This window comes from Ruegeria lacuscaerulensis, assembly GCF_013034745.1.
GTDB lineage: Bacteria > Pseudomonadota > Alphaproteobacteria > Rhodobacterales > Rhodobacteraceae > Ruegeria > Ruegeria lacuscaerulensis_B.
The window spans coordinates 451,656-681,081 of the sequence record NZ_WQGP01000001.1 but is presented as its reverse complement, the minus strand read 5'-3'; the positions used below and the strand labels follow the sequence as shown (position 1 = coordinate 681,081).

At 58.9% G+C, this 229,426-nt stretch carries 215 protein-coding genes, 2 tRNA genes and 1 riboswitch (2 of these 218 only partly in view); of the genes, 111 read left to right on the top strand and 106 right to left on the bottom strand.

What is annotated here, in order from left to right; all coding sequences use genetic code 11:
• Both GOV79_RS03325 and argE read left to right on the top strand, forming a co-directional pair.
• On the top strand, positions 1-460 hold the end of the coding sequence (locus GOV79_RS03325) for a M24 family metallopeptidase (protein ID WP_170788587.1). It extends 725 nt beyond the left edge of the window; 460 of the gene's 1,185 nt are visible here — the last part of the coding sequence; its start codon lies beyond the left edge, outside the window; it ends in the stop codon at positions 458-460.
• The gene (gene argE / locus GOV79_RS03320) at positions 418-1,614 is read left to right on the top strand and encodes an acetylornithine deacetylase (protein ID WP_408015509.1); all 1,197 of its coding nucleotides are present in this window, start codon (positions 418-420) and stop codon (positions 1,612-1,614) included. The genes GOV79_RS03325 and argE overlap by 43 nt, the downstream gene beginning before the upstream one ends.
• On the opposite strand, the gene GOV79_RS03315 is transcribed toward argE, so the two are convergent.
• Positions 1,611-2,477 carry an urea carboxylase-associated family protein gene (locus GOV79_RS03315; protein ID WP_170788586.1) on the bottom strand — a complete coding sequence of 289 codons (867 nt, stop codon included), beginning with the start codon at positions 2,475-2,477 and terminating at the stop codon, positions 1,611-1,613. The two genes, argE and GOV79_RS03315, sit on opposite strands and share 4 nt — an antisense overlap.
• 253 nt (positions 2,478-2,730) lie before the next feature.
• Between GOV79_RS03315 and GOV79_RS03310 the strand changes: the two genes are divergently transcribed.
• From GOV79_RS03310 to GOV79_RS03295, 4 genes are read left to right on the top strand one after another with little or no spacing between them, the layout of a single operon-like run.
• Positions 2,731-3,981 (top strand): sarcosine oxidase subunit beta family protein, encoded by a 1,251-nt coding sequence (locus GOV79_RS03310; protein WP_170788585.1) that lies wholly within the window; start codon positions 2,731-2,733, stop codon positions 3,979-3,981.
• Positions 3,982-3,996: 15 nt separating this feature from the next.
• On the top strand, positions 3,997-4,284 hold the full coding sequence (locus GOV79_RS03305; protein ID WP_170788584.1) for a sarcosine oxidase subunit delta: 288 nt from the start codon (positions 3,997-3,999) through the stop codon (positions 4,282-4,284).
• The gene (locus GOV79_RS03300; protein WP_170788583.1) at positions 4,281-7,223 is read left to right on the top strand and encodes a sarcosine oxidase subunit alpha family protein; all 2,943 of its coding nucleotides are present in this window, start codon (positions 4,281-4,283) and stop codon (positions 7,221-7,223) included. The genes GOV79_RS03305 and GOV79_RS03300 overlap by 4 nt, the downstream gene beginning before the upstream one ends.
• Positions 7,216-7,776 carry a sarcosine oxidase subunit gamma gene (locus GOV79_RS03295; protein ID WP_170788582.1) on the top strand — a complete coding sequence of 187 codons (561 nt, stop codon included), beginning with the start codon at positions 7,216-7,218 and terminating at the stop codon, positions 7,774-7,776. The genes GOV79_RS03300 and GOV79_RS03295 overlap by 8 nt, the downstream gene beginning before the upstream one ends.
• A gap of 5 nt (positions 7,777-7,781) precedes the next feature.
• Here GOV79_RS03295 and GOV79_RS03290 read toward each other — a convergent pair whose 3' ends face one another.
• From GOV79_RS03290 to pyrH, 15 genes are all read right to left on the bottom strand, one after another.
• On the bottom strand, positions 7,782-8,786 hold the full coding sequence (locus tag GOV79_RS03290) for a GlxA family transcriptional regulator (protein ID WP_170788581.1): 1,005 nt from the start codon (positions 8,784-8,786) through the stop codon (positions 7,782-7,784).
• Positions 8,787-8,812: 26 nt separating this feature from the next.
• Entirely contained in the window at positions 8,813-9,421 is a 609-nt protein-coding gene (locus GOV79_RS03285; RefSeq protein ID WP_170788580.1) for a YrbL family protein, read from the bottom strand.
• A gap of 174 nt (positions 9,422-9,595) precedes the next feature.
• A complete protein-coding gene (locus tag GOV79_RS03280; RefSeq protein ID WP_170788579.1) occupies positions 9,596-11,005 on the bottom strand; it encodes a hypothetical protein in 1,410 nt (469 codons plus the stop codon).
• Positions 11,005-11,751, bottom strand: a complete 747-nt coding sequence (locus GOV79_RS03275; RefSeq protein WP_170788578.1) for a methyltransferase domain-containing protein — start codon at positions 11,749-11,751, stop codon at positions 11,005-11,007. Before GOV79_RS03275 ends, GOV79_RS03280 begins: the two co-directional genes overlap by 1 nt.
• A gap of 10 nt (positions 11,752-11,761) precedes the next feature.
• Positions 11,762-12,148: a GtrA family protein gene (locus GOV79_RS03270; RefSeq protein ID WP_170769552.1), complete on the bottom strand. Its 387-nt coding sequence runs from the start codon at positions 12,146-12,148 to the stop codon at positions 11,762-11,764.
• Complete coding sequence (locus GOV79_RS03265) at positions 12,145-13,104, bottom strand: glycosyltransferase family 2 protein (RefSeq protein WP_170788577.1); 960 nt, start codon at positions 13,102-13,104, stop codon at positions 12,145-12,147. Before GOV79_RS03265 ends, GOV79_RS03270 begins: the two co-directional genes overlap by 4 nt.
• 383 nt (positions 13,105-13,487) lie before the next feature.
• Positions 13,488-13,577 (bottom strand) — tRNA-Ser (locus GOV79_RS03260).
• 89 nt (positions 13,578-13,666) lie between these two features.
• Positions 13,667-16,084, bottom strand: coding sequence for a DUF3772 domain-containing protein (locus GOV79_RS03255; RefSeq protein ID WP_170788576.1), 2,418 nt, complete (start codon positions 16,082-16,084; stop codon positions 13,667-13,669).
• Positions 16,084-17,118, bottom strand: a complete 1,035-nt coding sequence (locus GOV79_RS03250; RefSeq protein ID WP_170788575.1) for a cysteine synthase A — start codon at positions 17,116-17,118, stop codon at positions 16,084-16,086. Before GOV79_RS03250 ends, GOV79_RS03255 begins: the two co-directional genes overlap by 1 nt.
• A 69-nt stretch (positions 17,119-17,187) precedes the next feature.
• Positions 17,188-18,303 (bottom strand): NUDIX domain-containing protein, encoded by a 1,116-nt coding sequence (locus GOV79_RS03245; protein WP_170788574.1) that lies wholly within the window; start codon positions 18,301-18,303, stop codon positions 17,188-17,190.
• A gap of 27 nt (positions 18,304-18,330) precedes the next feature.
• Positions 18,331-18,771, bottom strand: coding sequence for a TrgA family protein (locus GOV79_RS03240; protein ID WP_170788573.1), 441 nt, complete (start codon positions 18,769-18,771; stop codon positions 18,331-18,333).
• Positions 18,772-18,787: 16 nt separating this feature from the next.
• Complete coding sequence (locus GOV79_RS03235; protein ID WP_170769546.1) at positions 18,788-19,996, bottom strand: SAM-dependent methyltransferase; 1,209 nt, start codon at positions 19,994-19,996, stop codon at positions 18,788-18,790.
• Between the two features lie 69 nt (positions 19,997-20,065).
• Positions 20,066-21,487, bottom strand: a complete 1,422-nt coding sequence (locus GOV79_RS03230) for a cryptochrome/photolyase family protein (RefSeq protein ID WP_170788572.1) — start codon at positions 21,485-21,487, stop codon at positions 20,066-20,068.
• Between the two features lie 48 nt (positions 21,488-21,535).
• Positions 21,536-22,762: an aminotransferase class V-fold PLP-dependent enzyme gene (locus GOV79_RS03225; protein WP_170788571.1), complete on the bottom strand. Its 1,227-nt coding sequence runs from the start codon at positions 22,760-22,762 to the stop codon at positions 21,536-21,538.
• 228 nt (positions 22,763-22,990) lie between these two features.
• On the bottom strand, positions 22,991-23,734 hold the full coding sequence (gene pyrH / locus GOV79_RS03220) for a UMP kinase (RefSeq protein WP_170769543.1): 744 nt from the start codon (positions 23,732-23,734) through the stop codon (positions 22,991-22,993).
• Between the two features lie 95 nt (positions 23,735-23,829).
• On the opposite strand from pyrH, the gene miaA reads away from it, so the two are divergent.
• The 5 genes from miaA (at position 23,830) to GOV79_RS03195 (ending at position 31,545) form a co-directional block, all read left to right on the top strand.
• Positions 23,830-24,723 carry a tRNA (adenosine(37)-N6)-dimethylallyltransferase MiaA gene (gene miaA, locus GOV79_RS03215; RefSeq protein WP_170788570.1) on the top strand — a complete coding sequence of 298 codons (894 nt, stop codon included), beginning with the start codon at positions 23,830-23,832 and terminating at the stop codon, positions 24,721-24,723.
• 325 nt (positions 24,724-25,048) lie between these two features.
• Positions 25,049-26,719, top strand: coding sequence for an ABC transporter substrate-binding protein (locus GOV79_RS03210; protein WP_170769541.1), 1,671 nt, complete (start codon positions 25,049-25,051; stop codon positions 26,717-26,719).
• 119 nt (positions 26,720-26,838) lie between these two features.
• A complete protein-coding gene (locus GOV79_RS03205; RefSeq protein WP_170788569.1) occupies positions 26,839-27,885 on the top strand; it encodes an ABC transporter permease in 1,047 nt (348 codons plus the stop codon).
• 14 nt (positions 27,886-27,899) lie between these two features.
• Entirely contained in the window at positions 27,900-29,363 is a 1,464-nt protein-coding gene (locus GOV79_RS03200; RefSeq protein WP_170788568.1) for an ABC transporter permease, read from the top strand.
• Positions 29,364-29,457: 94 nt separating this feature from the next.
• On the top strand, positions 29,458-31,545 hold the full coding sequence (locus GOV79_RS03195) for a dipeptide ABC transporter ATP-binding protein (RefSeq protein ID WP_170784581.1): 2,088 nt from the start codon (positions 29,458-29,460) through the stop codon (positions 31,543-31,545).
• Positions 31,546-31,601: 56 nt separating this feature from the next.
• On the opposite strand, the gene GOV79_RS03190 is transcribed toward GOV79_RS03195, so the two are convergent.
• Positions 31,602-32,180, bottom strand: coding sequence for a lytic transglycosylase domain-containing protein (locus tag GOV79_RS03190; RefSeq protein WP_170769537.1), 579 nt, complete (start codon positions 32,178-32,180; stop codon positions 31,602-31,604).
• Positions 32,181-32,386: 206 nt separating this feature from the next.
• Here GOV79_RS03190 and ssb point away from each other — a divergent pair, with 206 nt between their 5' ends.
• Entirely contained in the window at positions 32,387-32,893 is a 507-nt protein-coding gene (ssb, locus tag GOV79_RS03185) for a single-stranded DNA-binding protein (RefSeq protein ID WP_170788567.1), read from the top strand.
• 18 nt (positions 32,894-32,911) lie between these two features.
• A complete protein-coding gene (locus GOV79_RS03180; protein WP_170788566.1) occupies positions 32,912-33,982 on the top strand; it encodes a site-2 protease family protein in 1,071 nt (356 codons plus the stop codon).
• Here GOV79_RS03180 and aroB read toward each other — a convergent pair whose 3' ends face one another.
• Both aroB and GOV79_RS03170 read right to left on the bottom strand, forming a co-directional pair.
• Entirely contained in the window at positions 33,983-35,095 is a 1,113-nt protein-coding gene (gene aroB, locus GOV79_RS03175; protein WP_170788565.1) for a 3-dehydroquinate synthase, read from the bottom strand.
• The gene (locus GOV79_RS03170; RefSeq protein ID WP_170788564.1) at positions 35,096-35,683 is read right to left on the bottom strand and encodes a shikimate kinase; all 588 of its coding nucleotides are present in this window, start codon (positions 35,681-35,683) and stop codon (positions 35,096-35,098) included. It lies immediately after the preceding gene.
• Positions 35,684-35,762: 79 nt separating this feature from the next.
• On the opposite strand from GOV79_RS03170, the gene GOV79_RS03165 reads away from it, so the two are divergent.
• The 9 genes from GOV79_RS03165 to GOV79_RS03125 all read left to right on the top strand — a co-directional run bounded on the left by GOV79_RS03165 (position 35,763) and on the right by GOV79_RS03125 (position 47,320).
• Positions 35,763-35,912: a hypothetical protein gene (locus GOV79_RS03165; RefSeq protein ID WP_170769532.1), complete on the top strand. Its 150-nt coding sequence runs from the start codon at positions 35,763-35,765 to the stop codon at positions 35,910-35,912.
• On the top strand, positions 35,902-37,425 hold the full coding sequence (locus tag GOV79_RS03160; RefSeq protein WP_170788563.1) for a hypothetical protein: 1,524 nt from the start codon (positions 35,902-35,904) through the stop codon (positions 37,423-37,425). The genes GOV79_RS03165 and GOV79_RS03160 overlap by 11 nt, the downstream gene beginning before the upstream one ends.
• A gap of 2 nt (positions 37,426-37,427) precedes the next feature.
• Complete coding sequence (locus tag GOV79_RS03155; protein ID WP_170788562.1) at positions 37,428-38,381, top strand: site-specific tyrosine recombinase XerD; 954 nt, start codon at positions 37,428-37,430, stop codon at positions 38,379-38,381.
• 63 nt (positions 38,382-38,444) lie between these two features.
• The gene (locus GOV79_RS03150; RefSeq protein WP_170784569.1) at positions 38,445-39,752 is read left to right on the top strand and encodes an HlyC/CorC family transporter; all 1,308 of its coding nucleotides are present in this window, start codon (positions 38,445-38,447) and stop codon (positions 39,750-39,752) included.
• A gap of 93 nt (positions 39,753-39,845) precedes the next feature.
• Positions 39,846-42,263: a GcvT family protein gene (locus tag GOV79_RS03145; RefSeq protein ID WP_170788561.1), complete on the top strand. Its 2,418-nt coding sequence runs from the start codon at positions 39,846-39,848 to the stop codon at positions 42,261-42,263.
• A gap of 31 nt (positions 42,264-42,294) precedes the next feature.
• Positions 42,295-42,894, top strand: a complete 600-nt coding sequence (locus GOV79_RS03140) for a nucleotidyltransferase family protein (RefSeq protein WP_170788560.1) — start codon at positions 42,295-42,297, stop codon at positions 42,892-42,894.
• 766 nt (positions 42,895-43,660) lie between these two features.
• Positions 43,661-45,097, top strand: a complete 1,437-nt coding sequence (locus GOV79_RS03135) for a DegQ family serine endoprotease (RefSeq protein ID WP_170788559.1) — start codon at positions 43,661-43,663, stop codon at positions 45,095-45,097.
• Positions 45,098-45,279: 182 nt separating this feature from the next.
• Positions 45,280-45,960, top strand: coding sequence for a response regulator transcription factor (locus GOV79_RS03130; protein WP_170769525.1), 681 nt, complete (start codon positions 45,280-45,282; stop codon positions 45,958-45,960).
• Entirely contained in the window at positions 45,953-47,320 is a 1,368-nt protein-coding gene (locus tag GOV79_RS03125; RefSeq protein ID WP_170784560.1) for a sensor histidine kinase, read from the top strand. Before GOV79_RS03130 ends, GOV79_RS03125 begins: the two co-directional genes overlap by 8 nt.
• Here GOV79_RS03125 and GOV79_RS03120 read toward each other — a convergent pair.
• Together GOV79_RS03120 and GOV79_RS03115 are read right to left on the bottom strand one after the other, a co-directional pair.
• A complete protein-coding gene (locus tag GOV79_RS03120) occupies positions 47,301-47,768 on the bottom strand; it encodes a CYTH domain-containing protein (RefSeq protein ID WP_170788558.1) in 468 nt (155 codons plus the stop codon). The genes GOV79_RS03125 and GOV79_RS03120 overlap by 20 nt on opposite strands.
• Positions 47,769-47,871: 103 nt before the next feature.
• Positions 47,872-49,371 (bottom strand): CHAD domain-containing protein, encoded by a 1,500-nt coding sequence (locus GOV79_RS03115; protein ID WP_170788557.1) that lies wholly within the window; start codon positions 49,369-49,371, stop codon positions 47,872-47,874.
• 213 nt (positions 49,372-49,584) lie between these two features.
• Between GOV79_RS03115 and GOV79_RS03110 the strand changes: the two genes are divergently transcribed.
• The gene (locus GOV79_RS03110) at positions 49,585-49,932 is read left to right on the top strand and encodes a TfoX/Sxy family protein (protein ID WP_170788556.1); all 348 of its coding nucleotides are present in this window, start codon (positions 49,585-49,587) and stop codon (positions 49,930-49,932) included.
• A gap of 53 nt (positions 49,933-49,985) precedes the next feature.
• Here the strand turns inward: GOV79_RS03110 and ndk are convergent, their stop codons facing one another.
• Positions 49,986-50,408: a nucleoside-diphosphate kinase gene (ndk, locus tag GOV79_RS03105; protein ID WP_170352964.1), complete on the bottom strand. Its 423-nt coding sequence runs from the start codon at positions 50,406-50,408 to the stop codon at positions 49,986-49,988.
• Positions 50,409-50,510: 102 nt separating this feature from the next.
• Positions 50,511-51,713, bottom strand: coding sequence for a Bcr/CflA family efflux MFS transporter (locus GOV79_RS03100; RefSeq protein ID WP_170788555.1), 1,203 nt, complete (start codon positions 51,711-51,713; stop codon positions 50,511-50,513).
• A 104-nt stretch (positions 51,714-51,817) separates the two neighbouring features.
• Here GOV79_RS03100 and GOV79_RS03095 point away from each other — a divergent pair, with 104 nt between their 5' ends.
• The 8 genes from GOV79_RS03095 to GOV79_RS03060 all read left to right on the top strand — a co-directional run bounded on the left by GOV79_RS03095 (position 51,818) and on the right by GOV79_RS03060 (position 59,130).
• Positions 51,818-53,668 carry an ABC-F family ATP-binding cassette domain-containing protein gene (locus tag GOV79_RS03095; protein ID WP_170788554.1) on the top strand — a complete coding sequence of 617 codons (1,851 nt, stop codon included), beginning with the start codon at positions 51,818-51,820 and terminating at the stop codon, positions 53,666-53,668.
• Positions 53,665-54,057 carry an ACT domain-containing protein gene (locus GOV79_RS03090; protein ID WP_170788553.1) on the top strand — a complete coding sequence of 131 codons (393 nt, stop codon included), beginning with the start codon at positions 53,665-53,667 and terminating at the stop codon, positions 54,055-54,057. Before GOV79_RS03095 ends, GOV79_RS03090 begins: the two co-directional genes overlap by 4 nt.
• Positions 54,054-54,674 (top strand): MarC family protein, encoded by a 621-nt coding sequence (locus tag GOV79_RS03085; RefSeq protein WP_170769517.1) that lies wholly within the window; start codon positions 54,054-54,056, stop codon positions 54,672-54,674. The genes GOV79_RS03090 and GOV79_RS03085 overlap by 4 nt, the downstream gene beginning before the upstream one ends.
• A 41-nt stretch (positions 54,675-54,715) precedes the next feature.
• Positions 54,716-55,297, top strand: a complete 582-nt coding sequence (locus GOV79_RS03080; RefSeq protein WP_170788552.1) for a retropepsin-like aspartic protease family protein — start codon at positions 54,716-54,718, stop codon at positions 55,295-55,297.
• Between the two features lie 48 nt (positions 55,298-55,345).
• Entirely contained in the window at positions 55,346-55,966 is a 621-nt protein-coding gene (locus GOV79_RS03075; protein WP_170788551.1) for an ImuA family protein, read from the top strand.
• Between the two features lie 65 nt (positions 55,967-56,031).
• Positions 56,032-57,246: an MFS transporter gene (locus tag GOV79_RS03070; RefSeq protein ID WP_170788550.1), complete on the top strand. Its 1,215-nt coding sequence runs from the start codon at positions 56,032-56,034 to the stop codon at positions 57,244-57,246.
• Positions 57,243-57,839, top strand: a complete 597-nt coding sequence (locus GOV79_RS03065) for a YceI family protein (protein WP_170788549.1) — start codon at positions 57,243-57,245, stop codon at positions 57,837-57,839. Before GOV79_RS03070 ends, GOV79_RS03065 begins: the two co-directional genes overlap by 4 nt.
• 70 nt (positions 57,840-57,909) lie before the next feature.
• On the top strand, positions 57,910-59,130 hold the full coding sequence (locus GOV79_RS03060; protein ID WP_170788548.1) for an MFS transporter: 1,221 nt from the start codon (positions 57,910-57,912) through the stop codon (positions 59,128-59,130).
• Between the two features lie 30 nt (positions 59,131-59,160).
• Here GOV79_RS03060 and GOV79_RS03055 read toward each other — a convergent pair whose 3' ends face one another.
• Complete coding sequence (locus GOV79_RS03055; RefSeq protein WP_170788547.1) at positions 59,161-60,822, bottom strand: flotillin family protein; 1,662 nt, start codon at positions 60,820-60,822, stop codon at positions 59,161-59,163.
• A gap of 33 nt (positions 60,823-60,855) precedes the next feature.
• The gene (locus GOV79_RS03050; RefSeq protein WP_237217921.1) at positions 60,856-61,611 is read right to left on the bottom strand and encodes an OB-fold-containig protein; all 756 of its coding nucleotides are present in this window, start codon (positions 61,609-61,611) and stop codon (positions 60,856-60,858) included.
• A gap of 218 nt (positions 61,612-61,829) precedes the next feature.
• On the opposite strand from GOV79_RS03050, the gene metG reads away from it, so the two are divergent.
• From metG to GOV79_RS03035, 3 genes are all read left to right on the top strand, one after another.
• Entirely contained in the window at positions 61,830-63,548 is a 1,719-nt protein-coding gene (gene metG / locus GOV79_RS03045; protein ID WP_170788546.1) for a methionine--tRNA ligase, read from the top strand.
• Between the two features lie 274 nt (positions 63,549-63,822).
• Positions 63,823-65,001, top strand: a complete 1,179-nt coding sequence (locus tag GOV79_RS03040; protein ID WP_170788545.1) for an efflux RND transporter periplasmic adaptor subunit — start codon at positions 63,823-63,825, stop codon at positions 64,999-65,001.
• 3 nt (positions 65,002-65,004) lie between these two features.
• Complete coding sequence (locus GOV79_RS03035) at positions 65,005-68,142, top strand: efflux RND transporter permease subunit (RefSeq protein WP_170769508.1); 3,138 nt, start codon at positions 65,005-65,007, stop codon at positions 68,140-68,142.
• Positions 68,143-68,192: 50 nt separating this feature from the next.
• On the opposite strand, the gene glpD is transcribed toward GOV79_RS03035, so the two are convergent.
• The gene (glpD, locus tag GOV79_RS03030) at positions 68,193-69,767 is read right to left on the bottom strand and encodes a glycerol-3-phosphate dehydrogenase (RefSeq protein WP_170788544.1); all 1,575 of its coding nucleotides are present in this window, start codon (positions 69,765-69,767) and stop codon (positions 68,193-68,195) included.
• Positions 69,768-69,965: 198 nt separating this feature from the next.
• On the opposite strand from glpD, the gene GOV79_RS03025 reads away from it, so the two are divergent.
• The 4 genes from GOV79_RS03025 (at position 69,966) to GOV79_RS03010 (ending at position 73,914) form a co-directional block, all read left to right on the top strand.
• Positions 69,966-70,727, top strand: coding sequence for a DeoR/GlpR family DNA-binding transcription regulator (locus GOV79_RS03025; RefSeq protein ID WP_170788543.1), 762 nt, complete (start codon positions 69,966-69,968; stop codon positions 70,725-70,727).
• 83 nt (positions 70,728-70,810) lie between these two features.
• Positions 70,811-71,173 (top strand): DUF3302 domain-containing protein, encoded by a 363-nt coding sequence (locus tag GOV79_RS03020; RefSeq protein WP_170784531.1) that lies wholly within the window; start codon positions 70,811-70,813, stop codon positions 71,171-71,173.
• A 21-nt stretch (positions 71,174-71,194) separates the two neighbouring features.
• Positions 71,195-72,340, top strand: a complete 1,146-nt coding sequence (locus GOV79_RS03015) for an HlyD family secretion protein (protein WP_170788542.1) — start codon at positions 71,195-71,197, stop codon at positions 72,338-72,340.
• 11 nt (positions 72,341-72,351) lie between these two features.
• Positions 72,352-73,914: an efflux transporter outer membrane subunit gene (locus GOV79_RS03010; RefSeq protein WP_170788541.1), complete on the top strand. Its 1,563-nt coding sequence runs from the start codon at positions 72,352-72,354 to the stop codon at positions 73,912-73,914.
• A gap of 3 nt (positions 73,915-73,917) precedes the next feature.
• On the opposite strand, the gene mprF is transcribed toward GOV79_RS03010, so the two are convergent.
• On the bottom strand, positions 73,918-76,527 hold the full coding sequence (mprF, locus tag GOV79_RS03005; RefSeq protein WP_170788540.1) for a bifunctional lysylphosphatidylglycerol flippase/synthetase MprF: 2,610 nt from the start codon (positions 76,525-76,527) through the stop codon (positions 73,918-73,920).
• Positions 76,528-76,629: 102 nt separating this feature from the next.
• The gene (locus GOV79_RS03000) at positions 76,630-77,058 is read right to left on the bottom strand and encodes an Lrp/AsnC family transcriptional regulator (RefSeq protein WP_170769501.1); all 429 of its coding nucleotides are present in this window, start codon (positions 77,056-77,058) and stop codon (positions 76,630-76,632) included.
• Between the two features lie 86 nt (positions 77,059-77,144).
• Between GOV79_RS03000 and rocF the strand changes: the two genes are divergently transcribed.
• Together rocF and GOV79_RS02990 are read left to right on the top strand one after the other, a co-directional pair.
• Positions 77,145-78,065, top strand: a complete 921-nt coding sequence (gene rocF / locus GOV79_RS02995; RefSeq protein WP_170788539.1) for an arginase — start codon at positions 77,145-77,147, stop codon at positions 78,063-78,065.
• Positions 78,065-79,108 carry an ornithine cyclodeaminase gene (locus tag GOV79_RS02990; protein WP_170788538.1) on the top strand — a complete coding sequence of 348 codons (1,044 nt, stop codon included), beginning with the start codon at positions 78,065-78,067 and terminating at the stop codon, positions 79,106-79,108. The genes rocF and GOV79_RS02990 overlap by 1 nt, the downstream gene beginning before the upstream one ends.
• Positions 79,109-79,239: 131 nt before the next feature.
• Here the strand turns inward: GOV79_RS02990 and GOV79_RS02985 are convergent, their stop codons facing one another.
• From GOV79_RS02985 to GOV79_RS02975, 3 genes are all read right to left on the bottom strand, one after another.
• Positions 79,240-80,643: a TRAP transporter large permease gene (locus GOV79_RS02985; RefSeq protein ID WP_170784520.1), complete on the bottom strand. Its 1,404-nt coding sequence runs from the start codon at positions 80,641-80,643 to the stop codon at positions 79,240-79,242.
• On the bottom strand, positions 80,644-81,273 hold the full coding sequence (locus GOV79_RS02980; protein WP_170788537.1) for a TRAP transporter small permease subunit: 630 nt from the start codon (positions 81,271-81,273) through the stop codon (positions 80,644-80,646). It abuts the gene before it with no gap.
• Positions 81,274-81,336: 63 nt separating this feature from the next.
• The gene (locus tag GOV79_RS02975; protein ID WP_170784515.1) at positions 81,337-82,353 is read right to left on the bottom strand and encodes a C4-dicarboxylate TRAP transporter substrate-binding protein; all 1,017 of its coding nucleotides are present in this window, start codon (positions 82,351-82,353) and stop codon (positions 81,337-81,339) included.
• 429 nt (positions 82,354-82,782) lie between these two features.
• Between GOV79_RS02975 and acs the strand changes: the two genes are divergently transcribed.
• From acs to GOV79_RS02930, 9 genes are all read left to right on the top strand, one after another.
• Positions 82,783-84,747 (top strand): acetate--CoA ligase, encoded by a 1,965-nt coding sequence (gene acs, locus GOV79_RS02970; protein WP_170788536.1) that lies wholly within the window; start codon positions 82,783-82,785, stop codon positions 84,745-84,747.
• 7 nt (positions 84,748-84,754) lie between these two features.
• On the top strand, positions 84,755-85,438 hold the full coding sequence (locus GOV79_RS02965; RefSeq protein ID WP_170788535.1) for an adenylate kinase: 684 nt from the start codon (positions 84,755-84,757) through the stop codon (positions 85,436-85,438).
• A gap of 185 nt (positions 85,439-85,623) precedes the next feature.
• A complete protein-coding gene (locus tag GOV79_RS02960) occupies positions 85,624-85,908 on the top strand; it encodes a DUF4212 domain-containing protein (RefSeq protein ID WP_170769493.1) in 285 nt (94 codons plus the stop codon).
• Positions 85,909-85,923: 15 nt separating this feature from the next.
• On the top strand, positions 85,924-87,708 hold the full coding sequence (locus GOV79_RS02955; RefSeq protein ID WP_170769492.1) for a sodium:solute symporter family protein: 1,785 nt from the start codon (positions 85,924-85,926) through the stop codon (positions 87,706-87,708).
• A gap of 111 nt (positions 87,709-87,819) precedes the next feature.
• On the top strand, positions 87,820-89,643 hold the full coding sequence (locus GOV79_RS02950; protein ID WP_170788534.1) for a DUF294 nucleotidyltransferase-like domain-containing protein: 1,824 nt from the start codon (positions 87,820-87,822) through the stop codon (positions 89,641-89,643).
• A 25-nt stretch (positions 89,644-89,668) separates the two neighbouring features.
• Positions 89,669-90,187 carry a hypothetical protein gene (locus tag GOV79_RS02945; protein WP_170788533.1) on the top strand — a complete coding sequence of 173 codons (519 nt, stop codon included), beginning with the start codon at positions 89,669-89,671 and terminating at the stop codon, positions 90,185-90,187.
• A 1-nt stretch (position 90,188) separates the two neighbouring features.
• Positions 90,189-91,601, top strand: a complete 1,413-nt coding sequence (locus tag GOV79_RS02940) for a 3'-5' exonuclease (RefSeq protein ID WP_170788532.1) — start codon at positions 90,189-90,191, stop codon at positions 91,599-91,601.
• Between the two features lie 89 nt (positions 91,602-91,690).
• A complete protein-coding gene (locus GOV79_RS02935) occupies positions 91,691-92,191 on the top strand; it encodes a flavin reductase family protein (RefSeq protein ID WP_170788531.1) in 501 nt (166 codons plus the stop codon).
• Between the two features lie 51 nt (positions 92,192-92,242).
• Positions 92,243-92,956: a sulfotransferase family 2 domain-containing protein gene (locus GOV79_RS02930; protein ID WP_170788530.1), complete on the top strand. Its 714-nt coding sequence runs from the start codon at positions 92,243-92,245 to the stop codon at positions 92,954-92,956.
• Here GOV79_RS02930 and GOV79_RS02925 read toward each other — a convergent pair.
• The 3 genes from GOV79_RS02925 to GOV79_RS02915 are packed head-to-tail and all read right to left on the bottom strand — an operon-like array spanning position 92,945 to position 95,174.
• Complete coding sequence (locus GOV79_RS02925) at positions 92,945-93,424, bottom strand: DUF6505 family protein (protein WP_170788529.1); 480 nt, start codon at positions 93,422-93,424, stop codon at positions 92,945-92,947. The two genes, GOV79_RS02930 and GOV79_RS02925, sit on opposite strands and share 12 nt — an antisense overlap.
• 2 nt (positions 93,425-93,426) lie before the next feature.
• Entirely contained in the window at positions 93,427-94,116 is a 690-nt protein-coding gene (locus GOV79_RS02920; protein WP_170788528.1) for a biotin/lipoate--protein ligase family protein, read from the bottom strand.
• On the bottom strand, positions 94,113-95,174 hold the full coding sequence (locus tag GOV79_RS02915) for an Mrp/NBP35 family ATP-binding protein (protein ID WP_170788527.1): 1,062 nt from the start codon (positions 95,172-95,174) through the stop codon (positions 94,113-94,115). The genes GOV79_RS02920 and GOV79_RS02915 overlap by 4 nt, the downstream gene beginning before the upstream one ends.
• A gap of 109 nt (positions 95,175-95,283) precedes the next feature.
• Here GOV79_RS02915 and GOV79_RS02910 point away from each other — a divergent pair, with 109 nt between their 5' ends.
• Positions 95,284-96,012, top strand: a complete 729-nt coding sequence (locus tag GOV79_RS02910) for a c-type cytochrome (protein WP_170784495.1) — start codon at positions 95,284-95,286, stop codon at positions 96,010-96,012.
• On the opposite strand, the gene GOV79_RS02905 is transcribed toward GOV79_RS02910, so the two are convergent.
• Positions 96,006-97,958, bottom strand: a complete 1,953-nt coding sequence (locus GOV79_RS02905) for a 4Fe-4S binding protein (protein ID WP_170788526.1) — start codon at positions 97,956-97,958, stop codon at positions 96,006-96,008. The genes GOV79_RS02910 and GOV79_RS02905 overlap by 7 nt on opposite strands.
• A gap of 263 nt (positions 97,959-98,221) precedes the next feature.
• On the opposite strand from GOV79_RS02905, the gene GOV79_RS02900 reads away from it, so the two are divergent.
• The 11 genes from GOV79_RS02900 to GOV79_RS02855 all read left to right on the top strand — a co-directional run bounded on the left by GOV79_RS02900 (position 98,222) and on the right by GOV79_RS02855 (position 107,785).
• Positions 98,222-98,776: a DUF3305 domain-containing protein gene (locus GOV79_RS02900; RefSeq protein WP_170788525.1), complete on the top strand. Its 555-nt coding sequence runs from the start codon at positions 98,222-98,224 to the stop codon at positions 98,774-98,776.
• Positions 98,773-99,357 carry a DUF3306 domain-containing protein gene (locus GOV79_RS02895; protein WP_170788524.1) on the top strand — a complete coding sequence of 195 codons (585 nt, stop codon included), beginning with the start codon at positions 98,773-98,775 and terminating at the stop codon, positions 99,355-99,357. The genes GOV79_RS02900 and GOV79_RS02895 overlap by 4 nt, the downstream gene beginning before the upstream one ends.
• A gap of 4 nt (positions 99,358-99,361) precedes the next feature.
• Positions 99,362-99,973 (top strand): TorD/DmsD family molecular chaperone, encoded by a 612-nt coding sequence (locus GOV79_RS02890; protein ID WP_170788523.1) that lies wholly within the window; start codon positions 99,362-99,364, stop codon positions 99,971-99,973.
• A gap of 63 nt (positions 99,974-100,036) precedes the next feature.
• Positions 100,037-100,225: a ubiquinol-cytochrome c reductase iron-sulfur subunit N-terminal domain-containing protein gene (locus GOV79_RS02885; protein ID WP_170352882.1), complete on the top strand. Its 189-nt coding sequence runs from the start codon at positions 100,037-100,039 to the stop codon at positions 100,223-100,225.
• Between the two features lie 106 nt (positions 100,226-100,331).
• A complete protein-coding gene (locus GOV79_RS02880) occupies positions 100,332-103,226 on the top strand; it encodes a formate dehydrogenase subunit alpha (protein WP_170788522.1) in 2,895 nt (964 codons plus the stop codon).
• Positions 103,227-103,238: 12 nt separating this feature from the next.
• Positions 103,239-103,832 carry a formate dehydrogenase FDH3 subunit beta gene (gene fdh3B, locus GOV79_RS02875; RefSeq protein ID WP_037307340.1) on the top strand — a complete coding sequence of 198 codons (594 nt, stop codon included), beginning with the start codon at positions 103,239-103,241 and terminating at the stop codon, positions 103,830-103,832.
• Between the two features lie 106 nt (positions 103,833-103,938).
• Complete coding sequence (locus tag GOV79_RS02870) at positions 103,939-104,289, top strand: putative quinol monooxygenase (protein ID WP_170788521.1); 351 nt, start codon at positions 103,939-103,941, stop codon at positions 104,287-104,289.
• A gap of 26 nt (positions 104,290-104,315) precedes the next feature.
• A complete protein-coding gene (locus tag GOV79_RS02865) occupies positions 104,316-105,512 on the top strand; it encodes a formate dehydrogenase subunit gamma (protein WP_170788520.1) in 1,197 nt (398 codons plus the stop codon).
• Positions 105,513-106,772: a c-type cytochrome gene (locus tag GOV79_RS02860; RefSeq protein WP_170788519.1), complete on the top strand. Its 1,260-nt coding sequence runs from the start codon at positions 105,513-105,515 to the stop codon at positions 106,770-106,772.
• A 14-nt stretch (positions 106,773-106,786) separates the two neighbouring features.
• Positions 106,787-106,912, top strand: coding sequence for a hypothetical protein (locus GOV79_RS22485; RefSeq protein WP_269149758.1), 126 nt, complete (start codon positions 106,787-106,789; stop codon positions 106,910-106,912).
• Entirely contained in the window at positions 106,913-107,785 is an 873-nt protein-coding gene (locus GOV79_RS02855) for a substrate-binding domain-containing protein (RefSeq protein WP_170788518.1), read from the top strand.
• On the opposite strand, the gene GOV79_RS02850 is transcribed toward GOV79_RS02855, so the two are convergent.
• The 9 genes from GOV79_RS02850 to GOV79_RS02810 all read right to left on the bottom strand — a co-directional run bounded on the left by GOV79_RS02850 (position 107,782) and on the right by GOV79_RS02810 (position 116,705).
• A complete protein-coding gene (locus tag GOV79_RS02850) occupies positions 107,782-108,600 on the bottom strand; it encodes an ABC transporter substrate-binding protein (RefSeq protein ID WP_170788517.1) in 819 nt (272 codons plus the stop codon). The genes GOV79_RS02855 and GOV79_RS02850 overlap by 4 nt on opposite strands.
• A gap of 20 nt (positions 108,601-108,620) precedes the next feature.
• Positions 108,621-109,355 (bottom strand): ATP-binding cassette domain-containing protein, encoded by a 735-nt coding sequence (locus tag GOV79_RS02845; RefSeq protein WP_170788516.1) that lies wholly within the window; start codon positions 109,353-109,355, stop codon positions 108,621-108,623.
• Positions 109,348-110,061, bottom strand: coding sequence for an ABC transporter permease (locus GOV79_RS02840; protein WP_170769471.1), 714 nt, complete (start codon positions 110,059-110,061; stop codon positions 109,348-109,350). Before GOV79_RS02840 ends, GOV79_RS02845 begins: the two co-directional genes overlap by 8 nt.
• Before the next feature lie 152 nt (positions 110,062-110,213).
• On the bottom strand, positions 110,214-111,203 hold the full coding sequence (locus tag GOV79_RS02835; protein ID WP_170788515.1) for an ABC transporter substrate-binding protein: 990 nt from the start codon (positions 111,201-111,203) through the stop codon (positions 110,214-110,216).
• Between the two features lie 53 nt (positions 111,204-111,256).
• Positions 111,257-112,102 carry an ABC transporter permease gene (locus tag GOV79_RS02830; RefSeq protein WP_170769469.1) on the bottom strand — a complete coding sequence of 282 codons (846 nt, stop codon included), beginning with the start codon at positions 112,100-112,102 and terminating at the stop codon, positions 111,257-111,259.
• A complete protein-coding gene (locus GOV79_RS02825) occupies positions 112,099-113,031 on the bottom strand; it encodes an ABC transporter permease (RefSeq protein ID WP_170769468.1) in 933 nt (310 codons plus the stop codon). Before GOV79_RS02825 ends, GOV79_RS02830 begins: the two co-directional genes overlap by 4 nt.
• A 24-nt stretch (positions 113,032-113,055) precedes the next feature.
• Entirely contained in the window at positions 113,056-113,853 is a 798-nt protein-coding gene (locus GOV79_RS02820) for an ABC transporter ATP-binding protein (RefSeq protein ID WP_170788514.1), read from the bottom strand.
• Between the two features lie 54 nt (positions 113,854-113,907).
• On the bottom strand, positions 113,908-115,362 hold the full coding sequence (gene hydA, locus GOV79_RS02815) for a dihydropyrimidinase (protein WP_170788513.1): 1,455 nt from the start codon (positions 115,360-115,362) through the stop codon (positions 113,908-113,910).
• Positions 115,363-115,454: 92 nt separating this feature from the next.
• Positions 115,455-116,705: a Zn-dependent hydrolase gene (locus GOV79_RS02810; RefSeq protein WP_170788512.1), complete on the bottom strand. Its 1,251-nt coding sequence runs from the start codon at positions 116,703-116,705 to the stop codon at positions 115,455-115,457.
• A 171-nt stretch (positions 116,706-116,876) separates the two neighbouring features.
• Here GOV79_RS02810 and GOV79_RS02805 point away from each other — a divergent pair, with 171 nt between their 5' ends.
• Both GOV79_RS02805 and GOV79_RS02800 read left to right on the top strand, forming a co-directional pair.
• Positions 116,877-117,485, top strand: coding sequence for a TetR family transcriptional regulator C-terminal domain-containing protein (locus GOV79_RS02805; RefSeq protein ID WP_170788511.1), 609 nt, complete (start codon positions 116,877-116,879; stop codon positions 117,483-117,485).
• Positions 117,486-117,519: 34 nt separating this feature from the next.
• Positions 117,520-117,744 carry an N-(5'-phosphoribosyl)anthranilate isomerase gene (locus GOV79_RS02800; protein WP_170788510.1) on the top strand — a complete coding sequence of 75 codons (225 nt, stop codon included), beginning with the start codon at positions 117,520-117,522 and terminating at the stop codon, positions 117,742-117,744.
• Positions 117,745-117,792: 48 nt separating this feature from the next.
• Here the strand turns inward: GOV79_RS02800 and preA are convergent, their stop codons facing one another.
• From preA to GOV79_RS02785, 3 genes are all read right to left on the bottom strand, one after another.
• Positions 117,793-119,097, bottom strand: coding sequence for an NAD-dependent dihydropyrimidine dehydrogenase subunit PreA (gene preA / locus GOV79_RS02795; RefSeq protein WP_170788509.1), 1,305 nt, complete (start codon positions 119,095-119,097; stop codon positions 117,793-117,795).
• 44 nt (positions 119,098-119,141) lie between these two features.
• On the bottom strand, positions 119,142-120,476 hold the full coding sequence (locus GOV79_RS02790; protein WP_170788508.1) for an NAD(P)-dependent oxidoreductase: 1,335 nt from the start codon (positions 120,474-120,476) through the stop codon (positions 119,142-119,144).
• Positions 120,477-120,636: 160 nt separating this feature from the next.
• Positions 120,637-121,269: a cupin domain-containing protein gene (locus GOV79_RS02785; protein ID WP_170788507.1), complete on the bottom strand. Its 633-nt coding sequence runs from the start codon at positions 121,267-121,269 to the stop codon at positions 120,637-120,639.
• A 157-nt stretch (positions 121,270-121,426) separates the two neighbouring features.
• Here GOV79_RS02785 and GOV79_RS02780 point away from each other — a divergent pair, with 157 nt between their 5' ends.
• The 3 genes from GOV79_RS02780 (at position 121,427) to GOV79_RS02770 (ending at position 124,501) form a co-directional block, all read left to right on the top strand.
• Complete coding sequence (locus tag GOV79_RS02780) at positions 121,427-122,422, top strand: GT-B fold glycosyltransferase domain-containing protein (RefSeq protein ID WP_170788622.1); 996 nt, start codon at positions 121,427-121,429, stop codon at positions 122,420-122,422.
• A gap of 72 nt (positions 122,423-122,494) precedes the next feature.
• Positions 122,495-123,787, top strand: coding sequence for an O-acetylhomoserine aminocarboxypropyltransferase/cysteine synthase family protein (locus GOV79_RS02775; protein WP_170788506.1), 1,293 nt, complete (start codon positions 122,495-122,497; stop codon positions 123,785-123,787).
• Between the two features lie 3 nt (positions 123,788-123,790).
• Positions 123,791-124,501 carry a GNAT family N-acetyltransferase gene (locus tag GOV79_RS02770; protein WP_170788505.1) on the top strand — a complete coding sequence of 237 codons (711 nt, stop codon included), beginning with the start codon at positions 123,791-123,793 and terminating at the stop codon, positions 124,499-124,501.
• A gap of 2 nt (positions 124,502-124,503) precedes the next feature.
• On the opposite strand, the gene GOV79_RS02765 is transcribed toward GOV79_RS02770, so the two are convergent.
• Complete coding sequence (locus tag GOV79_RS02765; protein WP_170788504.1) at positions 124,504-125,199, bottom strand: SIMPL domain-containing protein; 696 nt, start codon at positions 125,197-125,199, stop codon at positions 124,504-124,506.
• Positions 125,200-125,457: 258 nt separating this feature from the next.
• On the opposite strand from GOV79_RS02765, the gene GOV79_RS02760 reads away from it, so the two are divergent.
• The gene (locus GOV79_RS02760) at positions 125,458-127,263 is read left to right on the top strand and encodes a hypothetical protein (RefSeq protein ID WP_331252287.1); all 1,806 of its coding nucleotides are present in this window, start codon (positions 125,458-125,460) and stop codon (positions 127,261-127,263) included.
• Positions 127,264-127,309: 46 nt separating this feature from the next.
• Here GOV79_RS02760 and hppD read toward each other — a convergent pair whose 3' ends face one another.
• On the bottom strand, positions 127,310-128,407 hold the full coding sequence (hppD, locus tag GOV79_RS02755; RefSeq protein ID WP_170788502.1) for a 4-hydroxyphenylpyruvate dioxygenase: 1,098 nt from the start codon (positions 128,405-128,407) through the stop codon (positions 127,310-127,312).
• Positions 128,408-128,553: 146 nt separating this feature from the next.
• Here hppD and GOV79_RS02750 point away from each other — a divergent pair, with 146 nt between their 5' ends.
• Both GOV79_RS02750 and GOV79_RS02745 read left to right on the top strand, forming a co-directional pair.
• Entirely contained in the window at positions 128,554-129,009 is a 456-nt protein-coding gene (locus GOV79_RS02750) for an Lrp/AsnC family transcriptional regulator (RefSeq protein WP_170769454.1), read from the top strand.
• 14 nt (positions 129,010-129,023) lie between these two features.
• Complete coding sequence (locus GOV79_RS02745; RefSeq protein WP_170788501.1) at positions 129,024-130,904, top strand: monovalent cation:proton antiporter-2 (CPA2) family protein; 1,881 nt, start codon at positions 129,024-129,026, stop codon at positions 130,902-130,904.
• Positions 130,905-130,929: 25 nt separating this feature from the next.
• On the opposite strand, the gene cobT is transcribed toward GOV79_RS02745, so the two are convergent.
• Positions 130,930-131,943 carry a nicotinate-nucleotide--dimethylbenzimidazole phosphoribosyltransferase gene (gene cobT, locus GOV79_RS02740; RefSeq protein ID WP_170788500.1) on the bottom strand — a complete coding sequence of 338 codons (1,014 nt, stop codon included), beginning with the start codon at positions 131,941-131,943 and terminating at the stop codon, positions 130,930-130,932.
• A 79-nt stretch (positions 131,944-132,022) separates the two neighbouring features.
• On the opposite strand from cobT, the gene cobS reads away from it, so the two are divergent.
• Positions 132,023-132,787 carry an adenosylcobinamide-GDP ribazoletransferase gene (gene cobS / locus GOV79_RS02735; RefSeq protein WP_170788499.1) on the top strand — a complete coding sequence of 255 codons (765 nt, stop codon included), beginning with the start codon at positions 132,023-132,025 and terminating at the stop codon, positions 132,785-132,787.
• On the opposite strand, the gene GOV79_RS02730 is transcribed toward cobS, so the two are convergent.
• From GOV79_RS02730 to GOV79_RS02705, 6 genes are all read right to left on the bottom strand, one after another.
• On the bottom strand, positions 132,784-133,554 hold the full coding sequence (locus GOV79_RS02730) for a potassium channel family protein (RefSeq protein ID WP_170769450.1): 771 nt from the start codon (positions 133,552-133,554) through the stop codon (positions 132,784-132,786). The two genes, cobS and GOV79_RS02730, sit on opposite strands and share 4 nt — an antisense overlap.
• Positions 133,555-133,657: 103 nt before the next feature.
• Entirely contained in the window at positions 133,658-134,167 is a 510-nt protein-coding gene (locus GOV79_RS02725) for a CarD family transcriptional regulator (protein ID WP_170381457.1), read from the bottom strand.
• A gap of 286 nt (positions 134,168-134,453) precedes the next feature.
• Positions 134,454-134,792, bottom strand: a complete 339-nt coding sequence (gene fdxA / locus GOV79_RS02720; protein ID WP_170788498.1) for a ferredoxin FdxA — start codon at positions 134,790-134,792, stop codon at positions 134,454-134,456.
• 66 nt (positions 134,793-134,858) lie between these two features.
• Positions 134,859-135,224, bottom strand: coding sequence for an RNA-binding S4 domain-containing protein (locus GOV79_RS02715; RefSeq protein WP_170788497.1), 366 nt, complete (start codon positions 135,222-135,224; stop codon positions 134,859-134,861).
• 6 nt (positions 135,225-135,230) lie between these two features.
• Complete coding sequence (locus GOV79_RS02710; RefSeq protein ID WP_170788496.1) at positions 135,231-138,044, bottom strand: helicase-related protein; 2,814 nt, start codon at positions 138,042-138,044, stop codon at positions 135,231-135,233.
• 16 nt (positions 138,045-138,060) lie between these two features.
• The gene (locus GOV79_RS02705) at positions 138,061-138,630 is read right to left on the bottom strand and encodes a tetratricopeptide repeat protein (protein ID WP_237217920.1); all 570 of its coding nucleotides are present in this window, start codon (positions 138,628-138,630) and stop codon (positions 138,061-138,063) included.
• Positions 138,631-138,700: 70 nt separating this feature from the next.
• Between GOV79_RS02705 and GOV79_RS02700 the strand changes: the two genes are divergently transcribed.
• The 3 genes from GOV79_RS02700 to GOV79_RS02690 all read left to right on the top strand — a co-directional run bounded on the left by GOV79_RS02700 (position 138,701) and on the right by GOV79_RS02690 (position 141,844).
• Positions 138,701-138,991 (top strand): SCP2 sterol-binding domain-containing protein, encoded by a 291-nt coding sequence (locus tag GOV79_RS02700; protein WP_170769445.1) that lies wholly within the window; start codon positions 138,701-138,703, stop codon positions 138,989-138,991.
• The gene (locus GOV79_RS02695) at positions 138,991-139,956 is read left to right on the top strand and encodes an alpha/beta fold hydrolase (RefSeq protein WP_170788494.1); all 966 of its coding nucleotides are present in this window, start codon (positions 138,991-138,993) and stop codon (positions 139,954-139,956) included. The genes GOV79_RS02700 and GOV79_RS02695 overlap by 1 nt, the downstream gene beginning before the upstream one ends.
• Before the next feature lie 67 nt (positions 139,957-140,023).
• Positions 140,024-141,844 (top strand): M3 family oligoendopeptidase, encoded by a 1,821-nt coding sequence (locus tag GOV79_RS02690; RefSeq protein WP_170788493.1) that lies wholly within the window; start codon positions 140,024-140,026, stop codon positions 141,842-141,844.
• On the opposite strand, the gene GOV79_RS02685 is transcribed toward GOV79_RS02690, so the two are convergent.
• The 5 genes from GOV79_RS02685 to GOV79_RS02665 all read right to left on the bottom strand — a co-directional run bounded on the left by GOV79_RS02685 (position 141,845) and on the right by GOV79_RS02665 (position 146,314).
• Entirely contained in the window at positions 141,845-142,720 is an 876-nt protein-coding gene (locus GOV79_RS02685) for a DMT family transporter (RefSeq protein WP_170788492.1), read from the bottom strand.
• 15 nt (positions 142,721-142,735) lie between these two features.
• Positions 142,736-143,005 (bottom strand): DksA/TraR family C4-type zinc finger protein, encoded by a 270-nt coding sequence (locus tag GOV79_RS02680; protein ID WP_170352835.1) that lies wholly within the window; start codon positions 143,003-143,005, stop codon positions 142,736-142,738.
• Positions 143,006-143,062: 57 nt separating this feature from the next.
• The gene (locus GOV79_RS02675) at positions 143,063-144,037 is read right to left on the bottom strand and encodes a Gfo/Idh/MocA family protein (RefSeq protein WP_170788491.1); all 975 of its coding nucleotides are present in this window, start codon (positions 144,035-144,037) and stop codon (positions 143,063-143,065) included.
• A gap of 199 nt (positions 144,038-144,236) precedes the next feature.
• Positions 144,237-145,133 (bottom strand): RNA polymerase sigma factor RpoH, encoded by an 897-nt coding sequence (gene rpoH / locus GOV79_RS02670; RefSeq protein WP_170750687.1) that lies wholly within the window; start codon positions 145,131-145,133, stop codon positions 144,237-144,239.
• A 146-nt stretch (positions 145,134-145,279) separates the two neighbouring features.
• Positions 145,280-146,314, bottom strand: coding sequence for an RluA family pseudouridine synthase (locus GOV79_RS02665; RefSeq protein ID WP_170788490.1), 1,035 nt, complete (start codon positions 146,312-146,314; stop codon positions 145,280-145,282).
• On the opposite strand from GOV79_RS02665, the gene GOV79_RS02660 reads away from it, so the two are divergent.
• Positions 146,313-146,615, top strand: coding sequence for a DUF6476 family protein (locus GOV79_RS02660; RefSeq protein ID WP_170769438.1), 303 nt, complete (start codon positions 146,313-146,315; stop codon positions 146,613-146,615). The two genes, GOV79_RS02665 and GOV79_RS02660, sit on opposite strands and share 2 nt — an antisense overlap.
• A 2-nt stretch (positions 146,616-146,617) precedes the next feature.
• Here GOV79_RS02660 and GOV79_RS02655 read toward each other — a convergent pair whose 3' ends face one another.
• Positions 146,618-148,090 (bottom strand): hypothetical protein, encoded by a 1,473-nt coding sequence (locus GOV79_RS02655; protein ID WP_170788489.1) that lies wholly within the window; start codon positions 148,088-148,090, stop codon positions 146,618-146,620.
• Between the two features lie 180 nt (positions 148,091-148,270).
• On the opposite strand from GOV79_RS02655, the gene GOV79_RS02650 reads away from it, so the two are divergent.
• On the top strand, positions 148,271-149,158 hold the full coding sequence (locus tag GOV79_RS02650; RefSeq protein WP_170788488.1) for a haloalkane dehalogenase: 888 nt from the start codon (positions 148,271-148,273) through the stop codon (positions 149,156-149,158).
• Here the strand turns inward: GOV79_RS02650 and GOV79_RS02645 are convergent.
• From GOV79_RS02645 to GOV79_RS02620, 6 genes are all read right to left on the bottom strand, one after another.
• Positions 149,155-150,144, bottom strand: coding sequence for a hypothetical protein (locus GOV79_RS02645; protein ID WP_170788487.1), 990 nt, complete (start codon positions 150,142-150,144; stop codon positions 149,155-149,157). The genes GOV79_RS02650 and GOV79_RS02645 overlap by 4 nt on opposite strands.
• A 34-nt stretch (positions 150,145-150,178) precedes the next feature.
• Entirely contained in the window at positions 150,179-151,174 is a 996-nt protein-coding gene (locus GOV79_RS02640; protein WP_170788486.1) for a glycosyltransferase family 2 protein, read from the bottom strand.
• A 105-nt stretch (positions 151,175-151,279) separates the two neighbouring features.
• Positions 151,280-153,301 carry a hypothetical protein gene (locus GOV79_RS02635; RefSeq protein ID WP_170788485.1) on the bottom strand — a complete coding sequence of 674 codons (2,022 nt, stop codon included), beginning with the start codon at positions 153,299-153,301 and terminating at the stop codon, positions 151,280-151,282.
• Complete coding sequence (locus tag GOV79_RS02630; protein WP_170788484.1) at positions 153,298-154,239, bottom strand: hypothetical protein; 942 nt, start codon at positions 154,237-154,239, stop codon at positions 153,298-153,300. The genes GOV79_RS02635 and GOV79_RS02630 overlap by 4 nt, the downstream gene beginning before the upstream one ends.
• A gap of 5 nt (positions 154,240-154,244) precedes the next feature.
• A complete protein-coding gene (locus GOV79_RS02625; protein WP_170769430.1) occupies positions 154,245-155,228 on the bottom strand; it encodes a glycosyltransferase family 2 protein in 984 nt (327 codons plus the stop codon).
• 147 nt (positions 155,229-155,375) lie between these two features.
• A tRNA-Leu gene (locus GOV79_RS02620) sits at positions 155,376-155,462 on the bottom strand.
• Positions 155,463-155,603: 141 nt separating this feature from the next.
• On the opposite strand from GOV79_RS02620, the gene GOV79_RS02615 reads away from it, so the two are divergent.
• Together GOV79_RS02615 and lipB are read left to right on the top strand one after the other, a co-directional pair.
• Positions 155,604-156,263 (top strand): DsbA family oxidoreductase, encoded by a 660-nt coding sequence (locus tag GOV79_RS02615; protein WP_170788483.1) that lies wholly within the window; start codon positions 155,604-155,606, stop codon positions 156,261-156,263.
• A 37-nt stretch (positions 156,264-156,300) separates the two neighbouring features.
• Positions 156,301-156,957 carry a lipoyl(octanoyl) transferase LipB gene (gene lipB / locus GOV79_RS02610; protein ID WP_170788482.1) on the top strand — a complete coding sequence of 219 codons (657 nt, stop codon included), beginning with the start codon at positions 156,301-156,303 and terminating at the stop codon, positions 156,955-156,957.
• A 309-nt stretch (positions 156,958-157,266) separates the two neighbouring features.
• On the opposite strand, the gene GOV79_RS02605 is transcribed toward lipB, so the two are convergent.
• On the bottom strand, positions 157,267-157,686 hold the full coding sequence (locus GOV79_RS02605) for an HIT family protein (protein ID WP_170784402.1): 420 nt from the start codon (positions 157,684-157,686) through the stop codon (positions 157,267-157,269).
• 288 nt (positions 157,687-157,974) lie between these two features.
• On the opposite strand from GOV79_RS02605, the gene ctaD reads away from it, so the two are divergent.
• Both ctaD and GOV79_RS02595 read left to right on the top strand, forming a co-directional pair.
• Positions 157,975-159,633: a cytochrome c oxidase subunit I gene (ctaD, locus tag GOV79_RS02600; RefSeq protein ID WP_170788481.1), complete on the top strand. Its 1,659-nt coding sequence runs from the start codon at positions 157,975-157,977 to the stop codon at positions 159,631-159,633.
• A 118-nt stretch (positions 159,634-159,751) separates the two neighbouring features.
• Positions 159,752-160,243 (top strand): DUF2244 domain-containing protein, encoded by a 492-nt coding sequence (locus GOV79_RS02595; RefSeq protein WP_170788480.1) that lies wholly within the window; start codon positions 159,752-159,754, stop codon positions 160,241-160,243.
• A 25-nt stretch (positions 160,244-160,268) separates the two neighbouring features.
• Here GOV79_RS02595 and GOV79_RS02590 read toward each other — a convergent pair whose 3' ends face one another.
• Positions 160,269-160,754 (bottom strand): GatB/YqeY domain-containing protein, encoded by a 486-nt coding sequence (locus tag GOV79_RS02590; RefSeq protein ID WP_170788479.1) that lies wholly within the window; start codon positions 160,752-160,754, stop codon positions 160,269-160,271.
• A gap of 183 nt (positions 160,755-160,937) precedes the next feature.
• Between GOV79_RS02590 and carA the strand changes: the two genes are divergently transcribed.
• Both carA and GOV79_RS02580 read left to right on the top strand, forming a co-directional pair.
• Positions 160,938-162,104 (top strand): glutamine-hydrolyzing carbamoyl-phosphate synthase small subunit, encoded by a 1,167-nt coding sequence (gene carA, locus GOV79_RS02585; RefSeq protein ID WP_170784394.1) that lies wholly within the window; start codon positions 160,938-160,940, stop codon positions 162,102-162,104.
• A gap of 79 nt (positions 162,105-162,183) precedes the next feature.
• Positions 162,184-164,049 (top strand): glycosyltransferase, encoded by a 1,866-nt coding sequence (locus GOV79_RS02580; protein ID WP_331252283.1) that lies wholly within the window; start codon positions 162,184-162,186, stop codon positions 164,047-164,049.
• Here GOV79_RS02580 and GOV79_RS02575 read toward each other — a convergent pair whose 3' ends face one another.
• Positions 164,050-164,697 carry a GntR family transcriptional regulator gene (locus tag GOV79_RS02575; RefSeq protein WP_170769421.1) on the bottom strand — a complete coding sequence of 216 codons (648 nt, stop codon included), beginning with the start codon at positions 164,695-164,697 and terminating at the stop codon, positions 164,050-164,052. It lies immediately after the preceding gene.
• Between the two features lie 100 nt (positions 164,698-164,797).
• Between GOV79_RS02575 and GOV79_RS02570 the strand changes: the two genes are divergently transcribed.
• The 3 genes from GOV79_RS02570 (at position 164,798) to GOV79_RS02560 (ending at position 167,048) form a co-directional block, all read left to right on the top strand.
• Positions 164,798-165,442, top strand: coding sequence for a pyrimidine 5'-nucleotidase (locus GOV79_RS02570; protein WP_170788477.1), 645 nt, complete (start codon positions 164,798-164,800; stop codon positions 165,440-165,442).
• Between the two features lie 87 nt (positions 165,443-165,529).
• A complete protein-coding gene (locus GOV79_RS02565) occupies positions 165,530-165,778 on the top strand; it encodes a hypothetical protein (protein ID WP_170769419.1) in 249 nt (82 codons plus the stop codon).
• A gap of 73 nt (positions 165,779-165,851) precedes the next feature.
• Positions 165,852-167,048, top strand: a complete 1,197-nt coding sequence (locus GOV79_RS02560; protein ID WP_170788476.1) for a UbiH/UbiF family hydroxylase — start codon at positions 165,852-165,854, stop codon at positions 167,046-167,048.
• Positions 167,049-167,055: 7 nt separating this feature from the next.
• On the opposite strand, the gene GOV79_RS02555 is transcribed toward GOV79_RS02560, so the two are convergent.
• Positions 167,056-168,183, bottom strand: coding sequence for an aminotransferase class V-fold PLP-dependent enzyme (locus GOV79_RS02555; RefSeq protein WP_170788475.1), 1,128 nt, complete (start codon positions 168,181-168,183; stop codon positions 167,056-167,058).
• Between the two features lie 205 nt (positions 168,184-168,388).
• Here GOV79_RS02555 and GOV79_RS02550 point away from each other — a divergent pair, with 205 nt between their 5' ends.
• Positions 168,389-169,090 (top strand): histidine utilization transcriptional repressor HutC, encoded by a 702-nt coding sequence (locus GOV79_RS02550; protein ID WP_170769416.1) that lies wholly within the window; start codon positions 168,389-168,391, stop codon positions 169,088-169,090.
• Here GOV79_RS02550 and GOV79_RS02545 read toward each other — a convergent pair whose 3' ends face one another.
• Both GOV79_RS02545 and GOV79_RS02540 read right to left on the bottom strand, forming a co-directional pair.
• Complete coding sequence (locus GOV79_RS02545; protein ID WP_170769415.1) at positions 169,091-169,549, bottom strand: Lrp/AsnC family transcriptional regulator; 459 nt, start codon at positions 169,547-169,549, stop codon at positions 169,091-169,093. It abuts the gene before it with no gap.
• Complete coding sequence (locus tag GOV79_RS02540; protein WP_170769414.1) at positions 169,546-170,001, bottom strand: Lrp/AsnC family transcriptional regulator; 456 nt, start codon at positions 169,999-170,001, stop codon at positions 169,546-169,548. Before GOV79_RS02540 ends, GOV79_RS02545 begins: the two co-directional genes overlap by 4 nt.
• Before the next feature lie 133 nt (positions 170,002-170,134).
• Here GOV79_RS02540 and ilvC point away from each other — a divergent pair, with 133 nt between their 5' ends.
• Positions 170,135-171,157 carry a ketol-acid reductoisomerase gene (gene ilvC, locus GOV79_RS02535; RefSeq protein WP_170769413.1) on the top strand — a complete coding sequence of 341 codons (1,023 nt, stop codon included), beginning with the start codon at positions 170,135-170,137 and terminating at the stop codon, positions 171,155-171,157.
• Positions 171,158-171,223: 66 nt separating this feature from the next.
• Entirely contained in the window at positions 171,224-172,126 is a 903-nt protein-coding gene (locus GOV79_RS02530) for a DMT family transporter (protein ID WP_170788474.1), read from the top strand.
• On the opposite strand, the gene glmM is transcribed toward GOV79_RS02530, so the two are convergent.
• The 9 genes from glmM to GOV79_RS02485 all read right to left on the bottom strand — a co-directional run bounded on the left by glmM (position 172,123) and on the right by GOV79_RS02485 (position 184,344).
• A complete protein-coding gene (gene glmM, locus GOV79_RS02525) occupies positions 172,123-173,466 on the bottom strand; it encodes a phosphoglucosamine mutase (RefSeq protein ID WP_170788473.1) in 1,344 nt (447 codons plus the stop codon). The two genes, GOV79_RS02530 and glmM, sit on opposite strands and share 4 nt — an antisense overlap.
• Before the next feature lie 35 nt (positions 173,467-173,501).
• Entirely contained in the window at positions 173,502-174,500 is a 999-nt protein-coding gene (gene folP, locus GOV79_RS02520; RefSeq protein WP_170788472.1) for a dihydropteroate synthase, read from the bottom strand.
• Positions 174,497-175,417 carry a dihydroneopterin aldolase gene (locus tag GOV79_RS02515; protein ID WP_170769409.1) on the bottom strand — a complete coding sequence of 307 codons (921 nt, stop codon included), beginning with the start codon at positions 175,415-175,417 and terminating at the stop codon, positions 174,497-174,499. Before GOV79_RS02515 ends, folP begins: the two co-directional genes overlap by 4 nt.
• A 101-nt stretch (positions 175,418-175,518) precedes the next feature.
• Entirely contained in the window at positions 175,519-176,889 is a 1,371-nt protein-coding gene (locus GOV79_RS02510) for a multicopper oxidase family protein (protein ID WP_170788471.1), read from the bottom strand.
• 73 nt (positions 176,890-176,962) lie between these two features.
• Complete coding sequence (locus GOV79_RS02505) at positions 176,963-177,604, bottom strand: cell wall hydrolase (protein WP_170769407.1); 642 nt, start codon at positions 177,602-177,604, stop codon at positions 176,963-176,965.
• Positions 177,605-177,791: 187 nt separating this feature from the next.
• Positions 177,792-180,287 carry a putative PEP-binding protein gene (locus GOV79_RS02500; protein ID WP_331252281.1) on the bottom strand — a complete coding sequence of 832 codons (2,496 nt, stop codon included), beginning with the start codon at positions 180,285-180,287 and terminating at the stop codon, positions 177,792-177,794.
• A gap of 108 nt (positions 180,288-180,395) precedes the next feature.
• Positions 180,396-182,594: a glycine--tRNA ligase subunit beta gene (gene glyS, locus GOV79_RS02495; protein WP_170788469.1), complete on the bottom strand. Its 2,199-nt coding sequence runs from the start codon at positions 182,592-182,594 to the stop codon at positions 180,396-180,398.
• A 9-nt stretch (positions 182,595-182,603) separates the two neighbouring features.
• The gene (gltS, locus tag GOV79_RS02490) at positions 182,604-183,818 is read right to left on the bottom strand and encodes a sodium/glutamate symporter (protein WP_174819315.1); all 1,215 of its coding nucleotides are present in this window, start codon (positions 183,816-183,818) and stop codon (positions 182,604-182,606) included.
• 4 nt (positions 183,819-183,822) lie between these two features.
• Complete coding sequence (locus GOV79_RS02485) at positions 183,823-184,344, bottom strand: DUF6446 family protein (RefSeq protein WP_170769404.1); 522 nt, start codon at positions 184,342-184,344, stop codon at positions 183,823-183,825.
• Positions 184,345-184,422: 78 nt separating this feature from the next.
• Between GOV79_RS02485 and GOV79_RS02480 the strand changes: the two genes are divergently transcribed.
• Entirely contained in the window at positions 184,423-185,055 is a 633-nt protein-coding gene (locus GOV79_RS02480) for a MarC family protein (protein WP_170788468.1), read from the top strand.
• A gap of 8 nt (positions 185,056-185,063) precedes the next feature.
• Here the strand turns inward: GOV79_RS02480 and GOV79_RS02475 are convergent, their stop codons facing one another.
• Positions 185,064-185,993, bottom strand: a complete 930-nt coding sequence (locus GOV79_RS02475; RefSeq protein ID WP_170769402.1) for a glycine--tRNA ligase subunit alpha — start codon at positions 185,991-185,993, stop codon at positions 185,064-185,066.
• A 203-nt stretch (positions 185,994-186,196) separates the two neighbouring features.
• On the opposite strand from GOV79_RS02475, the gene GOV79_RS02470 reads away from it, so the two are divergent.
• Entirely contained in the window at positions 186,197-187,930 is a 1,734-nt protein-coding gene (locus GOV79_RS02470; protein WP_170788467.1) for a serine protease, read from the top strand.
• 50 nt (positions 187,931-187,980) lie between these two features.
• On the opposite strand, the gene GOV79_RS02465 is transcribed toward GOV79_RS02470, so the two are convergent.
• The 5 genes from GOV79_RS02465 to metZ all read right to left on the bottom strand — a co-directional run bounded on the left by GOV79_RS02465 (position 187,981) and on the right by metZ (position 194,645).
• Positions 187,981-189,558 (bottom strand): thiamine pyrophosphate-binding protein, encoded by a 1,578-nt coding sequence (locus GOV79_RS02465; RefSeq protein WP_170788466.1) that lies wholly within the window; start codon positions 189,556-189,558, stop codon positions 187,981-187,983.
• Positions 189,558-191,006 (bottom strand): TrkH family potassium uptake protein, encoded by a 1,449-nt coding sequence (locus GOV79_RS02460; protein ID WP_170788465.1) that lies wholly within the window; start codon positions 191,004-191,006, stop codon positions 189,558-189,560. Before GOV79_RS02460 ends, GOV79_RS02465 begins: the two co-directional genes overlap by 1 nt.
• A 51-nt stretch (positions 191,007-191,057) precedes the next feature.
• Positions 191,058-191,915, bottom strand: a complete 858-nt coding sequence (locus GOV79_RS02455; RefSeq protein ID WP_170788464.1) for a transcriptional regulator — start codon at positions 191,913-191,915, stop codon at positions 191,058-191,060.
• 262 nt (positions 191,916-192,177) lie between these two features.
• A complete protein-coding gene (gene folE2 / locus GOV79_RS02450) occupies positions 192,178-193,281 on the bottom strand; it encodes a GTP cyclohydrolase FolE2 (RefSeq protein ID WP_170788463.1) in 1,104 nt (367 codons plus the stop codon).
• A gap of 173 nt (positions 193,282-193,454) precedes the next feature.
• Positions 193,455-194,645: an O-succinylhomoserine sulfhydrylase gene (gene metZ, locus GOV79_RS02445; protein ID WP_170788462.1), complete on the bottom strand. Its 1,191-nt coding sequence runs from the start codon at positions 194,643-194,645 to the stop codon at positions 193,455-193,457.
• A 62-nt stretch (positions 194,646-194,707) separates the two neighbouring features.
• Positions 194,708-194,785: riboswitch (SAM riboswitch) on the bottom strand.
• Positions 194,786-194,915: 130 nt separating this feature from the next.
• Here metZ and GOV79_RS02440 point away from each other — a divergent pair.
• The gene (locus tag GOV79_RS02440) at positions 194,916-195,605 is read left to right on the top strand and encodes a glutathione S-transferase N-terminal domain-containing protein (protein WP_170788461.1); all 690 of its coding nucleotides are present in this window, start codon (positions 194,916-194,918) and stop codon (positions 195,603-195,605) included.
• Between the two features lie 44 nt (positions 195,606-195,649).
• Here GOV79_RS02440 and GOV79_RS02435 read toward each other — a convergent pair whose 3' ends face one another.
• From GOV79_RS02435 to GOV79_RS02425, 3 genes are all read right to left on the bottom strand, one after another.
• Positions 195,650-196,468 (bottom strand): DUF2189 domain-containing protein, encoded by an 819-nt coding sequence (locus GOV79_RS02435; protein WP_170788460.1) that lies wholly within the window; start codon positions 196,466-196,468, stop codon positions 195,650-195,652.
• Positions 196,469-196,643: 175 nt separating this feature from the next.
• Complete coding sequence (locus GOV79_RS02430; protein ID WP_170788459.1) at positions 196,644-197,594, bottom strand: hypothetical protein; 951 nt, start codon at positions 197,592-197,594, stop codon at positions 196,644-196,646.
• Between the two features lie 75 nt (positions 197,595-197,669).
• Positions 197,670-198,059: an OB-fold nucleic acid binding domain-containing protein gene (locus tag GOV79_RS02425; RefSeq protein WP_237217919.1), complete on the bottom strand. Its 390-nt coding sequence runs from the start codon at positions 198,057-198,059 to the stop codon at positions 197,670-197,672.
• A gap of 127 nt (positions 198,060-198,186) precedes the next feature.
• Between GOV79_RS02425 and GOV79_RS02420 the strand changes: the two genes are divergently transcribed.
• Positions 198,187-198,510: a 2Fe-2S iron-sulfur cluster-binding protein gene (locus GOV79_RS02420; protein ID WP_170769391.1), complete on the top strand. Its 324-nt coding sequence runs from the start codon at positions 198,187-198,189 to the stop codon at positions 198,508-198,510.
• Between the two features lie 62 nt (positions 198,511-198,572).
• The gene (locus GOV79_RS02415; protein ID WP_237217918.1) at positions 198,573-199,292 is read left to right on the top strand and encodes an FG-GAP repeat domain-containing protein; all 720 of its coding nucleotides are present in this window, start codon (positions 198,573-198,575) and stop codon (positions 199,290-199,292) included.
• Positions 199,293-199,385: 93 nt separating this feature from the next.
• On the opposite strand, the gene purD is transcribed toward GOV79_RS02415, so the two are convergent.
• Positions 199,386-200,648 (bottom strand): phosphoribosylamine--glycine ligase, encoded by a 1,263-nt coding sequence (gene purD / locus GOV79_RS02410; RefSeq protein WP_170788456.1) that lies wholly within the window; start codon positions 200,646-200,648, stop codon positions 199,386-199,388.
• 75 nt (positions 200,649-200,723) lie between these two features.
• Here purD and xseA point away from each other — a divergent pair, with 75 nt between their 5' ends.
• Positions 200,724-202,217: an exodeoxyribonuclease VII large subunit gene (gene xseA / locus GOV79_RS02405; protein ID WP_170788455.1), complete on the top strand. Its 1,494-nt coding sequence runs from the start codon at positions 200,724-200,726 to the stop codon at positions 202,215-202,217.
• 7 nt (positions 202,218-202,224) lie between these two features.
• On the opposite strand, the gene GOV79_RS02400 is transcribed toward xseA, so the two are convergent.
• A complete protein-coding gene (locus GOV79_RS02400) occupies positions 202,225-202,620 on the bottom strand; it encodes a hypothetical protein (RefSeq protein ID WP_237215748.1) in 396 nt (131 codons plus the stop codon).
• Positions 202,621-202,747: 127 nt separating this feature from the next.
• Between GOV79_RS02400 and GOV79_RS02395 the strand changes: the two genes are divergently transcribed.
• The 5 genes from GOV79_RS02395 (at position 202,748) to GOV79_RS02375 (ending at position 206,954) form a co-directional block, all read left to right on the top strand.
• Positions 202,748-203,386: a lysoplasmalogenase family protein gene (locus tag GOV79_RS02395; RefSeq protein WP_170788454.1), complete on the top strand. Its 639-nt coding sequence runs from the start codon at positions 202,748-202,750 to the stop codon at positions 203,384-203,386.
• A 58-nt stretch (positions 203,387-203,444) separates the two neighbouring features.
• On the top strand, positions 203,445-204,572 hold the full coding sequence (gene ftsY / locus GOV79_RS02390) for a signal recognition particle-docking protein FtsY (RefSeq protein ID WP_170788453.1): 1,128 nt from the start codon (positions 203,445-203,447) through the stop codon (positions 204,570-204,572).
• A gap of 87 nt (positions 204,573-204,659) precedes the next feature.
• The gene (locus GOV79_RS02385) at positions 204,660-205,562 is read left to right on the top strand and encodes an EamA family transporter (RefSeq protein WP_170788452.1); all 903 of its coding nucleotides are present in this window, start codon (positions 204,660-204,662) and stop codon (positions 205,560-205,562) included.
• 16 nt (positions 205,563-205,578) lie between these two features.
• On the top strand, positions 205,579-206,184 hold the full coding sequence (locus GOV79_RS02380; RefSeq protein WP_170788451.1) for an inner membrane-spanning protein YciB: 606 nt from the start codon (positions 205,579-205,581) through the stop codon (positions 206,182-206,184).
• Positions 206,185-206,285: 101 nt separating this feature from the next.
• Positions 206,286-206,954, top strand: a complete 669-nt coding sequence (locus GOV79_RS02375) for a Crp/Fnr family transcriptional regulator (RefSeq protein ID WP_170784358.1) — start codon at positions 206,286-206,288, stop codon at positions 206,952-206,954.
• Between the two features lie 218 nt (positions 206,955-207,172).
• Here GOV79_RS02375 and GOV79_RS02370 read toward each other — a convergent pair whose 3' ends face one another.
• The 6 genes from GOV79_RS02370 to rpiA form a co-directional block, all read right to left on the bottom strand.
• Positions 207,173-208,612 (bottom strand): Do family serine endopeptidase, encoded by a 1,440-nt coding sequence (locus GOV79_RS02370; RefSeq protein ID WP_170769838.1) that lies wholly within the window; start codon positions 208,610-208,612, stop codon positions 207,173-207,175.
• A gap of 185 nt (positions 208,613-208,797) precedes the next feature.
• Positions 208,798-208,992, bottom strand: a complete 195-nt coding sequence (locus GOV79_RS02365; RefSeq protein ID WP_170769382.1) for a DUF2065 domain-containing protein — start codon at positions 208,990-208,992, stop codon at positions 208,798-208,800.
• Complete coding sequence (gene hflC / locus GOV79_RS02360; RefSeq protein WP_170788450.1) at positions 208,992-209,870, bottom strand: protease modulator HflC; 879 nt, start codon at positions 209,868-209,870, stop codon at positions 208,992-208,994. Before hflC ends, GOV79_RS02365 begins: the two co-directional genes overlap by 1 nt.
• Positions 209,870-211,012 carry an FtsH protease activity modulator HflK gene (gene hflK, locus GOV79_RS02355; protein WP_170788449.1) on the bottom strand — a complete coding sequence of 381 codons (1,143 nt, stop codon included), beginning with the start codon at positions 211,010-211,012 and terminating at the stop codon, positions 209,870-209,872. Before hflK ends, hflC begins: the two co-directional genes overlap by 1 nt.
• Positions 211,013-211,084: 72 nt before the next feature.
• Positions 211,085-212,443: a glutathione-disulfide reductase gene (gene gor, locus GOV79_RS02350; RefSeq protein ID WP_170788448.1), complete on the bottom strand. Its 1,359-nt coding sequence runs from the start codon at positions 212,441-212,443 to the stop codon at positions 211,085-211,087.
• Between the two features lie 102 nt (positions 212,444-212,545).
• Positions 212,546-213,331, bottom strand: coding sequence for a ribose-5-phosphate isomerase RpiA (rpiA, locus tag GOV79_RS02345; protein WP_170788447.1), 786 nt, complete (start codon positions 213,329-213,331; stop codon positions 212,546-212,548).
• A gap of 168 nt (positions 213,332-213,499) precedes the next feature.
• On the opposite strand from rpiA, the gene GOV79_RS02340 reads away from it, so the two are divergent.
• The 3 genes from GOV79_RS02340 to GOV79_RS02330 are packed head-to-tail and all read left to right on the top strand — an operon-like array spanning position 213,500 to position 216,536.
• The gene (locus GOV79_RS02340; RefSeq protein WP_170788446.1) at positions 213,500-214,201 is read left to right on the top strand and encodes a glutathione S-transferase family protein; all 702 of its coding nucleotides are present in this window, start codon (positions 213,500-213,502) and stop codon (positions 214,199-214,201) included.
• Position 214,202: 1 nt separating this feature from the next.
• Positions 214,203-215,576 carry an L-serine ammonia-lyase gene (locus GOV79_RS02335; RefSeq protein WP_170788445.1) on the top strand — a complete coding sequence of 458 codons (1,374 nt, stop codon included), beginning with the start codon at positions 214,203-214,205 and terminating at the stop codon, positions 215,574-215,576.
• Between the two features lie 45 nt (positions 215,577-215,621).
• Positions 215,622-216,536 (top strand): DMT family transporter, encoded by a 915-nt coding sequence (locus GOV79_RS02330; RefSeq protein ID WP_170788444.1) that lies wholly within the window; start codon positions 215,622-215,624, stop codon positions 216,534-216,536.
• Here GOV79_RS02330 and GOV79_RS02325 read toward each other — a convergent pair.
• A complete protein-coding gene (locus GOV79_RS02325) occupies positions 216,481-217,188 on the bottom strand; it encodes a thiamine diphosphokinase (RefSeq protein WP_170788443.1) in 708 nt (235 codons plus the stop codon). The two genes, GOV79_RS02330 and GOV79_RS02325, sit on opposite strands and share 56 nt — an antisense overlap.
• A 123-nt stretch (positions 217,189-217,311) precedes the next feature.
• On the opposite strand from GOV79_RS02325, the gene GOV79_RS02320 reads away from it, so the two are divergent.
• On the top strand, positions 217,312-218,985 hold the full coding sequence (locus tag GOV79_RS02320; RefSeq protein ID WP_170788442.1) for a hypothetical protein: 1,674 nt from the start codon (positions 217,312-217,314) through the stop codon (positions 218,983-218,985).
• A 166-nt stretch (positions 218,986-219,151) separates the two neighbouring features.
• Positions 219,152-219,697 carry a GNAT family N-acetyltransferase gene (locus tag GOV79_RS02315; RefSeq protein WP_170788441.1) on the top strand — a complete coding sequence of 182 codons (546 nt, stop codon included), beginning with the start codon at positions 219,152-219,154 and terminating at the stop codon, positions 219,695-219,697.
• Positions 219,698-219,712: 15 nt separating this feature from the next.
• Here GOV79_RS02315 and GOV79_RS02310 read toward each other — a convergent pair whose 3' ends face one another.
• The 5 genes from GOV79_RS02310 to nthA form a co-directional block, all read right to left on the bottom strand.
• Entirely contained in the window at positions 219,713-219,955 is a 243-nt protein-coding gene (locus GOV79_RS02310; RefSeq protein ID WP_170784346.1) for a DUF2842 domain-containing protein, read from the bottom strand.
• Entirely contained in the window at positions 219,955-221,250 is a 1,296-nt protein-coding gene (locus GOV79_RS02305) for an adenylosuccinate synthase (RefSeq protein ID WP_170788440.1), read from the bottom strand. The genes GOV79_RS02310 and GOV79_RS02305 overlap by 1 nt, the downstream gene beginning before the upstream one ends.
• 213 nt (positions 221,251-221,463) lie before the next feature.
• Complete coding sequence (locus GOV79_RS02300; protein ID WP_237217917.1) at positions 221,464-221,799, bottom strand: nitrile hydratase accessory protein; 336 nt, start codon at positions 221,797-221,799, stop codon at positions 221,464-221,466.
• Entirely contained in the window at positions 221,796-222,473 is a 678-nt protein-coding gene (gene nthB / locus GOV79_RS02295; RefSeq protein ID WP_170788439.1) for a nitrile hydratase subunit beta, read from the bottom strand. The genes GOV79_RS02300 and nthB overlap by 4 nt, the downstream gene beginning before the upstream one ends.
• Positions 222,470-223,084 carry a nitrile hydratase subunit alpha gene (nthA, locus tag GOV79_RS02290; protein WP_170784685.1) on the bottom strand — a complete coding sequence of 205 codons (615 nt, stop codon included), beginning with the start codon at positions 223,082-223,084 and terminating at the stop codon, positions 222,470-222,472. Before nthA ends, nthB begins: the two co-directional genes overlap by 4 nt.
• Positions 223,085-223,234: 150 nt before the next feature.
• Between nthA and secG the strand changes: the two genes are divergently transcribed.
• The 8 genes from secG to GOV79_RS02250 all read left to right on the top strand — a co-directional run.
• Entirely contained in the window at positions 223,235-223,600 is a 366-nt protein-coding gene (gene secG, locus GOV79_RS02285) for a preprotein translocase subunit SecG (RefSeq protein ID WP_170788438.1), read from the top strand.
• Between the two features lie 161 nt (positions 223,601-223,761).
• Entirely contained in the window at positions 223,762-225,405 is a 1,644-nt protein-coding gene (locus GOV79_RS02280; protein ID WP_170788437.1) for a CTP synthase, read from the top strand.
• A 94-nt stretch (positions 225,406-225,499) separates the two neighbouring features.
• Positions 225,500-226,267, top strand: a complete 768-nt coding sequence (locus GOV79_RS02275) for an isocitrate lyase/PEP mutase family protein (RefSeq protein WP_170788436.1) — start codon at positions 225,500-225,502, stop codon at positions 226,265-226,267.
• Between the two features lie 103 nt (positions 226,268-226,370).
• On the top strand, positions 226,371-226,820 hold the full coding sequence (locus tag GOV79_RS02270) for a tellurite resistance TerB family protein (RefSeq protein ID WP_170769836.1): 450 nt from the start codon (positions 226,371-226,373) through the stop codon (positions 226,818-226,820).
• Positions 226,821-226,840: 20 nt separating this feature from the next.
• Positions 226,841-227,278: a tellurite resistance TerB family protein gene (locus GOV79_RS02265; RefSeq protein WP_170769364.1), complete on the top strand. Its 438-nt coding sequence runs from the start codon at positions 226,841-226,843 to the stop codon at positions 227,276-227,278.
• Between the two features lie 5 nt (positions 227,279-227,283).
• The gene (locus tag GOV79_RS02260; protein WP_170788620.1) at positions 227,284-228,027 is read left to right on the top strand and encodes a phosphate/phosphite/phosphonate ABC transporter substrate-binding protein; all 744 of its coding nucleotides are present in this window, start codon (positions 227,284-227,286) and stop codon (positions 228,025-228,027) included.
• A 125-nt stretch (positions 228,028-228,152) separates the two neighbouring features.
• Positions 228,153-228,929, top strand: coding sequence for an ABC transporter ATP-binding protein (locus GOV79_RS02255; protein WP_170769362.1), 777 nt, complete (start codon positions 228,153-228,155; stop codon positions 228,927-228,929).
• Positions 228,930-228,961: 32 nt separating this feature from the next.
• A protein-coding gene (locus GOV79_RS02250) for a transporter substrate-binding domain-containing protein (protein ID WP_170769361.1) crosses the window boundary here: on the top strand, positions 228,962-229,426 show its 5' portion. Its footprint extends 249 nt past the window's final position; the window shows 465 of its 714 coding nt (coding positions 1-465); it begins with the start codon at positions 228,962-228,964; the stop codon falls past the right edge of the window.

Sequence of the window (229,426 nt, the reverse complement as noted above, 5' to 3'; positions counted from 1 at the left end):
CGGGGAATGCACCTTCTTCGAACTCTCGGGCTGCTATCGCCGCTATCACGCACCTTTCTGCCGGTCAGTCTTTCTGGGCCAGCCCCCAGACCACCTTCAACGGGCCGAAGCCGCGCTGGTGGAGGGACTTGAGGCAGGTTTGAATGCCGCCCGTGCGGGCAATAAGGCCCGCGACATCGCCCTTGCGCTGGCCGCTCCGCTGGAACGCGCCGGAATCGAGCGCGGTGCGCGCTGCGGCTATCCGGTGGGCATCAGCTATCCGCCCGATTGGGGGGAACGCACCATATCGTTGCGCGCGGAAGACGAAACCGTGCTGGAACCCGGCATGACGTTCCACTTTATGCCCGGCCTTTGGATGGACGACTGGGGGCTTGAGATCACCGAGACCATCCTGATCACCGAAACCGGACCCGCCGAATGTCTCTGCAACCGTCCAAGAAAGCTGTTCGTGAAACCATGACCCTTCAAAGAACCAAAGACATTCTAGCCGATCTGATCGCGTTTGAGACGGTCTCGGCCGACAGCAATCTTGAGATTATCCGCTATCTGACCGACCGGCTTGAAGTCCTGGGAGCACGCTGTATCGAAACGCGCGATGCGACGGGCAAGAAGGCCAACGTCTTTGCAACACTCGGGCCTGACATACCCGGAGGTATCCTGCTGTCCGGCCATACAGATGTCGTGCCCGTGGCCGATCAGGACTGGACCTCAGACCCGTTCGAGATGATTGAACGAGATGGGCGACTGTATGGGCGGGGTACCTGCGATATGAAGGGGTTCATCGCGGCATCGCTCGCCTTTGCCGAAGCTTTGGACGTCGAAAAACTGACCCAACCGCTGCATTTCGCCTTTACCTACGACGAGGAAACCGGCTGTCTGGGCGCGCAGAATCTGGTCAATGACCTGTCCCAACGCGGCATCGTGCCCGACATTGCCATCATCGGCGAACCGACCGAAATGCGGGTGATCGAAGGCCATAAGGGTTGCTTTGAATACACCACGCGTTTTACCGGGCTGGAAGGTCACAGCTCGTCCCCGGATGACGGTGTAAACGCCGCCGAATACGCCGCGCGTTATGTGGGCAAGTTGCTTGAACTGCGCCATATTTTGAAATCGCGCGCACCGGCGGGCAGCGCGTTTGAACCCCCATGGACCACGATCAATGTCGGGTTCTTCAATAGCGGCGTCGCGCATAATGTGATCGCCAGCAAGGCCGAGATCGGCTGGGAAATGCGCCCGGTTCAGGCCAGCGACGCCGATCTCGTTAACCAGACGCTCAGCGACTACATTAACCACACGCTACTACCCGAAATGCAGGCCGTTCACCCCGAAGCCAGCATCACGCAGGACGTCGTCGCCGAAGTTCAGGGGTTGGAGCCGATGGAGGACAACGTTGCCCGCAAATTGGTGGCCGAACTGACCGGCGCCAACGGCACAGGCACTGTAGCCTTCGCCACCGAGGCCGGTCTGTTCCAGCAGCTTGGCGTTCACGCCATCGTCTGTGGGCCGGGCTCAATCACCCAAGCGCACAAGGCCGACGAATATGTCGAGATCGAACAGCTGGACCTGTGTTGCCGGATGCTGGACCGTCTCGGCCGCCGCCTGACCGCCTAGCCCGTGCCGTGCGTCCGATCATAGGCGGACCGCGCGGGCTGAACATGGGCCGCGCGGACATCCTCGCCGGGATCATAGACCTCCATCACCAGCGGATAGCAGGCGGCCACGTCTGACGAATGCTCGGATGAACAATCGCCGCCGGGACAGGCCGATAGACCCACGATCAGGTCAATCTCGGCGTAGAATTCCAGATAGTCGCCGGGGCGCACCGGGCTGGCCTTCATGAAATACTGCCCTGTGTCGCGGGTAAAGCCGGTACACATGAAGACATTCAGCACATCATGCACATGCATCTCGGCCTCGTGCAGCGGCAGGTCGCAATGATCGGCCAAGGCGCGGGTCAGGTTCGAATGGCAGCAATAGTGATAGTCGTCCCCCGACAGCAACCGTCCCGTATAAGGATCACAGCGCGTCCCGATCACGTCATGGACCGATCCTCCGTAGGCATCGAACCCATACCAGTCCAGCGTGTCTCCGACGATGGTCGCCATCGGGCGCATGTTGGGAAAGCTAGACCACATACGGTCGCCGGTGGACAAATGCGTACCGTGCAAAGCGCGGGTTTTACCCGAATAAAACCGCTCGGTCAGGTCATGTTTGTTCCACATGTTCAGATCGCCCACCTGTGGGCCATCCACCGAAAGCACGCGCAGAAAGGCCCCTGCGGGCACCTCGACACAAACTGCATCGCGCGGGGCCGCCGTCGCCTCGGCCGTTTTCTTCGCCCCCTGTCGAAGAGCCTTCAGCCCGGCGATGTCGGGTTGCGGCAAACTATCCGGCGGGTAGCAGATGACCGGAGGCAGGCTCTGACGGACGACCGCATCTACCGGTGCTGTGAAATTCGGTGCCTTCAGTTTCATGCCTGCTCTCCCTGTGTTTCCACAGGTTTAGCGCATCATCAACAGCTGCGCTATCTGCACTTATGTTATGATTGCTGTCGAAGTAGGTCGGAGAGTTTGGCGAGGCCGCAAACAACCTTAGGCAACCTGAGTGTTACCCCCCACCATCGGTTCATCATTCAGATACTTGGGTCTGATTCAGACAGATCGATGTCGCATCTGAGGATACCCAACCGCACCAAAATAGTGAATTCTGGAAAAAAAGGTCCGATTCATGCGATATTCCGGCTTTCGAGTCATCAAAGAGGCACTGACCGGCCATAAGGGCTGGAAACCGGTCTGGCGCGAGCCTGACCCAAAACCTCATTACGACGTCATCATCATTGGCGGCGGCGGTCACGGTCTTGCAACGGCGCACTACCTGTCCAAGGTCTACGGCCAGCGCAATGTGGCAGTGGTCGAGAAAGGCTGGATCGGGGGCGGCAATGTGGGGCGCAACACGACGATCGTGCGCTCGAACTACATGCTGGACGGGAATGAGCCCTTCTACGAATTCTCGCTGAAACTGTGGGAGGGGCTGGAGCAAGACGTCAACTATAACGCCATGATGAGCCAGCGCGGTATCATCAACCTGTTCCACACGGACAGCCAGCGCGACGCCTATACGCGGCGCGGCAATGCGATGATCCTGAACGGTGCTGATGCGGAACTGCTGGACGCCGACCAGGTACGGGCCGAACATCCCTATTTGAATTTCGACGACGCCCGGTTTCCCATCAAAGGCGGTCTCGTCCAGCGCCGCGCGGGCACGGCCCGCCATGACGCGGTGGCTTGGGGTTATGCGCGGTCGGCGGATTTGCACGGGGTCGACATAATCCAGAATTGCGAGGTCACGGGCCTGCGGATTGAAAATGGCACCTGCTTGGGCGTCGAAACCTCAAAAGGCTTTATCGGAGCCAGCAAAGTGGGCTGTGCGGTCGCTGGAAACTCGAGCCGCGTGATGGGCATGGCCGGGATGCGGCTGCCCATTGAAAGCCATGTGTTGCAGGCGTTTGTGTCCGAGGGGTTGAAGCCCGTTCTGCCCAGCGTCATCACCTTTGGTGCGGGCCATTTCTATGTCAGCCAATCCGACAAGGGCGGGCTGGTCTTTGGCGGCGATATCGACGGCTATAACACCTATGCCCAACGCGGCAACTTGCCCGTGGTCGAGGATGTGTGCGAGGGCGGCATGGCCCTGATGCCCATGATCGGCCGGGCGCGTTTGCTGCGGATGTGGGGCGGCGTGATGGACATGTCGATGGATGGCTCACCCATCATCGACCGCACTCCGGTTCAAGGGCTCTATTTCAACGGCGGCTGGTGCTACGGCGGGTTCAAGGCCACGCCCGCCTCGGGCTATTGCTTTGCGCATTTGCTGGCAAAAGACGAACCGCACCCCGTTGCCACCGCCTATCGCCTGGACCGGTTCCTCACTGGCCGGATGATCGACGAAAAAGGCGCGGGCAACCAGCCCAACCTGCACTAGAGGGGACCTAGGGATATGATCATCAACCACCCTCTGCTTGGGCCCCGGGATGCCTCAGAATTCACCTATCTGGGCGATGCATCCCTGATCGACCGGCCCGACGGAATGGCCGAGAATGCCGCCGACGCGTTCTATGACTATGCTTATCTGCGCGACAACCCCGCCGGTGAACACCGCGAGCTGTGGTATCACGAAGCCGGGGACCGGTCTTGGCTAGTTGTCACCCGCAACACTCTGACCCACGAGATTTCCAAGGTTGAACTGGCCCGCGATGTGGCCTGCGCGCGGGGACGTTCGAAATGACACAAGCGAACCGATTGACCGGCGGGCAGATCGACCGCAATAAGACCCTGAACTTCTACTTTGACGGGCGCAGCTATACCGCGCACCCCGGAGATACTCTGGCCTCAGCGCTGCTGGCCAACAATGTGCGACTGATCGGGCGATCGTTCAAATACCACCGCCCACGCGGGCTGCTGACGGCGGGATCCGAGGAACCCAACGGCATGGTGGAACTGCGCGCAGGCGCCCGCAAGGAACCCAACACCCGCGCCACGACGATCGAGATGTTCGACGGGTTGATCGCAAACTCGCAAAACCGTTGGCCAAGTCTTCGGTTCGATGCGCTTGCGGTGAATGACTTGTTTTCCAACTTCCTGTCGGCGGGGTTCTACTACAAAACCTTCATGTGGCCCGCTGCGTTTTGGGAGAAACTGTACGAACCTATCATACGCCGCGCTGCTGGCCTTGGCTCACTGTCGATGCAGGCGGACCCGGATGAATACGACAAGGGGTTTCGTCACTGCGATCTGCTGATCATCGGTGCCGGACCTGCGGGCCTGATGGCAGCGTTGACCGCCGGGCGTGCTGGCGCAGATGTCATACTGGCAGACGAGGATTTCACGCTGGGCGGACGCCTGAACAGCGAGACCTTCTCGGTCGGCGACCACAGCGCCCCCGACTGGACGGCACAAACCGTGGCCGAACTGTTGGCAATGCCGAACGTCCGGCTGATGCCGCGCACCACGGTGATCGGAGCGTTTGACCATGGAATCTATGGGGCGGTCGAGCGGACGGGTGATCATCTGCCCTCGCTGCCTGCTGGCAAACCGCGCCAGATCCTGTGGCGCATCTATACCCAAAAGGCCCTGCTGTGTGCCGGAGCAACCGAGCGTCCCATTGCATTTGAAAACAATGACCGCCCCGGCATCATGACCGCCAGCGCGCTGCGGACTTATGTCAATCGCTTTGCGGTGACAGCTTCGCCGCGGGTTGCGATCTTTACCAGCAATGATGACGGCCACCGTACGGCCGATGACCTGCACGCCAAGGGCGTTAAAATCGCCGCCGTGATCGATGTGCGCGAAGATGCCCCCCTCAGCTATGACTATGAGGTGCTAAAAGGCGCGCAGGTCATAAACACCAGGGGCCGTCTGGGCTTGAGCTTTGTCGAGGTCGCCTTGCCCGATGGTTCGACCCGGACACTGGATTGTGGCGCGCTGGGCGTGTCGGGCGGCTGGAACCCGAATGTCCACCTGACCTGCCACCAACGCGGACGCCCTGTTTGGAACGAAGCCCTTGCTGCTTTCGTTCCGGGAGAAAACCTACCGGTTGGAATGTCCGTCGCGGGTTCTGCCAATGGCGTCATGTCAACCCATGGCGCACTGCGCTCGGGAGCCGAAGCGGCCGCTGTCGCGCTGGACCTGACCACCCTGCCCGACCTGCCAGAAGCCGAGGACGCGCCCATTGCGCTAAAGCCGTTCTGGTATGTGCAGGGCTGCAAACGCGCATGGGTCGATCAGCAGAACGACGTGACGGTCAAGGATGTGAAGCTCAGCTATCAGGAAGGCTTCCGCTCGGTCGAGCATCTGAAACGCTATACCACGCTGGGCATGGCAACCGATCAGGGCAAGACTTCGAACATCACGGGCCTTGCGATCATGGCCGAGGTTGCGGGCAAGTCGATCCCCGAAACCGGCACAACCATTTTCCGCCCGCCCTATACCCCGGTGCCCATCGGTGCCTTCGCGGGCCGAATGACGGGCAAGGATTTCCACCCGACCCGCCTGACCCCATCGCACCATTGGGCCAAGGAGCGCGGGGCGGTGTTTGTCGAGGCTGGGAACTGGCTGCGTGCGCAGTGGTTTCCCCTGCCCGGTGAGACGCATTGGCGCGACTCCGTCGACCGTGAGGTGCGCCAAACCCGCGCCTCGGTCGGGGTATGCGATTGCACCACGCTGGGCAAGATCGACGTGCAGGGCACGGATGCTGCCGAGTTCCTCAACCGCGTCTACGCCAACGGCTTTGCCAAGCTTGCAGTGGGCAAAACGCGCTATGGGCTGATGCTGCGCGAGGATGGGATGGTCATGGATGACGGTACCGCCGCACGGCTGGCCGAGGATCATTTCGTTGTCACCACCACCACGGCGAATGCTGTAAGTGTTTATCGCCACATGGAATTCGTGCGCCAGTGCCTGTTCCCGGACATGGATGTGCAGCTGATCTCGACCACCGATGGTTGGGCGCAATACGCGGTGGCGGGACCAAATTCGCGCAAGCTTCTGCAAAAGATCGTGGACCCGGAATTCGATATTTCGAACGAGGCTTTTCCCTTCATGGCCTGCGGCAAGATCACCGTCTGTGGTGGATTACGGGCGCGGCTGTTCCGTATCTCGTTCTCGGGCGAATTGGCCTTCGAGATTGCCGTCCCGTCGCGCTATGGAGATGCGCTGATGCGGCGGTTGATGACAGAGGGCGCAGAGTTTGACGTCACCCCTTATGGCACCGAAGCGCTGAGCGTGATGCGCATCGAAAAGGGCCACCCGGTCGGCAATGAGTTGAACGGCACCACCACAGCGCTGAACCTTGGTCTGGGCAAGATGGTGTCAAAGAAGAAAGACAGCATTGGTTCTGTTCTGTCCGAGCGTGAAGCGTTGACCGCACCGGATGTGCTGAAACTGGTCGGGCTAAAGCCTGTGAATCCGCAAGACAAGATCACCGCTGGCGGCCATTTGATGAATGCGGATGAACCGGTCGATGCAGCACATGATCAGGGCTATGTGACCTCGGCGGCCTATTCGCCTAATCTGAACAGTCATATCGGGCTGGGCCTGCTGAAACGCGGCGACGCGCGGATGGGCGAGAAGATGCGCCTTGTGTCACCCCTGACCGAATTGAATGTCGAAGTCGAAATTGTCTCGGCTCATTTCGTTGACCCCGAAGGAGAACGACTGCGTGCATGATCTTGTTGCAATAACCGCCCTCGGCGGGGCCGCGCCACGCGTGGATACGGTCGGTTCGGTCACATGTTCTGAAGTCCCAGATGTGGCGTTGGCCTCAGTCACTGCCCGGTTGGGGCACGAGGCTGCAACGCAGGATGAGGTGGCGCGGCTTATCGGAACCGTAACACCGACCGTGCAGCGTTTTGCCGGAGACCCTGTGACCGCCTTCTGGTCCGGCCCGGACCAATGGATGATCGAAGCCCCCTTCTCCACCCACGAAGACCTTGCCGCCTACGTCAAGACCGCCGTCGGAATCGTCGCTTCTGTCACTGAGCAGACGGATGCCTGGGCGCGGTTCGACTTGCAGGGCGACGGGATCAACGCGGTTCTGGAATTGCTATGCCAACTAGACCTACGTCAGTTTCAGTCCGGTCACGTCGCGCGGGGCGCAGTTCATCACATCGGGTGTTTCATCCTGTGCCGCAGCGCCGACCATGTCAGCCTTTATGGTCCCAGATCATCGGCCGGATCGCTGCACCATGCGGTTCTGGCGGCCATGCGTTCGGCCCATTAAGACAATCAGATCGAAGGCAACGGCGCGTTGTCCTCGACCCGGAACCGGTTGATCCGGCGACGGTCCTCTGCAGGACTTAGCCCAAAGGCCGCTTTGTAGTGCGATACCAACGGCGTGACCGAGCTGTACCCGACTGCAACGGCAATCTGTGCAATCGGGTCTTTCGTATACATAACCATCTGGCGCGCGGCTTTCATGCGCATAGACCGATAGTAGTGGCTTGGGCTTTGACCCGTCGCCTGTTTGAAAGCTCGCTCGATCTGGCGGGGCGTGACCCTCATCTGCCCGGCAACTTCTGCAATCGAGATCGGTTCGCTCAGATGGCCGGCAAATAGCTCAACGCTACGCGCAACCAACGGGGGCAGTTGATCACCTGAACCAGGTGCAGTTGTGTCCGGAACTTTTTGACGCACCCCTGCGCCTCGCATCATCGGGTGCTGAAACCAGCAGGCGACCTCATGCGCGATCTCGCTGCCAAGACGGTCTGAAATCAAGTGCAACGCCAGATCAAATCCAGCGGCCGCGCCCGCGGCGGTCCAGCGCGTATCGGTGCGCACAATCACTTCACTGCGCGCGTCTATGTCGGGAAACTCAGCCTCGAACGCCGCTTCATAACACCAATGAACCGAGACCGGCTGATCCACCATCGCGCCCGAGCGAACAAGGGGGAATACGCCTCCGCTAATGCCGCCGAGGACAGTGCCGTGCCGACCAAATCCACGTAACGCGCCGTTTCCAGTGCGCGGATCGGCAAACCCGGATGTCGGACTGCTGAGCAGAAACAGGATGTCGATATCCTTGCACCCTGTCAGGGCTAGCGCGGCTTCAAACCCCACACCCGCACTGGATTGAACCTTTTGCCCACGCTCGGACACAAGCACCCATCCAAAGGCTTGCTTCCCGGCGATTTCATTGGCCGCCCGAAGCGGTTCGATGACGGAGGTCAGGCAGGCCATCGGAAAGCCGTCAAACAGCAGAAATCCGATCGTGATCCTGTTTTCCTCATGCATCCGGGGATCCTAGCAGAAATGCAGCCCTAAGAGCGAATTCCAAACATGCTGCCCATCCGTTCCCGACGACGCTGCATGGACTTGCGAAATGCCCAGTCGCTGAACAAGGCCAGCGGAAACAAGACACGTTCGCCCAAACCATCAATCACCACCAATTTGCCGCCGCGTTCTTCGGCCCGCACTATGTTTTCGTGGCTCATGTCGCCGACGATGATCCGCCCCCGTTCCAGGTCGTCTAGCAACTCCATGAACTCTTCCCCAAGGCGTTTGCGTCCAGCGGGATCCTCTTTGAGCGACATCCATTCCTTGTAGACTGTCGGCGCCAGATCTCCATCTGGTCCCGTCATTTTCTCGACAACAAGCGCTGGCCCCAATGAGGTCGGTGCATAGCCCATGAAATGTGCCAGACGTTCAATCTCGGGGCAACCGCGATGCAGCGCGGCCAAATATTCGTTGGCTTCGCGGTTCCATTGGCGCAGGTTGCCATAGCGCCATTCCGCATAGCGCGGAATCCAATGATCACGTACAGGAACATCCGCGCGGACTTTTAACAAGGCATCCTGCCGATCGGGGTGCTGAAAGATCAGGTAATTCCGGCTTTTGCGCAATGGGGTGTGGTCAGTCAGGTCAATCATTTGGATCCGATACCTAAAGGGGGCGCGCCATGGCCGACGGCCGCATAAACTGGCACCTTGCGTCAGGGTCATAAATCCTTCGCCCTGCGGTTACAAATGTGTTTTTACCGTCGACCGGACAGAGACGGAGATTCAGCGCAACGCAATCTCGAACCTGCCATAACCGCCGTCAGACTATGGCCCGACTGGCGGACTCGGCAGCAGGACAAATGCCACGGTGCCATCCGTTTCGACTAAAGATGTATGCGTCCAGCCCAGCGGATCAAATGGCGGGGTGGCATCCGTACACTCGTCTGGTGTCGTGTCGCACGATACAACCTCTGCCCCAGTCAGATATTCCAACCGCAGACGCAATCCGCGATCAAACTGAATGAACGCCTCGCGCGCGCCTTCCAATCCGTAGTAGCTACCATAAAGCTGCACACGGTTCATCCCGTCTGGGATCTCATCCGCCAAAGTCCGCGTTGTTTTTTGCCAAAGAGGAAAGGTGCCGTAGGTGATGCGTCCGAATTGGATTGTTGCGATCAACAGAACACACATGATCACAATGCGCGCGACGCTGGCCAACCGGGTGGATGTGTTCGTAAGAATAAACACCGACATTGTCAGGGTGTAACCGAACAAAATCCAGTTCCAACCAAGTGCCCGAAACGGAACCTTAAGACCTGATGTCAGCGTTTTGGCGAACAAAGGGCCACAACCGGCGAGAACCGCGACCAGTACAATCGTTGCCACATAACGCTGACGCCGAAACAGGTAAAGCCACGAGACCGCGAAGAGCGATACCAAAAACACCCCGTTGGACAAAGACCCGCTGCCGACGCGATGCAAGTTTTCGTACAGGTGCAGTTTAAGCTTTTGATAGTTCAATGCCAGATCGCTTATCGACTTGACCTCGGTCGGGTCGCGCCATTCGGCCACCGGAATGTCGAACACTCCGTGATGCAGGAAGTTCAACGAGTAGACCACACCGAAGGCCAATGCGAGGCTCGCAAAAAAAACCACCAGTGTTACGCCCGCACTGACATAGGTTTGCGGCGCCTTTCGGGACAGCAAAACAAGGCTCAACATCATGAACGGGTACGTGGTGTAGGCCATAAACGACAATGGCACCGCCACGATCAGCAACAGAACTGACGCCCGATGGGACAGAAAAACTACGGCCAGTGAAAACAGCGCTAGTACCCAGATACCGGGTAGCAAAGTGTTGAACCAGAACGATATCAGAAAAGCCGGCCGCGACAACGCGACGAACAATGCCATGACGCACAGGAACCACGCAGGCATGGAGCGCCCCAGGACTATGATCGCGGTGCATGCAGAAAAGATCGACCAACCCAGAAGGTACAATGCAAAATTGACCGGTGCAGGCCAGAGGAACGGTCGAAACTGCCACCAGAAATTTAGCCAGCGCCCCTCATCCAGCGCTTTGCTATAAGCCATGTCGAAATGGCCCAGCAAGGCGGGAAAGTCGTCATGACGGACAAATGGATCGCTCAGAAATGGCCCATAGGTCGCCATCAGAGTTCCGAGGCAAAGCAGCGTCAGCCAGAAAACCAGCGTTATATCCGAACGCGCGGTCATCAGTTGCTCCGATGAGACCGTGCGACAATTGAAGCGCGGGCTTGCGCGATTGCGGTGACCGTACGCAATGGCAGTCGCCGGACAATCATCTTTCGCAAGTTCCAACCGATGGTTCCAACCTCACGCAGCGCTCCGGGTGCAACCTTTGTTGCCAAAACCTCTGGCGGTAAGGACGCTGCTGCAGCCGCATTGGCGTAAAGCACACTGTTGTAGCGGTACCAGGGCTCGATTGCCCCGTCGGAAAACAGTTTTGGGCGCAGGCAATCGTAGGCCGTGTACCCCTGCGTTTCGAACAGCCCTTGCCAGAACGATAAAGGTTGCTCGTTGATATGGAACTCTCCGCCCTGCCCCGGGACCGCCGCCGAGAACAACACAAGGTCGCTATGGGCTGTCAGGCTTTGCACAAGACTGGACGAGGCCTCATGCGGCAGATGCTCACCGACTTCTAAAGATTGGGCCAGACCAAAACGCCGCCCAAGATCGACGGGCTGAGTTAGGTCCTTTCCAAAAAAAGCATCCGGTGAAATGGCCAGACGCTCACGATCAACATAGTCTCCGTCTACACCGGCGATATCCGGGCATCCCGCCGCGGACCATTCCGACAGCCAGACACCTCGGCCACAGCCGAAATCGACAACACTGTCTGGCTTGACCCATGTCTGAAGACAACGGATCAGCCGGACAGCGGATTCGCGGGCTCCGCGGTCGATATAATCAAAGAACTCGTTTGAATAGATGTGAGACATAGCTGCTCTTTCAAAGTGACTTTTCTTCGCGGTAGACCCAAAGCCGCAGGATCACAAAATTTATGACAGGCAGGACGATGACTACTAGTCCGGCGGTGACCGGTTGAGACAGTCCAAACCGAGGCCCCAAAACACCTGTAATGGTTGATGAAACGACAAGTCCGATGCCGATCATGCACAAGAACCGACCAAACTGAGCCGGCGCCATGACGGGCTTGCCGAAGGTCCAGACAGACTGACCTATATACTGGATCAAGATCGCGGTTCCAAAAGCCAGCGCATTGGCAATCCAAGGTGAGCCGACAAGCCGCAACAGCCCCAGATAGGTCAGGAAATAGTAGACAGCCACGCCTGTACCAACGACCGCAAAGCGGAATATGCGACGTGTATCGGTCATGCCTGCTTTGATACGTCCCTAACCGAGACATCCGTGGATTGCCCGACATGTTCATCGACAAAATACAACGGGCGGCCCTTGGCCTCGACATAAAGGCGACCAAGATACTCGCCGATGATGCCGAGCGTCAGCAGTTGAATGCCCGAGAAGAAGCTGATCACCAGAACGGTCGAGGCCCAACCAGCCACAGTGTTATAAAGGATTAGGGACCAGAACACATAAACGGCCATCAAGGCCGCAATGATCAGGGTCAGAAAGGCAAGGCGCGTGGCGATTTGCAGGGGCTTAATCGAAAAGCTGGACAGAGCGTCAAAGGCCAGCCTAATCATTTTGGACATCGGATATTTAGTCTCACCGGCCACGCGGGGGTCGCGGATGTATTCAATGCCAATCTGGCGAAACCCGACCCAGGCAAACATGCCGCGAATGAACCGAGATCGCTCGGGCATGCTCAAAACCGCATCCAGCGCGCGGCGACTGACCAGCCGGAAATCGCCCGTATCATTCGGGATCGGAACATCGGACAGGCGATTCAGTAAGCGGTAAAACCCGTGCGCGGTCATCTTCTTGAACCAGCTTTCGCCCTTGCGCTCACTACGCCGACCATAGACCACATCATACCCACGATCCATCATCGCCATCATATCCGACAGCAATTCCGGCGGATCCTGCAAGTCCGCGTCCAGCATGAAAATCCGCTCGCCTTTGGCTGCCATCAGACCTGCGGTCAGTGCTACCTGATGTCCGCGATTGGTCGACAACTTCAAGCCGCGCACACATGAATGTCGATCCGCCTGTGCGCAAATGCCGTCCCAGGTCTTGTCCGTTGAGCCGTCATCAACCAGCACGATCTCAACCTCCGAGGCCCAGGCCCTGGTCGCAGCGATCAGACGGTCCACCAACATGGGAAGAGAGTCCTCTTCGTTCATGCAAGGGACGACAACAGACAATAACATCTAACCTCCGCAGGCAAATTGCCCTACTCGTTTTATGCACATCCCAACCCCGCCATGCGAGGCCGGTCAACTCCTAGTTTTCGGATCCTTACCCTTGATATCTCAAGCCGAAACGACCGCTAATCCAAACACGCCAGATTTCAGCCTGTAGTTACCGATCTGTCACATTGCCGTTTCGGACTACACAACGATGTCCCGATGCCCGACTGATATGGCAGCATTGCGCCCAACTTGCGACAAAAGCGGTTATTTATCTGAAGCGGTCAAACTATGCGACGTTCAGACAACAAACCAGCAAGCACGCGACCAAAGGTCCAAGGAGAAATTCGCCTCGGGCTAAGACAGTCTGGGGGTATATCTGAGGTTCGAGAATTGAGGGATTGTGGCGGAGAGACAGGGATTCGAACCCTGGAGACGGTTTCCCGCCTACACACTTTCCAGGCGTGCGCCTTCGACCACTCGGCCACCTCTCCGTGCGGGCGATATTTGGACTATCGCTTGGGGATTTGCAAGGCCCGATTAGAGCGTTTTTTTCGCTTTGCGGAAAGGGTCGCGAAACCCGTCAAGGCTCGTCCCCGTCCCCGCCTGGCAGGTCAACCTCGGTCATCTCGATCGGCGTGGATGCGGGCGCAGACGCCTGTGCCGCGCTGTCCTGGGCGGGATCCGCCACACGCAAGGTTTCGGGATTGCGCAGCCAGACGTCGCGTTGGGCAAACGGGATTTCGATACCTTCTTCGACAAACCGGCGGTTGATTTCGTGGTTCATGTCCGACTTCACGGACAGCATCCAGTTGACGTCTCGAAGGATAGCCCGGATTTCAAAATCCAGCGAGTCTGCGCCAAACCCCTGAAACACCACATTGGGGGCCGGATTAGCCAAAACCATGGGATGCGCATTGGCAATCTCGCCCAGGATCGCCTCGACCCGGCGGGTATCGGTGCCATAAGCGACCCCGACCGGCACGATCACTCGCCCGACCGTGTTGCCGCGCGTATAGTTCGTCACCACACCGCTGATCAGGTCCGAGTTCGGCACAATCACATCGGATCGGTCGAACGTCTCGATCCGTGTCGAACGGACCGAGATATCGCGCACATAGCCCATCATCCCGTTAACATCGATCCAGTCGCCTTTCGAGATCGGACGCTCGACAAGCAGGATGATACCCGAGACAAAGTTAGACACGATGGTCTGCAAGCCAAAGCCGATACCGACCGACAGCGCACCAGCAACAATCGCCAGCGAGGACAAGTCGAACCCAGCCACCATAATGGCGCAGAGCGCCGCCAGGAAAATTCCGACATAGCCTGTCCCGGCGACGATCGCGTTCTGGCCACCGGGGTCAATCTTGGTCTTGGGCAGCAGGGAACTGCGTAGCCCCCCTTGCAGCATTCGGGTCAGGCCAAAGCCCATCAGGAAGACGATCAGGAAGGTAAAGAAATTCTTCGGTGAAATCGTCACGCCACCGATGTCAAAACCCAGCAGGATGCGGGACCAGACCTCGAGTAAGTCGGTTTCGCGAGCGCCCCAGTAGATCGCCAGAACTGGCAACGCAAAGATCGCCATCGCGAACCCGATCAAGACCGCAAAAAGCGAATCTTTCGCCGCCTCGCCCTGCCCCGAAATCCAGCCATAAACGGCCGTCAGGAAACGTTGGAAGATGACCAGTGCCCCAATCAGGACCAGTGATTTAACCGCAGGATAGACAATCGCTTCGGCGGCATTCGTATAGCCGATGACAGCCAGAATTGGGCTGGCTATACCCAACAGGAACAATGCCCGGCGGAGAAACTCGATCAACTGGGTCAAACCCGTACCCCGAGCCAGCGACCCATCATCAGCATCCAGCGGGGCTTCGGTGCTTCGGATCTGTCGCACGCGTAACAGGACCAGTGCGGTCACAATGGTGACGGGGAACCCGACAACAGCGCGCGTCGCATCCGAGATATTCTCGATCTGCTCGAATAGGTCTACCAGCTCATGCAGGATCAAAAGCACGGCCAGAACGTCCAAATAGACCCGCAACTCAGCCACGCGCTTGGCGGTCAGACGTTTAAACCCCTGTGCTTCTTGCAGCACATAGACTTGCCGCCCGATCCAGTCGAAATAGAAAATGATCGCAGCCCAATATGGCACGTTTTGCAGCAGCAATGTGCCGCGAAAGCCGGGAAGTCCGGACATGACAATGGCCTTGACGACCAGCCAGACCCCCAGCCAGGGTAAAAGAATGCGCAGCAGCGATGTCAGAAAGGTCCACACCCCACTGCCCTGCCCGCCGAACTGCCGCATGTAGTTTCCGGCCACCTCGGACCAGTGCTTGCCGAAGAACAGCAAAACCCCGGCAACTGTCACCAGAAGGGCGATACCCAGCCCCTGATCGCGCAGATTTTCATGCACGGCATCCGTGCCAAAGTTTCGACGCGCCTCGTTAAAGAGGCTTTGACCTGCTTCGCGAAGATCGGTCCATGCCGGCCCCCAATACACGGGATTGACCGGCGACGGTCCCCGCTCCAACAGCTCTTTGGTCTGCCGGGTCCGCAAGAGCTGGTCGATTTCGGTGATCAGGCCATTGGCGCGGCTGAACGCCTCTTCCGAAATGATCTGCGGGACCCGAAGCGTATTCAGCTGTTCTTCCAAATGGGCCCGCAGAGCGGCAATGTCATCGGGCTCGGTCGCGTCACCTTCGGGTTTGGGACCCAGCGCCTTGATTTGCGCATCAAGCGTCTGGATACGCTCGGTATTCGCGCCGCGTGCTCGGTTGAAGTCATCGCGGTACGTATGAATTTCCGCACGCAGATTCTCGAGCGCTGCGTTCGAGGCGCGATCCGCTTCGATCACGGTCTCGGCTCGGTCCGCTGTTTTGACCCAGCCCTGATAATACTCGCTCTGTCTGTCCGAAAGCTGCGCGACCGCTGGGCCACACAGAACCGCTATACAAACCGAGACAAGCGCCAGGAACAGGCGGACCTGTCGCAACATCACACGTCCTCGAACACGCCGGGAATGCTGCGTGGGGCTTCGGTCATCCAATCGGGTACCGGCAGTTCTTTTTCGCGCAGGAATTCCGGGTTGAACAGTTTGGACTGATAGCGTGTGCCGTAGTCGCACAAGATCGTCACGATCGTATGGCCCGGCCCAAGGTCCTTGGCCAGACGCACTGCACCTGCCATGTTGATCGCGGTCGAACCGCCCATAACCAGTCCTTCTTCGCGCAGCAGATCGAAGATGAGTGGCAGCGCCTCATTATCGGTCATCTGATAGGCGTAATCGGGCTTGAACCCCTCGAGGTTCTTGGTGATGCGCACCTGACCGATGCCTTCGGCGATCGAGCTGCCCTCCATCGCGATCTCACCGGTGGTGTAGTAGGAATAAAGCCCCGCACCCATCGGATCGACGAGGCCAATTTTAACGCCCTTTGGCTGCAATGCATCAGCGACGCCAGCCAGCGTCCCGCCGGAACCCACGGCGCAGACAAAGCCATCGACTTTGCCGCCGGTCTGTTCCCAGATCTCAGGCCCGGTGGTTTCCACATGCGCCTGACGGTTGGCCACGTTGTCAAACTGATTGGCCCAGATGGCGCCATTGGGTTCGGTCTGCGCCAGTTCCTCGGCCAGACGGCGCGAGTAATGCACGAAGTTGTTGGGGTTGCGATAGGGCGCGGCAGGCACCTGCACCAGTTGCGCACCGGCCAGACGCAGCATGTCCTTTTTCTCTTCGGACTGGGTTTCCGGGATCACGATTACAGTCTTGAACCCCATCGAGGCCCCGACCAGCGCCAGACCGATCCCGGTGTTCCCGGCGGTGCCTTCGACGATCGTGCCACCAGGTTTCAATTCACCCCGCGCGATGGCGTCCCGAATGATATAGAGCGCGGCGCGGTCTTTGACCGACTGGCCGGGGTTCATGAACTCGGCCTTCCCCAGAATTTCGCACCCGGTTTCCTCGCTGATGCGCTTCAATCGGATAAGTGGTGTTTTTCCGACTGCGTCGGCAAGGTCTTTCGCAATGCGCATGGCGCCCTCATTTCACTACGGATCAAGGCAGATTTACAGTTGCCGCGCGCCAACCACAAGCGGCGATCCTCAGGCGCGCAAACGGTTTCGGTGCCGCGCAAGCCAATGGGCCAGCGCCAGCAAAGGCAAATCTTTGAACCCATGCGCATCGACACGATCCATGAAATCGACAAATGGCAGGATTTGGCTTCGGATATCTTCTCCTTCCGAGGCCAGCCCACCGCCTTGAACTGTCAGTTCCAGATCCGCCAGACCCACGTAAAGGTGAATGTATTCGGTCGATGACCCGCTCGAGGAATAGGCCCCGCCCGCATATTCCAGCGACTGCAGGACCACGCCCGCTTCCTCTTGCGCTTCGCGGCGGGCGGCGTGTTCGGGCGTTTCACCCGGGTCGATCATCCCTGCGACGGGTTCCCACATCCAGGGCTCGGGATCGTCGATAATGAAAACCGGCGGGCGAAATTGTTCAACCAGCAAGACCACATCGCGCGCCGGGTCATAGGGCAGAACCACAACAGCGCTGCCTTGCATCAGGCTGCTACGTTGTAGAACCGGCCCCATCGTGCCGTCATGTTGCCTGTGTTGCAACGCGACCTCTTCCATTCCGAAGTAGTTCACATGAGCATACCGGTGGTTATGCAAGACCACATCCTTGGTAACATCACGCAGGTCCCCTGTCCCGCGCTGACGCGCGGCGATTTTTGCCCATGCCCGTGTTCGAAGTGCCGGAAAGCTTCTGGCCAGCGTGGCCGCGTCGATCTTGCCGAAATAGCCCATCACCTCATGCGCGGCGGTTACGGAAATATCGCCCCAACGATCAACCCAATCTCGCAATTCCCAAAGCTTCGTCGGGGTCCAGAGACCCGGATCGGGGAAGTACACATCCGCCTGCACGCTGGCACCTTCCACTGTCTCAACCCGAAGTGGGCGCAGTTCGCAGTCAAATCCACCCTCATAAAAATTGAGCCGCTCAAGGTCGTTCTGAGACAGATTCTGAACCAGCAATCCTTCCGCATACGAGCCATTTTCTGACAGGATCATCGGAAACGCCTGATCTTTGACCCCATAAACCGCGTGGTCGCTCAGTCTGGCCTCGGACAGTTTCATTTCAGATGCGGGGCGATCCAGCACAAGCTCGAGCAAAAGCAGGTGTTGCAGCGTGCCGTAGAAAAACAGGTCAGTCACGGATCAAGTCTCGTATTCGGTCGGGAATTACCGCCAGCGACGGCTGGCTTCTTCTGTGGCAAGACCCGCGACCAACGCACCGATCGCCAACGTCCACAGTATTTCTGGGGTCAGCAACTGCTGCCCAAATTCGACACTGATCTGAAAAATGGCCAGCAAAGCCTCGAACGGGCCATCATAGCGGTGACGCATGGCCAGCCGGATCATTTCATTGCAGCCCTGAACAAACAGGCCCCAGAACACCAGAGCCGCCATCCCGGTCAGGCCGTTGTTCACACCGGCTGTCCACCCGCGGCCCGCACGTTTGCCCATGACTTTCCAGCCACAGATGACCCCAAGCAACATGTTGACATAGGTGAACCAGCCGTAATCCTTCCCCTCTTCGCCGTTCTCGATCACCATGCTGGAGACGAGAAAAGCCACAACCAATAAGCAGGTTGCAGCGACAAGACGAGACGCGGTGGGCATTGTAAGGGTCCGTTGTTTAACTCGGTTTTGCTATTGTGATCTGTGTCACATCGCAATTACCCGTGTCAAAGGCCGCGCCACATGCGGTCAAATAATAATTCCACATGCGGCGAAAACGCTCATCAAAACCCATCTGAGCGATATCGTCCCATTTATCGTTGAACGTGTCATACCAACGTCGCAGTGTCAGATCGTAACTTTTGCCAAATTCCCTTGATTTGACCACGGTCAAACCCGCTTGAGTCACCTGATCCTTTAGCACGGACGGCGCGGGCAGCATCCCACCCGGGAAGATATATTTTTGAATGAAATCAACACCATTGCGGTAGACGTCCCAGCGATGGTCGGCGACAGTGATGATCTGCAACGTGGCCTGCGCGCCTGGTTTGAGCCTTTCGCGGACGGTTTCAAAATAAATCGGCCAGTATTTCTCACCCACCGCTTCGAACATCTCGATCGAGGCGATGCCATCATACTGCCCACGCTCGTCCCGGTAGTCCTGCAATTTGAATTCTACAAGATCAGAAAGACCAGCTTTCTCAATACGTTCTTGCGCAAACTTCAACTGCTCTTGGCTGATGGTCAGCCCTGTGACCCGCAAGCCACGCTCTTTCGCGGCATATTCAGCGAAGCCACCCCAGCCACATCCGATTTCAAGGATATGATCGCCGGGTTTTGCCCCCATCTCGTCGACAAGGCTGGCATATTTTGCCGTCTGCGCCTTCTCCAGACTTTCCTGTCCGGTTTCGAACAATGCGCTGGAATAAGTCATCGTATCGTCCAGCCATGCGGAGTAAAAATCATTACCCAAATCATAGTGATACGAGATGTTCTTCTTGGCCTGCTTGCGGCTGTTTCCGTTTAGCCAGAACCGCAAACGCTCATAAGCCTGCACCAGAAACTTGCCGGTGAAATCGTCGTAAACCGTTTCGGTGCCCAGATGCACCAGGTCCATAAACGAGCGCAGGTCTGGCGTGCTCCAGTCACCTTCCAGATAGGCGTCCGAGAACCCAAGCTCACCTTCACGCACTAGTCGGGCAAAAACGTCGGGGTTATGGATATCTACCTGCGCGATTGGTCCGGGCTTGGCCCCTTCGGTGCGAAACACGCGGCCATCAGGCAGCACAATGTCCAGGCGACCGGACTCCATCTTTCGCAACATCTTCGTCACTTGCGTGAAGTATCGTGGCAGGTTTTCTTGCCCATCTGTCGTTGTCAGGATCATCCGCTCTCCCCTATGCGGTTGTTGGCGTAGGCTAGGCCGAGTTTGTGTTTCTGGCAAGTTTTCAGTTCCTTACTGGTTCTTGTAGCGTTCATAGGCCGCCAGCGCGCGCCTGCGCCCGTCGCCCAATTCGACAACGGGTTGAGGGTAGCCGTCATCTGGGGCCAGCCCCCAAGCGCGCGGGATGGCCTCAAAATAGGCCAGCGCGGTGTCGGGCGGATTGGCTTGTCCTTCAGCGATCCACCGCCGGACATATTCGCCGTCTGGGTCAAACTTTTCTTGCTGCGTGACCGGGTTGAACACTCTAAAGAACGGAGACGCATCCGGCCCCGATCCGGCCACCCATTGCCAGCCCATCGCATTGGCGGCGATGTCCCAGTCAATCAGGCAATCCTCGAACCACCGCATCCCGATTTTCCAATGTGTCATCAGATGCTTGGTCAGGTAGCTTGCCACGATCATACGCGCGCGGTTGTGCATCCGTCCCGTCACATACATCTCACGCAGACCGGCATCCACCACTGGTATACCTGTTCGGGCCCGCGTCCAGGCCAGAACCTCGGGTTGGTCAGTGCGCGTTTGCCATGGAAACTGATCCCATTCGGGCTTCCAGTTCTGATATGTGATATGCGGCCAGTGAAACATCAGGTGATAGGCGAACTCGCGCCAGACAAGCTGACGCAGATAGGCATCCGAGCCCGACACCCCGTTCAGGGCAGCATTCTGTACCGCGTGCCAAATACGCCGAGGGCTGATCTCTCCCAGCGACAGGTATTCGGACAGGGTTGAGGTCCCCTCGGACGCCAGCAGGTCGCGGTTTCGGGAATAGTCAGGCAGACGATTCAAGAACCCTTGCAATACGACCAGTGCCGCAGTTTCGCCCGGCTGTACGAAGGGTTTTACGACCTGCGCGCCCCGGTTCATCGCAGCACCCAAACGCCATGAGGACAAATCTTCGGACGCGGGCCAGTGCACCGGAGGCGTCAATCGAGTCGGCGCGGCCAACGGTTGTGGAACCGCCCGACCCTGAACAGCCCGCCACATTGGAGTAAACACGCGAAACGGCTGACCCGTTTTGGTGGCCACGTTCCAAGGCTCGAACAACAAAGGGCCAGGGAAGGATTTGGCTTCAACCCCTTGGTCCTTAAGGGCAGATTTTAGCTGGGTATCGCGCGAAATGGCATCCGGGTCATAGGCGCGCGACCAATAGACGGCCGAAGCCCCAGTTTCGGCGACAACGTCTTGCAATACTTGCAACGCGATGCCCTTGCGCAGGATCAGACGGCTTCCGGCCTTGCCGAGGGCGCTCTGAAAAGCCTCAATCCCCAGACCCAGCCGCCATTTCGGCGCAGCACCCAGCTTGTCCGTCAGATCATCGCAGATGAACAGCGGGATGACGGGCCGACCGGTGGCGGCGGCCGCGCTTAGCGCTGGGTGATCTGACAGGCGCAAGTCCCGCCGGAACCACATGATGATCGCAGATTGCTGTTCCATAACCGCCCAGATGTTTTTCCCATTTTACGGGAGTGGACGGGAACTGGATCACAAAACGGCGTCAAGTGCATTCAATAATTGATCAATTTCCTGTTGCGATGTGTAGTGCGTAAAGCTGACCCGCAACACGCCCTGCGCCGGATCGACCCCCATCGCCTGCAACGGACGCCCGGCGTAGAAATCGCCTCCACCCGCCATAATCCCGTGTGTGGCCAATTCACCCGCCACCTCTTCCGCATTTCGGTTCAACGCCAAAGCAACCGTGGGTGCGCGCTTTTCTGCATCAGCGGTGCCAATCAAGCGCACAGCATTGCGGTTTGACACCGCATCCAGCAACGGCTGCAGCAATGACACCTCGTGCTTACGCATCAGATCATGCACGAACGCTCCACGCTGAGTGTCGGACCCGTCGGGACCACCGTGATGAACGCTGAGTGCGGCGATATAATCCGCCATGCCAGCACTGGCCGCGATCTGCGCATGATCGGGTCCGGCAGGCGTGAACCGCTTATACAGCACATCGCCGTTGAAAAAATGCGCCTGGTTGGGCAGCGTCTGCCCCAATTTTCGCCGGACCACCATACATCCTTGATGCGGACCATAAGTTTTATAGGCTGAAAACAGATAGATATCCGCCCCCAGCTCATCCACATTCGGAAGGCCGTGCGGCGCGTAGGACACCCCATCAACACAGACAAACGCACCCGCTGCATGCGCAATAGCGGTTATCTCGGCCACCGGATTGATCTCACCAACTACGTTCGAGCAATGGGGGAAACAGACCAGACGCACCTTGTCGTCCAGCAGGTTTGCCAGATCCTGCGGGTCAAGCGAGCCGGTCTCGGGGTCGATTTGCCACTCCCTGACCTCAATCCCATCCTCGGCCAAGCGCCGCCACGGGCCGGAATTGGCCTCATGGTCCTGATTGGTGACGATGATCGCTTCACCCGGCTGCATCCACTGCCGAAATGCCTGCGCCATGACATAAGTGTTCTGCGTGGTCGAAGGGCCAAAGCTTAACTCATCGGTGTCGACGCCCAGAATAGCCGCCAAGCGCCGACGCGCCTCGTCCATCTCGGCGCCCGCTAGACGACTGGCCTCATAGGGCGCATAGGGTTGTACTTTGCGTTCGGTATAGTAGCGAAACAGCCGGTCCAGCACGGGCTTGCATGTGTAAGACCCACCGGCGTTTTCGAAAAAGGCCTGGCCTTGCAGAGATGGTTCGGAAAAGGCGGGAAACTGCGCGCGGACAAAGTCTATATCCAAAGTGCTCATGGCACGGAACTCCTTGATCATGCAGGTCAATCTTTTAAGGGACCGGGCATGATTCCGGCCTCTTCGGACATCATGGCAGGTCTTCCAGCCGAGCCGCCGCAGCCGCGACGACAGCCCCAGCACAGGCAAGGACGCGGCCAAACTGCCCAGACCGACCAATCCCGTCAAGCGCCCGAACAAAAAAAGCCGGGCGCGATGGCCCGGCTTTTGTCACATATGGGTGAAGGCTTAGCCCTGAACCTTGGTATAAGTCCCTTCACCGGCAAGGATTCCCCGGAAGCCGCCTGGTTCGTCCAGACCAAACACGATGAGCGGCAGGTTGTTGTCTCGCGCCAACGCAATGGCCGAGGCGTCCATGACCCGCAACCGTTTTGCCAGCACGTCATCGTAGGTGACTGTGTCGTAGCGCACCGCGTCCGCATGTTCTTTGGGGTCTTTGTCATAGACACCGTCCACGCCGTTCTTCCCCATGAAGATCGCCTCGCAAGCCATTTCATTTGCTCGCAAAGTAGCCGCAGTGTCGGTGGTGAAATAAGGGTTCCCGGTCCCGGCGGCAAAGATGCAGACCCGCTTTTTCTCAAGGTGCCGTACAGCACGGCGACGGATATAAGGCTCGCACACCTCGTCCATGCGAATGGCTGAGATCACACGGGTGAACACCCCGATCTCTTCCAACGCGGATTGCATCCCCAGCGCGTTCATCACCGTGGCCAGCATCCCCATATAGTCCGCCGTCGTCCGCTCCATCCCCTGCGCCGAGCCGCTGAGGCCCCGGAAAATATTGCCGCCGCCGATCACCATGCAGATCTCAACACCCAGATCATGCACCGATTTGACCTCTTGCGCGATACGCTGGACGGTCGGCGGATGCAGGCCAAACCCCTGGTCGCCCATCAGCGCCTCGCCAGAGATCTTCAGCATCACGCGACTGTATTTGGTTTTCGGGGTATCGATGTCTGGGGAAAGGGTCATGTTGCGCTCCGGGCTGGCACGGGTTTAATTCCGGCGCAAAATGAAGCAAAACCGCGACAGGTTCAATGCGGATCATGAGGAACAAGGCAGCCCCGATGGCCAAAACAGATACATCGCCAGTTTGGGACCGCCTGCCCCCTATCCCAGACGATAAACCCGTACTGATTGCGGGGCCGACAGCGTCAGGTAAATCCGAACTTGCACTTCGGATCGCCGAAGAATTTGGCGGCATCATCATCAATGCAGATGCCAGTCAGGTGTATGACTGCTGGCAGGTGATCTCGGCCCGCCCCTCGACTGAGGATGAGGCCCGCGCGCCGCATCTGCTCTATGGTCATGTCGCGTATGATCAGGATTATTCGACCGGCCATTGGCTGCGCGAGGTCACACCCTTGCTGACCGGCCCACAACGCCCGATTATTGTTGGGGGCACGGGGCTGTATTTCTCGGCCTTGACCGAGGGCATGGCTGAAATACCCGCTACTCCGCCAGAAATACGTGCCGAGGGCGACCAGCTTGACCTGCAAACGCTGAGCAAGGGTGTGGATGCCGAAACTCTGGCCCGGTTGGACCGGCAAAACCGCGCCCGCGTCCAGCGCGCTTGGGAAGTGCAGCGCGCCACCGGACGCAGCCTGCGGGACTGGCAAGCTGATACTCCGCCGCCTATTCTGAGCCCGGACGACACGGTGCCGATCGTATTTGACGTGGACAAACAATGGCTTCTGGATAGGATCAATCGCCGTTTCGATCTGATGCTAGATACAGGCGCTTTGAATGAAGTCGAGGCGATGCGATCCCTCTACGACCCCTCTCTTCCCGCCTTCAAGGCCATCGGTGTCCCCGAGCTTATGTCATATCTTGTCGGCCAGCTTTCCCTGGATGCCGCCCGAGATCGCGCCACGATCTCGACCCGCCAGTTCGCCAAACGACAACGCACCTGGTTTCGTGCACGGATGAAAAACTGGATTCACGTTGATTTCTCAAAGTGATACTAGCGCAACTTGCCACCGCGATAGACGGCAAGAATTACGCGCCATCGATGATCCGAATCCCTTGTGTTAATGGGAACCCGCCAGGCATCTTGAGCCAGGACACGATCCCGTATTTCCAGGCTGCGACCCTCCACAATGTCGCTTTTGTCTCCTGAATGACGATTTCGAACGTTGACCTAACAGAATTTCTGGTGCCGAATGAAGGCATGGGGATGTTCAGTATCACAGCAACGAATACCCGCGGACGCGCTGCACGCTTCTTTCGGCGTTGAGCGGTTCCACTCACAAATCACAAAAATTGATGTCACAGGGAGAGACATAAATGACAAAGCAAACCTTGACCGGAGCACCGATGCACTGGGCGGCGGAGATGCACGCACAGGAATATCGTGACGGCAAGCTCAGCCGGCGCGAGTTCATGGCTCGCGCCACCGCGTTGGGCGTTGCCGTGCCCGCCGCTTATGGCATGATCGGACTGAATTCACCCGCAGCCGCGCAAGAACCGCAGCGTGGCGGCACCATCCGTTATCAGATGGAAGTGCGCGCGCTGAAGGATCCGCGCACCTATGACTGGACCCAAATCGCCACTTACACCGCTGGCTGGCTGGAATATTTGGTCGAATACAACAATGACGGCTCGTTCAAACCCATGCTGCTGGAAAGCTGGGAGGCCAATGACGACGCGACAGAATACACTCTGAACGTCCGCAAAGGCGTCAAGTGGAACAATGGCGACGACTTCACCGCCGAAGACGTGGCACGCAACATCACCGGCTGGTGTGATGCGGGGCTAGAGGGCAACTCGATGGCATCCCGCATGGCATCGCTGATTGACGAAGCCACGCAGAAGGCCGCGGACGGTGCAATTACAGTTGTGGATTCCCATACCGTCAAACTGACGTGTAACGCGCCCGACATCACCATCATTCCCGGCATGGCGGACTATCCGGCCGCCATCGTACACAGTAGCTTTGATGCCAATAACATGCTGGCCAACCCTGTCGGCACCGGCTTTATGATCCCCGAAAGCCACGAGGTCGGCGTCAAAGGTGTGCTCGTGCGCAACGAAGGCTTTGACTGGTGGGGCTATGAGGCCGGCAAAGGCGGCTATATCGACCGGATCGAGTTTATCGACTACGGCACCGACCCGGCAGCCTTCCTGGCCGCCTATGAGGCCGAAGAGATCGACATGAACTGGGAATCGGTCGGCGAATTTGTTGACATCTTCGACGGCATCGGCCTGACCCGTTCGGAAATCCCCTCGGGCTTTACCATCGTCATTCGTCCGAACCAGTTGGCCGAAGACGCCAATGGCAATAAGATCTATGGCGACAAACGTGTGCGTCAGGCGCTGGCCATGGCCGTGGACAACAATGTCTGCCTCGAGCTTGGCATGTCCGGCTACGGCATCCCTGCCGAGAACTGCCATGTAGGTCCGATGCACCCCGAATATGACTCGGCGGTGACCCGTATTCCCTATGATCCGGCAGGTGCCAAGGCCCTGATGGAAGAAGCGGGCATGGCAGACTTCGAGCACGAAGTTCAGTCGATCGACGATGACTGGCGTCGCAATACCACCGCTGCTGTGGTTGCGCAGTTGAACGACGCGGGCATCAAGGCCAAACACACGGTTTTGCCCGGCTCGACCTTCTGGAACGACTGGACGAAATACGCCTTTTCCTCGACCAACTGGAACCACCGCCCGCTGGGCACGCAGGTTCTGGCCTTGGCGTATAAGTCAGGCGTGGCGTGGAACGAGTCCGGCTTTGCCAATGCCGAGTTCGATGCGCTTCTGGCCGAAGCGAACTCGATCGCCGATGTGGACAAGCGCCGCGAGGTGATGGCCAAGCTGCAAACGATCATGATCGAAGAGGGTGTGACCATCCAGCCTTATTGGCGGACAGCAATGCGTCACCACCGTGACAACATGGTTGGTGTTGAAAAGCACATCGCGGACCTGCCGCAGCTGTATAAGTTCGGCATCGTCTCTTAAGCCGACACCTACAGGGCCGCGCCGTAAGGGCGCGGCCTTTTCGTCGGCGCTGACCCGGCGAAAAATACTAGCGACGCGCACGGCCTGAAACCAGCGCCAGCCGACCAACAGGGGCTATCATGGGACTATTCATTCTAAGGCGGGTCGGGATCATGCTATTGACAGCATTGTGCCTGACATTCCTGGTCTTTTTCCTCACCAACCTGTATCCGAACCTCGAAAAGCTTGCCAAAACGCAGGGCAACTTTCGGATGTCGGATGAACAGGTCGAGAGTTTTCTGGAAAAAGGCGGCTATCTTCAGTCAACGCCCATAAAATATGGCGAATGGCTGGGTGTTCTGCCGTCGTACCGGCATACCAACGAAGACGGAACCATTCAGGGCCGATGCATCCTTCCGGGTAAAACCGCCGAAGAATCCCCCAATTTCTGCGGTATCTTGCAGGGGTATTGGGGCTATTCCACAGTCTTCAAAGAAGAGGTCGGAACCGTTGTCGGCACACGTCTCGCCCTAACCGGTCGGCTGATGTTCTGGGTGATGCTGCTGATGGTCCCTTCGGCACTGATCCTTGGCGTTCTGGCGGGCATGAAAGAGGGTTCGGCCACCGACCGCACGCTGTCCACCTTTGCCATCACCACAACAGCGACACCGGAATATGTGTCAGGCGTGATCTTCATCGCAATTTTCACTTCATCCGCCGTCGGATTGAAGTGGTTCAAGGGCACGGCCACGCAGGCTATGGAGAACCCGACATTCGAGAATTTCTTCCTGCCCGTGCTGACGATTGCGCTTTACGGGATGGGTTATATCGCTCGGATGACCCGCGCCTCGATGACCGAGGTAATGACGGCACAATATATCCGTACCGCACGGCTGAAAGGCGTGTCCTTCTCGAACATCGTCATGAAACACGCGCTGCGCAATGCGCTGATCGCCCCCTTTACCGTCATCATGTTGCAGTTCCCATGGCTGCTGAATGGTGTGGTGATCGTCGAGACCCTGTTCAACTACAAGGGCTTTGGTTGGGCGCTGGTGCAGGCGGCGGGGAATAACGACATCCAGCTCTTGCTGGCGATTTCGGTCGTGTCGGTCTTTGTGGTGCTGGTGACGCAGCTGATCTCGGATATCGGCTATGTCTACCTCAACCCGCGTATTCGCATTTCTTAAGGGAGGGTCAGATCATGGAACCACTTACCTGGACCGGCTCTATCGCCTTCCTCAACCCGCTGATCGCCTTGGCGCTGGCACTGATGGCGCTGTCCGTTGTCGCCTGGATGCTGGCGAGCATCATCCTGCCCGAGGATCAGATGACCGTGAACCCGGACGGCACGCTCACGTCCAGTTCGGGGCTGCGAAATATGATCCAAGCCGCGATGCGATACAGTTTTCTGGCCAGTGTCGGCCTTGCGGTTGCCTATATCGTCCTTGGCATCCTGATGGGCACAAACGCCGGGATCATCGGCGCCATGTCCCAGCAGTTTCTGCCGGTTTGGATGTCGCTGATCCTGCTTTACGCCATGTCGATCGCGTTCAAGCGCAAGCTGGGTCTGTATGGCAAGCTGTTCGACAGCCCCATCGGCATGATCGGGTTCGGCCTTGTGATGTTCTGGGTGTTTACCGGAATTTTTGGGGCGATGGATCTGATCGTCACCCATGACCCGCTGGACCAGATTTCGGGCATGAAGAACAAAGTACCAGGAACGCCTTTGTCCAGTTTGGAAGAGGGTCAATACGCCTGGTATCTGCTGGGCGGAGACAACTTGGCCCGCGACGTGTTCAGCCGCATGGTCAAAGGGGCCTGGATCGTGGTGCAGATCGCCCCGCTGGCAACGATGTTCGCCTTCATGGTCGGGATCACGCTAGGCTTGCCTGCCGGGTACTATGGCGGTCGTTTGGACACACTGCTGTCCTTCCTGGCCAACCTGATCCTGGCTTTCCCGGTGATCCTGTTGTTCTATCTGCTGGTCACGCCCGAGATCGTGGCGACAGGGGTGCCGAACTATATGGCCGCTGTCCTGTTTGTCTTTCCGATCATCTTTTTGGGCGTATTGTTGAACTCTCGTTACTACACACGCCCGAATTTCCGCACGCCGCTGCTGATTGGTGTGCTTGGGGTGGCGTTGTGGCTGTATCTGTCGCTGATCTCGACTGGTGGGTACATTGTCAGCACCGACAGCTATAGCATCTGGGGTCTGCCAACCTATCTGGACCTGTTCGACATCCCCGGCGGTATTTTGGTGGTGTTTGTCTCGGTGGTCTTTGTGAACTCGCCGACTGTGTTCCGTATCGTTCGCGGGCTGGCGCTGGATATCAAAACCCGCGACTATGTGGCGGCGGCGCAAACGCGAGGCGAAGGCCCCTGGTACATCATGCTATGGGAGATTCTGCCCAATGCGCGTGGTCCGCTGATCGTCGATTTCTGTTTGCGGATTGGCTACACGACCATTCTGTTGGGGACCTTGGGTTTCTTTGGATTGGGTCTGCCACCGGAAAGCCCGGACTGGGGTTCAACGATTAACGAGGGGCGTAAGCTGCTGTCGATCTATCTGCACCCTGCTCTTCCGCCTGCTTTGGCTCTCTTGTCACTGGTTCTGGGATTGAACCTGCTGGCCGACGGTTTGCGCGAAGAAAGTCTGAAGGACTGATTGTGATCGAGGCCGGGGGGCCAGCCCCCCGGACCCCCCGGGATATTTTTAGCCAGATGAAGGGATCCCCCTGACTCTCGCGAGGAGTAACAAGATGAACAAACTGGCGGATTATGACGGGCCAATTCTTGAGATCGACAAGCTTTCGATCTCGTTTTTTACCCGGTTGAGGGAAATTCCCGCCGTTATGGATTTCTCGGTCAGCGTGCAACCTGGTGAGGCTGTGGGGCTGGTTGGTGAGTCTGGCTGTGGCAAGTCCACGGTTGCATTGGGTGTCATGCAGGATTTGGGCAAGAACGGGCGCATCGTTGGCGGCTCGATCAAGTTCAAAGGGCGTGATCTGGGTGAGATGACCACCGAGGAGTTGCGCGACATTCGCGGCAATGAGATCGCGATGATCTATCAGGAACCGATGGCATCGCTGAACCCAGCGATGAAGATCGGTAAGCAGTTGATGGAAGTGCCGATGATCCACGAAGGCGTAGGCGCGGAAGAGGCTTATGCCCGCGCGTTGGAGGTTGTCACCGATGTGCGCCTGCCCGACCCCGAGCGAATGCTGAATTCTTTCCCGCATCAGCTCTCTGGCGGACAACAGCAGCGCATCGTGATCGCCATGGCATTGATGTCGAAACCGGCGCTTTTGATTCTGGATGAGCCAACGACCGCGCTGGACGTGACGGTTGAAGCGGCTGTGGTTGAACTGGTCAAGGATTTGGGCAAGAAATACGGCACCTCGATGCTGTTTATCTCGCACAATCTGGGGCTGGTGTTGGAAACCTGCGACCGGCTTTGCGTGATGTATTCGGGTGAGGCGGTCGAGCGCGGCTCGATCAAGGATGTGTTTGACGAGATGCAGCACCCCTATACACAGGCGCTGTTCCGCTCGATCCCTTTGCCTGGGGCCGACAAGAACACGCGCCCGCTGGTGGCCATTCCGGGGAACTTCCCCCTGCCCCATGAGCGCCCGCCGGGCTGTAACTTTGGGCCGCGCTGTGACTATTTCGAAGAAGGGCGTTGTGATGCTCAGGATATCCTGATGCAGGCTGTGCCCGGAAATGACCGACACCATACGCGCTGTCTGAAATTCCAGGAGATTGACTGGAACGCACCGATCACCGTTGGGGAACAAAAGGAAAAGGCTGCGATTGGCCGCACAGTTCTGAAGATGGACAATCTGAAGAAATACTATGAGGTCGCGGCGAACGCGCTGTTTGGCGGCGGCGAGACTAAGGTGGTGAAGGCCAACGAAACGCTCAGCTTCGAGGCGCATGAATCCGAGACATTGGCCATTGTGGGCGAATCCGGCTGTGGCAAGTCTACGTTTGCCAAGGTGTTGATGGGGCTGGAAACGGCGACGGATGGGCAAATCCTTCTGGACAATCGCAACATCGAGGCCGTGCCAATTGAAGAGCGGGACGCCAAGACGGTGGGCGAAGTTCAGATGGTATTCCAGAACCCGTTTGACACGTTGAACCCGTCGATGACCGTTGGCCGCCAGATCATCCGCGCGCTTGAGATTTTCGGTGTCGGCAACTCGGAAGCCGAGCGGAAGAAGCGGATGCTGGAGCTGCTTGATCTGGTGAAGCTGCCGCGCGCCTTTGCCGATCGGATGCCTCGCCAGCTGTCTGGCGGTCAGAAACAGCGTGTGGGCATTGCCCGTGCGTTTGCCGGGGACGCGCGGATCGTGGTGGCGGATGAGCCGGTCTCGGCACTGGATGTGTCCGTGCAGGCGGCCGTGACGGACTTGTTGATGGAGATCCAGCGTGAACACAAAACGACTCTGTTGTTCATCAGCCATGACCTGTCGATTGTACGCTATCTCAGCGACCGGGTGATGGTCATGTATCTGGGCCATGTGGTCGAGTTGGGCACCACCGATCAGGTCTTTGCCCCGCCTTATCATCCCTATACCGAAGCGTTGCTGAGCGCGGTGCCCATCGCTGATACGTCAATCGAGAAACAGCATATAGTGCTAGAAGGCGATATTCCTTCTGCGATGAACCCGCCTCCGGGCTGTCCGTTCCAGACGCGGTGCCGCTGGAAGTCCGAGGTGCCGGGTGGCTTGTGCGAACAGCGCGTTCCGCCGGTGAAAACTCTGGCCGAGGGACATCAGGTCAAATGTCATTTGGCCGAGGATGTCCTGGAACGTATGGAGCCGGTCATCAAGATTGCAGCCGAATAAAACACAAAGGCCAGCCGCAGGGTTGGCCTTTTACCTATTGGGACGGGAAGCGGAGTTTAACCGCCCCAGATCACCCTGACGTAATTCTGCGTTTCCTTATACGGAGGAACGCCACCATGTTTTTCCACCGCGCCCGGACCAGCATTATATGCCGCCAGCGCCAGACGCCAGGATTTGAACTTGCGGTATTGAGCGGACAGATAGCGCGCGCCACCTTCCAGATTTTCCCGTGGGTCCAGCGGGTTGACGCCAAGCGTTCTTGCTGTCGCAGGCATAAGCTGTGCCAAACCTAGTGCTCCCTTATGCGAGACAGCATTGGGGTTCCAGCCGCTTTCCTGCTGCACCAACCGCAAGAACAAGTCTTCGGGGACGTTATGCTTACGCGCCGCTTGCCGCGCGATGGTCAGATACTGGCCTTTATATTTCCCATTATAACGCTGGCTGAACTGACGCCTCGGCGTCTTTGGCTTATAGCGCTCGGAATTGCGGTATTGTGTGGCCGCGCGCGAATCCAACACCTTGGATTGCTTGAGGAAAATGTCCTTGCGGCTTTTCGTCGACAAGGTATCCGCCTCAGCCGGGGCTGAGACCAGTGCACAGCATAGCACCGAAAAACTCGCTAACAACAACCGCATAAATGCCGATCCCGATCTCTACGAACCTGAACGAGTATAGATATTTCAGCAAAGAATGAAAGCTTGGTAAATCATGCCTAAAGAATTAGCGCGCTCATTTTCGCGTCATCAACCATGTTTCAACCAAAGCGCAGGCCGTATAGGGTCGCAGAAATAACAGGTGCCAGATTCGGGCACTGCTCAGTCAGACAAGAACGAGGGAATATATGGCGGGTTCAGTCAACAAAGTCATTCTGATCGGAAATCTCGGTGCCGACCCTGAGGTTCGGTCGTTCCAGAATGGTGGAAAGGTTTGCAACCTGCGCATCGCCACGTCTGAGACATGGAAAGACCGCAATACCGGCGAACGCCGGGACCGAACGCAATGGCATACGGTCGCCATCTTCTCGGAGCCCTTGGTGCGTGTGGCCGAGCAGTATCTGCGCAAAGGCAGCAAGGTTTACATCGAAGGCCAGCTTGAGACCCGCAAATGGCAGGATCAGTCCGGACAGGATCGATATTCGACCGAAGTGGTTCTGCGCCCTTACCGCAGTGAACTGACCATGCTGGACGCGCGCGGTGAAGGTGGCGGCGGTGGTGGATACGGTGGCGGCCAATCTGGTGGCGGCTATGGCGGTCAGGCCGGTGGCAGCTATGGGGATCCTTATGGCGAGCCGTCCGGCTCTCCGGCCCCTGCATCCGGCGGAATCGACGACGACGAGATTCCGTTCTAACCAAGACGGAGACATATCATGACATGGTCCTTCTCACTCGGCCGGATATTGGGGTCGGAACTGAGGGTCCATGTCACCTTTTTCCTGTTGCTGGCATGGGTCGGGTTTGCCGCCTATTCCAGCGGAGGTCTGGCGGCCGCGGTTGAAAACCTGATCTTCGTGCTGGCGCTATTTGCCTGTGTGGTCGCCCATGAATTTGGCCATGCGCTGATGGCCCGGCGCTATGGGATCAAAACGCCTGACATCACCCTATTGCCAATCGGGGGTCTGGCTCGGCTCGAGCGGATGCCGGAAAACCCCATGCAAGAGGTTTGGGTGGCGCTGGCAGGCCCTGCGGTCAATGTTGTAATCTGGGTCTTGCTGGTTCTTCTGGGCGCAGGAATGCCCCTTGAAACCCTGGCTCAGATCGACAGCACCGGCCCCGGCCTGCTGAACCGTCTGGCTTATGTGAACCTGCTGTTGGCCGCGTTCAACATGATCCCCGCCTTTCCGATGGATGGCGGGCGTGTGTTCCGTGCCCTGCTGTGTCTGAAAATGGATCGCGTCAAAGCCACACGGGTCGCCGCGCTTGCGGGTCAGGCGGTGGCGGTCGGGTTCGGGTTCCTTGGGCTCAGCACCGGGAATGCGCTGTTGGTGCTGATTGCGGTGTTCGTCTTTGTGGCCGCAAATGCCGAAAGTCAGGACGTGACCATGCGCTCGGTCGCGCGGCGCGTGCTGGCGCGCGATGCGATGATCACCGAATTTCACGCTCTTTCCCCCGACGACACGCTGGCGACCGCCGCGCAGGCCGTCATCCATACCACGCAACATGAGTTTCCGGTGCTGTCCCCCGATGGCAAGCTGCAAGGCTTTGTCACGCGCAATCGCCTGTTCGCGGCCCTTGCCGATGAAACACCCCGGTCCAACCCGGCCACTTCGATCATGGAACCCGACATTCCCAAAGTTCGCTTGACCGACGGGTTGGAGGCCGTGCTGGATGGGCTGCATAAAGGCGCCCCGGCCATTGCGGTTTGCACGGCGGCGGGGGCGATGGTGGGCTATATCACGCGCGAGAATATCGGCGAGCTGATGGTGCTGAACGGGCGTTGATCAGGCTGTGGCCAGCGCGTCCTGAAGCACCGACAGCACAGCATCGCGCGGTACATCAGAGGTCACGAATGCCTGGCCGATCCCGCGCGCCAGAATGAACCGCAACTGGCCATCGATCACCTTCTTGTCCTGCGCCATCAGATCGACCAGAGCCTCAGCGCCCGGAAGTTCTCCGGGAATGTCCGACAGATCGGTCTTCATGCCCATCGCACGCAAATGCGCCCGCACGCGGCTGGGGTCTTCCTGCGAACACAGGCCAAGACGCGAGGACAGCTCGAACGCCAGCGCGCAGCCGATGGCCACGCCCTCACCATGCAGCAGCCGGTCGGAATAACCCGTTGCAGCCTCAAACGCGTGACAGAAGGTGTGGCCGAGGTTCAGCAACGCACGGTCGCCCTGCTCGGTCTCATCCCGTGCCACGATATCGGCCTTCATCTGCACCGACCGGGTCACGGCCCGCACCCGCGCCGCCATATCGCCGCCCGCCACATCGGTTCCGTTGTCTTCGAGCCATTCAAAGAAGTCGGCATCCCCGAGCAGGCCATATTTGACGACCTCACCATAGCCGGACAGGAAATCCCGATCCGTCATCGTACCCAGCACCGAAGTATCGGCCAGCACCAACGAGGGCTGATGGAAGGCTCCGATCAGGTTCTTGCCCTGCGGTGCGTTGATCCCGGTCTTGCCTCCGACGGAACTGTCCACCTGCGCCAGCAGCGAGGTTGGGATTTGCACGAACCGGACACCGCGCCGCAGGACGGCTGCGGCAAAGCCCGCAAGGTCGCCGATCACGCCACCGCCCAACGCGATGACAACATCCCGGCGCTCGACCTTCTCGGCCAGCAACCACTCGACCGCACGTTCGAAATGAGGCCAGCTCTTGGTTGCCTCACCCGCAGGCAAAGCCAGTGACGACATCTCGATCCCGGCTGTCGCCAACCCGTCGCGCAGCCCATCCAGATGCAGGGCCGCCACGTTTTCATCCGTCAGGACCGCGACCTTGGGCCGGTGCAACAAGGGCGCGATGCGGGCCCCGGACTGCGCCAGCAGGTCTGGCCCGATCTCGACATCATACGCGCGTTCGCCCAGCTCAACATGTACGGTTTGGTGCATTTAATTTTGTTCCAGAACATCAGGCCGCTTGAGCAAAGCCTCGACAACGCGGCCAACCATATTGTCGATCGCGGTCTCACCGTCCGAGGACACCGTCAGGTCGGCTTGCCCATAGACGGGGACGCGCGCCTCATATAACCCGCGCAAAGTCGCATAAGGGTCGTCGGTGCGCAGTAAGGGGCGGGTATCCTTGTGCTTGACCCTGTTCCACAACACGCTCAGATCAGCATTCAGCCAGACGGACACGCCGCGTTCGGTGATCATCTTGCGGTTCTGCTCGGACAGAAATGCGCCGCCTCCGGTGGACAGAATGCCCTTTTCCTCATCCAGCAGCCGCCCGATGACCTGACTTTCCTTGGCGCGGAAGAACGGCTCGCCGTCGCGTTCGAAAATCTCGGGAATGGTCATGTTCGCTGCCGATTCGATCTCGGCGTCACTGTCGAGGAACGGAACACCAAGGCGCAGGGCCAACGCCCGACCCACGGCGGTCTTTCCAGCCCCCATCATCCCCACGAGGACTACGGTTTTGTGCAACACAAGGCTCTGGACCGGGGTAACCGTGTCAGTGTTTTGCTTTATTTCGCTCATTTCACCGTGAATGACGTGATCTTAGGAAAAATGCCAGCTATAACTGGGACAAAAGAGAAAATTGAGGCGACGTTGAGCAATGGGCCGTCTGATCAAACTGCTGATATATCTGGTTTGCCTGTGTTTTATCGGGCTGGTGGGCTATGCCTATCTTGGCCCGTTCTTCGGGGTGGATTTCTCGGCCCCGCAGGATGAAGTCCGCGAACCGGTCATCCTGAATGTGGAGTAGGAGCGCAATTGCCGCGCTTTTCCTGACCGGAGTCGCACAGGCGCAGCAGGAACCCCTGTCTGCGATCGAATGGCTGACCCAACCTCCCGAAAACCTGCCAGGCACCGTTCTGCTGGAACCGCCCGTGTCACAGACCGGCCTGCAACCGGGGGTCGAGGTCACAGCGCTTGAGGCCTTGTTGCCGCCCCTGGGGTTGGTGTCGTCCTCGGTGACGGGCCTGCCGGTCGATATGTGGCAAAACAGCGACCCAGACCGGCTGGCCGAACTGATCGCCGATGTGCCCGTCCGGTATAATCCGGCGATGCAGCGTCTGTTGTTCACCTTGCTGCTGTCCGAGGCGCGTGCGCCATCCGGCCCCAACGCGCAAGAGGTGCTGCTGCTGGCGCGACTGGATCGGTTGATGCAACTGGGCGCGGCCGATCCTGCGCAATCTCTTGTGCAACTGGCCGGACCGACCGACAGCCGCGACCGGTTTCAGCGCTGGTTTGACGCGACGCTGCTGACGGGCGACGAAGATCGCAGTTGCACCGCCCTGATCGCGCAACCGCACCTGTCACAGGATTACGCGGCGCAGATTTTCTGCAAAGCGCGACGCGGCGACTGGGCCTCAGCAGCGCTGACGCTTGAGGCGGCCCATGCGCTGCAAGTGTTGCCCGATGAGGATTTGGCCGTTCTAGACCGCTTCCTCAGCCCCGAACTATTCGAAGACGCCGAATACCTGCCGCAACCTGATGACCCTGATCCGCTGACCTTCCGCCTTTATGAGGCGATTGGCGAGCGTTTGCCCTCGGCCCCATTGCCGCGGGCCTTTGCCAATGCCGACCTGCGGGATGTGGCGGGCTGGAAAGCCCAGATCGAGGCGGCCGAGCGGTTGACCCGTGTGGGTGCGCTGACGCCGAACCAGTTGTTGGGGCTTTATACTGAACGTTCGCCTGCCGCTTCAGGTGCGGTTTGGGATCGCGTCGCGGCGGTGCAGCGGTTCGAAACCGCGCTGGATTCCGGCAAGCCCGAGGCCATATCACCCGCCCTTCTCGATGTCTGGACCCAAATGCGCAGCGTCGGGCTTGAGGTCCCGTTTGCAGAACTTTTCGCAGACCGGCTGTCGCAGGTTTCACTGACGGATGCCGAAGCCGAGACCTTGCGGTGGCGTATCCTGCTGCTCTCGGACCTTTATGAAAGCGCCGCCCTATCCGTCCCGGACAAAGGCGAGGAGAACCAGTTTTTGGCCGCACTAGCCCAAGGGGATCCGGGGCGCGCGCGCTCGCCATCGCCATTAGCCGATGCGGTTGCACAAGGCTTTGCCTGGGCCGCACCTGTGCCGTCAGATATCGAAACGCTACTAAACAACAGCCAGCTGGGTGAGGCGATTTTGGAAGCGATGAACCTGTTTGCTCATGGCTCTCGCGGGAACCTCGTGGACCTGACTGCTGCCATCGCCACCCTGCACCGCGTCGGGCTTGAGGATACCGCCCGCCGCGCTGCACTGAACCTGCTGATCCTGCAAGGCACCTGATCATGGCCGCCCCTGCCTCCGCCGAGATTTGGATTTCGACCTTTCTGGAAGCTCAGGCCGCCGAGCTAGGTGCGGCCAACAACACCCTTTTGGCCTATGGCAACGACCTGAAGGATTTTGCCGCTTGGCTGAAACGCCGCAAGATGGGATTTACCGCAGCAGACCGCGACTTGATCGAGCGCTATCTGATCGATTGCGACGCGCAGGGCCTGTCCCAGTCGACCCGCGCCCGCCGCTTGTCTGCGATCAAGCAGATATACCGGTTCGCGTTTGAAGAAGGTTGGCGCGACACCAATCCGGCAATCCAGATCAAGGGGCCAGGCCGTCAGAAACGCCTACCCAAGACGCTGGATGTACCCGAGGTCGATCGCTTGCTGCAAGCCGCGCGCGAAACCGGCCGCTCAAAGGCCGACCGCATCCGCAACACCTGCCTGATGGAGCTGCTTTATGCCACCGGCATGCGCGTGACCGAACTGGTGTCACTGCCGGTCTCTTCGGCGCGGGGCGATCCCCGAATGCTGCTGGTTTTGGGTAAAGGCGGCAAGGAACGGATGGTCCCCCTCTCCCCTCCGGCCCGCGACGCGCTGGCTTTGTGGCTTGAGACGAGAGACGCCGCCGAGGACGACGCAGTTTCAAATGGCGGTCAGCGCTCGCGCTACCTATTCCCGTCGCGGGGCAAGTCCGGGCATCTGACCCGGCACATGTTCTTCCACCTGATCAAGGACCTGGCCGTGCAGGGTGGCGTATCGCCTGAAAAGGTGACGCCCCACACATTGCGCCATGCTTTTGCGACCCACCTCTTGGCGAACGGGGCCGACTTACGCTCGATCCAAACATTGCTGGGGCACGCCGATGTCGCCACGACGGAAATCTACACCCATGTGCTGGACGAACGTCTGGCCGAGCTGGTGCTCGAGCATCACCCGTTGGCGAAAGACCCCGGTGATAAGGGCTAACCCCTTGATCCGCAGGGGCCGCACCCCCATAACGAAGACAACAACCCAAACAACCAAGGACCGATGGAACCCTCTGCTTCTATGATCGACGGCGCATTCTGGTTTACGACCGGCGCCATTTTGCTTTTACTTGTCCTTTCAGGATTTTTTTCAGGTTCCGAAACAGCATTGACCGCCTCGTCGCGCGGCAAGTTGCGGGCGCAAGCCGACAAAGGCTCGCGCGGGGCGCAGAAGGCGCTGGATATCACCGATGACAATGAACGTCTGATCGGCTCGGTCCTACTGGGCAATAACCTCGTGAACATCCTCGCGGCCTCACTGGCGACGGCGCTGTTTACCAAGCTGTTCGGCGAAAGCGGCGTAGCGCTTGCGACACTGGTGATGACCTTGCTGGTGCTTATCTTCGCCGAGGTACTGCCCAAAACCTATGCCATCACCAATGCCGAGAAAGCCGCCGCGCTGGTCGCCCCGATCATCAGCGTAGTGGTGACCGTCTTTTCCCCGGTCGTGGCCGCCGTCCGACTTTTGGTGCGGGGTGTTCTGCGGCTATTTGGGGTACAGATCGACCCAGACAGCAACATCCTTGCCGTGCGGGAAGAGATCGCCGGTGCGCTGCAACTGGGTCATTCGGAAGGCGTGGTAGAAAAGGAAGACCGCGATCGTATTCTGGGCGCACTGGATCTGGCGGACCGTGCAGTCGAGGAAATCATGCTGCACCGTTCGAATATCGAGATGATCGACGCCGACGACGCGCCCGAGGCAATCTTGCAGCAGTGTCTGAAAAGCCCTCATACCCGCCTGCCCGTCTTTCGGGACGAGCCCGAGAACATCGTGGGTGTCGTTCATGCCAAAGACCTGTTCCGCGCCATGTACGCACATGCCGGCGACAGTGAAAGCGAAGCCAACCGGCTGGAAAGCTTCGATATCTCGAAGGTGGCCAATGATCCGTATTTCGTGCCAGAAACCACCACTCTGGACGATCAAATGCGGGAATTCCTGCGGATGCACAGTCATTTTGCGTTGGTGGTGGACGAATATGGCTCGCTGCGGGGGTTGATCACTCTGGAAGATATTCTTGAGGAGATCGTGGGCGAGATCGCCGATGAGTTCGACATTGATGAGGACGTCCCCGTCACCCGAACCGAAGATGGTCAGTACCTTGTTGAAGGAGCGATGACGATCCGGGATGTGAACCGCGCGATGGAATGGACCCTGCCTGACGACGAGGCCAATACCGTGGCTGGTCTGGTCATCCACGAGGCGCAGATGATCCCCATAGTGGGTCAGGTATTCTCGTTCCACGGTTTCCGGTTCGAAGTTACCGCCCGTGAAGGTAACCGCATCACTGAGTTGAAAATCCGTCCGCTGTAAAAAGTCTCGTGCGACATGTCGCGTCGGAAACGGAACAGTCAGCCCCGGTCTGCCCTTGCACGCTTTGGCCAGATACAAAGCGGAGGCACGGGCATGAAATCGACAACGCGGGTGGCAGTGATTGGTGGCGGTGTTGTCGGATGTTCGGTTCTATACCACCTGACCAAGCTGGGTTGGTCAGACGTGGTGCTGCTGGAACGTTCTGAGCTGACCAGCGGGTCCACCTGGCACGCGGCGGGCGGGTTTCACACGCTGAACGGCGACACCAACATGGCCGCTTTGCAGGGCTATACGATCCGCCTTTACAAGGAACTGGAAGAGATCACCGGCATGTCCTGCGGGTTGCACCATGTGGGCGGGGTAACGCTGGCCGACAATCAGGACCGGTTCGACATGCTGTTGGCCGAGCGCGCCAAACACCGGTTCATGGGGCTAGAGACAGAGATCATTGGCCCTGACGAGATCAAGAAAATCGCACCCATCACCAATACCGATGGCATCCTTGGCGCGCTCTATGACCCGCTGGATGGACACTTGGACCCATCGGGCACCACCCATGCCTATGCCAAGGCGGCCCGGATGGGCGGGGCCGCCATCGAAACGCATTGCATGGTGCACGAGACCAACCAGCGCCCCGACGGCACTTGGGATGTGGTGACAGACAAGGGCACCATCCACGCCGAACATGTGGTCAACGCAGGTGGCCTATGGGCGCGTGAGGTCGGCGCAATGGCAGGGGTCTATTTCCCGCTGCACCCGATGGAGCATCAGTATCTGGTCACCGACGCGATCCCTCAGATCGAGGCCATCATCGACGCAGGCGGAGAGCATCCGCATGTGATGGATCCTGCTGGAGAGAGCTACCTGCGGCAGGAAGGCCGGGGCTTGTGCATCGGCTTTTACGAACAACCCTGCAAGCCCTGGGCCGTGGACGGAACCCCGTGGGAGTTCGGGCACGAGTTGCTGCCCGACGACTATGACAAGATCACCGACAGTATTGAATTCGCCTATCGCCGCTTTCCGGTTCTGGCCGAAGCCGGAGTGAAATCGGTGATCCATGGTCCGTTCACTTTTGCGCCGGATGGGAACCCTCTGGTCGGGCCAGTGCCGGGGCTGCGCAACTATTGGTCGGCCTGCGGAGTGATGGCCGGGTTCAGCCAAGGTGGTGGCGTTGGCCTGACGCTGGCTCAATGGATGATTGAAGGCGAGCCTGAGCGAGACGTCTTTGCTATGGATGTGGCCCGCTTTGGCGACTGGATCAGTCCCGGTTACACCCGCCCCAAGGTGATCGAGAATTACCAAAAACGCTTCAGCGTCGCCTATCCGAACGAAGAACTGCCCGCCGCCCGCCCCAACCGAACCACCCCGATGTATGACATCTTCACCGATCTGGGCGCTGTCTGGGGCCAGCAATACGGGCTGGAGGTCCCCAATTACTTCGCTCAGGGCGATGAACCAGACTATGAGACGCCCTCATTCCGCCGGTCCGATGCCTTCAAAGCCACCGGGCGCGAGGTTCGTGCTGTGCGCACTGCCGTGGGCATCAACGAAGTCCACAATTTCGGTAAGTACCGCATCACAGGTCCCAATGCGCGGGCTTGGCTGGATCGGATCATGGCCGGGCGCATCCCGCAACCGGGTCGCCTGTCGTTGACGCCGATGCTGTCGCCCAAGGGTATGCTGATCGGGGACTTCACTGTCTCTTGCCTGGATGAGACCGAGTTCCGACTGACCGCCTCATACGGGGCGCAGGCGTTCCATATGCGGTGGTTCCTGCAACATCGACAAGACGGCGTGCAGATCGAAAATATCAGCGACCGGCTGAATGGATTCCAGATCGCAGGCCCGAAGGCAGCAGAGGTTCTGGCCGCCTGCACCCGCGATGATGTCTCGGCGCTGCGCTTCATGGATGTGCGCCGCATGACCGTGGGCATGACCGACTGCATCGTCCAACGCGTCAGCTATACCGGTGACCTGGGGTACGAGATCTATTGTGATCCGATGGCGCAGCGGCAGCTGTGGTGCACGCTGTGGCAAGCCGGAGAGCCGATGGGCCTGACCCCCTTCGGCATGCGCGCCATGATGAGCCTACGTCTGGACAAGTTCTTTGGATCATGGATGCGGGAGTATTCTCCCGACTACACACCGGCTGAAACCGGGTTGGATCGGTTCATATCCTTCGCAAAACCCGTCGATTTCATAGGGCGTGCGGCGGTCGAACGTGAGGCGCAAAACGGCCCCTCCCGAAGGCTTGTCGCATTCCAGGTCGATGCCGAGGACGCCGACGTCAACGCCTATGAGCCGATCTGGTTGAACGGCAAGGTGGTCGGGTTCTGCACATCGGGCGGCTATTCCCATTTTGCGGAAAAGTCGATTGCCATGGGGTTCCTGCCCGTCGAACACGCAACAGACGGTCAGGACGTCGAGATCGAGATATTGGGGCAACGCCGCCGCGCGCGGGTGATTTCGACCCCACTTTTTGATACGGATGGCTCGCGAATGCGGGGATGACAGCGGGGCGGAACGCGGCCATCTTAAATAAATGAGTCTCATCCCGATCATCCTTTTGGCCGCCGGGCAATCCAGTCGTATGCGCGGCACGGATAAGCTGATGCAAAACGTCGGAGATACTCCTCTTCTGCGCCGCTCAGCCATGACGGCCCGGCAGGTTGGGCCGGTGATCGTCGCCCTGCCCCCGCTCCCTCATCCGCGCTATCAAGCGCTGGACGGGCTAGACCTGACACTGGTCGAGATCCCGGACGCCGCCGAAGGTATGAATGCCAGCCTACGGGGTGCCATGACCCATCTGCCGGCCGAAGCAACAGCCGCAATGGTCCTGCTTTCGGACCTTCCCGACATCACGGCCGAGGATTTAAACAGTATGGTCAGCTCGGTTACAGAACACCCGAAAAAGTTGATATGGCGCGGCGCAACTAAGGATGGAAAACCCGGTCACCCGGTTATTTTTGACAAATCTCTGTTCGCGGAGCTGCGCCGCCTGACCGGCGATGAAGGTGCGCAAACTGTTGTGCGCGCGCATTCCGACAAGGTGCATCTTCACCCCTTGCCCAATCGGAACGCACTGCTGGACTTGGATACGCCCGAAGATTGGGCGACATGGCGGGCGCGGCACAGCTTGTAAGGCAGGTCCGTAAAACAAACACGGCCCGGTCTTTGCAGACCGGGCCGGTGCCCAAAACAGGACTACCACTTTTCATCAACCCTGAAAGCGCGGCCAAAGCTGCCTATAAGGCACCTCGGCTATCCGCTGCCGAACCTAAACAAGACCCCCTCGTTAACATGCCGCTCAGCGCTTCCAGTGATCGTGACGAACCTTCGGCACCCCCTAGTGCCTTCGGCTTCCCCTCGCTTGGGCCTGATCATCGTCACCGATTGGTTGAGGGCAAACAACGTAAATTTGGAAAGATCGGGTCATTTAGGATGTATCGGAATGGTTTTTCAGCAACATCTCTGAATATTGACTTCTCCCTTAGGTTGCATTCTGCTATTGAAATTTAACGAAAATAGCAGGTTAAATATGCACATTTGACATGTATACCCACCGAAAATCTACGATTATACCTGTGCGACCAATATGTTTTGACACATCTCCACAACCAATAGTCGAACCCCAAGCCAACACCACCTTGGCTTGATCATTTGTTCATCAAATTGAATCAATTCGCGTCTTTTGGAGGATTGGACCGGCAATAGAGGACAATCTCACGATTCGAGCCACGCGATTCGCTCCGTTGACCCGAGTCGTATGACCGACCGGTCGTCATACCACCGTGTCTTTATGGCAAAATTAAGATTTCTTAACCTTTGGCACAGGAAATGATCAGACTGGTGCGCCACCTCCTGACTTAACGCGCGAACGGAACCGCGCGATAAAACAGGAGACCAAAATGAGCATCCGTAAATCCTCTCTTCTCGTGCCGCGCACGTCCGGCTGGATCGGCGTCAGCGTCCTGAGCGCCGCGCTGCTGGCCACCACCGCCCTGCCCTCGAAAGCGGACGAAGCCCTGGCTGACCTGGTTGAGAGCGTGTCACCCTCGGTTGTGACCATTATCGCGGAACAAGAGGCAAAGCCGACACCGGCACAGGGTCAGAACTTTGACTTTGAGGCCCACCCGTTTGGCGAATTCTTCAAACGTTTCGGCACGCCCGAGGGCTTCAACACACCACAGCGCGGACCGGCACAAGGTCTGGGATCCGGTTTCGTGCTGGACGAGGCAGGCTACATCATCACCAATCACCACGTCGTCGATAACGCCACGACCGTCACCGTTCGCCTGTATGACGACCGCACATTCGATGCTGAAATCATCGGCACCGACCCGTTGACAGACATCGCCGTGTTGAAGATTGACGCCGACGCCGGATTGCAGGCCGTTGAACTGGGTGACAGCGACGTGATCCGCGTAGGCGAGGACGTGGTGGCCATCGGCAACCCGTTCGGGCTTAGCTCGACCGTGACCACAGGGATTGTCTCGGCCAAGGGGCGCAACATCTCGCAAGGGCCCTATGCCGAGTTTATCCAGACGGATGCGGCGATCAACAAGGGCAACTCGGGCGGGCCGCTGTTCAACATGGACGGCGAAGTGGTTGGCGTGAACTCGGCTATCTATTCGCCCAGCGGCGGATCTGTGGGTCTGGGCTTTGCGGTAACCTCGAACATTGTCGAGCATATCGCCGCCGACCTGCGCGATGACGGTCAGGTCAGCCGTGGATGGCTGGGTGTCTCGATCCAGAATGTCAGCCCCGAAATTGCCGCAGCCATGGGCATTGACATCTCAACCGGCGCGTTGGTGTCGGATGTGGTCGATGGCAGCCCCGCCGAAGGCGTCTTGCAACAGGGCGATATCATCCTGACCTTCAATGACGAAGCCGTGGACTCCAGCAGTGACCTGCCGCTTCTGGTGGGTACTACCAAGGTTGGCACCGAAAGCACCCTGACGGTGCTGCGGGACGGGACCGAACAGCAGCTGGAACTGACCATCGGCCAGCACCAAAGCGCGGCACTGGACGTTGAAGACCCGGTGGCCGAGGCGACCTCGGGCACCGCACTGGGTGTGACCGTCGCCCCGCTGACCGAAACCACCCGCTCCGAGATCGGTGTGTCCGACTCGGTCAACGGTGTGATCGTGACCGACCTCAAGCCCGACAGCCCTGCTGCAAAAGCGGGCCTGCAACGCGGTGATGTCATCGTCAAACTGGGCAGCCAGGAGACCGACACGCCCGACGCGCTGAAAGCCGCGCTGGACAGCGAAAAGACCGATCCCGCGCTGGTGCTGATCAACCGAGCCGGAAACCAGATCTTCGTGGCGGTGGAAATCGCCTGATCTGTCACCCGCGCGCGCCACGTGATGGGGAATATCTGGCGTGCGCCTCCCCGGCGGTTTGTCTTGTCCGCTCTCTGCCGGGACTGCCGGGTGCGCCGCAACGCACCCGGCACGTATCCCATCAAACCCGGTGCCTTACCCGGAAATTTGTGTTTAAATCCCGCTGGAAAGGAGGTCCGATCATGAGCCGCCGTCTGCTGATCGTCGAAGATGACCAAGATACGCGCGACTTCATCGCCAAAGGTTTTGGCGAAGAAGGCTACGTGGTCGAACAAGCTGCTGATGGCCGCGAGGGGCTATACCATGCCACCGATGGCGGGTTTGATGCCATTGTGCTGGACCGAATGCTGCCGGGGCTGGACGGGTTGTCCCTGATCAGGTCCTTGCGGGCCGCGGGGCTGAAGACACCGGTCCTGATGCTGACCGCCATGAGCGCGGTGGACGAACGCGTCAAAGGTTTGCGTTCGGGGGCGGATGATTACCTGGTAAAACCGTTTTCCTTTCAGGAGTTACATGCCCGTATTGAAGCACTCCTGCGGCGTCCGCAGGAATCCGAGGAAAGCGCCATCCTGACCTGCCGCGATCTTGAAATGGATTTGCTGACCCGCAAAGTCACACGCGATGGGCACGAAGTTACACTGACCCCGCGCGAATTCCAGATTTTGGAATATTTCCTGCGCCGCAAGAACCGCGTGGTGTCACGTACCATGTTGCTGGAAGGGGTATGGGACTATCATTTCGACCCAAATACGAATGTCGTCGATGTCCATATCTCGAAGCTGCGGCGTCAGCTGGACGAAGGCGGTGGGCCGCCGCTGATTGAAACCGTTCGCGGTGCGGGTTACATGATATCTGATGGATAACATACGGCTGTCGTTCAATAATTCACGCACGCGCCTGATATTGGCCAGCATGGTGCTCAGCACATTGTTGACCGCGACGGTTCTGGCATTGGTCTACGTCACCGCCAATCGAAGCATCGAGGGCGAGACGCGTTCGGTCGTATCGGCCGAACTCACCGGATTGGCGGATGAATATGAACGACGCGGGCTGATCGGGCTGCTAACAGCGATTGAACGCCGCCTGCCATCGGCCGCCGAGCGGGATGCGATGTACCTGCTGACAGATCGTTTTGGGGCGACACTAGCCGGAAACCTCAAGCAATGGCCAGCAGACATCGCGGCTGGCAGCGGTTGGGTCGATCTGGAACTGCGCCGTGCGGACAATGACCAACTTGTACCCATCTCAGCGGCCTCAATCCGTCTACCCGGCGGTGAGCGCCTGTTGGTCGGGCGAGACGCGCTGGCGCGGCAGCAGTTTGACCGGGTCCTTTTGCGCACCGTTGGGATCGTCTTGGTCATTGCCCTGGCACTCAGCATCTTGACCGGGTGGCTGTTCACGCGTCTGGTCTTTTCCCGCCTGTCCGACATCGCAAACACTGCCGAGGATATCGTTTCCGGGGATCTGTCTCGCCGAATGCCAATGCGTGGAACCGGGGATGAGTTCGATCAGGTCGCCGGCACGCTGAACTCGATGCTGGACCGGATCGAAGAGTTGATCAGCAACCTGCGCACCACCTCCAACTCAATCGCCCATGACCTCCGATCCCCACTGTCCCGTCTAAAGCAACGCGTCGAGGCGCTATCGGATCCCACCAAAACCGATCAAGACCGCGATATCGACGTAGCCCGCGCAACAACCGAGATCGACCATGTACTGCGCGTTCTGGGCCAATTGACCGAGATTTCCCGCGCCGAAGCCGGCGTGGGGCGGGAACAGTTCGAAACAGTTGAACTTGAACAACTGGTACGAGATGTGGTCGATCTTTACGATCCCGTCGCCGCAGAAGAGAACATTCGTCTGGTAATTGAAGGAACCGCCGCACCGCTGAGCGGGCATAAACCCCTGCTGTCCCAGGCCCTGTCGAACCTGCTTGAAAACGCCTTGCGCTACGCACCGGAACATACTGAAATCACAATCACTTTGACCGATGATGGTAAGGAGACATACCTAAGCGTCCGCGATCGCGGGCCGGGCGTTGCGCCCGAGGATCTTTCACGCCTTCAAGTGCCCTTTGTGACCCTCGATCCAGCCCGGACCGAACGCAATGCAGGACTTGGTCTGGCGCTGGTATCGGCCATCGCGCATATGCACGGTGGAGAATTCCTGCCGCAGGACGCGGCCCCCGGTCTGAAAGCGACGATCAAACTGGCACACCTTTGATCGCCAAGGTCTTGTTCTTATAGCGTTTATCCTCTGTGACTTCCGCGCCGAACCATTCAGGCGGAACAAAGGATTTGGCGTCTGCCTCGGTCTCAAACTCAACCTCGACCATGTGCAACGGCGTCAGGCCACCCTGAAAAACATCCAAGTCAAAAACGCGCCCATCGGACAGCGTTCCAGTGTAACGTTCCTTCTCAACCCGCCGTTCCGTGGTCTCGGGCCAGAAGGTTTCGAACTGCTCGCCCGAGATTTCGGTTTCGCGTTCTACGCGCACTAGTTCTCCGCAACCCTTCAGCGTCAGGAAATAGCGTTCATTCTTTTGCCGCAACCGCAGTTCAGTGGAATCCTCAGGCGCAGTCAAATAGCCCTGGCGGATCACGGCCCGGTCCAGATGCTGCAAGTCTGGAACCGCAGAAACCAGGAATTTCCGTTCGATTTCAGTGCCCATGCCTATGAACCTACATTGCTATCAACGACGGCCAACCTCATCTCTAGTAACTATCGCATATGAGAATAGGCTTTGCCACCGAACCGAGGGGGCTCGCAGGCTGTCATTGGAACAGCCTCCGGAACTGATGTTTGATCTCGGGGTTGTCCAAACCACGGAGATGCGCGATCACACGCTGGCGTTCTGCCTCTTGGCGTTGTTTTAGCACAGTGATCACCCCGCCTGCGGACAGAGCGAGCTGGGCGATTTCGGGCTGTTCGGTTTCAACCTGTCGATCCACCAGTTCCAGCAACGCTTTTTGCTGAACCGAGAAGTCGTTGAATCGGCCTAGATTATCTTGCAGTTTTTTCAGCGGTTTAAGTATGGTATTTAAAGATTTTTGGTTGAACAAAGGACCAAAGAACTCCATTAAATAACGGAGTTTCTTCCCTTCGATCCTTAGGTCATGGACCAAGGTATCGGGCGAATTCGGCATAATCCGACGCGCCCGTCTGCACAGTTTTCGATAGCGTTTCCAGATCATGGTGCAGGCGAAGTCATAAGCTGCAAGCTCTGCGTTCGGGCCGGTCTGTACACTCTTAGGATCGGTGATTTGTCTGCTCAGTTCCAACATACACCGGTTATAGGACACACTTCTGAATTTCTGAGATAGAACTTTCCATGACCTTTTACGCTCTGCCTCAAACTGTGCAAACATGATCTCGGCACCAACATGAAGGTTTTCCGGTATCATGCTGTAATAGTTATTTTTCTCAAGTAGATAGACATCAAGGTCGCGCAACCGGTTGGTCGGGGCCATAAGATCGGAAAACGTTCTCTTCAAGCCCATCGTCTGATGAGGTGAAAAAACTCCTTTGAACAGGCTGAGTACCGAACGGATGCGCCGGAGCGAGACACGGTAGTCATGCAGGAACTCGGTATCGTAATCTGCGATCACACCATTTTCGTTTTGGCGCGCCACCGCCAGATAGGTCCCAATAATCTTGGTCGCCACATCTACAGTGGGTTCTGCTCGAGCGAGGGGGATATCGGGTTTGGCCTGATAACGCGGCGTGTCCGGAGACAGCGCAGTGAAAACCCCAGTTGCGTTTCGTATATCTTTGTTTTTTTCAATCGACTTACGGATATTTTTGAAACTTGAAGATGGCCCGTTCACTTGGCACAAAACCACAATCGTCGCACGTCCATGATCCGAAACAAGATCAACCACCTGGCCTTGAACACGTGTCTTTCGCAAGTCGTCGAGAACCGAGAACTTGCGCACCTTCACAGTTCCAGACGCAATCGGGATCAGTGCCCGAAGCGTGGGAAACTTTGACAATCCTGACCGAACCGCGCCGTTTGGTAGATTTTGAACGAACTGTCCGGCGCCACTGCCCTGCTGCGTCACATGTCGCTTAAAGGAAAACAGATGCAACTTTCCATCAGTTTCAATCAAAAGTTTGCCTTTGGACACAAGAGATTGGTCATGGCAATCTAGGATGTGAAAAAGCCGTTTTGATGACTCGCCGATCGTCAAGTTCCAATGATTCTTGAGCACCCCTTCGATAGCTTTTTCGTCAAACCGACCTGACAAGAAGAACACCGAACTTTCTTTGCCCATCAAAAACCCTCCAGCCGCCCGGATCGCATGTACATCTTGCAGGTAAGCATTTGTTTTTCAGCGATTTCCATAGTCTTGGGCACGAAAGGACCTCATGACGGTATTTGCCCGTGAAATCTTAACTTGGTCCTGCAGGCAAAGGTACTACGACCGGGAGGCATTCACGGTGAAATTCGGATGACAGAGGATACACCGTATCATAAGACTTTTCACATGTCCGATCCCGTCTCATCCATACTCAACCTCGGCCCCGCTTTCGAACAGGCCTGTGCTCGTGCCGGGATACACTCGGCGCAAGGATTGCGGGAATTGGGACCAGATGCGGCCTACACGAAACTATTGCAGTCGGGTTCTCGCCCGCATTTCATCGGGTACTACGTGCTGGTCATGGGCCTTCAGGGGCGTCCATGGAACGATTGCAAAGGCGAGGAGAAGAAGGCGCTGCGCAAACGGTTCGATGCGATCAAGGCCAGTGTCAGCACCGCGCCTGAGATGCAGATCATCGCTGATCTGGATGCGATCGGCGTGCGGGTCTCGGCTGCGGACCTCAAACCCGAATGAAAAAGGCCGCCCCCGGTGACGGGAGCGGCCCTGAATTCTATTGTGGTTAAAGATTAGCCGACCAGTTCAATGCCCGAGAAGAAGTAGGCGATTTCAACCGCTGCGGTCTCAGGTGCGTCGGAACCGTGGACCGAGTTTTCGCCAACCGATTCAGCGAACTCGGCGCGGATGGTGCCGGCGGCCGCGTCTGCGGGGTTGGTTGCGCCCATGACTTCGCGGTTCTTGGCAATGGCGCCTTCGCCTTCCAGAACCTGAACGACGACCGGAGCCGACGACATGAACTCGCACAGCTCGTCATAGAACGGACGCTCGGCGTGAACTTCGTAGAACTTACCGGCTTGTTCCTTGGTCATGTGGATGCGCTTTTGCGCAACGATGCGCAGGCCTGCGTCTTCAAACTTGGCGTTGATCTTGCCAGTCAGGTTGCGGCGGGTTGCATCGGGTTTGATGATCGAGAATGTGCGTTCCAGTGCCATATCGGCCTCTCCTTACAATGTGGCGCGTGGTGTGCGCCGAAATCCATCGCGCGCCGCCTAGCACGGTATGTGGCCCAAGAAAAGTGTTATATGGCGCGGCGCTCAGATCGTGTCCGGCAATGGGTCCAACTGGTCGACCCGCCGAACATAGAGGATGGACAGAAGTCCTGCGAAACTGCTGAGGCACATCATGCCAAGAACGATAAATGGGGCATTCGCGGCAGTAACCAAGGCCCCGGTGGCCATGGTCAGCACGGCCCCCAACGCCACAGTCATCGCGCCAGACAGCCCCGCAGCGCTACCCGCCAATTGCGGACGTACAGACATCAGACCGGCGGTGGCATTGGCGACGGTCAGCCCGTTGCCGAACCCCACCAGAATGGCTGAACCAAAAAAGGTCCAGACGCTGCCGCCCTCGGCTGCGAACACCACAAGACCCACAAGTGGCCCAACCGAGGCAATCACACGCCCAAAAAGAATCATATTATTCAGCCGGGCCCGCGCCGCCAGACGCCCGGTCAGATAGCTGCCCGCCATGAACCCCAGCGTGATGATCCCAATCCCCAACCCTAGTAGCGCGGGGTTCAGATCGAACCACGTTGCTGCAACCAAAGGCGCACCGGTGATAAACGCATAGAACCCTCCAATCGAAAACGCCGCGCAGAAGGAATAGCCCCAAAACCGACGTGAATTGAAAAGCTGCGGATAGAGCCTCATCTGCGCGGCGAAGGTAGCGGTTGTGTTAGTGTTGGTCTCACCCAGATCGACCCATATCAACGCCAAGAGGCCCGCGCCCAGAAGAAGATACAAAATAAACCCGGCGCGCCAGCCGAATAGCATCTCGAGCAGACCGCCCAGCATCGGCCCCAGCATCGGTGCTAGCGCCATAGCCATCGAGACATAACCCAGCTTTGCCGCGGCCTCATTCGGTGGATGCATATCTCGTATCGCGGCGCGGGCCAGCACCTGCCCGGCCACTACGGCACCTTGCAGCATCCGAAACCCTAGAAACACCCAGATCGACTGCGCCAGCGCACAACCGACCGAGGCAATGACGAAGATGACCATACAGATCAGCAATACCGGCCTGCGTCCGAACCGGTCGGACAACGGCCCCATGATCAGTTGCAGGACTGCCGACAGCGCCAGATAACCCGCGATCGACAGGTTCACCAGGCCGTATTCCGCCTCCAGTGCCGCGCCGATACTGGGCAGCGATGGCAGGAACATGTTCAGCGACAGAACCGAAAGCGCCGTCAGCAAAACCAATGTGATCAAGGACGGAGGGGACTGCGCAGGCCGCATCAAACATTCCACTTCATTCAAACATGGCAGCGCTATCACATTGATCCCGTGTTGAACATGCCAAGCCGCTGGCGGCGGCATCATACCTCTGTTAAGAGCGGCCCATGCTACGGATCGAAGACATCAATTACGCCGTTGAAGGCCGCCCCTTGTTCGACGGGGCCAGTGCAACCATCCCCGATGGGCACAAGGTGGGTCTTGTGGGCCGCAACGGCACCGGAAAGACCACTCTGTTCCGCCTGATCCGAGGGGAACTGGCGCTGGAATCGGGCAATATCGTGCTGCCCAAACGCGCGCGGATCGGCGGTGTGGCGCAAGAGGTGCCCTCCTCCGATGTCTCGCTGATCAATACCGTTCTGGCGGCTGATACCGAGCGTAGTTCCCTGATGGCCGAGGCCGACAGCGCCACCGATCCCTCGCGCATTGCCGAGATTCAGACTCGCCTTGCCGATATCGACGCCTGGTCCGCCGAAGCCCGCGCAGCCTCGATCCTGAAGGGCCTGGGGTTTGATGATGAGGATCAGCTGAAACCCTGCTCGGATTTCTCGGGCGGCTGGCGGATGCGGGTTGCGCTGGCAGCGGTGCTTTTTTCGCAGCCCGACCTGCTGCTGCTGGACGAACCGACCAACTATCTGGATCTCGAAGGCGCTCTTTGGCTGGAGAGCTATCTGGCCAAATACCCGCACACGGTCATCATCATCAGCCACGACCGCGGGCTGTTGAACCGCGCGGTGGGGTCGATCCTGCATCTGGAAGATCGCAAGCTGACCTACTACGCGGTGCCTTACGACAAATTCGCCGAACGCCGCGCCGAACGCATTGCTCAGGCGGAATCGGAGAACGCCAAGGCCAAGGCCCGCATTGCCCATCTGCAAAGCTTCGTGGACCGTTTCCGCGCAAAGGCCACTAAGGCCGTGCAGGCCCAGTCGCGTCTGAAGATGATCGAGCGCATACAGCTTGTCTCAACCCCGCAAGAGGCCGCCCTGCGCGCGTTCTCTTTCCCTGAGCCCGAGGAGCTGTCGCCCCCGATCATTCACCTTGAGGGCGGTATCACAGGCTATGGCGGCACCGAAGTGCTGCGCCGTCTGAACCTGCGAATTGATCAGGATGACCGCATCGCCCTGCTGGGCAAGAACGGTCAGGGCAAATCGACTCTGTCGAAACTGCTGTCCGACCGCCTGCCCCTGATGGCGGGGAAAATGACCCGCAGCTCTAAGCTGCGCATCGGCTATTTCGCCCAGCATCAGGTGGATGAGCTGTATGTGGACGAGACTCCTCTGGACCACCTTCGCCGCCTGCGCCCGGATGAGGCACCGGGCAAGTGGCGATCCCGTCTGGCCGGGTTTGGCCTGAATGCCGACCAGGCGGATACAGAGGTCGGGCGTCTGTCGGGCGGCCAGAAAGCACGCCTGTCGCTGCTGCTGGCCACGATCGACGCGCCGCATATGCTGATCCTGGATGAACCGACCAACCATCTGGACATCGAAAGTCGCGAGGCACTGGTCGAGGCGTTGACCGCCTATTCGGGCGCAGTGGTTCTGGTCAGCCACGACATGCACCTGCTGTCGCTGGTTGCGGATCGGCTGTGGCTGGTCTCGGACGGGTCGGTCAAGCCGTTCGAGGGCGATTTGGAGGCCTATCGCGCCCTGCTGCTGGCCCGCGACAAGCCGGTCAAGGAAAAGCCAGCCGTGGCGAAACCCAAACGCCCCTCGCGCGATGCGATGCTGGCCCTGCGCGCCGATCTGCGCAAATGCGAGGACCGGATTGAAAAGCTGACGGATATGCATGACAAACTATCCGCCAAGCTGGCGGACCCGGCGCTGTACGAGGATGATCGGATCAACGATCTGGAAACCTGGAACCGCAAATTCGCCGAGGTGGTTGAAGCGATGCAAAAAGCCGAAGCTCTGTGGGTCGCCGCCGCAGAACGTTTGGAGGAAGCCGAAGCGTCATGACATCCCCCGTGACCGAAACCAAAGCCATGATTGCTGGTATGCGCCCCGCGCTTCAGCCCGGTGAATATGCCTTTGTTGTCTGGCCGTCCGACGCAGAATGGCCAAAGGGCACAAGGGCCAGCTGTATCGAGGCCGAGGGTCTTTCGCTGATCGTTCCCTTCGAGGCAGCACAGACCGGCGCAGTCCCTATGCGCTGCATTACCCTGCAGGTGCATTCCTCGCTGGAAGGTGTGGGCCTCACCGCTGCTGTCTCAAGCGCACTTGCACAAGCCGGCATTCCGGCAAACATGGCCGCGGGGTATCACCATGACCACGTTTACGTTCCCAGCGATCAGGCCGATAAGGCCGTGGCAATCCTGACAGAACTTCAGCGCGGTGCCGCAGAATGATCGACCTGGCCTTCTTCATCACCGCTTTCACCACCTTGTTCGTGGTGATCGACCCGTTCGGCACCACGCCGATCTTCGTGGCTCTGACACAGGATATGGACGCCGCGACACGCCGCAAAACGGCGATCCGCAGTTGCCTGACTGCCGTTTGCATCCTGATCGCCTTTGCCGCGTTTGGTGAGGCCGTGCTTGGCTTTGTCGGAATCTCGATGGAGGCCTTCCGCGTCGCAGGCGGCGCGCTGCTGTTCCTGACCGCGCTCGACATGCTGTTCGACCGCCGCACCAAACGGCGCGAGGACCGGGCCGAGGAAGAGGAACATCCCGACCCGTCTGTGTTCCCGCTGGCCATTCCGCTGATCGCGGGGCCGGGCTCGATTGCCACGATCATCCTGCTGGCGGGGCAGCATCCCGGCGTTCTGGGCATTGTCGAAGCGTGTATCGTCATGCTGGCCGTCATGGCGGTAGTTCTGATCTTTTTCCTGTCAGGCGGCGTGATCGCGCGCATCCTCGGCAAGACCGGGTTGAATGTGCTGACCCGTTTGTTGGGGATGCTGCTGGCGGCGCTGTCGGTTCAATTCATTCTGGACGGCCTCAAGGCCTTTGGATTTGCCTCCTGACCCCCCATATACGTGTCAGGTCAACCCGTTAGGATATCGGTATGGATGGGGATAGCATTGCACGTGTGGCGTATCTGAGCTTGTTGGGCGTGGCGGTTGTCGCGTGGTTCATCTCGCAAAACCGGCAGACGCTGAACAAGACATTGCAACAGGCGATGGCCTGGGTGTTCATCTTCATCGGCGTGACTGCCGTTGTGGGCCTGTGGGAAGATATCCGCTCGACCGTCAGCCCGGTGCCGCAGTTGACCGTGACCGGCGAAACGATCGAAGTGCCCCGCTCGGCAGATGGCCATTATTACCTGCCGGTCGAGGTCGATGGTCAGACGATCACTTTCCTAGTGGATACCGGTGCCAGCCAGATAGTCCTCAGCTCCCGCGACGCTGAACGGATCGGCGTTGACCTGAACCAATTGAATTATTTCGGACGCGCTCTGACTGCGAATGGCGAGGTACGCACCGCGCCTGTACGGCTGGAAACGGTCACTTTGGGCCCGATCACCGATCAGAATATCTCAGCCTGGGTGAATGAGGGCGAGCTGCACCAGTCGCTGCTAGGGATGGATTACCTGCATCTGTTTTCGAACATCCAATTCGCGGACGGGCGTATGATCCTGTCTCGCTAGAGATATTTCAGGATTGAGAACAAAATAAGAACATGTTAGATTGTCGGCATGTCCACAACGCTTCTTGGCCGCAAACCCGCACGTGATATATCGGGGCTGGCGCTGCACCCTCAGATCACCTTGCAACTGGGCCGCGTGCACGAAGCCTGCGGCCCTGCCCGGCGCAGTTTCGCCGTCTGGCTGGCTGGTCAGGCGCAAGGCCCCGTGCTGTGGATTTCCCCCGCGTGGGAGCCGGGCCAGCTGAACCCCGACGGCATGATGCCCTTTGTCGACCCCGCCCGGTTCATCTTTGTCCACCCCACCCGCGCCGAGGATATCTTGTGGTGTCTGGAAGAGGCACTGCGCAGCGGGGCCGTTCCGCTGGTGATCGGTGATCTGCCCGGCGCGCCGGGGCTGACGCCCGTGCGGCGGATGCATCTGGCGGCCGAACAGGGCGGCGCGATGGGACGGGCCCCACTGGGGCTGTTGCTGACACCCGGCGACGGCGGCGCGCAAGGGGTTGAGACGCGCTGGCACATGGCCGCGAACCATACTCAAGAGGCGCGCCGCTGGACCCTAACCCGCCGCCGTGCCCGCGCCCTGCCCCCAGTCACATGGCAGGCCACCCAGATCAAACCGCGCGCCGGATTGAACCTGCAAAGAACGGCAACCGACGAGGTATCGGCGTGACACCACCACGTGATCACGAAAGAAGTGACTAGCCAACCCCCACCCTGCGCCCTAGCGTTCCGGGAATGAGCCACGCAATCCACGACAGCCGCTATTCTTGGCTACGCCTCACGATCACGCTTGCCATCGCTACGGTGGCGAATGTCGGCATGTGGGCGGTGATCGTGGTGATGCCCGCGATTGAGAAACAGTTCGACGCCGGACGGGCCGAAGCCTCGCTGCCGTACGTTCTGACCATGGTAGGCTTTGCGTTGGGAAACATGTGGCTGGGGCAACTGGTCGATCGTCTGGGTGTGACCAAAGCGTTGATCGGGGCCGCCATACTCAGCACCGTCAGCTATGTGCTGGCAACGCTGGCGCCGAACATGATCACCCTGTCACTGGCACATTTGCTGGTGGGGCTGGGCACCTCCATCGGGTTTGGGCCGCTGATCGCCGATATCTCGCACTGGTTCATGAAGCGGCGCGGTATTGCCGTGGCACTGGTGGCCAGCGGCAATTACCTGTCAGGCGCGATCTGGCCGACCCTTCTGTCGGACATTTTGGCGCGGGACGGCTGGCAGCAGGTCTATCTGACGCTTGCCATGATCACGCCTGCCATCGTCATCCCACTGTCCCTGTTGCTGCGCCGTCAGGTTCCGGCCGAAGCGCATCAGACCGCAGCCGCCAGCGCCAGAATCAAGGCCAGCAGCGTCGGGATCTCACCACGCGCGTTGCAATACATACTGGGTCTGGCCGGGATCGGGTGCTGCGTCGCGATGTCGATGCCGCAGGTCCATATTGTCTCATACTGCGTCGGGCTGGGCTATGGCCCCGCTGTCGGAGCCGAGATGCTGTCGCTGATGTTGCTGGGCGGCGTGGTCAGCCGCGTGATTTCCGGGATGGTGGCCGACAAGCTGGGCGGGCTGATGACCCTGCTGATCGGGTCGATCCTGCAATGTATCGCGCTGTTCCTGTTCCTGCCCTATGACGGCATGGTCTCGCTGTACATCATCAGCCTCATGTTCGGGCTGGCACAGGGCGGCATCGTGCCCAGCTATGCGCTGGTCGTGCGTGAATACATGTCCCCGCAAGAGGCCGGAGCCCGTGTAGGTTTTGTCATGATGATGACCATCATGGGCATGGCCTTGGGCGGCTGGATGTCGGGTTGGATTTACGACGTAACCGGAAATTATCAACTGGCCTTTATCAACGGCATTCTCTGGAACGGGCTGAACATCGCAATCCTGCTGATGTTGCTGAAACGATCGCGCCCCCGCAGGCAGGAGGTCATGGCATGACCCAACTAACTCGACGCACAGTCCTGGCCAGCCTGATTGCACTGACTCTTGCGAGTTCGGCGCTGGCTGCGCCACGCACATATCAACTAGTCCCCGAAGAGACATCCGTCGATTTCACCTTTGACCTGTCCGGCATTTCCCAATCCGGCACCATGCCAATCGAGTCTGCCGACATACAGATCGACCTGAATGATCTTCTCAACAGTCGGGTGGACGTGATCCTGAACGTCGCCAAAGCGAGCACCAAACTGCCCTTCGCCCGCAAACCTATGCTCAGCGAGAGCGTGCTGGCAGCTAAGGAATATCCAACCATCCATTTCGTCTCAACCAGTGTTCAGCTTGGTGAGGGCGGTCGTATCTCGAACGGGGCCATCATCAACGGAGACCTTACAGTGCGCGGAGTCACCATGCCGATCGAACTGAAGGCCGACCTGTTTCGCGCGCCCGGCAGCGCTGCGGACAGTCTGGATGACCTGTCCATCCGCCTGACAGGCGAGCTGAACCGGCACGACTTCGGCGCCTCAGGTTTTGCAGATCTGGTTCAGGATACGGTCGGGCTGGATATCCGGGCAGAGATTCAACGGACCCAATAGCAAAAAAACGACGCGACAAAGTCGATAAGCTGCGCGATTCCTATGCCGGATGCCGCAAGGTGGGGGCGATATGCGCACGATGATTTCCTTTGCCGCCCTGTTTCTCTCGGTCATTTTGCTACAGCTCTCGACCGGAGGCGTCGGCCCGCTTGACGCCATCTCGGGCCTGACACTGGATTTCTCGACCGAGCAGATCGGCTTATTGGGGTCCGCGCATTTCATAGGATTCTTTGTTGGCTGCTGGTGGGCACCTCGCCTCATGGGCAGCGTCGGACATTCGCGCGCATTTGCTGTGTGTACGGCCTTGGGTGCGATGGGTTTGCTGGGCCATACTCTGACTGAAAACCCGAACATATGGGCCGTACTGCGGATCGCGTCAGGCACCTGCGTTGCTGGTTGCTATACAGTGATTGAGGCTTGGTTGAACGCCAAGGTCACAAACGAGTCGCGTGGCCGCGTGATGGGCAGCTATCGCATCGCCGATCTGGGCGCGTCGCTTTGCGCGCAATTGATTATCGCCGTGCTGCCACCCGCGTCTTATGTGTCTTACAACCTGCTGGCCATCTTGTGCTGTGCTTCGCTGTTGCCTCTGGCCCTGACCCGGGCCAGCCAGCCTAAGACGCCCGACGCGCCCCGCCTGCGCCCCAGACTGGCCTGGACAAACTCACCTCTGGCGGTGGCCGGAGTGATTGTGTCGGCTCTCAGCTCTGCCTCGATTCGCATGGTCGGCCCGGTTTATGGGCAAGAGGTCGGGCTGGGTGTGGATCAGATCGCCTTCTTCCTCGCTTCCTTCGTTCTTGGCGGCGCGCTGGCGCAATATCCACTGGGATGGCTGGCCGACAAATATGACCGGCGATGGGTGTTGATCTGGCTGTCTGCCGCTGCAGTGCTCAGCTGCGGCATCACAATGGCGGCCAGCGGGTCCGGTACCTTCGGCGTCATGCTGGCGGCTGGGTTCTTTGGCTTGACCACCTTCCCGATCTTCTCGGTATCTTCTGCCCACGCCAACGACTTTGCCACGACCGAACAACGGGTTGAGCTTTCTGCCGCGCTGATGTTCTGGTACGCGCTGGGGGCTATTGCCTCACCCTACATCTCATCCACGCTGATCCAGCAGTATGGGCCGGGTGCCTTGTTTGCCTTTGTGGCAGTAGGTCATATGGGGCTGATCGTGTTTGGTCTAGCGCGGATGCGGTCGCGCCCAACCCCGGACGAACGCACGAACTATGTCTATGCTCCACGCACATCCTTCACCATCGGGCGACTGCTGAAGCGGTCGCGCGAAGAATAAAGGGCCGGGAAATCCCGGCCCTTCCTTTTGTTACTGGGTCGGAGGCGTCTCGTCCTCCAGCCCCTCGACGGGGTCCTGCGTCTGCTCTAGCGCTCCGTTCACTACGCCGCCGACACCGTTTTCCATCGACAGACCAAGCTCTTCGCCCAGCTTCTTGAGCGCGGGCATCTGCACCGCCATGCCCATGATCGAATCCAGTGCCTGATTGACCACCGGCTTGTCGCTGTTGGCCGTGCCGCCCGAGGCCCCGGCCCCGATGCCGCCCACCTGATGGATCTTGATCGAGTCGATTTTTTCCGCAGGCTTGACCATCTCCGAGATGATCGATGGCATCGTCTCAATCCGCGCCATATCGACCTTCATGCGGATCTGGGCCGCGGACAGAGCATTGTCGGCCTCGACAATGGCGCGCTTGCCTTCGGCTTCGGCCAGCATGTCGTTTTTCTTGGCCTCGGCCCGGATGTTCAGCGCGTCTGCCTCGGCTTGTGCCTCTTCGCGGCGGGCTTCGGCGCGGTCCGCGGCGGCCTCTTTCTCGGCCTGCGCGGCCAGCCGGATCGCGGTCGCCTGACGTTCGGCCTCACGCGTGGCTTCGATCAGAGCGATCTGCTTGATCCGCTCGGCTTCGGCCACCTCGCGGGCGGTCGCGACGGCTTCGGTTGCCTTGGTCGCCTCGGCACGGGCCAAGTCGGCAGACGCACGCGCGCGGCTTTCCTCTTCGGATTTCTGCGCGATGATGATCTGACGTTCCTGTTCGGCCACTTCAATCTCACGCTCTTTGGCAATCTCGGCATCGCGGATTTTACGCTCCCGCTCAATATCGGCCGAACGGATGGCTTCTTCACGGGCGATCCGGGCGCGTTCAGTCTCGCGCACCGAGTCCTCGGTCCGGGCCGCGATTTCGGCCTCTTGCGCCACGCGCATGGTTTCGACCTTCTGGGCCTGCTCAATCCGCGCCTGCGCCTCATCCTGTTCGATAAGCAACTTTTGACGCTCTGCCTCCATCGCGGCGCGGCGCACTTCAACCTCGGCCTCAGCATCGATCTGCGCGCGTTCCTTTTTGGACACGGCAATTACCTCGGCCAGCCTACGCATACCCACGGCGTTAAAGGCGTTGTTTTCGTCCAGCGCCTCGAACGGTGTCTGATCCAACGCAGTCAGCGAGACAGATTCCAGCGACAGACCATTCTTCAACAGGTCTTCGGACACCGCATTCTGCACCTCTTGCACAAAGTCGGCGCGGTTCTCATGCAGACCATCCATGGTCATCTGAGCCGCCACGGCGCGCAAGCCGTCAATCAGCTTGCCTTCGATCATCTCACGCAGTTGCTCAACGTCGAAAGTGCGGTCGCCCAGCGTTTGCGCGGCACGTGCGATACCCTCTTCGGTCGCCATGACCGAGACGTAGAACTCGACACCTACGTCCACGCGCATCCGGTCTTTAGTAATCAGCGCGGCCTCACCGCTGCGCTGCACCTCCAGGCGCAGGGTCTTCATGTTGACGGGGCTAACCTCGTGCAGCAGCGGCACAATGATGACGCCGCCATCCATGATGACCTTTTTGCCGCCTGCCCCGGTTTTCACCAGACTGACTTCACGCGTAGCGCGACGATAGAGACGGCCCAGCACAAGGCCAATGAACAAGAGTACGGCCAGAATAGTCACAACCGTGACGGCCAGGAATTGAACTTCCATGCAAAATCCTCCGAGTTGGGGTTTGAAATTCGGTTAGTCTGACAAGCCGACCAGAACGAACCGGTCGCGCCGTCTGTCGCGTAGAACAAGGACATCCGTGCCCTGCTCCAGCATCTCTTTGTCCTGCAGTGGCTCGGCGCGCAGGTAATGCGTGTTGCCAAAGCGATCCATGACGCGCACCTCGGCCGGTCGGCCGCGCGATGCGGTGCCTTGGGTGATCACACCACGACGGCGAGCAAGCATCCGTTCCGACATCGCTTCGGTCTCGGTCTTGGGCAGAAGGCGGGCAAAAACACCGCCAAAGCCGCGTGCGAACCACAGTCCGAATGCGCCAGCCGGGATGGCGGCGATCCAAGATGGCAGGTCAAAGCCCAGCAGGTCGCGCAGCGCCAGTTGCAGGCCCATGCCCGACAGGCCAAAGCCCGCAAGCAGCACCGCCAGCCAGATCATGAAGGGCACCTTGCCCAGACCTAACCATGCCATAGGTCCGGACGGTTCGGCCCCCGGCGCATCAGCCTCGATCTCGGCCAGCTCAAAGTCACCCAGATCAACATCCGCGTCGATGTCCAGATCAAGGTCGGCCACATCCAGATCAGGCGCATCAACCGCATCCAGGTCAACCTCGCCCTCACCCGCCAGTAAGCTGCCGCCGATCGCCAGAGCCACAAGCTCTAGCGCCAGCAGACCGAACAGCAGCGCAAGCGAAAGGGTAAAGGGCACAAAAGCACCCTCGAGCAAAAAGTCGAACATCAGCGGATCGCCCTCGTTATTGTATACTTTGGTATACATTTCATATGGGAAGTCATTTCTCGAAATTCAAGAGGTTGGGATTCCAATTTACAACCTATGGGTATTGCGCGCTGTCATCCGGGTACAATCGGCGGCCGCATCAGTGGCGCGTTTTCTGATAGATGCGTGTCTAAAATGACATGTGGGTAAAAGCCGGGGTTTTGCTGGGCGGTCACATAAGGTAGACGGTCGCGCAGTTAGATACGTGGAAACGCAAAATGGCTCGGATTCTCATCACCTCGGCGATCCCTTACATCAACGGGATCAAGCACCTCGGCAACCTGATCGGCTCGCAATTGCCAGCTGATCTGTATGCACGCTACCAGCGCGGCCGAGGAAATGAGGTCATGTTCCTGTGTGCCACCGACGAGCACGGCACGCCAGCAGAGTTGGCCGCAGCAAAGGCGGGCAAACCGGTGGCAGACTATTGCGCCGATATGTACGCCGTTCAGGCCGATATCGCGAACCGCTTTGGGTTGAGCTTCGATCACTTCGGGCGGTCTTCCAGCGATCAGAACAAACGACTGACCCAGCATTTCGCTGGCAAGCTGGACGAGGCCGGGCTGATCCGTGAAGTCAGCGAGAAACAGGTCTATTCCAACGCCGATGGTCGGTTCCTGCCTGACCGCTATATCGAGGGCACCTGCCCCAACTGCGGCTATGACCGCGCGCGCGGCGATCAGTGCGAAAACTGCACCAAGCAGTTAGACCCAACCGACCTGATCGAGCCGCGCAGCGCCATCAGCGGCTCGACTGATCTAGAGATCCGCGAGACCAAGCACCTGTATCTGCGCCAATCCGCGATGAAAGATCAGCTGGATGCATGGATCGACAGCAAAGCCGACTGGCCGATCTTGACGACTTCGATTGCCAAGAAGTGGCTGCATGACGGCGACGGCCTGCAGGATCGCGGCATCACCCGTGATCTGGACTGGGGTGTGCCGGTGAAGAAAGGCGATCAGGACTGGCCGGGGATGGAAGGCAAGGTCTTCTATGTCTGGTTCGACGCGCCGATCGAATATATCGCCTGCGCCAAGGAATGGGCCGATGCCAGCGGCAAACCGGATGCAGAGTGGGAACGCTGGTGGCGCACCGACAAAGGTGCGGATGACGTCCGTTACGTACAATTCATGGGCAAGGACAACGTGCCCTTCCATACGCTCAGCTTCCCCGCCACAATTCTGGGTTCGGGCGAGCCGTGGAAGATGGTCGATCATCTGAAATCCTTCAACTATCTGAACTATGATGGCGGCCAGTTCTCGACCAGCCAAGGCCGCGGCGTTTTCATGGATCAGGCGCTTGAGATCCTGCCCGCCGATTACTGGCGCTGGTGGCTGCTGAGCCATGCGCCGGAAAGCAGCGATAGCGAGTTCACGTGGGAGAATTTCCAGCAATCGGTGAACAAGGACCTCGCTGACGTGCTGGGCAATTTCGTCAGCCGGATCACCAAGTTCTGCCGTTCAAAATTCAGTGAGGCGGTGCCCGAGGGCGGCACATTTGGTGATCGTGAACAAGAGCTTATCGCGGAACTCACCCGCCGCGTCCGTGCCTATGAAGGGTTCATGGAGGCGATGGAGGTTCGCAAATCAGCGCAAGAATTGCGCGCGATTTGGGTGGCAGGCAATGAATATCTGCAATCTGCGGCGCCGTGGTCGACCTTCAAGGAAGACCCCGAACAAGCCGCCGCGCAGGTCCGCCTGGGCCTGAACCTGATTCGCCTTTACGCGGTGCTCAGCGCGCCGTTCATCCCCGAAACCTCGGCCGGGATGCTCAGCGCGATGAATACGCTGGACACAAGCTGGCCCGATCAAGTGGCCGAGGCTTTGGAAGCGCTACCTGCGGGTCACGCGTTCACGGTGCCGGATGTGCTGTTCGCCAAGATCACCGACGAGCAGCGCGAAGATTGGGAGACCCGCTTCGCGGGCACACGCATCTAGGCGCCAACAAGGATCAAGACAAAGGGGCCTTTCGGCCCCTTTTTTCTTGCCCGCCTGTTCGCACACGACCCCAAACCCAAAAGAGAAAAAGCGAAAAACACCACGTAAACAACCGCACTTCCAGCATTTTTTCTAGATCTTATCCCCAGCGAAAAACCTCAATACGCTTGAGAAAAAAACGCAAACCCGTCATCCTCGTCTCAAAGTGCAATCGACTCGGCCTGTAAGTGGGTGGTCGGGTCGATTTTTGTTAGACCATCACGAGGCATTCGCCATGTTCTTTGATCCAAACTTTTTGAAACCTTTGCAGAGTGGCCGGTCGTTCAAAGCGCTCAGTTGCGCTGCCGCGTTGGGCTTGATTACACTTGCCGATCCCAGCACAGCGCAAGACACTGGCGATGCGCAACCGCCCAAGGTTTCAATCGCGGCCGCCTACACTCAGGACATTACCGAGGAAGCAACCTTTATCGGTCGGGCCGAGGCGCTGAATAAGGCGGATATCATCGCTCGGGTCAGCGGGTTTCTGGACAGTCAGAACGTGGAAGATGGTGCGTTGGTTAAGGAAGGCGATCTGCTGTTTACCATCGAGCCTGACCTCTATCAGGCCACGCTGGATGCCAGAAATGCCGATCTGGACCGGGCGCAGGCCAATCTGGAACTGGCCAAGGTGGAGCTCGCACGTAAGCAGGAATTGTACGAGCGTGACGCGACCCCAGAATCTGAACGCGACATTGCCCGCGCCAATGAACTGGTGGCCGAAGCCGAGGTCAAGTCCGCGCAGGCCGCGATTAAACAAGCCAAACTTGATCTCAGCTATACGGAAATCCACGCTCCCTTCGACGGACGTATCGGTCGCGCTACTACAAGTGTCGGGGATGTGGTTGGGCCGAATAATCCACCACTGGTGAATATAGTCAGCGAAGCCCCGATCTATGTGAATTTTTCGCTGAACGAAAAGGAGTTCACGTCGGTTCTGCAAGCGGTGGGTGAAAACGCCGCCTCGCTTGCGGAAAGCAATAAAAGCCCAGTGGTGAAAGTTGTCCTGCCCAACGGGACCGAACTGGATGAGGAAGGTACAATCGTCTTTGTCGACAACCGAATAGACCCGCTGACCGGGGCGATCAGGATGCGCGCTCAATTCGACAACGCCAAGCGTCTGATCGTCGATGGTGCATTCTTAAGCGTGCAGATCGAGGCATTGAAACCAACGACTGAGGTGTTGATCCCGCAAGCCGCTTTGCAGCGCGATCAGAGGGGCGAGTTTGTGCTGGTCGTGAATGATCAGCAGATGGTCGAACAGCGCTATATAACCACCGGCAACACGGTTGGGACCGCTATCATCGTCAAGGATGGGCTGCGCGCAGGGGAAAGCGTGATTGTCGAGGGTTTGCAACGGGTGCGTCCGGGTGTTGCCGTTGATGCGGTTGTCGCCTCTGAGCAGCCGGGAGAATAACGGATGTTCTCTGCCCTGTTCATCAGCCGGCCCAAGCTGGCGCTTGTCATTTCGCTGGTGCTGACCATCATGGGCGGCATCGGTTACATGGTGCTGCCGGTGGCGCAATTCCCCGACATCACCCCGCCCGTGGTCAGTGTTACGACCACCTATACCGGTGCAAATGCCGAGACGGTTGAAAACACCGTCGCCGCCCCGATCGAGGCGCAGGTCAACGGTGTGGACGACATGATCTATATGACGTCGACCTCGTCCGACAACGGTTCCTATTCGCTGAATATTACGTTTGAAGTCGGAACTGACCCCGACATCGCATCAGTCAACGTGCAAAACCGCGTGGCACAGGCGATGTCTTCGCTGCCTACCGAAGTGACCTCTTCGGGCGTCGTCACGCAAAAAGCTTCGACCAACATGCTGCTCTTGGTCACGCTGACATCGCCCAATGGGACATATGACAGTGTCTTCCTGTCGAACTATGCGTCGATCAACCTAAAAGACGCACTGGCGCGGGTTCAGGGCGTTGGTAAGGCTGATGTTCTGACCAACCTGGAATACGCAATGCGAATCTGGATGGACCCTGATCAGATGGCCGCCTTGTCGATCACGCCGGGCGATGTGATCAGTGCCATCCGGGAACAGAATATCGAGGTCTCTGCAGGGTCTATCGGGTCTCCGCCTGTGCCAGAGGGCCAAACATTTCAGTACACCATCAAGACCAAGGGCCGACTGACCTCGGCCGATGAATTCGGTGATATCGTGATCCGCACTGGTGAGGCAGGATCGATTGTTCGGGTCAAAGATATCGCACGGGTCGAGCTGGGCGCTCAGTTCTATTCGGCCTCGGGTTATTTCCAGGCTGTGCCTGCTACTGTCATCGGCATTTACCAGGCTCCTGGCGCGAACGCGTTGGCCGTGTCTGAACGCGTTCAGGCCGAGTTGGATCGCCTGTCGCGATCCTTCCCGACGGATGTTGAATATCAAGTGCCCTTCAACACCACCGATTTCGTTGAGCAATCGCTGAATGACGTGGTCTCGACCCTGATCCTGACCTTCATTCTGGTGATCTCAGTGGTGTTTGTCTTTCTGGGCAGTTGGCGGGCAACGATCATTCCAGCGGTGGCCATCCCTGTCTCACTGATCGGGACATTCGCATTCCTTCTGGCCTTTGGGATGTCGCTGAACACGATCTCGCTGTTTGCGCTGGTGCTGGCCATCGGGATCGTGGTGGATGACGCCATCGTGGTTGTCGAGAACGTAGAACGGATCATCGCCGAAGAAGGCCTCCCCCCCGCCGAGGCGACCCGCAAGGCGATGGGCCAGATCACCGGGCCGGTGATCGCGACCACCCTGGTTCTACTGGCTGTTTTCGTGCCTGTAACCTTTATGCCAGGCATCTCAGGAAGACTTTATTCACAATTTGCAGTGACGATTTCGACCGCTGTTGTGATTTCGTCCATCAACGCACTGACACTGTCCCCTGCCCTGTGCGGTCTGGTGCTGCGGGCGCGGTCCGGTCCTCCAAAAGGGCTGCTGGCGATGTTCGAAAACTTCATCGGAACCGTGCGCAGCGGCTACGTCGCCATTGTGCGCAAGATGCTGATCCTGCCGGTGGTGGCTTTAGGTGTCATCGTCGTTCTGGCGATGGGCACCGGTACGATCATGGGCACCACATCCAAGGGCTTTATCCCGCTTGAGGATAACGGATATCTATTCGTGGACATCCAACTGCCCGACGCTGCTACACTAGAGAGGACCGAAACCGTCTCCAGCCGCGTCGACGACAAGATCCGCGAAATTCCGGGTGTGGCCAGTACCGTTCTAGTCAACGGGTTCTCGTTGCTGAACGGCACGACGACCAACGGGGCCGCAATCTTTGTGAACCTTGAGAACTGGGAAGAGCGGCAAGAGCCGGACCTGACCGCCGACGCTATCCTGAGCAAAGTTCTGGCAATTGCAAACGGCGAATCTGCAGCCTCGATCGTGGCGTTCAACCCACCCCCCATTCAGGGTCTGGGCATGTCGGCGGGTGTCGAGATGGAGGTACAGCAAACCGGAGGGGGCTCGCCTCAGGATCTGGCCTCGGCCGTGGGTTCGTTTGTCTATGCGGCGAACCAACGACCTGAGATCGGACAGGCCTACACAACCTTCCGCGCCAATGTTCCACAGTTGTTTGTCGATCTGGATCGGGAAAAGGCCAAAACACTGCAAGTCTCGGTGGCCGAGATTTTCCAGACCATGCAGGCGCAGTTGGGTTCGTATTACGTGAATGACTTCAACCTGTTCGGCCGGGTCTACCGCGTGATGATTCAGGCCGAAGGGTCATACCGGACCAAGGTCGACGACATCGCGAACCTCTATGTTCGCTCGACCAAGGGCGAGATGGTTCCTTTGGGAACGTTGATCGACGTGGAAAATGTGCTGGGTCCGGTTTTGCTGAAACGGCACAACCTGTTCCGGTCTGCCACGGTGACGGCGGTTCCTGCCCCCGGCTTGTCCAGCGGCGATGCAATCACTGTCATGACCGAGGAATCCGCCAACGCCCTGCCCCCCGGTTATGCGTTTGAGTGGACCGGCACAGCGCAGCAGCAGCTGGCTTCGGGCGGTCTGGTGATCGTGATCTTGGGGCTGGCAATCTTGTTCGGGTATCTGTTCCTTGTGGGTCAGTACGAGAGTTGGTCGTTGCCAGTCTCGATCCTGCTATCTGTGATCGTCGCCTTGTTCGGGGCGGTGGCGGCGGTGGCTATCGTCGGTAGTGACATCAACCTCTATACACAGATCGGGATGATCATGCTTGTGGGGCTCGCCTCGAAGAATGGCATTCTGATCGTCGAATTTGCGATGGAGCAACGCGCCAACGGCCTATCGATTAAGGAAGCAGCTGCCGAAGCTGCGCATCAGCGTTTCCGCGCGGTGATGATGACGGCGCTGTCCTTCCTGCTTGGTGTTGTGCCGCTGCTAGCCGCCAATGGCGCCGGTGCGGCCAGCCAGAAGGCCATCGGTGTTGCCGTGTTCGGAGGAATGCTGGCGGCGACGCTGATCGGTGTCATTCTGGTTCCGGTTCTCTATGCCCTGATGCAGGGACTGCGAGAATGGATCAAGGGCACCAAGAACGACCCCGGCCCATCCGAGGAAACAGCCTGAACCAAATAGCCCCGCTCAACCAGCGGGGCTTTTTTCTGTGTACAGGTCGTTCAAGCCAGTTTTTGATCCATCCACGCCTGAATGCGCGCAATCTGCTCGGGCGTAAGCCTCAGCCCCAGCTTGTTGCGTCGCCAGACCACATCCTCGGCAGTGCGGGCATATTCGCGGGTCATCAGCCAGTCCAATTCGCGCGCGAACAGTGTCGCGCCGAAGTCTTCGCCCAGATCACTGGTTGTTTTCGCATCACCCAATATGTTGCGTACTTCGGTGCCATAGGCGCGCACAAGCCGCTCGGCCCAGCCGCGATCAAGGAACGCAAACTCTGCCTGAATTTGGCCAATCAGTTTTTCCACACTATCCACCGGAAAATCTCCGCCCGGCAAGGCCACGCCTGCCGTCCATGGCCCCGGAAGATCGGGGAAATGTTCCGCCACTTTCTCAAGCGCGCTTTCGGCCAGACGCCGATAGGTGGTGATCTTGCCGCCAAACACATTCAACACAGGTGCCCCGCCCACGGCGTTCACCTTCAGCGTATAGTCTCGCGTGGCCGCTGTTGCACTGCTGGCCCCATCATCATAAAGCGGACGCACCCCGGAATAGGTCCAGACAATCTGATCCCGCGTCACCGGCGTTTTGAAATATCGCGAGGCGAAATCACACAGATAATCCTGCTCAACCTCAGTGCAGACAGGCGGTTCAGACGGGTCGGCATGGTCCTGATCGGTAGTGCCAATCAAGGTGAAATCCCGCTCGTAAGGAATGGCAAAGATGATGCGTCCATCCTCACCCTGAAAGAAGTAGCATTTTTCGTGGTCGAACAGCCGGGGCGTTACGATATGGCTACCGCGCACAAGACGAACCCCTTCGCGTGAGTTCATGTGGATTTTAGTCTGGATGATATCGCCGACCCAGGGACCACCCGCATTGATCAGCATCTTTGCCCGCACTGTGCGGGTCTCGTCTGACCGCTTGTCGCTGAGCGTGATCTCCCAGAGATCATCCACGCGTTTTGCCGACAGAACTTCGGTCCGGGTCATGATCTGCGCACCCCGCGCCTCGGCATCCCGCGCGTTCAGGACAACCAACCGCGAGTCCTCGATCCAGCAATCGGAATATTCATAGGCCGTCTGGAACCGATCCTGTAACGGAGCACCCTCGGCCGCTGTGCTTAGGTTCAACGCGCTGGTCCCCGGCAGGATTTTGCGCCCGCCCAGATGGTCATAAAGAAACAGTCCCAGACGGATCAGCCATGCCGGACGGCGCCCCTTCATCCACGGCATCACAGTGCCAAGCAGCCGTGAGGTCGGCGTCTCAGAGTCAAACCGCATGTCTTTGTGATAAGGCAGCACAAACCGCATCGGCCAGCTGATATGCGGCATCGCCCGCAGCAGGGTTTCGCGTTCGAACAGCGCCTCGCGCACCAGACGAAACTCGAAATACTCCAGATAACGCAGCCCGCCGTGAAACAGCTTGGTCGAGGCTGAGGATGTAGCCGAAGCCAGATCGTTCATTTCGGCCAGCGCGACCGACAATCCGCGCCCGGCGGCATCCCGCGCGATACCGCAGCCATTGATCCCGCCACCAATAATGAAAAGGTCGGTCACTTGCTGATTTTGCTGAGTCATATCTCAAGATGCCCATGACGTGAAAACTCAGCGCCATTAACCCGATACACGCTCGGGTCGTCAATGTTTACTTTCGTTATTGTTCGTTTTTTGCATCAAAATGGAAATTTTGGCAAAATGGCCTTGCAGTTTTACCGAAACCTCCCGCAAACAGGTTGGAAAGGAATAAATTCGAACATTCCCTTATCGGAGTCTCAAATGTCCCTGTCCTTCCGCCAATCCGACATTCTGGAAGTTGCACGACAGGATGGCCGTGTCATGGTCGAAGAACTGGCGCAAAGATTTGATGTCACTGTACAAACCATCCGCCGCGACCTTTCTGAACTGGCGGACATGGGAAAGCTGGACCGCGTTCACGGAGGTGCGGTCTTGCGGTCGGGCGTGTCGAATATCGGCTACGAAGACCGCCGGGCGCTCAACGCCGACACCAAGGTTCAGATCGCACAAGCCTGCGCGCAGGACATACCCGACGGTGCGTCCCTCTTCATGAATATCGGCACTTCGACCGAGGCCGTCGCGCGTCAACTGCTGAACCACAAAGACCTGATGGTGGTGACCAACAACATGAATGTCGCCAATATCCTTGTCGAAAACCCAAACTGCCAGATCGTTGTCGCCGGGGGCGTGCTGCGCCGCTCGGACGGTGGATTGGTGGGGGATCTGACGATCACGACCATCGAGCAATTCAAGTTTGACTATGCGGTGATTGGATGCTCGGCCCTGGATGCGGCGGGCGATTTGCTGGATTTCGACTTTCAGGAGGTTAAGGTCAGCCAGACGATCATTGCCCAAGCCCGACGCAGCCTGCTGGTCGCCGACCACTCGAAATTCCAACGGACCGCGCCTGCGCGGATCGCCTCGCTGACCAATGTCGATGTGTTTTACACCGATCAACCTTTGGCAGAAGACCTGGCCAAGAAATGCGCGGAATGGAATACGAAGGTCAAACTGTGCGCCTGACGGGGCGGCAGCCGATAATTTAATTGACGAACCCCGTGCCAACGTCTGAGGATGGGGCAACCTTCCAACAAGGAGGCACGAGCATGGGACTGTTGGGCCAACCCCTTGGCTATTACGATTATCTGACTTTTGTCGCGTTGATCCTGCTGTTGGGCGCAGTCATGGCGCTGTTTTTGTTCATCATGGGGCTGCCTGGTCGCATCGCGATCAAGCGCAACCATCCACATGCCGAGGCCGTCAAGATCATGGGTTGGATGGGCTTTCTGGCCATCGTGCCCTGGGTGCATGCCTTCATCTGGGCCTTCCATGATGGAACCACCGTCGATATCCGCCGGATGCCAGACGACGAACGCGACGCGATCCGCAAGGAGATCAAACGGTTGGGTGGTACCTTGAATGAAGAATACCGCGATCCGCTTGACCCGGACGAGCCGCAGAAAAGCTAAGGCCAAAGGACCCTCCACACGATGTTTGTCGCCCTCGGCATTACGCTTTTTTATCTTATTTTCGTTTGGCTCATTTTCTTCAAACTGCAATGGCTGAAGTTCAACATTGCGTGGGGGATCGTGTCCTTCTGGGTCGGCGCGCATCTATTGTTGATCTTTCTGGTCGCCCTGCGCTTCTTCCAGCCGTTTTCCATCGACAGCCATGTGGTGCGTTCGACCATCCAGATTGTACCGCGTCTGACCGGCCCCACCCTGCTGACCGAAGTTCTGGTCGAGCCGAATACGCAAGTGAAAAAGGGGGCCCCCCTTTATCGTTTTGATGACACTGTCTTTTCGCTTGAGGTGGATGAAGCCAAGGCCCAGCTTGTAGCCGCGCAGCAGAATGCGAAGATCCTTGAACAAGATGTCATCGCGGCAGGCGAAGCGGTCGAACGCGCCAATGCGCAGCTTGCATACGCTTTGACCCAGCAGACGCGGTATCAGAACCTTGTCCCCGCAGGCGGTGCGCGCCAGGATGAGCTGGACCGCTGGAACGAGCAAGTCACGGAAGATGAGGCCAAGATCAAAGAGGCACAAGCCAATCTGGAAAAGGCCGAATTGGCGCAAGCATCGCAGATCGACGGGGTGAATACCGGTATCCTTCAGGCGCAGGCACAGTTGGACAAGGCGCAGTATTATCTGGACAACACCACGATCTACGCGCCCGAAGATGGCATGATCGTTTCACAGCAGGCCCGACCCGGCCTTGTCGTCGGTGACCTGCGTCTGGGGGCAATTGCCAGCTTTGTCACCACCGACAACCCCTATATTCTGGCGACTTACCGGCAACAGAACCTGAAATTCGTTGAGCCGGGGCAAGAGGTTGAGGTCGCGTTGGACCTTTATCCCGGGGAAATCCTCACCGGCAAGGTCGAAGCGATCTGGTGGGCCACCCGTCAGGGGCAATACCTGCCCTCGGGCCGCCTGCCCGGCTTTGAGCTGCCTAAACTGCCGGGCCGCATTGCGGTGCAAATCTCGGTCGATATTCCGGATGGACACACCTTCCCCGCAGGCGGTCACGCGGCGGTCGCAATCTATACCGGTCAGGGCAAAAGCTTTGAATTTCTGCGGCGCATCAACATTCGCCTCTACTCATTTGCGAATTTCATCCGCCCGCTGGATATCTGAGGACATAGCGCATGAAACGAACCCTCCTGATCCGCCAACTGATGGGCACCGTGCTATGCGCCGCCCTGTTGGCCGGATGCGCACCGGTAGGGCCGGATTTCGTGCGCCCAAACTCTCCGGTCGTGAAGGAATGGATCGAGGTCAACAGCCCCAGTGCCGGACCCAGCGGTTTGACCTCGCGCAGCGCGCCCGTGGTCAAATGGTGGGAGACATTCAATGACCCAACTCTCAACAGATTGATAAACGAGGCTTATGCCCAGAACCTCGACCTGCAGGTGGCCGGGGCTCGCGTATTGCAAGCCCGTGCGCAGTTGGGCATCGCGTTTGGCGAGTTGTACCCGCAATCACAGGCCATCGGCGCCTCGATCGAGCGGCGTCAGGTCAGCGAAAACCTCGGTCCTATTGCCGATATTCGCGAGATCATCCCGCTGGACACCGAATTTTCAACATCGCAAGCCGGGTTTGACGCGCAGTGGGAACTGGACGTCTGGGGCCAGCAACGGCGCGGCGTGCAGGCGGCGCGGTCCAATCTTGCGTTGCAGGTGGCCAATTACGACGACGCGCTGGTGACGCTGACGGGCGATGTTGCCGCGCTCTATGTCAATATCCGCGCCTTGCAGGAATCGCTGGCAGTCGCGCGGGAAAACATCCGGCTGCAACAGGAATCGGCGGACCTGACCCAGTTGCGGTTCAACAATGGTGTCACGACCGAACTGGATGTGCAGGAATCCACCACCCTTCTGAACAACACTAAAGCACTGGTGCCCGCGCTGGAAAGCGATCTGCAACAAACCAAGAATGCGCTCGCGGTTCTGCTGGGCGCGACACCCTCGCGCATGACCAGTCTGTTGGGCAATTCAGGGCGTATCCCCTCGGCCCGGTCAAACGTCGCCGTGGGTGTTCCGGCTGAACTGCTACGTCGCCGTCCCGATGTGCGCGCAGCGGAACTGGCGGCAGCCACGCAATCTGCGCAGGTCGGGATCGCCATGGCGGATCTGTATCCGCAGTTCATCCTGTCCGGCTCGATCGGGGTGCAGGCGTCCGGTGGGCGTGACCTGTTCACCTCGGCCAGTTCCACAGGACTGGCCAATGCGGGCGTGGTGTGGAACGTGCTGAACTACGGGCGGATCAAGAACAATGTCCGGGCGCAGGACGCCGCCTATCAGGCGCTGATCGCGAATTATCAGAACACTGTGCTGACCGCCTATTCCGAGGTCGAAAGCGCTATGGTCGCTTATACCCAATCGCGCAAACAGGTGGGGTTCTATGAAAACAGCGTCGCCGCCTCGCGCCGGGCAGCCGAGATCGCGTTGGATCAATACCGAGACGGGATCGCGGACTATTCCCGCATCCTGAACACGCAGACCGCGCTGCTGAATTCGCAGGCAAACCTGATCGAAGCGCGTCAGCAGGTGTCCAGCAATCTGGTAGCGGTCTACAAAGGGCTGGGTGGCGGCTGGCAGATTCGGCAAAATCAGGAATTCCTGCCCGAATCGGTTCTGGCCGAGATGGCCTATCGAACCGATTGGGGTGATTTGCTGCGGGAGACACCGCAGCAAGCCAGCCTGAATTAGCGCCTATTTGGTGAGGCCCCGCAACCCGCCCGAGATAAGGATATTCACCTCATACAAAATACGAGGTGCAGCCAGACCACCGGGGCTGGCCAGATAGTTCGGGCTCCATTCCGGATCAAACTTTTGCTTGAAACTGCGCAAGCCTTCGAAGTGATAGAACTGTTCGCCATGCTCATAAACGAACCCTCCGATCCGGTTCCAGATCGAGGCCAGTTGCCGGTTCTCGATCCCCGAAAACGGTGCCGCGCCCAGTGAAAACCATTGGAAGCCCTGCTCAGAGCCCCATGACATCATCTCGGCGAACAGCGCGTCCATGACAAAGCTGGGGCTATCGGGTTCATAGCGCATCAGGTCCAGCGATAGCTCGGATTTTTGACCGCCCTGGAACAGGTTGGCAAAGGCCACGATCCGCCCCCCTTCCTTGTCGCGCAGCACGGCGTGGTCGAAATAGGACAGGTAGGCATCGTCAAACCCACCAAGGGCAAAGCCCTTTTCCTCGCCCGCTTTCTGCGCCAGCCAGTCGTCTGAAACCTGACGCAGTTCTGGCAGGTATGGGGCCAAGTCCTCTTTCGGGATGATCTCGAACACATAACCTTCGCGCTCGGCCCGGTTCTTGGCCTGCCGGAAGCGCTTGCGCGACTTGCCGTCCAGCGAGAAATCTTTCAGCGGCACACGCGCGACCTCGCCTATTTTCAGGATCGACAGGCCGAGGTCCAGAAAGGTCGGCAGGTATTTGGTCGAGACGCTGTAGAATGCGCACAGCTTGCCTTCGCGATCCGCCATCTCGCGCAATTGCCAGATCAGTTGCTGCCCGGCTTTTTCATCGCCTACAGGCTCTCCTTTGGTGATCAGCGCGTTGCCGGTATCGGCATAGGCCAGAAAGGCACTGTCGTCGGGGGCGATCAGGAACTGCTTGTCCCCGGTCAGGGAAATCTGGGATTCGGTATCCTCGCTCTCCATCACCAACCGTTCGACCACCGCAGGGATCTCGGTGCGCTCCGGCACTGGAATCTCGCGCCCGAACAGAGACATTACAGCCACCACCCCAAGGATCAGCGCCACCACAAGGCTGGAGCGTAGGAATCGCGAGGCGTCACCGTTCCAGGCAAACTCCCACCACAGGGCGTTTTGGTATTCCACATGAGAATAGGCAAACAGGCCGATCCAGAAGATCACGGCCAGCAAGGCAAAAACGCTGATCAGCCAGGGGATGTTCAGGCGAAAGATCGACGCGCCGCTGACCCGATAAAACGCGTCCTTGAACGTGGCCAGCAACGCGATGGCCGCGACCATGCCAATCGCCTCATGCGTGTCCAGCCCCTTGGTCAACGAGGCAACAAACCCCGCCACCATCAACAGCATGGCGACGATCCACGCGCGGTAGAGCTTGCGAAACAACCCGCGCGAAACCAACAGCAACAGAACTCCGATGGCGCTGCCAGCCAGATGGGACGCCTCAACAAAGGACAAGGGCAGCACATCCCGTAGAACGCCCAGTTTCTGACTGCTCGCAGGCAGCGCACCGGACAGCAGCAATATGGCCCCAGCCACGGCGGCCACGCCTGCGGCAACCATTGGCACGATCGGGCGCATCAGGCGGTAAACCCATGTGGCTGCACCCGTGATGTGGCGTCGATGGCTGATCCCCGAAACCACAGCGATCGAGACAGCGGCGATGGCAAAAGGCAAGAACGTATAGACCAAACGATAAAGCAACAATGCCGCAATCACGTCCGAGCGCCCTGAGGCGCCCAAACCAGCGATCAGCGTCGCCTCAAAGGCGCCAATACCCCCTGGCGCATGGCTGAGAATTCCAACCGCAATCGCGCCGATATAGATCGCAAAGAAGAACGGGAAACCAACGCCCAGATCATCCGGCATCAGCACGTAGAGAGTCATCGACGCCCCGAACAGATCGCAGATGGCCGCTACGGTCAGAAGCCCGGCCAGCCGACCTCCGGGCAGGTTGAAGCCCAGCCCTCCATAAGCCAGCCTGCGCCCACCTTTAGCCAGCCAGAAGAGCAGAACCGCCAGCGCGATCAGAAGCGTCACGCCGATCACGGTCTCAAGCGTTGGGCTGATCGGCAGGATTTTCGAAATCCCGTCCGGGTGCATGGTCAGCAGTGTGCCCAGCAGCAGCACCATGCCCGACCAGAACGCAATCCACGACGTCGCAATGACACCCGCAACCCGGCTGAGGTCCAGCCCCAGCGATGCATAGATGCGATACCGGATCGCCGTCCCGGTAATGTATGAAAAACCAAGACAATTCGAGACGGCATAGCCGCAGGCCCCCGCCATCCCAGCCACCGGCAACGGCACCTCACCATCCGCCACGCTTTGCACCGCCAGAACGTCATACATCGACAACGCAAGAAAGCTGAACGCCGTCCAACACAGCGCAAAGAACATCAGCTTCCACGATGTGTTCGCCACATCGGTCTGTACATCTCCCCATTTCACGTGGGCAGATAGTTCATGCAGAACAACCAGTGCGATCAATGTCACCAGAATCGGAACAGCGATCCGCACCAGCGGCTTTTCCAGAAAGCCGGTGATCTTCTCGGCCCAGCGTACAGCCCAGAGCTCTTGCTCAGCGTCCTGCGTGGTCATTCCATCCCTCTGCTCAAAGGCGTGACAATCGTCATTGGCGCGCAACAGGCGCGCAGGGTGACCATTACACAGTTTCGTAAAAGCGCAAAGCGTCAGAAGGGGTTACACCCGGCCTTTCCGCGTAGACAGCAACAGATTGGTCTCGGATCGGGTGATCCCCTCCATCCGGCGGATCTGGAACAGGATCGCGTCCAACTCGGCCAGCGTATCGGTTCCGATCTCTGCAATCAGATCCCAGCTTCCATTGGTGGAATGCACCGCGCGCACCTGAGGCATGGCGGCAATTCGCGACATGGTGCGTTCGGTTCCGCGCCCTTCGATTTCCAGCATCATTAACCCGCGCACCGGACTTTGCGCCACGTCACGCCGGGTGAGAACAGTAAACCCTACGATCTCGCCCGATTGCTTGAGGCGCTGCAACCGGCTGCGCACCGTTGTGCGGGTCACGCCCAACGTCTCGGCCAGCTCAGACAGAGAGGCACGGGCATCACGGTGCAAAGCGCTCAGCAGGCGATTGTCCAGATCGTCCATTGCTTATTCCCATTTCGGATGACCAGCTTTCATTTTGAACAATTTGATGGCTTTTCGCAAGTCAAAGAGAATGGCTAGATAGAAACATGACCACGGAAAACATCATACTCGTCGGTGCCCCCATGGATGCCGGTAAACGCCGCCAAGGTTGCCGGATGGGCCCAGACGCCTATCGCGTCGCCGGGCTGAAGACGGCGCTGACAGACCTCGGCCACTCGGTTCTCGATGCCGGAGATGTCCGACCCGACCAAACCGATCTGGCGGAACACGCACACCTTTTCGCTTTGCCGGAATGCGTCGGCTGGACCAAAGCACTGCAGCGCGCCGCGCTTGAAACAGCACCCAAAGGCGTGCCGATCTTCATGGGTGGCGATCACGCGCTGTCGATGGGCACCGTTTCGGGCATGGCCCTGCACGCTCAACAACTGAACCGTCCCCTCTTTGTACTGTGGCTGGACGCCCACAGCGATTTCCATACCCCCGACAGCACCGATAGCGGCAACCTGCACGGCACCCCGGTCGCCTATTTCACCGGCCAATCGGGTTTTGACGCCTTTCCCAAGATCACAACCCCCGTGCCGACCGATCGCGTTGGCATGATCGGCCTGCGGTCTGTAGACCCGGCCGAGCGCGCGCGCCTGGAACAGGACCGTGCTATGCTGGCCGATATGCGCAGCATCGACGAACACGGGATCAAGGCCCCGCTAATGGCCTTTCTGGATCGAGTCCGCGCCGCAAATGGCCTGCTTCATGTGTCGCTCGACGTTGATTTCCTCGACCCCTCCATCGCCCCGGCGGTCGGCACTACCGTTCCCGGCGGCGCGACCGAGCGCGAGGCGCATCTGGTGATGGAATTGCTGCACGAAAGCGGGCTGGTCTGCTCGCTCGATCTGGTCGAGCTCAACCCGTTTCTGGATGAGCGCGGTCGTACTGCAAAACTGATGGTCGATTTGGCTGCGTCGCTGATGGGGCGGCGCATCTTCGACCGCCCGACCCGGAGTTTCTGATGACCCAACCCTCAGACAAAGCCCTCGTGCCCTTTGTGTCAGTCGACAATATGATGCGCCTTGTGCACCATATCGGCCTTGAGCGCATGATCACCCAGATCGCCGCCCGCATCGAAGTAGATTTCAAGCGGTGGGAAAGTTTCGATAAAACGCCCCGTATTCCCGCTCATTCCCCCCATGGCGTGATCGAGCTGATGCCGACGTCTGATGGCGAGGCCTATGGGTTCAAATACGTAAACGGCCATCCCAAGAACACATCCGAAGGGCTTCAGACGGTCACCGCCTTCGGCCTACTTGCGGACGTCTATACCGGCTACCCTACCCTGCTGACCGAGATGACCCTGCTGACCGCCCTGCGTACCGCTGCCACATCTGCCCTGGTCGGCAGTTACCTTGCACCAAAGGGCGCCACAACCATGGCGATGATCGGCAATGGTGCACAATCCGAGTTTCAGTGCCTGGCATTCAAGGCCATGTGTGGAATTACCTCGGTACGTCTGTACGACACCGATTCCGCTGCAACCGAAAAATGTGCGGCGAACCTAAAAAACTCTGGCCTGACGGTTGTGCTGTGCAAAACGCCCGAAGACGCCATCGAGGGTGCTCAGATCATCACCACATGTACGGCCGACAAGAAATACGCGACAATCCTGACCGACAACATGGTCGGCCCTGGCGTGCACATCAACGCCATCGGCGGCGATTGCCCTGGTAAAACCGAACTGCATCGAGACATCCTGCTCCGCTCGGACATTTTTGTCGAGTACCCCGAACAAACGCGCATCGAAGGCGAAATTCAGGCGCTGAACCCCGATCATCCCGTTACTGAACTTTGGCAGGTCATGACCGGTCAAGCTGCGGGTCGCAAGGACAACCAACAAATCACCCTTTTTGACAGTGTGGGCTTCGCAATCGAGGACTTCTCGGCCCTTTGCTATATCAAATCAGCAATCGAAGGTACCGACTATTTCGAAGCTCTCGATATGCTCGCTGACCCGGACGATCCCCGAGACCTCTATGGTATGCTGATGCGGGCGAGCTAAGTAGGGGGCTCTGCCCCCGCCGCCCTGCGGGCGACTCCCCTGGGATATTTGGGGCCAGATGAAGTACGGATCCGCTTTTCATCTGGCTAAAAATATCCCGGAGCGCGAGGCAGAGCCTCGCAAATTACCTGCTACCCAGCCAAGGACGGCAGATAGAGCACGATACCAGGGAACGCCACCAACAACGCGATGGTGACGGCGTCTGCGATGAAAAACGGTGTCACGCCTTTGAAAACATCCTGAACGCTCAGGTCCGGGCGGACTCCTGCAACCACAAAGCAGTTGAGCCCAATGGGTGGGGTTATCAGGCAGAACTCGGCCATTTTCACCACAAGAATACCGAACCAGATGGCGCACATCGGGCCAGACATCCCAAAGGCGCTTTCAGCCGCGCTGACGGTTTCACCGCCATTCAAGGCCATTACTGCGGGGTAGACCACCGGTAACGTCAGCAGCAGCATCCCGATGGCGTCCATGAACATGCCCAGAACCGCGTAAGCCAGCAGGATGCAGATCAGGATCAGCATTGGCGACATCTCAAGCGATGTGATCCAGTCCGAGAATGCCCCGGGCAGATCCGCGAACCCGAGGAACCGAACATAGATCAGAACCCCCCAGATGATCGAGAAGATCATGGCCGTCAGCTTTGCTGTTTCCAGCAGGGCCGATTTCAGCTCGGTCCAGCGCATTCCGTGAAACAGCGCAAAACAAAAGACGATAAAGGCTCCGATCGCGCCGCCTTCGGTGGGGGTGCCCCAGGCCTTGTCGCCAAAAGGGTTGTAGACGAAGCAGATGATGATGAGGATCACGGCGACGATTGGGAACGCACCGGGCAGTGCCGCAAAGCGCTGCTTCCAAGTGAACCCAGTAACGGGTGGACCAACTGATTTGAAGATCACGGCGATGCCAACGATCAGCAGACCGTAAATGACCGCTGAAAATGCGCCGGGGATGAAACCGGCCAACAGCAGTTTGCCGACATCCTGTTCAACGATGATCGCATAGATCACCAGAATCGCAGATGGCGGGATCAGCGAGGCCAGCGTTCCGCCAGCAGCGACTACGCCGGCCGCGAATTGTTTATTGTATCCGACCTTCAGCATCTCGGGGATGGCGATGCGCGCAAACACGGCAGAAGTGGCGACCGAAGCGCCCGACACTGCCGCAAAGCCAGCCGTGGCGAAGACGGTGGACACCGCCAACCCGCCGGGCACCCAGGCGACCCAGCGTTTGGCAGCTTCAAATAGCGCTCGGGTCAGACCTGCATAGTAGGCAAGATAGCCAATCAGGATAAAGGTCGGGATCAGGCTGAGCGTATGGGCCGCAACCTTGGAATGAGGCACCTGCCCCGCCGTTTTGACAGCCACGGTCAGTGCTTTGCCAAAGCGGTCGGGATCATAGCCGAACTTGGCCCAGAAAATCCAGACCAGCCCAACCAGACCTGCCAAACCTGCCGCAAAGGCCACGCGCATCCCAGTGACGACCAGAACCAGAAGGCCGCCTGTGACCCACAGGCCGATATCAATCGTGTCCATCTAGTCCTGCCCTTCGAATTGCTCGGCCTCGGCAGCCGCCTGGGCGGCGACATCCTGTATCAGCGGCACGGCCACTGGTTTCTCCAGCCCTAAGACAAAGGCGCGGCCATAACCCCAGATTTGCAGGATCAGCCGCAAGCAAAGCACCGAGAAAGCAACCGGAGCCAACAGTTTGGCAGGCCAGAGCGGAATACCGATGTCGATTGAGCTGTCACGGCTCCACAACGGTGCGCCAAAGTCGAACGAGCGGTCGAAATGGGACCAGCTGCCCCAGACAAGGGCTAGCATCAGAACAAGGATCAATACGACCGAGATCAGTTCGAACAGCCACAGCGCCCGCCCGTGCAGGCGCGAGATGACGATATCCATTCGGATGTGCCCGCCATCCCGCTGGACAAAGGAAATGCCAAGGAACGCGATCAGTGGCATGGCCTGTTCGATCCAGTCCACATAGCCAGGCAAAGGTGCGTTGAACGCGTTACGCCCGCTAACCGATACCACGGCCAAAACCATCAGCCCAAATACAGCTATCCCACTGATCAGGGCAAGGAATCGTTCCAATCGCAATAATTGATGATCCAGACGGCTGAGACGACTGCCATCCTCAAGCACCGTGGCCTGTCCTGCCATGCCGGTGATCCCCTATTGTCTTTATGGGTGTCCGGGCGCCGATGAGGCACCCGGACGATACGATCAGTTGCCGCCGCGCTGTTGTTTCAGCGTGGCCTGAACGAGATCATAGAGGTCCTGCGCAGGCAGACCTTGGGCCGACATGTCCGCTATCCACTGCTCGCGGATCGGATCTGCCGCCTTGGTACGGAACTCTTCGATCACCGCATCGTCGATTTCGACCTTTGCGACGCCCTTCTCGGATAGGACGCTGTCCCACTGTTCCAGCAGGCCACCATAGTTGGCGAGGTAATGATCAATCGCCTCATCAATCGAACTGTCCAGTGCCTCTCGATGTTCGGCCGGTAGGGCTTCATAGGCGTCGATATTTACTACCACCGGGCAGTTGACTGTGCCGGGGTTGAGGTTTGCGGTCCACCAATCAGCCTCGTTTATGGTGCCGAAAGACAGGTGAGCATGTTGGGCAAAGGCCACGGTGTCGACAACGCCCGATTCCATCGCATTGAACGCCTCGGTCGCGGGAACCGAGGTCGGGACACCTCCGACCGCTTCGAATGCCTGACCCAGACCACCGGTCGCACGCACACGCATGCCGTCGAAATCAGCCAACTTGTCACGCGGATCGCCGGTGCCGACCAGATTATACTGCGGCATGGGCGAGGTCATGATGATACGCGCGTTCCACTGAGCCATCTCATCTTTCACCGCCGGGTGATCGTAAACAGCGTGGCTGACGGCCACCTCTTCTTCCAGGTTGTTCACCCCGAGGAACGGTAGCTCCAGCACTGTGATGGCCCGGTTCTTGTCGCGATGATAGCCCGCGCAGAATTGCGCCATCTCGAACGCGCCGATCTCAATCCCATCGAGATTCTCGCGCGGTTTGGACAGGCCGCCATAGCTGACATTGATGGTGAACTCGCCATTAGTCTTTTCACTGACCAACTCGGCCAGTTTTTCAACGTGCTCAGTAAAGGCGCGGCGTTTACCCCAGACCGAAGCGCTCCATTCGGTTGCTGCGGCCTCAGACACGAAGGCGACGGTCAAAGCGGCAACAGCCGCACCGCTCAGCATCTTTTTCATTGTGATCTCTCCCTTTTTTGCGCCCCTTCCCCAGGGCGCTTGCAAGCAAAGCTAGCGCCAACATCTTAAAGTGCCAACCCCCAGAGCGGGACGCGTGCCCGTGTTCCTCGGTTCCGTTTGGCGCTAACAACTAAAAGATGAGTTTCAAATACCTATTGCCTATGGATCAGAAGCCAGCTGTCACGCTTTTCACTTGTTACAATCAACTATATGTTTCTATTTTATTTTTCATCCATTTTATAAATTTGTTTTCTAATTTGACAGGAATCAAGAAATTTATTTACAAACTAATCCTTAGTTTTCTGTAATTTATTCCCTTGTTTTCAGTTCTCCGTATTATTCGGTACGGGGAGGATGCGGGTCGACATTGCCAAATCAGCAGGCAAAATCGAGCCCGTCAATTTCAGTCCTAGAGGGAGGAGCCTCAGAATGACAACCGCTGCCCAGGCAGATGCCAAAGCTTATCCGCCAACTGCAGAAACCGTTGCGCGTGCACATGTCGATGCTGACAAATATTCCGAGATGTACGCAGCCTCCGTCAACGACCCTGTCGCCTTTTGGGGCGAGCAGGGAAAGCGTGTCGACTGGATCAAACCGTTCACGCAGGTCAAGGATGTCAGCTATGATTTCGGTTCGGTTGGCATCAACTGGTATGCTGATGGTACGCTGAACGTTTCGGCCAACTGCCTGGATCGCCATCTTGAAACACGCGGCGATCAGACCGCCATCATCTGGGAACCGGATGATCCAAACGACGCGGCTCAGCACATCACCTATGCCGAGTTGCACCGCCGCACCTGCCGGATGGCCAACATTCTGGAATCCTTGGGCGTGCGCAAAGGCGACCGCGTTGTCATCTACCTGCCGATGATCCCCGAAGCAGCCTATGCCATGTTGGCCTGCGCCCGTATTGGCGCCATCCACTCGATTGTTTTTGCGGGATTTTCTCCGGACGCATTGGCAGCGCGGATCAATGGGTGCGACGCCAAGGTTGTCATCACCGCGGATGAAGCCCCGCGCGGTGGCCGCAAAACCCCTCTGAAATCCAATGCAGATGCGGCATTGCTGCATTGCAAGGACACCGTCAAATGTCTGGTCGTCAAGCGCACCAATGGTCAAACCACTTGGATTGCCGATCGCGACTATGATTACAACGAAATGGCGCTTGAGGCAGACGATTATTGCGCCCCGGCTGAGATGAATGCCGAGGATCCTCTGTTCATCCTCTACACCTCCGGGTCGACCGGTCAGCCCAAGGGCGTCGTGCATACAACCGGCGGCTATCTTGTCTATGCCGCGCTGACTCATGAGGTCACGTTCGACTACCACGAGGGCGACATCTATTGGTGTACGGCGGATGTGGGCTGGGTCACGGGCCACAGCTATATCGTATATGGCCCGCTGGCCAACGGTGCGACGACGCTGATGTTCGAAGGCGTGCCCACCTATCCCGACGCCGGTCGTTTCTGGGAGGTGTGCGCCAAGCACAAGGTCAATCAGTTCTACACCGCCCCTACTGCGATCCGTGCCCTGATGGGTCAGGGCAATGAGTTCGTTGAAAAGCACGACCTCGGCGATCTGCGTCTGCTGGGCACTGTGGGTGAACCAATCAACCCAGAGGCGTGGAACTGGTACAATGATGTTGTCGGCAAGGGCAGATGCCCCATCGTAGACACTTGGTGGCAGACCGAAACCGGCGGCCACATGATGACCCCCCTGCCCGGCGCACATGCGACCAAGCCCGGCTCGGCGATGAAACCCTTCTTTGGCGTGCAGCCCGTGGTGCTGGATCCGCAATCCGGTGTCGAAATCAACGGCAACGGCGTTGAGGGTGTTTTATGCATCAAGGACAGCTGGCCCGGTCAGATGCGCACCGTCTGGGGCGACCATGAACGGTTCGAGAAGACCTATTTCTCGGATTACAAAGGCTACTACTTCACCGGCGACGGTTGTCGTCGGGATGAAGACGGCGATTACTGGATCACAGGCCGCGTCGATGACGTGATCAACGTCTCGGGCCACCGTATGGGCACGGCCGAGGTCGAAAGTGCACTGGTAGCACATGCTGCCGTGGCCGAGGCCGCCGTGGTCGGCTACCCGCATGAAATCAAAGGGCAAGGCATCTATTGCTACGTCACCTTGATGAATGATCGTGAACCTTCGGATGAGCTGCTGAAAGAGCTGCGCACCTGGGTGCGGACCGAGATCGGGCCGATTGCTTCGCCAGACGTGATCCAATGGGCACCGGGCCTGCCGAAGACGCGCTCGGGCAAGATCATGCGTCGAATCCTGCGCAAGATCGCCGAGAATGACTTTGGCTCACTTGGCGACACCTCGACACTGGCCGATCCGTCGGTCGTCGAAGACCTGATCGAAAACCGGGCGAATAAGTGAGGGAATGATGGACGCTGCCGTTACCACCACCCCCGCTGTTCTGATCCTTCTCGGCCCTCCGGGCGCCGGGAAGGGCACGCAAGCCCGGATGCTGGAAGATAAATTCGGTCTGGTTCAGCTCAGCACCGGCGACCTGCTGCGTGAGGCCGTTGCCGCAGGCACCGAGGCAGGTAAAGCCGCCAAAGCCGTTATGGAAGCGGGCGATCTGGTCAGCGACGAGATCGTCATCGCCATCCTGCGCGACCGAATGGCCAAGCCGGATTGCCAGAAAGGGGTCATCCTTGATGGTTTCCCCCGCACCACCGTTCAGGCCAAGGCGCTGGATGGGCTGCTGGCCACATCGGATCAAAAGATCAGCGCCGCGATTAGTCTTGAGGTTCAGGACGCTGAAATGGTCGCGCGCATTTCGGGCCGTTACACCTGCGCCATGTGTGGAGAAGGCTATCACGACACGTTCAAAGTGCCCGCTGTTGAAGGCAAATGCGACAATTGCGGCGGCACCGAATTCAAGCGTCGCGCGGATGACAACGCGGAAACCGTTGCGTCGCGCCTGTCCGCGTATCACGCGCAGACGGCGCCGCTGATTGACTACTACCGGTCCCAAGGTGTGCTGCAAGGCATTGATGCCATGGGCCAAATCGACGCCATCGCCAACGACCTGCAAGGGCTTGTGCGCGGGGTCATGAGTTAAGGGGAGGAGATAAGCCCAAACCGGGCTTTGATCCTTAAAACAGAATACTTCAATGGACCCGCCTTGGCGGACCAGAGAAGTTTTGCCGGACGTCACGGGGCGTTTGGCACATTCGAGAAGCGGTCCAACGCACTGGAGGAGTTGGGCAACGGGCCGCCAACGAGGTAGCGAAGGAGGAACCCGCAATGGCGGATAACACCACAAACTCCGCGCAGACTGCCGAGGCCGACAAGGGCTATTGGCAGGCCAACCTGCGTCTCATCTACATCAGCCTCGCGATCTGGGCGCTGGTGTCTTTTGGATTCGGCATTCTGCTGCGTCCGCTGCTGTCCGGCATCTCGGTTGGCGGCACCGATCTGGGCTTTTGGTTTGCCCAGCAGGGATCGATCCTGGTCTTTTTGGTGCTGATCTTCAACTACGCCTGGCGCATGAACAAGCTGGACGCCGAACACGGCGTGGAAGAAGACTAAGGGAGAGCGGGGATTATGGATCAGTTTACCATCAACCTGCTGTTTGTTGGCGCGTCCTTTGCGCTATACATCGGCATCGCGATCTGGGCCCGAGCGGGGTCCACATCTGAATTCTACGCCGCTAATCGCGGCGTTCACCCGGTCACCAACGGTATGGCGACTGCGGCGGACTGGATGTCCGCAGCCTCGTTCATCTCGATGGCAGGCCTGATTGCCTTCACCGGCTATGACAACTCGACCTTCCTGATGGGTTGGACCGGTGGCTACGTGCTGCTGGCTCTGCTGCTTGCCCCATACCTGCGTAAGTTCGGCAAGTTCACCGTTTCGGAATTCATCGGCGACCGCTTCTACAGCCAGACTGCCCGTATCGTTGCGGTGATCTGTCTGATCGTTGCGTCGGTTACCTACGTTATCGGCCAGATGACCGGCGTTGGCGTGGCCTTTGGCCGCTTCCTTGAGGTTTCCAACACCTCGGGTCTGCTGATCGGTGCAGCTGTCGTGTTCGCATATGCGGTGTTTGGTGGGATGAAAGGCGTGACCTACACTCAGGTCGCTCAGTACTGCGTTCTGATCACTGCCTATACCATCCCGGCAATCTTCATCTCGCTGCAACTGACCGGCACGCCTGTTCCGGCGCTGGGTCTGTTTGGTGACACTGCAAGCGGTGAGCCCCTGCTGACCAAGCTGGATGCCATCGTGACCGAGTTGGGTTTCAACGAATACACCACCCACCACTCGAACACGCTGAACATGGTGCTGTTCACCCTGTCGCTGATGATCGGTACTGCGGGTCTGCCCCACGTCATCATGCGCTTCTTCACCGTACCGAAAGTGTCTGACGCACGTTGGTCCGCTGGCTGGGCGTTGGTCTTCATCGCGCTGCTGTACCTGACCGCTCCTGCTGTTGGTGCCATGGCCCGTTTGAACATCAGTGAAATGATGTGGCCGAATGGTGGCATCGAAGGTGGCGCTGTTTCGGTTGAACAGATCGACAATGACGCGCGCTATGACTGGATGGCCACGTGGCAGAAAACCGGTCTGCTGGACTGGGAAGACAAGAACGGCGACGGCAAAATCCAGTACTACAATGACAAGTCGGACGCTCTGAACGCGATTGCAGAAGAAAAAGGCTGGGCGGGCAACGAACTGACCAAGTTCAACCGTGACATCCTGGTTCTGGCCAACCCCGAGATCGCCAACCTGCCAGGTTGGGTGATCGGTCTGGTCGCTGCCGGCGGTCTTGCCGCTGCTCTGTCGACCGCTGCGGGCCTGCTGCTCGCAATCTCGTCGGCTGTGTCTCACGACCTGATCAAGGGCGCGATCAACCCGCAGATCTCGGAAAAAGGCGAGCTTCTGTCGGCGCGGATCGCAATGGCAGTCGCCATCGCCGTGGCAACCTGGCTGGGTCTTAACCCTCCGGGCTTCGCGGCGCAGACGGTGGCATTGGCCTTCGGTCTTGCAGCGGCCTCGATCTTCCCGGCGCTGATGATGGGGATCTTCTCGACCCGCATCAACAACACCGGCGCGGTCGCGGGTATGCTGGCTGGTCTGGTCGTCACCTTGGTCTACATTTTCCTGCACAAGGGCTGGCTGTTCATTCCGGGCACCAACTCGTTCACCGATGCTGACCCGCTGCTGGGTCCGATCAAGTCGACCTCGTTCGGCGCGATCGGTGCCATGGTCAACTTTGCCGTCGCCTACTTTGTAGCCGGCGCGACCAAGGAGACCCCGCAGGAGATCAAAGATATGGTCGAAAGCATCCGCATTCCCCGTGGCGCGGGTGCAGCTCAGGATCACTGAGCCCTGATGCGGCCCATTGGCCCATTGCCAAAGGCCGCGTCTTTCGACTGACTACTCCCGCCCGGCACACCACCGGGCGGGATTTTTCAACCCGAAACCGAGGAGTAGCCCATGCCCCTGTCCCATGACGAGATCACCCGGTTTCTGAAATCCGTCCATCCCTATGACGCCCTGCCCCACGACCTGCTGGATTCTGTCGCGCAACAGATCGAGGTCTGGGAGGTCGAAGAGGATTCTCCAATCTATGAGCTGGGCCATACCCTGCCCGGCGTCTTTGTGATTTACGAAGGACAGGTTGAGATCAAGGATGAGAACGACGCCGTGGTCTCTCATCTGGGATTGCGCAATTCCTTTGGCGAACGGGGCCTGTTGAAGGACGGCAAGGCGCTCACCAAGGCCAAAACGCACGCGCCTTCAGTACTGTTGGTTCTGCCGTCTGATCTGGTGCGCGCATTGATTGACGAGCATTCGGTTGTCGCAAAGTTCTTTAACCGCACCCGTGATGCGCGCCAGGGCCCGCAAAGTCTGGCGACAAGCGCCATCGACGTGCTGATGGCACACAACCCTGCCACCTGCCCGCCGGACACACTGGTCCGTGAAGCTGCGCAGGCGATGCGGGACAAACATATCTCATCACTTTGCGTGACCGAGGGGGACGCGCTGCGCGGGATCGCCACGTTGCGCGATATCTCGGGCAAGTTCGTGGCCGATGGGATGCCCGGCGACACCCCCATTTCAGCCATCATGACCGCCGATCCCATCACCCTGTCCCCATCCGATATCGGGTCAGACGTTCTGCACATCATGATGGAGCGCGGCATTGGCCATATCCCGATTTCCGAAGGCGGTCGTCTGGTCGGTATAGTGACGCAGACCGACCTGACCCATTATCAGGCCGTCAACTCTGCCGAGTTGGTCCGGCGGATCGCGTCGGCGCAGACCGCCCAGCAGATGGCTGACGTGACCGATGAAATCCCGCAGCTTCTGGTACAGCTCGTCGCCGCCGGGAACCGACATGAGATCGTCACACGCCTGATCACCGATATCGCGGATACGGCGACGCGTCGATTGTTACTGTTGGCGGAAGCCAAACTTGGCCCCCCGCCCGTGCCCTATCTGTGGCTGGCTTGCGGATCGCAAGGTCGACAAGAACAGACAGGCGTGTCGGATCAAGACAATTGCCTGATGCTGGATGACAGCGTGTCCGAAGGGGACATGTCCTATTTCCACGCGCTGGCCAAATTCGTCTCAGATGGGCTGGACACTTGTGGGTATTTCTATTGCCCCGGCGACATGATGGCGACGAACCCGCGCTGGTGCCAGCCGGTGCGCGTCTGGCGCGATTATTTCAAGGGCTGGATCGCCAAGCCTGATCCTGAGGCGCAGATGCTGGCTTCGGTCATGTTCGACCTGCGCCCTATCGGCGGCGCTTTCCACCTGTTCGACGACCTGCAAGCCGATACGCTGGCTGCGGCGCGATCGAACTCGATCTTCGTGGCGCATATGATCTCGAACTCACTGAAACACACACCACCTCTGGGCCTGCTACGCGGCTTTGCCACCATCCGGTCGGGCGAGCACCGCAACACGCTGGATTTAAAACATAACGGCGTTGTGCCAGTGGTTGATCTGGCGCGGATTTACAGCCTGCAAGGCAAATTGCCGGAGGCCAACACCCGCGCGCGGCTGAAAGCGGCAGGATCGGCAGGTATCCTCAGTGCGTCCGGCGCGCGGGATCTGCTGGACGCCTATGACCTGATCGCTGAAACAAGGCTGGAACATCAGGTGCGTCTTGTGAAAGGCGACAAGAAACCGGATAACTTCCTGCCGCCATCGGACTTGTCAGACTTTGAGCGAAGTCATCTAAGGGACGCGTTTGTCGTGATAAAAACGATGCAATCAGCGGTTGGCCACGGAAAAGGAATGCTGGGGTAAACCGGCTGGAAATGGGAGAGACAGAATGTTCCTCGAACTGATCGCCACCATCTTTGCAGGCATTGCATTCGCCGGCGTGGTGATGGTGATAAACAAATTTACCGGCGGTCGTCTGCCCAAATGGGTCGCGCCGGTCGCTGCAGGGCTTGGGATGATCGCAATGACGATCTCGAGCGAGTATTCGTGGTACGACCGCACCAAAGACACACTGCCCGACGGGATGACCGTGGTGCAAGAGGTCGAAAGCCGCGCGCTATACCGTCCCTGGACCTATGCGGTACCCTTCGTGAACCGGTTTGCGGCGATTGACACCGTCTCGGTCCGCACAAACGAACAAGTGCCGGAACAGCGGCTGGTTGACCTCTATTTCTTTGGCCGCTGGGCACCCGTGTCCAAGTTGCCTGTTGCGGTCGATTGCGCGCAAAACCTGCGCGCCAATCTAGCCGACGGGGCAGAGTTCGGGGCTGATGGGCAGCTTGTGAATGCCGACTGGATCACCGGCACAACCGACGACCCCATCATCGAGGCCACCTGCGGAGTGTAACATGCTGACCCGGCTAAGCCTGCGCCTACGTATCTTCCTGTTCTTCTGCCTGCTGGCCGTTGGCGGAGTAGTCGTCAGCGCACTGGCACTGTGGATCAGTTACCGCCGCGTGGCCGACCCGGACCTGATCAACGCGTTCATTTTTGCTGAAATCATCATGGGTTTCGGCTTCGTTGCACTGATCGTTGCCGTCTGGCTTTTGTTCGATGACAACGTCGCCAAACCGATCGAGCGTCTGTCAGCGGAACTGCGGGCGCGTGCTCATGCGGGTGTCAGCTCGGACATGGACATGCAGGCCGCGCGCTATCTGGGCGATCTGGCCCCTGCGGCTGCAGGTCTAGCTGATCAGCTTTCAGAAAAGACCCTGAGTGTGGCCGAAGCCGTCGCCGCCGAAACCGCACATTTGGCCGCTGAAAAGCAACGATTGACCGCTTTGCTGACTGATATCCCGGTGGCCATGCTGCTGGCCAGTCCGACCCATAAGATCGTTCTTTATGATGGACAGGCGGCCGAGGTTCTGGCTCAGATTTCACATCCCCGCCTGAACGCGGCACTGTCGGAATATTTTCAACCTGAACCGCTGGAACATGCCTATGCCAAACTGGTCAAAACTGGGATCGAGGTCAGCTGCACGCTGACAAGCACCGACGGCACCCAGTCATTTGCGACCCGCATGAAGCCCTTGGGTGATGCGCCCGGATACATGCTGATATTCGATGACAGCGTCGCCAATATCGCGCCCGAAGCCTCACGCCCGCTGGTCTATGATTTCGCACTGATGAACTCGGAAGCCAACCGCGCGCTTGAGACGCTGGAACTGCGAGACCTGTGTTTTGTCGTCTTCGACACCGAGACCACAGGTCTATTGCCGCACAAGGATGAGATCGTGCAAATCGGCGCTGTTCGGGTGGTGAATGGTCGGATCATCGAAGGCGAACAGTTGGATATGCTGGTTGATCCGGAGATGCCAATCCCGCCGGCCTCGACCAAGGTGCATAAAGTGACGAATGCCATGGTCCAGGATGCGCCCAAGATTGCCGAGGCAGGCCGCGTGTTCCATCAATTCGCGCGGGACGCCGTGATCGTGGCCCACAATGCGCCCTTCGACATGGCCTTTTTGCGCCGCCATGCCAACCAGATGAGCGTCGCATGGGATCACCCCATTCTGGACACGGTCTTGCTGTCCGCCGTGCTGTTCGGGGCCAGCGACAAACACACACTGGACGCGCTGTGTGAGAGGCTGGATATCACCATTCCGGACGCTTTGCGTCACACCGCCTTGGGCGACGCCGTCGCCACGGCTGAGGCTCTGGTTCGTATGCTGCCCATGTTACAAGCGCGCGGCATGAACACGTTCGGTGCGGTTATCGAGGCGACGCGTCAGCATGGGCGCTTGCTGGAAGACCTGAACTAAGCTGGAAAATAAATCGGTTAAACACAGCTTTTCGTGGACAATCCCACCGGGTCGTGGCACCTGAGGCCCGGCCACTGAACGAGCGCGCAATGACGGAAACGACCTTTACCCCTACCCCGGATCAAAGCACCGCCTTCCGCGAGGCGTTGGGCTGTTTCGGAACTGGTGTCACAGTCGTTACTACCCACACCGAATTGGGTCCACGTGCGATCACGGTGAACTCGTTCTCCTCGGTCTCGCTGGACCCGCCTTTGGTGTTGTGGTGTCTGGCAAAGGATTCCAACCGGTTCGGTGCGTTTCATGACTGCCAGCACTATTCAATCCACGTTATGGCGCAAGATCAGCAGGATCAGGCGCTGAAATTCGCCCGTGACGGCGCGGATTTTTCCCACGCGGATTGGGCGCCGGATCACGCCAACCGCCCGCAACTGTCGAATTGCCTTGCCCGCTTTGACTGCCAACTTCACGCCCGGTACGAGGCCGGAGACCACCTGATCCTGATCGGAGAGGTCGAAAAAGTTATGTATCGCACCGGAAAAGGATTGATTTTCAAACGCGGTCAATTTGGCGGTTTTGCTGACCTGATTTAGTTTATTTTATGTATTCACTTATCGCGATCTAATATCGTACAACCCCGTACAATGATTGGAAGCAAGAAGAAAATCGTCTTTGTCCACATCCCCAAAACCGGCGGAAGTTCGGTTGCATGGGCGTTGCGAAAAGAATTTGACCGACCAAATCCCCTTCAGCGGTCGCTCAAAAGCCTCGACAAGAGGACTTTAAATACCGGGCTTTACCCAAAGTCGAAATTCCAACCTCTTCCAGTCCATGCGAAGGCGACAGACTACGTCCAGCATTTGGGTGACAGATATTGGGAAATGCATTCGCTCGCCTTTGTTCGGAACCCGTTCGACCTCCAGATTTCGTTGTTCAGCTATATACAGCAGACCGATATTCACCCCTTGCATAACGCGATTAAGGACATCAGTTTTCGAGAGTTTATTATTGAGTATTGTGGGACCGAATGTTCGCCAAACTGTCAATCGTCGTATGTGTTGGACCCGCAGGACCGCTGCATCGTCGGTACTGTTGGGCGTTTGGAAAACCTAAACGCTGATTTCCGGTCTTTTTGCTCCGAGATCGGCGTAAACGCGACATTGGACCATGAAAACAAGTCCAAGCGATCACGTAGAATCGCCGAGTACTACGACCCGGAACTAACAGAAATGGTCATCAATGCGTTTCGCCCGGATTTCGATTTGTTAGGTTACAGCACCGATCCGCATGACTTGTCCTATGCGCAGATGAAACTGGCCCAGCACCCTAGACTGCAACCGCATTTGTCAGTCGTCTAGCGAGCCATGTACGGCCAACGCCTCAAGCTGGGTTTCCTGCGGGGTGATGATGCGGAAAGCCTCATGCACACCGGTCTCGGATAGTTCACGGGCAACGGTCAGCAGGGTGTTGGGCGCATGTTCTTCGCACAGCTCGGACATATGGGTGATCTCTGATTGCGCCACGCCCAAGGCGGCTTCGACCGAAGGTGCGCCATAGAACTGCACGAAATGCTCGGCCAGGTTCTGCGCAATCTGGTCGATCTCGGAGGGTTCCACCTGCGTCACGGCCACGAATGTCACCCGGCCAAAGGTCTCAACGCCCAACCAACCGTTCGAGAACGCCTGCCGGGCCTTGCCCTCAAGATCGCCCTCGCCCCAGTTCGAAAACTCGAACCCGCCCGAGATACACCACTCGCCCGTGCGGGCCGGGGAATGAAATACGTTCATGTCGCTTTCGTCGAAATGGATCGCGCGGGCCAGTTTCATCTTTAGTTCTCCAGTAGATCCGTCAAGGGGCGCAGGGTTGTTTCGGCACCGTCGCGGATCAGCATTCCGAACCGCTCGTCGGCGCCCAGAAAGACACCTGTGTCATAGGGTTCGCCCACCCCGCGTAGCAGCCCCATCCATTCGGCGTGTAGCGGCGCATTTCCGTCTTCTTGCCAGCGGTTGAGCCATGTCAGCATGTGCCGCGACCAGCTTTCGACCAGTTGAGTCGGCGATACCTCGGCGCAGCCTTCGTCATAAAGCGCTGTGATATCTGGATTTTCGCCAGGCGCTTCGCTGGTTTGTATCAGCGCCAGTTCCCAGCCCACGATCAGCCAGTCGGGTTCGGCCTCGGGCAAGGCAGCCGAGGCCGCGACCTGAAACATCCCGCACTTGGCCCCGTTCACACAGATCGGACCATCCCAGTCCAGATGCACCGCAACCTCGGGCGGTGCAAGGGCGCCAAGGGCGTTTTGAAAGCCCACGGCGCACAGAGGCAGCATCGCCATCGCGTCCTGAAGCGGAACCTCAGGTGCAAAGACGATAGCCACACGCAGGCGGTCCGCCTGAATGTTGTAGACCACCGTTCCCGCGTCGCAGCCCAACGCGGCCATGGCTTGCGCGCGCTGAAACGGATCCTCGCCGCCTTGCACCGGGTGGCCGACAAGCAGCGGAGGGAACACGGGTTCCGTCATGCGCTGCCCTTAGCAATCAGGTCGCGGGCGATTTTGCGGAACGCGTCGGCCTGCGGGCTGTCGGGTTTGCTGACCACGATGGGCGCGCCTCCGTCCGCTGCCACGCGAATGTCCAGATGCAGAGGGATTTCCCCCAGCAGCGGAACACCCAGCGATTCAGCCTCGGACGCCACACCGCCATGGCCGAACACATGTTCCTCATGCCCGCAATTCGAGCAAATATGCGTGGACATGTTCTCGATCATGCCGACGATGGGCGTTTTCAACTGGTTGAACATGTCGATCCCCTTGCGGGCATCGATCAAGGCGACGTCCTGCGGGGTCGAGACAACGATTGCGCCGTCTACCTGGAACTTTTGGCTCAGTGTAAGTTGCACATCACCGGTGCCGGGCGGAAGGTCAACGATCAGCACATCCAGCGCGCCCCACTGCACCTGGTTCATCATCTGCTGCAACGCGCCCATCAACATCGGACCTCGCCAGACAACCGCCTGCCCTTCGTTGGTCATCAGCCCCATCGACATCATGGTAACGCCGTGGTTGCGCAGCGGCAGGATCGTCTTTCCATCGGGGCTGGCCGGACGACCCGAGACGCCCAGCATCCGAGGCTGCGATGGGCCATAGACATCCGCGTCCAACAGACCCACGCGCCGTCCCTCAGCGGCCAGCGCGCAGGCAAGGTTCGCAGATACGGTGGATTTGCCGACCCCACCCTTGCCCGAAGCAACAGCGATGATCCGATCCACACCGGCCACTGGTTGAGGCCCGGTTTGCGCCGGTTTCGGCTTGGGTTTCAGATCCGGCGGCGCCTTGTCGGAATGCGCGGTCAGCATGGCCGAAACCTTGGCAACGCCATCCACCATCTGCGCGGCCTGCTCGGCCGTGGCGCGCACCGGCTCCATCTTGTCGGCGTGCTTAGGATCGATCTCCATCACAAAGCGTACGGCGTCGCCTTCGACGTTCAGCGCGCGCACGATACCAGCGCTGACAATGTCCTGACCCGACACCGGATCAGTGATCTTCTTGAGGTTCGCCAGAACCGCGTCACGAACACTCATGCCTGTAACCCTTTGATTTTCCCAACCATGTGGCTGCTGTTCATTGCATGTGTCTCCGTCTCATTCTGTTTATTTGACGCAATTGGGGCGCTGCCGCTAGGCTGACCCCATGCGCGTACTCCTTTTGTGCCTGAGCCTGACGCTCACCGCCACCCCCTCTTGGTCGCAAGAGGCGCTCGGGCTGACTGCCCCGCCCGAAGTTGCCGACTCTGGCCTGTTGCAACATATTCTTCCCCGCTTTTCTCTCAAGACCGGGATACGGGTTATTGCCGATGACGCGGGCGTTTTGGTGTTGGAAAGCGGCCCTCCCGGTGATCCGGTCTTTGCCCGCGATGGGGTGATATACCACCTGCGCATCGGGGACGACACCAAACACGAACGGTTCCGCGACTGGCTGCTGTCGGATATCGGCAAACGCACGGTCGAAGGGTTCGCCCCCGACAATGGCACGCCGTTTTCGGCCGAGTTCGAGATCGCCGCCGTGCAGGAAGAAACCGTGATCGACGGCGATGCCCTGTTGGGCGAGGAACTGTCTATGACCCATTGCGGGCGATGCCACGTGATCGGCCCACAAAACCGCATGAACGGGCTGGGCTCGACGCCATCCTTTGCCGTACTGCGTGCGATGCCGGACTGGTCGGAACGGTTCGAGGCGTTTTTTGCCCTGAACCCGCATCCGGCCTTTACCCAGATCGACGGGCTGACACCGCCCTTCGACCCGGAACGCCCCTCGCCCATTCATCCGGTCGAGATAACGCTGGACGAGCTGGATGCGATATTGGCCTTTGTCTCGGTCATTCGCGCCGCTGATCTGGGCGCTCCGCTGCAACTTCAGTGATCCTTCCTTTTTGAGAAGTAGTCCTCGGTCGTGACCACCTTCGGGCGCGGCGCGGATTGGAACGGATTGTCCTGATGTTGAAACTGCGCGTTCACTCGGCAATTGTCGCACATCTGGATCATCCGCGCCTGCTCCGAGGTGGCGAACATTGGATGCGTGCCCGACAGCTTCTCCATGATCCGTTCGACCGTGGATTTAACGCCGAACAGCGCGCCGCATTCGACACAGGCAAAGGGCTCTTCCTCGTTCAACACCTGCTGAGACAAGGCGGCATCGCTCAGGTCCAGTTGCGGGACCAGCGTGATCGCGTCCTCGGGGCAGATTGTTCGGCACATGCCGCATTGCAAACAAGCATCCTGCTGGAAGTTCAGCTGCGGCATATCCGGGTTGTCGATCAGCGCCCCCGACGGGCAGAGCGACACGCAACTCAGACACAGCGTGCAACTGTCTGTATTCACGGCCACCGCGCCGTAAGGCGCATCTTCGGGCAATGGCAGCGGAGCATCGGCCTGAGGATTAAGCGCCTGCGCGGCCAAGCGCGCGATTTGACGCCGATTTCCCAAGGGCAGCACCGGATCGGCCAAAGGCGCGGTGATGTCCTGCGCATAGAGTTCGTCAGACATGGCATCCGGATCGGCCTGATCAATCAAGCCGAGCTTCCCCGCACCTGCAATGGCCTCAGCCAATGCCAGTTCACGATCCAGCGCGTCACGCTCGGTCGTGGGGGCCAGCAACACATCCACACGGGCAAATCCATGGGCCAGCGCAGCCAGCATTTCGGAATGGCCAAAGCCCGAGATCACATTCAGTTCCAATGGAATCACGTCGGCAGGCAGACCACGACCAAAGCGGGCGGACAGTCGGATCATTTCAGCCCCGTGGGCATCATGAACCAGCAGCCGGGGCGCTTGTCCCTCGGCCCGTCGATAAGTGCGCGCCAGAATGTGCATCCGGGACAAAAGTGCTGCAACCGGCGGGTCTTCGTAGGTGATCGCTGTCGAGGGGCAGACCGCAGCGCATTCTCCGCATCCGGCGCAGATCATAGGGTCGATTGACACGTGTTCGCCCGCAGAGGTGATCGCACCGGTTGGGCAGATGTCCAGGCAGTTAGAACACCCTACCTGTTCGGCGCGGGAATGGGCGCAGAGAGTTTCCTCCATCCGAACATAAAGCGGTTTTTCAAAGGTGCCGACCAGTTGCGCCGCTTCAAAGGCCAGACGTTCCACAGCGACGGTATCCTTGGGATCGGCCCTCAGATACCCTTCGCGCTTGGCGGGGGCCTGCACGAAAGGCGTGTCCCCGGTCAGGTCCAGAACGATATCGCAGGATGAGCCCGCCCCGTCGCGCGGTTCCGACCATGCAAAGGCTCCGCGTCCGCCGGGTTCTAACTGTTGCAGCGCATCCAGCCGCAGGGAAAATCCACTCAAAGCACCGGTCAGCGACCGAACACGCCCGCGCACCACATCGTAGGCCCGCGACATCGGCTCGCTATCGTCGGTGCTGAGGACCGTGACGGCCAAGGTCGACGACAGGCGCTCGGCCAGATCAAACGCAACTGCACCGGGGCCGATGATAAAACACGTGCCTTCGCTGACGACATCCACGCTGGGCGTGATCGGCTGCGGCAACAGCGCCTCGGCAGCCAGCGCTGCCATCTTGGGGGCGGCATCAGCGCCTTCATCCGACCATCCCGCGCGGTCTCGTAGATCGACGAAACCTGGGGCCTCGACCCCAAGCTCTTCGGCCAGGTTGCGAAAGACTTCCTGCTCTTGCCCACAGGCGACAATCACGTCACCGTCCTGCATAAGCTTCGCAGCTGTCTCCAATTCGCGCGTACACAGCGCCGTGTGGACCTTGGAACATGTCGCATCGCAAGCGGACGCAATCTTGGCTGCGTCCACGCGCTGAGTGCCCGCGCAGTCGCATAATAGTAGTTTGGTGCTCATATCCCCTCCCCGGATGTCGCGCCATCTCACAGCACAGTAGGCTGTATTCAGGGGACGGCAATGTAAACCCCATCGCAAACACGCCAAATCCAACCCCCGGACGCGCTAAACAACCCTGTTTTTCTACCGGGGAACAAGGCCCCTCACGAACTCGCTATCACCGTATGCGACTAAAGTCGTAGTGCTTGGGCTTGGCAGAAGATCATTTTGTGTACCATAGTGGACATGGGGAAGGCAGGGGAGAGCCTTCCGGGGAGGAATACGTGGCGAAGGCCGCTCATCAAATTGAAATGCCAATTGGCGTCGTCGTGCGCAAAACGCCCGGAGTCACTCGCTGGGCGAAATGGAACTGGCGCGCCGTCGCGGTTTTGCCCGGTGCCGGTCCTGCGGACTGGCACGAGATGCGCCGTGAAGGGGAGGCTGTAGAATACCACGCAGCAACCCTGCCCCTGACGTTGTGGGCGGATGAGACCGAGGCGTATATGGTCAACCTGTCCGACGGCACGCCTTCGATTTACCTTGTGCTGCGCGATGCGCTGGACGGGCAGCGCCCGATGGATGCTGTGCTGGTTACTGCCTCACCCTATGAAGGGCAGGATTACGCGGATACCGGTGAAGAAATTGTCGAGAAAATTCCAATGACCGACGGGTTGATCGCCTGGGTGCGGGATTTTGCGTTGGAACATCACCGCGATGAGGTCTTTATCAAACGCAAGCGCGACAAGAAACGCACTGATCTGGTCGAAGATGGCAAAGGCGATGCGCGCATCCGACAAACGTCCGATGTTTACCGCGCCCCGCGGAGGATCATCCAATGACCGAAGCCCGCGATTTCTGGTCCCGCCGCAAAGCCGCCGTTCAGGCCGAGGCTGACGCAGAAGTAATCGCAGCAGAAGAACAGGTGATCGCAGACCAGCGCGCCGAGCTTGAGGAAAAGACCGACGCCGAGATTCTGGCCGAGCTCAACCTCCCCGATCCCGATCAATTGCAAGCGGGCGATGACGTCTCGGGCTTTATGGCCAAAGCCGTTCCCGATCGTCTTCGCCGCCGTGCCCTGCGCAGGTTGTGGCGACTGAACCCGGTATTGGCCAATGTAGACGGCTTGGTGGATTATGGTGAGGACTACACCGATGCGGCCTGTGTGATCGAAAACCTTCAGACCGCCTATCAGGTCGGCAAGGGTATGCTTGCTCATGTCGAAGCGCTGGCCGCCAAGGCCGAAGCCGAGGCGGAAGATTCCGATATCGAGGTCGAGGCCGAGGAACCTCAGCCAGCACCCGAAGAAATCGACCTGCCCGACCCAGAGCCCGTTCTCGTGGCGGAAATAGAACCTAACGCGCCAGAGGAGGCGGAAGCCGCCCCTGCCCCGCGCCGCATGAAATTTGAATTCGAAGGATAACCGAATGACCGCAAGTGAAGCGCAACAGATGGATGTCTCGGCCGAGGATCGCCTGCGCGCGGATTTCTACAACTTTCTGGGCCTGCTGCTGGCCGGTCCGCCAGATCAGATGCTTCTGGACCAGATGGTGGGCCTCAGCGGCGATGACAGTGATCTGGGTCAGGCTATTCAGGCGATGGCTCGGGTGGCCAAAGTCACCAAACCTGCGGCTGCTGAACGTGAGTTCAACGCACTGTTCATTGGGTTAGGACGCGGAGAGCTTCTGCCCTATGCCAGCTTTTACCTGACCGGATTCCTGAACGAGAAACCATTGGCTCAGCTGCGCAATGACATGGCTGTGCGCGGTATTACCCGGGCGCAAAACGTCTATGAACCCGAAGACAACATCGCCTCGTTGATGGAGATGATGGCGGGGATGATCGTCGGTCGGTTCGGCACGCCTGCGTCTTTGGAAGACCAGAAAGCGTTCTGGAACAAACATATCGGCCCTTGGGCCACGCATTTCTATTCGGATTTGGAAGGCGCCGAGAACTCGGTCCTCTATGCCTCAGTCGGCACTGCCGGTCGGGTGTTCATGGAAATCGAGCGCGAAGCTTTCCGAATGTCGGCAGCGTGAGACGTTGTCATTCGCCAGCGTCCCTTGCGGGGCGTTAAACTGCAAATGGGAAAGGAGACACCCATGAGCAAGACCAAGGAAGAAGGCGCAACGCGCCGCGACTTCCTCAAACTGGCCGGAACCGCAGCACCCGCTGCTGTCGCCGCAGCCAGCCTGACCGGACAGGCCGAAGCAGCCGAGCTGCCCACGGACGAAACCCGGATGCAGGACACTGCGCATACGCGCGCATATCTGGAAAGCACCCGGTTCTAGGATCGGACGCCTTCACCACCCGACAGACGGTTGCGATTGGCCCTGACGTCGGTTTTGCGAAGTACCAAGCAGCCGTGGCTGACACGGCACGCAAGGGAGGAAAGTAATGCTTAGGAAAAAGACCAACGGGGTTGCGAGACGCCCCCAGCGGACAAGTATCCTGTCCCAGGTCGGCGAGAAAACCGTCGATCGCCGCGCATTCCTGCGTGGCTCGGGCCTGACGATCGGCGGCCTTGCCGCGATCAGCGCTACGGGTGGAACCGTGACGCCTGCCAGCGCCCAAACAGCGGCAAACACCGCCGTTGAAAACATCAAATCCGTATGCACCCACTGCTCGGTCGGCTGTACGGTCGTCGCCGAAGTTCAGAACGGTGTCTGGGTCGGGCAAGAACCCGGCTGGGACAGCCCGTTCAACCTGGGTGCGCACTGCGCCAAGGGGGCCTCGGTCCGCGAGCACGCCCATGGTGAGCGCCGCCTGAAGTACCCGATGAAAAAAGAAGGCGGAGAGTGGAAGCGCATCAGCTGGGAACAGGCGATCGACGAGATCGGCGACGGCATGATGAACATCCGCCAAGAATCCGGGCCGGACAGCGTGTACTGGCTGGGTTCTGCGAAACACAATAACGAACAGGCCTATCTGTTCCGCAAGTTCGCCGCCTACTGGGGCACGAACAACGTGGACCACCAGGCCCGTATCTGCCACTCGACCACTGTTGCTGGCGTTGCGAACACATGGGGCTATGGCGCCATGACCAACTCGTACAACGACATGCACAACAGCCGGGCCATCTTTATCATCGGTGGTAACCCGGCCGAGGCGCACCCCGTCTCGCTGCTGCATATCCTGCGTGCGAAAGAGCAGAACAACGCCCCTTTGATCGTTTGCGACCCGCGCTTTACGCGCACCGCGGCCCATGCGGATGAATATGTCCGTTTCCGCCCCGGCACCGACGTTGCACTGGTCTGGGGTATCCTGTGGCACATCTTCGACAACGGTTGGGAGGACAAAGAGTTCATCCGCACCCGTGTCTGGGGAATGGACCAGATCCGCGAAGAGGTTGCCAAGTGGACCCCGGATGAGGTTGAGCGCGTTACCGGTACGCCTGGCTCGCAGCTGCGTCGCGTCGCCCGGACAATGGTGAACAACCGTCCCGGCACCGTTGTATGGTGCATGGGTGGTACACAGCACACGAACGGCAACAACAACACCCGCGCCTATTGCGTGCTTCAGCTTGCGCTTGGCAACATGGGCACATCGGGCGGTGGCACCAACATCTTCCGCGGCCACGACAACGTGCAGGGCGCAACAGACCTTGGTGTTCTGTCCCATACCCTGCCCGGCTACTATGGCCTCTCTGCAGGTGCATGGGGTCACTGGAGCCGCGTCTGGGGTGAAGATCTGGATTGGCTGAAAGGTCAGTTCGCCACGATCAAGGACAAGGAAGGCAAGGATAAGCCGCTCATGAATGAGCGTGGCATCCCGGTTTCCCGCTGGATCGATGGTGTTCTGGAAGACCCGGCCAACATGGATCAGGACAACAACGTTCGTGCCATGGTTCTGTGGGGCCACGCGCCCAACTCGCAGACCCGGATGACGGAAATGAAGACGGCGATGGAGAAGCTGGACATGCTGGTCGTGATCGACCCGTATCCCACCGTCTCGGCTGTTCTGCATGACCGCACCGACGGTGTCTACCTGTTGCCTGCCTGTACGCAGTTCGAAACACGTGGTTCGGCCACGGCATCGAACCGGTCGCTGCAGTGGCGCGACAAGGTGGTTGATCCGCTGTTCGAAAGCTTGCCGGACGAGGTCATCATGGCCAAGTTCGCCAACAAGTTCGGCTGGGCGGACCGCTTCTTCCGTAATATCGAGATGGAAGATGCCGAGACCCCGAATGTTGAAAGCATCACGCGTGAATTCAACTCGGGCCTCTGGACCATCGGCTATACCGGGCAGTCGCCGGAACGTCTGAAAAGCCACATGGCCAACCAGCACACGTTCGACAGAACCACGCTGCAAGCCATCGGTGGACCAAACGACGGCGAGTATTACGGACTGCCGTGGCCCTGCTGGGGCACGCCGGAAATGGGTCATACAGGGACACCAAACCTCTATGACATGTCCAAGCCGGTGGCCGAAGGCGGCCTGACTTTCCGCGCCCGTTTCGGTGTGGAACGCGATGGTGACAACCTGCTGGCCGAAGGGGTCTATAGCGTTGGATCGGAAATTCAGGATGGTTATCCGGAATTCACGATGCAGATGCTGATGGATCTTGGCTGGGATGGCGATCTGACCGCCGAGGAACGCGCGGCGATTGACGCTGTTGCGGGTCCTGAAACCAACTGGAAGACCGACCTCTCCGGCGGTATCCAGCGGGTTGCGATCAAGCATGGCTGTGCGCCCTTCGGGAACGCCAAAGCCCGCGCGGTTGTCTGGACCTTCCCGGATCCAATCCCGCTGCATCGCGAGCCGCTCTATACCAACCGGCGCGATCTGGTGGAGGACTATCCGACCTACGAGGACCGTCATGCCTATCGTCTGCCCACTCTTTATGCTTCGATCCAAAAGAACGACTTTTCAAAGGATTACCCAATAATCCTGACGTCTGGTCGTCTGGTCGAATATGAAGGTGGCGGTGATGAGACACGGTCCAACCCGTGGCTGGCCGAACTTCAGCAGGACATGTTCGTCGAGATCAATCCGCGCGATGCCAATAACCTTGGCATTCGGGACGGATCACAGGTCTGGGTCGAAGGTCCTGAGGGCGGAAAGGTCAAGGTGATGGCGATGCTGACCAACAGGGTTGGCGCCGGCGTGGCCTTTATGCCGTTCCACTTTGGCGGCCATTTCCAGGGCGAGGACCAGCGGCACAAATACCCCGCAGGTGCTGACCCCTATGTCTTGGGCGAAAGTTCTAACACCGCCCAGACCTATGGCTACGATTCAGTAACCCAGATGCAGGAGACCAAATGTACTCTCTGCAAGATCTCGGCAGCGTAAAGGAGGACGAAAATGGCTAGAGCAAAGTTTCTCTGCGACGCTGAACGCTGCATCGAGTGCAACGCTTGTGTCACCGCGTGTAAAAACGAACACGAGGTGCCATGGGGCATCAACCGCCGCAGGGTGGTAACGATCAATGACGGCAACCCGGGCGAACGCTCGATCTCGGTGGCCTGTATGCATTGCTCGGATGCGCCTTGCATGGCGGTGTGCCCGGTCGACTGCTTCTATCAGAACGAAGAAGGTGTCGTCCTGCACTCCAAGGACCTGTGCATTGGCTGCGGCTATTGCTTCTACGCGTGCCCCTTCGGCGCGCCGCAATATCCGCAGGCGGGCAACTTCGGATCGCGCGGCAAGATGGACAAATGTACCTTCTGCGCCGGTGGTCCCGAAGAAACGCACTCGACCGCAGAGTTCGCCAAATACGGTCGCAATCGGATCGCCGAGGGCAAACTGCCCATCTGCGCCGAGATGTGTTCCACCAAGGCCCTGCTTGCCGGTGACGGCGACGTGGTCTCGGCCATCTACCGCGAACGCGTTGTGGCGCGCGGCTTTGGCTCGGGCGCGTGGGGTTGGGGCACCGCCTACGACCAGAAAGACGGCTAAGGTCTATCCGAAGCTCGACAGCCCCCTGCGCTAGGCCGGGGGCTGTCTTACCCTTGCCTGTGGCCGCCTGTCGGTCGCCGCCTTTCCTGACGAAGGTAGGACGCCTATGACCAACGATATCTACTGGCTGTTGAAGCTGGACCTGAACCCAGAAAAACAGTCCGAGTTCGAGGCCCTGATGGCCGAAATGGTCGCCGCGACCCTCGAGGAAACAGGCGCCAAAACCTATGAGTGGCATCAAAGCGACAGCGCCATTCACATCTATGAACGTTACGCAAGTTCAGATGATGCGATAATTCATATGCAGAATTTTGGGGCAAATTTCGCGGATCGGTTTATGTCCTTACTTAAGCCGGTTCAGTTTGATGTCTACGGCCCCGCGAAAGACGACCTTCAGGCGGCCCTGTCCCCTGTCGGAGCCGTTTTTCACAAGCAGATCGGCGGCTTCGACCGCTGACACGACCAAGAATAGGGAGAGAACCCATGCGCCTGATCCATTTTCTGCTCTTCTCACTCTTCCTGACCGGTGCCGCATGGGCGCAGGACGCCCCGGAATCCCCGGCACCGGATCGCTCGGCCACCGGAGGGGCCACGACGCTTGAGGATATTCTGGCCCGTCAACGGGGCGAGAAAGTGGACAACACTTATCGCTCGGAAAACACTGGCCAAGGCAATGTCGAAGGTTTGCTGGGGCAGTTTGGTACTGCCGGTGTGGCCTCGGACAGTGATGTCTATCGCGCGCTACGCTATGGGTCGGCGGATGTCACCGTGTCGTCTCAGGGGCCCGCAGCCAGTGTTCTTATCCAGGATGGTGGCATGTGGTGGTGGGCTTTCCGCACCGGACCGTTGCGAGAATACGGAACCTACATCATTGCAGGCATGGCCGCCGTGATCTTGCTGTTCTTCCTGATCCGCGGCAAAATCCGCATTGATGGTGAGAAAACCGGGCGCACAGTCACGCGTTTCAATGGGTTTGAGCGGTTCGGCCACTGGCTTTTCGCCGGGTCCTTTTTAGTGCTTGGGTTTACAGGGCTGTTGACACTGTATGGGCGGGATTTCCTGATCCCGATCTTTGGAAAAGAAGGCTTCGCGACTATTGCGCAAGGGTGCAAGTGGCTACACAACAACCTCGCCTGGGCCTTTATGTTGGGGTTGATCATCGTGACGGTGAACTGGATCGCTCACAACATTCCCAACCGGACCGACCTGAAATGGCTGGCCGCCGGTGGCGGTTTGTTCACCAAAGGCAGCCACCCGCCCGCCAAAAAGTTCAATGCCGGTCAAAAGGTCATATTCTGGTCCTGCATTCTGCTGGGCGTGTCGATCAGCCTTTCGGGCCTGTCTCTGCTGTTCCCGTTCGAGATGCCTCTGTTTGCCAAAACCTTCCAGATCGCCAATGCAACCGGCCTGCCTCAGGCAATGGGTTTGAGCCTGCCGGTGCAGATGTCGCCGCAAGAGGAAATGCAATACGCGCAGGTCTGGCATGTGATGATCGCCTATGTTTTCATCGCCATCATCATCGCCCATATCTACCTCGGCTCGGTCGGGATGGAAGGTGCATTTGACGCCATGGGAACCGGCGAAGTCGAAGAGCAATGGGCACGCGAGCACCACTCGTTGTGGCTGGAGGAGGTCCAGGAAAAAGAGGCCAGCAAAGCGACGGCCTCGCCCGCCGAATAGATGCGCGGGTTGGTTCTGGCGCTGGCTTTACTGCCCCTGCCCGCTTTAGCTGAGTTTTATACGCTAAAAGGTCATGGTGGTCCGATCATGGGGATCGCCACGGCCCCCGACGGGCGGATCGCTACGGCAAGTTTCGACAACTCGGTCGGCATCTGGTCGGATCAAATGCCGGAATGGCTGGAAGGTCATGAGGCAGCTGTTAACGCAGTTGCTTTCAACGGCACTGCGATCTATTCCGCCGGCGACGACTTCACTCTGCGCCGCTGGCCCGGCGGTGAGGTTGTAGGACAGCACAAAGGCAAAATCGTACATATCGCTGCCTCGAAAACCCATGTGGCGACCGCCAGCTGGGACGGCACAATCGGGTTGTGGCCCGTGGATGGATCGGAACCAAAAACTCTGACGACCGGCAGCGGAGTGAATGCCGTGGCGTTTACGCCTGACGGCAACCAACTGTATTCAGCCGGTGTCGACGGGGCTTTGCGCTTGTGGGATGTGACCAGTGGACAGGAAACTCTGCGACTGGTCGAGCATGGCTTTGGCATCAATGAACTAGTGCTAAATACGCAGGACAACTGGATCGCCTATGGCGCTGTTGATGGTGTCACCCGCGTCCGCGACCTGACCACGGGCGAGGAACGTGACTTTACCCTCGACCGTCGCCCTATTCTGGCGCTGGCGCTTAGCCCTGATAACAGCATGCTCGCTGTAGGCGACGGCGAGGGCTTCATCATGGTGGTCGACACGGAGGAGTGGCGCATCGCGCAAGATTTCCGCGCCACTTTGCGCGGTCCGGTCTGGGCGCTGGCTTTTTCACCCGATAGTCAGAACATCCACGCCGGCGGCATTGATGAGGCAATGTACAGTTGGCCGGTCGCCAATCTGCGCGAGCAAGAACGGATGGCTGCGTCCGAGCCCAGCTTCCTCAAAAACCCCGATCAGATGAGCAATGGTGAACGGCAGTTTGCCCGCAAATGCTCAATCTGTCACAGCCTGACCCCAGACGGGCAACGCCGCGCCGGTCCGACGCTGCATGGCGTCTTTGGCCGCCGGGCTGGAACACTGCCGGGATATTTCTATTCGGACACGCTGCAAGACTCTGATATCATTTGGAATGACGAAACCATAAATGCCCTTTTCGATGAGGGGCCCGACCACTACATTCCGGGGTCGAAGATGCCGATGCAGCGGATCACGCAGCCCAGCGACCGGGAAGATCTGGTCGCCTTTCTGCGCCGCGCCACGGCACCGGAAAACTAACGCCGGAGGAGACAATGAAAGCCTTTCTAGCCGCCGTCGCCGCGATGGTCGTCATCGCGATCGCCGCCCCTGCTGTCCTGAACCAGATCGGATTCAGCGCAGCGGACGCTGGGACCGGATCAGCAGTGCGCCTGGACTGAATGCCCGAGTATCTGACCACCAAAGAACTGGCCGATCTGCTGCGCATCGGCGAGCGTAAGGCCTATGATCTGGCGTCTTCGGGCGAGGTACCCTGCGTGCGCGCGATGGGCAAACTTCTATTTCCCCGTTCCGAGGTTGTCGCCTGGTTGAATGCTTCACGCTCGGGTCCTCAGGTTGAAGATCCGCCCTTGCCTCCGATTGTGGCGGGCAGCCATGACCCACTGTTGGACTGGGCCTTGCGGGAAAGCGGCTCGGGGTTGGCGACCTATTATGACGGCTCGTTTGACGGGCTGAACCGCCTAAAGGACCGTACCGCGCAGGCGGCCGCGTTGCATATTCATGAGGCGGAAGGGTTCAACACCCAAGCCCTGCGCGATCATCTGGGCGAAGCATCGGTTGTTCTGTTTGAAATCGCCCAACGCCAGCGCGGTTTGTTGCTGGCCCCCGGCGTGTCTGACATCCAAAGCTTCGCGGACCTCAATGGTAGGCGCGTGATCCTGCGGCAAAGCTCTGCCGCCAGCCAAAGACTGTTCGACGCACAGTTGGAGCATCACGGCATGACCCGCGCGGATCTGGACGCCCTGCCCACTTGCGCCCGCACAGAGGAAGAGCTGGCCATCGCCCTGCACGACAGCAAGGCCGAGGCCGGTTTTGGTCTGGGTGCGCTGGCGGGTCTCTATGATCTGGGCTTTAGCGCCACCCATACTGAACGGCTGGACCTTGCGATCTGGCGGCGCGCCTATTTCGATGACCCAATGTTGAAGCTGTTGGCCTTTGTTCAATCCGATCGCTTCGCGGCCCGCGCCGCCGAGTTCGGAGGGTACGACCTAGGCGGGCTGGGCACAATTCACCACAACGGCGCTAGCGGTTAAGACCCGTCGGCGTTGGGGAAAAACAACTGTTCTCCATCCAGTTTGTAGGACGCAATGGCCGCTTGCCCGTCCGGCCCGGTCAGCCAGTCGATAAACCGCTGACCCGCCGCTGCCCTTACGCTTGGGTGTTTTTCCGGGTTCACCAGAATGACGCCATACTGGTTGAACAGGCGCGGGTCGCCCTCGACCATGATCTCAAGCTCGCCCCGGTTGCCAAAGGATTGCCAGGTGGCGCGGTCGGTCAGGACATAGGCGTTCATCCCGCTGGCGACGTTCAATGTGGCCCCCATGCCGGACCCGGTCTCACGATACCACGCACCGGATGCGCCCGTCGGATCTAAATTGGTCGCCGCCCAATGGCGCATCTCGGCCTTGTTCGTCCCGCTGTCATCCCCGCGCGAGGCAAAGGGGGCTTCGGCCTCGGCCACGGCGGTCAGGGCCGCAACAATATCGTCGCCGTCCTTTACTTTGGCCGGGTCCGATTTGGGGCCGACCAGCACGAAGTCATTATACATCACGTCAAACCGCTCAACGCCCCAGCCATCGGCGACGAACTGTTCCTCGGCGGGTTTGGAGTGAACCAGCAGAACGTCTCCGTCCCCGTTCACAGCGTTTCGGATTGCCTGTCCAGTACCGACGGCCACAACGCGCACATCGATTCCGGTTTCAGCCTCGAACCCCGGCAGGATATAGTCCAACAGGCCCGAATTCTGCGTCGACGTGGTCGATTGCACAACGATGAACGGGGCCTCGGCCCACACAGGGGCCATCAAGCCAAGCGATACCAATGCAGCCCGAAGAAAATCTCGGATCATCCAGATCTCCATAGTTTGAGTTAGGTCACCAGCCCACCAGCAAGATAACTACGCGCGGCGTCGCTTTGCGGGGCGTCCAAAACTTGTCTGGCAACCCCGTGTTCAACCACATGGCCGCCTTGCATCATAACGACATCCACTGCAAGGCGACGCGCCTGACCGATATCATGTGTCACCATGACAATCCGCACCCCCCGTCGCGAGGCGCGCTGGATCATGCGTTCGATCATCTGCGTAGCACTCGGGTCCAAAGCACTGGTGGGTTCATCCAAAAACAACGTCTCAGGCTCCAACGCCAGAGCACGCAGGATGGCTAGCCGCTGTGCCTCCCCCCCCGACAAAGAGCGCGCGGATTGCCGTCCTTTTCCGTCGAGACCGCCCTCGGTCAGCAAGTCTTCGATCCGGGCTTTGCGCTGGCCCCAAGACAGGCCCTGACGCTTCAGCACAAAATCCAGATTGGCCGCGACCGAGCGGCGCAACAGCACCGGCTGTTGAAACACCATCGCCTGCCGGGATTTGTGCTCGCCGGACAAAGGCACGCCGTCCTGTTCAATCCGCCCCCGGTCAGGCGCGATCAAACCATGCAAGCAACGCAGCAACAGGCTTTTCCCCGCCCCGTTCGGCCCAAGGATCAGCGTCGGCCCGGGCCCGTCCAAAGACAAATGCGGCACGTCCAGAAGGACCTTTCCCTTGCGTGTTATCTTCACGTCCCGGACTGTCAGGCTGATGGCCATGTCACACACCAGATCACGCATGGCGCAATCCCTCCTGCTCGGCGCGCAGGCTGACGGTGCTGACCATGGCGTTCACCGCCACCGCAATCCCGATCAGGATCGCGCCCAAGGCCAGCGCCAGCGCCAGATTGCCTTTCGAGGTTTCAAGCGCGATGGTCGTCGTCATCACCCGCGTCACATGGTTGATGTTGCCGCCAACGATGATCACCGCGCCCACCTCGGCAATGGCACGTCCGAACCCGGCCAACAGCGCAGTCACCAGCGCCAGGCGTGCATCCCACAGCAGCACCGGCACCGAGGCTAAACGCGACACCCCGAGCGAGCGTAGCTGTTCCGAATATTCCTCGGCCAGCATCTCGATCACTTGCCGGGTCAGCGCGGCCACAATAGGTGTCACCAGAACAACCTGCGCGATGATCATTGCGGTCGGGGTATAGAGCAACTCCAGAACACCCAGCGGCCCGGATCGGGATAACATCAGGTAGACCAACAAGCCCACAACAACCGGCGGGAAGCCCATCAGAGCATTCATCAGCACGATCAACATCCGCCGTCCCGGAAAGCGCGCAACGGCTAATGCCGCGCCCACGGGCATCCCGATCAGGGCAGAAATTAATACAGCGAAGACGGAAACTTTGAGCGACAACAGCACAATCGCCCACAGCTCTGAATCCCCTGTCAGGATCAGACCCAAGGCTGAATTGAATTCTGATGCAAATCCTTGCATAATTTTCCATCCAGTCGCAATTTCGTATGAAATGCGATAATTTACAAAGGAATACTAAGTCATTTCTCGGCTAAGTACAGACACTTTTCCGACATCAGAAACGCAAAACGCGGCCCCAACCGGGGCCGCGCTCAATTCGGTTAAAACCGGGCTTAGTTCAGCGCTGCGTCGGTAATCTTGTGGGTCCACGCCCCCTCAGGCTGTTGGGTGATGACCGGATCAGAACCACCGGCCAGCAGAGTACCCACGGTCCGCTCAAAATCCGCCGGGTCCAAAGCGCCATTCGACCCTGCGGTCAGCTTGGCGATCTCACCCATCATGCGCTTTTGGTGTTTTTCGGTCTGCGCTCCGGTCGCGTCATTGTCCAACACGATCTCGGCGGCCTCATCCGGGTTCTCCTCGGCGTATTTCCAGCCTTTCATCGAGGCACGGACGAACCGTTCCATCTTGTCGACAAAGGCTTCGTCGCTCAGGTTTTCTTCCAGTACGTAGAGGCCGTCTTCAAGCGTGGCGACACCCTGATCTTCGTACTTGAAGGTCACAAGCTCATCGGGATTTACGCCCGCGTCGATCACCTGCCAGTACTCGTTATACGTCATGGTGCTGATGCAATCGGCCTGGCGCTGCAGCAGAGGATCAACGTTGAAACCTTGCTTGAGGACCTCAACCCCACTCTCGCCCTTGCCGCCAGTGTCGATGCCTAGCTGGCTCATCCAGCTCATGAAGGGGAATTCGTTGCCAAAGAACCAGACACCCAGCGTGCGGTTCTTAAGGTCATCCGGCGATGCAATACCGGCATCCTTCCAGCAGGTCAGCATCATGCCCGAGCTTTTGAATGGCTGCGCGATGTTTACCAGCGGCAGACCCTTTTCACGTGCGGCCAGCGCAGCAGGCATCCATTCGACGGTCACATCCGCGCCGCCCCCCGCGATCACCTGAGTTGGAGCGATGTCGGGGCCGCCGGGCAAAATGGTAACGTCCAGCCCTTCTTCCTCGTAGAATCCCTTATCGGCGGCCACATAGTAGCCCGCAAATTGCGCCTGCGTGACCCATTTCAGCTGCAATGTCACCTCATCGGCGGACCATGCGGCACCGGCGGTCAGGCCAAAGGCGGCAACCGCCCCGCTGAGTAGCTTTTTCATCTTCATGTCTCCTAGTTGCTGTTTATGCCCCGTTGTCGGGGTCTGTTGAATTCCTATCCTCGTTGCGACGGATGCCAGAAGGTCACCGCCTTTTCCGCCGCCGCGACAAGGCCATAAAACACGGTCCCGGCCAGCGCGGCTACGGCGATCTCGGCCCAGACAAGGTCGATCGACAGGCTGCCGACGCCGGTCGAAATCCGAAACCCCATGCCCCGTGTGGGTGAACCGAAATACTCGGCCACAATCGCCCCGATCAAAGCAAGCGTGGTTGCAATCTTCAACCCATTGAACACAAAGGGCATCGCCGCTGGCAAGCGCAGTTTCCACAAGGTCTGCCAATACCCGGCCGCATAGGTCCGCATCAGGTCACGCTGCATCGCATCCGCTTCGCGCAGACCCTGCACGGTGTTCACCAGGATTGGAAAGAACACCATGACCACGACAACCGCCGCTTTCGAGTGCCAATCGAACCCGAACCAACTGACCAGAATTGGCGCGATCCCGACAATGGGCAGCGCCGCCGCGAAATTCCCGATGGGTAGCAGACCACGCGTCAGAAAAGCCGAGCGGTCAATGGCAACCGAACAAGCAAAAGCCGCAGCACACCCGATCACAAATCCCGTCAGCGCGCCCTTGAAGACGGTTTGCTTGAAGTCTTCCCACAAAATGCCGGACGATTGTACAAAGGCTGTCCCCACATCTGAAGGTGGCGGCAGGATAACCGGCGAAACACCCAGCCCGCGCACCAGCCCCTCCCAAAGCACCAACAGCGTGATGCCAAACAGAACCGGCACAAAAATGCGCGCTGCACGGGTTTTGCGATAGGACGAGATAGCCAGACGGTAGTTCACAAACCAGGCCAAGCCCCAGAACAGCAATGCAAAGGATAGCCAGGTCATGCGTTCAACCCCATCCGGCGCAGGGCCAGTCGCTGCAGCAGATCCAACAGTGTCACCAGCAAGCCCGCCAGAATGGCGGCAGCCAGCAGGGCCGCCCAGATGGCCAGAGGCGTTCCGAACTGGTCTCCGATCAGGATTCTGGCACCAAGACCTGACACAGCCCCCGTCGGCAACTCGCCCACAATCGTGCCAACCAATGCAGCCGCGATCCCAACCTTGAGCGACGTGAACAGATACGGCACCGAGGATGGCAGCCGAAGTTTAAAGAACCCCTGCGCGCCCGAGGCGTTATAGGTCTTCAACAAATCCAGTTGCGGCAGCGATGGCGACCTTAGCCCCTTCACCATCCCCACCAGCACCGGGAAATAACACAGATAGGCCGAGATTACCGCCTTGGGCACCCCGCGCCCCTCAATCCCTAGCTGAGAGCTGACGACAATAATCATCGGCGCCAGCGCCACAATCGGGATGGTCTGGCTTATAATCGCCCATGGCATCAGGCTCATATCCGCGACACGCGAATAGACGATGGCGACCGCCGCCAAAATGCCCAGCGTTGTGCCAAGCAGAAAACCCCACAGCGTGGATTTCAGCGTGATTCCAGCATGGTAGATCAGCGACCGTTTCGAGAATGCACGACCCTTGGCCACCATCTCACCGGTCGTTTTCCACAGCTCCTGCCCAACCTGTCCGGGGGTCGGCAGCCGTGGGCGTTCCAGCGCATAGCCGCCGGAAATCGCTCCGGGGTTTGACGCCATCAGAACCCAGACCGAAGTCTCTCGCCGTTCGCGCGACGTTTCAGGTGTCACTACCTGCCCCGCGCGCTCGGCCTGATCCAGCGAGATGCGAATGTTCATCGGGGCCACTGCAGCGTACCACAGCGCGACAATTGCCGCGAGCACCACCAAGATAGGCACCAAGTTTTTCATCGCGCGCCCCGCAGTCTGGTTGCCTTAATCATCATAGGAATGCCCCGCCCGCAGCCCTTCGCGCACCCGATGCGCAACCTCGATAAATTCCGGCGTGTCTCGAATATCCAAAGGCCGCTCCTTGGGCAGAGGGCTGTCGATCACATCGGTGATCCGACCGGGCCGAGGGCTCATTACCACGATCTTGGTACTGAGATAGACCGCTTCGGGGATCGAGTGCGTCACAAACCCGATCGTCTTTTCCGTCCGCGCCCATAGCGCCAGAAGCTGCTCGTTCAGGTGATCGCGCACAATCTCATCCAGCGCGCCAAAGGGTTCGTCCATCAGCAGAATATCAGCATCAAAAGCCAAAGCCCGCGCGATGCTGGCCCGTTGCTGCATCCCGCCCGAAAGCTGCCACGGAAATTTGCCACCAAAACCCGCCAGATCAACCAGTTCCAGAACCTTCTTTACCCGTTCTTCCTGTTCGGCGGCGGAATAGCCCATGATCTCGAGCGGCAGTTTTATGTTCTTGGAGATGGTCCGCCACGGATACAGCCCCGCGGCCTGAAACACATAACCATAGGCGCGCTTGCGCCGTGCTTCATCTGGGGTCATTCCATTGACGGTCAGCACCCCCCCCGTCGGCGTCTCAAGCGCCGCGATACAGCGCAAGAATGTGGTCTTGCCACAGCCCGAGGGGCCAATAAAGCTGACGAAATCCCCCTTGTCGATGGTCAGGTTCACGTCTTTCAACGCGTGGATCGGGCCGTCATTGGTTTGGAAGGTGAGATCGAGTTGCCTTGCCTCGATCACAGGCTGGGTCGTACTTTCAGTAGTCATTCCATTACCTTGAAAAGGTTTCGCTTCGGGGCGCCCAGAGGACACCCCCGCAAATCATACACCCGTCGCTGGAATACCCGTCCGCTCGACCGGGCGCGGGGCGGTCAGCTCTTTCCAGGTGCTCAGCGCTTTGTTCACATGGGTGTTGGCCTCGCGTGCCACGAATTTCCCATGTCCTTCCTGTGTCTGGATCTCACCATCATGAACAGCGATCGAACCACGGGTTAGCGTGAACCGGGGCAACCCGCGCACTTCCTTGCCTTCGAACACGTTGTAGTCGATCGAAGACTGCTGCGTTTCGGCTGAAATCACCTTGGCTTTGTCCGGGTCCCACACAACGATATCCGCATCCGCACCAACCAAAATGGCACCCTTTTTAGGATAGCAATTCAATATCTTAGCGATGTTTGTTGAAGTAACCGCCACAAATTCGTTCGGCGTCAGGCGCCCGGTATTTACTCCATGGGTCCACAGCATCGGCATCCGATCTTCCAGCCCGCCTGTCCCGTTGGGGATCTTAGTAAAATCGCCCACGCCATATCGCTTCTGTTCGGTGGTAAAGGCGCAATGATCGGTGGCCACTACGCTCAGCGTTCCCGATTGCAAACCGTTCCAAAGACTGTCCTGATGCTGCTTGTTCCGGAACGGAGGGCTCATGACCCGCCGCGCCGCATGCTCCCAATCATGGTGGAAATACTCGCTTTCATCCAAGGTCAGGTGCTGGATCAAAGGCTCGCCCCACACCCGTTTACCCTGCATCTTTGCCCGGCGAATGGCCTCATGGGCTTCTTCGCACGAGGTGTGCACCACATACAAAGGAACGCCCGCCATATCGGCGATCATAATGGCGCGGTTTGTCGCCTCACCTTCGACCTGCGGCGGACGGGAATAGGCGTGTGCCTCGGGCCCTGTATTGCCTTCGGCCAGCAGCTTAGCACTCAACTCGGCCACCACATCTCCGTTCTCGGCATGCACCATCGCGGTGCCGCCCAACTCGGCAAGACGCTTGAACGAGGCGAACAACTCATCATCATTCACCATCAACGCACCCTTATAGGCCATGAAGTGCTTGAACGTGTTGATCCCGCGCGTTTCAATCACGGTTTTGATGTCGTCAAACACCTGCTCGCCCCACCAGGTGACGGCCATGTGGAACGAATAATCGCAATTCGCCCGCGTCGATTTATTGTCCCAACGCTTCAGTGCATCCAGCAGGCTTTCCCCCGGATTAGGCAGCGCAAAATCCACCACCATCGTGGTGCCGCCAGCCAAAGCCGCCCGGGTCCCGCTTTCGAAATCATCGCTGGAATAGGTGCCCATGAACGGCATCTCAAGATGCGTATGCGGATCAATCCCGCCCGGCATCACATAGCAACCGGTCGCGTCCAGTTCCTTATCACCTTTCAGATCCTGACCGATCTCGGTGATCACGCCACCTTCAACCATCACATCCGCCTTGTAAGTCAAATCGGCGGTCACAACCGTTCCGTTCTTGATCACAGTGCTCATTTCAATCTCCCTGTGGCGGTCTACGCCACCTGCTTCATCTGGCCAAAAATATCCCGGGGGATTCGCCCACCGGGCGACGGGGGCAACGGCCCCTACTCCACGATCTCAGCCGTCTCGACAACCGCATGCAACAGAACATCAGCCCCTGCCGCAGCCCAGTCTTTGGTGATTTCCTCAGCTTCGTTATGGCTTAATCCATCCACACAAGGACACATCACCATCGCCGTCGGCGCCACTCGGTTGATCCAGCACGCATCATGCCCGGCGCCTGAGATGATATCGGTATGCGAATACCCCAACCGTTCCGCTGCATCGCGTACCGCCGCCACACAGCCGTCATCGAACTGCACAGGATCAAACCCACCGACCTTCTCGAACTCGATCTGCAAGCCCATTTCTTCGACAATATCTTCAGCCGCAACGCGCAGTCGTGCCTCCATATCTTGAATCACGTCCAGATCGGGCGAGCGAAAATCGACCGTAAACACCGCCTTGCCAGGGATCACATTCCGCGAATTCGGGAACACATCGATATGCCCCGCCGCCCCAACGGCATGGGGCGCATGGGACCAGGCAATCTCGTCCACTTTCTCAAGAATCCGCGCCATCGCCAGACCCGCATTCTTGCGCATCGGCATCGGGGTCGAGCCGGTATGGGCATCCTTGCCGGTCACCGTGATCTGGGTCCAACTCAACCCCTGACCGTGGGTGACAACACCAATGTCCTTACCTTCCGCCTCAAGAATGGGTCCCTGTTCAATATGTAGTTCAAAGAAGGCATGCATCTTGCGCGCGCCCACCTCCTCTTCACCACGCCAACCGATCCGCTGCAATTCATCGCCAAAGGCCTTACCCTCAGCATCTTCACGCGCGTAGGCCCAATCCTGCGTGTGCATCCCGGCAAACACCCCCGAGGACAACATAGCGGGCGCGTAGCGTGTCCCTTCCTCATTGGTCCAGTTCGTAGCCACAATGGGATGCTTTGTCTTGATCCCCAAATCGTTCAACGTTCGGATGATCTCCAAACCGCCAAGAACCCCCAAGACGCCGTCGTATTTCCCGCCTGTCGGCTGCGTGTCCAAGTGCGAACCAACATAAACCGGCAAAGCGTCGGGATCTGTTCCCGCTCGGTGAGCAAACATATTGCCCATCTGATCCAAGCCCATGGAGCAACCCGCATCCTCACACCATTTCTGAAACAAGGCGCGGCCTTCAGCGTCCTCATCGGTTAGGGTCTGGCGGTTATTGCCGCCCGCAACACCGGGGCCGATCTTGGCCATCTCCATCAGACTGTCCCACAATCTGTCGCCATTGATCCTGAGGTTCTGCGCCGGAGCTGCCATCTTGTTCTTCCCTGTTGCTTGCGATTTGGCTCGCTTTTGGTGTCTTGATTTGACCATCTGGTCAAACTCACGCTATCACGGGTTCGAGATCAGTCAAGAAATTGCAGGACGCCATTAGATTTTTTGGCCTATCCAGCGCCCACTTGCCGTAAAATGAGACAGTCTGGAACAATGTCCAAAGACCGCGCCCCCACCAGAATTCAGAAAAAGAATCGCGCAGCGATTCTCGAGGCTGCCTTGAACGTGTTTTCATCCCATGGCTTCCGCGGCGCGACCGTAGACCAGATTGCCACCGAGGCAGGCCTGAGCAAGCCAAACCTCCTGTACTATTTCCCGACAAAAGAGGCCATTCACACCGCGCTCCTGTCCGGATTGCTGGAAACATGGCTGGCCCCTCTGCACGAACTGGATGCCGATGGCGACCCTATGGAGGAAATCCTCGCCTATATCCGACGCAAACTGGAAATGAGCCGCGATCTGCCGCGCGAAAGCCGCCTATTCGCCAACGAGCTCGTGCAAGGCGCGCCGCGCATTCACGACTCGCTTTCAAGTGACCTCAAGATCTTGGTGGATGAGAAAACGGCGATTCTGGTCCGCTGGATGGATCAGGGGAAAATAGCGCGACTTCATCCGTATCACCTTATCTTTTCGATCTGGGCGCTGACCCAGCACTACGCCGATTTCGACGTACAGGTTCGTGCGATTTTGGGGGACGAAGATCCTTTTGAAGGCGCGGAACCTTTTGTAGACACGCTCTACCGGAAACTCCTTATGCCTTAAGGTCCAGTTAACCAAATTGCGGCAGCATATGCCCATGACTACCGTTCGCCCCTATCCCGATCCCTGGCTCGACCAGTTGTTTTCAACCAAATCCGCGCAGCGCGGTGCGGTCGTACGCCGGTCCACGAGCTGGGTGGAAAGAGAAGTGGGGCATGAGACGTTTCAGCAAGAAATAAGGCGGCGTGGATACCACCTGATCCGCACCGCCAACCAATATATCGTGATCTGCCACAACGGCCCCATCGACATTTTGTTCTGAGAAAATACGTCGAATTTTCTCGTCCAAGATTTTTTGACGAAAAATCTCCTATTCCGCAGCTTTCGCCATCGGGTTGTTCGGATGTGACGTCCAATTGGCGTAGTCAGGCTGCACTTCCCGTCCGGTACGCGGATCAATTTCGCCCGCATTCATCGGGACCATCGAAATGCACCCATCCACCGGGCACACATCCACGCATAGATTGCAGGCGACACATTCGTCATCCATCACCTCGAACACACGATCATCAGACATGGAAATTGCCTGATGGCTGGTATCCTCGCAAGCGGCATAGCAGCGGCCACATTTGATGCATTGATCCTGATCGATCTTGGCCTTCGCCACATAGTTCAGGTTCAGATATTGCCAATCCGTCACGTTCGGCACGGCCAGACCAACAATCTCCGAGACGTCCTTATACCCCTTCTCGTCCATCCATTTGGACAGGCCCGCCGTCAGTTCATCAATAATCTTGAACCCATAGGTCATCGCAGCCGTACAGACCTGAACGGTGCCACAGCCCAAGGCCATGAACTCGGCCGCGTCACGCCATGTGGTCACGCCACCAATACCGGAGATCGGCAGACCATGCGTTGCTTGTGCCCGCGCAATCTCTGACACCATCGACAGAGCGATCGGCTTCACCGCCGGACCGCAATAGCCGCCATGGCTACCCTTGCCATCAATCGAAGGCTCAGGGCTGAACGTGTCCAGATTGACGCTGGTGATCGAGTTGATCGTGTTGATCAGCGACACCGCATCCGCGCCACCATTCTTTGCGGCCTCGGCGGGTTTGCGGATATCCGTGATGTTGGGTGTCAACTTCACGATCACCGGACGGTCATAGTGTTTCTTGCACCACCGCGTGACCATCTCGATATATTCCGGTACCTGCCCGACAGCCGATCCCATCCCGCGCTCGCTCATCCCATGGGGACAGCCGAAGTTCAACTCGATCCCGTCAGCACCAGTTTCGGCAACGCGTGGCAGGATGGCTCTCCAAGCCTCTTCCTCGCACGGCACCATGATCGAGGCGATCAGCGCGCGGTCCGGGTAGTCGGCCTTGACCCGGGCCATCTCTTCCAGGTTCACCTCAAGCGGGCGATCAGTGATCAGTTCGATGTTATTCAGCCCTAGCAGCCGCCGATCCGCGCCATAAATCGCACCGTACCGAGGCCCGTTTACGTTCACGACCGGAGGGCCCTCGGCCCCCAGCGTTTTCCAGACCACGCCGCCCCAACCGGCCTCGAAGGCGCGGCGGACATTGTATTCTTTGTCAGTCGGCGGCGCCGAGGCCAGCCAGTACGGGTTCGGGCTTTCTATACCCAGAAAGTTTGTCTTTAAATCAGCCATTTATCCGACCCTCCTGATGCTGATTAGCATCCAAAATCACAGTTTCACGCCGTCAGTTTGGCGTGGATGTCCATTGCTGCATCGCGACCCTCGGCCACAGCGGTCACGGTCAGGTCTTCACCACCAGCCGCGCAGTCACCCCCGGCCCAGACACCCGCCATCGAGGTCCGACCCGCGCCAGTGACAGCGATCTTGTTGCCATCCAGCGTCAGCCCTTCGGGCGCGCCTTCCAGCGTCTGACCAATCGCTTTCAAAACCTGATCCGCAGGCAGGCGGATCACTTCGCCCGTCCCGGTCAATTGACCGCCCTCGCTCGAGGTATATTCCAACTCAATCTCAGCCGCGGCGCCGTTTCCGTGCACGGCCACAGGCTGCACATTGGCCATGATCTTGACCCCATGCGAGGCCGCAAGGTCCTGCTCGTACCGGCTGGCCCCCATGGCATCACGTCCCCGGCGATAAGCGATAGTGACATGTTCCGCCCCTAGCAGCTTGGACTTCACCGCCGCGTCCACGGCGGTCATGCCACCGCCAATGACGACCACATTGCGCCCTACCGGCAAGTCAGTCAAATCACTAGCCTGCCGTACATCCGAGATGAACTCGACCGCAGCCCGCACGCCATCTATATCAACGCCACCCGCGCGCAGAGCGTTCACTCCGGCCAAGCCAATGGATAGGAAAACTGCGTCGTAATTTGCTGACAAGCCCTCCAGAGAGATCGTGTCGCCCAGAACCGAACCTGTCTCGATCGTGATCCCACCGATCTGCATCAGCCAATCCACCTCGGCCTGCGCGAAGTTGTTGGTCGATTTATAGGCCGCGATCCCATATTCGTTCAGGCCGCCCGGCTTGGGCTTGCTTTCGTGAATAACAACCTCATGCCCCAGCATCGCCAGCCGGTGTGCGCAGGCCAGACCTGCAGGCCCTGCCCCAATCACCGCAACGGTTTTGCCGGTCGAATCGGCACGTACAAACGGATGCGCCCCGTCTGCCATAACACTATCGGTTGCATAACGCTGCAAACGCCCAATCTCGACCGGAGCGCCCTCAGCTGCCTCGCGCACACAGGCTTCTTCGCACAATGTCTCGGTAGGACACACACGGGCGCACATGCCGCCCAGAATATTTTGCGCCAATATGGTCTCACCCGCCGCTTTGGGCTGACCGGCCTGAATCTGCCGCATGAACAACGGAATATCGATATCCGTCGGACAGGCTGTCACACATGGCGCGTCATAGCAAAAGTAGCACCGATCTGCTGCCACGGCGGCCTCATGCGCGGCCAATGGCGGATGCAGATCCGTGAAATTCGAGGTCAGCTCATCGCTGGAAAGCCGCCCGGAGACAATGCCGGGGACCATCTGGCCCTGTGCCATCGCTCTACTCCCTGTAGATATGGTTGTTGTACTCTCAGCTTGCCACAGTCTGAAATTTTATCAATTGGTAAAATTTGCCAAATGGTCAAAAAATTAAGAAACCGGGCTCGACGGCCCGGTTTCCAGAAAATACTGCCTAAAATTACAGCGTCTCTGTCGGTCAGACCATGCCAGAGAGGTGCCCAGACTTGATCCACACGCGGGCACCATCGGTCCCGGCGGTCGCAACAGACTGGGTTTCCGGCGGCAGTCGAAGCCAATCCCAGGCCGAGAATTCCTCATCTGCTTCTGAAACAGACCCCTCGATGACGAACAACTCCAGCCCTTGCTCTGCATCCAGGTTCAGCGATTCACCGGCGGCGAGGCTCAGGACTCTGACATCCTCTTGGGTATCCTTGAACAGTTGCAGTTTCTCTGCCCCGTTGATCGATCGCCGCACCTCAGTGCGATCCGCTGGATCGAACTGATGCAGCTTGACCAGAATCGTCGCGCCTTCCTTGGCCGAAGGCGTATGCGACGAGGTCGGCGGGTTGCGCACGTAGCTGCCCACCGGGAAATCCCCGGTTTCATCCTGAAAGACACCTTCAAGAACCAGATATTCCTCACCCCCATCATGGGTGTGCGCGGCAAAGGCGCTGCCCGGAGCAAAACGCACAATCGTGGTGGCGCGGGCGACCTCCTCACCGATACGGTCCAGCATCTTCCGCTCGACCCCGGCGGCGGGGGATTGGACCCATTCGTTCTGATCAAAGTGAACGGCGACGCGTTTGGTGAAATCTGCGTTGACCCTCATTTGAGATATCTCCTGTTTCGGCATCTTGGCATAAGATGGGGGCACGGTCCCGGTTTTCAAATTTTGCGCCCCAAGACGGTGTTCACATCTGGTTTTGCCCGCCGCCCCTGCGTACTGTGCCGCCAACCGAAATACCCCAGTGATTGACCGGACACCGATGCAGGCCACCCCCAAGACATTCAACATCGTCCTGATCGGACAAAACAACCGCCTGCAATACGAGTCGCTACTGTTTGCCGCCTCACTCCGTCACAGCAGCCCCGACTTTGCCGGTCGTGTGTTCGTCGCCGTGCCCCAACTCGGCCCGCTTTGGTCACAAGACCCCAGCATTCAGAACGAAGATATCCTGAACGCTTTGCGCCAGTTGGATGTCGAGATATTGCCCTTCGACTCCCAGTTATTTGGCGAAAGCTATCCCTACGGCAACAAAATCGAGGCTTTGCTGGCCCTTCCCGAGGGTGAGCCCTTTGTGTTCTTCGACAGTGACACGCTCATCACCGGTGATCTGAACACTGTCCCCTTTGATTTTTCCCGCCCAAGCGCTTCGCTGAAGGTCGAGGGGACATGGCCCCGCCCGACCCTCTACGGCCCCGGTTTCGACGGAATTTGGCGGGCGCTCTACCAGCGGTTCAGCCTGGATTTCGACAGTTCGCTGGATACCAGCCAACCGCATGACTACTGGCGTCGCTATCTGTACTTCAATGCAGGCCATTTCTTCTATTCCTGCCCGCGCGCGTTTGGGGAGCGATTCCGTGACTACGCGCAGGCCATACGCGACGAAGATATCCCGGAACTGGCCGGTCAGGTGCTGGACCCCTGGCTGGATCAGGTGGCGCTGCCGCTGGTCATTCATTCACTGGGCGGAGGACGCGATGCCCTGCCCGCTGGCCTGTTGGACGGCTCTGTCACTTGCCACTACCGGCTGTTTCCGCTGCTCTACGCCCGTGAAAGCGATCATGTGGTCGAGGTGCTGGAAACCGTGGTGGCCCCGAACCGGGTCAAGAAGGTACTCAAGGGCTATGACCCGATCCGAAAGCTGGTGATTCAGCGCAAAGGTCACAAAATTCGCGCGATGTTCGACCGCGAGAACCTGCCGCAACGCGAGCAGGTTATCCGCAACAAGATCAAGGCGAAGGGATTGTGGATGCGCTGACTGCGTTGTTGTGCGCACTCCCCTGATCGCCTAGAGATTCTGCAACATAAATTCCAAAGGGAGATTTTAACCATGTCTGACGGCCCCACCTATGGCTTTGACACGCTTCAGATTCACGCAGGCGCCCGGCCCGATCCGGCCACAGGCGCGCGCCAGACGCCGATCTATCAGACCACGGCCTATGTCTTCCGTGATGCCGACCACGCGGCCGCGCTGTTCAACCTGCAAGAGGTGGGCTTCATCTATTCCCGTTTGACCAACCCCACTGTCGCCGTGCTGCAAGAGCGCGTGGCAACGCTTGAGGGTGGCGTAGGCGCTGTTTGCTGCTCATCAGGTCACGCGGCGCAGATCATGGCGCTGTTCCCGCTGATGGGACCGGGCTGCAACGTTGTGGCCTCGACCCGCCTGTATGGTGGCACGGTCACGCAGTTCAGCCAGACCATCAAACGTTTTGGCTGGTCGGCCAAATTCGTCGATATGGACGACCCCGAGGCGGTAAAGGCCGCGATTGACGAAAACACCCGTGCTGTGTTCTGCGAGTCCATTTCGAACCCCGGTGGCTACGTCACCGATATCCGTGCGATGGCAGACGTTGCGGACGCGGCGGGCATTCCGCTTATCGTCGACAACACCTCGGCCACGCCATACCTGTGCCGCCCCATCGAACAGGGGGCGACGTTGGTGGTGCATTCGACCACCAAATACCTGACCGGCAACGGAACCGTCACCGGCGGTTGCATCGTGGATTCGGGTAAGTTCGACTGGTCGGCGAATGACAAGTTCCCCTCGCTCAGCGAACCCGAGCCCGCCTATCACGGGTTGAAGTTCCACGAGACTTTCGGGCCGCTGGCCTTCACCTTCCACGGAATCGCCATCGGTCTGCGCGATCTGGGCATGACCATGAACCCACAGGCGGCGCATTATACGCTGATGGGGATCGAAACCCTGTCGCTGCGGATGGAGCGTCACGTTGAGAACGCGCAGAAGATTGCAGCCTGGCTAGAAGCCGATGACCGGGTGGACTACGTGACCTATGCAGGCTTGCCTTCGTCGCCCTATTCCGACCGGGTCAAGACACAGTACAAGAAGGGCGCCGGTGCGCTGTTCACCTTCGCGGTCAAAGGCGGCTATGACGCCTGCGTCAAGCTGGTGAACGCGCTGGAAATCTTTAGCCATGTTGCGAACCTTGGCGATGCGCGCTCGCTGATTATCCATTCGGCCTCGACCACGCACCGGCAATTGACCCCCGAACAGCAAGAGGCCGCAGGGGCCGGTCCCGGCGTTGTGCGTGTCTCGATCGGGATTGAGGATGCAGATGACCTGATCGCTGATCTGGATCAGGCTCTGTCCAAAGCCACTGCCTGAGTGATGACGGACCATAGAACCAACGCCTTTGGCCAACCCATCGGCGCGCCGGTGTCGGGTGAGTTTCCGCGCCCGATGCCACCGCGCACCGATATGCAGGGGCAGTTTTGTTCAGTGGTTCCTTTGGACGCGAAACAGCATACGTCCGGCCTCTACCGGGCGTTTGCGCAGGACGAAGACGGTCGAAACTGGACCTACCTCCCAGAAGAGCCGATCAAATCCGAGCTCGCGTTCTCGGACTGGATGGAACAGGCCGAACGCAGCGCGGATCCGATGTTTCACACTGTTCTGGACGCAACCGGCACCCCGGTTGGCCACGCAACCTATTTGCGTATCACCCCCGACGCCGGCGTCATCGAGGTCGGCTATATCCATTTCTCACCCTTGATGCAGCGCACGCCCGTGGCGACTGAAGCGATGTATCTGATGATGCGGCGGGTCTTCGACGAACTGGGCTATCGCCGGTATGAGTGGAAGTGCGATGCGTTGAACGCGCCGTCGCGCAGCGCGGCCGAGCGGCTGGGCTTCACCTTCGAAGGAATCTTCCGGCAAGCAACCCATTATAAAGGACGCAACCGGGACACCGCGTGGTATTCGATTCTGGACAGCGAATGGCCCCGTATTCGATCGGCTTTCGAGGCATGGTTGACCCCTGAAAACTTCGACCAGACGGGCCAGCAGCGCCAGTCACTGCAAGCCCGCGCATCACGCTGAGCTTACTGGGAAATCCCAAACTCCATCGTGACATTGACCGAGACCGAGACCTCGCCTCCTGCCACCGGAATTCCACCTGCATCCGCCGTCGCGAATTCGCGCATCTGGGCCGCAGGCCGGATGCCGCCGACCTGCTCGCTGATCTGCTGAACCGGGCCCAGCGTGACCGTGGCTGCCTGCGCCAGTTGCTCGGCCTTGGCTGTCGCCTCGGCCACGGCTTTGGCACGCGCCTCAGCCTCCAGCGGTTTGGGGTCTTGAATACCAAAGCTGAGACCGCCGAAATCATTGGCCCCGTCTTGGATGACCGCATCCATCACTGCGCCCAACTGCGTCAGATCACGCACCCGCACAAACACGCGGTTTGAGGCTGAAAAGCCCGAGATTTCAGGCCGTTCTCCAGCTTGGTTGCCACGGCCCGCCCAGACCGGTGACAGTGACAGATCGCGGGTCTGCACATCGCGCGCGTCGATCCCCATCTGGTCCAGCCGTGCCAGGATTTGCGACACAGCATCTGACGTGGCCTTCATCGCGGCAGCGGCCTGCGCATTCTCATTGGTAACGCCCAGAGTAATGGTGGCCATGTCCGGTTCAGCCAGCACAGTGCCTGCTGCGCTAACGGTGATGCGACGTTCTTCCGCATGGGCTGCGCCAACCGCGGTTGCGGCCATCAAGGCCGCCAGAAAAGCGAATTTCTTCAAGGTCTTCCCTCCGATTTCGTTACTGTCAAGATGGGGTGGCAAGGGTCTGCCGAACAAGGGGGAAACCCGGCTTTTTCTTTCCCTCGGCAAGATCCTGCTTTAATGTCGGTCTGCGGACGGGATGCCTGTCTGTTTTGACCCTGATAACTATGGTTCGTCCGGCTTATGAAACCTGCCTTTGAGCTGATTTTTTCGTCTACCGGAATCTCTTTGCACCATTTGGCCAACAATGACTCATTTTGGCTTGGTGATGTGTTCGTGGATGAGCCGGATCTGGGCGCGCAGCTTGCCACGCTACGCGACAAGGCCTTTGCGCTTGAGACGCAGCTGAGCTGTACGCTGGTGCTGCCGAAAGATCAGGTACGCTATCTGGCTATCGACGCCGATGGCGCGGACGGATCTGTTGAGACGGCTCTGACCGGCGCGACGCCTTACACGTTGGACGAGCTGGTTTATGATACCGCAACAAGGGACCAGATCATTCACGTCGCCGTTGTGGCGAAACAAACGCTAACCGAAGCCCGCGAGTTTGCCACTGAACATGGATTCGTACCGGTTCAGATCACGGCACCAACCGATGGTGAAGACTATCCCGAAGCTCCTCAGTTACTGTCACCCGAGCCTATCGCGGCACCCGTTCCCGACACTCCGCAACCAGCTGTGCATGTCGTAGCGCCCTCTCCCGCTGCTGCGGATTTCCGGTCTGTCCCTGAAGCAGAGACTCGGTCCATTCCGAACGCAGCGAACCTGACGCAATATGCGATTCCCGCAGCAGTCGCAGGTGTTGCGGCGGTGGCTGTTTTAGTCTGGGCGCTTGGCGGCAGTCCCGACGACGAAGTCCAAGAGACGGAAACCGCCCAAATCGAGGTTGATCCCGAGACTGCGACCGCCCCGCCTGAACCCGTGGAAACCATCGAGGTCTATCCAGCCGACACAGAATTTGTCGAAGCCGAACCAGATGAACCGCCCGCGACGGAAACGGTCGTAAGTGACCCCGTTGAAATCGAAACCGCCGCGTCCGAGCCTATTCCCGCCCCTGCCGAACCTGAAGAACCTGCGCTTTCCGCTACGGATGTCGCCATCCTCGAGGCGCTGAAAGTCGCGCCCACCGTTGTTGAACCGATCGCGCCCGAACCTGAGCCGCAACCGCTGCTGCCTGCTGTGCGGTTTGAAATACCTCAGCCCCTGAACAACCCTGTCGCTGTTGAGGCCGAAGATATCTATCTGGCCTCCATCGACCCGTCGGACCTGTCGCGCGACGCGGTTGCCTTGCCGCAAGTAGCAAGGTTTGACACCGATCTGGAATTCGACCCGGTCGCGCAACCATCGGCTGCAGGCACCCGTTTTGAGTTGGACGAGCGCGGCTTGGTGACACCCACTGCCGACGGCACGTTGAACCCGGACGGCATTATCGTCTATCTCGGTCGCCCGTCGAAAGTACCCCCGGATGTCCCCGTGCGGTTCGAGGAAGAGCCTGTCCCTGATGAGGCGACATCGCGTCTGGCCGAGCTGCGGCCAAAGCCGCGCCCCGAGAACCTGATCGACCAGTTCGAGCGCCAGCAGCTTGGCGGGCGCACATTGCAGGAATTGGCAGTCTTGCGCCCCAAACTGCGACCTGCATCCCTGAAGCCGCCAGAGATTGACTACACACCCACCGCACTGGCCGTAGTTCGCGTCCCGCGCCCTAAACCGCGCCCTGCCGGGGCAGCTCGTAGCGCGCGTGTTAACACTGTGAATTTGGGATCGACCGCCGCCGTTGCGCAATCCGTTGACGAGGCGGAGTCCTTCCAGCCCAAAGCGGTCGCGCCAAAAATCCCGTCCTCTGCTTCGGTCGCGCGGCAGGCGACAATCGATAACGCGATCAACCTGCGCAAGCTGAACCTGATCGGCGTCTATGGGACGCCTGCCAACCGACGCGCCTTGGTGCGTCTGCCCAGTGGGCGCTACAAGAAGTTGAAAGTCGGAGACAGGCTGGACGGCGGCAATGTGGTGGCGATTGGCGATTCCGAACTGCGCTATCAAAAACGCGGCCAGAACGTAACATTGCGGCTGCCCAGAAGTTGATCACCGGGGGCGCAGGCCGCCCCCGAGATCAAGTTAAGACACAGGATCAAGCGGCCGAAATTTCACCGGATTCGATTTGTTCGCGCTCGATGGATTCGAACAGAGCCTGGAAATTTCCTTCACCAAACCCGTCATCTCCTTTGCGTTGGATAAACTCGAAGAAAATCGGGCCGATCACGGTTTTCGAGAAGATTTGCAGCAAGATCCGGGTTTCGCCCCCGTCCAGCACGCCCTCGCCGTCAATCAGAATGCCGTGTTTCATCATCCGGTCCAGCGGCTCTTCATGGTCGGCCACGCGGTCCTTGGACATGTGGTAATAGGCTTCGTTCGGGCCCGGCATAAACTTCAGACCCTTTTCGGCAATCGCATCGGTCGAGGCATAGATGTCCTCGCTGCCGACCGCGATATGCTGAATACCCTCGCCTTTGTATTTCTTGAGGTAGGACACGATCTGGCCCGTCTCGCCCCGGTCTTCGTTGATAGGAATGCGGATACGGCCGCAGGGGGATGTCAGCGCGCGACTATAGAGCCCGGTGAACTTACCCTGAATGTCAAAAAAACGAATCTCACGGAAGTTGAACAAATCGCCGTAAAATTTGAACCACTTGTCCATATTTCCCTTGTAGACGTTGTGGGTCAGGTGATCGAGGTAATAGAACCCGTCGCCGCGCGGCTTGGAATGTTCGGTCCAGGTAAACTCCTGATTATAGGGCGAGGTGTCGTAATATTGGTCGATGAAATAGATCAGCGATCCGCCAATCCCTTTGATCGCAGGCACATCCATCGTTTTATCTGCGGCGTCATAGGGCTCGGCGCCTTTGCTGACTGCATGCTCAAAAGCTTTTTGCGCATCCACAACACGCCAGCCCATCGAAGGGGCGCAAGGGCCATGTTCTGCGACGAACTTGGCGGCAAAGCTCTCGGGATCAGCATTGAGGATATAGGTCACGTCGCCCTGCTGCCACAGCTCGACAGACGGCTTGTCCTTGTGGTGGCCGACCAACTCAAACCCCATCTTGGCGAACAGGTCGCGCAGTTCCTGCGGCACGGGGTGGGCGAATTCGACGAACTCGAACCCGTCAGTTCCGGCCGGATTTTCGGGGCTGATGGCAGATTTCGGGGCGTTATGCGGGAAGGGTCCCATGGCGCGTCTCCGTAAAAACAGGAATTTCTTTGCTGATTCCAAAATAAGTCTTATTCGGCGCTGTTTCTGCGCATTGTTTTCGGATAAACTAAGTTAAGATGCGAAATATTCGCACGTTTTGATGATTTTATGAGGAATTTGCGCAGGTGTTGGATTCAATAGACACACGGCTTTTGTCGGCGCTCCAGACAAATGCACACCTGACGGCCCATCAATTGGGTGAGATGCTGAACCTGTCGCCCAGTCAGGCCGGACGCCGCCGTCAACGGCTCGAGGCCGAGGGGTATATCACCGGCTATGCCGCGCGGCTGGACCCACTGAAGTTGGGCTTGCAGGTGCAAGGTTTTATCCAGGTACATCTGGGCACCCATGGCCCCGAGCAATCCGACAGTTTCGCCCGTTTGGTTGACACTCGACCCGAGATCACCAGCGCCTGGACGATGACCGGCGAGGCTGACTATCTGCTGCATGTCTATTGCGACGATCTTTCCGCGCTCAATCGCTTGCTTCATCAAGTGATACTGCCGCATCCTGCGGTGGCACGGGTGCAAAGCCAGATCGTGATGGACCAACTCAAGCGCGATGCGCCCCTGCCCACCTGACCCGAGAGGATAATATGGACGATTTCCTATACCAGGCTTCGATCTATCTGGCGGCCGCCGTGATCGCTGTGCCCTTGTCAGCACGCCTGGGTCTTGGGTCGGTATTGGGATACCTGGCCGCCGGCATTGTCATCGGTCCGATGTTCGGACTGGTGGGGGCCGAGACCGAAAGCCTGCAACATGTTGCCGAATTCGGTGTTGTCATGATGCTGTTCCTGATCGGGCTGGAACTGGAGCCTCGCGCCTTGTGGGATATGCGCGAACGGCTACTGGGTCTTGGTGGGCTGCAGGTTCTGTTGTCCACTGCGGTGATTGCCTGCGTGGCCATGTATGCCAACCACCCGTGGTCGGTGGCGCTAGCTGTCGGGTTGACCCTATCATTGTCCTCAACCGCGATCGTGCTGCAAACCCTGTCGGAAAAGGGGTTGATGCAGACAAATGGCGGCCGAGCGACGTTCTCAGTTCTGTTGACGCAGGATATTGCGGTGATCCCGATGCTGGCCTTGCTGCCTCTGCTGGCGCTGCCTGCGGTGCCTCACATCCAGAATGACGGATCTATCGAGCGGGGAGCGGCAGACCTGCATGACAAGGCGCATCACAGCCTGTCTCTAGTGGATGGGCTGCCGGGCTGGGCGGTAACGCTGGTGACACTAGCCGCCATCGCTTTCGTCATCCTTGCCGGTATCTACCTGACCCGCCCCTTGTTCCGCTTCATCCATGCCACCCGCCTGCGCGAGATGTATACGGCGCTGGCGCTGATGATCGTCGTGGGGATTTCCTTCCTGATGACGTTGGTCGGCCTTTCGCCCGCCCTTGGCGCGTTTCTGGCGGGTGTAGTTCTGGCAAGTTCGGAGTTCCGCCATGAAATGGAAAGCGACCTGGAACCGTTCAAAGGTCTGTTTCTGGGGTTGTTCTTTATCACCGTGGGGGCCGGGATTGATGTCGCCTATTTCTTCAACGACCCGTTTGATCTGATAGGCCTCGCCCTTTTGGTCATTCTGGCCAAAGGCATCATCCTGTTTCTGGTTGGCCGTGCCTTCAAACTGCGCGGGCGCGATCATTGGCTATTCACCTTGGGTTTAGCGCAAGCGGGTGAATTTGGCTTTGTTCTGCTGGCCTTCTCAACACAGCAAAACGTCATCCCGCCCGATCTGTCACAAAAGCTGCTGATGATCATCGCCCTTACAATGTTGATTACGCCACTTTTGTTCATCATCTACGACCTGCTCTCGCGCCGGATCAGCGATGGCGGACCCGTCCCCGAACCCGATGAGATCGACGAGAAAGGCCCGGTGATCATCGCAGGTATCGGTCGGTTTGGTCAGATTGTGAACCGGCTGGTGCGTGCCAGCGGGTTCAAGACAATCGTTCTGGACCACGATATCGAAACCATCCAGCTGATGCGTCGGTTTGGCGTCAAAGGGTTCCTGGGCGATCCCACCCGCCCAGAACTGCTGCGTGCCGCCGGGTTAGAGAAAGCCTCAGTTCTGGTCGCTGCGATGGATGACCCCAAGACAGTCACGCGGCTGGTCAGCTTCGCCCGCCGCCAGCGTCCCGACCTTCATATCGTCGCCCGCGCTCATGACCGAACCCATGTGTACGAGCTGTATCAGGCCGGGGCCAATGACATCGTGCGCGAGATGTTTGACGGATCGCTCCGGGCTGGACGCTATGTGCTCGAGAATATCGGCCTCAGCGACTACGAGGCGGCGCAGGCCGAGCAGACCTTTTACCACCACGACCGGACCGCTGTTCGGGAATTGGCCGAACTGTGGATCCCCGGGATGCCCACCGGTGAGAACAAGAAATATATCGATCGGGCCCGGCAGCTTGAAAAGGACTTAGAGACCGAGCTGTTGGAACTGGCCGAGAAACACGCCCAGAAATCAGCCTGACCGTTCCCCGGTCAGGCCCTTCAGCTTAGCCGTCCGACACGCCAGCTTCAGCAAAGGTTGCCATACCGGAATGACAGGCGACAGCGCTTTTAACGATATTGATCGCCAAAGCACCACCAGACCCTTCACCCAGACGTAGGCCGAGGCTGAGCAGCGGCTCTTTGCCAAGCTGGGCGAGCACCGCGCCATGCGCGCCTTCAGCGCTTTGATGGCCTGCCACGGTGTGATCCAGCGCCCCGTCGACCGTGCGGGCCAGACAGGCCGCAGCAGCTGAACAGATGAACCCGTCCAAAACAACCGGAATGCGCAGGATGCGGGCGGCAGCAATCGCCCCAGCCATGGCCGCAATCTCGCGCCCGCCCAGACAGCGCAGCACCTCCAACCCGTCGCCCGAGCCGCCATGCAGGGCTACGCCCTCTGCCACCACACGGGTTTTGTTGGCCAGCCCAGCATCGTCCACGCCGGTTCCACGCCCAGTCCAATCGGCGGCTTCGCCTCCGAACAGGGCGCAGGCAATCGCGGCGGCGGGGGTGGTATTGCCAATCCCCATCTCGCCCACGACCAGCAGGTCAGCTTCCGGGTTCACTGCGTTCCAGCCGGTTTGCAGCGCACGCAACAGTTCGTCCTTGGACATGGCCGGACCGGTGGTGAAATCCACGGTCGGACGGTCAAGCTCCAGCGCGTGCACGTCCATCGTTGCTCCCGCCGCTTTGGCCAACTGGTTGATCGCCGCGCCGCCATGTTCGAAATTCATCACCATCTGCACGGTCACTTCGGGCGGAAAGGCCGAAACGCCCTGCGCCGTAACACCATGGTTTCCGGCAAAGACAATGACCTGCGGCGCATTGATCTGCGGCCGCGCGTCCCCACGCCAGGCCGCATACCAGATCGCCAGATCTTCCAGCCGCCCCAGCGCACCTGGAGGTTTGGTCAATTGTCCGTTCCGGTCCGCGGCACCCTGACGGGCGTCGCCATCGGATCCGGGCGCATTAGAAAGGGCGTCACGAAAAGAATTCAGGTCGGTCAGGTCTGGCAGCATCCAAAGCCTCGTTGCATCAGAGTGGTCCTGTGTGTTTAACCGAAGCGACCAAAGCAACAAGACCCTGAAAGGCGCGGGAGTGCTAAAAAACGACACCAAACTCATTTCCCACTGGGATATACTGCTGGCACTGGTCCTGTTGACGCGTTTACCGATCCCGCGCCTGCCCGAGGATGCTTTTGATCGTCAGGGCTTAGCCGCCTGGGCGTTTCCGTCCGCCGGTTTCGTTGTCGGCGCTCTGGCCTGTGCGGCGGGATGGGTCGGATCGGCTTGGGGCCTGCCCCCGTTGGCCTGCGCCATCATACTGGTTGCAGTGCTGATACTGTGTACCGGGGCCATGCACGAGGACGGGCTGGCTGACACCACAGACGGGTTCTGGGGCGGGTTTGACCCGGCCCGACGTCTTGAGATCATGAAAGACAGCCACATCGGCACTTATGGCGTTCTTGCCCTGATCTTGTCGCAAGCCCTGCGCGTTGCGCTGATCGCCCCCTTGCTGGCAACTGGCGCTTTCGGAGGCATACTGACTGCCTGCATCCTGTCGCGCGCAATGATGCCGATATTGATGACTGCCCTGCCCAACGCTAGAAACGCTGGTCTGAGCCATTCGGTCGGCGCTCCCCTGTCGTCCACTACTGGGATTGGGGCTGCCTTTGCCCTCGCAATGGCCCTGATCTTGATTGGAGCCCCCGCTTTTAAGGCTTTGATTGTCGCCGCTCTTGTTACGTTCGCCATCGGTTTGGTCGCCAGATCCAAAATTCGGGGACAGACCGGCGACGTGTTGGGCGCAACGCAGGTGATGACCGAGCTTGCCATTCTGATAGCGCTGGCGGCGGCGCTTTAGGACGCGCCTCCAGTTTCGATCCGCAACACTTCGCCGCAATGTTTGCAGTGCACAGCGTCTGGGTCGTGTCGATACAAGCCGCAGCTTCGGCATTTGTGCCGTACTTTTTGTGGCATGAAAATCGCCTGCGCCAGCCGCACGAACAGCGCCACCCCAACCACCATGATAAAGACCGAAATCAGCTTACCGCCCGGTGTGTCCAGCGTGATGTCGCCGAACCCCGTTGTCGTCAGCGTCGCCATGGTGAAATACAAAGCGTCAATATAAGGGGTCTGGCTATCCTCGGGGATGAAAAAGACCAGAACGGCAGTCGAGGTCACGAATACAAAGACCAGCAGATTGATGGCGGCAATAACCGCGTCTTCATGGGTGCGGAAATATTGGACGTCGCGGCGCAGATCGCGCAGTAAGTGAAAGGAATGGATCAAGCGCAGAGCGCGCAGAATCCGCAGAAAGGCCAGATTGCCCGAAAGGAATGGGTCGAGCATTAGCGACACGATCACAACCAGATCGGCCAGGGTGTAAATCTTGAAGAATAGTTTGCGCCGGTCCCGCGCGATCCATAGGCGCGCCGAAAAGTCCAGCAGGATCAGGAACCCGACGAACATGCTGGCGATCGTGATCCCAGGACCGTGTGAAATATGCGCAGTGGCGACAAAAAACACGATTGTCACCGCGTCGAACAGGATCAGCCCATAGCGAAACCAGACCGAAACCGGGTCATGTCCGATATACAGATATTTGAGCGTTTTCTTTATCTGGGCCATCTAGACGCCTCTACCTATTGGGAAAATACCCCCAAACGAAGAGGTAGAAAATAAAAAAGGCCGCCCCCAACAGGAGCGGCCCCAACTATTCAAAGCAATGCGATCAGGCAGCGCGCGAGGTCAGCACCTCATCCACCTGCTTGGCGGCCGACACTTCACCGGCGCCGGATACGGCTGCAACTTCACGAGTCAGACGTTCCAAGGCAGCTTCATAGAGCTGACGCTCGGAATAGCTTTGTTCGCGCTGATCGTCAGTGCGGTGCAGGTCGCGGACCACCTCTGCGATCGAGATCAGGTCGCCCGAGTTGATTTTCTGTTCATATTCCTGCGCCCGGCGCGACCACATTGCGCGCTTCACCTTGGCCTTGCCCTTCAACGTCTTCATCGCCTGAGAGATCACGTCGGGCGAACTCAGCGACCGCAGACCGGATTCGGTCACCTTGTTGGTCGGCACCCGCAGGGTCATCTTGTCTTTCTCGAACGAGATCACAAACAGCTCAAGCGAATACCCGGCAACTTCCTGTTCCTCGATCGAGATAATCTGACCCACACCATGCGCGGGGTAGACCACATAATCGTTCGGGCGGAACTCAAGCTTTTTCGACTTAGACATTCAGGTTCATCCTTGGTTAGCAGAGCCAGACAAAAAAACGACAAAACACCCCAAAACCGTGCCTTTAAGGCCCGGTCAGGCAGTTTGTTTGTCAAAAAATTAGAACTCCAAAGCGTCCATACTTACGGAGTCATCCCCAGCTCAGTCATCATTCAGCTACAAAGTATATCACAAAAATGCGACACACAAAAGCGCTACCGACCAATGAGCCGATAAAATCATTATTAAACATAAGGTTGTGGCGTTTTTTCGGCATCTAAACCACTGAGTTCAGAGAGCGAATCGCTTAGCCACCTTCGCCGGGCGCTTCAGAGAAGTACTTCTCCATCTTGCCTTCTTCGCCGTCGCGTTCCGCGGCTTCTGGCAAGGGGTCTTTCTTGGTCACGATGACCGGCCACATTTCCGAGTATTTTCGGTTGAACTCGACCCATTCATCCATACCCGGCTCGGTATCGGGGCGGATTGCGTCGGCGGGGCATTCGGGTTCGCACACGCCGCAGTCGATGCATTCATCGGGGTGGATGACCAACGTGTTCTCACCTTCGTAGAAACAATCCACCGGGCATACTTCGACACAGTCGGTATATTTGCAGCCAATGCAGTTTTCAGTGACAACGTAGGTCATGGTCGGATTCCCGTTTGCGCTTTGGGCGTCTAGCTAAATCAGTATGGCGTCGGCTTCAAGATAGGATCAGCTATCTTGATTGCGAGAAAGATCAAGCGCGCGCCGATCTTTCTTGGTCGGACGACCTTTTCCTTCAAAACTTGGATTTTGCAGCGGCTTGTCCTGCTTTTCGGTCAAATCCGAATATAGCGTTTGTGCCTCGGGGGCCGGACCGCGCCGTTCACCCAGTTTTTCCACCCGCACAACACGCACAATGCGGCCCTGAGGAAAGGTCAGAACATCGCCGGGGTTGATAGCTGTCGCCGGTTTCAGCACCCGGTTTCCGTTCACGCGCACATGACCGCCGCTGACCTGTTTGGCGGACAGGCTGCGGGTCTTGAAGAACCGCGCCTGCCACAGCCATTTGTCGATCCGCAGCCTGGCCTCGGACATCCGCGCTTAGTTGCCGTCCTTCAGCCCCATCAACGCAGCGGCGAAGGGGTTGTCGGGATCAATGGCTTTCTCTTTCTTGGGCGGTCGGGACGAGAAGGATTTCGCGCCTTGCGGTTTGCCACCCTTTTTGCCTTGCGGCTTGCCACGACCGTCCTGAGGTTTGCCACGCGGCTTGCCCTTGCCCTGCCCCTGTTCGCGGCGCGGGCCACGATTCTGCTGGCGCTGACGGCCCCATGTGAAGGTGTAGAACACTTCAACTTCAGGCTCATCGCTTGCGAGTTCTGCGGCAGGAGCCTCGGCTGCTGCCTCGGTGCTTTCGGTGGCCTCGGCTAGCGCCTCGGCGGGTGCGGGCGCATCGTCTGTCGCAACTGCTTCTGCCGGGGTTTCCTCAGCAGCAGGTTGCTCGGGCGCTTCCGCCCCAGGTTGTTCCGCAAGCGCGGCTTTGACCTTTTCACGCTCACCCCGCTCGGCCTTATAGCCCAAGCCCCGCATCAGGTCGGCAAATTGTTCCAGCGTCATGCCGGTGATCGAGAGCATGTCGGGCTTGGCTTCGAACCCGCCGCGGCTGTCCTCAGACCGCAGCATGTCAGCCAGACGTTCCAGCATATCAATACGGATCGAGCGCTCACCGGCGTCGCGGTAACCGCACATGGTGTCATACCCCTGCGGCGCGTCCTTTGCGACGGGGACCGTAACCAGACCCGGAGGCGGCGCTTCAGGGAATTCCTGCAAGCCGCTGGACAGCGCCCACAGAACCAGACGCAAGCGCGTCGGCGCGGGTTTCAGCAGCAGCGGCATGAAGATCGTGAATTGACCGAAGCGGATGCCGTGCTTGCGCAGCGCACCGCGAGCGTCCTGATCCAGATCCTTGACCTCTTGCGCGACCTGCGCACGCGGCAAGATGCCCAATGCCTCGACCATGCGGAATGCAAAGCCCTTGGCCAGACCGCTGAGTTCCTCGTCCCGCGACAGGTTCAGCAGCGGTTCAAACAGCGCGGCCACCTTACGGTCAATGAAATGCTGCAGCCGGCGCTGCACCTTCTGTTCGACATCGGGGCCTGCGGCTTCGTCTACGAAAACCTCGACCATGGGCTTGAGCGGCTCGGCCCCGGCAACCAGCTTGCCAACGGCATATTCGCCCCACATCAGGCCACCTTGTTCGGTGAAATCAATTTCTGTATCGGGCGCGTTGTAGAAGCGGTCGGCACGCAGATGGAATTGCGGCGCGAGAGCTTGCAGCGAAGCCGATTTCAAGGCTTTCGCCTCGGTCCCCTGCGCAGCTTTGTCCGGAATGAACCGGAACCCTTCCAAACGACCGACGAATTCGCCTTCGACGGTCACTTCACCCTTGTCATTTACTTCGGCCAAAAGGGCCTCCTTCTGTTTGAGCCGCCGCAGCAAAACGGATGTGCGCCGGTCCACAAATCGTTGGGTCAGACGGTCATGTAATGCATCTGACAGCCTGTCTTCTACAGTGCGCGTTTCCTCACGCCAATGGGATTCGTCACGCACCCATCCGTTTCGTTGCGCAACATATGTCCAGGTGCGAATATATGCCAGCCGTTTGGACAGCGCATCAATATCTCCGTCTGTCCGGTCAATCCGGCGGATTTGCCGCGCCATAAAGTCATCAGGGATCGACTGGCGTTCGTGCAGATGGCCGTAGATCACCTCGAGCAGGCTGGCATGCTCCGAATGGCTAATGCCGCGAAAATCGGGGATTCGGCATACATCCCACAACAAGCGGATGGATTGCGGATCGCTTGCGCGGGCCATCACTTCGGTCACTTGCGACAGGGATTTCAGCACGTTCAGGTCGTCGGCGGGCCGCGCTTTGAGCAGGTTTTCATTGTCCGGGCTGACTTCTAGCGAGTTGATCAGCGCCTCGATGGATCCGAACCGCAAAGCGGCATTTCGCCAGTTCAGCTTTTTCATCGGCGTAAAGCGGCTGTCCATGATGGCCTGCGCCACACCGTCATCCAGCGGCGGGGCCTCGCCCGTAACACCGAACGTGCCATCCGACATGCCGCGCCCGGCCCGGCCGGCGATCTGGGCCAGTTCGTTGGGGGCAAGTGGCCTCATCCTCCGACCGTCGAACTTGGTCAGCGAAGAAAACGCGACGTGATTCACATCCAGGTTCAGGCCCATCCCAATTGCGTCGGTGGCGACCAGATAATCCACCTCACCATTCTGATAGAGATCGACCTGCGCGTTCCGCGTACGCGGGCTGAGCGCCCCCATCACCACGGCCGCCCCGCCCTTTTGACGACGCAGCAGTTCTGCGATGGCATAGACGCTATCCACCGAGAACCCGACGATGGCACTGCGCGGGGGCATCCGGCTGATCTTTTTCGACCCGGCATAGACCAGTTGAGACATCCGTTCGCGCCGCACATACTGTGCCTCGGGCACCAGCGCTGATATGGGACCACGCATGGTGTCCGAGCCTAGGAACAGCGTCTCGCTTGTACCGCGCGACCGCAACAGACGGTCTGTGAAGACATGGCCGCGCTCGGGGTCGGTACACAGCTGGATTTCGTCGATGGCCACGAAGTCCGCGCCCATGCCTTCGGGCATCGCCTCGACCGTGCAGACCCAATATTGGGTGCGCGGCGGCACGATCCGCTCTTCGCCCGTAACAAGCGCCACGACGGACGGCCCGCGAATAGCGACGATCTTGTCATAAACCTCACGCGCGAGCAGACGCAGCGGCAGGCCAATGATACCGGTCCGGTGGCCCAGCATACGTTCAATCGCGTAATGCGTTTTGCCTGTGTTCGTCGGGCCCAGTACGGCCACGATTCGGGATGACCCGCTCACTCTTGCCCCCTGCCCCTTAGAGGGCCGAGCCCTCGACCTGAGGCTTCAGTCGATTCACCGCATTGGTTACTTCTTCATGATGGGGATGTATAGCCAATGCGCGCTCATAGGCTTGCAGCGCCTTATCGGGCTGACCCACGATTTCAAAGATCAATCCCAATCCGTAGATCGCCTCGTAATTGTTGGGGTTCAGCGACAGGGCATATTCCAGATCCGCCGCCGCCATGCCAAAGCGTTCGATCCCGAAAAAGGCCGACGCCCGCACATGCCATCCTTCGGCGAAGTCAGGGGTGTGATCAGTCAGCGCCGTCAAATGCTCGATGGCGGCCTTGGTATCGCCATCCTCCAGCGCCTCGCGTCCTCGTTCCAACAACAGGTCTGCCGAAGCCGAACCCGACAAGGACCAAAGCGACTTGAGTTGACGATCGATGCCAATCGCTTGATCAGGTGTTGATTGCGCCAATTGCTGCAATAGCTCGGCTTCATCCCGCGAGTCGGCCTGCTGTGCAAGACAAGGGATGGAAAACGTGACTAGGAGCGCGGTTGCCGCGACGATACCTTTGAGATTGATGCTTGCAATGCTCATAACAACGTTCAGTGTAGCGTAGCGCAGTGGGATGTCCATTCCCTGCGCTCAAATCAAAGTGAGGAGAACCATGAGCGACACTCTGGAAAAAGCCGCAGCGGCGCTGAACGAAAAACTGGCCGACAGCGGCTTTGGCGCATCCGCCAAGTTCGCCATCGAAGGCCTGGGTGCAATCGTATTGGACGGCAGCGGCGCGCGCGTCAGCGACGAAGAGGCCGACGTCACCATGAGCGCGGATGTCGACACGTTCGAACAAATCCTCAGTGGTGAGTTGAACCCGACTGGTGCTTTCATGTCCGGCAAGCTGACCGTCGATGGTGACATGGGTGTCGCCATGCAACTGGCATCGGCGCTAGCCTGATGAACGCGTCACCGGCCCCCTTGTTCGAAGACGTGGCCGGTGCCCCAGCCGGCGGACAGGCCCACTGGTTGAACACCACGGATAATGTCCGCATTCGGGTGGCCCATTGGCAACCTGAAACCAACAGCAGCGGCACGGTGTTCATGTTCCCTGGCCGCACGGAATATATCGAAAAATACGGCGATACCGCGAGCGAATTTGTCGGTCGTGGCTTTGCATTCCTGACAATCGACTGGCGAGGTCAGGGGCTTGCGGATCGGTTGCTAGATGACCCACGAGTCGGTCATGTCGATACGATACCGGATTATCAGAAAGACGTTCAGGCCGCGCTGAACCTTGCTATTGAGCTGGACCTGCCAAAGCCATGGCACCTCATCGGGCATTCGATGGGCGGCGCCATAGGGCTGCGGGCCGTGATCGAAAGCGATCACTTCGCTACATGTGCCTTTACCGGGCCGATGTGGGGGATTTTCTTTACTCCGCTGATGAAACCGCTCAGCCGGTTGACCGCCTATTGGGGGCCTCGGTTGGGGTTGGGGGAAAAGACTCCACCGACCACATCGCTAGAAAGCTATGTGCTGTCGCAACCGTTCGAAGGCAACGTGCTGACCCGCGATCCGGCGATGTACAAGATGATGCAAGATCAACTGAACGCGCACCCCGAGCTAACGCTGGGCGCGCCCTCCACCATCTGGCTGCGCGAGGCGCTGGACGAATGCGCGTGGCTGATGGACCAACCCGCGCCCAAGACCCCCTGCCTGACTTTCCTGGGAACCCATGAACAAATCGTGGACCGCAAGGCCATCCGCGCCCGCATGGCCAACTGGCCCAGCGGCACGCTGGTGGAAATCCCCGACGGCGAACACGAGGTTTTGATGGAAGCGCCTGAGGTCCGAGGCCCCGTTTTCGACCAGTTGGCGGCGCATTTCATGGCTGCTGAACGCGAACCCGCCCTGTCTGACTAACACCCCGCTTGTGATCCCTGCCCGGCGCGCCTAGATGTTGGCGAAAGCTATTATTTCGAGGTGATCCATGCGCGACCTTCCCTTCCCCGTCCGTGACGCAAACGCAGTCGGCGGGTCCGACAATCTTGGCAACCTGCCGGAATGGGACCTGACGGATCTGTACAGCTCGGAAGAGGCGCCGGAACTGTCGCGCGATCTGGACTGGCTGGAAGGCGAATGTGCGTCCTTTGCCGCAGACTACGAGGGCAAGCTGGCCGATCTGGATGCCGATGGACTGCTGCAATGCGTCCTACGAAACGAAAAGATCAACGCCATTGCCGGGCGGATCATGTCCTTCGCCGGTCTGCGGTACTACCAGCTGACCACCGATGCGGACCGCGCCAAGTTCCTGTCGGATATGCAGGAAAAGATCACCATCTTCACCACGCCGCTGGTGTTCTTCACGCTCGAGCTCAACCGTATCGACGATGACGCGCTGAAAGCCCGGTTCGACGCCAACGCGGATCTGGGCCGGTACGAACCCGTCTTCCGCCGCATCCGCGCGATGAAGCCCTATCAACTGTCTGATGAGCTGGAGAAATTCCTGCACGATCTGGGTGTTGTCGGCGATGCATGGGAACGACTGTTTGACGAAACCATCGCCGGTCTTACCTTTGATATCGAAGGTGAAGAACTGAACATCGAAGGCACCCTGAACCTGCTGACCGAGCAGGACCGGACCAAACGCGAGACCGCCGCCCGCGAATTGGCGCGGGTGTTTCAGGACAACGTCAAAACCTTTGCCCGCGTTCACAACACACAGGCCAAAGAGAAAGAAATCGTAGACCGCTGGCGCAATATGCCAACCGCTCAAACCGGTCGCCACCTGTCAAACGACGTGGAACCTGAAGTGGTTGAGGCTCTGCGCGAAGCTGTGGTTGCCGCCTATCCTAAACTGAGTCACCGCTACTACGAGCTCAAGCGCAAATGGCTGGGGCTGGACGTGATGCAGGTCTGGGACCGCAACGCGCCCTTGCCGATGGAAGACACGCGCATCGTCGGCTGGGACGAGGCCGAAAAGACCGTGATGGATGCCTATAACGCGTTTGACCCGCGCATGGGCGAAATTGCTGCCCCCTTCTTCAGCAAGGGCTGGATTGATGCGGCCGTGAAGCCGGGCAAAGCGCCGGGTGCGTTTGCCCACCCGACCGTGACCGACGTGCACCCCTACGTGATGCTCAACTATCTGGGCAAACCGCGCGACGTGATGACCCTGGCGCACGAGCTAGGTCATGGTGTCCACCAAGTACTGGCCGCCGGTCAGGGCGAGATGCTGTCCTCTACCCCACTGACACTGGCCGAAACGGCCTCGGTCTTTGGTGAGATGTTGACCTTCCGCAAGATGCTGGATCAGGCCGAAACCCCCGAACAGCGCAAAGTGCTGCTGGCCGGTAAGGTCGAGGACATGATCAACACGGTCGTCCGCCAGATCGCGTTCTATGATTTCGAATGCAAACTCCACGCCGCCCGCCGCGAAGGCGAGCTAACGCCCGACGACATCAACGCCCTGTGGATGAGCGTTCAGGCCGAAAGCCTTGGCCCGGCATTCGAATTCATGGACGGGTACGAGACTTTCTGGGCCTATATCCCACACTTCGTCCACTCGCCCTTCTACGTCTACGCCTACGCGTTTGGCGACGGATTGGTGAACGCCCTCTATTCCGTCTACGCAAGCGGGTCCGATGGGTTCGAGGACAAGTATTTCGACATGCTGCGCGCCGGTGGTTCGATGCACCACAAGGAATTGTTGGCCCCGTTCGGGCTTGACGCCAGCGATCCCAAGTTCTGGGACAAGGGCCTGTCGATGATCTCGGGCTTTATCGACGAATTGGAAGCGATGGAGGGCTGATCATTTCTGGTTTTTGGTGGTCAAAAACACGGCCGCCACGATCAGCACACCCCCAAGGGCTGCAATCGGCGTGATTGCGGCCCCCAGAAACAGCGCCGAATTGACAAAGGTGAACACGACCGAGGCCGCAAACATCAAGGTTGCGGTCAATGTCGAAACCCGCGCAGCAGCCTCGTACCACAGGTAATAGGCGCAGGCGGTCGGCAGCACGCCCAGCAAGATCAGGAACACCACGTCATTGGCGGACGGAACCTGCATCGAAAACGCGGCCAGCGGCAGCAGAAGCGCCCCGGAACACAAGAAGATGCCGAACAGGAAATTCAGCCGCTCTCCGGTCGATTTCGAATTGCGCATAGCCCGACTGCTTGAGATCAGGAAGACCGCCCAGCTTAGCCCGGCTCCGATTTCAAGAATATCCCCGAATAAGGGCTCTCCGCCTCCCTGAAAATCCCTGAAAACGGTCAGAAAAACGCCCAGAATGGCCAAAACTGTGACCAGAACATCGGTTCGCGTAACCGGTGTATCCGCAAAGAAATAAAGAAAAACCAGCACGAAAAAGGGTGCCGTGTTCTCCAAAACCATCGCATTGGCCGCGCCGGTATGTTCAAGCCCGATGTGGAACAGGATATAGTTCACGACGGTCGACAATACGGCAAGACGGAAATTCCAGTCACCCAACCGGACTGAGACGGACACCCGCATCAGACGCAACATGCAATAAATCGCCAACGCCGCGATGAACAGGCGCGAGACCGCGATTTGCAACCCGCCCAGATCGCTGGTCAGATAGCGCACGATGACGCTATGCGTACCCCACAAGAACGCAGCCAGGAACCCAAGAACCAATCCATTCTGCAACAGGGGCTGTTTTGGCATGGGCACAGGCATGGGTTATTTCAACTGACTGTCCTTGGACCCGCGTCGATTGATCCCGGACCGCGCTTTGAACGCGCCATCCCTATCCTGCTGGCAATCCAGACAGAGTTTCACCCCCGGCAGGGCAAGTCTGCGTTTCTCGGGGATCGGCTCTTCGCATTCTGCGCAATGGGTCAGGCTTTCGCCCTGAGGGCGCTTTTGCGCCTGCATCCGGGCCAGTTCGTCGGATATCGACGCCTCGATCTGTTCACTCACCGCGCCATCACGCGCCCAGCCGCCTGCCATTGTCGTCTCCTGTTCAGGTGACGACCAGATTAGGCTGCCGGACCCGCGCGTGGCAAGTCAGAGTGAGACCGCCACCTCAAACGCCTGGTCAATCATCGCCTGCGTCCCGCGCGAGAACTCCAACGGGCACGGATAGGTCGCCCCTTCCCGCACGGATCGACCGAAGGCTTCGACCTGCAATATGTACTGATCGTCACCGGGAAAGCGTGTGATCTGCACTTCCAGCCCCGGACGATGCAACTCGACCTGCGCCACGTCAAAAACCCGCGCATTGAACGGCGCGGTCAAACGGATTACACCGCCTTCGCCGTGGAACTCCATCGCCTGATGCGGGTGCATCCGGGTCGACACATAGGTCGAATAGGTAAATCCGGGGAAGCGCGCATTAATCTCGGTGAACACGTCCACGTCGTTTTCCCATCGGATCGTCGAGCGGACCTCGACCGGCTCTTCCCCAGTGACAAACCGAGCGCTACCGATCGTGTAAACGCCGATATCGCGCAACCCGCCGCCGCCAGTTTCGGGGCGGTTTCGGATGTTGCCAGTGTCGGCACGATTGTCATAGGTGAAAACACCGGTCACATGGATAAGTTTGCCAATGGCCCCATCCGCGATTAGCTTTTTGGCGAACTGCCACTGCGGGTGATGCACGATCATATAGGCCTCGGCAGCCAACAGTCCTGTCTCATCCCGCTTGGCGATCAGCGCATCGAACTCGGACGCCTGCATGGTCATGGGTTTCTCGCACAACACGTACTTACCGGCATCCAAGGCCTTTAGCGACCACTCTACATGCAGGTGATTGGGCAGCGGGACATAAACCGCATCGATCTGCGGATCGGCCAGCAGCGCATCATAGCTGTCATAAACGGTCAGATCGGGGCAAAAAGCCTGAAACGGTTCGGCCTTGGCCGGGCTTGACGTTGCCAATCCGGCCAGCCGCGCGCCTTCCGCCGCGTGAATAGCCGGAGCCATAAACCGACGCGCAAAATTCGCGGCGCCCAGAACGCCCCATTGAACCGGGTTTTGCATAAGTCCCTCCCAAATTTCAGTATCGCCGTTATCGCTAACGGTCCAATCTCGGTTCTTTTAGCAACGTCTAGGCGCGAAGTCAGGCATTTTTGGCCATTTCTAACGTCAACACATCACTTATCAGAGAGCGACACCTTAAACGGTATTAGACGCAAAAAAGCCCGCCGTCTCAGGCGGGCTTTGGTTCGCAGCGGCCGGATTACATCTGGCCCAGCATCCCTTTCTCGCGCGCAAGGTCGCGCATTTTCTTTTGCAGCTTTTCGAAGGCTCGCACCTCGATCTGACGGATGCGCTCGCGGCTGACGTTATACTGCGTGCTCAACTCTTCCAGCGTCACAGGCTGATCCATCAGGCGGCGCTGAGTCAGAATGTCCTTTTCGCGGTCATTCAGCACCTCCAACGCGGCGGCCAGCAATTCGCGGCGTGCGTCCAACTCGTCGCGCGCCTCATAGTCGCCTGCCTGATCGGCATCTTCATCCTCAAGCCAGTCCTGCCATTGCATGGTGCCTTCGCCTTCGGACCCGACAGTCGCGTTCAGCGAGGCATCACCACCGGACATCCGGCGGTTCATGCTGATGACTTCCTCTTCGGTCACGCCAAGATCGTTGGCGATCTGCGCCACGTTTTCAGGGCGCAAATCACCCTCTTCCAACGCGCCGATACGCGCCTTGGCCTTGCGCAGGTTGAAAAACAGCTTTTTCTGCGCCGAGGTCGTTCCCAGCTTCACCAGCGACCAGGACCGCAGGATATATTCCTGAATCGAGGCACGAATCCACCACATCGCATAGGTCGCCAGACGGAACCCTTTTTCTGGGTCGAACCGTTTGACCGCCTGCATCAGGCCTACATTGGCCTCGGAAATCACCTCGGCCTGCGGCAGACCGTAGCCGCGATAACCCATCGCGATCTTAGCCGCCAGGCGCAGATGCGACGTAACCATTTTATGAGCCGATTCAGTGTCTTGCTCTTCGACCCAGCGCTTGGCCAGCATGTATTCCTCTTCCGGCTCCAGCAGCGGAAACTTGCGGATTTCCTGCATATAGCGGTTCAGGCCACCCTCGGGCGTCGGCGCGGGGAGATTTGCGTAATTTGCCATAATTCATGTCCCTCCGACAAATGTTTAAGTTGTTAACATAGGATATGGGAGGTCGTCCCGATTCATTCAAGAGGCAGCGCTAACAGAGTGGTATTAACCAACGATAAAGAAAAGATAAGAACGCGTTACTCACGAGTGTGCGCATATTATGACAACGGCGCGCGCAGCTTATCAATCAGTTTCTCCATGTCTTCCGGCAAATTAGCCTCAAACCGCAAAATATCGCCAGTGACGGGGTGCTCGAACCCCAGAACCGCGGCGTGCAAAGCCTGTCGCGGGAAGGCGCGCACCGCTTCGGCGGTATCAGTACTGAGCGCTTTGGCCGCGAGCTTGCGTTTGCCGCCATAGACGGGATCGCCCACCAAACCGTGTCCCGCATGGGCCATATGCACGCGAATCTGGTGCGTTCTGCCCGTTTCCAGCCAGCATTCGATCAAGGCCAATCCCGCCGGGTCGCCAAATGTCTCAACCACCCGCGCCCGCGTCACGGCATGACGCCCGCCATGGAAAAGAACCGCCTGTCTCTGTCGGTCGGTCTTGTGACGGGCCAATTGCGTGGTCAGGCGCATGATGTTGCCGGGCTCAAAACTGACACCCTTCACACCGCGCAAACGGGGATCGTTGGCGTCGGGAACACCGTAGCACACCGCGCGATAATAGCGCTCGACCGTGTGGGCCTCGAATTGGGCGGCCAGGCCGTGATGCGCGGCATCTGATTTAGCGACGACCAGCAAGCCGCTGGTTTCCTTGTCAATTCGATGCACGATACCCGGACGCTTTACGCCCCCCACGCCCGACAGGTCGCCTCCGCAATGATACAGCAGAGCATTCACCAGCGTCCCATTGGGCGAGCCTGGTGCGGGATGCACTACCATGCCTGCGGGTTTGTTGATGACGATCAAATCGGCGTCCTCGAACACCACCTCCAGCGGGATATCCTCGGGGCCGATATGGCTGTCTTCGGCCTCGACCACCGCAATCGTGACAGATGTGCCCTCGGCCACTTTTGCCTTGGGATCGCTGGCCACGGTTCCGTTGATCCACACGGCACCTTCTTCGATCAATCGGGCAAGACGCGTGCGAGACAGATTTTCCTCGGGTGGCACATCGCGCGAAAGCGCCTTATCAAGGCGTGGCGGCGGATCTGCCGCGATCTGAAATTCAATCTGGCGAGTGCCCATGACTGTCCCTTCCGAACCGCAAGAACCGCAGGAAACGCCTCAGCTTCGATTGCTGCGGCGGATGGTCATGCTGCTGACCGCGGTGATGATTGGCGGCGTTCTAGTGACATTCGCGCTGATTGTCATCCGGCTATCGGACAGAACCCCCACCCTGCCCGATCAGATCGAGCTGCCAAACGGCGCCAAGGCGCAGGCGGTCACCATCGGGAACAACTGGTACGCCGTGGTCACGGACGACAACCGCATCCTGATATTCGACAAGACAACCGGACGGCAACGGCAAGAGATCGTAGTGGAGTAGCCCTAGATCGCGGTCAGCGACTCAACGCTCAACCGCAGTAGGGTCGAGCCAACCGCTGCATCGGTTTGCTTCAACGTTGCGACATCCAGAACGGTATGGCCCAAGGTCAGAAACGTCCCCTCTTCTGTAGCGATAAGTTGCATGGCGCGCTTCGCTTCTGCGTCGATGCCTGGCGAGGCCAGAAGCAACGATAGCAGCAACAGCCCCCGGTCCACATCATCGCCCGTATCAAACAACAGCACTTCATCGGCCATCGCAATCCTCTCGCGGCGGCCATAGATACTGACATCTCCCGCGATCCGCCTGATCCGGTCCAACGCGGCCTTTACCCCATCAACTTCCTGCGCCGCCTGCCACAGTTTTGGTCCGCGCAAAGAGTTTGCCAGATACGCCCCCGGCGCCTGAATCGACACATCCCGATAGCAATACCGCGCCTTTCCAAAGACCGAGAGATCATCCGAAGCCGCAAGCTCGGTCAACAGGCTGCGCACCTCGTCTGCGCCTTTCAGCGTGTCAAAGCGCCTCAATTGTTCGGTTGTCGCCCGGCTAGGGACGAAGCTCACGCCTTGGTGGCGAAGTGTTCGGAACGGCGGCAGCTCAATCCCGAAAAACGCCCTGCAATCCGCATTGAAGCGATCCAATTGCTCTGACGGAATCGCACTTGGCCTGCCGTCTAGCACCAAGGTTCCGTACATGGTGATAAACCTGTCGGCATAGGGCACGCGTCGGTCAAACTCGGCCAGAGGGTCGGCGGCATCCGGGCCGTTCGTGAGCCTCTGCCACCCGGCCTGATCAAAATACTCCGGCTTTCCGTTGCACCAGAACCGCTGGCCGTCCTTTTGCAACAACGTCGTGTAGTGGCCCGGAGAGCCGACCATAAAAGCATCCACCAGCGAAATACCGTGCAGGATTGTGGCCAGCGACGTTGTCAGCGTAGCTTCATCCGCGCAAACGGTGACACCCATAGGCCGGTGCTTTTTATGGCCCATCAGACGCGACATAGCATGCAAACCATCGATTGTATTGTAGATGTAAAGCGGCAACTGATCTCGTTCGAGCACCGGAAAGATGTCCAGCGCGGGGGTCAACAACCCGTCCGAACGGCGGCGGGTCACGTGCCGCCAAAGCTGCGCCTTGATGCGGTCGACAGGTTCTGCCCCCAGCCGGTCCCTTTCATCCTGAAGGTTCAGCAGCCCCACACGATCTGCCGTGCCCATGGGGAAGTCATGGGTGAAATGGCGGTCGATATACTCCAGCATCTCATGGGTGATCTGACTGGTTGGCGCGAGGTCCCGACCCGTCGGGTCCACGCGGGATAGGATCTGATCTCGGATATGCCACAGCCGGTCGCTCATCAGATTGGCCAGGATCAGTACGATCAGCAAATCGGGATCGGTCGCAGCATCCATCAAACCAGGATGTGCCGCACGCGAAAGCAGTTCAATCCGGGCTGAGGGCTTAGGGATATCGACCACGGGCTGCTCCTTCCTGTTTGCGGCCCCGACCAGAAGGGCAAATGAATGCTACAATCGGAAGACCATGCCGCCCAGCGCCTTTAGCGACTAACGCGATTGTTTATCCTACTGCCGAAAAGGACTGCTATGGTCACGCATCCGCAGCGCCTTACATGCGCGCACCTCAGAAAGGCCCCTTCAATGCATTCCGAAAAGCCGATCTCAGCCGAATTTCCGTTCGACTCCAGATATGTCGAGGTCAACGGCCAGAAAATTCACTATGTGGATGAGGGCGAAGGCGCACCAGTTCTGTTTCTGCACGGCAACCCGACCTCATCTTATCTGTGGCGCAATATCATCCCCTATGCTGCCAAGGGCCATCGCGCCATTGCGATGGATTTGATCGGTATGGGCAAATCGGACAAACCCGACATCCCCTATCGATTTGTCGATCACTTCCCCTTTGTCGACGGTTTCATCAAGGCGCTGGGTCTGACGAATGTAATACTGGTCATCCACGACTGGGGTTCGGCCCTTGGGTTTCACTATGCAAGCCGACATCCCGAAAACATCCGCGGTATCGCGTTTATGGAAGGGATCATTCGCCCGATGACATGGGCCGCATTCCCCTCTGATTTCCGCGCCGGATTCAAGATGATGCGCACACCGGGACTGGGATGGGCGCTGATCTCGGGTCTGAACATGTTTGTCGAAAAAATCCTGCCCAGCGCCATTGTCCGCGACCTGACCCAGCAAGAGATGGACGCCTACCGCGCGCCCTACCCAACCGCGCGCAGCCGCCAACCAGTGCGGGTATGGCCCCGCGAGATACCGATTGATGGCGCTCCCTCGGACATGCACAAGATCGTCAGTGCCTATAGTCAATGGATGGGTGAGACCGAAATACCGATGTTGCTGTTTTATGCCAGCCCTGGTGGTACGATCCGGGAAGACGGCGTCGCGTGGTGCCGCGAGACCATCCAGAACTTGCAGACCGTCGATATCGGGCCGGGCATTCATTTCATACAGGAAGACAACCCGCACCTAATCGGTGACAAGCTGGCTGACTGGCTGGTAACTTTACCCTAAGGCTGCGCCTCTAGCGCCAACCGGAACACGATTTCGGATGCCTTCCTTAGCGCCTCATATTCCTGCGGCGTGTCTCGGCGAAAGGCCTGTTCCTGCGCGCTCAACTCGACCTGCGAAAACAGGCTGTGCCGATCAGGGAAGAATTCCCGCTGAAAGGACAAGTCTTGGCCAGCCATGTAGTCATCCAACCACGCGCGCTCGTCCGGTTCCAGCACATCGTTGCGGCGCACCATGACTGGATAATCCAGTGTGGTCCGCCGCAACTGACGGCTTTTCCTGCGCCCCATTGCGCGGGTCACGATACCAAAGGCTTCGCTCGCGGCACGTGACTGGGACGGATTGGCAGGTTGCTGGCCCATCAGGTCATCCGCGACCGGAGTCCCGACCCGCGTCAAAAAATCGGCCACCACATGGCCATTCGCCATCTCAGCCCGGTCATATAGCATCGGCACCACGGTGACACCGGGAAAAGCGGTGCGAATGTCGGCAACTTTGGCGGCGAAACTATACTGCGCCGGATTGGCCTCGATCTGCGCAAGCTGCGCCTTGATATAACCCGAACCCGCATTCACCAAACGACCGTTCTTGGCGCGCTGCTTGTAGTCGGCCTCGAAGAAATCGGAATAGCGGCGGCAATAGAAGGTGATCCGTAGCTGCCGTGCTGGGATTTCCGCGAATACTTGTGCCAAACGCTCCAGATCCACCGAATAAAACATCTCGGAGGACACGAGGCAGGTCCGATCCGCATGATCGTCGAATTCACTGGTCATGGCTGCGCGGAACGGGTCCATGGGCTCATTGGTCTGGTTGATGTGAAAGGCGATGATGTTGTGGCTCATCACCAGTCGGGTTTTACCCTCCAACCGCCTGCGCCCGGCCTCCATATAGTGCAGACCCGCATCCGCCAGAGCTGAAGAATTGTCGCGCAAAAACCCCTGCAAAGCGGTCGTGCCGGTTTTGGGCATGCCCAGATGTAGCCACAGCATCAGAGCGCCCTCGCCTTACTGCCCAAACCCTGCCTCACGGCTGGCTGACCTCGAACCCCGATGTCATCTGCTGCATCAATTCCCGCATTTCAGGCTGTTCGCGCAGCTGGGCAATGTGCTGGCGATGCAGGTCACAGGATTTATGATGCAAACGCGCCGTTTCGGGGTCGGATAGCATCTCGTAGTAAATCGTCCGTTTGCGATCCAGAATGACATCGATGGATGTGTTCGTCTCGGCGTTCTGGTTCATCATGTTCCAGTATTCCATGCCAAGGCTTTCACCCAAATGATGCGCCCGCCCGCGCATCTTTTTTACCAGATAGCTCTCGCAGGATTTCAGGGCGTAGTGGTTCAGTTGCACGAGGTCATACCCCACCGAATCCCGCGCCGAACGCCAGCTTTTGTCATAGTACCGGTCAGGCATCCGTTTACCTGAGCCGTTGTACCAATGACATTCCTCCATAGTCTCGACCGTCGGGCGCTTGGGCCGGTGCACGCCCAGCGCGTCCCAAAGCTCTCGCTGGAACATCGTCTTAAAGCCCCACGCTTGCGGAGGTCGAAAAATCCGCTCGGGCGCGGCCTGCCGAAACTGATCCGACAGAAACCGATCCTCATACCGCTCGACCCCCGCATTGCCGAAAAGCCGCCATGTCATCGAGATGGTCCTGGCCTCGGGGATCGCCTGCGTCAGCGCGCGCAGCGTGTTGTCGCCGGTCTTGACGTTGATATGCTCATCCGCGTCAATCACAATGACCCAGTCTTGCGGGCGCGCAATTTCCATCCGCATGAAAGCGTTATAGGCGCGTTTCTGTGGGCTGGTCCGACGGCGCGAGTTGTTGTCTACATGAGTGACGATCCCACGCTCATCCAACCGCCCCAACAGAGCGTCTGTGCCGTCGGTACAATCGTTGGTCATCACGACGATCTGGTCCACGCCTATCGCCCGGTTATGCGCCACCCATTCCAGCACGAAGGGGCCTTCGTTTTTCATAGGGGTAATGCTGATAAAGCGTGGATCCTGATCGGTCATGAAAGACTGCCCTGCTGCTTTCTTGTTGCCCGGAGCTTCGTCGCGGGATCGTTTAGATTTTGCGAACAAACTACGAATTTTTGGCAGGGGCACCAAGCGGAAAACTCACCCATCGCCGCCTGCCCGCTTTAGCTGGTTCGAGAATTTTTTGAAGGTCGGACACAGGTCGCGCGCGCGTTTCAGGTATCTGCGGGCCTGCTGCCGATCTCCGCGCCGCAATAGGATTTGCCCTGCCTCGCCCTGAATTGCGGCGGTATTGTCATCCAGATCCGCCGCTTGAATGATCTGGTTCTGGCCTTGTTCTACGGCGTCGTTGCGCGTCAGAAACTGCCCCATTGCGAAGATCAGGAACGGATTGTCCGGGTCACAGGCCAAAGCCTCCGCCATGGTCAGGCGGGCGGAAACAATGTCACCTGCCTGCTCGAGGAGTTCGGCCAGCCGCTTTAGATACAGTGCACTATCAGGCAAGTCCTGCACCGCCCTTTGGGCCGTATCGATCGCTTGCCCCAAGCTGGCTTCGCCCAAATGCAACTGGATCAGAGCCTTCGTGCCTTGGAACGCCGCGCTTTCAGGCGACATCCGAACGTCTTCCGGCAACAGGGTCGAACTCTGCATGCTTTCCAAAAGCAGCGACAGGCGCGCAGCGTTCGAGGCAAGACGCTGCGCCCTCTGGTCTATAGCCAGACAGGCCCAATCCAACAGAAGCAGATCAAAGTTGCAGGGCAACCGAACCAGAACTTTGCGTTGCGCGACATGTGAATTGTAGTTGAACCATGGCCGTCGAACGCTTTTCAGCATGACCCAATCCAGCGGAGGCATCGCGCGATATGACATCTGATCACGATAAACCAACCGAGACCCGAAAATGATAACATCAGGGCGCAGCGGCTTGGTCCAGAACGCACGCCCAAAGGTCTGAGCCGCCATCCAACGCCGCTTCTGACCGCCCAAAATGGCAGCGCGCAAAGCTGTGGCCACCGCATGATCCTCGGGCCACAGGTTGGGGTTGTTCAGGGCTTGCTCGGTCAAGGTCAAAGCCGCAGCCCAATCACGAAGGTAAAAAAGGTTCAGTGCCTGCAACAAAGGCAAGAACGCATTGTCAGCCCCGGCCTGCAACAAGGGGTCGACAAGCATTTTGGCTTCGTCAAATCGATCCTCTGACCCAAGGCCGTGAAGAAAGAACGACGCTTTGGAATATACATGTGCCGCTTCGGACAAGTTCAGAAATTGATCCGCACCTTTACCGAGACGCTGAACCATACGCTCGTTCGCGGCTTGCATCTCTTCTTCGGTCAGAACCTCCCGAAACACTTTCCGTTGCTGCCCTGAAATCCGTGCCGCTGCCATGGAGAAGGCCGAGATGAACGGGGCAATCACCTGATCGGCCCGCGACATCGCATAAAGTTCTAGGAAATCGCGCTTGGCGCGGGACAGGCTGGACAGGTCGGCGATATCGGACATCTGCAAAAGCTGCGGGAATTTGCTCTGGAACCGGGCGATCAGTTCCGGTTGGTCCGAGAACATGATTGCCGTTTGGCCCTTGGTCTTTTCCAAATGCGCCTCGTACAACTCTTCGGGCTCAATCTTGGCGGGCCATGTGGTGTGCTTCCACGGTTCGCCATTCAGAATGTCGCCACGGCGTATGTGATAGGCTGACACCCCCTGCCCCGAAAGCCGTGCATCAGCCTGCTCCATGACGGCCCGGATATCCTCGGCAAATCCAATCCGATGGATGAAGTTCCGATACCGGGGGCGGATGGTTTCGATATCCTCCCATGGAAAGGCCAGGACCTCGAACCCTTCCTCGACCAGGACCGAGCGACCCACGGCCAGATGCGCCTGCAACCGATCCGGCGATTTGTCCCCCAGAAACGACCAGACCGGCAATGCGTCCTGTGTCAACGCATCGAATGCATGCGCATCCAGAAAATGCATGTCCATCCAGCTTTGGGTGAACAACTCCGAAGGCGTGTCCAACTCGGGGGCGTCGGCGCCTTTGGGAAACCAGTTGACCTTATAGTCGGCGCCAAAATCCTCGGCCAAACGAATGCAGGTCAGCATCATCAGCAGACGCGCGCCCATGCGATCCTTGCGCTGACCGATAAAGACGCCCCGCGCGGCGGTCATGACGCGTCGCTTGCGGCGGCCATCGCGGAACGGCGCAGCCTACGAAACCGTTGGCGCGCCTGCCGGACCAATGCGTCATGGCGGTCGCCTGCCATGCTCTCGATGCCGCGCATATACAAGGGCAAACGGCGGCGCGCGCGCATCATCTTGTAAAACCCTTCCGGTTCCAACGTGCCGTCCATCGCGCCCAGCATGACCGGTTTCAGGATATCCAGTTTGCGCAGCATCGGGGCAGCAAAATGGTTGGAAAACCAGGTCTTGAGCAACAACACATTGTCGCCTTGCAAACGCTCGACCTGTTTGCGGTCCAGATCGAAGAAAGGGTCATAAAATACATAGGCACGCCCGGCCGCACCCACCGTCTGCGCCGCATCGCTCAAGGGCAGATCCCAATCCTGTACCCGGCCGAATCGATAGCGGGTTTCCCATGGCACCAGACGCTCATCCAGCGTGGTTTGCGGATTAAACGCGATCACATGCGCGCCCGGAACAAGCTGTGAGAAAGTCAGCGCGCCGAACCCGCCCATCGAGGCCCCGGCAAACACGACCCGGTCAAAACCGTTAAAGAAGCCTGCGGCAGCCTTACCTTCGAAATAAGTCAAAATCTCGGGGTCGCGATACCAGGCTTTGGTGCGGGCAAAGACCCCCATATGCGACCACCCCTCATCGCGAAAGAACTTCCACCCCCAGGGTTCGCGCGCAAAGGACAGGTCGTTTGCGTTGGCAATATTGTCAAAGCTAACAACCAGCTGCGATGCAGACCGCTGATGAAACAGGATCGAGTGGCGGTCAAGTTTTTCCAGAAATCCGGTGCCATCACCGCCGGGGTAAAGCTCCACGAACCACGGCGGAGCGGGATCGGTCAAGATGCGCTCGTACCCGGTCTTGCGATCAGGATGTTCAGGTTGAAGCTGCTCTTTCGAAAGGTCGTCTGCCATGGGCGTTACGTCAGATTGTCAGCCAGCCAAGACCGGAATTCCACCCAATCCGGCCGCATCTTGATCTCGGCGATCTTGGCGCGGTGCCAGTCGCAAGCCGTCGCGTGAAGCGCACCAAGTTCCGTATCTGCTTTCAATTCGTCCAGCAGAGGCGTGGCCCGCCGTGCGGCAGGCAGAATGGATTGGTCCTGCTCTTTGTTGACATTCATGTCCTGCCAGTAGGACTGACCCTGATCCATGCGGATATGGTTGGTCCGACCCCGGTCGCGTTTGATCAGGAATCCGTCCAGCGACCGCACTGAGTAATGGTGTAGCCGCCCGAATGAATGATCGAACCGACGCCACGCGCGCCAGCCCACCTTTTCAGCCGGAAACAGATTACCACTGGCATCCGACCAGGCGATATCGGCGGCCTCGTCGGGTTCGAACCCTTTGGGGCGATGCGGTCCGAACCGGCGAAACTTACCGTTATTCCTGAACAGTGTCTTCAACCCGTAAGCCCGGCCCGAGTGATAGGGGTATTCCTGATCCCCCATCGAAAACGCCTCGGTCACGGGTTTGTCTTCAAAGCTGAGATTGCCCGAACTTCCAAACAGCTTCCAGGCAAACGAGATCGCATCCACCGGCTGCCCTGCCCGTTCTTCTACCTCGGCAATCAACGAGGGAAAGCTGTTGTCGCCGCAGCGTATGTTCCAGAATTCGTCCACATCGAGACACATCAGCCAATCGGCCTCTTTCACCTTGGGTTGACGGCGCGCGCGTCGCAGCATCTGGTGTTGAGGATTGCCGCCTTCTTTCACTTCGTTGTTAACATGGGTGGCAAGGCCCAGGGCTTGCAAACGCTGCGCAATCTCGTCGGTGCCATCTTCGCAATCATTGGTGAAGATCACAAAGTGATCCACGCCCAACGACTTATGGAACGCGACCCATTCCAGCATATAGGGGCCTTCGTTCTTCATCGTTGTGAATACGGTAATGGTCTGAGACATTTGCACCTTCCGACTGCTCTTACTCACCGTCATACACGTCCGAACCCGGACGGGCGAGACGTGAATTGCGCGTATCGGAAATCCAAAGCCAAACGAGGCAAAACGACACGCACTCAGTGCGTATCTAGTATCAAAAATATGAAGATTTGGTGCGGTCGAGAAGACTCGAACTTCCACGGGTGTTACCCCACAGCGACCTCAACGCTGCGCGTCTACCAATTCCGCCACGACCGCACTGCCAGTGACTTGGTAGAGGCGCGTATAGACGCTGTGCGCGGGGATGTGAAGAGGCAAAAACAAGGGTGGTTTGAATTCCGTTCGGGGCTTCATATCTAAAGCGTCAAATCCAGCCTATCGCCCATGCAGGAGCCCCAAATGACCGAAACCGATACCCGCCCCGTCGTCCAGATCGACATCGTGTCGGACGTTGTGTGTCCATGGTGCATCGTGGGCTTTCGACAACTGGATCAGGCGCTGCAGTCTCAGAACGTTCTGGCCCGCCTGCGCTGGCACCCTTTCGAGTTGAACCCCAACATGCCGCCCGAAGGACAGAACCTGCGCGAGCATATCATCGAGAAATACGGGTCAACCCCCGAGCAAAGCCAGCAATCGCGGGATCGGTTGGTGCAGATCGGGACGGAACTCGGGTTTCAGTTCAATTTCGATGATGACAGCCGAATCGTAAACACATTCGCCGCGCATCAGTTGCTGGATTGGGCTGAAACGCAGGGGCGCCAGCATCCGCTGAAAATGGCCCTGTTCCACGCTTATTTCACCGAGCAACAGGATGTCTCGGACGTGAACGTTTTGCTGAACGCGGTCGAGGCCGCTGGTTTGGACGTTCAAGTCGCACGTGCAGCGCTGGCCTCCGGGGATCACATCGCGCCTGTGCGTGAGAAGCAGCAGTTCTGGACCAGTCGCGGAATCTCGGGCGTGCCGTCCATGGTGTTTGGTGGCAAGTACCTGCTGACCGGCGCACAAGGGGCCGAAACCTATGCACAGGTCCTGCAGCGCTGCCTGACCGAAGCCGCCTAGCCCTTTTCCCCAGCCAACTACCATTGTAAGAGGCCCCATGGAATGGAAAATCACTGACGGGCTGACTGACTATCAAGACGCCGTGGTCTTTATGGAAGATCGCGTCGCCGCTATTGCTGCGGGCGAGGCCGAGGAATGCGTGTGGCTGCTGGAGCATCCGCCGCTTTACACCGCAGGCACTTCTGCCCGCATCGAGGATCTGGTCGACCCGGATCGATTTCCTGTCCACCAGACCAAACGCGGCGGCGAATACACCTATCACGGCCCCGGTCAGCGCGTGGCTTATGTGATGCTGGATCTGAACAAGCGCGGCAAGGATGTTCGGCGCTTTGTCAAGCAGCTGGAAAACTGGGTGATTGCGGCACTGGCAGAGTTCAACGTGCGCGGTGAAATCCGCGACGGGCGCGTCGGTGTCTGGGTGCAGCGCGACGACAAACCCCTGACAGCCACAGGTCATCCAGCCGAAGACAAGGTTGCCGCGATCGGGTTACGCCTGCGCAAGTGGGTCAGCTTTCACGGTATCTCAATCAATGTTGAACCTGATCTGGAGCATTTTTCAGGCATCGTGCCCTGCGGTATCTTAGACCATGGCGTAACATCCCTGGTCGATCTTGGCCTGCCTGTGACAATGGCCGATGTGGACACTGCGCTGCAAAAGACCTTTACGGAAATCTTCGCGACCGAACGGATTTGAGGCGTCAGTATCGAATCGACAGAATTCGCCGCAGGCCTCAACAATCCAAGCACCTCAACCCGTTCTGTTTCCGGGCAAAGCGTTTTTCGAGGGCCAATTCCAGGCCAGTTAAGGAAAATTAACGGTAAATCCGCTCAATTCGATACACCGCAGCCGCAACCGGGTAAGATGGTTTCACCGTTCTAGAGTGAGTGGTGTGTTCATCCGATCATCGAGGGTCCGCCCTCGGATACGGACAAGTTCTTGGTAACGAGTCTGCCGTTCCGACCCCAAATCGGAACGGCAATTCTTTTTCTCGCTCTGGCCCGATCAGGCCAAAGACGCTTTGATCTTTTCGGCATGTTGGGCGATCAGTTCGAAATCACCCATCGTCCCCGGTGCCCGCACCGAAACGCCTTCATGGCGCGGCAGGACGTGGAAATGCAAATGGAATACCTCCTGCCCGCCAGCGGCCTCGTTGAACTGCTGAACGGTTACTCCGTCTGCATCAAACGCCGCCATCACGGCATGCGACATCCTCTGAACCGTCGCGATCACCGCGGCCAGTTGCTCGGGCGTGGCGTCCAGCAAGTTGCGGCACGGAGTTTTCGGGATCACCAGAAGATGCCCGTCCGAGCGGGGCATGATATCCATGAACGCCAAAGTGTCATCGTCCTCGTAGACGCGGGTCGAGGGGATTTCGCCGCGCAGGATCTTGGCGAAGATGTTGTCGGTGTCATAGGCGGTCATGTCTGGTCTCCGAATGCGGGGTTGCGTTTAGTTCTGAGGCGCGCCCCGGCGCGGGTCAAGCCGCGATTTGCTCCCGATTGCGCGACACTTGAATATTCGCCACCGATGCCCAAATAGCGGCTGTTCATGGTCGAAAAATCGCAGGCGCCTCGGGGACCCGCGACAATTATTCTTGATCCAGATCAAACTCGGCCATTGAAGGTGCCTCTTTCGCATTCTAAAACCAGCAGGAATCCCGCGCGTCGGAGAGGTCCGGCTGCGCGGTCGAATTGCAACAGGAGGCACCTAATGGCAGACGCAGCCATTCATGGTCACGATCATGAAGACGAGCGCAGCTTTTTTCAGCGCTGGTTCATGTCGACCAACCACAAGGACATCGGGATTCTCTACCTGATCTTCTCGGCGCTGGCCGGGTTCATCTCGGTGGCGATGACCGTCTACATGCGGCTCGAACTGATGCACCCCGGTGTGCAGTACATGTGCCTCGAAGGGTTCATGGCCGACCCGTGTACCCCTAACGGGCACCTTTGGAACGTTATGATCACTTATCATGGTGTTCTGATGATGTTCTTCGTGGTCATCCCGGCCCTGTTCGGCGGATTTGGCAACTATTTCATGCCGTTGCAGATCGGCGCGCCTGATATGGCGTTCCCGCGGATGAACAACCTGTCCTTCTGGCTGTACGTCGCTGGTACGTCGCTGGGTGTGGCTTCGCTGCTCAGCCCCGGTGGCAATGACCAGCTTGGTTCAGGTGTTGGCTGGGTTCTGTATCCGCCGCTGTCCACGACCGAGGGCGGCATGTCCATGGACCTTGCGATCTTTGCCGTGCACGTATCGGGCGCCTCCTCGATCCTCGGCGCGATCAACATGATCACCACCTTCCTGAACATGCGTGCCCCAGGCATGACCCTGTTCAAGGTGCCGTTGTTCAGCTGGTCGATCTTCGTCACCTCGTGGCTGATTCTGCTGTCGCTGCCGGTTCTGGCAGGCGCGATCACCATGCTGCTGATGGACCGCAACTTTGGCTTCACCTTCTTTGACCCGGCCGGTGGCGGCGATCCGATCCTGTATCAGCACATCCTGTGGTTCTTCGGCCACCCGGAAGTGTACATCGTAATCCTGCCCGGTTTCGGCATCATCAGTCATGTGATCGCGACCTTCTCGCGCAAACCGATCTTCGGCTACCTGCCGATGGTTTGGGCGATCATCGCAATCGGTGTGCTGGGCTTTGTTGTGTGGGCGCACCACATGTACACCGTCGGCATGTCGCTGCGTCAGCAAGCCTACTTCATGCTGGCAACGATGGTCATCGCGGTTCCAACCGGCGTTAAGGTTTTCTCGTGGATTGCGACCATGTGGGGCGGTTCCATCGAGTTCAAAACTCCGATGCTCTTCGCGTTCGGCTTCCTTTTCCTGTTCACGGTTGGTGGTGTGACCGGTGTGGTTCTGTCGCAGGCTGGCGTCGACCGCGCCTATCACGACACCTACTACGTGGTTGCGCACTTCCACTATGTGATGAGCTTGGGTGCAGTCTTTGCGATCTTCGCCGGCGTTTACTTCTACTTCTCGAAGATGACGGGCCGTCAGTATTCCGAATTCTGGGGCAAGATCCACTTCTGGATGTTCTTCATCGGCGCAAACCTGACCTTCTTCCCGCAGCACTTCCTTGGCCGTCAGGGCATGCCGCGCCGCTATATCGACTACCCCGAGGCATTCGCCCAGTGGAACTTTGTGTCGTCGATCGGTGCCTTCGTTTCCTTCGCCTCGTTCCTGTTGTTCTTCGGCATCGTGATCTACGCCCTGATGCGCGGCGCGAAAGAGACCCGTCCGAACCCGTGGAACGAATACGCGGATACGTTGGAATGGACCCTGCCCTCGCCGCCGCCCGAGCACACGTTCGAGCAGCTGCCCAAGCAGGAAGACTGGGACAAGGGCCACGCCCACTAATCCCGACCTGAACACAAAAAAACCCCGCCCAACTGGCGGGGTTTTTCTTTGCCTCTTAGGCACACAAATTTGCCTTCGATCCAATCGACACCGGCCAGAAAAACGCTAGAATTTCCTTATGCCCTATAGCTGGACACAAAGATCGGACACGGAACAGGAACTGAGGTTGTGGCCCCATAACTCGCTGCCGCCCCGCTGGGCTGTGCGAGTGGTACTAGCGGTGTTTCTGTTTGGCCTGATCCCGCTTATGGCGGTGCTCGGGTCCCCCCTTTTGTGGGGGCTGCTGCCGTTCCTGTTGATCTCGGTCCTTGGACTATGGCTTGCGATACAGGCCAACTACCGCGCCCGCAGTGTGTTCGAGGTTCTGACACTTACCAAGGTGCAAGCTCGGTTGGTGCACCACAACCCTAGGCACGGCAAACAGGAGTGGAGCTGCAACCGCTATTGGGCCCGCCCCGAAATGCACAAGCATGGCGGACCCGTACCCAACTATGTCACCCTCATCGGTGACGGGCGCGAGGTTGAGATTGGCGCGTTTCTGACCGAAGAAGAACGGATCGCCCTATACGACGATCTGAATCTAAAACTGCGCGACCCGGTCGCGCAGTAGATGCGGAGTTAGGATGCTATTTTGGTCAGCACCCGCCGCTGGCCACAGCGCAGAGCTGATCCTTGACCATTGGACCGACCTTGCCGAAATCCATCTGACCGGTATAGCGCGTCTTCAACTCGCCCATGACTTTGCCCATATCGCGGATCGAGCCTGCCCCTGTAGCAGTAATCGCGGTCTGGATCGCTTGCGAGACCTCGTCCTCGTCCAACTGCTTGGGCAGGAATTCCTCGATTACCTCGACTTCGCGCAGTTCACGCTCGGCCAGGTCCAGCCGTCCGCCCTCTTCATAGGCGCGGGCGCTTTCCTTGCGCTGCTTGGTCATTTTGCCAAGGATTTCAAGCACCTCGGAATCGCCGCATCCCTTGGCCTCTTCATTGTCCGAAGCGCGCGAGGCGATGTCGCGATCCTTGATCGCAGCGTTGATCAACCGCAGCGTCGACAGACGCTCGGCCTCCTTGTCTTTCATTGCTTGCTTCAGGGCAGAGTTCACCCGTGATCGCATATCCATATGATCTGTCCATCCCCATGGAAAAGGAACCCCGACCATATCGAAACAAAAAGCGTGACACAACAGGGGTCAACAACAGTTAAGTTATTGATTTATTTACATAGCCCAAAAATTGAACAGGCTTGACCCAAACGCGTAACCCCCTTAGGTATGCGCCGGTTTACCTTGCAGGAGAGTCGCGCCATGGCCCAGAACACCCCGTCCAAGCCCACCGCATGTCTGGCATTGGCCGACGGAACCCTGTTCTACGGGATCGGCTTTGGCGCCACCGGCCAAACTGTTGCCGAGCTGTGTTTCAACACCGCCATGACCGGCTATCAAGAGATCATGACCGACCCCTCTTATGCCGGTCAGATCGTAACCTTCACCTTCCCGCATATTGGCAATGTCGGCGTAAACCCCGAGGATGACGAAACCGGCGACCCCGTCGCGGCGGGCATGGTGGTCAAGTGGGACCCGACCGAGCCCTCCAACTGGCGCTCGGCCGAAGAACTGAAGACATGGCTTGAACGCCGTGGCCGTATTGCCATCGGTGGCGTCGACACCCGCCGCCTAACCCGCGCCATCCGTCAACAAGGCGCACCCCATGTAGCGCTGGCCCATGACCCCGAAGGGAATTTCGACATCGAAGCGTTAGTCGCTGCCGCGCGCGGCTTTGCCGGGTTGGAGGGAATGGATTTGGCCAAGGACGTCACTTGCGCACAAAGCTATCGCTGGGATGAAATGCGTTGGGCCTGGCCAGACGGGTACACACGCCAGGAAGCACCGGTGCACAAGGTTGTCGCCATCGACTACGGCGCAAAGCGCAACATTCTGCGGTGCCTGGCCTCGTCGGGCTGTGACGTAACCGTCCTTCCGGCCACGGCAACAGCTGCCGAAGTGCTGGCCCATAACCCCGACGGTGTGTTTTTGTCCAACGGCCCCGGCGACCCTGCGGCAACCGGCGAATATGCCGTTCCGATGATCAAAGAAGTTCTTGACACTACCGACTTGCCCGTTTTCGGCATTTGTCTGGGCCACCAGATGCTGGCGCTGGCCCTGGGCGGTCAGACGGTCAAGATGAACCACGGCCATCACGGCGCAAACCACCCCGTCAAGGATCTGGAGACCGGCAAGGTCGAGATCACCTCGATGAACCACGGGTTTGCAGTGGATGCGCAGTCCTTGCCCGAAGGCGTGGTCGAAACCCACCGCTCGCTGTTTGACGGATCGAACTGCGGTATTCGCATGTCCGACCGGCCTGTCTATTCGGTGCAATACCACCCCGAAGCGTCACCCGGCCCGCAGGACAGTTTCTACTTGTTTGAACGTTTTGCTCAGGCGATGGCCGCGCAAAAAGCACAGGCATAACACAAGCGAATCAAGGTTAACCGCTTGTTAACCTTAATGGATGAACCCTGACACCGGCCAAACGTGTCAGGGTTTTTTTGTGGTTGAACTGAACTTACAACATTTCGCACGCGCCGCGCCCATTCCGACGCGGGTCAGGCGGCCTCTGGGCACGTGTCTGCGCGACCGGGGCCTGATCACGCCGGATCAGTTAGAAAAAGCACTGCACCTTCAAGCGCGACAACAGGCACCGCTGGGTGAGATTCTGGTGACCGAGGGCTGGGTCAGCCGCGACGACGTTTTGCGCGCCTTAGCGGATCAAACCGGATTGCAGGTGGCGAACCTGTCCGAGACACCGACGCAGGATGGGCTCTGCCAGATCAAACCCATCGAATTCTGGTTGCAACACAATGTCATCCCCTGGAAACAGAGTGGTCCAATCCTGCTGATTGCCACCGCACGCCCTGACCGTTTCGACGCGATCCGCGATGCGATGCAGGATCAGGATTGCGCCATAGTGCCGGTGCTGTGTTCCTCCGGCGCGATTGACCGGGAAATCGCCCGCATTTACGCGCAGGACCTGGCTGAAAAGGCGGAAACCCGCGTGTCCGAGGATCAAAGCTGCCGGTCCTGGAGCTTGCGGGCCCGCATCGGCCCAACGGTGATGCTGTTGACCCTGATGACTGGCTTTCTGGTCTACCCGACACTGGGGCTATCAGTCCTTGTCGGTGCGGCTGTCGGGTCACTGGTTTTGTTTCTATGCCTTCGGCTGGCCGGGTTGTTGGCCTATTTCAAGCCCGTCCCGCAGCCACCGCGCTTACCGAAGGGCAAGCTGGATCGCCTGCCCTGCGTGTCGATCATGGTGCCCCTCTACAAGGAACGCGAAATCGCGGATGCTCTGATCCGCCGTCTGCACCGCCTGACCTATCCCAAAGCCTTGCTGGACATCATTCTGGTGCTTGAGCAGTCTGACGACGTCACACACGAAACGCTGTCTCGGGTCGATCTGCCAAGCTGGATCAGAACGATCGAGGTCCCGGCCCTGAACGGCCTGACCACGAAACCCCGAGCGATGAACTATGCGCTGGACTTCTGCCGGGGCGACATTCTGGGTGTCTGGGACGCCGAGGACGCGCCACAGCCCGACCAGATCGAGCGGGTCGTGCGCCAGTTTGCGCAGGCTGATGACGATGTGGTCTGTCTGCAAGGTGTCTTGGACTACTACAACCCGCGCACCAACTGGCGCGCGCGCTGCTTTACCATCGAATATAACAGTTGGTTCCGGGTCATCCTTCAAGGCATCGCGCGCATGGGCCTTGTAGTGCCATTGGGCGGCACAACCTTCTTCTTCCGCCGCGATAAGCTTTTGGAACTGGGCGGCTGGGACGCCCACAACGTCACCGAGGATGCCGACCTTGGTGTCCGTCTTAGCCGCGCCGGATACCGGACCGAGATGGTCGATACCACCACCTACGAAGAGGCCAATTTCCGCGCCTGGCCCTGGGTGAAGCAACGCTCACGCTGGCTCAAGGGGTTCATGGTCACATATCTGGTGCACATGCGGTCGCCCCTGCGCCTGCTGGCCGAACTGGGCCCGCTGCGATTTCTGGGCGTGCAAGCGTTTTTCCTCGGCACGGTCGGGCAGTTCTTGCTGGCCCCTGCCTTGTGGCTGTTCTGGCTTACAACCCTGGGCCTGACCAGCCCGCTGGATCAGGTCATGCCCGGCGACATCCAGATAGGTCTGATTTACCTGTTCATCACAGCCGAGATCATCAACCTGATTACCGGAATGCTCGCCGTCGCCGCGCGTGAGAGGCGGTTTCTAATGCCCTGGGTCCCGACCATGCCACTATATTTCCCTTTGGGCGTTCTGGCGGCATATAAGGCGCTCTGGGAACTGGTGATCAATCCATTCTTCTGGGACAAGACCCAGCATGGTCAGGCCCATGAAGAAATCGCGCCCTGATCAGGATTCGCGCCGAACAGCATCCTGTTTCAGCCGGGTCATGAAGGCGACCGAGATATGCTCCTTCAACGCGCGAGCCGCGGCCTCTTCATCGCGCGTAGCGATGGCGTCGACGATGCTCTTGTGTTCGTTCTGAGCGATCTCTCCCCGTCCCTGCACAGCCAGCGAGGTGGTCGCCATCAGCGCCATGGTGCGGTGCACAAGGTCCAGTTGCTGCACCAGATAGCGATTGTGCGAGGCCAGATGGATCTGTTCGTGAAAACGTCGATTGGCACGCGACAGCGCGGTCGGGTCATCGACCAGTGCATCGTCAGCGGCGACCATATCCTGCAGCACCTTGATCTCTTCCTCGGTGGCGTGTTTTGCCGCCAGACTGGCTGCCAGCCCCTCCAACTCGCGCCGTACCACGTACAGCTCGGCCATCTGGTTGTGGTCCAGCGAGGCCACAATCAGAGATCGCCCGTCCCGCTCAAGCAGCGATTGCGTCTCAAGTCGTTGCAACGCCTCGCGGATGGGCGTGCGAGATACGCCGAAACGCTCTGCCAGCTCGCTTTCGACCAAACGGTCGCCGGGTTTATACACACCCACGTCTATCGCTTCGAGTATCAGGCTGTAGGCGTCCCTGTTGGACTGTTTGGACTGGGGCATGGGGTGGTTCGTCTCCTCGTTCGAACCTGTCTATCCGTCACCGCCCCTTCGGATCAAGTGTGGCATTGAAAACCGCTGGCGCGCAGCCTAAACCAAGCCCATGGTCAAACCCGCCTTTTCTCACGTCACCCAATGGGTGTTCGATCTGGATAACACCCTCTACCCGCCCCATATGCGCCTGTTCGATCAGATCGAGGTGCTGATGACCGACTACGTGGTGCAGGCCATCGGCGTCGACCGGGCCGAGGCGGATCGGCTGCGCGGCCATTACTGGCGCGAATACGGCACCACGCTGGCCGGTCTGATGGCCGAGCATGATCTGGACCCCGATCCCTATCTGCACGCGGTTCACCAGGTCGACATGAGCCATATGGACCCCGACGCGGAACTGGCCGACCACATCCGTTCTCTGCCCGGCCGCCGTATCGTCTATACCAATGGTAGCGCGCCCTATGCCGAGCGGGTTCTGGCGGCACGCGGTCTGAGCGGGCTGTTTGATGCGATCTATGGGATCGAACATGCGGGCTATCGACCAAAGCCCCAGAAAGCTGCGTTCGAGGTAATCTTTGCCAAGGACGGGATCGACGCCAAACAAGCCGCCATGTTCGAAGATGACCCGCGCAATCTGGCCGCTCCGCATGCGATGGGAATGCGCACCGTCCACGTCGCGCCCGAGCCGCAAGAGGCCGATCACATCCATCATCACACCGACGACCTGACCGCGTTTCTGGCCCGCCTGCGATAGGCTGTCACACTGCGACCATCTGTGTATTTCGCGGGTGCAGCATCGCCCCTATATGCGCCTCGGCGACGAACAGAATCGGAGAAAACCATGAGCGCGATCGAGGTCCCTCGGCGCCTGCCCATCTGGCAGCGCCTGTTGTTTGCAATCCCCCTGTTTGGCTGGATGGCCAAGGACGTGGCCCAGAGCGACGGTGAGGATTGGGGTTATACGGCCCTGGCGATCTTCAGCATGTGGGGGTGTTCCATCTTGTTGTTCGGCCTGCCGGGTCTCTACATTCCCGCCGTGATGATGGTGCCGGTGATGTTCCTGATCCTCATCCTGATTTCACGCGGGTAAGGCACGGGACAGGATGTCACTTGGCACCCCGCACAGAACCGCACTAGGTTCTGCCCAAACGGAGGCCAAGCCCATGACAGATAGCTGTGACATCCTGATTTCAGGCGGTGGAATCGCCGGTTTGACCGCTGCGGCGGCTTTCGGAACAGCCGGGTTCGACGTGATCTGCGTCGACCCCACCCCTCCGGTGACGGAACGCGACGTGGACGGGTCCGACATGCGGACCACGGCCTTCCTGCAACCGGCGCACGGGCTTTTGGATCAATGCGGGCTGTGGGCGCGACTGGATGCCCATGCCGCCCCGCTGCAGATCATGCGCATCGTGGACGCGGGCGGAGATGTGCCCGAACCCCGCGTCGTGCGTGATTTCAACGCCGCCGATATCTCGGACCAGCCCTTCGGGTGGAACCTGCCCAACTGGCTGTTGCGGCGCGAGATGGTGGCGCGTTTGGCCGAACTGCCCAACGTGGATTTTCGCCCCGGCACCGGCACGGTCAGCCTGTTCACTCGCACCAATGAAGCGCGCGTGAGCCTGAGCGACGGCAGCCGTATCCGCTGCAAGCTGGTCGTGGCCGCAGACGGGCGCAATTCGCCCATGCGCGAGGCGGCGGGCATCCAGATCCACACCACGCGCTACGGCCAAAAGGCTCTGGCCTTTGCCGTCACGCATCCGATCCCGCACGAAAACGTCTCGACCGAAATACACCGTTCAGGCGGGCCGTTCACACTGGTTCCCCTGCCCGACTGGCAGGGTCAGCCTTCGTCGGCGATTGTGTGGATGGAGCGTGGGCCGCGTGCAGGTGAATTGCTGAACACTGAACCCGACGCGTTCGAGGCGCTGATGACCGAACGGTCCTGCGGGTTGTTCGGGCCGCTGAAACTGACCTCGCGCCGGACGATCTGGCCGATCATCAGCCAATCGGCCGAGCGTCTGTCAGGCGAGCGTATCGCCCTAATGGCCGAGGCCGCCCATGTGGTTCCGCCCATCGGCGCACAGGGGCTGAACATGTCGCTAGGCGATCTGCGCAGCCTTCTAGACCTTGCGCAAGCCCGCCCCGAGGGGCTGGGCGACGCGCAGATGCTGGACACCTATCACAAGTCCCGCCACACCGAGATCGAGATGCGCGTGAAGGGAATCGACCTGCTGAACCGCGCCTCGATGATCGAGGCACGACCGCTTCGCGACGCACGGGCGATGGGGCTGAATGCGCTCTATTCCTTGCCGCCGGTACGTAAAACACTGATGCAGATGGGGCTGGGCGTGCGCTGACCCGCGCCTAGATCACCTGATCCAACACGCGCTTCAGACGTGCGATTGTGCCATCCACATCATAGAGCTTGTCCAACCCGAATAGACCTAAACGGAAAGTACTGAACCCCTCGGGCTCATCACATTGCAGAGGCACGCCCGCCGCAATCTGCATCCCCAAAGCCGCAAATTTCTTGCCGTTCTGCACTTCGGGGTCGCCCGTGTAGCTGACAACAACGCCCGGCGCGCCGAACCCATCAGCCGCGACCGAGACAACGCCCTTGTCCTTCAGCATCGCGCGGACGCCATTGCCCAACGCCCACTGCGCGTCGCGCAGTTTTTCAAATCCATAGTCTCGGGTTTCCGCCATCGTGTCCCGGAAATCCTTCAGCGAATCCGTCGGCATCGTCGCGTGATAGGCGTGACCACCGCCCTCATAGGCCTGCATGATCTGCCGCCACTTTTTCAGATCCACGGCGAAACTGTCCGACGTGGTTTCCTCAAGCCGCGCCTCGGCCCGTTCGGATAGCATCACCAGCCCTGCGCAAGGCGTTGCGCTCCACCCTTTCTGCGGGGCCGAGATCAGGACGTCCACGCCTGTCGCCTTCATGTCGACCCAAGCACAGCCCGACGCAATACAATCCAGCACCATCAGCGCGCCGACCTCATGCGCCGCCGCAGCCATGGCGGTCACATAATCGTCCGGTAGAATAACCCCGGCCGACGTTTCCACATGCGGAGCAAAAACCACATCTGGGCGCTGATCGCGAATGGTCGCCACGACCTCGTCAATCGGTGCCGGCGCGAAAGGAGACGGGCTGGAATTGCCGGTTTGCCGCGCCTTGAGCACATTGGCCGAGGCCGTCAACCCGCCGGTCTCGATGATCTGGCTCCAGCGATACGAGAACCAGCCGTTGCGCACGACCACCACGTTTGCGTTGCGGGCAAACTGCCGCGCCACAGCTTCCATGCCATAGGTGCCGCCACCGGGGATGACCGCGACGCCATAGGCATTGTAAACACCGCGCAACATGTCCGAGATGTCGCGCATGACCTGCTGAAACTGTGCGGACATGTGGTTCAGAGATCGGTCAGTGAACACCACCGAAAACTCCTCAAGCCCATTGGGATCAACAGTATCCAAGAGCGCTGGCATATTTTGTCCTTTCGATTTTCACGCGACCACCTGAGGGTCAGTCCCGGCTATTGACCCTACGGAAGATGGTAACTTCAACAAAAAAATTACTTTTTTCTCTTTCAATCGGGCACTAAATGACGCCAAACAGTGTCAGCCGCCCTTTACACCCTGACGTGTTTCTGACCAGATACGCACACTTTGAAGCAGAAAGGTATTTCTAATCGTGACGGCGCAAAAGCGGATCAGTTTTCAGGTTGTACGTGACGAAGTAAAGCGGCGTATCGAAACCCGTATCTGGCCACAGGGGTCGCTGCTACCAACGGAAACGCAATTGGCCGAGGAGTTCAATTGCGCGCGGGCGACGGTGAACCGGGCGCTGCGTGAATTGGCAGATCAGGGTTTTGTCGAACGCAAACGTAAAAGCGGCACGCGCGTTAAAAAAGAGCCGAGCAAACATGCTAAGCTGGAGTTCTCGCTGGCGCGTCAGTCGGTTGAAAGCCAGAACTCAACCTATCGATACGCTCTTGTCGAACGGAATGTGGTCCCCAGCCCGGGTTGGTTGGCATCGCAGCTTAGCGTATCGCCTGATGTAAAAGTTCTGCACGTCATCTGTATGCACTACGCTGACAACCGGCCTTTTCAGCTTGAAGAACGCTGGATCAATATCGACGCCGTCCCCGAGGTCGAGCACGCCAATCTGAACGATCACGGCCCGCATGAATGGCTGCTGAACGCAGCCCCCTTTACCGAGGCCGAGGTGGCGTTCTGCGCAATTTCTGCTGATGGACGGCTGGCAGAGTTCATGGGCACGACGGCGGGGACCTCGATGATTCAGCTTGAGCGGACGACATGGAAAGATGGTCAACCCATGACATTTGCCCGGATGACGCACCATCCCGGCTATTGCATCAGAACCAAATACTGACTAGCCGATCGGCCCCGGCAAGCGTTCTTCACTGAGCAAAACATTGGCCTCGACATCGCCTGCACCGGGGAGGGTCATGATCCGACGGCGCAGCACCCGTTCGAAATCGGCCAGATCGCGCGCTACGACGCGCAGACGGTAGTCATATAGTCCCAGAACATGCTCGACCGTCTGAACCTCGGGGATGGCGCTGACGGCACGTTCGAAATCCTCCAGGCTGATCTGACCCTTGCGGGCCAGTTTGACGCCCAGAAACACCGTAACTCCAAACCCAAGCGCCTCTGCGTTCAGGCGCAGGCGCCGGCCTTTGATAACCCCTGCGTCTTCCAGACGACGGATGCGCCTCCATGTGGCGGGTTGGGACAGGCCCAGTTTGCGTCCCAGCGCCCCGGCGCTTTGGGATGCGTCCCGCACGAGCGCACGCAGAATTTTGCGGTCGATTTCATCCAACTCGTTCATACCGGCAGCACCACGTCGCTTTTGACCCGCGCGATATGCATCAACGCTTCGATATCGGCGATATGCGGCAAGGTGAGGATCTGATCGCGGTAGAGCTGCTGATAGTGCGACATGTCCCGCGCCAACACGGACAAGCGTACATCGACACGACCCAAAAAGGTCTGAATCTCGATCACTTCGGCCACGCTGCGCGCGGCTGCGGTGAATTCGTCAAACGCACGGGGCTGGGTCTTGTCCAAAGTCACCCGCAACGAGACCTCGACAGCATAGCCTAAAGCCGACCAGTCTATGACGGCCTCCTGCCCCTCAATAATGCCAGCCTCCTGCATTTTTTCGATCCTGCGCCAGCACAGGCTTGTGCTGATGCGCGCGCGTTCCGCCAATTCCGCGGTCGAGAGGCTGGGATCGGCCTGAAAATGCCGCAGTAATCTGCGATCGACATCATCTAGCATGATTTTTTCACCAAGGAGTTAAAGCGAGAATAAATTCTCACGCCTGCCGGAATAATTCAAGTAAAACACCATCGCCTTCCCTGGCATGAGCCAGTAGAACCATCCTCAATCGAAAACAGAAAGGACCGGCGACATGCGCGTCTACTACGATCGCGATTGCGACATCAACCTGATCAAAGACAAGAAAGTGGCGATCCTGGGCTATGGCTCGCAAGGTCACGCCCACGCGCTGAACCTGCGCGACTCGGGTGCGAAGAACCTTGTTGTGGCGCTGCGCGAAGGCTCGGCCTCGGCCAAGAAAGCCGAAGCCGAAGGTCTGACCGTAATGGGTATCGCCGAAGCCGCCGCCTGGTGTGACCTGATCATGTTCACCATGCCCGATGAACTGCAGGCCGAAACCTACAAGAAATACGTGCATGACAACATCAAGCCCGGCGCGGCCATCGCGTTCGCCCATGGCCTGAACGTCCACTTTGGCCTGATTGAGCCGAAAGAAGGCGTCGACGTCATTATGATGGCCCCCAAAGGCCCCGGCCACACCGTGCGCGGCGAATACGTCAAAGGCGGTGGCGTGCCCTGTCTGGTGGCCGTCGACAAGGACGAAACCGGCAAGGCGCTGGAAATCGGCCTGTCCTATTGCTCGGCCATCGGTGGCGGTCGCTCGGGCATCATCGAGACCAACTTCCGCGAAGAATGCGAAACCGACCTGTTCGGCGAGCAGGCCGTTCTGTGCGGCGGTCTGGTTGAGCTGATCCGCTGCGGCTTTGAAACACTGGTCGAAGCCGGTTATGCGCCCGAAATGGCCTATTTCGAGTGTCTGCACGAAGTGAAGCTGATCGTGGACCTGATCTATGAAGGCGGCATCGCGAACATGGACTACTCGATCTCGAACACGGCTGAGTACGGCCAGTACGTCACCGGCCCGCGTATTCTGAAATACGACGAGACCAAAGCGCGTATGAAAGAGGTTCTCAGCGACATTCAGCAGGGCAAGTTCGTCCGCGACTTCATGCTGGAGAACGCCGTTGGCCAGCCGACCATCAAAGCGTCGCGCCGCGCCAATGACGAACATATGATCGAGGAAACCGGTGCAAAACTGCGCGCCATGATGCCCTGGATCTCGGCCGGTAAAATGGTCGACAAAGAAAAGAACTGATCCCCACGGGATCACGCGAAAGGGCGGCCTTCGGGTCGCCTTTTTTGTCCCAATCGGAGGCCGCGCATGGTCGATCAACCCACATCCCGCGACTGGAGCGGCGTCATCGCACTTGGCCTGATATGGGGCGGCACCTTCATGGTCGTGGCTATGGCGTTGGAAGGGTACGGCCCCGTCACGGTTGCAACCGCGCGGACCACTTTGGGGGCAGTCACTTTGTTGGCAATGATGGCTGTGACTGGTCGCAAATTGCCTGCGGGCGATGCCAAGCTGTGGTCCTTCATTGCCATCATCGGCCTGCTATCGACCGCGTTGCCCTTTCTGTTGCTGAGCTGGGGGCAGCAATATGTGCCTTCGGCCTTTGCGGGGCTGTCGATGGCAGCGATTCCACTTATGGTACTACCGCTGGCACATTTCTTCTCGGACGAGCCGTTGAATCTACGCAGATTTCTGGGCGTATCGCTGGGTTTTTCCGGGGCATTGGTGCTGATCGGCCCAGGTCTAACGCAGATCGGACAAGGCACGGAACCGCTGGCGCAACTGGCCTGTATCGGAGCGGCGCTCTGTTATTCCTGCGCATCGATCTTCACCCGACGTTGCCCACCGATTGATCCGGTCGCGTTGGCGGCATTGTCGCTGATGGTGGGGGCGGTTCTGTTGCTGCCTGTCATGCTGCTGACCGAGGGCATCCCGCAGTGGCAGGGCACGCGCCCCGGTCTGGCAATCATTGCGCTTGGCCTTCTACCCACTGCCTTCGCCACCCTATTGCGCGTGTCCATTATCCGCAGCGCGGGGTCGGTATTCCTGACGCTGGTTAACTATCAGGTGCCCATCTGGTCGATGGTCTTTGGCGCATGGATTCTGTCTGAGGCGTTGCCGCTGAGATTCTTCATCGCGCTGGCCATGATCCTGACCGGGCTGGCGATCAGCCAATGGTTCAGCCTACGCCGAATGCTGATTGGGCGTTAACCGGCGACAGCCTCGACCTCGGCGACGATGCCATCAACGACTTGGGTCAGCAGCGCATCGTCCTCGCATTCGACCATGACGCGGATCAGTGGCTCGGTCCCCGATTTGCGGATCAGCAAGCGCCCCTGCCCGTTCAGACGCGCCTCGGCATCAGCGATGGCCGCTTTGACGTTCGCAGTATCGAGCGGCGTTTGCCCTTCGCCGTAGCGCACATTCTTAAGTAATTGCGGGACCGTTTCGAATTGCACCGCAAGTTCCGAGGCTTTGCGGCCCGAATGCACCATCTCGGCCAGAAAATGCAGCCCCGCCATCAACCCGTCACCAGTGGTGGCATAGTCACTCATGACGATATGGCCAGATTGTTCGCCGCCCAGATTGAACCCGCCTTCGCGCATCCGTTCGACGACATAGCGGTCTCCAACCGCCGTCCGTTCCAACCGCAACCCAAGCGCGTTCAAATGCCGTTCCAACCCCAGATTGGACATAACTGTCGCCACCAAAGCACCGCCTTTAAGGCGGTCAGCTTCGGCCCAGCTCCCGGCCAGCAGAGCCATCAACTGGTCGCCATCCGCAACCTGCCCGTGTTCATCGACCATAACGACCCGGTCCGCATCGCCATCCAGACAGATGCCTACATCGGCACCATGGGCCACAACCGTCTCAGCCGCGAGTTGAGGTTTGGTCGAGCCGCAATTCAAGTTGATGTTTTTACCGTTTGGCGTGACGCCAACCGGGATGACCTCGGCCCCCAACTCCCAAAGAACCTCGGGCGCGGTGCGGTGGGCGGCCCCGTTGGCACAATCAACCACCACCTTCAATCCATCCAGCCGAAGATCGCGGGACAGCGAGGATTTGACTCGCTCACCATAACGGAACCGCGCATCGTCCACCCGGCGCGCGCGGCCAATATTTTGCGCTTGCGCGGGTTTGACACCCTCTTCGATCAGACGCTCGATCTCAATCTCAGCCTGATCCGACAGTTTGAACCCGTCCGGGCCAAAGAACTTGATGCCGTTATCCTCGGCCGGGTTGTGGCTGGCCGAGATCATCACACCCAGATCCGCCCGCATCGATCGCGTCATCAATCCAACCGCAGGCGTCGGCACCGGCCCCAGCAACAACACGTTCATCCCGGTCGAGGTCAGCCCCGCTGTCAGCGCATTTTCCAGCATGTACCCGGACAGGCGCGTGTCCTTGCCAATAACCACGCGGTGCGCACCGGATTGATCGCGGCGGAAATACCGGCCTACGGCCGCTCCCATGCGCAGGGCCATCTCGGCCGTGATCGGATGGGTATTGGCAGTGCCCCGCACCCCGTCAGTTCCGAACAGCTTGCGCATTGATCTCTCTCCGTCGTTTCTTGCCTGCGTCCGGATTACCGGACGGCGGCCCACAGACGCAAGGCCTGAGCAGTCTCGGCCACGTCGTGAACCCGCAGGATCTGCACCCCTTGTGCCAGACCAGCCAGCCCAACCGCAATCGAACCGGGCGCGCGGGCGTCCTTGCGCGTCTCTTTGCCGATCTGCCCGATGAACCCCTTGCGCGACACACCCAATAGGATTGGGCATCCCAACCCGTGAAACAGGCTGAGATTGCGCAACAGAGTTGCGTTGTGGTCCACGGACTTGCCAAAACCGATACCCGGATCGACAATGATCTGGTTGCGGTTCAGACCAAGGGCCTCCAGATACTGCACCTGATCGTTCAAGAAGTCATACACGTCCAGCAGCACGTCATTATATCTGGGATCGTCCTGCATGTTGGTCGGGTCGCCCTGCATATGCATGACACAGACCGGTGCCCCAACTTCTGCGCAGAACGGGGCCAAGTCTGGATCGAAAGTAAAGCCCGAGACATCGTTGATCAGGCCAGCCCCCGCCTGCCACGCCGCCTTTGCGACGCTGGCTTTGCGCGTGTCGATCGAAATCAGCGCTTTGGTCCGCTCGCAGATCGCTTGGATCAGAGGCTTGGTCCGGGCGATCTCTTCGTCCTCTGGGACAAACGCGGCTCCGGGTCGGGTGGATTCGCCGCCGATATCCAGGATCGTCGCATCTTGCCCAACCATTTGCTCCGCCGCGTCCCGGGCAGTTTGCACCGAATTGTGCACCCCGCCGTCCGAGAAACTGTCCGGCGTTGCATTCAAGATGCCCATGATGTGCGGGCAGTTCATATCCAGCCCTGCAATGGGCGCGCGGGGACGCGAAAGGATGGCCAGAATCTCATCAGGCACGTCCTGCACTGCGACCACAGAGGCGTTTTCCGTCCGTCTCAAGCGTTCCACATGGGTAAACCACAGCGCCTGTCCGGCCAAAGTCACGGCCCCTTCAGGACGCCGAGCGCCGTTCTGAACCAAAGGTCTGTAGTAGGTGGTCACAGTTGCGCCTGATCCACAGAGACAGCGCGCAATGGTGTTTTAGGGTCGTCTGGCAGTGCGCCTCCAATGACCATCATCTCGCTGGCTTCAAATGTGGCCGCAAACCAGGCCGCCAGCGCCACCGCGTCCGACGGCGCGGCCGAGGGACCATCAACCGCATCCAGCACGATCTTGGACGGGGCCCAAACGCAAATCTGCCCGTTCTTCATCGCCCAATCCAGCTCGGTCCGGGTCGAGACAACAACGCAGCGGTGATCCCGCGCGGCCAGAACCCAGGCATTTTGTTCGATCGCCAAAAGATCGATCCGACGCTGGGTCATCGCATGACCCGTTTGGGGAACAGCCAAGTCTGCACTTCCAACGCACAGGATAAGCGGGCGTTGCCGGTTCTCAAGCTGGTCGATCCAACCGGTTAGATTGCCCGAGGCAATCGCCTCGTTCGACAGGAAGACAAGACGTGGATGGGGACGTTCTTCCTCGACCACGTCGTGGTGCACAGCATCCTTGCCACGCACAATCTCGACCCCCAGTGCGCCAGGCCCGCGATCCAGCTTTTCAATTCGAACAAAAGCTTTTACAGCCTGCGGTTCAAGCAAAATACGCTCGGCAACACGCTCTGCCAATGTTTCCAGCAGGTTCAACCGCTCGGCAGCCAGTTCAAAGGCAATCGCCTCGGTCACGCGGTCATAGGACAGGATGCGGTCAACATCGTCATCAATCGCATCGGTCAAAGGCCGCACCTCGACCACAATGTTGAAGCAGATGCGCTGTGTGGTCCCACGTTCGGCCTGAAAGGCACCGATCTCGACCTCAACAATGTGATCCCTCAGCGAGATTCGATCCAAAGGCTCTCCGGCGGCCATCGCTTCGGACCGTTCCGAAGGGTGCGCAAAGGCGAGGCGGATTTCAGAACTCATAAGACGGACCTTCTCGGGCATTGGGACTGATCTGCCCAAATTAGACATTGCGGGCGCGTATAGCACCGCAACAAACGCCTTTCCAGTCGTCGAATGCGTCGTCAGGTGACGCGAAACCAGCTCATCATCCCCGATGCGGCATGGCCCAACATGTGACAATGCAACAGCCAACTGCCCGGATTATCCGCAACCAGAGCGACCTGTCGGGTTTGCCCCCGCCCCAGCAGGACCGTGTCGCGCCACGGACCAAGGCTGCCATCCGACAAGATGATACGGAAATGATGGCCATGCATGTGCATCGCATGGGGAAACGCCGTCTGATTGGCAAACTCGATCTGGTGGGTTTCCCCCAGTCGGGTGTCCAGAAACGGGTCCTTGGGGCGTTCAGCATATCCGTTCAACGCCCAAAACCGCCCAAGTTGGGCCAGTTCCTGCCCCGTCAGCTCGGTTTCGCCCAGCTTGGCCGAGCTGAGCCAACGCATCGCGCCGCCCTGCATCTCCATCCGATGCAGTGGTGCACTATCCGTGGATATCACCGGCAGAGGATTGGGCGGCAGCGCCGCGATGCCGGATCGCACCGCTCTGCCCGCACCCGACACGTCAAAGCGGACCAGGCCGAAACCACCGTCACGCTCAAAGCTGACAAGGCTGGCGGTTTCTGAGGCCAAGGCGCGCACGTCAACGATCATGTCTGCCCGTTGCGCCGGCCCCAGCGGGAAGGTGTCGGTAATCTCCAGCGGGGTCTCCAACGGCATCCCGTCCAGCGCCACGATCCAGCCGGTCAGCCCATCTATACCCAGATCGAATATCCGAGCATTCGAGGCGTTGATCAGACGCAGGCGCAGCCGCTCGGCCGCACCCACCTGATACGAGGGATCCAACTGACCATTTACGGTAATGATATTACCCAGCCGCCCGGCATGGCTGAGGTCATGTCCATTGTCGAAATCATCCGTTATCTGCCCGGTTTCCGGGTCCAGCCGCCAGTCATCCAGCATCAACGTCAGATCCCGATCGACTTCTGGCGCGTCAGGCTCTTCGACGATCAGCGGGCCATACAGGCCACGGGCCACCTGTTCAACCGTGCGATTGTGTGAGTGATACCAATAGGTTCCGGCATCAGGGACAGCAAAGTCATAGTCGAACGCGCCCCCGGACTCGATGACATCCTGCGTCAGACCCGGCACACCGTCCATCGCATTGTCAATTCGAATGCCGTGCCAATGCACCGACGTGGCCTGAGGCAGAGCATTCGACACCCTGCGCTGCACGCGCCCGCCTTGCGGTACGCGGATTTCTGTACCCGGTACGGTTCCGCCAAAGCCCCAAACCGGTGTTTTCGGAAATTCCACCGGCGCAATCTGATGCGCTGCTTCGCGCGCCACCAGCTCTGGAAACGCGGCCAAGCCCACTTTGGGAAAGACAGAAAGCGCGACAGACGCGCAAAGGAATTGACGACGGTTAAACAGCATTATGGGCCTCCTGGCCCATAACATAGAACAACCGACGTCCCGCGCCATAAGGGTTCCAGCGCGGGTGCGTCAGTTAGTTGCTGGCCGTCCGATAGTTGTGGCGATAAAAAATATGCACACCGATCCGGGCTGTTTCCTTGTAGACCCGCGCCCAGGACGGTTTCACCGCCTTGGTATGATAATGGGTCGCCCCTTCGGTCAGCGCATCGCTGAGGCCGTCAATCGCGGCACGGGCTACTTTGGACACCCGCTCATAGGCTTTTTTCTCTCGGATCACTTCCTTGCGGCCATCACAAGTATAAGTGAACTGGCACTGGTATTTCTTGCCGGTCCCTTGCTTGATCACCCCACACAGCGTGTCCGGAAAGCGGCTGCTGTCTACACGGTTCATGATGACCTCAGCCACGGCAAATTGACCGCGCACGCTTTCCCCACGCGCTTCGAAGTAAAGCGCCTCGGCCAGGCATTTGAAGTGCTCATCCCCGGTTGCGGCGGGCTGGTCATCCAGCCAGTCCTTGGAGTAGGATATTTTCTGCTGTTCAAGTACCTTTCGGGGCTTGAACAAATTCAAGTATTCGCGGAAGTTTTGACCGGGCAGTTCAGTCCGAGTCACAAGTTCACGCTTGGCAGTATCAGTGGTTTCCCTCTCAGCGACGGAAACACTTGGCAGCACGGTTGCCGCCAATGTGGCAGCAGCCAGTATGTATCGTAGCATTCAGATAACCTCGCACAGGCACATTCGGCGCCATACCCTCCCCCGGCGGGCGCGACGAGGCTCATACCGAATTGAATCGGAAACGTCCAGTTTTCTAAAAAAAGCAAGTGGAAAATCGCCGTAACGTCAAAAATATATGACGACGGTGTGATTTGTTTCCTACTAATCCTAGCGGACTGCGCCGCTGTCAACCCCCAAGTCTGGACGAAATCGCCAGTTGAGCGGCAGCCAGCCGAGCGACCGGGACCCGGAAGGGTGAACAGGAGACATAGTCGAATCCAAGCGCACGGCAGATGGCGATTGATTCGGGGTTTCCGCCATGTTCACCACAGACCGATAGGGTCACGTCCGGTTTAACTTGCCGCCCCCTCTCAGCGCCCAGTTTCAGCAGTTCTCCCACGCCATCCGAATCCAACACGTGGAATGGGTCTTCGGCGAATACACCCTGCTGGACATAGGCCGACATAAAGCGTCCGGCATCGTCGCGCGACAGGCCGTAAGTCATCTGGGTCAGGTCGTTGGTACCGAAGCTCAGAAACGCAGTCTGCGGCGCAATCTCATCGGCGCGCAGACAGGCACGCGGGGTTTCGACCATGACACCCAGCCGATATTCAAACTCTTGCCCGCGCTCAGCCGCGACCGAGGCGGCAACCGTGTCGATGCGCGATTTGACGAGCTCGACCTCGCGCTTGGCCGAAACCAGAGGGATCATCACCTCGGGCACAACTGGTGCGCCGTTCTTGCTGGCCTCAAGCGTCGCCTCAAAGATGGCGCGGGCCTGCATGTCGTAAATCTCAGGCACGGTCACGCCCAGACGGACGCCGCGCAAACCCAACATGGGGTTATATTCGGTCATTGCGTCCACCCGGCGCTCAACGTCCGAGACCGGCAGATCCAGCGCTTCGGCCAGCTCACGCTGACCGCCGCGAGTGGTGGGCAGGAACTCATGCAATGGTGGGTCGAACAGGCGGATACAGACGGGTTGGCCTTCCATAATGCGGAACAGTTCGACAAAGTCTTCGCGCTGCATCGGCAAAAGGCGTTCCAGCACCGCCGCGCGACCCGAAGAGGTTTGCGCGAAGATCATCTCGCGCATCACGATCAGACGACCGGGATCAAAGAACATGTGTTCGGTCCGGCACAGTCCTATACCCTGCGCCATAAAGTTGCGTGCAGTCTGTGCATCGGCAGGTGTGTCGGCATTGGCGCGGATGGCAATGTCACGCTCCGCGTCAGCCCAGCCCATAAGCGTTTGAAAACAATCGTCCAGAGCAGCTTCAAGCATTGCGGGCTGCCCTGCCAGAACCTGGCCCGAACTACCGTCGATTGTCAGAACATCCCCGGTTTTGAACATCCGACCATCCGGTGCGGTCAGCAGCTTCTTCTTGGTCTGGAATCGCATCTCGGACGCGCCGACTATGCAGGGCAGACCCAGACCACGGCCAATCACCGCCGCGTGGCTGGTCATCCCGCCCTTCTCGGTTAACACGGCAACAGCTGCGTGCATCCCGCGCACATCCTCCGGCGCGGTTTCGCGGCGGACCAGAATACAGGGTTCACCCCGTGCGGCGCTGGCCTGTGCCTCGGCGGCTGTGAACACGATCTTGCCAGTAGCAGCACCCGGACTGGCGGCAATCCCGGTGGTCAGGACGTCGCGCTGCGCGTCTGGGTGAACCTGACGGTGCAACAACTCGTTCAGCGAATGCGGATCGACTCGCATCACGGCCTCTTGCGGCGGTATGATGTCGTCTTCGGCCAGACGCACGGCAATCCGGACCGCCGCCCGAGCGCTGCGTTGCACCCGCACACCGTCCAGAATATGGACATGACCGTTTTCGATCACGAACTCGACCTGCATCTCCTCGCGTAGCTTGGCTCGCATCTGCGCGGCATGTGCCTTCAGGTCAGCAAACGCGTCAGGCGCAACCTCTTCGAGAGATTTCCCGCGCGGGTCCTTTTCAAGATAGAGCGCGGCCACCCCTTCCCCCAGCGCATCGCGGCCCTGGCTCTGGCTCAGATAGCGACCGGTGATCTGCGGCATTCCTGTTGTCGGATCAATAAGTTGCAACACGCCCGACCCGCATTCTCCCTGACCGACGCCGGGTATCATCTCTTGAATCACAAGGCCCAGCCCGGCATCCGCGGGCGCACCTTTGGCCTGCCGCAGCAACCGCGCCGAAGTTCCATCCCACGCCCGCGCCATCGAGCGCAAAACCGCAACCAATTGCTCGCCCCGGTCCTGCGGAAAGCTTTCATCCGTCTCGTCTTCGTAGGCGCGCAGGGATTGTTGCAGACCTTCGCGCCCGTCCGCGTCGATCTCGTCAAACACATCCGCGTCCAGACGTGCCACGTGGATCGCGTAGCTTTGGACAAAACGCAGGTACAAAGCTGCCGCAGCCTCGACGCCCATCGAATCCGACAGGTCCACATAGCGCGCGTCGTTCATCCCGATATTCAGAATTGCGCCGGGACCACCCCAATCGGGGTCTTCAGAGCTGGGACGGACACACAACAGATCCGTCCGCGCGAACTGCTCCAGAATAGCGTCGATATCAGGAACTTGGCCCTGCGCAATGTTCTGCACCGCATCAAAAGACAGAGCCACGGTGCGCGGAACCGGCATATCCAGACGCACAAGCCGTTGCAGGCACTTCGCACGCCCCCCGTGCGACGAAGCGGTCACGGGTGCTGTGGGCGTAATTAATGTAGTATGCGGGTTATTCTGCACTGCGGCACCTTTTGTTTGCCCGCAGCATAAGCCCCTGCACCAATGGCGCAAGGGCGATCTGGATCAGCCCTCGATCTTGCTGAGGTCCGCGACGCGCGCGCAGACCTGCCGGATCTGGCTGAGCAGGTTCAGGCGGTTGCGCCGCAGGATGTCATTGTCGGTATTGACCTGAACATCCTCGAAGAAGGCATCCACCGGACCGCGCAGTGCGGCCATAGCGGTCATGGCTGCGGGGAAATCCTCGGCCTTCTGCGCGGCTTCGATCTTACCTTGCGCGTTATCCAGCGCCGCAAACAGCGCCTTTTCGCTGTCGGTCTCGGCGAATTTCACATCCGCACCGTAGGAATACTCGACCCCGTCCTTTTCCTCGGCCTGTGTGAGGATGTTGTTGGCGCGTTTGAAGCCCTGAACAAGGTTCTCGCCATCCTCGGTCGCGATCACCGCGTTCAGAGCACGAGCGCGTTTGACCAACAGGTTGAGGTCATCATTGCCGTCCATCGCGATACAGGCGTCGATGATGTCGTGGCGGATGCCCTCGTCTCGCAGGAACACCTTGAGGCGGTCGTGGAAGAAGGACAGCAGGTCCGCCGGAGCATTGCTGACGATCGCTGTCGCGGCTTCGACCTGATGAGCCAGCCCATGAACCTCCTGCGCGGCAGCCTCAGCATCCTCGGCCTTGGCTTGTTTCGCCTTGGCCCCCAGCAGGGCTGCCTGCCATTCGGGCAGTTTCAGCAGGCTTCCCAATGCCGACGTGAAGGTATCATTCAATGACAGGCGCAGATCGTTGGTCAGGATCAACCGGATCACCCCAAGCGCCGCACGGCGCAGCGCAAACGGGTCTTTCGAGCCCGTCGGCTTTTCGTCAATCGCCCAGAACCCCGTCAGCGTGTCCAGCTTGTCGGCCAGCGCCACCGCCACGGAAACCGGCGCGGTCGGCACATCATCCGACGGGCCAAGCGGCGAGTAATGCTCCTGACTGGCCTGCCCCACCTCGGCTGGCAATCCGGCAGCCAGAGCGTAGTAGCGGCCCATCAAGCCCTGCAATTCGGGAAATTCGAACACCATCTCGGATGACAGATCGGCCTTACACGCCTGTGCGGCCATCATCGCCAGTGCGGGCGTCGCACCCGTTGCCCCGGCCAGTTCATGCGCCAGCGCGGCGATGCGCAGAACCCGCTCGCCCTGCGAGCCCAGTTCGGCATGGAACGTCACCGCATTCAGTTTCTCGACCCAAGGTTCGAACCCGTCGGACTTGACGATGCGCAGGTCATTTTCCCAGAAGAATTTTGCATCCGCCAGTCGGGCCGACAGCACCTTTTGGTTCCCTGCCAGAATAGTCGCGCCATTGTCGGCAGTCTCGCGGTTGGCGACGGTTATGAACTTTTCAATCCGACCGGTCTTGGGGTTCTTCACCGAAAAGAACTTCTGATGTTCTTTCATCGAGGTCTGCAGAACCTCAGGGGGCAGGTCCAGAAATTCGTCATCGATCTTACCCATCAGAACCACCGGCCATTCGACCAGACCGGCAACCTCAGCCAGCAGGCCCTTGTCATCGACCACTTCCAAACCGGCGGCAAAGGCAATGTTTTGCGCGTCGTTCCAGATATGCTCGGCCCGGTCCGCAGGGTTCAGGTCCACAAAGGCGCGTTTAAGTTTGGCGGCATAGTCTTCGAAAGACGTGACCGAGAACCGATCCGGAGCCATGAAACGGTGCCCCCCCGTGGTATCCCCGGATTTGATCCCATCAACCTCAAGCGGCACGACCTGCGCGCCCGCCTCATCCGACAGAATGCACAGGATCGAATGCAAAGGGCGCACCCAGCGCAGCGGGCCGCTGCCCCAGCGCATCGACTTGGGCCATGGGAAATTGCGGATGGTGGCCTCAAGCACTTCGGCCACGATCTCGGCTGCCGGGCGACCGGCTTTTTCGATGGTGGCGAAATAAACCGCGCCCTTGGGGGTGTCGCGTTCTTCCAGCTGATCACGGGTCAGACCCGCACCGCGCAGGAAGCCTTCGATGGCTTTGTCCGGGGCGGCGACCTTTGGGCCCTTGCGTTCTTCGCGGATGGTTGGGCTTTCCGCCAGCAGCCCCTCAACCGCCAGAGTCAGGCGGCGCGGCGTGGTCAGCGCTGCGGCCCCGGCATAGGTCAGACCGGCCTCGACCAGACCATCGGTAATCCGCTTTTTCAGATCCTCACCGGCACGGGCTTGCATCCGTGCGGGGATTTCCTCGGAAAACAGTTCGATCAGCAGGTCGGGCATGGTCGGTCCTTAGAAGTTCACGATCGTCTGGATGACGATGGCATTGGCAATATCCACAAAGAACGCGGATACAAGGGGCAGCACGATAAAGGCAATAGGCGACGGGCCATATCGCTTGGTAACAGCGGTCATATTCGCGATAGCGGTCGGAGTGGCCCCAAGGGCGAACCCGCCGAACCCCGCTGACAAGACAGCAGCGCGGTAGCTGCCGCCCATCACCGGGAACAATACCCAGATAACAAAAGCCACGGCCATAAGTGTCTGCGCTGCCAAAATCACAATGATAGCCAGCCCCAACTCGGCAATGGTCCACAGCTGCAAACTCATGAGTGACATGGCCAGAAACGCGCCCAGCGAGAACTCGGAAATAAGCGCCAGCGAGGGCGTTCGGGCAACGGGCGGAGCCTTGGGGAAAAGCGCAGAACGCAGATTGGCAATTACGATCCCCATGATTAGGCAAGGCACGAAAAGCGGCAGCTTCAACCCCGCCGCGCTGATGGCCTGATGAAGCAAATACCCGGCAACAATTGCGATGTTCAGATACAGCATCACCCGCATGATGGTCAGGTGATCCACCTTTGAGGCAGCCTCGGAGGGGTTTTCGGGTAGGCCGACGGTGTGCTCTTCGTCCGGTCGTTCAGGTGTCAGGTTCCGGCCCTCGATCAGATAACGCGCGATGGGGCCGCCGACTAGAGCCGCCAATACAAGGCCCAAGGTTGCAACGGCCACGCCCAGTTCGGTCGCGCCCTCTAATCCAGTTACCGCACCCACTTCGGGGGCCCAGGCGATTGCTGTGCCGTGCCCGCCGATCAGCGCGGCCGAGCCGAACAGCACCCCGGCCTGCGCCGGATAGCCAAAAAGCACTGCCCCAACAGCGCCCACGCCATTTTGCAAAACAATCGTCACAAGTGTCAGAATCAGAAGCAAAAGCAACGGCTTCCCGCCCGCGATCAAATCCGACAGCCGGGCATTCAAACCGATCCCTGCAAAGAACACCACCAGCAGGAAATCCCGCGCGGCCAGACCAAAAGTCATCTCAATTCCGAAAAGCAGATAAAGCCCCAGCAGAAAGACCGAGGCCAGCAACCCTCCGGTTACGGGTTCAGGGATGTTGAATTGCCGTAGCGCTGCTACACGGGCGTTGATCTCGGCCCCGATCAGATAGACAGCAAACCCCATTGTGGCCGTCAGGAAATCCGGGATTTGCAGCATCTCTTCGATCATTTCGCTACTCCTGCGGGCGCGGCGGGCACTCTTCGCCCACCACGGTTCCGTCATAAGCTTTTTCGCCGCAATTGTTCAGCGCATGCCAGACATAGCCTTTGCCGTCCTGCGTCACGGCAACGATCCGGTCCACGCCATAGTGGATGTTCTTTTGCCCCATGAAAGCCTGCGCCTGTCCCGATTTCAGTGCATCCGCAATCGTCACGGCATCATAACAGTCAAACCACCCGGGCGCGGTCAGTGGCTCAGCATTGTCCACCAGCTTGAAAGCGGCCAGATCTTCCTGGGTCAGCTCGGTTTCAAAGCAGGCCCGATACCGGATCGGAGAGCTGTCGGCATCAATCGCCTGAAACCCCGAGTAAGCAATTGGCTCCGCTTTTTCAGAAGTCACAGCCACCAGCTGGACATCGCGTCCCGGCTGCGGATCGACCGAATAGTAAAACCCGTAAACCTGAAGGTAGTACATCCCTGCCCCGGCCAAAACGGCCGAGCCAAGCAACAGAAGAGCAAGCAGTTTTCCGGTCATTGGTCACGCAGCCTCTTTCAAATGCGCATGAAATCGGACAGGGTCCGGCACGTAACAGGTTGATACGAGGCTTATCGAATGGACTCCACCCTTACCGTCGGATTCTTCGGCGCTTTGTTTGCGATCATGAACCCGATCACCAACCTGCCCGTTTTCCTCAGCGTGACCGAAGGGTTGTCCTCGGCCGATCAGCGTAAGGTGGCGGCGAAAGTGACGATCTATTGCCTGATCCTGGGGGGGGCTTTTGCGGCCATCGGCAATCAGGCGTTGGGGTTGTTTGGCATTTCGGTCGATGACCTGCGCGTTGCGGGAGGACTGGTCGTCCTGATGATCGGCCTCAACATGCTGAGCGGCAATCAAAGCACCACCCATCACGGTACCGAGGATGAAAAGCAATCCTATCCCGAACCCGACACCGTTGCATTCTATCCGCTGGCCTTTCCCATTCTGGTCGGTCCGGGCACGATCACGACTTTGATCCTCTATGCTCATCACATCACCAAACCAGTGGATGCGATGCTTTATGCAGGCGTATTTCTGGTCGTCCTGCTGTTGCTGTTCGTCACCTTCTGGAACGCATCGGCGCTGGCCAAACGCTTGTCCGCAAACGCGCGCGTTATTATGAGCCGCTTCATGGGCATGATCCTTTCGGCCATCGCAATAAGCATGATCGCCGACGGCCTGAAGGTGTTGCTGCCCGGATTGGCGTGATCTGGCCATCAAGCCTCGTACCCGGCAGCCTCGGTCATGACAAACGCATCTGCGCATTGTTTGGCCAGGGCACGCACCCGCCCGATATAGGCCTGCCGTTCGGTGACTGAAATCACCCCACGCGCATCCAGCAGGTTGAAGATATGGCTGGCCTTGATGCACTGATCATAAGCCGGATGCGCCATCACGATGCGCTTGCCCGTCTTTGGATCATCATGCTCTTGCGCCAGAATAGTGGCGCATTCCGCCTCAGCCTCTTCAAAGTGGCGCAGCAGGACCTCGGTATTGGCCACGTCAAAATTCCAGCGGGCGTATTCTTCCTCGGTCTGTTTGAAGATATCGCCATATTTCAACGGGCTGGGCGATTGAGGGTCATTGAAGGGCATGTCCATCACATGGTCGATACCAAGCACATACATGGCCAGACGCTCCAGCCCATAGGTCAGTTCGCCCGAAACGGGTGTACAGTCGTGGCCGCCGACCTGCTGGAAATAGGTGAACTGGCTGACTTCCATACCGTCGCACCAAACCTCCCAGCCCAGACCCCATGCGCCCAGAGTGGGACTTTCCCAGTCATCCTCGACGAACCTGATATCGTGCAGCTCCATGTCGATACCGATCGCTTCAAGCGAACCCAGATACAGCTCTTGCAGGTCCGGTGGGCTGGGTTTGATCAACACCTGATATTGGTAGTAGTGCTGCAATCGGTTGGGGTTCTCACCATATCGCCCGTCGGTCGGGCGGCGCGAGGGTTGCACATAGGCAGCAGCCCATGCCTTGGACCCCAGGGCGCGCAAAGTCGTCGCCGGGTGGAATGTGCCTGCACCGACCTCCATGTCATAGGGCTGCAGGATCGCGCAGCCTTTCGAGGCCCAATAGGACTGAAGCCGCAGGATAATCTCCTGAAAAGAACGAGGTGCGCTGGACTGTTCGGTCATGACATTCCCTTTGGGCGCCGCTGCGCCGGTAACGATGGGTTTTGCCCTTCCTATGCAAGGGGCCAAGGGGCGTCAACGGGCCAGTGCGTCCGGCCTGTCACTGCGTCGCCACACTGCAAATTCCCCGCAATCTGGGCATGGTGTTCAACCCTGCACTTGGCGTACTCTGCCACCCAGACAAAAATTGCGGACACGGGCAGACAATGACACGCATATTTACAGCAATTCTATTTCTTTTCCTCTTCGGCACCCGCGCCGTTTTCGCCCAGCAAGAGGCAGGCGTCTGGGTTCAGGTCGAGGCACGGCCATCCCTGAGCCAAGCCCAAGAGCGCGCGCAGGCCTATGCGTCCCTTCTACCAGACGTGAATGGGTTTCGCTTGAACTCTGGCTGGTACGCCATTGTTATAGGACCGTATTTACGCGCTGATGCCGAGCAAGTTCTGAGGGTTTATCGCGCTGAAGGCCAAATCCCCTCCGACAGTTACATCGCGTTTTCCAACAGTTTTGGGCCGCAGTTCTGGCCTGTTTCGAGCACCAGCCAAGACCGCGCCGCAGTGGAACCTCCGACAACCGCTGCGCCGGAACAACCTGCAACCGGGCTGACGCCGCAGACATCAGATGAAACCCGCGCGCAGGCGCTACAATCCGAACGGCTGCTCAGCGCGCAGGATCGACGCGCGTTGCAAACCGCCCTTCAGGCCGCCGGGTTCTACAATTCGACCATTGATGGAGCTTTCGGGCAAGGCACCCGTCGTTCGATGGCGGATTGGCAGCGCTTCAGCGGGTTCGAGGCCACCGGAGTTCTAACCACCGCGCAACGCACCACCTTGATGGACGACTACAACGCCCCTCTGATCAGCGTCGGGATGGCCCGCCATTCCGACCCGCAGGCGGGGATTGATCTGGACCTGCCGCTTAGCGCTGTTGCCTTTGACCGGTATGAGGCCCCGTTTGCCCATTTCAACAGCGCCTCTGACTTGAATGCCAAGGCACTGCTGATCAGTCAGGAAGGCGACAAGAACACCCTGCGCGCGCTTTACGAGGTCATGCAATCGCTCGAGATAGTGCCGCTGGACGGCCCTCGTCAGTTGCGCGGTGACCGTTTTACGCTCGAAGGGCGCGGCAACGGTATCGTGTCTTATACCGAAGCCAAGTTGCAAGACGGCCAGATCAAGGGCTTCACCCTTGTGTGGCCCGACGGGGATGAGGCCCGCCGCGCCCGTGTTCTGGCGGCGATGAAGACCAGTTTTTCCACCAATGACGCCGTTCTGGATGCCAGCGCCAGCGCCGAGGCAGAGCAGCGCATTGACCTGATCTCGGGCCTGCAGCTGCGCAAACCCCGTCTGTCGCGTTCGGGCTTTTTCGCGGACGCCAACGGTACGATTCTGACCGTGACCGAGGCCACCGACATGTGCACCCGCCTGACGCTGGACGGTGATCAGGAACTTCAGGTCGCCTGGACCGATGTGGATCTTGGAGTCGCCGTCCTGCGTCCCAAAACCACCCTCGCCCCGCTGAATGTTGCCGAGTTCAACGCCGCTACTCCGCGTATTCAGACCGAGGTCGCCGTGTCCGGGTTCTCCTATGAAGGCGCGTTGGGCGCACCGACGCTGACCTATGGCCAGATCGCCGATGTGCGCGGGCTGAACGGTGAAGAGGGCGTGAAACGTCTGGCGCTGGCCGCACAACCCGGCGACGCAGGTGGCCCGATTTTTGACACCAGCGGTCAGGTTGTGGGGATGCTATTGCCGACGCCCGCGGACGGCCGAACCCTGCCCGCCTCGGTCAGTTTGGCCGCAACCGCGGCGCGTCTGGGTGAAATCCTTGATAAGGCGGGCGTTGCCGGTCAGGCCGGTCAATCCACCGGTCAGGTGTCGCCCAACGAACTGAACCGTCGCGCTAAAGGTATGACTGTTCTGGTTCACTGCTGGGACTAAGCACTTAATTCAAAACAAAAAAGCACCGCAAAACCCATGCAGAGCTTTTCTTATGTCAGGATGTCGGGCGTCACCCGTATCAGCGTCGGACCCGGCGCCGAGAATGCCCCACGAACCGTCTGCTGCATCTCCTCCAGACTAGAGGGGTTTGCGGACAGAGCGCCAAACGCTTCGGCGAGTTTGCAGAAATCGGGGTTGCGCGCGACCACGGCGTTGGGTGCGATCTGACCCCGGACCATGCTGTCCTCGATCTCTTTCAGCTTGGCGTTGTCCCAGAGAATGATGGGCAGAGGCAAGCCCAGTTCGACCGCGACGCCAAGCTCGGCCATTGTGTAGTGAAACCCGTAATCCCCGGCCATCACCGCCGTCGGTTTTCCGCGCCGTGCAACCGCACCGCCGATCCCCGCGGGTAGAGCGTAACCCAGCGTGCCGAACCCGGTCGGGTGATGCCAGTGGTAGGGGAAGGTCATGTCCCAGACCTCTTTGCCGACATAGGCTAGCTGGGTCATGTCCGAATAGATCATGGTCTCGGCCGGCATCGCTTCGCGCAGCGCGTCCAGCACGGGGACGATGCCGGGGCGTTCGGCGTCCACCTCGACCCGCCATTTCGCGCGGGCTTGCGCCACTTCGTCCTCGGTCCAGCCAGTTGCCGGTTTCACATGGTCGATCGCCGCCCAAAGCGCATGGGCGAAGCTTTCTCCATCCACCTGCAATTTGACCGCTGCCCGGTGGCGGTCGGACAGTACAGCCGGGTCCAGATCGACCCGCACCAGATTTCCGGAATGCCCCAGATCGTCGCGCCACAGGTCAACTTCACCCAGCTCCGATCCAACGACCACAACCAGATCGGCCGAGTCGATAACTTCCGCGCTGCCCGGCCTGGGCAGGTAGGAACCAAAATCCAACGCATAGTTCAACCCGGCCATGCCGCGCCCCGCATAGGTGGTGAAACAGGCCGCCCCCAGTTGGGTCAGGATCTGCCGCCACAGGTTGGACCGCGCCCCGCCCCCCAGGATGAACAAGGGCCTGTCGGCGATGTTCAGCATCGACAGAACGGGCGCGACATCCGGCGGCGCGGCCTTGGTGCGCAGCCCCGGCTGATTGGGAAACGGGGCCGTATCTGCTTTGGCTTCAAGCTGCTTGATCGGCACCTGAATATGCTTGGGACGCGGGCGCGACAGTTCGAATTCCTCAAAGGCGCGCTCCACCAGCCCGTAAGCGGCTTGGGCCGAATTTGCCTGCACCGACCAATCCGCAACCGTACCGGCGGCCCCACGCTGGTCCTTCATCTGATGCAACTGGCCCTTTGACGCCTCGGTCTCGTCCAGACATGAGGACAGAACCAGCATCGGCACCGAATCCGAATATCCCTGCCCCATAGGTGTCATGATGTTGCACAGGCCCGGCCCGGTAATCACATAGGCCACCCCCGGCTTGCCAGTTGCCCGCGCATAGCCGTCGGCCATGAACCCGGCCCCTTGTTCGTGCCGAGCCAGAACATGGGTGATGCCCGCCTCTTCGATCCCCCGGTACATTTCCTGATTATGCACGCCAGGGATGCCGAAAATCACATCCACACCGCGATCCCGAAGCATATGCGAGATTTGCGCGCCGAGGGGTCTTTTCATCAGTTTCTCCAGAATTGAACGGTGAACAGGGCGTAAACGGCAAGGAGCTCAAGCCGCCCGACCAGCATCCCGATGGACAACAGCCACTTGGCGGTATCGCTCAGCCCCGCGAAATTGCCTGCCGGACCGATCTGATCACCAAGCCCCGGCCCTACATTGGCCAACGCCGTCGCCGCGCCCGAGACCGAGGTGATAAAGTCCAGACCCGTCAGCGCCAGAGCCCAGGCCAGAACGCCCATTGACAGCACAAAGAACATGAAAAAGCTCATCACCGAGGTCAGAACATCCGTACTGATCGGCCGTCCATCATACAAAGGCATGAACACCCCATGAGGGGAGCGGATGCGCCGTATCTGGGTCTTGATCGAGGCAAACAGTAACTGATAGCGGAACACTTTGATCGAACAGGCGGTCGAGCCCGCGCAGCCACCGATCAGGCCGATCAGGAAGAACACCATGACCGGAAAACTGCCCCAGGTCATATAGTTCACGCTGGCATAGCCTGTGCCCGAGATGATCGAGGTGATGTTGAACAGAGATTCCCGAAACGCTTGTTCCCAGTGATGCGGAAAGACGGTTAGCAGAAAGACGGTCATTATCGCGACTAGCAGAACGATCGTGGCCAGGAAGGCACGGATCTGGCTGTCTTTCCACAGCGAACTGGTGTTGCCATTTGCCAGTTGCACATAGCGCACGAAAGGAAGCGCCGCCAAAATCATGAACACCGAGGCGGCATATTCCGTCGGCCCCGAGAACGTCCCGAACGAGGCGTCGTAGTTCGAGAACCCTCCAGTCGCGATTGTGGTCATGGCGTGGACGACTGCGTCGAAAAAGCTCATGCCAAAGCCGGCATATACCAGCACACACACGAAGGTCAGAAAGACGTAGATCAGGGAAATCTGACCCGCGATCTCTTGCGCGCGGGGTAGAATTTTCCCCATAGTTTCAAACCCTTCCGAGCGAAAGATCTGCATCCCGCCCACCCGAAGTTCGGGTAGAAATACCATAGCGACGACGATGATCCCGATCCCGCCCAACCATTGCAGCACTCCGCGCCACAGCAACAGGCCCTGCGGCAGCTCATCCAACCCGGAAATCACGGTCGAACCGGTGGTCGTCAGGCCGGACATCGCTTCGAAGTAAGCGTCGACAAAGCGCAGTTCTGTTGCGCCGATCAAAAAAGGGATCGCGCCGAAAAACGGCAGAGCGACCCAAACCCCGGTGGTCAGCAAAAAGGTCTGACGGATTGTCAGACCTTCGCCCACCCCGTTCGAGCAGCTCATTGCCAGAATTACGCCTGTCAGGACGGTGATGATCCCGCTTTCAAGGAACACATGCCATTCGTCGCGCCCTTCGATCAGGTCCGCAAGCAAAGGCAGAATCATGGTCGCCCCAAGAATGGCAACCAGCAGGCCAATCACATATCCAACCGGGCGTATATCCGTCATGAGGCGCAGCGTTGGCGCGCCTGCACGACTGTGTCAAGCGGATGCCCCGATTTACTTTTGCGTTTTGTTGGTCGCGCTGGGCATTGCGGGCGGCTTCGATGGCGCACGGGTCCGGCGGGTTGGTGCCACGACCTCTGCCTTGAGGGCTGCAGGTTTGACGGCTTCGGCCTTGGGTGCAGCAGGTTTCGCGGCTTCGGCCTTGGGTGCTGCGGGTTTCGCGGCTTCGGCCTTGGGTGCTGCGGGTTTGGCAGGTTGCGCCTTGGGTGCGGCTGGTTTAGGTGCCTCTGCCTTGACCTTTGCCGTTTTTGCAACTGCGGGTTTTACCGCCGAAGGCTTAGGAGCGGCCGGTTTCGGCGCAGCTTTTGCGGTCACTGGCTTGGATGCAGCAGGGACCGCTGCCGGTTTCGGCGCAGCCTTAACCGCAGGCTTCGCCGCAACGGCGGCAGCTACCGGTTTTGCAGCCGCAGGCTTGGCTACGATGGGCGATTTAACTGCCGCTGGCTTGGCCGCAGCTGGTTTTTTCGCCACTGGTTTGGCTATGTGCGGTTTGTTGGCCGGTTTGGCAGCCACTGCTTTGGCCGGTGTGGATTTCACGGCTGCCGGTTTAGGTGATTCGGCGGCTGGCTTCGCTGCCGGTTTCGCTTTGACCGCAGGTTTGGCTTTAGCCGCCGGCGGCGTTTTCACCTTGGCAGCACGGGCTACCGGTTTCGGCTTGGCCGGCGCTGGAGGTTTCGGTGCAACAGGCGCGGGCGCAGCGGATGAGGCGTGCAGTGCCTGCACCTGAAAAAATGGCAGCTCCATCGCCGAGCAAGCCAGAATTTGCATGATTTTCATCTGGTTGCTCACCGCGTAGCCTGCCATGCGGATAGCGGCAGCCTGAAATTCCAAGGGCTGGGTAATCGGATTCATACGTAGTCTCTCCTCTGAAAGTAACGCAGCACGCTTGAGAAAAAGAGGCCCTGCCCGCCCTGGGATAACGGGCGGGAAACGATGTCACGCAGGATCAAGCGTTGCACGTTTCAGCTTCCTTCAGAGTGGCTTTCCCATTGACCAACGGTCTAACCACGGCTGCATTCCACATCAGTCTACTTTAAAGACCGTGCGAGTGCAGCATTTTTTGCTGCGATGCGGCAAAAACGTGCCGTAAGGTTAATCCTGAGACTTTGCGCGTTCAGCCGACATGGAACAGAGTCGAGAACAGCCTTGGGTCAAGGCTGGATGATACAAAGGTCGGCCCTTCGGTCAGAACCGATACAGCGTCGTGGCTGTGCAGGCTTTCCTGATGACTGGCGACTATGCGAAAATCACCCACGTGGTGGTCGGCCAGAAGTTCGGCGCAGAACAGGCGCGCAGCATCTTCGACAAACACCGGGTTTGCGGCGTTCAGCTCGGCAAAGGCTTGCTCGTCCTCGCGTTTAACCATCACTTGTGTTTCCGTGGGCACGGCACGACGGCACAACGCGATCAGGTCCTCGAACCAAAGGCAATCGGCGTCGCAATCCACCACTACCGAAATCCGCGCCACCGACCGCTGTGAATGCGGCGTCGCCAACTGGCCACGTGTTGAACGAGCATGTTCGCTCAGCTCAAGCGAACAGGGACAAGTCGAAGAGTAGACATAGTCCAGATGCAGGATCTTCTGGCGCACGCCGTTCTGTTCCACCAGCTCCAGCGCGATGTCGTAATACTGATAGCCTTCCAGCCCCGAGCGCAGGCTTTTCACCTTGTCGGGATAGGAAAACCGCATCTGTATACGCGCGTCAAAACTGTCCAGATCGGTCATATAATCATCCAGCGCGGCTTCCATGACTTCGAAGCTGAACGTGCGCTCGGCGTGTTTGTAAAAGGACCGCATGATACGGGACATGTTGATGCCCTTCTTCTCGGCCTCAAGGCTGACCGAGCCCGTGACCGAGGTCTCAAGCGTCAGGTCTTCGCCATCCTTGCGGTGAAACCGGATCGGCAGGCGGAAATTCGAGATACCCACATGCTGAATTTGCTGCTTCGCTCCCCGGATCAAGCTGGACGGACCGTTTTGCAGATCGGGCAGCGTGGCGCGATAGGCCTCATCGGCCTTGAAGTCCTCGAGGTAGTCGCGCGACAAAGACGGATAGTTGGACGTCTCCTGCCCCGGCACAAGGCGCGCGATTGCCGGATCAAGCTGACTGATCTCGGCGTCGGTCGCGGATACCGCCCATTTGCGCAGAACTTTCAGCGCCGCAGCGGCCTCGTCATGGTCGGGGGCGTCGTCAATGTCACGGGGATGCACGTTCATCGCTTGGGATTCCTCGGGGTTCGCCGCCGGACTATATACAGCTTGGGCGTGTTTTCCAGTTTAACCGTATACGCCGGAAAACACAGTCCGGATCGATTTTTGGTGCGGGATGAGCGATTTACCACCCCGCTCACATCTCTTTGAGCCTGTTTGTAGCACCGTTGATGCGACGTTTACTGCTGAGAAACGTCCAATGCGCGCTTAATATCGGCAAGCAGGTCGCTAGCATCTTCCAACCCGACCGAGAACCGGATCAAGCCGGGTGTAATGCCCAACTCGTCTTTCTGCGCATCGCTCAGGCGTTGATGGGTCGTTGTTGCCGGATGCGTCGCGATCGACTTGGCGTCGCCCAGATTGTTCGAGATCACCGGGATCGTCATCGCGTTGAGGAAAGAAAAAGCCGCTGCTTTCCCGCCCTTGATGTCCAGGGACAGAACCGTACCGCCCTTGCCGCCCAGCTGAGATTGCACCAACGCATTTTGGGCATGGGTTTTCAGCCCCGGATACAAGGTGCGTTCCAGCGCGGGATGACCCTCTAGCGCCTCGGCAATGATCTGCGCTGTCTCGGCCTGCGCATTCACCCGCAGAGCCATCGTCTCAAGCCCTTTGAGCATGACCCACGCATTGAACGGGCTAAGCGCGCCGCCGGTATGTTTCAGATAGGGTTCAACGGTGCCACGGATGAACTCTTTGGTGCTGATGATTACGCCACCCAGAGCCCGGCCCTGCCCGTCAATATGCTTGGTTGCGGAATAGACCACCACGTCAGCGCCCTGCTGGATCGCGCGCGAAAAGACCGGGGTCGAGAACACATTGTCCACGATCACGGTTGCACCGACGGCATGGGCCAGCGTGGCCACCGCTTCGATGTCGATCACCTCAAGGGTGGGGTTCGACATGGATTCGAAGAAAACCGCTTTGGTGTCGGGGCGGATCGCCGCTTTCCACGCGTCCAGATCGGTGCCGTCGACAAAGGTCACTTCAACGCCGTAGCGGGTCAGGATGTTTTCAAGGATATAGAGGCAAGAGCCGAACAAAGCCTTGGCCGACACCACATGGTCGCCCGCCTTCAGCATCGACACCAGCGCCGCGTTCACCGCCGCCATGCCGGATGCAGTGGCGAAGGCGTCCTCGCCCCCTTCCAGCGCCGCGATGCGCTGTTCGAACATGGACACGGTCGGGTTGCCATAACGGGCATAGATGAACTCATCCGGGCCGGTCTCGATAAACCGCGCCTCGGCCTGTTCGGCGTTTTCGTAAACGAAGCCCTGCGTCAAAAAGATCGCCTCGGACACTTCGTTATATTGGCTGCGACGGATGCCGCCATGGACGGCCTGTGTGCGTTTGTTCCAATTCTCGCTCATGTCATTCCTTTCGGCCCCTCTTTGGAGGCAAACAAAAAACCCCAGACGCGGCCAAGCGAAAGGGGTCTTTCATCCTGACCTTTTAGCGGTGTTGTTTAGCGTGGCCCGCAATCCGGTAACAAATCGCCACGTGGTGCCTTGCCCTTACGCCGCGCATGCAAAGGCGTCAAGCCTTAGGCGCAATCAGTCACGGTTTCGTAACAGTTTGCCCCTGCCCCCTTGCCCAATGGCCCGAAACCTTCATGATCGCCGTCAACCGAAGGAGAGACCATGATTGATCTGTATTTCTGGCCTACGCCAAACGGGTGGAAGGCGTCTATCGCTCTGGAAGAGATGGGGCTGCCCTACACCACCCACCTGATCAATATCGGCAAGGGCGATCAGTTCGATCCCGAATTCCTGAAAATCGCGCCCAACAACCGGATGCCTGCCATCGTGGACCCCGACGGCCCGGATGGAGAGCCGATCTCGGTCTTCGAAAGCGGTGCTATCCTAATGTATCTGGCCCGCAAGACCAGGCGGTTCTATGGCGAAACCGAGCGTGACCGGATCGCCGTTGAGGAATGGCTGATGTGGCAAATGGGCGGGGTTGGACCCATGGCCGGTCAGGCGCACCACTTTTTGAAGTACGCCCCGCAACTGGATCCGCCACAAGACCTGCCCTATGCCAAGGATCGCTATCGCACCGAAGTTGGGCGGCTTTACGGCGTGCTCGACCGGCGGCTGGCCGAGAATGAATATGTCGCGGGCGATTTCTACTCCATTGCAGACATGTCGATCTGGGGCTGGGCCAGCCTGTGGGAAGGTCAGCAACAGGTGCTGGAGGACAAACCTCATTTCACCCGCTGGCTGGAAACCGTCAGCGCCCGCCCCGGCGTTCAGGCCGGTCGCGCGCTGCATGCCGAGTTGCGCGGAGATCACCGGGACAAGCAATCGCAGAGCAATTTGTTCAAGCGATGAACACGGTCGGCGGCTAACCCTTTTCCGAAGGGTTCACATTCAAATCACTCCTCTACCGGTGGCACCGCCCGCTGGTAGAGATGCCATGTCGTATGCCCCAGAATCGGCAAGGTGAAGATCAGGCCCAGTAATGCCGGAACTAGTGACAACAGCATCGTGACCGAAATAATCGCCGCCCAACTCAGCATGACCACAGGGTTTTCGGTGACGACGCGGATAGATGTAAGCATGGCCGAGACAAAGTTGGTCTCACGATCCAGCAACATGGGCATGGCGACGACAGTGACCGAGAACAGGACCGCGGAAAGGAATGCGCCTATGGCCGTGCCAACGGCCAGAAACGTCCAGCCCTGCGGGGTAAAGAAGACGATGTTCAAAAACCCGTCCAAATCCGAGAACGAGGCGTTTTGCAGGATAATCGCCAGCCACAGCCGAACCTGATAAACCCATACCCAGAAAATGAACAGGGTGACAAAGGCCATCCAGCCCATCTCGCGTTTGCGCTGATGGGCCATGACGGTCAGGATGTCGGACCACCCGAACGCCTGTCCCTTTTGCAACCGGCGTGACATTTCATACAGCCCGGCGGCTGCAAATGGTGCAATCAACGGAAAGCCGACAATGGCCGGAATGATCATCCAGATCTTGCCCAGCCAGACCATGATCCAAACCAGTAGAATGCCGAAGACCGCATAGAACAGACCAAAAAAGCCGCTCATGACCGGGCGCGCCAGAAAGTCGGAAAACCCGGCCTTCAAAGAGGCCGTGATATCGTCAGCAGTGATCGTATTGACGTTGGCCCTGTCCTGTGGCTGGGGCGTCAGGTCGTCTGGCGGTGTGGAATCTGCGGTTTTGGATGGCATGTCACGGTCCTCCCAAAGCGTGGCACGGCAGCCTGTCGGCGCCGCCAAAGTTCCGATGATGAAACTGTGCATCAACGCTGACGTTTGGGCAAGGCAGGAGTCAGTTTCAGGCGGGCCGTGTACCGTATGTCGGCATGTCCAAGAACCACCGGGACAAGCGATAGTCGGCAGAGTGCTAAATCGATCCGCCGCTTTTACCAGGCGGATCTTCATTAAACTGCTCGAAAAACCGCGCAAGCCCGACCAATGGCGACACATACGGCAAGTCGACCAGCGCAATCGAGGACAGACCTTCGGCGGCATCCAATCTAGCATGCAAATGGTCCGCTCCGAAATCCTGCACCCAAAAACCCAAATCTTCGTACAGGTTTCGTCGGCTTCTGATTGTCACTGTCTCACATATCGCGGTCTGCCCTTCGCCGCGGACAGTCAAGCGTTTGACATCCACGTTGGCCTCTCCTTCAACCATATAATACGTCGAAATAACCTGACTCGTACCGCTCTCTTGCTCGATCTTGCATTTATAGAGCATTTCCATGTTCTCCGGGTCCCAGGTGTCGGGATTTACGGTGTTCACGTTCATCGAGACCGTGAACAACCCATCATCCCCCACCGGGCCGGTTTTGTATTTTCCGCTATAGCTGTCAGGTGCTGTCTTCAGAATGTCAAAGGCACGCTGTGCAGGGATGAGGTATCTGGCGCGCGACTTCCATTCCCGCAAACCAAGGGGAACATGCGGAAAAACACTGGGCAGCCAGTTCAGGCCGAGCCATAAGAAAAAACTGACCAGAACCGTTCCGATAATCGTCCAGGCTGTTGCCTTCCCTTGATTTTGCGTTGGCGCAAGGTCGGGCAGCATCTCAATCACCGGCAAGAGCATTAGCGTCATCCCAAGCACCAAGGCCGTTGTGACCGTCTCCCACCAGACCCGCGGATAAATGAGCACCAGTAACATGATTGCAAATACACCAAACAAGGCCGTCACGAGTTGCATTTTCGAACCCGCCAAAAGTGCAGAATGACCAAATACCTGCGTCCCCACAGCCCATGGCACGAACAAAAGAATCAAACTAAGAAATATCAGCCGACGCAGTCGAAATACGCGGTACAAATACTTGTTTTTCATAATGTAATACCCGTCAAACTGGTGACTGAATTACATTCAACCTTGGCAAAACCATGACGTCTGGGTGTTTTCTTCTCACTTGCTTTGGGGCGATTGCCCCTCCCCCCGTACCAACACGTCCAACATGGCCGAGATATCTTCGATCTCTTCCGCGATCACATGGGTTACGGAATGCGCCCGCTGCATCCGCCCCGTGATCCGCAGCAACCGGCCCGAGATCACCGCCCGGCGAAATTGTTCATACATCGCGCGCCAGACAACCACGTTCACGATGCCGGTTTCGTCCTCCAGCGTCAGAAAGATCACGCCCTTGGCTGTACCCGGCCTCTGCCGCAAGATCACCAGCCCGGCCACGGTCACACGCGCATGATCGGGCGGATCGTCCAGCCGATTGGCTGGCAGGCAAGCGGGTGGGCGCGGCCAGTCTCGGTTTGAAACTGCACTGCGAACAGGGACAACAAGCATGAGAACAAAAATAGAACATATCACAGGAATGTCCAGTCGCGGCATCCCGAGTCGCAAATGAGGGTGGAAAGACCTAAATGGCTTGACTAAGGAAGGTTTCGAACATCGTAAAAGGAAGACGCACGCAATGGCAAAGATCACCTATGTCGAGCATGGCGGTACCGAGCACACTGTCGAGGTCGCCAACGGACTGACCGTCATGGAAGGGGCCCGTGACAACAACATCCCCGGCATCGAGGCCGATTGCGGCGGCGCCTGCGCCTGCTCGACCTGCCATGTCTATATCCACCCTGATTGGGTCGAGAAAGTGCCAGCCAAAGACGACATGGAAGAAGACATGCTGGACTTTGCGTTTGAGCCCGACCCAGAGCGGTCCCGCCTGACCTGCCAGATCAAAGTCACCGACGCGCTGGACGGTCTGGTCGTTCAGATGCCCGAGAAACAGATCTGATGATCTCCAAAGCGCCGCGCCGACTCTCTCGCCTCTGGCAAGGCAGGTCTCGCGGCGCGCTTATGGCAATGTGCTTGTGGTTGGTCACAACAGCCCCTGCCATTGCAGATACGATTGTCGCGGCTCGTTATACCGAACCCACGACCCGATATCCTCATGGCGTCCTGGGGGATCAGATCGAATATGGAGCGCTTGAGCTTACCATAGAAAACACGCCTGCCACACAAGGCTCGACGGGCGCCAAGGAACGATCTGCCCTGACCATCCGCCTGCCCGAGGACCGTGTTTTCGAAGATCTAGCGCCTCGGCTGTCGGACGTTGATCAAAACGGCACGCTCGAAGTTCTGGTTGTCGAAGCCCAGAAGGATACAGGCGCACAACTCGCCATCTATAACGCGCACGGGGAAAAGATCGCCGCCACCCCGCATATCGGCACCCGTTTCCGCTGGCTCGCACCGATCGGCGCGGCCGATCTGGACGGCGACGGCTACGTCGAGATCGCCTATATCGACCGCCCTCACCTGGCCAAAACCCTGCGCATCTGGCGCTTCAAAGATGGCGCACTGACCGAAATCGCGGTACTGCCTGATCTGACAAACCACAAAATTGGAGAAGCTTATATTTCGAGCGCCATCCGCGATTGCGGCACCGGCCCCGAGATGGTCGTCGCCAGCGCCGACTGGAGCACCATCGTCAGCGTTTCTTACCGAGGCGATTGGCAAACCCGCGACCTTGGCCCCCTCAAGAAGCGCAGTGACCTAACAAACGCACTCATTTGCTGATCCGCCCTTCATCTGGCCCAAAATATCCCGGGGAGCGCGAGGGGCTGGCCCCTCGCCCCAAAAAATCGAGACGGGCGCAGCCCGGCAATCAGATCACAAAGCGCGCCAGCCGATATCGCGGCGAAAGAACCCATCGGGCCAGTCAATCCCATCCACCATCGCATAAGCCCGATCACGCGCCTCCTGCAATGTCTCGCCCCGAGCGGTGACGTTCAGAACCCGACCACCCGTGGCCAATACCTGCCCATCCGCAGCCTTGGTCCCGGCATGAAAGACCATGTTCTTGCTGTCCTCGGGCAGCCCGTCCAGACCGCCAATAACACTGCCCTTCTCGTAAGACCCCGGATATCCCTGAGCCGCCATCACAACGGTCAGCGCATGATCATCGGCCCAGTTCACCTGCGCCTCACGCAAACGGCCCTCGGCTGCGGCATGCATCAGATCCATCGCCTGCGCGCCCAGGCGCATCATCAGCACCTGACATTCGGGATCGCCAAAGCGCACATTGTATTCCACCAGTCGCGACTGCCCGTCCTTGATCATCAAACCCGCATAGAGAACCCCCTGAAACGGTATCCCGCGCTTTTTCATCTCGGCCACGGTCGGCTTGATGATCTCTTCCATCGCGCGGGCTTCGACCTCGGCGCTCAGGACCGGAGCCGGAGAATACGCTCCCATCCCGCCTGTATTCAGCCCGGTATCCCCGTCGCCTACGCGCTTATGGTCCTGCGCGGTGCCGACCGACAGGATATCCTCACCGTCACACAGCACGAAAAGCGAGGCCTCCTCGCCCTCCATGAATTCCTCGATCACCACCTCGGCCCCGGCCCCGCCAAAAGCCCCGCCAAACATGTCGTCGATGGCCTCCAGCGCGGTCGCCTCGTCCATCGCCACGATCACGCCCTTGCCGGCGGCCAGACCATCGGCCTTGACCACAATCGGCGCGCCTTGTTCGCGGATATAGGCCTTGGCGGGCTCGGCCTCGGTAAAGCGCCCATAGGCTGCCGTCGGCGCGCCCGAGGCGTCGCAGATTTCCTTGGTAAAACTCTTTGATGCCTCCAACTGCGCCGCCGCAGCCGAGGGGCCAAAGACAAGAACACCCGCTTCGCGTAGGCGGTCGGCAACCCCAGCCGCCAAGGGGGCCTCAGGGCCGACAATCACAAAATCAATCGCGTTGTCTTCGGCAAAGCTGACCACAGCGCCGCCATTTTCGATGTCCAGAGCCGCGCAATCGGCAATCTGAGCAATTCCGGCATTGCCCGGCGCGACTATCAGACGGTCACACTTGGGGTTCTGCATCACCGCCCAGGCTAGGCTGTGTTCGCGTCCACCGCTCCCGAGAATGAGGATATTCATGACTGCTCTCCGATCTGCTTGGCCTCGCCTTCCGCGCGTTCTAAGCTGGGTGGGCATTTGACACAAGGCGCTGAAATGTCCGACCTGCTTGACGATCCCATTCCCGGCCAAAACACACCTGAATACAGTGTTTCCGACATTTCCGGCGAGGTAAAACGCACACTGGAAGGCACCTTTGGCCGAATCCGTGTGCGTGGTGAGGTCGGGCGCGTGTTCAAGGCGCGCTCAGGCCATCTTTACTATGATATCAAGGATGACCGGAACGTGCTGGCTTGCACCACGTGGAAGGGTCAGATCTCGGGACTGTCCGTGGTGCCCGATGAAGGGCTTGAGGTCGTCGTAACCGGGCGTCTCACCGCGTTTGGCGCGCAATCGAAATACAACCTGAATGTCGATGAGGTCGCCGTCGCAGGCCAAGGCGCACTGATGGCGTTGCTGGAAAAGCGTAAGAAACAGCTAGAGGCCGAAGGGCTGTTCGCGCCTGAACGCAAGAAGCCCCTGCCCTATCTACCGCAGATCATCGGCGTAGTGACATCACCATCTGGCGCGGTGATCCGCGATATCCTTCACCGCCTGCGCGACCGGTTCCCGCGCAAGGTGCTGATCTGGCCTGTCGCCGTGCAAGGATCGAACTGCGCGCCCGAGGTTGCCAACGCAATCAACGGTTTCAACCAACTCACCCCCGGAGGCGCCCTGCCGCGCCCAGACCTGATCATCGTCGCCCGCGGCGGCGGGTCGATCGAGGACCTGTGGGGTTTCAACGAAGAGGCCGTCGCACGGGCGGCTGCGACTTCAGACATTCCACTAATCTCAGCCGTGGGGCACGAAACGGATACGACACTGATCGACTATGTCTCGGACCGTCGCGCGCCGACGCCCACCGCCGCCGCCGAACTGGCCGTGCCCGTGCGGATGGAACTGTTGGCCTGGACCGGCGAACAGGGCGCGCGCCTGTCCCGCGCTGCGACCGACGCCGTGCAGCGCCGCAGCCAACGCCTGCGCGACCTGTCCCGAGCGTTACCGCGCCCCGACAGCCTGTTGAACACACCGCGTCAACGTCTTGATCTGATTGCCGATCGCCTGACCCCGGCTTTGGAACGTGGTGTTCAAGCGCGACGCATCAAAGTTGTGGAACTGTCGGCCCATCTGCGCCCCTCGACCCTGCGAAATCTGGTGTCCTCACGGCAGGAGGCGGTGCGCAACCTGTCATCCCGCCTGTCCTTGCGCCCTATTCAGCGCGACATTGACGCTCAACGGCAATCCCTGACCCGCTTGACCGAGCGTCTGAACACCGCCCAGACCACGCGTTTGGACCGGATGCGACAGACGTTAGAAGCCACGGACAGGCTTCGAGAAACACTCAGCTACAAGGCCACGTTGCAGCGGGGCTATGCCGTGGTGCGCGCCGAGGGCGAGGTGGTGACAACCCGGAAACAGGCGGCAAAACATACCGCGCTTGAGATCGAATTCGCCGACGGCATATTAGCGACGGGCATGTCGTCCACAGCAAAGCCACCAGCTAAGAAAACGCAGAAAAAAGCGCCACCTGATCAGGGTTCACTGTTCTAGGTCTCGCTCAAACGCCAACCTCGGGGCCGAGGCAGACCATCTCCTCATCGATATCTTCGGCCTCGTACAGCTCCGTCTGCTCGGGGTTGCCTTCAAACTGAGCAATCAAGCCGCTGCCGGATTCGACAAACACCCAGCATTGCGGGTCCAGCCGGTCTTCGTACAGAAAACAAATCTGGTCATTCTGCTCGTACCAGACGCCTTCCTTGCAATCTCCGTCCAGAAAGGACCAGATCACGCGTCGGTTGGGCAAATAACGTTCGACCCCATAAACCTGCCCCTCAAAGCCGTAGAACAAGGTTTTACCCTGCGTATACGAGTCAAATTCAGCCCCCGAAAGCGCGGATTGCGCCCCCGCCATCTGCGCGGACATAGCCAGAAGAATCGCAACATGCCTGATCATGTCCGCATGATGTCAGATGCCAACCGGCAATGCCAATTACCAATCTGTCAGGACAGGCTGCCTTAACGTCATGGGTTGAGTTGCGGACGCATTCCCGATGAAGCTGGACGAAAAAAGGGACACTTGAATGACAACTACGCTGTTTCTGGTCGCTGCTGCCTGCGCGTTGGCCTATCTGCCCTTGGCGCCTCGCCCGGCCAGCAAACTTAGGTCGGTGCTGAAAACCGCCTCGGTCGCCTGCCTTGCCGTCATCGCCCTGCTGTCTGAGGCGCCACTCCTTTTGATCGCCGCACTGAGCCTCTGCGCCATCGGAGACGCGCTGTTGTCGCGCGAAACCGACACAACGTTCATGGCAGGGATCGGTGCCTTTGCAGCCGGACACCTGGCCTATATCGCACTGTTTCTGTCGCATCCCAGCAGCGATACCAGCCTGATTTTAACTCACCCCGGCCTATTCTGGTCCCTGATCCTGCTGGGTATCGTCGCGGCAACTCTTCTGGCCCCACGTGCCGGGGATCTCAAACTACCAGTTCTGGGCTATATCCCGATCATTCTGGGCATGGGCGTCACCGTTTTGGCCCTGCCCGACACCGGCGCTTTGCGTTGGGCCCTGCCCGCAGCGATGGCCTTCATCGCCTCGGACCTGATCCTTGCGACCGAGAAATTCCTGCTGCCCGCCCATCACCCGGCCCTGCGGATGACGCCTTATCTGGTCTGGCCGCTATACTGGGGCGCACAGGCCGGTCTGTTGATCGCCTTTCTCTGACCCTTTGCAACTGCCGCAAATCCGCATTAGGTGAAAGGAACACCTGCGGAGACCAAAAATGGCGTTTTTCTCAAAGCTCAAGGACAAGCTGTTCAAATCCTCGTCCCGTCTCGAACAGGGGCTGGATGCAATCGTCGAAGATGGCGGAGAGGAAACGGCTGCACCCGAGCCCAGCCCACTTGAGCCTGCACCGCAAACTGAACCCGTCTCCGCACCGCCCGAACCTGAACGCACGCCACAACCGGTCGAAACCGCGCCACCTGAACCTGCCGCACAACCCGCGCCCGAACCAACCCAGCCCAAAGGCGTCTTGAGCCGCCTGTTCAACCGGTCCGAGTCCCAAACCGTTGTCCGTCGCACCCTGGACGATGACATGCTGGAACAGCTCGAAGAGCTGCTGATCGCCTCGGATATGGGCGTCGATACCGCCCTGCGTGTCACCTCGAACATGGCCGAGGGGCGCTTTGGACGCAAATTGTCTACGCAGGAAATCAAGCAGCTGCTGGCACAGGAAGTCGCCCGCGTGATGGAACCCGTGGCCAAGCCCATGCCGCTTTACCCCAAACGCCCGCAGGTCGTGCTGGTTGTGGGTGTTAACGGTTCGGGAAAAACCACCACCATCGGCAAGCTGGCCAGCCAGTTCAAAACCGCGGGGAAAAAAGTCGTCATCGCAGCAGGAGATACCTTCCGCGCCGCCGCCGTCGAACAATTGCAAGTCTGGGGCGACCGCGCAGGCGTCCCGGTTCTGACCGCCCCCGAAGGCTCGGACCCGGCGTCGCTGGCCTTTGACGCCCTGACCAAAGCGCGGAACGAAGGCGCAGACCTTCTGATGATCGACACCGCCGGCCGATTGCAAAACCGCGCCGACCTGATGGAGGAACTGGCAAAAATTGTCCGCGTCATTCGCAAGGTCGACGACAGCGCCCCTCACAACACCCTGCTGGTACTGGACGCCACCACCGGCCAGAACGCCCTCAGCCAAGTCGAAACCTTCAGGAAATTGGCTGATGTATCCGGTCTGGTGATGACCAAGCTCGACGGCACCGCCAAAGGCGGGGTTCTGGTGGCGCTGGCGGATAAATTCGGTCTGCCCATCCACGCCATTGGCGTCGGAGAGCAAATCGACGACCTCGCCCCGTTCGACCCCGAAGAATTCGCCGCCGCCCTCACCGGCCTGCAAAGCTGATCCGCCGCTTCATCTGGCCAAAAATATCCTCGGGGGGCGTGGGGGGCAGACAGCCCCCCACTTCTCCGCCAAAACAAAGACCGAAATTTGAGCGACTGGCTGATCTCCCTTGAAGGCACCGAAGCGGGCCACAGGCTCGCCCTGGCGCTTGCGCTGTCAGCCGCTTTCCTGCACGCAGCCTTTGGCGCGCTGCAAAAAGGGCGCCACGATCCCTGGATGTCGCGCGGGGTGATTGACGCCTGCTATTGCCTTATGGCGGCCCCGTTTGCCCTCTTCGTCGTGCCTTGGCCCGAACCCTTTATGTGGCCCATATTCGCAGTCGTCTGGCTGATCCACATCCTCTACAAAATCCTTCAGGCCCTGGCCTACACCAAAGGCTCATACACAGTGGTTTACCCGGTCGTGCGCGGCACCGGTCCACTGTTCACCGTGATTGGCGCTTACCTGTTGTTTGACGAAACCTTCACCGGCACCCAATGGCTCGGTGTGGCTGTCCTGCTTTGCGGGATTTTCGGACTGGCCGCCTATAACTTCCGGTTTCTCGAAACCAACCGCGAAACACTTGGCGTCGCCCTGGCACTTGCCTTCGCCACCGGCTTGTTCGTCGCGCTCTATACCACCTATGACGCATATGGCATTCGTGCCACCGCCGATCCATTCACCTTCCTTGCATGGTTTTTCATGATCGACGGGGCGACGCTGCCCTTCTACGCCTTCCTCAGATGGCGCGCGATGATCCACCGCCCGACGCTCGGCCCCCTCATGCTGCGCGGGCTAGCGGGAGGTATCATTGCGCCTCTGTCCTTCGGTTCGATCATGCTCGCCACCCGTCTGGACAAAGTCGGCGAAGCAGCTGTCCTTCGTGAAACCTCAACCGTCTTCGCAGCGCTTATTGGCTGGCTGGTTTTGAAAGAAACCGTTGGCCCCAGACGCATCGCGCTGATGGCATTGATTGCACTCGGCGCCGTAATAGTTGAAATGGGCGGGTAAACAGCAGGGAACCGACATGACAGGCAAGAATGAGATCAACCCGTTTCTGAAACAGGTGCTGGAGCTTGGCCCGCCGCTGGCTTTCTTCTTCATCTATTTGCGCCTACGCGATGACAGTTTTCAGTTCGCAGGAACGGAATATTCCGGCTTTATCGTCGCGACGATCATCTTCGTTCCCCTCATGCTGGCTGCAATGGGTATCCTGTGGTTCCTGACCGGCAAGCTCAGTCGTATGCAGATCTTCACCGCTTTCATGGTGATCTTCTTCGGCGGCCTGACCGCATGGTTCAATGACGAGCGGTTCTTCAAAATGAAAACCACCCTGGTCTATGGCTTTTTCGCCCTGATCCTCGGCATTGGTCTGCTGCAAAAGAAATCCTACCTCGCCTATGTTTTGGACGAGATGCTGCCCATGCGCCACGAAGGTTGGATGATTCTGACACGCCGGCTGTGTGCCTGTTTCGCAGTGCTGGCCGTCGCCAATGAATTCGTCTGGCGCACCATGTCGACCGATCTGTGGGTCAAAATCGAAACCTTTGGTTTTCCGATCGCATTAATGGTCTTTCTCATGCTTCAGTTCAGCATGTTGCAGACCTATATGGACGATCCTGACCAGCAATAGGCCGTGGATTCCGTAAAACTACATAAAATCCTTGGCTAATCGCCCGTGCTGTGGAAAGTTGTGGGACCACTCACACCTGCCAGCCGGAGCACCACATCCACATGACGGCCTTTCCCAATACCGGTTTTCTGGCCGAAGCATCCGACCGTCTGCGCGCGATGCTGTCGGCACAGGCGACCGAAATCTCGCTTGATGAAGGCGAGACATTGTTTGAACAGGGCGATGAGGGCGATGCGCTCTACGCCATTCTCGCCGGTACGCTCGAAGTGTCCTTTCTGGCGATGAGCGGTCGCAAATTGTCGCTGACCCTGATGAAACCCGGCGAAGTTTTTGGTGAGATAGCGCTGTTCGACAGCGGTCCGCGTACAGCGACCATTGCCGCCGCCGAGCCTTCTCGCGTATTGCGCGTGCGGCGCGCAGATGTGATGAACCAAATCCGACAACACCCGGATTTGGCAGTTGATATGATCCGTCTGGCCGGTCTCAGGATGCGTTGGATGGGGTCCCAGTTGAACGAACAGGTGTTCCTGCCCATGCCGATCCGTCTGGCCCGCAAGCTGCTGCACCTGACCGACCTGCAAGAGGACCCCTCAAGCCGTCTGTCCCTGTCGCAAAGCGAGCTGGCCGAGTTTGTCGGCGCCACGCGCGAGGCCGTATCGAAGACCATCTCGACGTGGAAGCGCGACAAGGTGGTCGAGGCATCGCGGGGCGGGTTGATGATCCACGACTTTGACGCGCTTCGAGAACTGGCGGATTCCGATCTTATCTGATCCGCTGTGACCTGCTTCACATACCTGTGTAGTCGTTAAGACTATCTTCATAACTGTTACCGTAGGAGGTCAGAGAATCATCCCCGATATCTGTCCACTGACCTCTCCCTGTATCAGAGTCGCACGCCTTCCCCGGTGTGCGGCTCTTCTCATTTCCGGTGTATGAAAAAAAAGGCCGGGGTGCAGACCCCGGCCATTCTTGCAATCTGAAAGGCAGGTTATTCGCCCAGGCTAAGTGCTACAAAACGTGGATCGCCACCACGCCGTACCAGCAGCAACAGCGACTTGCGGCCTGCTTCGCGTGCTTCGTCCATGCGCGTCTCAAGATCCTGAATCGACGCGACCTTCTGCTGACCGGCTTCGGTGATCAGATCACCCGCCCGCAGGCCCTTGGCATAAGCTTCCGAGGCTTCATCCACATTTGTTACAACCAGTCCCTCAGCGTCAGCATCCAATTCCAGATCGGTGCGCAGCGTCTCAGTCAACGGTGAGATCGTCAGGCCCAGAATATCCGCGTCTTCCTCGACCGGAGCTTCCTCTGCAGGTTCTTCTTCACTCCCACCGGAACGCTCGGCATCCTCACGGCGGCCCAATGTCACCAGAACGGTCTGCGTGCCGCCATCACGGTGCACAACTACGCGGACAGATTTGCCCACCGTAGTTTCACCGACCTGCCGCACCAGACCGCGCGTGTCTTCAACCTCAACACCATCAAAGCTGAGAATCACATCGCCCGCCAGCAGGCCAGCCTCTTTGGCTGGGCCGTCCGGCACATCGCTGATCAACGCACCGCCGGGCTTTTCCAGACCCATGGCTTCGGCCATATCCTCGGTCACGTCCTGAATGCGTACACCCAGCCAACCACGGCGGGTCTCACCAAACTCGCGCAGTTGATCCACGACCTTGATCACCACATTCGACGCCATCGAGAAACCAATCCCGATTGAGCCACCATTGGGCGACAGAATCGCGGTGTTCACACCAATGACCTCTCCATCCATATTGAACAGCGGCCCACCCGAGTTGCCCCGGTTGATCGCTGCATCGGTCTGGATGTAGTCGTCGTAGGACCCGCTCAGCGCACGATTGCGGGCCGAGACGATCCCGGCTGAAACCGAAAAGCCCTGACCCAGCGGGTTGCCCATCGCAATCACCCAATCGCCCACACGTGCTACATCACTATCGCCGAACTGCACATATTGCAGTGGCCCCGAGGCCTCGACCTTAAGCAGTGCGATATCGGTTTTCTCATCAGTGCCGATGACCTTTGCAGGCAGCTCTTTCTTGGGTTGACCGTCGCCGGGGAAAAATTCAACAAGGATTTCATCGGCTTCGGCAATCACGTGATTGTTCGTGACGATGAAACCATCCTCGGAAATCACAAAACCCGAACCCAGCGCGTTGCTGCGGCGCGGGCGGTTGTCGTCATCGCCCTCTCGATCCTGAAACTCCCGAAAGAAATCCTCGAACGGAGAGCCCTCGGGCACAATGCCTTGCGGCCCGGATTGCCCTTCGATCAAGGTTGAAGTGGTGATGTTCACCACCGCCGGGCTGATCTTTTCGGCCAGAGGCGCAAGGCTTTCTCCGCGCGCCTGCGCGGCGACGGTTTGGGCCAGAACCAGAACCATCCCGGCAATGGCCAACCACATCAGCCGCATGAAACCAACAACCTCGTCCCGCCGGACGGAAATACTGCGCGCTTGTGCCTGCACTTGGGAACTCCTTGTCGTCACTACACGGTGGATCGCCCGCAGGCGGTCCTTCTTGACAACCAATGTAGTCGGTTTGGCCAAGCCCGCAACTGAGGATCGCGGGGAAATCACCGGCAAGTGAAAAGGCTGTATTAAAACCCGACCTGATACGCGGCCCAAAGCAGCACCAGACCCGAGACCACGCACAGCAATCCGGCCAGCCGCCGCGCCTGTTCGGGCAGGCTGCGCAACGCTTCCAACATGCGTTCAATAAGCGAAGGGGCCAGCGCATAGGCCAGCCCCTCGACAATCAGTACCAGCCCGAAGGCCAGAAGGATCATACCCATTACTGGGCTGCCTGCCCTGTAGGCGATTTGAGGTAGTTGAAGAACTCGGAATCCGGGCTCAGCACCATCGAACTGTTGCCACCGCCCAGCGCACGTTCATATGCCGACAGCGAGCGGTAGAATTCGAAGAACTCCGGGTCTTTGCCGAAGGCTTCGGCGAAGATCGCGTTTCGTTCGGCGTCAGCCTCACCGCGGATGATCTCGGCCTCACGGTTGGCGTCCGACACCAGTTCAACCACGGTCCGGTCGGCCTGCGCGCGCACACGCTGGGCAGCCTCGTTACCACGGGCACGTTCGTCGGTCGCTTCACGTTCTCGCTCGGCCTTCATCCGGTCGAAGGTCGCGTTCAGGTTGGCCTGCGGCAGGTCCGTCGCCTTCAGGCGTACGTCGATCACGTTCACGCCCAGCGCCCGCGCTTCGGCAATCGCGCTGTTGCGGATGCGCAGCATCAACGCTGCACGGTCGGAGCTCAGGATGTCACGGGACGAGACCGACCCCAGCACTTCCCGCGTTTCAGCGCGGAGGATACGGTCCAGACGATCCTCTGCCACCGGAATGCCGCCGACACCGACCGCCTGACGGAACTGCTCCAGATCCGAAATCCGGTAGCGCGCGAAGGCATCGACCACCAAACGGCGATCGTCCAGAGGCGTCACTTCAAGCGGTTGCACGTCGATCGACAAGATACGGTCGTCATAGCGCACAACTTCCTGAATCAGCGGGATTTTAAAGGCCAAACCAGGTTCTTCCTTAACGGAAACCACGCGTCCAAATTGCAGAACCAGCGCGCGTTCGCGTTCGTCTACGATGAAAATAGAGGACAGGATGCCCACTACCAACAAGACAACTGCACCTAGAATAATTGGTGATTTACGCATCAGTTGCTCTCCTGCCCAGAATTGCGGCGCAGTTCATTTAGCGGCAGGTACGGCACAACGCCCTGCCCCGAACCGGTCGAGTTTTCGTCCAGAATGATCTTGTCCACGTCACCCAAAACCTGCTCCATCCGTTCCAGATAGAGGCGCTTACGGGTCACATCGGGTGCTTTGGAATACTCTTCCAGAACTGCGCTAAAGCGGCTGGCCTCACCCATGGCGCTGTTGATCTGCTGGGCGCGATAGGCTTCAGCCTCTTCCAGCACCTGCGCGGCTTCACCGCGCGCTTCCGCCAACACGCGGTTGGCATAAGCGTCCGCCACATTTTGCAGACGGTCACGTTCCTGCGCCGCGGCCTGAACGTCGCGGAAGGCGGCGATCACGTCCTGCGGCGGGTCGGCCTTGTCGAAGTTCACACGGATGATGTTCACGCCGGAATCATAGCTGTCCATTGTTGATTGGATCAGCTCTTGCAGGCGTTCTGCGATCACACCACGGTCCCTGTTCAGGATCGGTGCCAGCTCACTTTGTGCGATAATCTCACGCATGGCCGACTCAGACACCGCACGGATCGTTTGACGCGCATCGCGCAGATTGAACAGGAACTTGGCGGGGTCGCTGATGTTCCAGACGACCTGATAGTCGATATCGACCACGTTTTCGTCCCCGGTCAGCATCAACCCATCGTCGCTGCCGCGTGTTCCGCCCATGTCTTCGGTCTGTTCGCGAGTGACCGGGATAACCTCGGCGGTGACAAACGGCCAAGGGGCAAAGTTCAGGCCGGGATTTCCGACCGATGAGAATTCGCCCAGAAACAGTTCAACCGACTGTTCTTCGGGTTTGACGGTGTAAAAGCTGGCCGCGCCCCAAAGCACAGCACCAACGACGAGACCGATAAGCACGGTCCCCTTCGTAAACAGCGGACCACCGCCGCCGCCCTTGCCATTGCTTCCTCGGCCCGAACCGCCGCGACCGCCCATCAGGACGCGCAGCTGTTCCTGCCCCTTTTTTACCAGATCGTCGATCTCGGGGATCTGCGGGCCATCGCCTTCGGGTGGGCGTTGCCCGTTCCCGTTGTTACCCCGATTTCCTCCGCCGCCCGAGGAGCCTCCGCCCCCCCAGGGGCCACCGCTGTTGCCCGCCATATGTATCTTTTCCCTTGTGTTGGACCGTGTGATCACGGGTTCCCTTGTAACTTGTGTGCGCGAGGTTGCAAATCAAGCAGTGCGCACAGGTTGACGCATTGTCACCAGTTCTTCGGCCATGACCGGGTGAACGGCGACCGTGCGGTCGAAATCTTCTTTGGTTGCGCCCATCTTTACGGCAATGCCCGCCAGCTGGATCATCTCACCCGCGCCAGGCGCGACTATGTGGCAACCCAGGACCTTGCGTGTCGCCTGAGAAACGATCAGCTTCATCATCACTTTGTCGGACCCGCCCGCAAACGCCTTTTGCATCGGTTTGAAAGAGGTCGCATAAACCTCAACCGGTTCCTGCGCGGCGGCCTCCTCCTCGCTCAGACCCACGGTGCCCATTTCGGGCTGCGTGAAAATGGCGGTGGGGATGAGGTCATGATCCACGGGCGTCGGGTTGCCCTTAAAGACGGTTTCCACAAAGGCCATGCCCTCGCGGATCGCAACCGGAGTCAGGTTGACACGATCAGTCACATCCCCGATGGCATAGATCGAGGGCACGCCGGTCTGGCTGTATTCATCCACGATGATCTCACCCTTGCGGCCGCGTTCAACACCCACGGCCTCAAGCCCCAGATTGTCGGCATTGGGCGCGCGACCGGTGGCGTACATGACCACGTCGAACTGATCCTCGGTCCCGTCGGTGGCTTTGACAAGGATCTTGTCGCCATCCTTGGCCATTTCAACCACATTGGTACCCAGGCGCACGTCGATCCCGTTTGCGCGCATTTCGTTGCAGATCAAATCGCGGGCCTCTTGGTCAAAGCCGCGAAGGATTTGTTCACCGCGATAGAATTGCGTGGTCTTGACGCCCAGCCCATTCATGATCCCTGCAAATTCGCTGGCGATATAGCCACCGCCCACGATCAGGATGTTTTCGGGCAGTTTCGGCAGGTGGAAAATCTCGTTTGAAGTGATGGCGAGGTCTGATCCCGGAAACTCAGGCACAACCGGGCGACCGCCGGTGGCGATCAGGATATGCTTGGCGGTCTTGCGGGTGCCATCGGCCAGTTCAACCGTATGCGCATCCACCACGGTGGCCCGCTGGTCAAAGCTTTCCACGCCGTTGTTCTTCAGGATGTTGCGATAGATGCCTTCCAGCCGATCCAGTTCTGTTACCAGCTTGCCGTGGAACGTATTCCAGTCGAACGCGCCGGGCTGGATATCCCAACCGTAAGCCTGCGCGTCACCCATCATGCCCGAGAACTCACTGGCGAACACCATCAGTTTTTTGGGCACACAGCCCCGGATAACGCAGGTTCCGCCATAGCGATCTTCCTCGGCCAGCGCCACCTTGGCCCCGTTTTCACCCGCCGCGACACGCGCGGCGCGAACCCCGCCCGAGCCACCACCGATGACGAAAAGATCATAGTCAAAGCTCATCCCGAGTTCCTTTTTATCAGGCCAAATTTCGTTGCTTATCTGGGGTCGATTGCGAAACTGCCAACCCTTGATGGGCCGGATTTTGTGAAGAAATCATTCGGATCAGTCCGCAATGTCCAAAAACAGGTTCTCATCGCTGTCGGCAGGTTGCTCTGTTTCGGTCGTGCCCTCATTGATATCCCTGATCTCGACCCGGCCATCGCCATAGCCAATCACCACCTTGTCGCAGATGTCGATGAACAACCCGTTTTCGACCACGCCGGGCACCTGATTCAGCACCAGAGCCAGCTGCCGGGCGTTTCCGATACGGTGCAGATGCAGGTCAAGCACATGGTTGCCTTCATCCGTGACAAAGGGCACGTCCCCATCCATCCGCAAAGCGGTCGAAGTACCCAGCACATCCATCGTATCCAGAACCTCTTCGACCAGAGTGCGCGTGGTCTGCCAGCCAAAAGGAATGACCTCAAGCGGCAGGGGGAAAGCGCCAAGGGTCTCAACCTCTTTCCCGGCATCGGCGATGACCACCATCTGATCGCTGGCCGTCGCGACGATCTTTTCCTGCAAATGCGCGCCGCCGCCACCCTTGATCAGGTTCATCTCCTGATCGAACTCATCCGCGCCGTCGATGGTCATATCCAGCCATCCGGCCTGATCCAAAGACACGACCTCGATCCCGACCTCACGCGCCAGTTGCGCAGTCCGGGTCGAGGTGGGAACGCCCTTGATCTTCAGGCCTTCCTCCTGCACCCGTTCGCCCAAACGGCGCACCATCCAGGCGGCGGTGGACCCGGTCCCCAGCCCCACGCGCATACCGTCCTGCACCAGATCGGCGGCCCGACGCGCGGCCACGTATTTTGCCCGGTCGATCGGTGACATTTCTGCGGTCATGGCGGCATCCCCCTGTCTTACTGAGGCAACGTATACGGAATGCCCGCGCCAACTGCGAGAGCGAATTGCAGAACCACGCGGGCCAACGCGTCGCGAAACTACGCGTTTCCGATTGGAAACGTCGCAATCGGGGCTTTGGGAAAATGATGTAAGGTATAGATAGGTTTCATGACTACGCCCTATCGCCTGCACTATGCCCCCGACAACGCCTCGCTGGTGATCCGGCTGGCACTGTCCGAGATGGACCTGCCGTTCGAGACCGTGCTGGTGGATCGCACCCGCAACGCGCAGGACAGCGCATATTATCGCGCGCTGAACCCGAACGGGCTGATCCCGGTGCTGGAAACGCCGCAGGGCCCGATTTTCGAAACAGCCGCTATTCTGCTGTGGCTGTCTGACACCCATGGGCAGTTGGCCCCCGCTGCCACCGATCCCGAGCGGGCCGCGTTTCTGAAATGGATGTTCTTTGCTTCGAACACGCTGCACTCAGATCTGCGCATTTTATTCTATGCCGAGAAATATATCGACGCGGCACAGGCCGACACCCTGCGCGCTGGTATCCGCCCGCGCCTTCGGCATCACCTGAAATTGCTGGATACGCTGGCCCAAAGCACTCCGAACTGGCTGCATCCTGACAGCCCGTCGGTTTTGACCTATTATTTGGCCTGCCAGATGCGCTGGATGGCGCTCTATCCTGCCAAGGCGGATCGCAGTTGGTATCAACTGGCTGATACTCCTCACTTGCAACGCATCGTGATGCAGTTGGAAGCTCGTCCCGCAACCCGCGCCGCCATCGCGGCCGAGGGGTTGGGCGCCACGCCCTTCACCGCCCCGACTTACGCTAACCCTCCAGAAGGCTCTGCTACCTGATATGTTCCTGTCTGTCTTCGATATGTTCAAAGTGGGCATCGGCCCGTCCTCGTCGCACACTATGGGGCCGATGGTGGCCGCCGCGCGGTTTTTGGACCAGATGCGCGCCTCTCCGTTCGAATTTTCGGGGCTGCGCGGGTCTTTGCACGGATCGCTGGCGTTCACCGGTGTCGGCCATGCCACCGACCGCGCCACCATTTTGGGCCTCGCCGGTTTTGTGCCTGACACCTATGACCACGAAAAGGCCGAGGCCGCACTGGCCACGATCAACGAAATGCATAGCGTCACGCCCGAGGGGCTGCCGACGCTGGAGTTCAATCCGAAGACTGATCTGGTCTTTGACTATGAACACAACCTTTCTGGCCACGCCAACGGCATGATCCTGATGGCCACAGATGCACAGGGCGATGTGATTCTGCGGCAGGTCTATTACTCGATCGGCGGCGGCTTTGTTTTGACCGAAGAGGAACTGGCCGAGGGCAAGGCGACCGACGAAGGCGACCCGGTGCCCTTCCCCTTCAAATCCGCAGTCGAGATGCTTGACATGGCCAAAGCCAGTGGCAAAAGCATCGCCGAAATGAAGCGCGCCAACGAGATCGCGCGCGGGTGCGCGGACAGTTTCGCCAAGGGTACCGCGCGCCTGTGGCAGGTGATGAACGACTGTATCGAACGTGGTCTGAACACCGATGGCATCCTGCCCGGCGGCCTGCATGTGCGCCGTCGCGCCAAGGGCATCCATGACGCGTTGCAAGCCGAGCGGGGCATGAACCTGAACGCCCCGCACACGATCAACGACTGGATGAGCGTGTACGCCATGGCCGTGAACGAGGAAAACGCCGCCGGGGGTCAGGTCGTCACCGCCCCCACCAATGGCGCGGCCGGCGTGCTGCCAGCGGTGCTGCGGTATTACCTGGATCACGTGCCGGGTGCCTCTGAAAGCCGCATTGAGGATTTTCTTCTGACTGCCGCAGCTATTGGTGGTCTGGTAAAGTTCAACGCTTCGATCTCGGGGGCCGAGGCCGGATGTCAGGCCGAGGTCGGCAGCGCGTCCGCCATGGCCGCCGCAGGTTTGTGCGCGGTGATGGGCGGGACCCCGGAACAGGTAGAAAACGCCGCCGAAATCGCGTTGGAGCATCACCTTGGCATGACTTGCGACCCGGTGGCGGGGCTGGTGCAGGTGCCCTGCATCGAACGTAACGGGCTGGGGGCGATCAAGGCGGTTTCAGCCGCGTCTCTGGCGCTGCGTGGGGACGGGCATCATTTTGTCCCGCTTGACGCAGTGATCGAGACCATGCGCCAGACCGGGCACGATATGCACGAGAAGTACAAAGAAACCTCGCTGGGCGGTTTGGCCGTGAACGTCCCAAACTGCTGAGACTGGCGCTTTCATCGGCGGCGCAAACCCCGTAGCGTGCCGCCCATGACTCAGGATCGTCCCGTTCTTGGCATCATGTTGATGCTTGGCTTTTGCGTCCTCGCCCCGGCGGGCGATGCGATGGCCAAGCTGTTGGGCGAGACGACCCCGGTCGCCATGCTGGTCTTTGTGCGCTTCGCCGTGCAGGCGCTGGTGCTTGTGCCGCTGGTCGCCCTGACAGGGCGGCTCTGGCGGATGTCCCGTCGCGTGTTTCGGCTGACCTTGCTGCGTACAGTTCTGCACATCATCGGGATCAGCGCGATGTTCACCTCGCTGCAATATCTGCCGCTGGCAGACGCGGTGGCCATCGCGTTTGTCATGCCCTTCATCATGCTGCTACTTGGCAAATACGTTCTGGGGGAAGAGGTCGGCCTGCGCCGCCTGATCGCCTGTATCGTCGGGTTCATCGGCACGCTGTTGGTGATTCAGCCCAGCTTTGTGCAGGTCGGCGCTGCAGCTTTATTGCCGCTGGTTGTCGCCGTGGTCTTTTCGCTGTTCATGCTGGTCACACGGCACATTGCGAAAGAGACCGACCCAATTTCTTTGCAAGCCGTTTCCGGCACCATGGCTACAATCCTGATGCTGCCGTTTCTACTGATCGGAACCGCCGCAGGCGTGTGGGAGCTGTCACTGATCGCACCCCCCGACGGCACCTATGAGCTTCTTTGGGCCATCGGTCTGTTGGGCACCGTGGCGCATCTGTTCATGACGTGGTCCCTGCGCTATGCGCCCTCGGCCACACTGGCCCCGATGCAATATCTGGAAATCCCCGTCGCCACCCTGATCGGCTGGTTGATCTTCCATGACCTGCCCGACGGAATCGCAGCCGTGGGGATCGCCATCACCATCGCAGCCGGATTGTTCGTTATTCTGCGAGAGCGGGCCAGCGCCCGGTCCGCCCCGACAGAAACGCCCGCATAACCTGATCCAACGCATCCCGAGGCACCATCACCAGCAGCCCCGGCCCCTCCATTTCCAGTGTCACATCCGCCAGTGCGCGGTTTGAGGTCCCGACCTGCCCATCCGGGGCCAGTTCCAACCCGTCAATCGGCCATTCCAGCCCCTGACTGCGCCCGGTTATGCGCCGCAATGGAAACAATGACACAGTCTGTCCCACCGCCAAAGGCAATGTGATCCGGGGGGGCGCGTGAAACACCACTTCCTGCGCGCCCAACAGGACACACGGACGATCCTGATGCCGAACCAGAGCGTTAAGCACCGCAAGCTGATGATCCAGACGCGCGCCTAGAAACCCAATACCCAGCGCCAGCGGCGTCGCCACATTGCGCAGAACCTTGTCGAAATCCGTGCTGTCCTGTTCACGAATAGGAAACAACCGATCCGTAGGAATCTGGGCCTTGTGGTCTGTTGAAAGCGAATCAAAATCGCCAATCACCGCGTCAGGAATGACCCCCGCATCCAGCAATGGCGCAGCCCCTCCATCAGCTGCAACGCAGGTTTCGGCGCGAATCAGCGCCAGTTCGATGTCCTTTGGGTTGATTTCTCCGCCGCCGACTAGCGTTATTGGCCCATCACAGCGTACAATTCCCGTGTTTTTTCTAAGATTGATCATTTTTCCCGGATTTGGACACATTGAAACCACAAAATGATAGGCTGATTGGCATAGTTCAGGGCCAATGGGTATGCCCATCGCCGGGCGGGTTGGCTCTCGTAGTTTGTAAAGGACGTGCGTCTGATGGTACAGAATAACAAGGTTTTGACCGTTTCATACGGAACCTTCTCATGCACTTTGGAAGGCTTTGACGATTCCTTCGAGACAATGAAGGCAATCGCAGAATATTTCCGCGACCTTGCCGCCGAGGATCGTTACTTCGGGTCAGAACCCCCGCAACCGGATGCCGAGATGCTGGCCCGCATCGCTCAGCGCGATGTCGCGCGCCGGGTGGAAGCCAGCCAGAATGACTCGGGCCTGCTGCTGCGTGCCACTGAACAACCCGCACCCGCCCCGATTGCCACCGCACCCACGCCCACCGCCGACCCTGAGCCTGTACCGTCTCAACCCGATCCGGTGGCTACCGAAGCGGACGAGGTCGAAGACGCGCCCACTCCCGCCGCCGACAGCATCGCCGCCAAACTGCAACGCATCCGCGCGGTCGTTTCCCATTCGGAAGAAAACACCGTCATCTATTCCGAGGATGAAGAAACGACTTTGATGAAGGCGGCGGCCGGACCGTCGGACGCTGTGGCCGCAGCATTCGAAGCTGGTTCGCTAAGCGCCGAGGATTTGGGCGAAGCGTCCGATACCGAACCGCAGGAATCCCCGGAAGAGGCCGTGGCCGCGATCGAAGAAGCCTTGGCCGAAGATGAGATTGTCGAAGATGCGCCTGAAGAAACTGAGCAGGTCTTCGACGATACCCTGAGCACCGAATTCGGTGAACCTGCAGAAGAAGTCCAAGCAGCCCCAACCGAAGTCTCTGATGGTGAGCCGGAAGAAGAAATTCAGCCTGCCGCGATGGTTGAAGAGGCCGAGGAAGCAGCGCAAGAAGACCTGACACCCGAAGCCGATGCCATGGAAGAAAACGATCCCGTCAACCTGCTGCAGGAGGACGAGGAAGCCATGGATATGCCGGAGGACGACACCACCCAAGAGGAAGGGGTGTTGACTGCCGACGATGAAGAAGACCTGCTGAGCGAGATTTCGAATGTCGAGGCTTTTCTTGCCCGACGCGCGGCGGACTCTGCCTCGGATACCGGAAGCCTGGACCAGGACGTTTCGCGTCTTATGGACAAAGCCGATGTCCAGATGGAGGACCCGGCAACCACAGATCAGCGCGAGACATACTCGCACCTGCGCGCTGCAGTGGCCGCGACCGAAGCCGAGCGCAAGGACAAGCCAAAAGCCGAAGAAACATCTGATCACAGCGTCTATCGTGATCTGACCGCATCGGTCAGCCCACGCCGGCCGGACATTCAGGTCACCGGCACGCGCCCGCAATCAGATAAGATGGCCCCGCTGAAACTGGTCGCCGAGCAGCGTATCGACGCGGATGCCCCTGAGGCAGCCCCCGTCACGCCGCGCCGCGTGTCTTCATCTGAGGATGCTCAGGCGGGCGAAGAAGGCGGCTTTGCCCTTTTCGCACAAGAACAGGGCGCCCAGTCCTTGCCCGACCTTCTGGAAGCCGCCGCATCCTATCTGTCATTTATCGAAGGTCAGGAGCAGTTCTCGCGTCCGCAATTGATGAACAAAATCCGGTCGCTCCAACAGGCGGATTTCAACCGCGAGGAAAGCCTGCGCTCATTCGGTCAGTTGCTGCGCGACGGCAAAATCGAAAAAGCCGGTGGTGGCCGGTTTGCAGCCTCAACGGATATCGGCTTCCGCCCCGACGACGACGAACGCGCCGCGGGCTGACCGCCAAAAAAACTAAAACCAGAAGGGCCAGAGAAATTCCTCTGGCCTTTTTTTTGAGCACTAAACTGAAAGTACCTAGCGTCCTGCTATGCTGCACCGCAGAATTATGCTAGGTTTGAACCACTACGCCAGGCACTTTTTCCTCGGTTCAAACAGAGGTCGCGCCATGTATGAACTTCCGATTCGCCGTCTGAGGCCCTATGACAGGCCCAAAATCGAAAGCCACTTCAAATCATTGAATAGTGACGCACTGACATCGCGTTTCGGCGCGCCCGTCAGCGCAGAATTCGTTGCCGCTTATCTTTCCGATATCTTTGACGATGCGGCCTTGATTTTTGGGGCTTTCCCGGATTCACGCCTGCGCGGCGTAGGGGAACTTCGGGCTGTTCCGGACAGCCTGAACTACGTAGCAGAGGTCGCGCTAACTGTTGAAACTGGCTGGCAAGACAGGGGCATTGGAGACGGGTTGCTCTCCCGCCTCCTTACCGCTGCACGCAATCGCGGGATCAACGAAGTCCACATGCTGTGCCTTGCCACCAACCAAAAGATGCGTCGTCTGGCAGCCAAGCACAAAGCAGAATTGAAACTAATCACAGGCCAGATCGAAGCAACACTGGCGACGCCATGGCCTTCACCCTTTAGCCTGGCTGAAGAAATCTCCGGAGAATACCATGCATTCGCCCGTGCAATTCTCAGTTGGCCTCGAAGGTGAGGTCGGTATTGACGGTCAATCTTGTGTGTTACCCGGGTCTTCCTTGCCAACACCCTTAAACACAAATTTGAACGGCAAAGCCCAGAGCACGCCCAGAACCACATAGACCAGAAGTTCTAACCAAATCGGCGGTCGATCAAGCCAGTTCACGACCGTCACAACCGCCACGATATAGGCTGGCAGTCCCACCAGCAGCAGAACCAGAGACCATCTACGCCGCGCCTTATAGCTAAGGCCCGGCTTTTCCTCGCTGCTCATCAGTCAGCAAACGGGTCGGTCACCAGAATGGTGTCGTCCCGCTCCGGGCTGGTGGACAAAAGGGCCACAGGGCATTCGATCAGTTCCTCGACCCGGCGCACATACTTGATCGCATTGGCAGGCAAGTCCGCCCAGCTCCGCGCGCCTTCAGTGGATTCGCTCCAACCCGGCATGTCTTCGTAAATGGGCTTGCAACGCGCCTGCTGATCCGCAGCGGTGGGCAGGTAGTCCAGACGTTCACCGTCCAGATCGTACCCAACACAGATCTTCAAGGTCTCGAACCCGTCCAGAACGTCCAGTTTCGTCAGCGAGATGCCGTTCACACCACTGGTTGCACAGGTCTGACGCACTAGACAGGCATCAAACCAGCCACAGCGGCGCTTGCGCCCCGTGGTGGTACCGAATTCATGGCCCCGCTCGCCCAAACGCTGACCGTCGGCATCATCCAGTTCGGTCGGGAACGGACCTTCGCCAACACGGGTCGTGTATGCTTTGACAATGCCCAGCACAAAATCGATCGAGCCCGGCCCGATGCCCACACCCGTTGCCGCCTGACCGGCAATCACGTTGGACGAGGTCACAAACGGATAGGTGCCGAAATCGATATCCAGCAAAGCCCCCTGTGCCCCTTCGAACAAAATGCGCTTACCGGCCTTGCGCTTTTCGTTCAGCACTTTCCAGACCGGTGCGGCGAAGGGCAGGATCTCCGCCGCGACGTTTTTCAACTGCGCAATCAGCGCGTCGCGGTCAACCGGCTCGATCCCCAAGCCCTTACGCAGCGGATCATGATGCTGCAACGCCCGGTCGACGCGCGCCTCGAGCGTTGCCTCATCGGCCAAGTCAGCAACACGAACAGATCGGCGCCCCACCTTGTCCTCGTAAGCAGGACCGATCCCACGACCAGTCGTCCCGATTTTGGTCCCCTTGCTCGCTGCTTCTTCTCGGGCCCGGTCAAGTTCACCATGAATTGGCAGGATCAAAGGCGTGTTCTCGGCGATCATCAGTGTCTCGGGCGAGATCTCAACACCCTGCGCGCGAATAGTCCCAATCTCCTTGAGCAGATGCCAAGGGTCCAGCACAACACCATTGCCGATCACACTCAGCTTGCCCCCGCGGACGACGCCGGACGGCAACGCGTGCAGTTTGTAGACCTCGCCATCGATAACCAGCGTATGACCGGCGTTGTGCCCACCCTGAAATCGCGCGATCACGTCCGCCCGCTCGCTGAGCCAGTCGACGATCTTGCCTTTTCCTTCGTCACCCCACTGGGCGCCGACAACAACCACATTGGCCATAACAGGTCCTTTTGCGCTGAGTAATCAAACTCGGCTCGTATAGCGATGTGTCAGCGACAGGGAAACCGATAATTCGCCGCAGCTTCGAACCGCGCTGCGCGCGGTGCCTCTGGCGGGGATATTTATAGCCAGATGAAGAGCGGATCTCCTGCTTCATCTGGCCAGAAATATCCAAGGGGAGTCGCCCGGAACGGGCGGCGGGGGCAGAGCCCCCTACCCGGTTGCCAATTTGACTGGCTGTCCGTGCGGCGTGGTCAGAAAAGCATTTTCCCAAGCTGCCGACATTTCGCCGATATCTTGCGCATCGGCCTCTCCGGCGTCTTCCAACAGGGTTTCAAGCGCGTCCAGCCACGCTCGAAAATAGTCGTCTCCGCCATCCAACTCTTTCGAAAGCCCCCGCCGCTTAAGTGTCGCGGAAAATCGGGTGGCCCAATCTGGCCATTCGAATCGGCCTGCTTCATTCAATGCGACAGTCACCGCGAAGACCTGTGCGTGCCAGGGCTCGGCGAAAACGGGTTCGGGCGCTGTGTGTGCGACGCAGTCGGTCATGCGGGCTCCAGATAGCTTTGCCAGAGATCCAGTACGACCTCGTCCTTTGGGTTTTCCGGGTTTGCCCAAAGTTCTGATGCCGTGAAGGCCACCGCGTAGAGGGGTTCGGGCGCTTCCCCTAATCCATGCGCGTTGGAATCAGGTAGAACATGTGTCCCATGGAGGCGCAATATCCACCCTTGCGCGCCGGCCGCGTAAATTGGCAGCCGAGTATGCCCACCGTCGATCAGGCGGTTGGCGGATGGGTGCGCCGTGCGAACGGCCTGTCCCGGCTGGAAACGCATAGCAACCTTGGACGGGCGGTCCGCAGGGCCGCCCTTGGCCAGCGCAGCGCTGACGTTCTCTGCTTTCAGGGCTCGCGACGCCAACGGATGGGGGGTGTCACCGTTCCCGCCTTTTAGGTCCTCCAACGTCAGGACACCCCGTTCAATCAAGAGGTCGGCCAAGCCCGAAATCCATTTCTCGTAGTAGGAAAACCGTGTGTAGTCCTTTGGTGACAGACGTTCGCGCGCATGGCGCGAGATGTCGATATTCCATTGCCCCAGGAAGCCAGCAGCCAAAGTTACGGCCAGAGCACGCCCATGCCATTCCTGCGGGAAAACTGGAGCATCTTCCGCCTCGGGGATAACTGAGCCATCCCCGAACCGCCCGCCCATATCGTGAACGCGGGTCATGAGGGCACCTTGGGAAGACCGGTGCCGATCATGCTGTCGCGGGTAACAAGGGCGGTCAGTTCGTCCTCGGGCAGACTTTCTGTGCCTTCGGGACGCATCGGCAGAACCAGATACCGAATCTCAGCCGTTGAGTCCCAGACGCGAATGGCGGTGTCTTTGGGCAGAGACACGCCGAAATCAGCCAGAACCTTGCGCGGTTCACGCACGGCGCGGGCGCGGTAAGCATCGGATTTGTACCAGCCCGGCGGAATACCCAGCAGCGGCCACGGATAGCAACTGCACAGGGTACATACGACCATATTGTGCAGCTCGGGCGTGTTTTCCACGACCACGATGTGTTCGCCCTGCCGCCCGTAAAACCCCAGATCGGCGACGACGGGCGTTGCATCCTCCAGCAAGGCGCGCTTGAACTCGGGGTCCGCCCAAGCCTTGGCGACAACGCGCGCCCCGTTCTGAGGGCCGATCTTGTTCTGATAGGTGTCGATGATTTCGTCCAAAGCCGCCGGGTCGATCAGACCCTTACGGGTCAGAATCGTCTCCAGCGCCTTGACTCGAAGCGCAGGTTCCGGCGGCAACAGCGCGTGCGGGTGGTCGTGATCGTCATGTGGCATGGCCGCAGGTTGCGTCACGATCCGCCAGTCTGTCCAGTCCCTTTGACGTGATATCACACATCACCAGAGGTGATGGAAACTCGTGTCTTGCCCCCGGACCCAAACTTGCATAAGTACCACGCGATACACGCCACGCTGTACAGGACCACCATGGAAAACGTCGTTCTCATCATCCATCTTCTTCTGGCTTTGGGCCTGATCGCCGTCGTCCTGATGCAGCGGTCTGAAGGCGGTGGCCTTGGCATGGGTGGCGGTGGCGGTGGCGCCATGACCGGACGCGCTGCCGCAACTGCGCTGAGCAAGGTCACATGGATTCTGGCGGCGTGCTTTATCGTCACCTCGATCACGCTGACGATCATTGCGGCGCAGAAATCCTCGGGCAGCTCAGTCATTGACCGTTTGGGCGTCCCTGCCCCGGCCGCAACCGAAGAAAGCGCGCCGGCGGTTCCGTCGGCGGATGATCTGCTGCCTCCGGCGCAGGGCGACAATGCGCCGCTGATCCCGCAAGCGGATTAAGCCACAAAACCTAGAAATCTGACAGAGAACTGCAACAGCATCTTGCGGTTCTCTTGCGCTATGGGCGCGAATCCTTTATATGTGAAGTCCCGTGATGCAGCGGTTTTTCGTAAACCGTCGGGCAGCTGATTTTGACGTCTCACGGGAGCTAGCCGAACAACATGGCGCGTTTTATTTTCATCACTGGTGGTGTGGTTTCGTCCTTGGGCAAAGGGCTGGCTTCGGCGGCTTTGGGCGCTTTGTTGCAGGCGCGGGGCTACTCGGTTCGCCTGCGCAAGCTGGATCCCTATCTGAACGTTGACCCCGGCACGATGTCGCCATTTGAACATGGCGAAGTGTTCGTCACCGACGACGGGGCCGAGACCGATCTGGACCTTGGCCACTATGAACGTTTTACAGGTGTTGCTGCGCGCAAGACCGACTCGGTGAGCTCGGGTCGGATTTACTCTAACGTGCTCGAGAAAGAACGTCGCGGAGACTACCTCGGCAAGACCATTCAGGTGATCCCGCACGTCACCAACGAGATCAAGGATTTCATCGCCATTGGAGAGGATGAGGTCGATTTCATGCTGTGCGAAATCGGCGGCACCGTGGGCGATATCGAGGGCCTGCCCTTCTTTGAGGCCATTCGTCAGTTCAGTCAGGACAAGCCGCGCGGTCAGTGCATGTTTATGCACCTGACACTGCTGCCCTACATCAAAGCGTCGGGCGAGTTGAAAACCAAGCCGACCCAACACTCGGTCAAGGAACTGCGCTCCATCGGTCTGGCGCCGGATATTCTGGTCTGCCGTTCTGAGGGCCCGATTCCGAAGAAAGAACGTGAAAAGCTGGCCCTGTTCTGCAACGTCCGCCCGGACAGCGTGATCGCGGCGCAGGACCTCAGCACCATCTATGACGCTCCGCTGGCCTATCACCGCGAAGGTCTGGATCAGGCTGTTCTGGACGCGTTCCAGATCAGCCCGGCCCCCAAACCCGATCTGGCCAAATGGGAAGATGTCAGCGACCGCATCCACAACGCCGAAGGCGAGGTCAAAGTCGCCATCGTCGGCAAATACACCCAGTTGGAAGACGCCTATAAGTCGATTGCCGAGGCGCTGACCCACGGCGGCATGGCCAACCGTGTCAAGGTCAAGGTCGAATGGGTCGATGCCGAGGTTTTCGACACCGAAGACGCCGCCCCGCATCTAGAGGGCTTCCACGCGATCCTCGTACCCGGTGGTTTTGGCGAGCGTGGGACCGAGGGCAAAATCAAAGCGGCGCAATATGCGCGTGAACATAAGGTGCCTTACCTGGGCATTTGTCTGGGCATGCAGATGGCTGTGATCGAGGCCGCCCGCAACGCAGCAGGCATCACCGAGGCCGGGTCCGAAGAATTCGACCACGAGGCCGGGAAAAAGCGTTTTGAACCCGTGGTGTACCACCTGAAAGAATGGGTGCAGGGCAACCACAAGGTCGAACGCAAAGTTGGCGACGACAAGGGCGGCACCATGCGTCTGGGCGCTTATGATGCGGTTCTGGCGGATGGGTCCAAGGTGGCCGAGGTTTATGGCGGCTCAAATATCGAAGAACGTCACCGTCACCGCTATGAGGTCGACATCAAATATCGGGATAAGCTAGAAAAAGCGGGCCTGAAATTCTCAGGCATGTCACCCGATGGCCGTCTGCCCGAGATTGTCGAATGGTCCGATCATCCATGGTTCATCGGGGTTCAGTACCACCCCGAGCTCAAATCCAAACCGTTTGAGCCCCACCCTCTGTTCCGCGACTTCGTACGCGCTGCGAAAGAGACGTCGCGTCTGGTCTAAGTCACCTCAAAGTGAGGGGCGCTTTCGATTTTTCTGTTCGAAACGCCCCATTGCAGGGTTAACTGTCTTCAAATTTCAAGACAGGAGCCCTGCCATGACCGATCAAACCACCCGCGCCAAGAACTTTGCCGCCCTGCATCAAAAGGGCAATCCGGTGATCCTCTACAATATCTGGGACGCGGGCAGCGCCAAGGCCGTGCAGGACGCCGGGGCCAAAGCCTTGGCCACGGGCAGCGCACCGGTTGCGATGGCGCAGGGTTACGGGGACGGTCAGAACATTCCCATGGATTATGTGTTGGACAACGCTCGGCGCATCATCGGTGCGGTGGACCTTCCGGTGACGCTGGATTTCGAAGGGGCTTATGCCACGGATGCGCAGGGCATTTCGGACAACGTGCAGCGCGCGCTGGAAACCGGGGTCATCGGGTTCAATTTCGAGGATCAGATCGTCGGGACCAAGGACCTGTTTGACATCGAAACGCAGGCGACCCGCGTGGCCGCGATGCGCGCGGGTTGTGATGCCGCCGGTATCCCAGCCTTTGTCAACGCGCGGACCGATATCTTCCTTAAGGCGCAGCCGGACACCCATGACGACGCCATGCTGGATGATGCCATCGCCCGCGCCAAAGCCTATGCTGATGCAGGTGCCAGCGGGTTCTTTGCCCCCGGTTTAAAGGATGAAGCAATGATCGGTCGCCTGTGTGAGGCCACGGATCTGTCGGTGAACATCATCGCCCTGCCCGGCACTCCCGACACCGCAACTTTGGCCAAGCTGGGGGTTGCGCGGATCAGCTATGGCCCTGTGCCCTATCGCAAAATGGTGGCGTGGTTACAGGAACAGGCCGCAGCAGCCTTGGGCTGACGCCCCGCCGAGCAGGGCGACGCCCGGCAAAGAAATGTCAATTTGAGGCTATGGCCTGTAGTCCGTGCTTGGCGGACTACAAAATATGGAATATCCTCACGCTATGTTGAAAAAGTTCTTTCAGGCCTTTCGCCCGCCCCAACACGATGCCCTGCCCGACCCCGATGCCGAATTGGCCCTTGGGGCTCTGATGGTGCGGGTCGCTCAAGCGGACCGGGACTATAAACTGGAAGAGATCAGCCTGATCGACCGCATTCTTGCGCGGCTCTATCAGCATAACGCGATCGAGGCCGCCAAGGTTCGCGCCACCTGCGAAAAGCTACACGCTGCTGCGCCAGAAACCGACACGTTCGGCAAGCTGATCCGCGAAACCACAGATCTGCACGAACGCCTCGCCGCGCTTGACGCCTTGTGGGAAGTCGTGTTGGCCGACGGAAAGTCAGATGAGGGAGAGATGAAAATCGTGGAAGAGGCCCGTATTTCGATGGGGCTCAGCTATAATGACAGCCAGACAGCCCGCGAACGTGTGCAAAGGCGCTTGGAAGAGGCTTAGGCCCAATCTATATCTGACCCATGTTCAGTGATTTCTTGTCCCGGCTCACGCAGCCCCAGCCCGACCCACTTGTCGATGATGATGCCCGCCTTGCCCTAACGGCGCTGCTGGTGCGCATCGCGCGGTCTGACAATGACTATGCCGACAGCGAAATGGCGCGAATCGACCGAATTTCCGCCGAACGCTATGGCCTGTCCCCGTTCGAGGCGGCCGGTCTGCGCGCCCGCGCCGAAGATCTTGAGTCCGAGGCCCCCGATACCGTGCGCTTTACCCGCGCCATCAAAGAAGCCGTGGCTTATGACGATCGTCTGGCCGTCGTACAGGCGCTCTGGTCTGTAGCGCTGGCTGATGGGCACCGCACCGGCGAGGAGGACTCGCTGCTACGACTTGTGGTTAGCTTGCTTGGCGTCAGCGATGTGGATTCTGCGCTGGCCAGACAAAAGGCCGCCAAGTCGTGATTGCGATGCTGGGCATGTACGACATGCCCGGCCTGCGGCCTGCCCACGACCGCTTTTGGACCCTGATCCGAGACAATCTGGGCTATGGACCTGTCGAACTGACCCGCGATGTCGACGCTTGGGAGGTTTGGCAAAGCCCTGACCTGTTGTTCGCGCAGACCTGCGGAATGCCCTATCGCACCCATTTGCAAGATCAGGTGCAACTGGTAGGAACACCGGATCATGGGCTTTCGGGATGCCCACCGGGCCACTATCGCTCGGTTTTTGTGGCAAGAACTCAGGACCCGCGCGACTTGACCGAGCTATCACGTGGTGTTTTTGCCTATAATGAGCCGCTTTCTCAGTCTGGATGGACCGGACCTTTGGTACACCTTGAGGCTTTGGGCCTATGCCCGATGTCTGCTTTGGAAACAGGCGCACATGCCAACTCAGCGCGCGCTGTTGCCGACGGTCTGGCCGATTTCGCAGCGCTGGATGCGCTAACCTGGTTGATGCTGAAGGAACACACCAAGCTGGGAACCGCATTGCGGGATGTCGACGCAACAGCTCCCACTCCGGCGCTGCCTTATATCACATCGGGCACTCAAGATGCGGCCGCCATAACTCAAGCTGTTCGGCGGGCGATCAACGCCTTATCCCCGCGCGACCGCAATGCATTGCACCTTTTGGATCTGATAGAGATACCGGCCCGCGACTATCTAGCCATCCCCAACCCTTCGCAGGATGCTGCCAAGCTGCTCAATCCCTGATCGATTCGACCAGAACGTCTGGTCAATTTGACGGTTTCGGACCTCATATATGTCATTTGCGCATTGCATTAGGCTGATTTTTAAGCCCTAGTACCGCACCAACACCAATAACACTCAGGTCGCCCGTGACAGATTCCACTCCGGTCATCGAGATCAAGAACCTACACAAAAGCTTCGGCAATCTTGAGGTGCTGAAAGGGGTGGATATTACGGCCAGACGCGGCGATGTCGTATCGCTGATCGGCTCATCCGGGTCCGGAAAATCTACACTACTGCGCTGCTGCAACCTGTTGGAAGACAGCCAACAGGGCGAAATCCTGTTCAAGGGAGAACCGGTTCAGTGGAGCGGTTCGGGCCACAACCGCCGCCCCGCCGACCCCAAACAGGTCCTGCGCATCCGCACCAATCTGTCGATGGTGTTTCAGCAATTCAACTTGTGGTCCCATATGACCATCTTGCAAAACGTGATGGAGGCCCCCGTCACCGTTTTGGGCCGCGACAAGGCCGAAGTTGAGGACAGCGCCCGAAAATACCTGGAAAAAGTGGGAATTGGCGACAAATGTGATGTCTACCCGGCCCAGCTTTCGGGCGGGCAGCAGCAACGCGCCGCCATTGCACGCGGGCTGTGCATGGAGCCCGAGGCCCTGCTGTTTGACGAGCCCACCTCGGCGCTGGACCCCGAACTGGAACAGGAAGTGATTAAGGTGATCAAGGATCTGGCTGCCGAAGGCCGCACCATGATCATCGTGACCCACGACATGAAGATGGCTGCTGATATCTCTAGCCATGTCGTCTTTCTGCATCAGGGCCTCATCGAAGAAGAAGGCCTGCCGGAAGATATCTTCACCACCCCTGAATCCGAACGGCTTCAGGGCTTTCTATCCGCCACTATGGCGGCATAAATTCAGGACAGAACTAAACTGGGGAGTAACCAATGAAAAAACTGATTCTGACCACTGCGGCCTTGGCGCTGAGCGCCGGCATGGCCATGGCGGACACCGTTCGTCTGGGCACCGAAGGCGCCTATGCACCGTGGAACTTTGTCAACGACGCCGGCGAAATCGACGGGTTCGAGCGTGAACTGGGCGATGAGCTGTGCAAACGCGCAGGCCTGGAATGCGAGTGGGTCAAGAATGATTGGGATTCGATCATTCCGAACCTCGTCTCGGGCAACTACGACGCAATCATCGCAGGCATGTCGATCACCGATGAGCGTGACGAAGTTATCGACTTTACCCAGAACTACACGCCGCCGGATCCGTCGGCCTATATCGCCATGTCTGATGGCGTGGATCTGGCAGGTGGCGTGATCGCCGCCCAGACCGGCACGATTCAGGCGGGTTATGTGGCCGATTCCGGTGCAACTCTGGTTGAGTTCGCCAGCCCCGAGGAAACCATT

Excerpts from the sequence above, each read along its gene's own strand:
- GOV79_RS02930 (WP_170788530.1), top strand. The coding sequence starts at position 92,243 with ATGATTGGAAGCAAGAAGAAAATCGTCTTTGTCCACATCCCCAAAACC.
- GOV79_RS02455 (WP_170788464.1), bottom strand. The coding sequence starts at position 191,915 with ATGAATCCGATTACCCAGCCCTTGGAATTTCAGGCTGCCGCTATCCGC.
- GOV79_RS03300 (WP_170788583.1), top strand. The coding sequence starts at position 4,281 with ATGACACAAGCGAACCGATTGACCGGCGGGCAGATCGACCGCAATAAG.
- GOV79_RS22485 (WP_269149758.1), top strand. The coding sequence starts at position 106,787 with ATGAAAGCCTTTCTAGCCGCCGTCGCCGCGATGGTCGTCATCGCGATC.
- GOV79_RS02895 (WP_170788524.1), top strand. The coding sequence starts at position 98,773 with ATGACCGAAGCCCGCGATTTCTGGTCCCGCCGCAAAGCCGCCGTTCAG.
- GOV79_RS03085 (WP_170769517.1), top strand. The coding sequence starts at position 54,054 with ATGATCGACCTGGCCTTCTTCATCACCGCTTTCACCACCTTGTTCGTG.
- glyS (WP_170788469.1), bottom strand. The coding sequence starts at position 182,594 with ATGCCCGACCTGCTGATCGAACTGTTTTCCGAGGAAATCCCCGCACGG.
- GOV79_RS02675 (WP_170788491.1), bottom strand. The coding sequence starts at position 144,037 with ATGCAAAACCCGGTTCAATGGGGCGTTCTGGGCGCCGCGAATTTTGCG.
- glmM (WP_170788473.1), bottom strand. The coding sequence starts at position 173,466 with ATGCGCAAGCTGTTCGGAACTGACGGGGTGCGGGGCACTGCCAATACC.
- GOV79_RS03095 (WP_170788554.1), top strand. The coding sequence starts at position 51,818 with ATGCTACGGATCGAAGACATCAATTACGCCGTTGAAGGCCGCCCCTTG.
- GOV79_RS02435 (WP_170788460.1), bottom strand. The coding sequence starts at position 196,468 with ATGCCATCCAAAACCGCAGATTCCACACCGCCAGACGACCTGACGCCC.
- purD (WP_170788456.1), bottom strand. The coding sequence starts at position 200,648 with ATGAATATCCTCATTCTCGGGAGCGGTGGACGCGAACACAGCCTAGCC.
- GOV79_RS03160 (WP_170788563.1), top strand. The coding sequence starts at position 35,902 with ATGTGGAGTAGGAGCGCAATTGCCGCGCTTTTCCTGACCGGAGTCGCA.
- metZ (WP_170788462.1), bottom strand. The coding sequence starts at position 194,645 with ATGAGCGAGAATTGGAACAAACGCACACAGGCCGTCCATGGCGGCATC.
- GOV79_RS03310 (WP_170788585.1), top strand. The coding sequence starts at position 2,731 with ATGCGATATTCCGGCTTTCGAGTCATCAAAGAGGCACTGACCGGCCAT.
- GOV79_RS02275 (WP_170788436.1), top strand. The coding sequence starts at position 225,500 with ATGACCGATCAAACCACCCGCGCCAAGAACTTTGCCGCCCTGCATCAA.
- GOV79_RS02575 (WP_170769421.1), bottom strand. The coding sequence starts at position 164,697 with ATGCCCCAGTCCAAACAGTCCAACAGGGACGCCTACAGCCTGATACTC.
- GOV79_RS03275 (WP_170788578.1), bottom strand. The coding sequence starts at position 11,751 with ATGTCTCACATCTATTCAAACGAGTTCTTTGATTATATCGACCGCGGA.
- GOV79_RS03240 (WP_170788573.1), bottom strand. The coding sequence starts at position 18,771 with ATGCCCACCGCGTCTCGTCTTGTCGCTGCAACCTGCTTATTGGTTGTG.
- GOV79_RS03100 (WP_170788555.1), bottom strand. The coding sequence starts at position 51,713 with ATGCGGCCTGCGCAGTCCCCTCCGTCCTTGATCACATTGGTTTTGCTG.
- rocF (WP_170788539.1), top strand. The coding sequence starts at position 77,145 with ATGACCACGGAAAACATCATACTCGTCGGTGCCCCCATGGATGCCGGT.
- GOV79_RS02920 (WP_170788528.1), bottom strand. The coding sequence starts at position 94,116 with ATGACGGAACCCGTGTTCCCTCCGCTGCTTGTCGGCCACCCGGTGCAA.
- GOV79_RS02725 (WP_170381457.1), bottom strand. The coding sequence starts at position 134,167 with ATGTCTAAGTCGAAAAAGCTTGAGTTCCGCCCGAACGATTATGTGGTC.
- rpoH (WP_170750687.1), bottom strand. The coding sequence starts at position 145,133 with ATGGCAAATTACGCAAATCTCCCCGCGCCGACGCCCGAGGGTGGCCTG.
- GOV79_RS02680 (WP_170352835.1), bottom strand. The coding sequence starts at position 143,005 with ATGGCAGGCGGCTGGGCGCGTGATGGCGCGGTGAGTGAACAGATCGAG.
- GOV79_RS02650 (WP_170788488.1), top strand. The coding sequence starts at position 148,271 with ATGCATTCCGAAAAGCCGATCTCAGCCGAATTTCCGTTCGACTCCAGA.
- preA (WP_170788509.1), bottom strand. The coding sequence starts at position 119,097 with ATGGCTGATTTAAAGACAAACTTTCTGGGTATAGAAAGCCCGAACCCG.
- GOV79_RS02590 (WP_170788479.1), bottom strand. The coding sequence starts at position 160,754 with ATGGATATGCGATCACGGGTGAACTCTGCCCTGAAGCAAGCAATGAAA.
- GOV79_RS02925 (WP_170788529.1), bottom strand. The coding sequence starts at position 93,424 with ATGAAACTGGCCCGCGCGATCCATTTCGACGAAAGCGACATGAACGTA.
- GOV79_RS02270 (WP_170769836.1), top strand. The coding sequence starts at position 226,371 with ATGTTGAAAAAGTTCTTTCAGGCCTTTCGCCCGCCCCAACACGATGCC.
- GOV79_RS03210 (WP_170769541.1), top strand. The coding sequence starts at position 25,049 with ATGACAAAGCAAACCTTGACCGGAGCACCGATGCACTGGGCGGCGGAG.
- acs (WP_170788536.1), top strand. The coding sequence starts at position 82,783 with ATGACAACCGCTGCCCAGGCAGATGCCAAAGCTTATCCGCCAACTGCA.
- GOV79_RS02330 (WP_170788444.1), top strand. The coding sequence starts at position 215,622 with ATGACTCAGGATCGTCCCGTTCTTGGCATCATGTTGATGCTTGGCTTT.
- GOV79_RS02910 (WP_170784495.1), top strand. The coding sequence starts at position 95,284 with ATGCGCGTACTCCTTTTGTGCCTGAGCCTGACGCTCACCGCCACCCCC.
- metG (WP_170788546.1), top strand. The coding sequence starts at position 61,830 with ATGGCTCGGATTCTCATCACCTCGGCGATCCCTTACATCAACGGGATC.
- GOV79_RS02890 (WP_170788523.1), top strand. The coding sequence starts at position 99,362 with ATGACCGCAAGTGAAGCGCAACAGATGGATGTCTCGGCCGAGGATCGC.
- ftsY (WP_170788453.1), top strand. The coding sequence starts at position 203,445 with ATGGCGTTTTTCTCAAAGCTCAAGGACAAGCTGTTCAAATCCTCGTCC.
- GOV79_RS02310 (WP_170784346.1), bottom strand. The coding sequence starts at position 219,955 with ATGAGCAGCGAGGAAAAGCCGGGCCTTAGCTATAAGGCGCGGCGTAGA.
- GOV79_RS02640 (WP_170788486.1), bottom strand. The coding sequence starts at position 151,174 with ATGACCGATCAGGATCCACGCTTTATCAGCATTACCCCTATGAAAAAC.
- GOV79_RS03025 (WP_170788543.1), top strand. The coding sequence starts at position 69,966 with ATGTCCCTGTCCTTCCGCCAATCCGACATTCTGGAAGTTGCACGACAG.
- folE2 (WP_170788463.1), bottom strand. The coding sequence starts at position 193,281 with ATGAACGTGCATCCCCGTGACATTGACGACGCCCCCGACCATGACGAG.
- nthA (WP_170784685.1), bottom strand. The coding sequence starts at position 223,084 with ATGCCACATGACGATCACGACCACCCGCACGCGCTGTTGCCGCCGGAA.
- fdh3B (WP_037307340.1), top strand. The coding sequence starts at position 103,239 with ATGGCTAGAGCAAAGTTTCTCTGCGACGCTGAACGCTGCATCGAGTGC.
- xseA (WP_170788455.1), top strand. The coding sequence starts at position 200,724 with ATGTCCGACCTGCTTGACGATCCCATTCCCGGCCAAAACACACCTGAA.
- GOV79_RS03305 (WP_170788584.1), top strand. The coding sequence starts at position 3,997 with ATGATCATCAACCACCCTCTGCTTGGGCCCCGGGATGCCTCAGAATTC.
- GOV79_RS02510 (WP_170788471.1), bottom strand. The coding sequence starts at position 176,889 with ATGCTGTTTAACCGTCGTCAATTCCTTTGCGCGTCTGTCGCGCTTTCT.
- GOV79_RS03315 (WP_170788586.1), bottom strand. The coding sequence starts at position 2,477 with ATGAAACTGAAGGCACCGAATTTCACAGCACCGGTAGATGCGGTCGTC.
- GOV79_RS03180 (WP_170788566.1), top strand. The coding sequence starts at position 32,912 with ATGACATGGTCCTTCTCACTCGGCCGGATATTGGGGTCGGAACTGAGG.
- GOV79_RS02430 (WP_170788459.1), bottom strand. The coding sequence starts at position 197,594 with ATGAAAAACAAGTATTTGTACCGCGTATTTCGACTGCGTCGGCTGATA.
- GOV79_RS02830 (WP_170769469.1), bottom strand. The coding sequence starts at position 112,102 with ATGACCTGGCTATCCTTTGCATTGCTGTTCTGGGGCTTGGCCTGGTTT.
- GOV79_RS02440 (WP_170788461.1), top strand. The coding sequence starts at position 194,916 with ATGATTGATCTGTATTTCTGGCCTACGCCAAACGGGTGGAAGGCGTCT.
- GOV79_RS03135 (WP_170788559.1), top strand. The coding sequence starts at position 43,661 with ATGAGCATCCGTAAATCCTCTCTTCTCGTGCCGCGCACGTCCGGCTGG.
- GOV79_RS02320 (WP_170788442.1), top strand. The coding sequence starts at position 217,312 with ATGGTACAGAATAACAAGGTTTTGACCGTTTCATACGGAACCTTCTCA.
- lipB (WP_170788482.1), top strand. The coding sequence starts at position 156,301 with ATGGAATGGAAAATCACTGACGGGCTGACTGACTATCAAGACGCCGTG.
- GOV79_RS02415 (WP_237217918.1), top strand. The coding sequence starts at position 198,573 with ATGGCAATGTGCTTGTGGTTGGTCACAACAGCCCCTGCCATTGCAGAT.
- GOV79_RS02775 (WP_170788506.1), top strand. The coding sequence starts at position 122,495 with ATGTCTGACGGCCCCACCTATGGCTTTGACACGCTTCAGATTCACGCA.
- hppD (WP_170788502.1), bottom strand. The coding sequence starts at position 128,407 with ATGGGACCCTTCCCGCATAACGCCCCGAAATCTGCCATCAGCCCCGAA.
- GOV79_RS02785 (WP_170788507.1), bottom strand. The coding sequence starts at position 121,269 with ATGAGGGTCAACGCAGATTTCACCAAACGCGTCGCCGTTCACTTTGAT.
- GOV79_RS02340 (WP_170788446.1), top strand. The coding sequence starts at position 213,500 with ATGACTACGCCCTATCGCCTGCACTATGCCCCCGACAACGCCTCGCTG.
- GOV79_RS02630 (WP_170788484.1), bottom strand. The coding sequence starts at position 154,239 with ATGGCAGACGACCTTTCGAAAGAGCAGCTTCAACCTGAACATCCTGAT.
- GOV79_RS02980 (WP_170788537.1), bottom strand. The coding sequence starts at position 81,273 with ATGGCAGGACAGGCCACGGTGCTTGAGGATGGCAGTCGTCTCAGCCGT.
- GOV79_RS03255 (WP_170788576.1), bottom strand. The coding sequence starts at position 16,084 with ATGTTGCGACAGGTCCGCCTGTTCCTGGCGCTTGTCTCGGTTTGTATA.
- GOV79_RS03075 (WP_170788551.1), top strand. The coding sequence starts at position 55,346 with ATGTCCACAACGCTTCTTGGCCGCAAACCCGCACGTGATATATCGGGG.
- GOV79_RS02370 (WP_170769838.1), bottom strand. The coding sequence starts at position 208,612 with ATGCGGCTGATGTGGTTGGCCATTGCCGGGATGGTTCTGGTTCTGGCC.
- GOV79_RS02605 (WP_170784402.1), bottom strand. The coding sequence starts at position 157,686 with ATGACCGCCTATGACACCGACAACATCTTCGCCAAGATCCTGCGCGGC.
- GOV79_RS03290 (WP_170788581.1), bottom strand. The coding sequence starts at position 8,786 with ATGCATGAGGAAAACAGGATCACGATCGGATTTCTGCTGTTTGACGGC.
- GOV79_RS03120 (WP_170788558.1), bottom strand. The coding sequence starts at position 47,768 with ATGGGCACTGAAATCGAACGGAAATTCCTGGTTTCTGCGGTTCCAGAC.
- hflC (WP_170788450.1), bottom strand. The coding sequence starts at position 209,870 with ATGCGTAAATCACCAATTATTCTAGGTGCAGTTGTCTTGTTGGTAGTG.
- GOV79_RS02460 (WP_170788465.1), bottom strand. The coding sequence starts at position 191,006 with ATGACGGATATACGCCCGGTTGGATATGTGATTGGCCTGCTGGTTGCC.
- GOV79_RS02480 (WP_170788468.1), top strand. The coding sequence starts at position 184,423 with ATGGACTCCACCCTTACCGTCGGATTCTTCGGCGCTTTGTTTGCGATC.
- GOV79_RS02515 (WP_170769409.1), bottom strand. The coding sequence starts at position 175,417 with ATGAGTTCTGAAATCCGCCTCGCCTTTGCGCACCCTTCGGAACGGTCC.
- GOV79_RS02265 (WP_170769364.1), top strand. The coding sequence starts at position 226,841 with ATGTTCAGTGATTTCTTGTCCCGGCTCACGCAGCCCCAGCCCGACCCA.
- GOV79_RS02810 (WP_170788512.1), bottom strand. The coding sequence starts at position 116,705 with ATGGCAGCTCCGGCGCAGAACCTCAGGATCAATGGCGACAGATTGTGG.
- GOV79_RS02790 (WP_170788508.1), bottom strand. The coding sequence starts at position 120,476 with ATGGCACAGGGCCAGATGGTCCCCGGCATTGTCTCCGGGCGGCTTTCC.
- GOV79_RS03250 (WP_170788575.1), bottom strand. The coding sequence starts at position 17,118 with ATGCGCATTGCGAAAGACCTTGCCGACGCAGTCGGAAAAACACCACTT.
- GOV79_RS02305 (WP_170788440.1), bottom strand. The coding sequence starts at position 221,250 with ATGGCCAATGTGGTTGTTGTCGGCGCCCAGTGGGGTGACGAAGGAAAA.
- GOV79_RS03035 (WP_170769508.1), top strand. The coding sequence starts at position 65,005 with ATGTTCTCTGCCCTGTTCATCAGCCGGCCCAAGCTGGCGCTTGTCATT.
- GOV79_RS03010 (WP_170788541.1), top strand. The coding sequence starts at position 72,352 with ATGAAACGAACCCTCCTGATCCGCCAACTGATGGGCACCGTGCTATGC.
- GOV79_RS02595 (WP_170788480.1), top strand. The coding sequence starts at position 159,752 with ATGCCCTATAGCTGGACACAAAGATCGGACACGGAACAGGAACTGAGG.
- GOV79_RS02635 (WP_170788485.1), bottom strand. The coding sequence starts at position 153,301 with ATGACCGCCGCGCGGGGCGTCTTTATCGGTCAGCGCAAGGATCGCATG.
- GOV79_RS02695 (WP_170788494.1), top strand. The coding sequence starts at position 138,991 with ATGAACGCGTCACCGGCCCCCTTGTTCGAAGACGTGGCCGGTGCCCCA.
- GOV79_RS03225 (WP_170788571.1), bottom strand. The coding sequence starts at position 22,762 with ATGAGCACTTTGGATATAGACTTTGTCCGCGCGCAGTTTCCCGCCTTT.
- GOV79_RS02485 (WP_170769404.1), bottom strand. The coding sequence starts at position 184,344 with ATGACCGGAAAACTGCTTGCTCTTCTGTTGCTTGGCTCGGCCGTTTTG.
- GOV79_RS02705 (WP_237217920.1), bottom strand. The coding sequence starts at position 138,630 with ATGAGCATTGCAAGCATCAATCTCAAAGGTATCGTCGCGGCAACCGCG.
- GOV79_RS03080 (WP_170788552.1), top strand. The coding sequence starts at position 54,716 with ATGGATGGGGATAGCATTGCACGTGTGGCGTATCTGAGCTTGTTGGGC.
- GOV79_RS03110 (WP_170788556.1), top strand. The coding sequence starts at position 49,585 with ATGTCCGATCCCGTCTCATCCATACTCAACCTCGGCCCCGCTTTCGAA.
- GOV79_RS03205 (WP_170788569.1), top strand. The coding sequence starts at position 26,839 with ATGGGACTATTCATTCTAAGGCGGGTCGGGATCATGCTATTGACAGCA.
- GOV79_RS02560 (WP_170788476.1), top strand. The coding sequence starts at position 165,852 with ATGACAGATAGCTGTGACATCCTGATTTCAGGCGGTGGAATCGCCGGT.
- hydA (WP_170788513.1), bottom strand. The coding sequence starts at position 115,362 with ATGAGCACTGTGATCAAGAACGGAACGGTTGTGACCGCCGATTTGACT.
- GOV79_RS02425 (WP_237217919.1), bottom strand. The coding sequence starts at position 198,059 with ATGCTTGTTGTCCCTGTTCGCAGTGCAGTTTCAAACCGAGACTGGCCG.
- GOV79_RS02865 (WP_170788520.1), top strand. The coding sequence starts at position 104,316 with ATGCGCCTGATCCATTTTCTGCTCTTCTCACTCTTCCTGACCGGTGCC.
- gltS (WP_174819315.1), bottom strand. The coding sequence starts at position 183,818 with ATGATCGAAGAGATGCTGCAAATCCCGGATTTCCTGACGGCCACAATG.
- GOV79_RS02530 (WP_170788474.1), top strand. The coding sequence starts at position 171,224 with ATGGTCGATCAACCCACATCCCGCGACTGGAGCGGCGTCATCGCACTT.
- glpD (WP_170788544.1), bottom strand. The coding sequence starts at position 69,767 with ATGACTCAGCAAAATCAGCAAGTGACCGACCTTTTCATTATTGGTGGC.
- GOV79_RS03000 (WP_170769501.1), bottom strand. The coding sequence starts at position 77,058 with ATGGACGATCTGGACAATCGCCTGCTGAGCGCTTTGCACCGTGATGCC.
- argE (WP_408015509.1), top strand. The coding sequence starts at position 418 with ATGTCTCTGCAACCGTCCAAGAAAGCTGTTCGTGAAACCATGACCCTT.
- GOV79_RS03200 (WP_170788568.1), top strand. The coding sequence starts at position 27,900 with ATGGAACCACTTACCTGGACCGGCTCTATCGCCTTCCTCAACCCGCTG.
- fdxA (WP_170788498.1), bottom strand. The coding sequence starts at position 134,792 with ATGACCTACGTTGTCACTGAAAACTGCATTGGCTGCAAATATACCGAC.
- GOV79_RS02965 (WP_170788535.1), top strand. The coding sequence starts at position 84,755 with ATGGACGCTGCCGTTACCACCACCCCCGCTGTTCTGATCCTTCTCGGC.
- GOV79_RS02975 (WP_170784515.1), bottom strand. The coding sequence starts at position 82,353 with ATGAAAAAGATGCTGAGCGGTGCGGCTGTTGCCGCTTTGACCGTCGCC.
- GOV79_RS02325 (WP_170788443.1), bottom strand. The coding sequence starts at position 217,188 with ATGATCAATCTTAGAAAAAACACGGGAATTGTACGCTGTGATGGGCCA.
- GOV79_RS03125 (WP_170784560.1), top strand. The coding sequence starts at position 45,953 with ATGGATAACATACGGCTGTCGTTCAATAATTCACGCACGCGCCTGATA.
- hflK (WP_170788449.1), bottom strand. The coding sequence starts at position 211,012 with ATGGCGGGCAACAGCGGTGGCCCCTGGGGGGGCGGAGGCTCCTCGGGC.
- mprF (WP_170788540.1), bottom strand. The coding sequence starts at position 76,527 with ATGACCACGCAGGACGCTGAGCAAGAGCTCTGGGCTGTACGCTGGGCC.
- GOV79_RS02420 (WP_170769391.1), top strand. The coding sequence starts at position 198,187 with ATGGCAAAGATCACCTATGTCGAGCATGGCGGTACCGAGCACACTGTC.
- GOV79_RS02905 (WP_170788526.1), bottom strand. The coding sequence starts at position 97,958 with ATGAGCACCAAACTACTATTATGCGACTGCGCGGGCACTCAGCGCGTG.
- GOV79_RS02645 (WP_170788487.1), bottom strand. The coding sequence starts at position 150,144 with ATGCTGTGGCTACATCTGGGCATGCCCAAAACCGGCACGACCGCTTTG.
- secG (WP_170788438.1), top strand. The coding sequence starts at position 223,235 with ATGGAAAACGTCGTTCTCATCATCCATCTTCTTCTGGCTTTGGGCCTG.
- carA (WP_170784394.1), top strand. The coding sequence starts at position 160,938 with ATGGCCCAGAACACCCCGTCCAAGCCCACCGCATGTCTGGCATTGGCC.
- GOV79_RS03115 (WP_170788557.1), bottom strand. The coding sequence starts at position 49,371 with ATGGGCAAAGAAAGTTCGGTGTTCTTCTTGTCAGGTCGGTTTGACGAA.
- GOV79_RS02870 (WP_170788521.1), top strand. The coding sequence starts at position 103,939 with ATGACCAACGATATCTACTGGCTGTTGAAGCTGGACCTGAACCCAGAA.
- GOV79_RS03090 (WP_170788553.1), top strand. The coding sequence starts at position 53,665 with ATGACATCCCCCGTGACCGAAACCAAAGCCATGATTGCTGGTATGCGC.
- GOV79_RS02380 (WP_170788451.1), top strand. The coding sequence starts at position 205,579 with ATGACAGGCAAGAATGAGATCAACCCGTTTCTGAAACAGGTGCTGGAG.
- GOV79_RS02730 (WP_170769450.1), bottom strand. The coding sequence starts at position 133,554 with ATGGCCCAGATAAAGAAAACGCTCAAATATCTGTATATCGGACATGAC.
- ctaD (WP_170788481.1), top strand. The coding sequence starts at position 157,975 with ATGGCAGACGCAGCCATTCATGGTCACGATCATGAAGACGAGCGCAGC.
- GOV79_RS02950 (WP_170788534.1), top strand. The coding sequence starts at position 87,820 with ATGCCCCTGTCCCATGACGAGATCACCCGGTTTCTGAAATCCGTCCAT.
- GOV79_RS03195 (WP_170784581.1), top strand. The coding sequence starts at position 29,458 with ATGAACAAACTGGCGGATTATGACGGGCCAATTCTTGAGATCGACAAG.
- GOV79_RS02625 (WP_170769430.1), bottom strand. The coding sequence starts at position 155,228 with ATGTCTCAGACCATTACCGTATTCACAACGATGAAGAACGAAGGCCCC.
- GOV79_RS02935 (WP_170788531.1), top strand. The coding sequence starts at position 91,691 with ATGACGGAAACGACCTTTACCCCTACCCCGGATCAAAGCACCGCCTTC.
- GOV79_RS03145 (WP_170788561.1), top strand. The coding sequence starts at position 39,846 with ATGAAATCGACAACGCGGGTGGCAGTGATTGGTGGCGGTGTTGTCGGA.
- GOV79_RS02885 (WP_170352882.1), top strand. The coding sequence starts at position 100,037 with ATGAGCAAGACCAAGGAAGAAGGCGCAACGCGCCGCGACTTCCTCAAA.
- GOV79_RS03270 (WP_170769552.1), bottom strand. The coding sequence starts at position 12,148 with ATGACCGATACACGTCGCATATTCCGCTTTGCGGTCGTTGGTACAGGC.
- GOV79_RS02915 (WP_170788527.1), bottom strand. The coding sequence starts at position 95,174 with ATGAGTGTTCGTGACGCGGTTCTGGCGAACCTCAAGAAGATCACTGAT.
- GOV79_RS02315 (WP_170788441.1), top strand. The coding sequence starts at position 219,152 with ATGTATGAACTTCCGATTCGCCGTCTGAGGCCCTATGACAGGCCCAAA.
- GOV79_RS03015 (WP_170788542.1), top strand. The coding sequence starts at position 71,195 with ATGTTTGTCGCCCTCGGCATTACGCTTTTTTATCTTATTTTCGTTTGG.
- GOV79_RS02555 (WP_170788475.1), bottom strand. The coding sequence starts at position 168,183 with ATGCCAGCGCTCTTGGATACTGTTGATCCCAATGGGCTTGAGGAGTTT.
- GOV79_RS02715 (WP_170788497.1), bottom strand. The coding sequence starts at position 135,224 with ATGTCCGAGGCCAGGCTGCGGATCGACAAATGGCTGTGGCAGGCGCGG.
- GOV79_RS02955 (WP_170769492.1), top strand. The coding sequence starts at position 85,924 with ATGGATCAGTTTACCATCAACCTGCTGTTTGTTGGCGCGTCCTTTGCG.
- GOV79_RS02280 (WP_170788437.1), top strand. The coding sequence starts at position 223,762 with ATGGCGCGTTTTATTTTCATCACTGGTGGTGTGGTTTCGTCCTTGGGC.
- GOV79_RS03235 (WP_170769546.1), bottom strand. The coding sequence starts at position 19,996 with ATGATCCTGACAACGACAGATGGGCAAGAAAACCTGCCACGATACTTC.
- GOV79_RS02960 (WP_170769493.1), top strand. The coding sequence starts at position 85,624 with ATGGCGGATAACACCACAAACTCCGCGCAGACTGCCGAGGCCGACAAG.
- GOV79_RS03020 (WP_170784531.1), top strand. The coding sequence starts at position 70,811 with ATGGGACTGTTGGGCCAACCCCTTGGCTATTACGATTATCTGACTTTT.
- ilvC (WP_170769413.1), top strand. The coding sequence starts at position 170,135 with ATGCGCGTCTACTACGATCGCGATTGCGACATCAACCTGATCAAAGAC.
- GOV79_RS02540 (WP_170769414.1), bottom strand. The coding sequence starts at position 170,001 with ATGCTAGATGATGTCGATCGCAGATTACTGCGGCATTTTCAGGCCGAT.
- GOV79_RS02465 (WP_170788466.1), bottom strand. The coding sequence starts at position 189,558 with ATGAAAAGACCCCTCGGCGCGCAAATCTCGCATATGCTTCGGGATCGC.
- GOV79_RS02470 (WP_170788467.1), top strand. The coding sequence starts at position 186,197 with ATGACACGCATATTTACAGCAATTCTATTTCTTTTCCTCTTCGGCACC.
- GOV79_RS02375 (WP_170784358.1), top strand. The coding sequence starts at position 206,286 with ATGACGGCCTTTCCCAATACCGGTTTTCTGGCCGAAGCATCCGACCGT.
- GOV79_RS03280 (WP_170788579.1), bottom strand. The coding sequence starts at position 11,005 with ATGACCGCGCGTTCGGATATAACGCTGGTTTTCTGGCTGACGCTGCTT.
- GOV79_RS02565 (WP_170769419.1), top strand. The coding sequence starts at position 165,530 with ATGAGCGCGATCGAGGTCCCTCGGCGCCTGCCCATCTGGCAGCGCCTG.
- GOV79_RS02400 (WP_237215748.1), bottom strand. The coding sequence starts at position 202,620 with ATGATCAGGCATGTTGCGATTCTTCTGGCTATGTCCGCGCAGATGGCG.
- ndk (WP_170352964.1), bottom strand. The coding sequence starts at position 50,408 with ATGGCACTGGAACGCACATTCTCGATCATCAAACCCGATGCAACCCGC.
- GOV79_RS03190 (WP_170769537.1), bottom strand. The coding sequence starts at position 32,180 with ATGCGGTTGTTGTTAGCGAGTTTTTCGGTGCTATGCTGTGCACTGGTC.
- GOV79_RS02940 (WP_170788532.1), top strand. The coding sequence starts at position 90,189 with ATGCTGACCCGGCTAAGCCTGCGCCTACGTATCTTCCTGTTCTTCTGC.
- GOV79_RS02840 (WP_170769471.1), bottom strand. The coding sequence starts at position 110,061 with ATGCAAGGATTTGCATCAGAATTCAATTCAGCCTTGGGTCTGATCCTG.
- GOV79_RS03130 (WP_170769525.1), top strand. The coding sequence starts at position 45,280 with ATGAGCCGCCGTCTGCTGATCGTCGAAGATGACCAAGATACGCGCGAC.
- GOV79_RS02615 (WP_170788483.1), top strand. The coding sequence starts at position 155,604 with ATGACCGAAACCGATACCCGCCCCGTCGTCCAGATCGACATCGTGTCG.
- GOV79_RS02505 (WP_170769407.1), bottom strand. The coding sequence starts at position 177,604 with ATGCTACGATACATACTGGCTGCTGCCACATTGGCGGCAACCGTGCTG.
- GOV79_RS03170 (WP_170788564.1), bottom strand. The coding sequence starts at position 35,683 with ATGAGCGAAATAAAGCAAAACACTGACACGGTTACCCCGGTCCAGAGC.
- rpiA (WP_170788447.1), bottom strand. The coding sequence starts at position 213,331 with ATGACCGCAGAAATGTCACCGATCGACCGGGCAAAATACGTGGCCGCG.
- miaA (WP_170788570.1), top strand. The coding sequence starts at position 23,830 with ATGGCCAAAACAGATACATCGCCAGTTTGGGACCGCCTGCCCCCTATC.
- GOV79_RS02770 (WP_170788505.1), top strand. The coding sequence starts at position 123,791 with ATGACGGACCATAGAACCAACGCCTTTGGCCAACCCATCGGCGCGCCG.
- GOV79_RS02985 (WP_170784520.1), bottom strand. The coding sequence starts at position 80,643 with ATGGACACGATTGATATCGGCCTGTGGGTCACAGGCGGCCTTCTGGTT.
- GOV79_RS02850 (WP_170788517.1), bottom strand. The coding sequence starts at position 108,600 with ATGATCCGAGATTTTCTTCGGGCTGCATTGGTATCGCTTGGCTTGATG.
- ssb (WP_170788567.1), top strand. The coding sequence starts at position 32,387 with ATGGCGGGTTCAGTCAACAAAGTCATTCTGATCGGAAATCTCGGTGCC.
- GOV79_RS03065 (WP_170788549.1), top strand. The coding sequence starts at position 57,243 with ATGACCCAACTAACTCGACGCACAGTCCTGGCCAGCCTGATTGCACTG.
- GOV79_RS03150 (WP_170784569.1), top strand. The coding sequence starts at position 38,445 with ATGGAACCCTCTGCTTCTATGATCGACGGCGCATTCTGGTTTACGACC.
- GOV79_RS02395 (WP_170788454.1), top strand. The coding sequence starts at position 202,748 with ATGACAACTACGCTGTTTCTGGTCGCTGCTGCCTGCGCGTTGGCCTAT.
- pyrH (WP_170769543.1), bottom strand. The coding sequence starts at position 23,734 with ATGACCCTTTCCCCAGACATCGATACCCCGAAAACCAAATACAGTCGC.
- GOV79_RS02700 (WP_170769445.1), top strand. The coding sequence starts at position 138,701 with ATGAGCGACACTCTGGAAAAAGCCGCAGCGGCGCTGAACGAAAAACTG.
- GOV79_RS02855 (WP_170788518.1), top strand. The coding sequence starts at position 106,913 with ATGCCCGAGTATCTGACCACCAAAGAACTGGCCGATCTGCTGCGCATC.
- GOV79_RS02690 (WP_170788493.1), top strand. The coding sequence starts at position 140,024 with ATGCGCGACCTTCCCTTCCCCGTCCGTGACGCAAACGCAGTCGGCGGG.
- GOV79_RS03055 (WP_170788547.1), bottom strand. The coding sequence starts at position 60,822 with ATGGAAGTTCAATTCCTGGCCGTCACGGTTGTGACTATTCTGGCCGTA.
- GOV79_RS02335 (WP_170788445.1), top strand. The coding sequence starts at position 214,203 with ATGTTCCTGTCTGTCTTCGATATGTTCAAAGTGGGCATCGGCCCGTCC.
- GOV79_RS02800 (WP_170788510.1), top strand. The coding sequence starts at position 117,520 with ATGACTACCGTTCGCCCCTATCCCGATCCCTGGCTCGACCAGTTGTTT.
- cobT (WP_170788500.1), bottom strand. The coding sequence starts at position 131,943 with ATGCTGCCAGACCTGACCGACCTGAATTCTTTTCGTGACGCCCTTTCT.
- GOV79_RS02820 (WP_170788514.1), bottom strand. The coding sequence starts at position 113,853 with ATGACTACTGAAAGTACGACCCAGCCTGTGATCGAGGCAAGGCAACTC.
- GOV79_RS03155 (WP_170788562.1), top strand. The coding sequence starts at position 37,428 with ATGGCCGCCCCTGCCTCCGCCGAGATTTGGATTTCGACCTTTCTGGAA.
- GOV79_RS02745 (WP_170788501.1), top strand. The coding sequence starts at position 129,024 with ATGGACGATTTCCTATACCAGGCTTCGATCTATCTGGCGGCCGCCGTG.
- GOV79_RS02835 (WP_170788515.1), bottom strand. The coding sequence starts at position 111,203 with ATGAAAAAGCTACTCAGCGGGGCGGTTGCCGCCTTTGGCCTGACCGCC.
- GOV79_RS03070 (WP_170788550.1), top strand. The coding sequence starts at position 56,032 with ATGAGCCACGCAATCCACGACAGCCGCTATTCTTGGCTACGCCTCACG.
- GOV79_RS02665 (WP_170788490.1), bottom strand. The coding sequence starts at position 146,314 with ATGGGCACTCGCCAGATTGAATTTCAGATCGCGGCAGATCCGCCGCCA.
- GOV79_RS02545 (WP_170769415.1), bottom strand. The coding sequence starts at position 169,549 with ATGAACGAGTTGGATGAAATCGACCGCAAAATTCTGCGTGCGCTCGTG.
- GOV79_RS03040 (WP_170788545.1), top strand. The coding sequence starts at position 63,823 with ATGTTCTTTGATCCAAACTTTTTGAAACCTTTGCAGAGTGGCCGGTCG.
- GOV79_RS03050 (WP_237217921.1), bottom strand. The coding sequence starts at position 61,611 with ATGTATACCAAAGTATACAATAACGAGGGCGATCCGCTGATGTTCGAC.
- GOV79_RS03060 (WP_170788548.1), top strand. The coding sequence starts at position 57,910 with ATGCGCACGATGATTTCCTTTGCCGCCCTGTTTCTCTCGGTCATTTTG.
- GOV79_RS03285 (WP_170788580.1), bottom strand. The coding sequence starts at position 9,421 with ATGATTGACCTGACTGACCACACCCCATTGCGCAAAAGCCGGAATTAC.
- GOV79_RS02880 (WP_170788522.1), top strand. The coding sequence starts at position 100,332 with ATGCTTAGGAAAAAGACCAACGGGGTTGCGAGACGCCCCCAGCGGACA.
- GOV79_RS02845 (WP_170788516.1), bottom strand. The coding sequence starts at position 109,355 with ATGCGTGATCTGGTGTGTGACATGGCCATCAGCCTGACAGTCCGGGAC.
- GOV79_RS02825 (WP_170769468.1), bottom strand. The coding sequence starts at position 113,031 with ATGAAAAACTTGGTGCCTATCTTGGTGGTGCTCGCGGCAATTGTCGCG.
- GOV79_RS02660 (WP_170769438.1), top strand. The coding sequence starts at position 146,313 with ATGACTGTCCCTTCCGAACCGCAAGAACCGCAGGAAACGCCTCAGCTT.
- GOV79_RS02990 (WP_170788538.1), top strand. The coding sequence starts at position 78,065 with ATGACCCAACCCTCAGACAAAGCCCTCGTGCCCTTTGTGTCAGTCGAC.
- GOV79_RS02860 (WP_170788519.1), top strand. The coding sequence starts at position 105,513 with ATGCGCGGGTTGGTTCTGGCGCTGGCTTTACTGCCCCTGCCCGCTTTA.
- GOV79_RS02260 (WP_170788620.1), top strand. The coding sequence starts at position 227,284 with ATGCTGGGCATGTACGACATGCCCGGCCTGCGGCCTGCCCACGACCGC.
- GOV79_RS03165 (WP_170769532.1), top strand. The coding sequence starts at position 35,763 with ATGGGCCGTCTGATCAAACTGCTGATATATCTGGTTTGCCTGTGTTTT.
- GOV79_RS02300 (WP_237217917.1), bottom strand. The coding sequence starts at position 221,799 with ATGACCGACTGCGTCGCACACACAGCGCCCGAACCCGTTTTCGCCGAG.
- GOV79_RS02365 (WP_170769382.1), bottom strand. The coding sequence starts at position 208,992 with ATGGGTATGATCCTTCTGGCCTTCGGGCTGGTACTGATTGTCGAGGGG.
- GOV79_RS03140 (WP_170788560.1), top strand. The coding sequence starts at position 42,295 with ATGAGTCTCATCCCGATCATCCTTTTGGCCGCCGGGCAATCCAGTCGT.
- GOV79_RS02475 (WP_170769402.1), bottom strand. The coding sequence starts at position 185,993 with ATGACCGAACAGTCCAGCGCACCTCGTTCTTTTCAGGAGATTATCCTG.
- nthB (WP_170788439.1), bottom strand. The coding sequence starts at position 222,473 with ATGACCCGCGTTCACGATATGGGCGGGCGGTTCGGGGATGGCTCAGTT.
- GOV79_RS02685 (WP_170788492.1), bottom strand. The coding sequence starts at position 142,720 with ATGCCAAAACAGCCCCTGTTGCAGAATGGATTGGTTCTTGGGTTCCTG.
- GOV79_RS02945 (WP_170788533.1), top strand. The coding sequence starts at position 89,669 with ATGTTCCTCGAACTGATCGCCACCATCTTTGCAGGCATTGCATTCGCC.
- GOV79_RS02780 (WP_170788622.1), top strand. The coding sequence starts at position 121,427 with ATGCAGGCCACCCCCAAGACATTCAACATCGTCCTGATCGGACAAAAC.
- GOV79_RS03230 (WP_170788572.1), bottom strand. The coding sequence starts at position 21,487 with ATGGAACAGCAATCTGCGATCATCATGTGGTTCCGGCGGGACTTGCGC.
- GOV79_RS02805 (WP_170788511.1), top strand. The coding sequence starts at position 116,877 with ATGTCCAAAGACCGCGCCCCCACCAGAATTCAGAAAAAGAATCGCGCA.
- aroB (WP_170788565.1), bottom strand. The coding sequence starts at position 35,095 with ATGCACCAAACCGTACATGTTGAGCTGGGCGAACGCGCGTATGATGTC.
- GOV79_RS02570 (WP_170788477.1), top strand. The coding sequence starts at position 164,798 with ATGGTCAAACCCGCCTTTTCTCACGTCACCCAATGGGTGTTCGATCTG.
- gor (WP_170788448.1), bottom strand. The coding sequence starts at position 212,443 with ATGAGCTTTGACTATGATCTTTTCGTCATCGGTGGTGGCTCGGGCGGG.
- GOV79_RS03265 (WP_170788577.1), bottom strand. The coding sequence starts at position 13,104 with ATGTTATTGTCTGTTGTCGTCCCTTGCATGAACGAAGAGGACTCTCTT.